Here is a 230,686-nt window from a genome sequence, read left to right as displayed (position 1 = left end):
TACCACCCGCTTGGCTCCAGTTCCCCGCATAACGTGGGCGTGAGGCGAGCCAGAAATAGCCTTTCGAACGAATAAGCTTGCCGGTTTCCCACGGTTGATGCAGAAAATTAAAGAAGCGTTCCGGGTGAAAAGGACGGCGCGCCTGATAAGTGAAACTGCTGATGCCGTACTCTTCCGTTTCTGGAATATGCTCACCGCGCATTTCCTTCAACCAACCGGGGGCTTGCTGCGCTTTGGCGAAATCAAAACGCGCTGTATTGAGCACGCGATGCAACGGCACCTGGCCTTTTTCAATGGGCAGAATATCGGCGTCTGGGTTGAGGCTTTTCAAAACGCCGATGACTTCATTGAGTAACTCAGGTGCGGCAAGGTCAGTCTTGCTGACCAAAATCACATCGGCAAATTCGATTTGATCGACCAATAAATCGGCTACATTTCGCTCGTCGTCTTCACCTAAAGTTTCACCCGCTTCTTGCAGGCTTTTGGCCGCGCGGAATTCAGGTAAGAAGTTGATGGCATCCACCACCGTTACCAAGGTATCCAAGCGTGCATGATCCGACAGGCTGGTACCATCTTCATCGGCGAAGGTGAAGGTTTCAGCAATGGGTAATGGCTCGGAAATACCGGTAGATTCAATGATCAAATAGTCGAACTTGCCGGCTTCTGCCAGAGCTCTCACTTCAATCAGTAGGTCTTCGCGCAGCGTACAGCAAATACAGCCGTTACTCATTTCGACCAGCTTTTCTTCGGAGCGGTTCAGGCTGACATCGTTTTGTACTTGTGCAGCATCGATATTGATTTCGCTCATGTCGTTGACGATAACCGCAACTCGTAAGCCTTCACGGTTATTCAATACATGCGAAAGGACAGTGGTTTTGCCGGCACCTAGAAAACCGGACAGGACGGTTACTGGTAAGCGATTGGCGGTTGTCATCAATGTAGGCCATAAGAACAATTTGTTATGTTATAACATAACACATTACCTTCGAGAAGAGGTGTTGAGCATTCGTGTTAATCCGCAAAGATCGATTCCACCCAATTGTCCACCCCGATTCCACCCGTTTTAGACCCCTTTACGCTAGGTGACGAACAGACGAATTAACAAAAATTCCGTAGAATTTACCCCCGATTTGGCCCCTACTTGAGCGCTCAGGTAACAAATGAGGTGGATATGATTAAAAAGATTGCCGTCTTGACCAGTGGTGGTGACGCACCAGGAATGAACGCCGCCATTCGCGCGGTACAGCGCACCGGGATGCATCATGGCATTGAGGTGTATGGTGTAATGCACGGCTACCTTGGTCTGTATCAGAACGAGATCAAACTGCTGGAGCGCCAGGATGTAGCGAACATGCTCAACCGTGGCGGCACGTTTCTGGGGTCGGCACGGTTTCCCAAATTTAAGGAAGAGACCGTACGGCAACAAGCCGTGGAAAATCTCCGGGCGTTGGACATTGAAGCCTTAGTGGTCATTGGCGGTGATGGCTCTTACATGGGTGCCAAAGCGTTAACAGAGATGGGTTTTCCATGCATCGGCCTGCCGGGCACGATTGACAATGATATTCCGGGCACCGACTACACGATTGGCTATCTGACCGCCCTGAACACGGTTTTAGAAGCGGTTGACCGGCTGCGCGATACATCGTCGTCGCATAATCGTATTTCATTGATTGAGATTATGGGTCGCCATTGTGGAGACTTAACCCTGGCTGCCGCCGTCGCGGGTGGTGCGGAATATGTGATTATTCCAGAGAAGCCGTTCGATGAAGAGGCGCTGATTACCGCGTTGGGAAATCCTTCAGCACGTCGTAAGAGCCATGCCATTGTGTGTATTACCGAGAATATGACCGATACGGAAGCCTTGGCCAAACGTATTGAAGAGCGTACCGGTCAGGAAGCACGGGCGACCATTCTGGGGCATATTCAACGTGGTGGTGCTCCGCGTGGATTTGATCGTGTATTGGCCAGTCAGATGGGGGTATATGCGGTTGAATTGTTGATGCAGGGGCACGGTGGCCGTTGTGTCGGTATTCAGAGCAACCAATTAGTGCATCATGACATCATTGAAGCTATTACCACCATGCAGCGTCCATTCAAACAAGACTTATTCAACACCTTTAAAAAACTTGTTTAACGTTCGCCAGACCGGATGCGGGCACGCCGCGCGTTGATGATATCGACATGCGCTTGCCACGCATCGGCGGTCAGCACCCCCCGTTGCACCATCAATTCGCCATAGGCGTCATCGTTGCCATGCCAGCAGCTGATGTCTTCTACTTCATCGGCGTAGTCATCTTCGTAGGCAAATTGCTGTAAGTATTGCCACGACGCCTGATAGTCCCCTTGCTTCAAATACAGTTCGCACAAGGCGACCGACAGCACAGGATTGCCGGGTTGTTCGGTGGCTTGTTGTTGATACACGGCCAAGGCGTCGTTCAATGTCACCGGCGTTAGTTCAGCGGTGGTCCACCGGCCTTGCCCATCCACCACCAAATGACGAACCTCCTGCAAGGCCATCAAATAACCTTGCTGTGCTAACGCCAGTAACGTCGCCCGATTCTGGGCTGGCGGAGGTGGATCTTCGAGTTGCTGACTGGCCCAGAATACCAGCGGATGGCGAGATTGTTGGAGAGGTTGTTGCAGGTGCTCGTGCATGGGGTTCTGCTGCGCCGCGAGCTCCAGCAACATAAATAATTGTATGTAAGGATTCTGACTTAACTGCTGTTGCAGCGCCTGACGGTTTTCCTGCAAGCCACGAATATCGACAAACCAACGCGGTTGGCTCACCAGTAGTGTTTGTGCCGCTAGGTCATTGGTTAAGGCGCGTTCAACGACCGTCTGCCGTACTTGTAAACTTGGCGTTTCAAGGGCGGGCCATTGTGCATACAGCCAATGCAGCCAGTTTGGCGAGCCCAACATAGGGCGACGTTGCTGAAGATAGGGCTCTTCAACAAAAGCTAAGCGTAATAACTGATCATCCAAGGGCAGCCATTCACGATACGCTAAGGCCAGAAAATGGGCGAACGCATTGCCCTGTTCCGCCAGCGGGCCGATGACTTGCCAGAATTGTGTGAAGTCGAAGTTGGTGGACAAACCAAGGACGGCGTCGACAGCGGCTCTATCTTCTGGAGTTTCTAGGCCAAAATAGGGGTCCAACCAATTCAAATCATCGGGCTGCAAGGGCAAGGCCTGTGCTGGCGTAGCGTCTGTGTTGTTCGTTAAATAGGTTGGCAGTGATGGTGGTTCGGCGGTTAACGCACCATCGTTTTCGTCCATCAGACTGGCTGGAGCGACTGGCTGCTCGATCTCAGGGACGGCTCCCGAGGTTAAGGGGGGGGCGATGCTGGGCATAGCGGTTTGGTTGGGCGTTTGTCGCGCCAACCAGCTTGCAGCGAGTAAGCCGCACAGTGCGCCCAGCAAGAGCAGAAAAATCAGTCTGTATTGGGCCATGAAAGCTAATCAGCCAAAATAGAAGATGCACTGTCCGTACCTTAACAGAGCGAACTCAGCGATGCACCCTCCCTGTGTTCGCAGAGCCGAGCGGGTCAAGCTGTACAAATAATAAGCAGTTTTGACGCTTTTGAGCGGCGATAGAACAAAAAAATGACGATTTTCCATGTAAATGGCACTTTTATTCGTGCATCCGCTGAAAAAGCTCAGTTAGTATTAGGGGTGTTTGCTGAGGCCCATTGAACACATAGACCTGTTTGTCCGGGGCTGCTGAGTGCGAGGGTGCCGGAAACGCAAGAATAAGCGCTTGGCAAACAACATAATAATGACAACGCGGAGAGTGTGTATGGCTGCTTTTAACCGCTACCAGAGTCAGTTCGCCCTACAATCTGAATCGACCTTGGCAGGCTGGCTGACGATGGCCGCCAGTCAACCTGAACTGCCCACCGGGTTCAGTTTTCTACCCGCGGATACCATCGCGGCACCTGCTCGTCGTGCCATGCGGCCGGATTTACTGCCCTTGTGTGAACGCGCCGATGGCAAGTACTTGTGCGCCCAACTTTCGCCTATGGGTCGGGTTGTACAGTATGGTGAGTGGTGTGAGTGCACCGGCTGGTCGCCGTGGTCGGCGCATTGGGAGGCCGTACTGGTTGCACTCTGGGCTACCGCAGCACTCACAGACAAAGATTTTAATCCAGAAGCCTTTGTTTGGATGGCACCGTACTGGCGTGCCGTGCAAGAACAGGTGCCCAGCTTGGTGGACTGGCAAGAATTCTCGGCCTTGCGTGGCCCCTATCCCTTAATGATGTTGTTGGACAAAGGCGTAGCACCCTATATGGCGGTTATGGCCTTGTCGACGTATGCCGATCACCAGCCAGATGAAGCACCAGAAGCATTGGCGAGCCTATTGACCCGCGAGCGCTGCCGTTTATGGCGCTGTGTTGACCCGTCTGAAAATGCGTTCCAGCGCGTGGTAAAAGCGGTGTATGCAGTGCAAGCCATGCGGCGAGGCGAGTTTGAAGGGCGTCGACCAACATCCACCTACGCTTTGCATCTGGTCGATATTTTACAAGAGCACTGGGCGTGTGTGCCGGAGCCTTTGCGTACCGATCATCTGATCATGGCGGCACGCGACGGTCGCTCTGCGGTGATGGCGCAAGCCTGGTTAAATGAAGCCAATGAACGGCGTGCGGAGCAGCAATTTGGTGATGCCTGCCGGGCAAAAAGCCAAGCATGGTCAATTCATTCAAGCAGTATCACCGATTTGCATCTCAACCGGTGGATGGAAGACACCTTGGCGCTGGAAAGTGCCTGTTGGTCGTCGCTGTTGTATTGGCATCAATTTCTTGATGCCCCAACTATGCCCCGGGAGGCCAGCCCATTAGCGTTGCGTGGCCTTCATATCGGGCTTTAAGCCGCGACATCATTAAACTGCAAGGCAGCGAGGCGTTGATACAGCGCACTGTCTTGCAGCAGTTGGTCATGGGTGCCTTCGGCAATCGCCTGTCCATCCTGCAAGACAATAATACGATCGGCATTGCGCACCGTAGCAAGACGATGGGCGATGACCAATGTGGTGCGCTCTCGGGTTAAATTATCCAGTGCTTTTTGCACTTGGAATTCACTTTCGGCGTCTAGCGCTGAGGTTGCTTCGTCCAGCAAGAGCAGTTCCGGATCATGCAAGATGGCCCGCGCAATCACCAAACGTTGTTTTTGTCCGCCGCTTAAGCGCACGCCGTTCTCCCCTAAATAGCTGCTGTAGCCGTCGGGTAATTGCTGAATGAAATCATCGGCAAACGCCGCTTTTGCGGCGGCAATGACTTCGTCATCGGTGGCGTCCGGGCGACCATAGCGAATGTTGTACCAGACATCATTGGAGAACAGGGTCGGCTGTTGTGGCACCCAGGCAATACGGCTACGCAGTTGATGGACGTCGGCTTGTCGCGCGTCGACTCCTAGCATTTCGACAGAACCCGCTTGCGGGTCATAGAAACGTAAGAGCAATTCAAACAGGGTCGACTTGCCCGCGCCACTGGGACCGACTAAAGCGACGGTTTCACCCCGTTTGACGACGAGATTAAACGCATTTAATGCGGTGTGATTCGGTCGGCTCGGGTAGTGAAACGTCACCGCATTAAAACGCACAAAGGCCGGGGCTGAGGTATCAAGGCTTTGCGGTTCTGCTGGCGAGAAAATACTGCTCTCGGCGGACAACAATTCCAGCAGGCGTTCGGTTGCGCCCGCCGCCCGTTGCAGCTCACCCATGATCTCCGACACAGTGGCCACACCACTGGCCACGATGATGGCATAAAATACAAAGGCTGCGAGTTCACCGCCCGAGAGCGTGCCATTAATCACATCGCGGCCGCCCATCCATACCATCACCCCAATGGCCGTAAAGGCCAGAAAAATCACCGTGGCTAATAACAGGGAACGCTGGCGAATACGTTGCCGTGCAACCCCGAAGGCACGTTCAACCTCATGCTGGAACGCGAGTTGTTCGAAGCCTTGGCGCACGTAACTCTGCACAGTCTTGATCTGTTGAATGATCTCTCCGGCGTAGCTGCCCACATCGGCAATTCGGTCTTGGCTGTCTCGGCTGAGCCGCCGCACCCGTCTACCCAACAGCAATATGGGCAACAGAACCAAAGGCACCGCACCAAACACCACCAACGACAGTTTCAGATTGGTGATCAGGAGCATAACGAGGCCACCCACCAGCATCACTAAGGAGCGCAAGGCGAAACTCAAGCTGGAACCAATGATGGATTGCAGCAGGGTAGTGTCGGTGGTGAGGCGCGACATGATCTCGCCCGATCGATTTTCTTCAAAATAGCTCGGGTGCAGGGTAATGATCCGATCAAATACCGCTTGACGAATATCCGCCGTTACCCGCTCACCGAGCCAACTGACCCAATAGAAGCGGGCAAAGGTAGCCAGTGCCATCACCGCAATGACACCTAAAAGCACCAGCAAGGTGTGATTCAACTGCGTCAGTGAACCACTGATGAACCCCTCGTCAATCAAGATTCGCACGCCTTGACCCAAGGCTAAGGTCAACCCCGAGGTGGTCAGCAGCGCACACAGTGCGAAGGCAACGATGCGACGGTAAGGTTGAATGAACGGCCAAAGCGCGACCAGAGACGTCAGTCCGGTTCGTGGTGTGCGGGCAGCATCCATGGAAGAATCCTATGGGAAATAAGGTACATCAAGCGCGTTGTTGCAATACATCGCGCGGCTTTTCAATCGGTTTTATATCTATGGGGAGGCGAAGGGTAATTTGCAAGCCACCGTCGGGCCAATTTTCAGCGGTAACGGAACCGTGATGCGCTTCAATGGCTTGACGCGTGATGGATAAGCCAAGCCCCGAGCCACCTTTTTTGGTGTTGGTGGCGCGATAAAACTGATCAAACAGATGGGGTAAGTCCCCTTCTGGCACGCCTGGTCCACGATCCAGCACCGATATCGTAATGATGCCACGTTGTTCCTGGGTGCTGATCAGCACTTCCGTGTTTTCTTCGGTGTAATTGATGGCGTTGCGTATCACATTTTCAATCGCCGAACTGAGCAGTAATTGATCGCCCTGTAAACGTGACTGATGGTTGATCTGTAAGCGTACCGAGCGCTGTTTGGCCTTTGCTTCGAAGTTCGCATCATCCACCACCGAGCGCAGCAGCTTGGCCAGGTCAATGGCCTGCGGGTCCATATGCTGTAAGCGATTCTCCAAGCGCGACAACTGCAACAACTGAGCAATCAGTTCTTCCAAGCGCTGTCCTTCGCGTTCAATGCGGTCGAGCTGGGGTGCCATGTCATCAAGACCCGATTTCTGCCGGGCAATGCCCAGCGCGATTTGTAAGCGGGTCAGTGGCGAGCGCAGTTCATGACTGATGTTGGAAAGCAGCTTTTGCTGGGCTTCAATGAGCTTCTGAATACGTTCGGCCATGTGGTCGAAGTCTTGCCCGAGTTGGCCAATATCATCCGCGCGGCGGGTGACTTGCGCGGGTACGCGGGCTTCCAGATGGCCACCGGCGAGGCGTCGACTGGTGGTACGGAGGAGCTTCAAGGGGCGTGAAAACGAACTGGCTAACTGGAGACTCAACATGCCGCTCACCAGCAACGCCAGCAGCGTCCAGGTGATGCGTTCATTGATGAGTCCCACCATGGAATTGGGTTTGCGCTCATTGGGGATTTTCAGCAGCAGTCGATAGGTTTCACCCCGGTAGGTGATGGGTAAGGCACCCAACCATCTTACGCCTTCCCAAGTACCCGCAATGGGGCGTTCGGATTCGACGATAGAGCCGACAAGATAGAGTTCGATTTGATCCGGTCGCGGTTGGCCCATGAGACGGAAGTTCGGGTCGACCAGATATAAGTCCAAGCCATATTGCACACCGGTATAGCGTATCGCTTGCAGGGGAGTCATACCGCGGCCGAGGTAATTTTCAACTTCCGCCCGTTGCAACACCAACAGTTGTTCCTCGTCACGGCTCAGTTCGGTGAGTTCATACGGACGTGCCCACTGTTGCAGCACCAGAAACGACACGGCGGAAATCACCACCAAGGTGAGCCAGAACCACAAAAAAATCCGCCCGGTGAGTGACGCGAGCGGATTGTAGCTACGAAATTTACTGAAGAACGAGCGAAGAAATCCCATCGGTGACGTCAGTCAGCGATGAACTGATAGCCGACACCGCGCAAGGTTTTGATCGGACGGCAGTCTTCCGCCAGCATAATCATTTTCTTACGTACATTACTGACGTGCATATCAATGGAGCGGTCATAAGGCTCCAGAGGACGCCCCAACACCGTTTGATACAACTCGTTTTTGGTGACCACCTGACCGGCCCGCTCCATCAGCGTTTGCAGCACTTTGAATTCCGTTTGCGTGAGCTCGAGATCTTGTTTCTCCACCATGGCCTTGTACACCCGAGTGTCCAAGGTTACCCGGCCGAGCGACAAAACGGGCTGTACAGCGGGGCCGGGTTTGGAGTGGTCCATTTCTACGCGACGCAACAAGGCGCGAATACGGGCCAGCAGTTCGCGGTGGCTGTAGGGCTTGGGCAAGTAGTCATCGGCTCCAAGTTCCAGGCCGAGTACTTTATCCAGCTCGTCGCCCTTGGCGGTTAGCATCAATACCGGAACGGTATTGTTACCGCGTAAGGCTTTGAGCACGTCAAGGCCGGACATGCCGGGCATCATGACATCAAGCAGAACCAGGTCATAGCGGCTTTCTGCCAATTTGGCCAAGCCTGCTTCACCGGAATGCGCCAATTCTAATGAGAAACCTTCGCTGGCTAAAAACTCGACGAGGAGTTCGCCTAATTCGGTATCGTCATCGATCAATAAGAGTTTGTCTGTTTTCATGGTGGCGAGTCTTGTCTATGCGCGTGAAGTCGGCAACGCAGTTTACATACGTTTTACCGATCGTAAAGCCAATAACCACGGGTATTTCAGCACGATTGGTAGACCTTTAGCGTAAGCCCAGTAAACTAGCCGCTTAGGAGCCCAATGACCATGACCGATAAAAACGATGATCAGCTGTTCTGGGCTGAGATGGCGGATGTAAAACCCTTGCGCGTTGAACCAAGGGTAGACCTGAAAAGTAAGCCCAGCCCGAACAGCCACCAAACCATAGCCCGACAATTGGCCGCGATGCAAGAAGCCGAACAGGATGCCAACCCGTTAGGCACCACGCACATCGATTGGGTCGCCCCGACCGACGTGTTGACGTACCGTGTCGACGGCATTGCGCATGGTGTGTTTCGCCGCCTGAAGCAAGGTGGCTATCATTTGGATGCGCGGCTTGATCTGCACCGCTATACGGTTGAGCAGGCGCGTGCAGCCGTGTTTCGCTTTATTCAAGATTGCCGACGCTACGACGTGCGAGCAGCCATCATCCTGCACGGCAAAGGCGAGCGGGGTGACCAAAAAGCGATCATTAAATCGCATGTAAATCATTGGCTACGCCAGATCCCGGATGTGTTGGCGTTCCATTCCGCCCAGCCAGGGCAGGGCGGAGCCGGTGCGCTCTATGTGTTAATCAAAAAGAGCGAAGCCAAAAAACAGGAAAACCGCGAGCGTTTCCGGCGCGGCGACTAAGGTGCTTTGCGCGGCGCTAGGGCTGATTGCGTTGAATTTGCTCGTAGGCCAGGGCCACTTGGCGGGAATACAGGTCGAGCAGTTCTTTATCCAAATCAGACAACGTCCGGCCGGTGGCGACATACAGCAAGTTTTCATTGCCGGATTGCGTACGGTAGTAGCCCGTCACAGAATGCGGTGCGAAAATGCTGTGTTTTTCCTGCAATGCTTCGCGCATCGAGGCCAATATTTCCGGGCTTAATTCGTTGTCGAGTTGACGATTGACCAAGTGCTTGTGTTCGCCACTGGCCGCCAGGACATGAAATTCCGGCTGATCGTTAGCGCGAGGGTGGTGTTGAATCAGTTGGCAGTACAGGGCATCTTTACGGACGCGCAGCAATACCATGATTTGTTCCAAGATGATGCTGGCAAAGGTTTCCAGTTGCGTGGATTCAAACATTTCGCTGGTCGTGTTGATCAAGCGCAGCAGACCTTGCCGGTGCTCATCGATTTGGCAAATATCGCGGTACGAACGAATGGATGAGATACACAGCGTGCGCAATTTCTGCGTGGTCAGCTCGGTTTTTTCTTTGTAGTCGTTGATGTCATAGCGCACCACCACATCGGCTTCTGGCGCTTGGCCGGGTTGTCCGGTACGCAACACAATTCGGGTAAAGTGGTTGTTCAGATCTTCCCGAATGTAACGTGCGAGCTGTAAGCCACTGTCGTCGGTTTCCATCACGACATCCAGAATGGCCAACGCAATATCGGAGTTTTCCTGCAATAATCGGCGCGCCGTAGGCATATCGCGCGCATTGAGTAGCTCTAAAGGCTGGCCTTCAACCGTAAAATGGCTGAGTACTAAGCGGGTTACTTGATGGACGTCTTCATCGTCGTCTACGACCAATACATACCATGGTTTAGTTAGGGGGTCAGCGGGTTGTTCTGGGGGCGTATTTTCATCCGCGAAAGCAAGTAAATCATCCGACATAGCGTGTCTCAGGTTTATTCAACATGCGCTAAGGATAGATGAAAGTTGGAAAAAATCGGAATGAATAAGAGAAAAAGACGTATTGCCGATGTAAATGGTGCCTAGAAGAGGACTTGAACCTCCACGACCGTAAGGTCACTAGCACCTGAAGCTAGCGTGTCTACCAATTCCACCACCTAGGCACTTCAGATTGGTTTGAGCAGGGCTCAAACGTGCGCGTACTTTAGCGACAAGGTATTGCACTGTCAATACGTTTTTTGTATTCAAAACAAGGCGTTAAAAGCCTTGCGATTTTATATGAGCATAAAAAAACGCGGGCGTTTGACGGCCCGCGTTAGAAAAAGTCTAGTGCGAAAGGTAGTCTGCTGCTGATGCGGCTTAAAAACCTAATGCGTGCATGGTAAGAGAATGCGTTAAGCGCCACAAACGAAGCATTTTCACCTCATGGGTGAGATATATTCATCTGTGGTGTGTTAGCGGTTTCTTCATGTTGTACTGGCTGGGGCTGGAGGTGGGATTTTGGCGTCAATTTTATGGTCTTAGGTATTGCTAATTTAGATGTGAACAACTTTATGTGAAATTTGTCCGATTTCGCCTATTGACATCTTTTTAAAGACAAGAATAACCAGTATCCACGGGGCTTTCAGCGCATTGCGCACAATTTCGGCAAACTCACAGATTCTGTGGATAACTCTGTGCGTAACCTTGGTAGAATGGGCGCTAGGTAAAGCCCCGCGCGTGGTATGACAGATCTGTCAAATTTTGAGCAATTCAGGTCATTATGAGGGCGCAAAGGCCACCGCCTGAACGAGCAGGCGGTGGATTTTAGGTAGGGCGTTTAGCGTCATCGCGCAATCGCGCTAAAAATGCCTAGCGATTCATCCGGTGATCAATCAATTCGTCCACGACGCCGGGGTCAGCCAATGTTGAGGTATCACCCATTTCACCGTAATCATTCGCGGCAATTTTACGCAAGATGCGTCGCATGATTTTACCGGACCGGGTTTTCGGCAAGCCGGGCGTCCACTGAATCAAATCCGGTGAAGCAATCGGGCCAATCTCTTTCCGTACCCAGCTGACGATCTCTTTGGTCAGCACATCGGTCGGCTCTACACCCGCCATCGGGGTTAAGTATACATAAATCCCTTGGCCCTTCAGATCGTGCGGATAACCGACCACCGCTGCCTCGGCAACGGCAGGGTGGGCGACCAATGCGCTCTCGATTTCTGCTGTACCCAAACGGTGCCCGGAGACGTTCAGTACGTCATCCACGCGTCCGGTAATCCAGTAGTAGCCGTCTTCGTCGCGTCGTGCGCCGTCTCCGGTAAAATACATACCGGGGTAAGTACTGAAATAGGTTTCAATGAACCGCTGGTGGTCGCCATATACAGTACGCATTTGGCCGGGCCAGGAATCCTTAATGACTAAGTTGCCCGAAACGGCACCTTCCAGTTCTTTGCCTTCCGCATCTACCAGCGCAGGTTGAATGCCAAAAAACGGGTTGGTTGCGCTGCCGGGTTTCATGGCGGTAGCACCCGGCAGTGGGGTGATCATGTGTCCACCGGTTTCGGTTTGCCACCAAGTATCAACGATCTGGCAACGACCTTTACCAAATTTATGGTAGTACCAGTCCCAAGCTTCGGGATTGATAGGCTCGCCCACGCTGCCCAAGATGCGCAGGCTGTCACGTGTGGACGATGAAATGGCCTCTTCACCTTTACCCATCAAAGCGCGAATGGCGGTGGGAGCGGTATAGAGGATGTTTACGCAATGCTTGTCTACCACTTCACCCATACGGCCAGCGCTGGGGTAATTGGGCACACCTTCAAACATCAAGGTGGTCGCGCCATTGGCCAACGGGCCATAAACAATATAGCTGTGCCCGGTTACCCAGCCTACATCGGCGGCACACCAGTAGATGTCGCCTTCTTGGTAGTCAAATACGGTTTGGTGGGTCAAGGAGGCGTACACCAGATAGCCGCCGGTGGTGTGTAAAACGCCTTTTGGCGCGCCTGTAGAACCGGAAGTGTACAGTATGAAAAGCGGGTCTTCCGCATTCATCACGGCGGGTTCACAGGTGGCGGGTTGGCTTGCTGTGAGGTCGTGATACCATTTGTCGCGACCGTTGTCCCACGTTACGTTGCCGCCGGTGCGTTTTACCACCACAACATGCTGCACGATCTCGGTACCGGGGGTTTTTAGTGCGGCATCAACATTGGCTTTTAGCGGGACGGGTTTTGAACCACGCAACCCTTCGTCGGCCGTGATGATGACTTTGGAGTCGCAATTGACAATACGGCTGGCGAGGGCATCGGGTGAGAAACCGCCAAATACGATGGAATGCACGGCCCCGACGCGGGCGCACGCCAACATGGCGTAGGCAGCCTCAGGAATCATCGGCATGTAGAGGGTAACACGGTCGCCTTTTTCTACACCGAGATCACGTAATGCATTGGCTAACCGTGCCACATGGTCGTGCAGTTCTTGATAGGTGATGTGTAGGTCTTCGTTGGGGTTGTCACCTTCCCAGATGATCGCCGTCTGGTTGGCGCGGGTTGGCAGGTGGCGGTCAATACAGTTGTAGGCAACGTTCAATTCACCGTCGTGATACCAACGAATGTGCAGATCGTCTTTGTCGAAGCTGACATCCTTTACCTGTGTATAGGGTTTAAACCACGTTAGGCGCTGCCCTTGTTCGGCCCAAAAGCCCTCGTTGTTTTCCACTGACGCACGATACATGTCGGCGTAGGATTGGGCGTTGACGCGAGCGCGTTGAGCGACCGCATCGGGTACCGGATACACTGGGTTGTCCATGTTTCTCCCCCTGATTCTTGTTGTGGACACGCCAGCGAACCTGGCGTGTTTTCGATAGTTGGGGACAGCATAAAGACATCAGGTGGCGATGAAAACCACCCTATTTTTTGTCCCCCGGTTCCTCGTCATCATTCATCGCATCGTACATCTCACGCAATGCTACTTTGGTCTGATCGTGGATTTTCGCGGGTTCCAGCGCCAGTAAACGGCTCAGAACATCGTCGATGCCTTCCGCAGAGTAGATGTTGAACTGTCCCTTTTCAACCGCCTGGATGACCTCATCATTCAGCATTAAGTGGCGAATATTGTCGGCCGGAATGATTACGCCTTGCTCGCCGGTTAAACCACGTGATGCACAGACCTTAAAGAAACCTTCAATTTTTTCATTGATGCCACCGACCGCCTGCACCTCGCCGTGCTGGTTCATCGAGCCGGTAACGGCGAGTGATTGTTTAACCGGTAAGCGGGACACCGCAGAAATCAGTGCCACTAATTCGGCACAGGTGGCAGAATCGCCATCCACATGGCCGTAGGACTGTTCCATGGCAATGTGCGCGTTTAGTGTCAGCGGGAATTCGCGCCCGTACTGTTGGGCCAAATAACCGTTGAGAATCATCACGCCCTTGGAGTGCACGGCCTGCCCCAGTTCCGCTTCACGTTCGATGTCCATAATGCCTTGCGAGCCCAAGGAGGCAGTAGCGGTAATACGTGCCGGGGAACCAAAGATGGATTCGCCGATTTCCATCACCGTCAACCCATTTACGCAGCCAACGCGTTCGCCATGGGTGGCTATTTTGATGGTGCCCTCAGCGATTTCCAGAATCATCTGGTCGCTGATCCGGCCACTGCGGTATTCCGCAGCTTGCAGGGCGCGATCGACGTGCTGTGCCTCGATGATCTCATCGCCCATCTCTTGGCGCAGATAGTCGGCCTCGGCGACCATTTTGAACAAATGGATGATTTGCGCTGAAATGCGCTGTTGGTGTTCGCCTTGGCGCAATGAAAACTCGATCAATCGGGCCACGGCATCCCGATGTATCGGCTGATAGCCTTTTTCTTCGGCGTAATGCTTGATGCGTAAAATGAGCTGTTCGACGGATTGATTGTCGCGCGGGATGTAGCTGTCGAAATCCACTAAAATGCGAAACAGCTCATTGAACTCGGGATCGAGTGCCAGCAGTTGATAATAAATATCGCGCGAGCCAATCAGAATGATTTTGACTTGCAAGGGCACCACTTCAGGGCTCAGCGTCACCGCATGCATCAAGCTGGGGTCCACAAAGGGCGACTCCATTTTGATCTGCCGGGTTTTTAGGGCGAGTTTTAACGCATCCCATGCGAAGGGTTCCATCAACAGCTTTTCGGCATCCAAAATAAGATAACCACCGTTGGCTTTGTGCAAGCTGCCGGGCTGAATCAACTGAAAATTGGTGATCGACATGCCCTGTTGGGTGGCGTATTCGATGCGCCCGAAGAGGTTCTGGTAGGTAGGCAGCAATTCGTACACCACAGGTACGCCGGTGGCGGGGTCATTTTGTACCATTAAATTGGGCAGCAATTGGCCATTCAACAGGTGCTTGCGATCAATGTCGGTAACTCGTTCGAGCGGCAAGTCTTCAAGGAAAATATCGCCAATAATGCGCGGCATCTGCTTTTTGAGCTGACGCAAATAGCGCAGGACGGAAAGATCACCATCGTACTTATGTTCCAATTCGCGCAGCAACGGCTTTACCGCCTGATTAATGGTTTCTTCATCCAAGCTGCGTTGCTTTTCGCTGGTTTCCCGCCGCCACTGAGGCAGTTCTAGCAACGCTTCATTGAGCACTTCTTCCAGGTCTTGAATGCGCCGTTGAAATTCGGTGCGCGCACCCTCGGGCAGTTGGGCAAATTCCGTCTCATCCAGCACCTTGCCTTCCACAATGGGTGCCAGAATGATACTGCCCTGATCGGACATCAAGGCCACTTCCTGTTGTGAGGCTTGGCGGTCCACCATCATGATGGCTTGGTCGTATTTTTGATTGAACTCACGATCAATGCTCGCCCGACGACGCTGATAACTGGGGTTTTCGAAGGCGTCGGGAAAGGTGCTCAGCAATTCATCGACAAAGGCTTCCATATCTTCTTTGAAGACCTTTCCTTTGCCCGCGGGGAGTTGCAGCACAAAAGGGTCGCGCGTGCGTTCAAAATTGTTGATGTAACACAGGTCGTTGGGTGGTGTGCGGCGATTGGCCACCTCACGGACATAGCTCGATACTAACGATTGGCGGCCCGTGCCGGTTTCACCCATCACATACAGGTTGTAGCCGGTGGCCTGCATGTTAATGCCAAATTCCAGCGCCTCTTTGGCGCGCGGTTGGCCCAAGAACCCGGACGCCCCTTCCAAATCGGCGGTGGTGGTGAAATTCAAGTATGAAAGATCAACGCGGGCGCGCAGTTGATCGCTGGAAACGAGTTGGGTCATGAATGGGTGTCCAATATTGGTCGCGTGGGTGGTGCAAACATGCCGTGGCCGGTTACACGGCCACCGCGCCCTTTATGTGCGGGTGCGCTTGGTAGCCCACCAGTTCAAAATCTTCAAAACGATAGTCAAACAGACTGTCCGGTTTGCGTTTAATGTGCAAGCGTGGCAGTGGAAAGGGTTCACGCGTCAGTTGCAAATCGGTTTGTTCTTGGTGGTTGTTATAAATATGAACATCGCCGCCTGACCATACAAAGTCACCGACGTCCAAGCCCGCCTGTTGTGCCATCATATGCGTGAGCAGGGCATAACTGGCAATGTTAAACGGCAAGCCGAGAAATACATCACAACTGCGCTGATAGAGCTGGCAGCTCAGCTTCCCATCCGCGACGTAAAACTGAAACAGTGAATGGCAGGGGGGCAACGCCATTTGGTTGACGTCCGCCGGGTTGTAGGCCACCACCAGCATGCGTCGTGAATCCGGATTTTGCGTTATTTGCTGCATCACCTGACTGATTTGGTCAATAGTTTCACCCGATGGGGTAAGCCAAGAACGCCATTGCTTGCCATATACCGGCCCTAAATCACCGTTCTCATCAGCCCATTCATTCCAAATGGATACGCCGTTGTCCTGCAGGTACTTCACGTTGGTATCGCCGTTCAGAAACCACAGCAGTTCGTAGATGATTGAGCGTAAATGCACTTTCTTGGTGGTGATCACGGGAAAGCCATCTTGCAGATTAAACCGCATCTGATAACCGAAGACACTTTGCGTGCCGGTGCCGGTTCGGTCGGTTTTATGGTTGCCGTTGGCCTTAATGTGTCGAATCAGGTCTAGATATTGTTTCATGTCCGTGTTTTCCCAGACTTTTTGTTGGCTTTCGGTGTGGTTGGCGATTGGGTGTCATTAATCTTCTTTTGATAGGCCATCATTAAGAAGGCGACGCCCAGAACCAACATGGGTTGCGACAGCAATATACCCATGGTGAGCCAGTCGGTACCCAAGAGGTAACCGATGTGACCGTCCGGTTGGCGGAAAAACTCAGCCACCGAGCGGAAGAATCCATAGCCCGTTAGGAAAAAGCCAGTGACCGCAAAGCGAGGCCGTGGTGAATGGCTGAACCACCACAGTAAGATAAACAATAAAAGGCCTTCACCCGCAGCTTGATAGAGTTGCGACGGGTGGCGTGCTAACGCATCGGGGGCGTTTGGGAAAATCATCGCCCAGGCAACATCGGACGGACGGCCCCACAGTTCACCGTTCATAAAATTACCCATGCGCACAGCCGCAATACCCAGCGGCACCAGAGGTGCAATGAAGTCGGTCACCTGCCAATACGATTTGCCGTATTTGCGCGCAAAAAGTAGCAGCGCGGTGGAAACGCCAATAAACCCGCCGTGGAATGACATGCCGCCCTGCCAGATGCGCACCAACATGAGGGGGTCGTTCAGCCAGGCGTCGAATTGGTAGAACAAGATGTAGCCAAGGCGTCCACCCAGCAACGTGCCGATGATGACATAGGTCAGCATGTCGCTCACCATGTCCGGTGTCCAGCCACGCCATGTTTGGTGTTGGGCGCGCCAACGACCTAGATACAGGCCAGCAAAGAACGCCACCACATAACTCAGGCCATACCAATAAATGGAAATCGGGCCAAAGCTTAATAGAACAGGGTTGAGGTCATGCGTCCATGGCATCGGTTCAGGCTCCAGTGATGAACGGTTGAGTGAGGGCGTGATGCAGTTGTGCCGATAGCACATCCACGGCGCGCGGGTTGGGCAGCATGGCCGGAATAATGATGTCTGAAAACCCTTTACTGGGCTCAACGAAGGACTTATAGCCGGGGCGCACCGTTTTCAGGTATTGCGCCACAACGCTGTCAGGCGTCCGGCCGCGTTCATTGATGTCCCGCGTCAACCGGCGTGCCAAGCACATATCCAAGGGGGTGTCCACGTAGACTTTAAGATCCATCAAGTTAGCAATGTCACGACAATGCAGAATGAACAAGCCTTCCACTACGATCAAGTCTGCCGGGCCTAAATTCCGCATTTCCGGTTTCCGGTTGTGTACCGCATAGTCGTATTGCGGTACGTGCACGCTGCGTCGTTTGCGCAACGTTCGTAGATGCTCCAGCATCAAGCCATGCTCCAGAGCCGCCGGGTCATCGTAATTGGTTTGTTCACGGATCGCCATGGGCACATCCGTCTGATCCAAATAGTAATAATCTTCCCGCATAACCGCCACGCTGTGGTTGGGCAGTTCCTCGCGAATGCGGGTGACTAATTGATTGGTTAAGGTGGTTTTGCCGGAGCCTGAAGCGCCCGCAATGCCGATGAGTACTGGTTCCCGCATAGCGTGCCGTGCCCTTACCGAGGAAGTTGTCTGGAGGTTCAGGGCCATGTTATTGGCCGCTTGGAATGGGGCGATATTTAAGCACAAAACTGCCTTTGGGCGTAGTCGAATCTGCTATTTTCAGGCACAGAGTAAGAATGCGCTGCGCAAATAATTTCGTTATTCTTGTTGCAGAAGAATGCAGGAGCAGAGCAGGATGTTGCAGGCGTGGGTTAACGTAAAAGCCGTTAGCGGGTTAATGGTCGTAGGCAGCTTGCTGCTGTCGCCCTTGATACATGCCCAAACGTCCGTCAAAGGTCAAAAAGCCCTACCCGCCAATACCATGGTCGAGAGTGTGTTGCGTCTGGGTGGTCGGTCCAATGGCACGGAGCGTTATCGCGTTGCGTTGGCAGACGATATTCTGGCCTTTGAAGCCACACTGACGGCGCAGGATTTTGATATCGATCTGGCGTTGTACAATGCCCACGGTGAGCAGATCGCGTTGGCCGACAGCTACCGCGCGTCAGAAACCTTGCAGGTCATTAGACTGGATGTACCGGAGCTGACGGGTGGCACCTATTCGCTGGAGGTTTATTATCCGTTTGACGACGCCCCGGTGGGTTCAGATGGCAACCTGGTGACGACCATTCCCTTCACGTTAGAATGGCAACAAGCCACCCTTGGTGAACCGGATCGGCTACCTGCCAATGTACCTGCTCAGGGTCATCTGAAACGCCAAGCCGGGATGATTGCTTACTACCGTGTAGAGGTTCCCGCCGCCGCTGAGGCATTACGGATAGATGTGGTGGATACCTTCAGCGACCTCGATCTGTTTGTTTTTGCCGACCAGCCCTCCGCAGACATCGAGCGGAGTCAATGGCACGCTGATACGATGCGCGCACAAGAAAAGTTGATCATCACTCAGGACAGCTCGCCGCCTTTACGGGCGGGTACCTATTATGTGGCCGTGGCGGACTTATTAGAGCGTCAGCGCGACATTGAGTTTGGCTTATGGCTCAGTTGGGATGCCGAACCACCACAGGCCTTGGATCCGCAAATATCGTTGCCGGTTACCGAGCCGGGGTTACCGACGAGTCTATTGGCAACGGTGGAAGTTCGTGCCGGATACTCCGTGGGTTCTGGTACATTGGTGTCGCCGGACGGATACGTGTTAACCAACCATCATGTGATCGAAGAGTATATGGAAGAAGGCGGGGATATTTTGTTGGGGATGAGTCTGGATCATCGTTTGCCAACGCGCGAGCTGTTTTATGCCGACCTTGTAGATGCTGCGCCCGAGCGCGACATGGCGCTGCTCAAAGTTCGCGCTACCTTATATAGCGAACCCTTGGCGCGCTATTTACCGCTACCTTTTATTCCTATTGGCGACGACTCGGCACTGCGTATTGGTGATGACCTCATCACCATCGGTTACCCATGGGTAGGTGGCCGCTGGGCGCGTGGCACGGTGAGCTTTACGCGCGGCTATGTGTCGGGGTTTGAAGCGGACGAATACGGTGCCGTGATTAAAACCGACGCCGAGTTTTCGGCCGGTAACTCCGGCGGCGCAGCGTTGAATACCGATTTCGAATTAGTGGGTATTCCTACGGAAACCGTCGGAACGGACAGCGGCAAGTTAGGCTATGTGTACCCTATCTCGGCGCTGCCAGCGAGTTGGCGAGCACTGATCGCACAGTGAATACCCTCCGATAAATGACGTATTAGCTGCCTTAGCACTGCGACTGCAAATAATTCTCCAAGCCTATAGCTTTGATCAACCCAAGTTGTTGTTCCAGCCAGTGCGCATGGTCGCGTTCGGTGTCATCCAGCAGTTTTAGCAGAATGTCGCGGGTAACATAGTCTTGCTCGCGTTCGCACAGCGCGATGCTGGTTTTCAGCGCGGCGGCAACGTCATACTCGGTTTGCAGGTCGGCGGCGAGCATGGTGGGCACGGTGTCACCTAAACGCAGGGGTGCGCGCTGCACCACGTTCGGGGTACCTTCCAGAAACAAGATGCGCGCAATCAAAAGCGTGGCATGACCCGTTTCGTCCTGGCGTTCATGGTCTATGCGCTCGAACAGCTTATGGTAGCCCCAGTTGTCGTACATCTGGCTGTGGATGAAGTATTGATCGATGGATGCCAACTCAAAAGCCAGCAAGTCATTCAGGGTTTGGATGATATTTGAATTACCTTGCATGGGTGGCTCCTATGAAAATGCCATGGACTGGAGATAGTTTTCTTGCCCGAGGGATTGCACTAAGTCTTGCTGGGTTTCTAACCAATCGAGGTATTCTTCTTCGGCTTCAAGCAGCTCAGTCAGTTCGTCTCGGCTTACGTAATCTTGTTTGCTTTCGCAAGTCGCAATGGCCTGACGAAGCTCGGACAACATGCCGCTGTAAAGTTGATGATCGCACTGCAGCATTTCCACTGGGTTTTCACCGATGCGTAAGCGACCCAAGTGCTGCACGTTGGGTAAGCCTTCGAGAAACAGAATGCGTTCCATTAACTTGTCGGCGCGCTTCATGGCATGGATCGACTCATGATAAAAGCGGTCGTTCAATACAGTGAAGCCTGAATTGCGGCACATACGGGCGTGCAAGAAGGTTTGATTGATGGCCACTAATTCGTTGGCCAGTACAGCGTTTAGGGCAGTGATAATGTGGCTATCGGCTTTCACGGCACGTCCTCGAAGGTAAAAAACCAAGAGAACTATAGAAGATCATGGGTGGTTTGGCGAATGACTGTGCGTAAAGATGCCCAGCTCGGGCGCGGCGCTTTACGCGGCATTGGGCGTCCAAAAGCCGATTTTCTGGTGTGTTTCTTGAACGACAGCGCGCGCGTGGCAAGCACATTTTCCACATACGGTGGCTACACCCAATACGTTGCGAACATCACGCAGATCATGTGCCGCGCCGGAGACAATGGTCTCTTCTATTTGGCGTTCGGTAATGCCTTTGCAAATGCAGACGTACATGTAGTGGCTCCCATCAGGCTGATAATGCGAATTATTCCTAAATAGTAACGATTGTCAAAGGTTTTTAGGGTCGCATTACGAAACCTTGAATATTTTGTAATAAACCTTCAGAAATGGTCCATGCGGCCTAATCATATGGCTGGTTTGATATGTTTATTGGGAAAAAATGAAAGATTACTACAAAATGGATGCGATTTTATCTTTCACCACGTAGAATACATCGCAGTTTTCACCATGACCGAGGGAAATCTGCATGTCCGTAATCAAAATGAGCGATCTGGACTTGGCCGGTAAGCGTGTGCTGATCCGTCAAGATCTGAATGTCCCTTTCGATGATAAGGGTAACATTACCTCCGACCAACGCATTACCGCTTCCGTTCCCACCATTAAACTGGCGTTAGAAAAAGGCGCCAAGGTCATGGTGACCTCACATCTTGGCCGCCCGGAAGAAGGTGTGTTCGATGAAAAGTCTTCACTGGCACCTGTAGCGGCGCACTTGAGCAAATTGTTGGGTTTTGATGTACCGTTGATCCGTGATTGGGTCGATGGCGTGGATATGGGGTCACATAACCTCGTGCTGCTCGATAACGTGCGGTTCAATAAAGGCGAAGGTAAAAACGACGACGCTTTGGCGCAGAAAATGGCTAAATTGTGCGATGTGTTCGTGATGGATGCCTTTGGTACTGCGCACCGCGCGCAAGCGTCAACGCATGGTGTAGCGAAATATGCCCCCATAGCTGCCGCAGGCCCATTGTTGGCCGCCGAACTGGAAGCGTTAGCAAAAGCCTTGAAAGAGCCCGCCCGCCCGATGGTGGCTATTGTCGGCGGTTCTAAAGTTTCCACCAAGTTGACCGTACTCGAAGCGCTGTCTGAGAAGTGCGACATCTTGGTGGTCGGTGGTGGTATTTCCAACACCTTTGTGGCGGCTTCCGGTCACAACGTTGGCCAGTCATTGCACGAGCCAGACTTGATCGGTGAAGCCAACCGCATTCGCGCCAAAACCGAAGTGATTTCTGTCGAAGACTGCCGCACCACCACGCTGCGCTTCAATGAATGGCGTCATGATGCGCCCGTGTTGGAGAAAGAGTTGGATCAGGTGGCCGACAATGAAGAAATCATTGACTACGGCCCACGCACTGCCGCGAAAGTGGCCGAAATTCTGAAGAATGCCAAAACCATCATCTGGAATGGCCCGGTGGGTGTGTTCGAGTTTGATGCCTTTGGCAAAGGCACCGAAACCATTGCACGGGCTATTGCAGCAAGTGATGCCTTTTCCATTGCCGGTGGCGGTGACACCTTGGCGGCGATTGACAAATACGATCTGGCCGATCAAATTTCGTACATTTCCACCGGTGGTGGAGCGTTCCTGGAATTTGTGGAAGGCAAAACATTGCCCGCCGTAGCCATTCTGGAAGAGCGCGCCAAGGCGCAATAAAACCGAAACAGGCCTGTGCTATACTGCGCTTCGCAACACAGGCCGCTAAGCCCTGCCATGCAGGCTCCGACAATCGCGCAAAACGCAGAGAGAACAGGACATAATCATGACGCAATTATTAGAAGTCGTTAAACCCGGCGTAATCACCGGTGATGACGTACAGAAAGTTTTCGAAATCGCCAAACAACAGAAATTCGCCTTGCCCGCCGTTAACGTGGTGGGCACAGACTCCATCAATGCGGTCTTGGAAGCGGCGGCCAATGTAAAAGCGCCCGTTGTTATCCAATTCTCTCACGGCGGTGCGGCGTTTGTGGCCGGTAAAGGCTTGAAAATGGACGGCCACGAAGCGCAAATCATTGGTGCTATTTCCGGTGCCAAACACGTTCATGCGGTAGCAGCAGCCTATGGCGTGCCAGTGATTTTACACACCGACCACGCCGCAAAAAAATTGCTGCCGTGGATTGATGGATTGTTGGCCGCCAGCGAAGAACATTTCGCGGCCACTGGTAAGCCGTTGTTCAGTTCGCACATGATCGACTTGTCCGAAGAAAGCCTCGAAGAAAATATCGCCATCTGTGCAGAATATTTAGCGCGCATGGACAAAATGGGCATGACGTTGGAAATTGAATTGGGCGTAACCGGCGGTGAAGAAGACGGCGTAGATAACACCGGCATCGACAGCTCCGAACTGTATACTCAACCGGAAGATGTGGCCTACGCTTACGAGCAGTTGATCAAAGTCAGTCCGCGTTTCACCATTGCTGCGTCGTTCGGTAACGTGCACGGCGTGTACAAGCCTGGCAATGTGAAATTGACACCGGTGATTTTGGACAACTCGCAAAAATACGTGTCAGAAAAATTCGATCTACCGGCCAAGTCGCTGAACTTTGTGTTCCACGGTGGTTCAGGTTCTACTGCCGCCGAAATCAAAGAATCCATCAGCTACGGTGTGATTAAAATGAACATCGACACCGACACCCAATGGGCAACGTGGGATGGTGTGCGTTCCTACTACGAAAGCAAGAAAGCGTACTTGCAAGGTCAGATCGGTAACCCGGAAGGCGACGACAAGCCGAACAAGAAATACTACGACCCACGGGTATGGTTGCGCGAGGGCCAAACTGGCATGATCAAACGGTTGGAACAGGCATTCACTGAACTCAACAACGTGAACACCCTCTAAGGGTTCATCCTGCGTGCTCAGTGTGACCCACGCCATGCATCAACGCCGCTCTACGCGGCGTTTTTTGCCTATGCCTATCGCGCAAGAAACGGTGGAAACGTTGTTGCAAGCGGCGCGTCGGGCGCCAAGTGGGGCGAATCTGCAGCCGGGTTTTGTGCATGTGCTTTCCGGTGCGCCATTGGCGAACCTGTGTGAACAGGTGTGTGCGGCATTTGATGCCGGTGACCGGCGGCCTGAAGCCTATACTTACTTTCCCGATCCCATGCCAGAGGTGCTCAAAGCACGCCAGCGAACCGTCGGATATGCCCTGTACAACAGTTTGGGCATTGCGCGTCGTGATCTGGTGGGCCGAAAAGCGCAACATCGGCGCAACTTCACTTTTTTCGATGCACCTGTGGGGTTGGTGGTGACCATTGACCGCGCGATGGGTGCAGGCTGTTATATGGATCTGGGGATGTTTCTCCAATCCATTTTTCTGCTCGCCGAAGAGGCAGGGTTGGCTACTTGCGGCATTGGCGCGCTGGCCAGTTACTCGCATGTGTTGCAGAGAGCCTTGAACCTGCCCGAAGACCAGACTGTGGTATGTGGTATCGCATTGGGTTACGCCGACACGACAGCGCCGGAAAATCAGTTTCCTACCGAGCGTGCAGGGTTGGCTGAATTTGCCCGGTTTTCCGGTTTTTAGGTATTCTCAAAAACGGCTACGCTGGCCAACCCACCGGCTCCAGCAATTGCCATTAACGCTTGACTACCCTTCGTTTGCTGCTGCAACTCATGCCAAGCGCGCACCGCTAGAATTGCCCCTGAAGCGCCAATCGGATGCCCTCGTGCCAACGCGCCGCCCAAGCGATTGATGCGCTCCGGTGGCAACGCTAACAAGCGGCTATTGTGTATGGCCTGTACGGCATAAGCCTCCATCAATTCGATAACGGCAAAGTCCTCCGCTTGCCAACGGTGTTGCTCCCATAGCCGTTGTACGACCGGCACTATGGCTGCGGGTGGTTGGTCTGCCGCAGCACCACCGGCCAGCCCTGTTACCCAGCGCACGGCTTTATCAGCGTTGGACAACTCAGACAAAACCGCTTCGCTGACCAGTAAAGCAAAGGCAGCGGCATCGGCTTGTAAGGCGGTTCCGGCCACATCAATCAGCCCCAATTCATTGCTCTCGTTTAGTTGCGCCAAGAGCGGTGTGCGTTTTGCTATTGCTGGCGTCAAAGACCGGGCCGCCACATCGTCCTGTTGTCCCGCCACGGGCACAATTTCGGCCGATAGCGCCGCACGCCCGGCCAGAGTCTTACGATGACTCTCGATTGCCCAGTCATGTTGTTCGTCGCGAGTAATGCCGTGCGCAAACGCCAAGCCAGCCGCCGCATCGGCCATGTCGGGGTCGCGTTCTGGCCAGGGGGTAAAGGGTGGCCGTTCGTAGGCTTCCGCCGGATGTCCTCTGTGCAAGGGTCGATGTAGCCTTATGGCCCGCCGACTGGTGCTCTCCACACCGCCCACCAGCACGATGTCGGCTTGCCCGGTGGCAATAGATTGTGCACCTAAACGAAAACTGTCCAAGCCCGCGCAGCATTGGGTGTCTAGGGTCATGGCCGGTCGGTGTTCAGGTATTCCGGCCGCCAAGGCGATTAAACGCGCGGGGTTACCGCCTCCGTATAATGCGTTGCCCAGAAGCACTTGTTCAATTTCGGTCACTCTTAAGCCGGTATCGGCGCACAGGCGATGAATCACCGGCGTGGCTAAATCGGTAACGGACAACGCTTTAAACGCGCCATTTACAGGCACCACGGCGGTGCGTAAGGCCGCCGCAACATACACTGGGCGCATCAGCGGGTCTCCTTGTGGGCCATGGTTTCTACAAGCCATGTTTGAATTGCCATAAAATCGGTTTTGCCACTGGGGGTCAGTGGCCAGTGATCCAACCATAACCAGTCTCGCGGAACCTGTGCAATAGGAAGCCGCTGTGCGCTGTAGCGCTTCAAGGCATCTGGGGTTAAGGCATTTGCATCACCGTGCAATACGCCAACGATACGTTGCCCGCGCAGTGCGTCTGGCAAGCCGAGCACGGCGGCCTGTTGAATTTGCGGGTGCTGGGTTAGCCAGCTTTCCAGTTCCTCCGGGTAGAGATTCTGTCCGCCACTGACCAACATCCGCTTTTCACGGCCGACTAAAAACAGGTGTCCGCCAGCGTCCAGGTACCCGTGATCACCCACCGTCAGCCACTCACCATGGCGCGCAATTTCATCGCCACCCCCGCATTCGTAGCCGTCGAACAGCAATGCACTGCGTACCCAGATACGCGCGCGCTGGCCAGTGGGTACCGGGTTATCCGGGGTATGACCGATGCACACATCCACCCCGGGCACCGGTTTGCCAACCGAGCCGGACGGCGCGCGTCGCGTGTCATTGTGCACCGCGACAAAACTCATTTCCGAGGTGCCATAAAATTCCGTTAACTGGGCCTGCGGGAAGAATCGATGAATCGCTGCGCGGGTATCATCCGGCCATTTCGCGCCACTGATGATCAGGTGGCGCAGTGAGGTGTTTGGAGCCTGTCGCTCATGGGTTGCCATCTGCAAGAGCAATTGCACTTGGGTGGGCGTGCCGTAGAGCGCGGTTACCTTTCCTGTCAGCAGTGTTTGCCATACGGTGCGCGGGCGAAACTTAGACACTAAGGTGACAGGAATGCTGCGTTGCAAAGCGTGGATAACACCATATAAATGCAAAGACGTCGCCAGGCTGCCCGGCGCCATCACTCTATCGTCCGGCCCAAGGTCGAATAATTGATCGCTGATGGCGAAACTGGCGAGCCATGAATCATGATTACGCCGGTAGCCCTTGGGCAGGCCGGTAGAGCCCGAGGTGAAACCCACATAAAAAGGCCAGTCTGCTTCCGGCTCAGGCAGGTGTGCGGGTAAATGTTCCGGCGGATAACTCGCATCGTGGTTGCCATTGAGCCGATCGACATCGGTATCTTGCAGCAGCGCCGTCATGTTCAACTGTTGAACGATTCGCTGGCGTTGATCGGGCGTCCACTGCGGGTCAAACACCAATGCCCGATGGCCCGCCCGAACCACCGCCAAAAAAGCTTGCACCAGCAGCAAAGGGTCGATGATATCAAGACCGATCGCCTGCTGTGTGCCATGGCGGCTATACAGGGTTTGCGCAAGAGCCATAACACGCTGCTGTAACACAGCCCAACTCAGGCGCTGAACACCGCATGAAAGTCCAATTTCAGCACCTCTTTTGGTCGCTTGAGTGGCTAATGCTGAGCCTATATAGCCGGCTGAACGGGTTAATAAAGGCATATTCATGGTCTGTTTACAAAGTGAATGCACTATAGCAAAGGCGTACCGCAGAGCGTAGCATCGGCGTACATAGGCAGTATTATGAGGAAAGCAGCATGCATATGGTGACCTTACCCAATGGCGACGTTGTACCGGCTTTAGGACAGGGAACTTGGATGATGGCCGAACAGGCGAGCCAGCGCAGCGCCGAAATAGCCGCGTTGCAACACGGCATCGACTTGGGCATGACACTGTTAGACACCGCCGAAATGTACGGCGAAGGCTTGGTTGAAGAATTGGTTGGCGAAGCCCTGCAAGGGCGGCGCGATGAGGTGTATCTGGTCAGCAAAGTCTACCCCTGGAATGCCAGCCGACAAGGTACGGTAGAGGCCTGCGAGCGCAGCTTGAAACGGTTGCGTACCGATCGGTTGGATCTGTTTTTGCTGCACTGGCGCGGCGAACACCCGTTGGCGGATACCGTAGCGGCCATGGAACAGTTACAACAGGCAGGAAAAATTCGTGCATGGGGCGTCAGCAATTTAGACACTGACGACATGGAGGAGCTCTTGGCCGTACCGGGCGGCGTGGGTTGTCAAACCAACCAGGTGCTTTATAACTTATCCAGACGTGGCATTGAGTTCGACCTCTTGCCGTGGTCGCGCGCCCGGCAAATCCCCATCATGGCCTACAGCCCCATCGAACAAGGGCAGCTTAATACGCAAGGCGTACTGAGCACCTTAGCCACCCAGCATGGCGTAACGCCGATGCAAATTGCCTTAGCCTGGGTGCTGCACCAGCCTGACGTGATCGCCATTCCCAAAGCAGGGCGAGTCGCGCATGTGGCTTTGAATCATGCCGCGCTGTCCATTCGTTTATCCCCGCAAGACTTGGCTGCCTTAGATCGGGAATTCTTGCCGCCTACGGCGAAACGCCCGTTGGAGTCGATTTAAGTTCAATTCATGAACCTGATTCATGAAGCCGTGAAAAACTCGACGATGTGGAAGCGATTATTCTTGTGGTAAACTGCGCGCCGCCAAGACGTCCTCAGGCTTAGCCTACAAAGGACGCGCACCTCCACCAAGCTGCCTTGTGCGGCGGCGAAAACATGGGAATGACAGCAAGCATGGCCAAAACATCGCTCGATAAAGCTAAAATCCGCATTCTGTTGTTGGAAGGCATTCACCCGTCTGCGGTTGAAGCCTTTGAACGCTCGGGCTATACCGAAATTGAAGTGTTGCCGTCGTCACTGCCGGAAGCGCAGTTGAAAGAAAAAATCCGTGATGTGCATTTCATTGGTATTCGTTCGCGTACGCAACTTACGCGCGATGTGTTGGAGCATGCCGAGAAGCTGGTCGCCATTGGCTGTTTCTGCATCGGCACGAATCAGGTTGATTTGCGCGCCGCCACCGAAAAAGGTGTGGTGGTGTTCAACGCGCCTTTTTCGAATACCCGCTCGGTGGCCGAATTGGTGTTGGCGGAAGCCATTTTGTTGTTGCGTGGTATTCCTGAGAAAAACGCGGTATGCCATCGCGGTGGCTGGCTGAAATCCGCCGTGAATTCCTATGAAATTCGTGGCAAGACTTTGGGTATTGTTGGCTACGGCAATATTGGTACTCAGTTGGGTGTGTTGGCCGAAGGCTTGGGCATGAACGTGATTTTCCACGACATCGTCAACAAGTTACCGTTGGGCAATGCTTCTCAAGTGGGCAGCTTGCGTCAGTTGCTGGCCTCGTCTGATGTGGTATCACTGCATGTTCCTGAAACGGCCTCTACCAAGTGGATGATGGGCGCGGCGGAATTTGAAGCCATCAAGCCCGGAGCCGTCTTTATCAATGCGGCGCGTGGCACCGTAGTCGATATTGATGCCTTGGCGGCGGCCTTAGAAAGCAAGAAATTGCTTGGCGCGGCCATTGATGTATTTCCGGTTGAACCGCGCGGCAATGACGATGAATTCCAAAGCCCCTTGCGCGCCTTCGACAACGTGATCCTGACCCCGCACGTAGGCGGCAGCACCATGGAAGCGCAAAAGAACATTGGCTCGGAAGTGGCGGAAAAACTCGCCATGTTCTCCGATAACGGCACTTCCATTTCAGCCGTGAACTTCCCTGAAGTGGCCTTGCCGACGTTGGAAGGCAAACACCGTATTTTGCACATTCACCAGAACGTTCCGGGTGTTTTGTCGTTGATCAACAGCATCTTGTCGGACAACAACATCAACATCAGCGCGCAGTATTTGCAAACCAATGAAACGGTGGGCTATGTGGTGATTGATGTTGACCAAGCCTTTGGCGCGTTGGCGTTGGAGAAGCTGAGCCAGGTGAAGGGCACCATTAAGGCGCGTATACTGTTCTAAGACGGTAGGAACATTTTGCTCAGGAAGGGTCGGTGGTATGCTAGCCGCATGAAAAATCAATTCGTGGTTAAGCAATCCATGCGTCTGGGGCGGCTAGGTCTAACGGTCTGGCTCGCCCTGTGGTGTTTTCCGGTCGGGGCGCAAGCCAATCCCGAGTTCAGAACCTGGTTGCTCGAACAGCAACGCAGTTTTTCGTCCTTTCGTGATCAGCAAGATGCCGACTTTGCGCGTTTTCTGGCCGAGCGTTGGGTCGCGTTTGATCTGTTCGTACAACAGCCTCCAGCAACGGAACCCAAGCCGCAAGTTTTGCCAGAGTGGACGGAGCCGCAAGTAGAGGTTCCTGAACCGCGGATTCCCCCGGCTGACGCTCAGCCCCCCGTCGATATTGCCGCACCCTTGGTCACCAACCCTCTGCCGGAGCCTGTATTGCCAACGCCACAGGCCAGCGCTGGAAACGTTCGCTATGCCTTGCAATATGAGGGGCTCCGGGCCGAGTTTCGAGCCCGCCAACGGTTAAACACGACGCTACCGGTTCGTCCGGGGCAGCGTTGGACCCAGCAACACATCACCACCTTTTGGAATCGGTTATCGGGTTGGCAAGATGCCGATGAACTGAACCGTCTCATTGCAGAATTGGCCCGAAGACATGCGTTGAATTCCTACGATCGTTTGTTGGTTACGCACGCTTTTGCCGGCCAAATTGCGCCGGAGCCTGATGCACAAACCCTGCTGACCTGGTATCTCATGTTGCGGCAGGGTGCGCAGGTCCGGGTGGCCTTTGATGCGCAAGGTCTGTATTTATTGGCCGCCACCCGCCAAGCGCAATACAACGTGCCTTACATTTCCTATGATGGCGTTCGGTTTTACGTGGTCGGTGCCGACAATGATGGCCCATTCGGACCATTGACCAGCTACCCGACGCAGCATCAGCGGGCCAGCAGCTTTTTGGAATTAACACCGCATGAATCGTTATTGATTGCCGATGATTGGACGGAGCGCCGGGTATCCATTCCCTGGAACGGCAGTGCAATCAACTTAGCACTGCCCGTGAGCCCGGCCTTAGTGCGCCATGTGCAGCAATATCCGCAAATGGCGTTGCAGGATTACTTCACGTTACCCATGCCCCGGGTGATGAGGGAATCCTTGCGGCGCCAATTAGCACCATATTTGGTGAACCGTTCCCCGCAGGCACAAGCGGAATTGTTGCTGCGAGTCAGTCAGTGGATAACCGGTTATCAAACCGACCAAGCGCAGTTCGGGCGTGAATATTATCAACACCCGGTCGAGTCATTCAGTAACGGACTGAATGACTGCGAAGACCGGACATTGATCTTGGTGCAACTGTTGCGTCATTTCACTGAGCTGGATGTGGTTGTCCTGTATTTTCCGGGGCATGTTGCCGCCGCCGTGCGCTTGCCACCCACCGACTTGTCGGGTATTGACGTCGGTAATGCCTCGTTCTACTTCGCTGATCCGTCTTACCTTAACGCGCCACTCGGCAAGCTCATTCCTCAGGCGGAAGGTCTTCGGCCGCGTTTGATTGGAGTGCCATAACGGATGCGGCGCTGGGTGCAAGCAGGATGCATGGTGGCTGTGATGAGCGGGTTAACCGGCTGCGCCACCTATGGCGACCAACAACAAGCCGCACTCATCGCCATTGAGCAGGGAGACTACGCCACCGCAGAAAGCCAGTTTACGGTCGCGTTGGAAACGCAGGCCCGAAACGAACTGCTCTATTTTCTTGAAGTCGGCATGGTGCGCCATTTGGCAGGCGACTATGCGGGCAGCAATGCCATGCTGCAACGTGCCGATGAATTGCGCGATACGCTAGGGTTCAATAGTCTCGGTGTGCAATTTCAGAATTTCATGAGTAGCCCGGCCATGGGCACCTACCATGGCGCGACCTATGAATTTGCCTATGTGAACTATTTCAAAGCACTTAATTATTTGGCTTTAGCGCAGCAAACCGGCGATAACCAATGGCTGGACGCGGCACGGGTCGAGGCGCGGCGGTTAGAAATCATCCTAAATGAATTTGCCGCCAACGAAGGCGATTACCTAACGGTCGCCACGTCAGAAGATGAACAAGCCGCCGGGTTCTTACAGGTTTTGCGGGTCTTGAATGGTCAATATGTGGATCCCAACAGCTTAATTTACCGCGACGATGCCTGGGCCCGTTTCTTAGCCGGGATTGCGTACGAAAATTTGCGCGAATGGGACAGTGCACGTGTGGCCTATCAAGCGGCAGCGAATGCCTATGAACAAGGCTATGCCGAACAGTATCAACTGGGTGCCGAGGCCACCCGTTTGGCGTGGACATCGACGGTTCGGATGATGCGTACCGGGGGCGGTTGGGCCGATGAATGGCCGCGTTTGGTGGAAGCAAAAGGGCTTTCAGAAGAAGAAACTCGACCTTTAGCGGCCGATGAGGCCATGTTATTGGTGGTAGAGCACACCGGGTTTATACCCCCGATCGGTGAATTGAACCTCTTTTTGAGCAAGCGTGAAGCCGCTAAATCGCTCGTGCTGGAGCCGGTCATTACCGGCGATGAGGCGCAGCAATTAGAACAACTGGGGTGGTTCACACTGCATTATGCGGACACCGGGATCATCGACCTGCTGGCGCGTTATCAAGCCGGTGGCCTGTGGCAGGTCTTGGATGATCCTTTGCGCAGCAAACAGGTACAACTAGGCCCCTTGTGGGATGTGGCGGATGAAGTGGGCTTGCTGAATGGCATCGGGCCGCTCGGCGTGCGTGTATCCGTGCCTTATTACCCGCCCGCCTATGACGAACCCACCGCTTCCGAGCTAAGGTTGAATGGCGCGTCACACGGTACTGTGGTTGCTATGGCGAACATCGAACAACTGGCGCGTCAGGAGCGTTTGCGTTTGGCGCAAGATGAAATGATGGCAGCCCTGTTGCGCGAAACGATCAAAAATGCGGCAAATCAGTGGGTCAGTGAGGTCGCTAGCAGCGGCGACGACGGTTTGGCGTTGTTGTTTAATCTTGCTGGCCGTGCGGCCGCCACCGCCACGGCACGAGCTGAAACCCGGCACTGGGTAACCTTGCCGAGCTGGGCGCGAGCTAACGCGGTACGTTATAAAAGCGTCGCCGGCGAGCCCATTGCATTGAGCTTGCACGCCGACGAGCAAACCTTATGGGCGCAAGATGTTGTACTGCAGCCCGGTAAGGTCAATATTTTTTACGCGCGTACCTTTGGTCATTGATGCCAAGGCGCATTATCATGGTGGCCTGTGCTACCCATCTGCAATGAGGAAAGGAACATGAAATCGATTCACGGTGCGTTATTCGCCTTAACAATAGTGGCTCTTGCGGCTTGCGGCGGGCCATCGGTAACCGTAACGCGGGAAGACCCGAATCAAGAAATTGCCCTGACCGACCGTTGGAACGCCACGGATTCTCGCCTTGTTTCAGAAACCATGATCAACGATATGGTGGCGTTTCCATGGTACAACCAATTTGTGCAAGCCAATAACCAGCGCCCGGTGGTCATTGTACAGAGCATTCGCAACCGCTCGCACGAACATATCCCCGTCAATACGTTCATCAACGACATTCGCCGAGCCATGCTGATGACCGGACAACTGGAATTTGTAGCCGGTGGAGAAGAACGTGATGAAATTCGTGAAGAGCGTTTGGATCAAGAATTGAACGCGCGCGAAGATACCGTGAACGCCATGGGTCAGGAGATCGGTGCCGACTTCGCCTTAACCGGTGAGATCAATTCTTTTGTCGATTCGTTAGACGGCCAACGCGTCACTTATTACCAAGTAGACATGAAATTGGTGAACCTGCTCGACAACCGCGAAGTTTGGTTAGGCACCGAGCGCATTCAAAAATTGCAGCAACGTCGCTAAAGGGACGGTCGAATAGAACGGGTCATCCGCCAAATCAACCCCGCTGAATGTTCGTTCAGTGGGGTTTTTTTATGCCTGCACGAATTCCATTGGAGAGGAAACTACACCGTCAAACCATCCGCCTCCACCAGTGGGGTGGGAGGGTGGAGTAGGGGTGCAGATGCTCAGGTGGAAAAGATGTGCAAACGGACAAATTTACTTGTGACGAGCGCTAGCGCAGGAGTAATTTAGGCCGCGTTACGAGGTCTGTACCCCGCACACTGACAAAAAGAAATGATGCGTGCATTGAACGCTAGAACAACAAAAATGAACACAACAGGAAGGCATACCATGAAAAAATTATTAGTTACCGCTGTGGCCTCGGCAACGGCCGCATTGGCGATGAATGCCGCGGCAATGAATGAAGGCGAAATTTTGATCTGGATCGGTGGCGATAAGGCCTATACCGGTCTGCAAGCGGTGGGTGATCGTTTCACTGAAGAAACCGGCATTCCTGTGCGGGTGGAAATTCCGGATGACGTACAAGCGCGGTTCCGTCAGGAAGCGTCTTTGGGCCGTGGCCCAGATGTGATGATTTGGGCACACGATTGGTTGGGTGAATTGGTTGAAGGTGGTTTGGTGCAGCCGATTAACCCGGCAGACGATGTTAAGGCTCGCTTCGATGACTTTGCTTGGTCAGCCAACAGCTACCAAGGCCAAGTATATGGTTATCCCCTGGCAGTAGAAGCGGTTGGCCTGATCTACAACAAAGCGTTAGTACCTACCCCGCCAAAGACCTTTGAAGAAGTGTTTGCCATTGATCGCCAATTAAAGCAAAACGGTCGTTCAGCGATTTTGTGGGACTACAATAACGCCTTCTTCTCATACCCGGTATTGTCAGCCTCCGGTGGCTATGTATTCGGTGACGACGCAAACGGTGTACCCAGCGCGCGCGATGTCGGTATGGCCAATGGTGGAGCCATTCGTGGTGCAGAAATGATCGATCGTCTGATCAAAGAAGGTGTTATGCCTTCAGGTGCGGCCTACGGTGAAATGGATTCCGGTTTCGCACAAGGCCAAGTTGGCATGATCATCAACGGACCTTGGGCGTGGAACGGTTATCAATCAGCGGGTATCGACATCGGTATCGCACCAGTGCCTGCGGTGCAGGGCAACAGCATGGGTAAATCGTTCGTGGGCGTTTTATCGGCCAACATCAATGCCGCATCGCCGAATGCGGATTTGGTTGATTTGTTCATGAGTGAGTACTTGCTGACCACTGATGGCATGCGCCAGATGGATACATCGGATCCTTCGCGTGGCTTGGGTGTATCGGCGCACTTGGAATACGTGGAAGAGCAAATCCGCAATTCTGACCAGGGTGAACTGATTGGTGCTACCTACGCCATTGCTGAAGCGGGCACCAACATGCCAAACATTCCTGAAATGGCGCGTTTTTGGTCGAACGTTGGTCCGGCGTTAGAGGCCATCACGACCGGTCGTCAAGCGCCGACAGAAGCGATGACGGCAGCCGTTGAGCGCATGTTGCGCTAAGCTTAAACGCGTGCTTACCAGCAAGGGTTAGGGTGAACGGTACTCCCGCCGTTTACCCAACCCATGCGCACTCCCACAACCCGCCGAATGGCGGGTTCTTGTTCACTGTTCAGTTGAGAGTTTGACATGGCGAACCCCAATGCCATCCCTATGGCACCGGAAGCCCACAACGTTCCCGCATGGCAAAAAGCCGTGCAGTGGGTGGTCATATTGGTGCTGTCAGGCAGTTTATTGTTTTTAGCGACCCTGATGTACAGTTCGGGTGATGTCCTGTTCGCCAGCGCGATGATCGCCTTGGCCGGTGTTATCGGGTTCGTGTATTTAAACCCCCGTATTTATGTCGCACGGTATCTCTTGCCGGGCCTCGCACTGATTGGCCTGTTTTCGATCTTTCCCTTGTCTTACACCGTGTTATTGAGCTTCACCAATTACAGTTCAAGTAACTTGATCAGCTTCGACCGTGCCAAGACGACCTTGTTACGGCAAACCTATACCGATGAAGGTGGCACGGTACCGTTTGAGTTATATCCTGCCGCCAACGGGCAGTTTCGTTTAGTCATACATTATCCCGAACAGTCCTACGCCAGCGCCCCCCTTACCCTAGCCGCAGGGCCGGACGCGACACCGCAAGCCATATCTCTACAGCCCATCAGTACGCCTTTGGCGGAAGCACCGGCCACACTGCGCGATGTGTTGGCGAATCGCGCGGGTTTACAGGCCCTGAGTGCTGAAATACCCGATGTAGGTGTGCTGACCTACAGTGGACCGCGTGCTTTTGGTGCTGTGCGCGCGTTGTATCAAGAAGATACAGAAGACCCCAACCGCCTATTAAACCAGCAGACGGGCGAAGCCTTAGTGCCTGACTTTACGCGCGGCTTCTTTTACCGCGACACCCCACAGCGCCAAGCCATTTTGGCGGATGTTGATCTGTTGACGGAGATCCGTGACGGTTCGGCGTCGGTGCTCGACTTACAAACATTGAACAACCTTAACCGCACCCAAGTACAGGCAGAGTTTCGCAATTTGCAGGCCGATCTCGAACGCGCCTTGCGCGAATACCGCGTAGTACCGGGCTTTCAGGTCAATACCGGGTTGGCTAACTACCGCCGTATTTTTGTCGAAGAAGGTATGTTAGCGCCCTTTGTGAAAATTTTTACCTGGACGGTCATCTTTGCCAGCTTCACCGTGGCGGCGACCTATCTGTTGGGGTTGGTATTGGCCTGTTTGTTAAACTGGAAGCTGGTCAAGGGCTCGGTGATATACCGGGTGTTGATGATCCTGCCCTATGCCGTACCGGCGTTCATCTCTATTCAAATTTTCAAGGGCTTATTTAACCAAAACTTCGGTGAAATAAACCTGATTTTAGAGTTCTTCTTTGGTGTAAAACCGGCGTGGTTTACGGACCCGACGCTGGCTAAGGTGATGATCTTGATCACCAATCTCTGGCTCGGCTACCCCTATATGATGATTTTGGGCCTGGGCATGTTGCAGTCCATCTCAGACGATCTCTATGAAGCGGCCTATTTGGAAGGCTCCGGCATCATCAATAACTTCTTTCGCATCACCTTGCCGCTGGTCAGCAAACCCATGATCCCGCTGTTGATCTCCACCTTCGCCTTCAACTTCAACAATTTCCTGTTGATCTATCTGCTGACCAAAGGTGGCCCCAACATACTGGGTGCTAATCCATTGGCTGGTGAAACCGATTTGTTGATCAGCTACGCCTTCCGCTTGGCCTTTGGTGACAGCACCAATGAATACGCTTTAGGGGCGGCCATTGGTGGTCTGATCTTTCTGCTGATCGTGGCGTTATCGCTGTTTTATATCCGTTACGCCCGTGTCGACGTGGCACGCTGAGGAGCAACATTATGGTCATTACTCAGGGTACAAAAGTTCGCGTTTGGTTAACGCATGCATTCCTCATCGGCTTTGTCGCTATCATTCTGTTTCCGTTACTGATGGTGGTATCGATCTCGTTTCGGGAAGGCAATTTTTCACGCGGTGATTTGATTCCACGCAATTTTACGTTGGAACACTGGACCTTAGCGTTCGGCAAAACCTATGTGGGCATGAACAACAACGGTTCCATGCTGGACAGCGGTGTTGGGCGCCCTAATCTGGGTATCGGGCGCTTGGAAATCAGCACCGATGGCGCATGGTCGCTGGATGTTAACAGTGAAATCCCCGCACAATATTTTCCATTGCGCAGTTATATCCGGCTCTTGACCATCGACGCAGCCGCGAACCCGGTCTTGCAGTCGAATCAGGTTGATTTTTTGCTGGTCGACAACGATGAGCAAGCCGCCAATACAGCGGAAGGTGTTCAGGTGGTACGATTAGGCGATCAGCTGGCAGGGCAGTTGCGATTGCCTGAAGGCTTCCAAGGCTCGGGTCGACCGCGCTTGGAATTTGGCTCGGCGTATTACACCTTGCCGCCGTTCCCAGTGCTGACCTGGTTGCAGAACTCCATCAAGATATCGCTGATTACGGCCTTCTTGCTGTTGTCATTGTCCGTTACGGCGGCGTATGCCTTCGCTCGATTGCGCTTTAAGGGCAAAATGCACCTGTTACGATCCATGTTGCTGTTGCAAATGTTCCCAGCGGTGCTGGGCGTGATTGCCTTATATGAAATGTTTGATCGCTTAGGCTTCTATCTGCCCGCCTTCGGATTGGACACCCATGCGGCCTACATTTTGGCGATGCTGGCCGGGGTTACTATGAATATCTGGATCATCATGGGCTATTTCAGCTCCATTGATTCCGCGCTGGAAGAATCGGCCTATATCGACGGCGCAACCCCATGGCAAACCTTCTATAAAATATTACTGCCCTTGAGTGTGCCCATATTGGCGGTGGTGTTCATTCTGGCGTTTATCACCACCATCAATGAATTTGTGTTGGCGAGCGTGCTGCTGCGCAGTCAGGACAACCTGACCTTGGCGGTGGGTTCCACCTATTACTTCCAACCGCAAAATACCCTGTGGGGTAATTATGCAGCGGCGGCTGTGTTGTCGGGTGTGCCTATTACCGTGGTGTTTTTGATCGCGCAGCGGTTTTTGGTGAGTGGGTTGACCGCCGGTGGCGTCAAGGGTTAAAAAAGGCCTGCTTGTGTTAAGCGCCAGAATCAGTAAACTACGCGGTTCGCCAAACTTGGCTGGGCTATCACAATAGCCCTAACCGTAAACGCTAGAGGAAGAAAGCATGGCACGTGTGACCGTTGAAGATTGTTTGCAGCACGTTGATAACCGGTTTGAATTGATCATGGTCGCTTCCAAGCGCGCCCGTCAAATCGCCAACCAGGGTGCTGAACCGCGCGTTTCGGTTGATAAAGATAAACCGACGGTATTGGCGCTGCGTGAATTGGCAGAAAACAAAATTTCTGTTGATGAAATCATGAGTACGCCAGAGCGCGACTGATCTCGTCAATGCGTGAAGAGAACGCCGAAGTCACGGATGTGCCTTCGGCGTTTTTGTTTTTATTGAACAATAAAGCCTAATAGTAAACGTTAATCACCACGATACGGTTGTATTCGTTGTGTACCTTTCACTAGAATCTATACAAACACCCTCATTACTGGATGTGCCGCGTGCCCACCATAGACGCTTTGGCCAATCGCCTTCAAAGTTACCTGTCACCGGAAAAAATCAATCGGGTGAAGCGGGCGTATTATTTTGCCGAGCAAGCGCACCAGGGCCAGAAGCGCGCCAGCGATGAACCCTATATCATTCACCCCCTGGCCGTAGCCAATGTGCTGGCCAAAATGCACATGGACCATCAAAGTTTGATGGCCGCCATGTTGCACGACGTGTTAGAAGACACCCCGATGACCCGTGAAGCCATGGCGCGGCAGTTCGGGGATGGTGTGGCCGATTTGGTGGACGGGGTCAGTAAGCTCACGCACTTGGAATTTGAAGATAAGCGCCATGAAATGGCGGAAAACTTTCAGAAAATGGCCATGGCCATGGCGAAAGACTTGCGGGTCATTCTGGTTAAACTTGCTGACCGCTTACATAACATGCGCACCTTGGGGCCGTTACGGCCCGATAAAAAGCGCCGCATTGCGCAAGAAACGCTTGATATCTATGCCCCCATCGCCCAGCGCTTAGGTATTAATGACATTCGCGTGGAATTAGAAAACCTCTCCTTTGCCGCCATATACCCCATGCGCGCGCGCAGTATTTCTGCGGCCATTACCAAGGTGCGTGGTAATCGCCGGGAGGTGGTGGAGCAAATTCAAGCTGCGCTGCATAAGCGGTTAGAAGAATTTACCCTATCGGGAGCTCAGGTCTACGGGCGTGAAAAACACCTGTACAGCATCTATCAGAAGATGAAGGAGCAGCATAAGCCCTTTAAAGACATCATGGACGTGTACGCTTTCCGCATCGTCACCGACTCTGTAGAAGACTGTTACAAAGCCTTGGGTGCGGTACACAGCCTGTTTAACCCCGTGTTCAAACGCTTCAAAGACTACATCGCCGTGCCCAAGGTAAACGGCTATCAGAGTTTGCACACCACCGTGATTGGGTACAACGGCATGCACATAGAGGTGCAGATTCGGACGCATGACATGGATGCCATGGCGAACCATGGTATCGCCGCGCACTGGCTGTACAAAGAAAATGATTCCGATAACCCCACTCCGGCCCAAGCGCGCGCGCGACGTTGGATTAACGGGCTATTAGAGATTCAACAGCAAGCCAACAGCAGCATTGAATTCATCGAGCATGTGAAGATCGACCTGTTCCCCGACGAAATCTACGTGTTCACGCCCAAAGGCCGCATTATGGAGTTGCCGAAAGGGGCGACGCCGGTGGACTTTGCCTACGCCGTGCATACCGATGTAGGCAATAGCTGTGTTGGGTGCTTGGTAAACCGAAAATACTGGCCGCTGAGCCAACCGCTGGAAAGTGGCGACTCGGTGAAAATCATCACCGCCAAATCCGCCCACCCGAACACCGCTTGGTTAAATTTCGTAGTAACCGGCAAAGCCAAAAGCGCCATTCGGCATTATTTGAAAACCATCCATCAGGCCGAATCGGAAGACATCGGGCGCAAGCTCCTAGCCAAAGCCATGGGGCAGTTTGAACTGGATATCAACGCGATCAGCGATGAGCAATGGCAAGCCTTATTGGACGATCTGGCCGTCCCCACGCTGACCGACTTGTTCAGTGATGTGGGCATGGGTATTCGACTCGGTTTTGTGGTGGCGCAGCGCTTGGCCCAGCAAGTCCGGCACGATGAAAACGTCACTGCCAGTGGCAAAGCTTCCGCCGTGGCCCTGCGCGGCACGGAAAAACTGATTCTGAATTACGCCAAATGCTGCGCGCCGATACCGGGCGACCCTATTGTGGGCGTGATCAGCAAAGGCAAGGGGCTGGTCATTCACCGCGAAACCTGTAAAAACATTGCTGACATTCGGGACGATCAACAACGCTGCGTGCATCTGGAATGGGACGATGACATGGGCGGCGACTTCCATGCCGAACTGCGCATCATCGTGCACAGCCAGCGCGGCGTGCTCGCTAATGTCGCCTCCGCGATTGCCAACGCCGCTTCAAACATCGACTCCGTGCACATGGAGGAGAAAGATGCCTCCGTCAGCCAGATTTTGGTCAGTGTCAGTGTCAATAACCGCGTGCACCTCGCTAACGTGATGCGCCGCGTGCGCCGCTTACCGGAAGTGGTGCGGGTATATCGGGTGTTGCGGTAGGATAATGTTTCAGGGAATTACGTAGCGGTCTATGAGTACACGCGGCTTTGCAGCCGCGCTTTTTATCCCATCAACCGTTGCTTACAGCGCATCCTCGTCGGTTTCGCCAGTACGAATTCGCACCACTTGTTCCAATTGGCTAACCCAAATCTTTCCGTCGCCAATCTTACCCGTGTTCGCCGCCTTGGTGATGGCTTCCAATACGGAATCCAATACGGCATCACTGACGGCGATTTCTACTTTCACTTTCGGCAGAAAATCGACTACGTATTCCGCGCCCCGGTAAAGTTCGGTGTGGCCTTTCTGGCGACCAAAGCCTTTTACTTCGGTAACGGTAATGCCTTGCACACCCATATCGGACAGTGATTCACGAACGTCGTCCAGTTTAAAAGGTTTGATGATGGCGGTGACCAGTTTCATAGCGTACTCCTGCGAAGAACAATAATGACGAGTTGATTGAACAATAGCACTTGGGCTTAGCTTAGCCAACGTTGCAATGTGCTGACGAACTGCGTTATGTCAATGGGATGGGTAATCCAAGCATCGATTCCGGCCGCGATACCCGCCGGTATATCGATATCATCCGCGTGGGCGGCCAACGCGATGATGGCGTGTTCGTACTGATGACGTTCGCGCATCCGTTGGGCGGTGACGATACCGCCTTGGGCGGGAATGTTTTGGCTCAACAGGATGGCGTCTGGTTGGTCGCCTGCACCCAGCAATGCCAGAGCCGCTTCGCCGGTGGCAACACTGTGGCTGCGGTGCCCCATCATGTGTAGCTGTTCGGCAATGAATTCAACGGTTAACGCATGGTCGTCGACGATGAGGACGGTGGCCACGAAATACTCCTAGCAACGGATAAGCGGCGCCAAATTAGCCTGAAAGGCAATGAACGCCCGCTTGGAGAGTGTAGCAGGAACCGAACGGCAGGCCACAAAAAAGGCACCCGAAGGTGCCTTTTGATCACACGTATACACGTGATTATTTGTTGGTGAACTCAGGATAAGCGTGCAAGCCGCATTCCGCCATGTCGACGCCATCGTACTCTTCTTCTTCAGTGACCCGAATACCCATGATGGCTTTCAGGATGAACCAGACGATCAAGGATGTTACGAAGACCCAAACGAAGATGGTCAACAGGCCGCCCAACTGGCCCATGAAGCTGGCACCGCTGAAGCAAACCGCCATCACACCCCAGATACCGACGACGCCGTGTACAGAGATGGCACCGACCGGATCGTCGATTTTCAGTTTGTCTAAGGTCAGGATAGAGAAGACCACCAATACACCGCCTACCGCACCGATCAGGGTAGCAACCAAGGCAGAAGACCATTGTGGGCCTGCGGTAATGGCAACCAAACCAGCCAATGCACCGTTCAGCAACATCGTCAAATCCGCTTTCTTGAACAGGAGCTTGGAAACGATCAGCGCTGCAATGGCACCACCGGAAGCGGCCATGTTGGTGTTCACGAATACGTTAGCGACTTCGTTCGCCACGTCGATGCCACCCAGCTTCAGGGTAGAACCACCGTTGAAACCGAACCAACCCATCCACAGGATGAAGGTACCCAGTGTTGCCAACGGCAGGTTTGCACCAGGAATCGCGTTGATTTCACCTTTGGCGCCGTATTTGCCTTTACGAGGACCCAGTACCAATACACCCGCCAAAGCTGCAGCAGCACCGGCCATGTGTACAATGCCTGAACCCGCGTAGTCGGAATAGTTCAGTTCGAACATACCGAATACAGAGTTACCATTCCAAGTCCACCCACCCTGCATGGGGTAGATGACGCCAGTCATGACAACGGCGAAGGCTAAGAAAGCCCACAACTTCATACGCTCAGCAACAGCACCTGACACGATGGACATGGCCGTGGCAACGAACACCACTTGGAAGAAGAAGTCGGAAGCGCCTGAGTATTCACCCATGTCCGCAAAACCGGATTCTGCAGAGGCGGCCAATACGGCTGCAGCGTCGGCAGGGCCAACGGTGCCGTTCAGGAACCAGCCGCCGCCGTACATGATGTCATAACCGACGATCATGTACATGACGCTGGCGATGGCGAACAGCGAAAAGTTCTTGGTCAGAATTTCGGTGGTGTTTTTCGACCGAACCAGACCCGATTCCAGCATGGCAAAGCCTGCTGCCATCCACATAACCAGAGCGCCACACACCAAGAAGTAGAAGGTGTCCATGGCGTACTGGAGTTCAAAAATATAATTCATCATTTCCATGGTAAGTACTCCTGACCCTTAAATGGCGTCGTTGCCGGTTTCACCGGTACGAATACGAATGGTTTGTTCAAGCGCCGACACAAAGATCTTGCCGTCGCCGATTTTGCCGGTATTGGCAGCCTTGGTAATGGCTTCCAGCACCTGATCCAGTGATTCGCTGGCAACAGCGATTTCTACTTTCACTTTCGGCAGGAAGTCGACTACGTATTCAGCACCCCGATACAGTTCAGTGTGCCCTTTCTGGCGGCCAAAACCCTTCACTTCTGTCACGGTGATGCCTTGCACACCGATGTCAGACAGGGCTTCACGTACATCGTCAAGCTTGAATGGCTTGATAATCGCAGTGACAAGTTTCATAGGACCCTTCTCCGTTTCACTGTTTGATTGCATACTCGGTTGAGCATGGTGTTCTAAAATGCTCCAAGCGATTGGGTTGAGGTCGGCGTGGCTGATACACTGATCGAACGCGGACCCCAGTCCGGACATGTGAGCATGTCTCAGGGTGTCTAAAGCACCGGCTGTGCCAACTTTGTCAAAGTGCCGTAAAATCAGGGCGCGTGAGGCTAAAAGGGGTGCGGGCAGGGGTTTTGCGCACCTATATGGTGCGCAAAGTTTGATCAGTGCGCGATGATGGTGCTTTATTTGTGAATGCTGTGCATCTGCGATCTACCATGGCGTGCTTTGGTGCGTCTTGTGGGTTGGCAGGTTCATTATCGGTGCGTGGCTCGGAGTCCGCACTAACTGAGGAGGGTGTAATGATGGGCCGGAATGATTTTAAGTCGCACTTGATGGCGGGTTTAACACAAGCGTTAAATCAAGGGCAGGTTTTGCGGGAAGGTGTCGAAGACAATGTTCAGGCATTGCTGCAAGCGCAGTTGGCGAAAATGGACGTGGTCACACGTGAAGAGTTTGAAACACAGCAAGTCATGCTGCGCAAAGCACAAGCGCAGTTAGAGGCACTGCAGGCACAAGTGGACGATTTGCTGAACGCTGACCGTGCTTAGAGCGTATGTTCTAAGGTGGTTGGAGCGTCGATGTTTTCTAAATAACGTTCCAGCTCGTGGCGCAGGGCGTGGGCTCTGAGGGGTTTGGTCAGGTAGCGGTGCATGCCGGCAGCAAGCGCGCGATCAATATGTTCGCGCATGGCGTGTGCGCTCAACCCGATGATCCAAGGTGTTCTTCCCTGGCGTGCCACCAATTGTCGCGTCGCTTCGTAGCCATCCATTAGTGGCATTTCACAATCCATAAAAACAAGGTCATAAGCTGTCTCTGTGCATTGGCTGAGGGCATCAAGACCATTCTCGGCCCAGTCAGGCCGAATGTTATAACGCGCTAACATGCCGTGTAGAACGCGATGATTGACCTGGTTATCTTCGACAATCAACACCTTTAGGTGTGCCAAATCCAAGGCGGGCAGGGTGTCTGTGTTGGATACCGGTAATTTTGGCGCGACCTGCTGCGTCACCAGGGCATCGGTCAGCTCATTTAAGGTAAATGGTTTGTGTAGGTAGGATAGGCGCTGAAATAAGGACTCCGATAAGTCAACGGGCAAATGCCGGGCGTGACCGCTGAGCACGACATGTAAGTCTGGATAGCGTGCCACCGCCCAAAGGGCAAGGTCGTGCCCCGCTTCGCCGGGCAGGCGTTCATCCACCACCAAGGCATCAAAACGTTGCTCCAGTGCGGCGCGCGTTTCAAGGCTGTTATGGGTGTGGGTGATGGTCCAGCCATAGCGTGTTGTCAATTCAGGTGTAATGTCGGCAAAGCCGGTAAAACGCGAAGCCACAAGCACGCGCAAGGTACTTTTTTCCGGACCGGGCAGCGCCTGCGGAGTGGCATCCGGTAGGGTAAATACGAATTCACTGCCGTCGCCCAATACACTGTGAAATGAAATTTCGCCACCCCACAGGGCAACCAGCCGCTTGACAATGGCGAGGCCCAGCCCAGTGCCGCCGTAGCGCCGGGTGATGGATGCGTCGGCTTGCTGAAAGGCATTAAATAAACCCGCGCGCTTGTCCGGTGCGATGCCGATGCCAGTATCTTTCACCCGAAACCGCAAGGTTAAACCCTGCTGATTGGCGGTGTTGGCAACCGGTTCCACAAACACCATAACGTAGCCATGGGTGGTGAATTTACAGGCATTACCCAGCAAGTTAATTAATACTTGGCGCAGCCGTGTTGGGTCGGCATGAATCCGTGCTGGTACGCGTGGATCTCGCCAGGCAGATAGGAAATAAGCTTTGTCTTGCGCGGTTTTATTAAACAGCTTAAGGCACTGATCTAGCAGCGGGTCTAATTCGACGGTCGTCGGCTCCAAGGCCACGCGGTCTGCTTCGAGCTTGGAGTAATCCAATATTTCATTCAATAAGGTCGTTAACAGTTCACCACTGTCGCGCAGCACTTTGAGGTGTTCGCGTTGTGCTGGGTTTAGCGGTGTCTCCTCCAATAAGTCGGCCATGCCGATGATGCCATTCATGGGGGTGCGGATTTCGTGGCTCATATTCGCCAGGAATTCCGTTTTCGTTTGCGCGGCATGCTCGGCGCTTTGGCGGGCTTGAATGAGAGCGCTTTCGTGTTCTTTTTGTTCTGTGATGTCGAAAAATAAACCGGAAAACCGCACCGGCCCGGCGGTTCCTTGAACCACATAACCCACTTGCTGAATGGTGCGTACGGAATTGTCCGTACGGCAAATCCGGTATTCCAAATCCAGTGTTTGGTCTTGGCTGACGGCGGCTTGGATCTGCTCTAGGGCGCTGGCTCGGTCATCCGGGTGCACCAATGCCTCCCATTGTTCTGCTTCAATCCATCGGCCTTCATGGCCTAGCCCGAACAGGCGCATGGTTTGTGCGTCCCAATAGGTGCGCCGCTCCAGCAGGAGTTGGTCAAACGTACCCGCCCCCGCTGCTTGAATGGTCAGTTGCAGCTTGTGCTCCTGTTCGCGCAGAATTTCGACGGTCTTTTCTAACGTGCGAGTTTTGCGCAGGTAGCGTTGCTTGAACCGCTGCAGGTTGTTTTCTTGTACGTTGGCGTGCTGCTCAGTTGTACGCACCTGTTGGCGCGCGGCGCGCCACTGACCGGCGAAATACAAAGCAACGCCCAACGTGGTTAGCCAGAGTATGCCCAGTGTGATGAGTACGGTAGTCATGCAAATTAACCGTCATTCCTTGGTATGCGTTTCCTATGCCGTGTTGCCTACGCGACCATGCTGCTATACTGGCCGACCGTTTAGCATTGACAGAGACTGGCCAACATTATGCAACAACAATCGCCCAGAGACGACCAGCAATCGGTTCGACCGTCATTTTTTTTCGCCCCGTTTTTTGCCTTCGTTGCGAGTGCGGTTTCTGCGCAGCGGGCAAAGCGTGCAGCGGTTGTTCTGTGTGTTGGGTTGGGCGTTGGTGTGTGGGGCCTGGCAACGGGAAGCCTGGCGCAAGAGCTTGCGCCTGAGCGCGGGGTCGACCGACCGATTCGCATTGCTTTACTGGATGATCAGGACCCGGTATTCCGGGAATATACTGCAGAGCAAAATCTCGGCTTTCGTTTAGGTATCGAATTTCTCACGGAAGGCGATATGACGTGGCAGGGTCGCGCTGTTGAATTGTCGGCGGTTCCGGTGGACGAATGGTTGCGTGACGACGACCGATTGCCGTACGCGGATGAGCTGCCTGAGCAAGCGTTTTGGATCGCGCCGGTGCAGGGCCGAAGTGCACATAGGGCGCTGCAATACGGCGCGGCCTATGACCGGGTGGTGCTGGTGCCGGGCAGCCCCGCCAACGAATTGCCCATTGCGGACAGCCCGCTGGCGTTTCGTACCTTTTACCGTTGGCAAGATGTAGACTTTGCGCTGTTCAACTGGGGCAGTGAGCAGGATGAGCTGATTTGGGTGAGTGCGGTAGAGAGTCCTGTAACCCCCGATTTCTTTTCCGTAGCAACCTTAAATGTGTCACCACGGGCCAGTGGTGCGACTGTGGTCGAAGAGATTCAGGCGGTTGCAGAAACCATGGCGGAGCCGGTTTTGGCCAGCAGTTGGCCAGTGTTGTTGGATTGGCTGCCCTTGTTGAATGCCGATGTGGGATTTGACCCGGCGAATATGTATTTCTGGCTTCCTGACCTGGCCGCGCTGGTGCCGCTGCGTGATTCACCAGGGCTGAAGGGCCTGACTTATTATTATTATGACCTGCCTGCCAATGAGATGAACGACTGGCTGGTGCGCACCATGTTGGCAGAGCATGACCGCCTGCCCAGTCATCACGTAGTGGCCGGTATGACGGCAGCCCTGGCGTTGTTGCAGGGTATTGCGATGGCTGATTCCGTTGACCCTAATGCGGTGGCGGAATTCATGACAACCCTGCGCTGGCAAACGCCGCGTGGTGAATTGTCATTCACGGTTGACGGGGAAACACGGCAACCGTTTTATCGCACCCAATTACGGCAACAGCCACAACTGGAATGGGCGCGCCCCATACTGTTCGACGATGCCTTGCCCGTTTGGACGCAGCCATAAAAGCACCGGATGGGACGGTTGTTAACAGCACCCTACCCCTAGGGTGTATTGCCACGCTGACTTGCATCCTTTAGTCTGCGCGCTAGTCACAGCTTGTTACGGACAGACTGTGGCCGCTGTTAATCTTGGCAACACAAGGATGATGAAGTGTCTCTGGCAACCCTGTATACACGTGCCGTTATTGGCGTCGAAGCGCCGCTGGTCACCGTGGAAGTCCATTTGTCGGGTGGTCTACCACAGATGGCTATCGTTGGCATGGCGGAAACCGCGGTGAAAGAAAGCAAGGATCGCGTGCGTTCGGCGCTGATCAATGCACAATTCGATTTTCCCGCCAGTCGTATCACCATCAATTTAGCACCTGCTGACTTACCCAAAGGGGGTGGCCGTTATGATCTGGCCATTGCCTTGGGCATTTTGGTGGCCAGCGGGCAGATTCCCGCCGCTGCCTTGCGTGATACGGAAGTGATGGGTGAATTGTCGTTGTCGGGAGAATTACGGCCGGTACAGGGCGTTCTACCGGCGGCCATGGCAGCGCAAAATGCCGGACGAACCCTGTTACTTCCCAGTGCGAATGCAGAAGAAATCGGGTTATTAACCGAGTGTCAGGCGTTTGCTGCCGATCACTTACTGACGTTGTGTGGCCATTTACGTGGACAGGCCCCTTTGTTGCCCGTGCCCACACAGCGGCCGGAGGCGATACATATCGCGGCCGATATGGCCGACATCAAAGGTCAGCCACAGGCCCGAAAAGCGTTGGAAGTGGCCGCCGCCGGAGGCCACAATTTGTTGTTCTTTGGCCCGCCAGGAACTGGCAAGACGCTTTTGGCCAGTCGTCTGCCCGGTATTCTACCCGCGTTATCGACCGCCGAAGCCTTAGATGTGGCCGCTATCAAATCCATCACCGGGCAAGCCATTCAGTGGGGGCAAAGGCCATTCCGTGCACCACATCACACATGCTCTGGTGCGGCCCTGGTGGGTGGCGGCTCAGTACCTCGTCCGGGTGAAATAACCCTAGCCCACCATGGCGTGTTGTTTTTGGATGAGCTGACCGAGTTCAACCGCTCTACCTTGGACGTGCTGCGCGAGCCACTGGAGTCCGGCGAAATCGTCATTTCCCGCGCGGCGCGCAAAACGACTTTCCCTGCCCGTTTTCAGTTGGTTGCGGCCATGAACCCAACGCCGGGTGGTTATGGCGCGAATGATCAGCGTTCACGGGGCTATACCCCAGATCAGTTGCAACGTTATTTGAGTCGTCTGAGTGGGCCATTTTTGGATCGTATCGACCTCTACGTAGAGGTGCCAACCGTTCCGCCACAGGTATTGCAAGGCAGGACGGCGGGAGAAGGCTCCGCCGCCGTGCGCGAACGCGTGCAGCGCGCATGGGAGCGTCAGCAAGCACGCCAACAAAAGCAAAACCGGGATTTGACGTCAACCGAGTTGTACGAGTTGGGCATGCTCGCTCCCGAGCAGAGACAGCTTATTATTGATCTGGCTGAACGTTTTCGGCTCAGTGCACGGGCCCAACATCGCATCGAAAAAGTGGCTTTAACCCTAGCTGATTTGGAAGGCGCGACCAGCATCACGAAAGCGCATCTGATCGAGGCGCTTAATTTACGCCAATTGGACCGCTTAGGCGTAGCGACATAACCAGCCAGCGGCTCACTGGCCGGTATGAACGCCACTGAGATTAACGGGTAGAAGTATTTTGTCGATCAGTTGCAGTACTTCCCACATGGGGCGAGGTTCACTGAACAAATAGCCCTGAACCTGATCGCAACCATTACCCAGTAGGAAATTAAGTTGCGTATCATCCTCTACGCCCTCAGCCACCACCTGCATGTTCAGGTCGTGCGCCAGATTAATGATGGAGCGCACAATGGAATCCGCTTCGTGGTCCAAGGACACCCGCTGAGTAAAACTGCGGTCGATCTTGATCGTACTGATGGGGTATTGGCGAATATGCGCCAGTGATGAATAGCCTGTACCGAAGTCGTCCAGCGATATGGTCACGCCCAAAGCGGTGACTTGATTCAGGGTATCTAAGGCGCTTTCCGGTTCCGTCAGCATGGTGGTTTCGGTCAGCTCGAACTCAAGGCAGTTGAGATTGACGTTAGCTTCCTGTAATAACCGGGGTAAGGCTTTACAAAAGGGTTCATCCTGCAATTGTCGGAACGACAGATTGGTGGCAATAGAGACATCGAACAAACCATGGTCTACTAAGGTTTGCATGTCTTTGCAGACCTGTTCGATGATCCAATAGCCGATGGGTACGATGACGCCACTGCTTTCCGCTGCAGTGATAAAATGTTGCGGAGACAGTAAGCCTTGGGTGGGATGCCGCCAGCGTATCAGTGCCTCCATGCCCAAAATGTTGCGTTGGCGCAAGCATACCTTGGGCTGGTAAAACAGCTCGAATTCGCCGCGCCGTAACGCCAGTCGAAGCGCTTGCTCCATGTTTTCCGACCAATCATCCACGGCGCCTTGTTCATAGCGATAAATGCTGATATCGCGCCCTTTGGCGGTGTGCATGGCAGCGTGGGCGTGGCGCATCAACTCTTCCGCACTGCCCATGGTTTCCGGGTAAATCACCATGCCGATGTCGGCGGAAATTCGCACACTTTCATTGTGTACCCGAAAGGGGTCGTCAAACACGGCGCGAATGCGCGTGGCGACCCGTTGCGCGGCATCGATGCTGGACAATTGTTCCAGCAACACAAAAAATTCATCGCCCCCAAGGCGGGCGATTTTGGCTAACGGGCCAAGGGTACTTTTGAGGCGCAAAGAAACAAAGGACAGCAATTGGTCCGCAAAGCTAAACCCATAGTGCTGGTTGATGTCGTTAAAGCCGCGCAGGTCGAGCGCCAATAGCGCTACCATGCGGCCATTGACACCGACATTAAATAACGCCTGATCCGTGGCCTCTAAAAAGCCACGGTTGCTCAGCAGTCCGGTCAGACCGTCGTAGTGGCTTTGGCGCTGCAACATGTGTTGCTGTTTAATGGCGCGGTCGACGCTACGTTGCAGGCGATGCGGGGCTAATTCATCGGCGTAAAGCACTTCCCGGATGCCTTGTGCGGCATAGGATTCCAAGGACTGGTGCTGAACACTGGGGTCAATGTAGGCAATCCACGCTTTGCGTGAACCGTATTGCATCAAGTAGTGGGAACTGCGGGTGGACGGCTGGAAAATGACGACGGTGGTGTCGTCAATAACGCCCGGGTCTTGTATATTGCCGAGCACAGTGAAGCCTGCCCCACTCAACGCGCGTGAGAGAGTTTCTGTAACTACGCTGTGCTCTATGCACAGACAAACAGCAATCTCTATGGTGTTCTGCATTCGTAAATATCTTAAATCTGCCAAGCAGATAAATGGCAATCAACAGCACAAGGCCGGTCATTGTGTGTTCAGTGGCACACATTTTTTGAGCAGCTGTCCATGCCAACGTCAGCGAACATCTCATAAGTTGATCGAAAAATCCACTGCAATACGTAACCGGTTAGGTAGAATTGGCATCCGATTAGATAAAAGTTGTATGAGGTAGTCGCGTTTTGACGCAATTGAACGATCGCCAAGCGGAGTCCGTGCGCTACATCGATGGTCCGTTACTGGTATTGGCCGGGGCGGGCAGTGGTAAAACCAGCGTGATCACGCAAAAAATCGCCTATTTGATCGAGCACTGCAATTACGCGGCACGGCACATTGTGGCCGTTACTTTCACCAATAAAGCCGCGCGTGAGATGAAGGCGCGGGTCGGTCAGTTGATCAACGGGCCCGCGGCACGGGGCTTAACGGTGTCGACGTTTCATAATTTAGGTTTGAACATCTTACGCCGCGAAGCAGCGGTGGCAGGATTGAAAGCCAACTTTACCTTGTTTGATCAGGCCGATGCCTTTGCGTTAATCAAAGATATTCTGAGCCGTGACTTCCCCGATGAGTTAGACCAAGCCGGACATATCCAGCACGTCATCTCGAATTGGAAAAATGATATGGTCAGTGCCGAACGCGCGTTGAGTTTTGCCAAAGACGACGATGCCGTGATTGCCGCACAGGTCTATGCTCAATATGCCCGCTTATTGCGCGCCTATAATGCGGTGGATTTCGATGATCTTATCCGGTTGCCGACGGAATTGTTCCAACAGCACCCGGAGGTGTTGGCACGTTGGCAGAAAAAAGTACGTTATTTGCTGGTGGATGAATATCAAGACACCAACATCAGTCAATACATCTTGGTAAAGCTGCTGGTCGCGGGCAGTAACCGCTTTACCGTGGTAGGTGACGATGATCAGTCCATTTATTCCTGGCGCGGTGCGCGACCGGAAAACCTAGCCAAACTGCAAGACGACTTCCCCGGCCTAAAGGTGGTGAAGCTGGAGCAAAATTATCGTTCTACCCGACGCATTCTGAAAGCCGCCAACCAGGTCATCGATAACAATCCGCATGTATTCACCAAGACCCTGTGGAGCGATATGGGTGAAGGGAAGATGATTCGGGTTATCCGGACAGCGAATGAAGAAGCCGAAGTGGAGCGCATCGCTAACGACATTTTAAGCACCAAATTGCAGGGCAAAAAAGAATACAAGGATTTCGCCGTGCTTTATCGCGGTAACCACCAAGCGCGCCTGTTGGAAATCAAGTTGCAGCAAAGCCGGATTCCCTATCAGATCAGTGGTGGTACGTCGTTCTTTGCCCGCGCTGAAGTCAAAGACATGATGGCCTATCTACGGTTGTTGATTAACCCGGATGACGATGCGGCTTTCTTGCGTGTCATCAATACGCCACGCCGCGAAATCGGGGCGGCTACTCTGGAAAAGCTGGGGCTGTATTGCGGCGCGCACAATCTCAGCTTGTTTCAAGGTTCGGGCGAGGCTGGCTTGCAACAGCATTTGCAAGGTAAGGCGTTGCAGCGCTTGCATTCGTTCTCGGAATGGCTCGACCACAAACGACAGCAATTAATGAGTGCTGAGCAACCGATCGCCGTCATCAAGGAGCTGATTTATGACATGGATTATGAAAGTTGGCTGCGGCAAGACAGTACCTCCAGTGGTGTTGCGGAAAAGCGGATGGCGAACGTTTGGCATTTGATGGATGGTCTGCAATCGATACTCGAGCGTCAGGACGATGAATCAGATGAGCCGGAAGTCGCCGTAGAAGACGCCATCGCCCGCTTGGTGCTGCGGGATATGTTAGACCGGCAGGAAGAGGACGAACAAACCAATGCCGTGCAATTAATGACGCTGCATGCCTCAAAAGGTTTGGAGTTTCCTTGTGTGTTTATGATGGGGCTGGAAGAAGAGTTATTGCCCCACCGCAACAGCATCGAGTCGGACGACATCGAAGAGGAACGACGATTGATGTATGTAGGCATCACGCGGGCGCGCGAACAGCTCGTACTGACCTACGCAGCGCGGCGCCGACAGTTTGGTGAAGTGGTGGATGTCATGCCGAGTCGGTTTTTGGACGAAATGCCGCAAGATGACTTGGAATGGGAGGGGTTGCAGGCGCCGAGTAAAGAACAGAATCAAGCGCAAGGACGACGCACGCTGGATTCTCTGTTTGCGATGTTAGACGACTAAACCGTCAGCAAATTCAGGACTTGTTGACGTTGTTGGTCGTCAACCGCATTGGATGATCGGACCAAAGGCTCGGTTTCCGCTTCAACAATCCGCGCGACCAAGGCTTCTGCCTGATCCGGCGTGCGCAAAGGTTCGCTGTTGGGGCTTAAGCGCGCGTCTTGTTGGGCATTAAACGTGGCTTCGAGACGTTCTTCCTGCGTTGCTAAATCGTCCTGCACGCTGCCGATCGCCGCCAGTCCCGCATCCAGATCTTCCTCGGTCGCCAGGTTGGCTTGATCTGTCGTGCGCTCTAAGGTGCTAATAAACTCGGAGCGTAGGCTCTGGTCAACCAGTAAATCACGTTCCGGGGCGCTGAAGATCGTGCCTTCGCGCTGGGACAATTGGGCGCGTTCATCTTGCAAATTTCGCTGAACCGCGGTGGTGTCCGAGCCGGTTTCGCGGTCAATACGCACCAAATCTCGTTGTTCAACCAAGCTGCTTTCTACCTGATTCAGCGCTTCACGCGCGATCTGGGTGGCCGCCACACGATCCAGCAGTTGCTGGCGCTCACCCTGTTGTGGGGCAAATGCCGCGACCTGCACATCGGCATTGGCCGCGACGGCGTCCGTGCGCGGCGTAGCTTGCTCGCGCGCCAAGGCTGGGTTATCGTCCCGACGCACCGCGCCGGTTAACGATGGTAAATTTACGGCGCTGGCTAAATTGGTTGCTTCAACGGTCATGTGGCACTCCTGACTAAGATACTGACTAGGATTGCGCTTAATCCACACATTCAGGGTCAGATGCTTTGGCTTACGAGTATAGTCTATTTTTTGCGCAATTCTGTAACAGAATGTATAAACTGACGCCTATGAACCCTAACTTTACATCGTCCTTTCGTTATCTGAGCCGTAGTCTGCGAAAGGCACTGGGTGGCGCGTGGATCGCCTTGCTTTTGTCCAATCTCGGTTGGGCGTCTGCTTATCAGTTGCAGCCGATTTGGTCACAGCTTCCGCAGTTGACCTCAGCGGTCTACTTGCCACATCGGCCGCACCAGTGGTTGGGCGGATTAAAGACCGGCGAAATGTATTGGCTGCACGATGTGAGTGGTCGCTCAGAAATCATCCATCGCTTCGCCGTAAACACCGCCTCTGAAATGGGCTTGCTGGCGATCCAGCTACACCCCGATTTTCCTGTCGACCCAAGGGTCTTCGTTTTAGTTAACCCCGCCGGAAATGCCCTGAGTACTGAACTGCAACAATGGCGCTGGCAGCACGCGCCAGGGCAGATGCCAACATTGACCCAGCCTGAAGTGCTTTTGACGGTTCCGCAGCCTAATGTGGATCACAAAGGGGGCGGCTTGATGTTTGGCGCCGACGGTTACCTTTACATTGGCTTGGGTGATGGTGGGTCGCTCAACAACGGTTTAAATGTCGCGCAAAATGGTCGAAGTTGGCTCGGCAAGGTGCTGCGCATTGACATTAATCAGCGACGCTTAGGCATTCCCTACAGTATTCCGGCTGATAATCCATTTATGAATACGCCAGGTTATTTGCCTGAAATATGGGCGCTTGGGGTGCGCAATCCAACGCATTTCGCCTTGGACGCCAGTGCGCAGCTTTGGGTAGTGGATGCAGGGCCGGAAGGGACCAATGAAATCAATCGCCTCTCAATAGGTAGCAATTTGGGTTGGCGCTGCATGGATGGTGAGCGGCGCTTATTCAGTCATGCTGAGTGCGCGCCAGGTGAGTTTCAGGCGCCCCTATATGCCTTTCAAGGAAATGGGATGCGACGCATGACGGGCGGTGTCTGGTATCGCGGCGAGTCCATGCCCGAGCTGGAGCAGCGCTTTTTGTTCGCTGATTTCAATGAAGGTGCTTTACAGGCAATGTCCGCAACCGGGGAGGTGCAAACGTTTTTGCGTGCCGATCTCAATCCGTCGGCCTTTATTGAGCGCCCTGATGGTGCCGTGTTACTGGCCGATTTCTTGAGCGGAAAAATCTATCAACTCGTGCATGCTTCACAAACTGCTGACCACGACCAACAGCTTGGTGAGCATGAGGCTGATCATTTGCAGCCAGCGCAGCCGTAAATACCAAGGTTGCATGTACTGAGAAATTTGCCCCCAACTTTCTTGCCACACCAAAAGGCCTAGGGCGAGCAGCAAGGGAAAGACAGACCACATAGGCCACAAGAGCGCCAGGATGCCCAAGACGAGCGTAGAAATAGCGGTATAGATCGACGCTGGCCAGTGCCGGTCGTCGCAGAGTTCATCTTGCCACTGTGCCATTGCCCAATGATACGCCCCAAGTTGAATGACCACGGCGGTGGCGAAGATGTGATAAAAACGGCTGATCAGCGCCTGGCCGGCCCAAGGGTCAAGCAACAGCAAAACGGCTGAGCCCCATAACGCCAGATGAGACAGCAAATGAATAACAACGGTGAGGCGGATGAGCCGCATAAAAGTGTGTCCGCATTGAACGAAAGGGTGAATAAGGGTTTCTGTGCAAGTCTTTACGAAGCAACAGCACTTCTGGTTTTGCCGTACGCCCAATCAATTCGATAAAAAATACGAGAAACAGCCATGGCCCTCAAAAATACCACTGCCCCGGTTCGCTGGGGCGTACTCGGTTCCTCTGGCATCGTAGATGCCTTTATGGCGGATTTGCCGTATACCCAAAACATGCGTGTCGATGCCGTGTGTTCACGCACGACAGAGGGCGCGCAGCGGTTTGCGCAGAAATACGGTACGCCTCACACCTTTACGGATGTGTCAGCAATGGTCCAGAGTGGTCGTATCGATGCCCTATACATCGCCGTGCCACACAGCCACCACAAGGCCGCTGCATGCACAGCTTTACGCGCCGGAGTGGCCGTACTGGTGGAAAAGCCTGCGACCATAACGGTGGCAGAGTGGGATGAACTGGTAGCCTTGGCCCAGCAAAACAACACCTTTCTGATGGAAGCCCTGTGGACCGATTTTGTACCGGGTATGGCGGCGGCACAACAGGCCGTAGCCGAGGGGAAAATTGGTACCTTGCGTTCGCTTGAGGTGAGCTTTGGGTTTACTGCGCCGGATGACCCGAAAGGTCGTCTTTTGAATCCCGATTTGGCCGGTGGGGCGCTGTGGGATATCGGTATTTACGGCCTGTACCATGCGTGGCGCTGGCTGGGCGAACCGGAAACATGGTCGGTTCAACGTGTGCTCGCCAGCACCGGTGTTGATCTGCGCGACACTGTGGATTTGGCCTATACGGACGGGCGCGTTGCCCGCATGCATTTCGCATTGGATCGTGAAATGCCCAAAGAGGTCGTTTTGCATGGCACGCGCGGCTGGTTGCGCATCAGTGACATCTATAACGCGGCACGGGTCGTGTTGGGCGGTAGTTCCGGCCCGGAGGAGGTCATCTATGAGCGTCTGGATGCTGCTGGAGGTTGGTGCTATGAAATGCAGCATGTCACCGACTGTTTACAGCAAGGGCTGGTAGAAAGTCCGCGTTGGCGCTGGTCTGACACCCGACAAATGCAATTATGGGTGGCGAACGTGCAGGCGCTTTGGGGTAAAGAGCACGCTTGATGCTTGGAATCTGTTTATTCGCCCATACAATACGCCTTACGGTTACCGCCTGCACGTCAAGCGTGCGCAGAGGACAGTATGAGTGATACCCAGGTGCGGCTCGATAAATGGTTGTGGGCTGCCCGTTTTTTTAAAACCCGTAGTTTGGCCAAAACCGCTGTCGAAGGCGGCAAGGTTCATTACGATGGCGCGCGTGCAAAACCCAGCCGCACGGTAGAGTTGGGCGCGACCTTACGGTTGCGCCAGGGTTGGGATGAAAAAACGGTGGTGGTGCGTGGGCTCAGTGAGCAACGTGGGCCTGCCAGCGTCGCCCAAACGCTTTATGAAGAAACTGCAGACAGCATCGCCCGCCGAACCGCCAGTGCGGAGTTGCGCCGCCAAGCCCAAGCCGCCACTGCTGCACCGGAACAGCGCCCGAACAAAAAGCAGCGCCGCGACATCATGCGGTTCAAAGATCAGCATTCAGACAGTTAACGAGATCCTTATGAGCAATCCCGATACGCGTCAACGCTTCATGTTTGACGACTTGGCCATTCGCGGTGAGTTGGTCGGCTTGGTAAAAACCTATCAAGATGTCCTAACCCAGCATACCTATCCTGCCCCCTTACAGCGCCTGCTGGGTGAATTCATGGCGGCCGTCACCTTGCTAAGCAACACGTTGAAGTTTGATGGCATTTTGAGCCTGCAAGCGCGCGGAAACGGGCAGGCCCGTCTGGTGATGGCGGAGTGCCAGAATCAGTCGCAATTAAGGGCGATTGCGCAATATAACGATGACTTCATCGACAGCGGCGCCATCCTGGGTGAAGGCACTTTGGCGATCACCATCGACCCGAAAGACGGCAAACGATATCAGGGCATTGTCGAACTACGTGACCATGGCTTGGCCGATGCGTTGGAAGCCTATTTTCAGCAATCGGAACAAATTCGCACGCGCATTTGGCTCGCTGCCGATGGTCATCGAGCGGCTGGTATGCTCTTACAGGCCTTACCCGGTAGCGCGTCAGAAAGCTCGTTGATACGCGATGCCGACGGCTGGGACCGCGTAACGATGCTGGCCAATACCGTTACCGACGAGGAGTTATTGCAGGTCTCCAATACCGATTTATTGTATCGCCTGTTCAATGAAGAACGCGTGCAAACCTATCCGGCCGGTGAATTACATTTTGCCTGTACCTGCTCGCAGGAGCGCAGTGCCAATGCGGTAGCATCATTGGGTTATGACAGCGCATTGGAATTGATAGAGCAGCAGGGCGTAATTCAGGTAGATTGTCAGTTCTGCCGAGCCCACTATCGTTTTACGCGTGCTGATGTTGAACAGTTGTTTGCTGACCAAAAATCAGCGTTGAATTAAGGATACCCACTATGGATTCGCCAACCCTTGCCCGTATCAGTCATCAAATTGCCCGCGAACTGAGCGTCGCGCAACCGCAGGTCGTCGCCACCATGGGGTTATTGAAGGAGGGCTCGACCGTGCCCTTCATTGCCCGGTATCGGAAGGAAGTAACAGGCGGCTTGGATGACACCCAGTTGCGCAATCTGGAAGATCGGTTGCGGTATTTAACTGAATTGGAAGAGCGCCGCGCGACCATCCTGAAGTCTGTCGCCGAGCAAGGCAAGTTAACGGCGGAATTGGCCGCGCAGTTCAACGATGCCGCGACCAAAAATGAATTAGAAGATTTGTATTTGCCTTACAAGCCGAAGCGCCGTACTAAAGGGCAAATGGCGATAGAGGCAGGGCTAGAGCCTTTAGCGGATTCACTACTGAGCAACCCTGACCAAAACCCGGAAGCGGTGGCGGGCGATTATCTGAACGTGGATATGGGCATTCCAGACAATAAAGCCGCATTGGATGGTGCGAAATACATATTGTTGGAACGTTTTGCCGAACAGCCCGCCTTGGTGGGTGAGTTGCGCCAGTTCTTGCAGCAACAAGGGCAGGTGCACGCCACCGTGGTGCCGGGCAAAGAAAACGAAGGGGCAAAATTTGCCGATTACTTTGATCATCGTGAAGCCTGGAAAAGCATGCCGTCGCACCGCGCGCTGGCGGTATTTCGCGGGCGCAACGAAGGTGTCTTACAGTTGAATCTGGTGTTGGATCCGGACCAGTACGCAGCTGACTATCCTGAAGGTATGATTGCCCATCATTTGAATGTCCCCGTCAGTGGCCGTGCGGCCAGTCCTTGGTTGAAAGAAGTGGTGCGCTGGACCTGGCGTGTGAAGCTGCTGCCGCATTTGGAAACCGATTTGTTTGGCACTTTGCGGGAAAAAGCCGAAGAAGATGCCATTCGCGTCTTTGGTCGTAACCTGAAAGACTTGTTGCTGGCCGCGCCGGCCGGGCCGCGTGTAACCTTGGGAATGGACCCGGCCTACCGTACCGGAGTGAAGCTTGCCGTGGTCGACAAAACCGGCAAGGTTCTCGATCATGGGGTTATTTACCCGCATCAACCGCAAAACCGGTGGGAGGAAGCCAAGCGCTTGGTCGTCGCAATCTGCGAAAAATATCAGGTGGAATTGATCGCCATTGGCAACGGCACCGCGTCACGTGAAACCGATAAACTGGCCACTGAGATTGCGCGTGAATACCCCGCACTGAAATTGAACACACTTATGGTGTCTGAGGCTGGCGCGTCGGTGTATTCGGCGTCGGATCTGGCTGCGCGTGAATTTCCAGACCTCGATGTTACCATCCGCGGTGCAATCTCAATTGCCCGGCGCTTGCAGGATCCACTGGCCGAGCTGGTCAAAGTTGACCCCAAAGCCATTGGGGTCGGACAGTATCAGCACGATGTGTCACAAGTTGCCTTGGCGCGCTCGCTTGAGGCGGTCGTAGAGGACTGTGTAAACACCGTGGGGGTTGACCTCAATACGGCCTCAGCGCCCTTGTTGAGCCGTGTTTCGGGATTGAACGCCACCATCGCCAGCAATATTGTGGCCTTCCGCGATGAACACGGTCGGTTTGATGCGCGTACTCAATTGAAGAATGTGCCGCGTTTGGGCCCGAAAGCCTTTGAGCAGTGTGCCGGTTTCTTAAAGGTAGTGCAGGGCAAAAACCCGCTGGATGCCTCAGCGGTGCACCCGGAATCCTATGCGGTCGTGGAGCGTATTGTGCAGGCAACGCAACGTTCCGTATCGAGCTTGATCGGCGACAGTGCCTTTCTGCGTACGCTCGATGCGAAGGCGTTTGCTAATGAACAATTCGGCTTGCCGACCGTCAAAGACATTATCGCTGAATTGGAAAAGCCGGGCCGTGATCCGCGGCCAGAGTTCAAAACCGCTACCTTTAGAGAAGGTGTTGAGAAGGTCAGTGATTTGCGTCCCGGCATGGTGCTGGAAGGCGTGGTGACCAACGTAACGAATTTTGGCGCCTTTGTGGATGTGGGGGTGCATCAGGACGGCTTGGTGCATATCTCCGCGCTGAGTCACCAGTTCATAAAAGACCCCTCTGACTTTGTAAAAGCCGGAGATGTGGTGCAGGTCAAAGTCATGGATGTGGATGTACAACGTCAGCGCATTGCGTTAAGTATGCGGTTGGATGATGAACCCGGCCAAGATGAGCGTACGACTGCGGGCAATCGCTCGGCACGCGGACGCCAAGATGCCGGCCGGTCAGACACCAAACGACCAGCCCCGAGTCGTGAAACCGCAGGTGCGGGGCAAAGCGCTATGGCCGCTGCGTTGCAGCAAGCCTTGCAGGGCAAGCGAAAGTAAAAGCAGCGCGCGAGCGGGCAATCATATTGAGTACACACAGGATTTCCACTATGTCCAATACGGCATTGTTAGACTGGCTAAAAACACAACCCGCTGAGGTTTTCCAATTCCGTCATGGCGTTGAAAAGGAAGGTCTCCGGGTCGATGCCTCGGGGCGTATCAGCCAGCGGAACCATCCTGTGGCGTTGGGTTCCGCGTTAACGCACCCGCTGATCACCACCGACTATTCGGAAGCGCTGTTGGAGTTCATTTCGCCCGCCTTAACGTCGCCCGAAGAAACCTTAGCCTGCTTGCGTGAATTGCATCAATTTGCCCTGCAAGAGAACCCTGATGAATACATCTGGCCGGGCAGTATGCCGTCGGTGTTGGATGGTGAACTCAGCGTGCGCATAGCTGAATACGGTAATTCGCACATCGGTCTTTTGAAACATATCTACCGCCATGGTTTGTGGCATCGCTACGGACGCATCATGCAAACCATCGCGGGGCTGCATTTCAATTATTCTATGCCAGATGCTTTCTGGCCTGCGTGGCAGGCGCATCTGGGCGATACGGATACCCTAACCAATTTTCGTTCACGTCGGTATTTCGGCCTGATCCGTCATTTTCGCCGGCACTCGTGGTTGCTGTTGTATTTGTTCGGTGCCTCACCGGCGTTGGATCGCAGCTTTTTGCGTGAGAATACCGCGCGCTTGCGGGAGCAAGGCGACCATACCCTGTCCTCACCCTTCGCGACCACGTTACGCATGAGTGATATGGGTTATACCAATTCGGCGCAACAAAGCCTTAAAGTGTGTTTCAACAGCTTGCCGACGTACATTGATACGCTGCGCCAAGCCTTGCACACGCCTTATCCCGCCTATGAAGCCATGGGGTTGAAGCAGGATGGCCAGTATCTGCAACTCAACGACAGCATTCTGCAAATTGAAAACGAATACTATTCGGACATTCGCCCCAAACGCACCACCGCGTCCGGTGAAAAACCGCTGCAAGCGCTGGAACGGCGTGGCGTAGAATACATTGAGGTGCGTTGTTTGGACTTGAACCCCTTCTTGCCGTTGGGGGTCGATGTCGATCAACTGCACTTTATGAACTGGTTTTTATTTTGGTGTTTAACGGCGCAAGCCCCGGAAATTTCCAACATTGAGTGTGAACGGGTCGATTTCAATAAACGGCTGACCGTACTGTACGGGCGTGATCCGGAACTATTGCTGGTGGATCAAACGGCCGTGCGACCCTTGCGCGAATGGGGCACGCAGATTTTAGCGGAAATGACCACCTTGTTGGATGCGGTGCAGCCGGATAATGCGGACGCCGTGCGTCGTGCCATCGAGAAATACAAGCACCTATTGCATGCCCCTGAGCAAACGCCGTCCGGGCAAATGATGCAGTTGCTGAACGAACAACGCGGTGATTATCGTACCTTAATCACGCAATTGGCGGCTGAGCATCGGAGTACATTACTGGCTGAGCCTCTGCACGCCGAGCGTCATGCGGAACTGGCAGCGATCGCCAAGCAGTCGCTGGCGGACCAGAGTACGCTGGAGGCCAGCAATCAGGGTTGTTTTGACGCATTCTTGCAGGCGTATGTCGCGCAATAAAAGGATGGCTGCGTACAACAGATGTCGTCAATTTCCTACCCCTAGGCATAGGTAGTTGTTCTATAGTAACGCTATCTAAAAGGATGTTCTAAGGAGCAGCTTATGCAACACGATGGACAGGCCGACAATTTGAATGCGGCCTATCAACGCGGGTACTTTGTCGGTTTGACGGGCAAAGGCTTGGATCAATGTCCCCATCCTGAGGCCGATATCTTGTCGGCGGCTTGGGAAGCGGGTTGGCACGATGGTTTCGAGGCGGTGCAAGCGCGAAGCCGACCCATAGCGCGGCAGCGCGCCAGTTGAAAGGACCCAACAGGAATTAACGAAGATGATGGGGGCTTGTCGGCCTCTGTCCTCCCGCTATTGCAGTATCAAGTTGCTGAACAGCACATCTTCAATGTAATTGAATCCCGTTTCTTGCATTAAATACTCTTGCATAGCAATCTTTATGCGTTCGCGCAGCGCGTCGCGCAGGCCAATGTCAGTCAAGTCGGCACGGGTCGAAGCCGAAACATGCATGACCACTTGGTGGCGCAAACCCGCCGAGTGAATGGTTGCCGCATCTACCCCAGCCTGGTCCGCCACCACTAAGGTAACCACCAAGCGTAAAAAACGAATACGGCCATCTTGGCCATAGTTCAATACAAATTCAGGCTGCAGTTCATAATATTGGGCGGTGGCGGGTGAGAACGCGCCAGGTTCCATGGGAGGGAGCGACGGGTCGGCCGGTGCCACTTCCTGAGCCAATAAGAGGCCGCTTAGCCCCAGGCTCAGTACCAATACGCCCCATTGCCACATGATCTTCATGACTCACTACACCTCATCTATTCCCGAACTTTACACCATTGTACGCTGTACACATCGAACGCACTTGTTAAAAATAGCCTACTCTTCTCTAAGGATCGATACTATGTTTCTCTTGACCTCGCGCTGGCTCAATTTTTTGCTGGCGCTCAGTGCCTTCTCCCTCATCTTAACAGGCATCCTCTACTTTCAAAATCACCTTGGCATGCTGCCTTGTCCGCTTTGTGTATTTCAGCGTATCGCGTTTATGGGGATTATCCTGTTCAGTCTGCTGGCGGCATTGGTAAAGCCAAACGGGAAAGCACTGCGCGTGTTATCGGCTCTCGGGTTCATCGTGGCCACCATAGGAGCGGGTATTGCTGCCCGGCATACATGGTTGCAAGGTAACCCGGCCGAGTACATGCCATCGTGCGGACCGGATTTGTCCTACATGATGCGTAATTTCCCCATGCAAGACGTAATCAGCACAGTGTTTCAAGGCAGCGGTGATTGCGCCGATCTGCATTGGTCGTTTTTGGGCCTGACAATTCCCGGTTGGGCGCTGGTATGGTTCGTGTTTTTCATGGTCGTATTGGGGTTGCAAGCGTGGAAAGGTGATCTCATGGCGCTCGTTCGTCGTCGTATCCAGGGTTAAGACCGCTTTTCAGTTGCAATTTTATTGTGCTGGTGGTTTTCTAAGCAGTATCGTTCGTCTAGGAAGAATCGTTATGCTTGAGAAGTGCACTAACGCGAAAGAACTCTGGGGTGGCGTCCATGACCTGATTGACCGTTGGCTCAATGAACGCCGCGACCTTATCGTGCGCATGTTTGCCCTCACGCAGCCGCAGGAATCAAACAGCAAAGAGATTCCGCTGGCCCATCGCGTGGAGACCTTCTGTGAAATCTTGGTGGATTATGTATCGGCAGGCCATTTCGAAATCTACGAACAGTTGATGCGTGAAGCGCGTGAATTCAATGACGGTAGCGAGGCCTTAGCCGAAGCTATATTCCCGAAAATTCAAGCCACGACAGAAGCCATTCTGGATTTCAATGATGCCTACCAAGGCGCCGAGCAAGTCAGCGCGCGCCAAACGCAATTAAATGCTGATTTGTCGGCGTTAGCCGAAACATTGGAAGAGCGCTTTGAGTTGGAAGACCAATTGATTCAAAGCCTGCATGAAGTCCACCGCGAAAAGGCGCTGACGACGGCTGCGGAATAAAGAACGTGAAGCAGGCTTTTGGTGTGCTGAAACGCATTCAGCGGTTGCTTTGGGTAGCTTTGTGCGGCGTGGCCTTGTTGGGTTGTGATCGTGGACCGGAGCGCATACTCGAACTGGCCGAGGGTGGTATTTACGCCGGGGCGTTGTCGCCCGACGCGCAAACCGCCACCATTGGCTCGGTATTGCATGGCGGCAGTCTGTGGAATGTACCCGACCACGCCCGTTTGTTTAATTGGAATCTGGACAGTGATATTGATGCCGGCCAGTTTTCCATCTTCACCACCGTCGCGTATTCCAGCAACGGTCAGCGCGTACTCACCGCCCAAGGGCGTACCTTTGTCGTGTGGTCCAGTACAACGGGCCAAGCCATCTTTTTTTACGAAGCACCCGACAACATCCGCAGTGCTGCGCTCGATGATGAAGGCTTAAACGTCTTGCTGGGCCTCGAAGATGGCTCTGCGGCGCTGTTCAGTTTGGTGACCGGGCAAATCATTGTTCGCCTGCGCGGGCACCAGGGGCCTATCTACAGCCTGGCGTTAGCGGCAGACGGTCGGCGAGCCGTTACCGGCAGTGATGACAATACGGCCATTCTTTGGGACTTACCCAGTGGCATGCCGCTGCATCGCATCACTCATGATAATCAGGTGCGCACGGTCGCACTGTCAGCCTCTGGGGTGTATGCTTTTTCGGTCGGTCAGCGCAGTGAAGGGTTGGTGTGGAACACCACCAGTGGGCAAATTGTGCGGCGCTTGCCCATGAATCGGGATTCCATGACCGTCGCCCGCTTTGTCGACAACGACGCCATGTTATTGACAGGTGATCGGGTGCGAAAGGTGATTTTGTGGCAATTGACCGACAGTTCAAAACAGCGCCAGTGGCGTTTGAAGGGTGAGGGACTGTACACCCGTTCCAGTGGAGAAATTATGGATATCCGCCGTGTGGCGGGCGGTGCGCTGGTGTTGGGTGCCGATGGACGCATCTCTTTGTTGCAGTGATGGCAATTGTGGCTCATAAATTGCTTCTATCCTGTGAGTATGTTGTGAGTCAGTAAACCGTAACCATAAGAATTACCCAAAGTAGCATTGACCATGAGTATGGATGTCCTTCAAAACACGATCAGCGAGACCCGCGTCAGTCGACATGAAGCGCCGGTGCGTATCGTGCTGGCCAATTCAAAAGGCGGTTGCGGTAAAACCACCTTGGCGACGAATTTAGCCGCTCATTTTGCCGCCAGCGGCAAGTCTACGGCGTTGATTGATTTTGATCCGCAAGGATCATCCATGCAGTGGTTGCAAGCCCGACATCGTGGTTTGGGGGGTATTCACGGTGTTGCGGCCTACAGTCAGTTGGCGAACTCAACGCGTACCTATGTGATGCGTAAGTTGCCGGAAGAAACAGATCGCGTGATCATTGATACGCCCGCCGGGCTAAAGGGCAATGCGTTAAGCGATATGATCCGGGATACGGATATTATGATCATCCCGGTTACACCCTCACCGATTGATATTCGTGCTACCACCAGTTTTATCAAAGAAGTGTTGCTGTCGCCCGCCTTTCGGGCACGCCCCATCTTGGTCGGTGCGGTGGCGAACCGGGTGCGTCGCAATACCCTTGTATATTCCAAATTGGAATTGTTCCTGCGCAGTTTGAAAATCCCGTTTGTGACCAGCCTGCGTGATACCCAGTTCTATGTGCGTGCCTCAGAACATGGGCTCGGACTGACCGACATGCAAAACCGGCACGATACTGACACCCAAGAGTGGCAGTTTTTATTGGATTGGATTGATACGGCCATCGTAAAAGTGCTGGATAGACGGCGGCAGGATCAGGAAGAAAAAAGCCGTGAAGTGGCCGCCGACAACAATTCAGCGCTGGATTCTACCACCGCTTGGTCCAACTCTACTGACAGGCGTTGAAGGCTGGTCACAATCAAGACGGTCAGATCCGACGGCGGAGCGAGTTCACTGAGCTTTCCCTGCCGAGCGTATAAATACGCCTGATCTGCCTGTTCCAGTCGTAATTCTGTTTCCAGCGTGCGTTGATGCAAGCCTTCCAGGCCAGGCTCACGCAGTGCCATGCGGAGGCTTCGCCATGGCATAACCGCGGCTTCCCGCCATGCCTGCCATGTCTCCATGTGCAACGCAAAATCATCGTGAATGATTCGCTGCTGTTGCGCCAACCATACCGCAAATAGCCAGTCGTTTACCCAAATGTGGTATGCTTCCTGCCGCTCCAGCACGTGTGCGGCAACGCCCGGTTGGTTGTACAGCGCCAGCGAGAACGTCCAGAGCGGATGTTCGAGCGGGGCATTTCGACAAACGATTTCAGATGACAAATGATACAACTCACCGATATTCAGTTACTGCGTGGCGGCAAGGTGCTGCTTGAGCAGGCTTCCGCGCGCATCGCCCCTGGCGAAAAGGTTGCCCTAATCGGCCCCAATGGTGCCGGAAAATCATCCTTGTTCCAAATGTTGCTTGGCGGTTTGGCGGCGGATCAAGGTACGTTAGACCTACCCGCGCGCTGGCACATTGCCCATATGCAACAAGAAACGCCCGGCCTGCAACGTTCGGCAGTGGATCATGTGTTGGATGGCCTGCACGCTTGGCGGGCGCTACAAGCAGAAATTCAAACGGCGGAAAATGCTGGTGACACAGCGCGCTTGGCGGAATTGCATGGTCGAATGGACGATATGCAAGGCTATCAGGTGCAGCATGAGGCGGAACGCATTCTGCTGGGCTTAGGCTTTTCCGTCGACCAGCTATCGTCGCCAGTGGCTGCTTTTTCGGGTGGCTGGCGGGTCCGCTTGAATTTAGCGCAAACGCTCATTCAGCGCAGTGATCTCTTGTTGTTGGATGAGCCAACCAACCACTTGGATCTGGAGACCGTACACTGGCTGCAAGAGTGGTTGCGGCAGTATGACGGCACGCTATTGTTGATCTCTCACGATCGCGATTTCATGGACGCTGTGGTGGATCACATCATCAGCGTAGAAAACCAGCAACTGTTCAGCTATCGCGGTAACTACAGCGCCTATGAACGGCAAAAAGCCGAGCGGCAGGCGCAGCAACAAGCGGCTTTTGAAAAGCAACAAGAACGCCGAGCAGAAATGGAGCGCTTCGTTGCCCGGTTTAAGGCCAAGGCCTCTAAAGCCAAGCAAGCACAAAGTCGCCTGAAAGCCCTGGAACGCATGGCGGACTTGGCCCCGGCGCAGGTCGACAGTCCGTTTCGATTTCAATTTCATGCGGGTAACAAAGTCTCCAGCCCGTTGCTAGCACTGACGGATGCAGCCCTAGGGTATAACGGCACGCCGGTACTGTCCCGACTGAACATGAATCTCTATCCCGGTATGCGGATTGGTTTGCTGGGGAAGAATGGGGCCGGTAAGTCCACGTTGATCAAGCATTTGGCACGCAGTTTACCCATCATACAAGGTGAGAGTGTGCCCGGAGCGCATTATTATCCGGGGTATTTTGCCCAGCACCAAGTGGATGCGTTGGATCATGCGGCCACGCCCTTACAGCACGTGATGCGGGTGTCTCCGGACACGCGTGAACAAGAAATTCGTGATTTTCTTGGTGGCTTCAATTTTCGCGGCAGCATGGCTGATGCACAAGTAGGCCCTCTGTCGGGTGGTGAGAAGGCACGTCTGGCTTTAGCACTAATCGCGTGGCGCTCGCCCAATGTGTTGTTGCTGGATGAGCCTACCAACCACTTGGATCTGGCCATGCGGGCAGCGTTGGTCAATGCCCTTCAGGCCTATGAAGGCGTCGTCATTGTGGTGTCGCACGATCGTTTTTTACTCGAAGCCACGGTCGATGAATTTTGGTTGGTGCGCGATGGCACGGTGGCACCTTATGCCGGTGATCTCAACGCGTATCTGCAAGAGCTGCAAGCACCGGTTGAGAAAACCGTAGCGGCGGGCGTAGCGTTGTCTTCCAGTGTTGATCGAAAGGTTATCAAACGACAAGAAGCTGAACATCGGAAGCGTTTGGCGCCGCTTAAACGTGCGGTTGAGAAAAGTATGGCGGAGGTCGAACGGCTGCAAAGCCAACTCAAGGACGTCAACCATTTACTGGCTGACGCCGACCTGTACAACGGCGAACAACAGAATCGCCTACAGCAATTGTTAAAACAGCAAGGCGATTTGACACGTCAAGTCGAGGCTGCAGAACACGCCTGGCTGGAAGCAGAAGAAGCTTTGGAAGCCGCGGCTAACGCAGACTTAAGCGAATAACCTCAAACAGGGTGCGGCCATTTTTCCAGCGTAGACAGGCGATATCGGCATCGCCGCTGGGAATTTGACTGGCATAGTTGCGCGAAGCGATCATTACCGAGCCATAGGCTTTAGCCGGGTAGTGACCCGCTTCGATAAAACGCCAAATTTCCCGATCCAAGCGTTCCGCAATGGCCGCTCGGCCTTCTTGACGATAGGTTTGGTTGATGCAGGCCAAATAACCGAAATCGTACAGGTCATCATAGGCATAGTACTGTTCAAGGCTGCTGTATTGCGGTTGATTGACGCAGCCAGTCACCGCTCCCAGAACAAGAGTAAACAAGACCATGTTAATCCACGCGCTGCGCGGACGACGATAGGAGTGTGGGGCTGTCATGTTAATGAGTATGGGCTGCCTCGGTTTATGGATTGCCACATACAGTATCGGCCAGGCAGGGCAATTCTGCAGTCTTTTGCGAGCAGCGCACTTTTGGTTGAGTCCATGGGGCCACCTGCGGTATCGTCAAACTCTTTAATTTTCATAGGCTAATATAATGTTTCAGCAATATCCGGCCAGTCGTCCACGTCGCATGCGCAAAGATGCCTTCAGCCGTTCGTTGATGCGCGAAAACAGTTTGTCTGCAGCGGATCTGATCTACCCGATGTTTGTTATTGAAGGCCAAGGCCAACGTGAAGCGGTCGCCTCCATGCCGGGTGTTGAGCGTTTGTCCATTGATCTCTTGGTTGAGGAAGCCAAAGTGATTCATCAACTGGGTATACCCGTGCTGGCCTTATTTCCGGTGGTCTCACCAGCACAGAAATCGCTGTTAGCGGAAGAAGCCTACAATCCGGACGGTTTAGCCCAACGAGCGGTGCGCGCCATCAAAGCGGCCGTCCCCGAGTTAGGCGTCATGACCGACGTGGCACTCGATCCGTTCACCGCGCACGGGCAAGACGGCATTCTCGACGCGACAGGGTATGTAGATAACGATGTCACACTGGAGGTGTTGGTAAAACAGGCTATGTCGCACGCCGCCGCTGGTGCGGACATTGTTGCGCCCTCGGATATGATGGATGGCCGAGTTGGTGCTTTACGAGAAGCGTTGGAAGACGAAGATTATGTAAACACCCGCATCATGGCGTATTCCGCAAAATACGCTTCCGCCTTTTACGGGCCGTTCCGTGATGCCGTCGGTTCGGCCGGAAATTTGGCCGGTGGAAACAAATACACCTATCAAATGGATCCGGCCAACAGCAACGAAGCGTTGCATGAAGTCGCATTGGACATTGCCGAAGGCGCCGATATGGTCATGATCAAACCCGGCATGCCCTATCTCGATATCGTGCGGCGGGTAAAAGATCAATTTCACATGCCGACCATGGTGTACCAAGTCAGCGGCGAGTACGCCATGTTACAAGCCGCTATTGCCAATGGTTGGCTTACCGAAGAGGCCATCATGGAAGCGTTGGTGGGTTTCAAGCGTGCCGGTGCCGATGGCATTCTGACTTATTACGCCAAGTGGGCAGCACAAAAACTATTGGCTCAATAGTTGAATTTAGCGCCTCAAAGGCGACGAATGTTTTGAAATCGACCGGCAAAAGTCTTATCGTTGCCGGGTTCACACAATCTCTGACTGGAACAAATTTATGAGTGACCAAATCGTAAACGTATCGGACGACTCATTTGGCAGTGCTGTGCTGGAGTCTGACAAGCCAGTATTGGTCGATTATTGGGCGGAATGGTGCGGTCCTTGCAAAATGATTGCCCCCGTACTGGAAGAGGTGGCCGAAGAATACGCCGATAAATTGATCGTGGCGAAATTGAACATCGATGAAAACCAAGCCACACCACCAAAATATGGCATTCGTGGTATTCCAACATTGATGATCTTCAAAAATGGCAATGTCGCGGCGACCAAAGTCGGTGCCTTGTCGAAGTCACAATTGATCGAGTTTATTGATAGCAGTCTGTAAAGATATTGCGCCTGTGATCATCACCGTCGTGAACCCTTCGAGTTTGCGGCGGTGCACGTTTTATACTACCAACGTTGTTTCTAAGGTTTTTAAAATTTCGCTATAGACAGCTTTATGCTTTGTCTCTATAGTTGTCCGAGGATCCCGCCGATCCTGCGTCTCCCATCTGAGAACAACTTCCTTACTTCATAATCTTTTTTATCAACATACAAACGTCTTTCCTATGAATCTGAGTGATCTTAAAACCAAACCGGTTCCCGAGTTACTAGAAATCGCCCAAGGCATGGGTCTTGAAAATGTAACGCGCACGCGCAAGCAAGACCTGATTTTTACCATTCTAAAGCGGCATGCGAAAAGCGGCGAAGATATCTACGGTGAAGGGGTTTTAGAGATCCTGCAAGATGGCTTTGGCTTCTTGCGCTCAGCCACCAGTTCTTATTTAGCTGGGCCAGACGACATATATGTCTCGCCTAGCCAAATTCGGCGCTTTAACTTGCGTACCGGCGACACCATCGCTGGAAAAATACGCCCGCCGAAAGAAGGTGAGCGTTATTTTGCGTTATTAAAAATAGACACCATCAACGGTGAAGATAACGAAACCTCACGCAACAAAATTCTCTTTGAAAACCTCACGCCTTTATTCCCCGATGAGCGCCTCACGTTAGAAGCCGGTAACGGCTCAACAGAAGATTTGACCGGCCGTATATTGGATCTGGTATCGCCTATCGGTAAAGGCCAACGCGGTTTGATCGTCGCGCCGCCGAAAGCCGGTAAGACCTTAATGCTGCAGCACATCGCACAGGCCATTGTTAAGAATTCTCCAGAAGTCGATTTGATTGTTTTACTGATCGACGAACGTCCAGAAGAAGTGACCGAAATGCAGCGCTCGGTGCGCGGTGAAGTGGTTGCCTCTACGTTCGATGAACCGCCATCGCGGCACGTTCAGGTGGCTGAAATGGTCATCGAAAAAGCCAAACGCTTGACCGAACACAAGCGTGATGTGGTGATCCTGCTGGACTCCATTACCCGTTTAGCGCGTGCTTATAACACCGTCGTGCCTTCATCCGGCAAGGTATTAACCGGTGGTGTGGATGCACATGCATTGGAACGCCCTAAGCGTTTCTTCGGTGCTGCTCGTAATCTTGAAGAAGGTGGCTCGCTGACCATTATTGCCACGGCCTTGGTGGATACCGGCTCTAAAATGGACGAAGTGATTTACGAAGAATTCAAAGGCACGGGCAACATGGAAGTGCATTTGGATCGTAAGATTGCTGAAAAACGTACCTTCCCGGCGATCAATATTCGGCGCAGCGGCACACGCCGTGAAGAGCGCTTGGTTAAACCGGCTGATTTGCAGCGTTTGTGGATATTGCGCAAGTTGTTGTCGGAAATGGACGACAACCAAGCGGTTGAGTTCTTGTTGGATAAGCTGAAAGGCTCAAAAACCAACAACGAGTTCTTCGACTCAATGAAGGGGTAAATCGCGGTGGCCCAAGGGGCCATGCGAAGCATGCTTCGCAAGCGATTTACGGGTGCACACGGAAGTGCGCCCTGGAAGCCCCCGCAGGGATGCCATGCAAGACTCTTTCCCGCGCTGGCCCAAAGGGCCATGCGAAGCATGCTTCGCAAGCGATTTACGGGTGCACACGGAAGTGCACCCTGGAAGCCCCCGCAGGGATGCCATGCAAGACTCTTTCCCGCGCTGGCCCAACGGGCCATGCGAAGCATGCTTCGGAAGCGATTTACGGGTGCACACGGAAGTGCACCCTGGAAGCGTCATCTACAGGGCTTTCGGGGTGTGCCTCCGGCGCTCCACGGCAGGCCGAAAGTCGCGCCTTGAGGCACACGCCCTACGCCCTGTTGATCATCATTCCACAACGAGTAAACTTACTGCGAACTGCTCCAGTGGACATCCTCTTGTGATCAGTCAGCTCAGGTCATAATGATCATTGTTTGATTTAAACGCCCTCTCTACTCGCTGTCACCTCATCCACCAAATACAAGATTGATTGATAGTCCAGTCCCGAGTGCTCACTCAGGCCAATTTCGCACGTCCTGCTATTAGAAAACCCGCGTGTGCAGCCTTTCACTTCCGCTTTCAAGTCCTGCAATGCTGAGGCATTAAGCTCGGGTGTACTGAAGCCTTTGTCGCCCGCGAAACCGCAGCAGGTAATAGAGGCGGGTATGATGACGTCGTCGGCGCAGGCTTGGGCGAGGGCGAGCATGTCATCAGCGAGCCCCATGCGGGTGGCAGAGCAGGTGATGTGCAGGGCAATCCGCTCACTCTTTTGGGTGATGTTTAAGCGCGGCAGCACGTGTTGGCGCACAAAGCTGACCGGCTCTAGAATGTTCAACGCGCAGCCTTGGGCGGTTTCACGCAAAAACTGGGTGCAAGGGCTGGTGTCACACACAATAGGGTAACGTCCGTGGTCGCTGGCGGTGTTCAGAGCCTCCAGCAGCTCGTTACGTTTTTGTGTGGCAGCGTCAAACAGGCCTTTGGAGTTGAACGGCATGCCACAACACAGCCCGTCTATGCCGCTTGGAATAATGACGCTAAAACCGGCTTTGTGCAGCAGGTCGAGCATAACATCCGGCACACTGCGCACGTCGGCGGCGCTGAGTGAAGCGCCCAAACTGCGGGTAACACAGGCGGGCAGGTACACCACGCTGTCGGCATCGGCAGTGGATATGTTTGCCGTGCTGTGGCGCGTAATCCGTTCATGCGTGGCACTGCCGACGGCACGCGGCATGTTGGGTGACCAATGCGCGACCATGCCGCCACTGAGTGGTTTGGCGACACGAGTGAGCGCCTGCATCGCGGGTGTGCCCAAGGCCGATTGGACGAAATGTGCGGTACGCAGGCTGACTCGTACGGCTCGCGTTGTACCGGCGAAGTGCAAGGCAAGCTGCTTGCTCATGGCTTTCGGCATGCCGCCTTGATGCTCGGCGCGCAAGTGGCGTACTAACTCGCCGGTGTTGATGCCGACCGGACACTGCGTAGCACATAAGCCGTCGCCCGCGCAGGTGTCGAGTCCTGCGTACGCAAACTCTTTGCGCAGCGTGCGCAAGCGTTCCGGTTGGCTGCCGGTGCTGGCTAAGCGCTGGATTTCACGCCACAGGACAATGCGTTGGCGCGGCGTAAGGGTAAGTCGACGCGACGGGCAAACGGATTCGCAAAAGCCACATTCAATACACTTGTCCACCAAGTCGTGCGCGGGCGGCAACGGCTTCAGATTTTCGACGTGCAGCTTGGGGTTGTCGGACAGAATCACGTCGGGGTTCAGCAAATTCAGTGGGTCGAAGGCGTGCTTAATCGCCTTCATCAGGCCGTACGCTTCCGATCCCCATTCGAGTTCCACGAAGGGGGCCATATTACGCCCGGTGCCGTGCTCGGCCTTCAACGAACCACCGTATTCCACCGCCACCAGTTGCGCCACATCGCCCATAAAGGCTTCGTAGCGTTGCACTTCGGCGGGGTCGTCGAAGCCTTGGGTGAACACAAAATGCAGATTGCCTTCGAGCGCGTGGCCAAAAAGAATGGCTTCGTCGTAATGGTATTTTTGCAACAAGGCTTGCAGCGCCAGCACGCCATCGGCCAAGCGTTCAATCGGGAAGGCCACGTCTTCGATGATTACTGTGGTGCCAATCACCCGCTCGGCACCGACGGCTGGAAACGTGCCTTTGCGTACCTTCCAATACAGGTCGTAAGTTTTGCGCTCGCGGGTGAATTCAGCGGGTTGCAGCACTGGAATGTGGGCCATGGCGGCGAGCACCTGTTGCACGTTGGCGGCCAGTGCATCGGGGTCGGTGCCGCGTACGTCGATCAGCAGCGCGGTTGCACCATCGGGCAGTTCGCGCAGCTCAGCGGGCATGCCGGGCATGGTTTCGACAGAACGCAACGCCGCGCGGTCGAGTAATTCCACGGCAGAGACCGGCGTAGGTTTCAGCGCCATGGTCGCTTCACACGCGGTTTGAATGTTGGCGAAGTACACCATCGCGGCGGCTTTGTGGGCCGGGTCCGGCACCGTGTGGTAGGTGATGTGGCTGATAAAGCCAAGGGTGCCTTCAGAGCCGATCATCAGGTGTTTCAGAATGTCGATGGGGTCAGTGAAGTCAACCAAAGCGTTCAGGCTGTAGCCGGTGGTGTTTTTCAGCCGATATTTATGGCGAATCCGCTCCGCCAGTTCGGTGTTGGCGCGGGTCTGTACGCCTAACTCGGTAAGCCGCTGCAAGAGATCGGCATGGCTGGCTCGAAAGGCGTTGACGGAATGTGGATCGGCGGTGTCGAGGCGGGTGCCGTCAGCAAAAATCACGCACAGGTCCTGTACCGTGTGGTAACTGTTTTGCGCCGTTCCACAGCACATACCGGAGGCATTGTTAGCAGCGATACCACCGATCATGCAACTGTTAATGGACGCCGGGTCAGGGCCGATCTTGCGCCCGAATGGTGCCAGCACCGCGTTCGCACGTGCGCCGATCACCCCAGGCTGCAAGCGGATCGCCGCGCCGTCATCCAACAGGGCATGACCGTTCCAGCCATTGCCGAGTTGAATAAGCACGGAATCGGTGACGGCTTGGCCGGACAGCGAGGTACCCGCTGCCCGAAACGTGACGGGTAGGCCGTGGCGGCGGCAGGTGTTCAACACCAAAATGACTTCGGAGTCGCTTTCTACGCGGACCACGAGTTGTGGAATGAGGCGGTAGAAGCTGGCATCTGTACCATAAGCCAAGGTGCGTAATTCATCGCTGATTAGCCGGTCAGCGGGAATCAGTGGCCGCAAGTCATTCAGTAACTGTTGGTAAGCCGGTTTCATATCGATTTCTACCTCAAAACTTGAAAGATCCGGTAGCGGATTGAGTTTTCGGGTTATTCCGGGCTTTCGGGGTATGTCTCCGCCACTCCACGGCAGGCCGAAAGTCGTGGCTTGAGACATACACCCTACGCCCTTGAACCCGGAACTGTGTCCTGCTTTTCTCATTAGCCTGAGCTGTCCGAGAGCAGTAGCTGGACTAATCATTTTAAGTTATATGTGCGCATAGCAACTGGTGTTGTAGAGCATGAACGTAGCGGTTGTGCCTCGAGGCGCGACTCCCGGCCTGCCGTGGAGCGCCGGAGGCACACCGCGAAAGTTCATGCTGGTAGCATGCCAATTAGCTTCGAATTAGGATCAGCAACCGCGCTGGGCCATGCACTCCGTAGGCTAGGGTTTGCTCGATGTCGGCAGTTTTAGATGGACCGGAGATCAATAAGGCATTGGTTGGCAAACCGGCCTGCCATTGTGGGCTGCGCAAAACATCCAAGAACGTCGAATGCAACTGTTCGGCATCCAGCACGGCGATGTGAATGGGCGGCACCAAACTCATCAGTCGAGGCTCTTGCGGTGTCGGCCACAGAATCAAACTGCCCGTTTCCGCGATGCCGCCCAGTGTAGAGGTAATGGACGCATCGACCGCATTGAACAACTCCGTTTGCCACGTCTCGATGGGCTGGTCGTAGCTGACCAGTTTTGGACCGTCGCTCGACCAGTCGGCGCGCAACTCGTCGCCCAGTGGCGTACCCGCAGGTGCGAGTAGGCTGCCAATGCCAGCGTCGCGGAGCCAATCTTGCAGAGTCGCCAGCCAGTTCGCTTTGGTGGTACGGCGCACTTCGCCATGTACGGATTCAATTATGCGTTGAAACAGCTCGACCTTTTCATCGGCGTTCCATTGGCGGCGTTCGAGTACGGCGAAATCCGGGGGCTCAACGGGCAGTGTCGGTGTGGCTTGGCGCAGGCGTTCTAAAATAGCGGTGCGAGCATTCATTGTTGCCTACCTTGTTTTGTTGCTTGCTGATGCGCGGCGACCCGCGCGTGCAAATTCTTGGCCGCCAGCTTGGGCGCGGTGCGGTAACGTGTCCAGGCACCGATACGGCGCGGTTGTAAGGCGCGGAACCGATTACCCAGCCCGATGGCGAGGCGATACAGGGCGGGGCGAGCGTGCAGCCATGCCCAAGCCGACCAAATTAGCGCTTCTGTCTTGCGTCGTTTGGCCCCATGCCCTGCAACGACACCAGGGTGCAGGCGGTCGCCGTCTACCGCTTCGCGTCGTAAACGCACCAGCAGTTGTGGAATAGGAATTTTCACCGGGCAGACTTCACCACAAGCGCCGCAGAGGGTCGAGGCGCTGGGCAAGTCTTGTGTGGCGGTTAAGCCTTGCAAGTGCGGCATAACGATCTTGCCAATCGGCCCGGGGTAGGTCGTGCCGTAAGCGTGGCCGCCGACGCGCGTATACACCGGGCAGTGATTCATGCACGCACCGCAGCGAATGCATTGCAGGGTTTGGCGCAGTTCGGGGTCTTGGTACATGCGCGAGCGGCCGTTATCGACCAATACCAAATGCACCGCTTGCGGACCGTCGCGTTCGTCGGGCTTACGCGGGCCGGTGATCATGTTGAAATAGGTGGTGATGTGCTGGCCGGTGGCCGAGCGAGTTAACAGCGCCAGCAAGGCACTAACGTCTTCCAGTTTTTCGACCACTTTCTCAATGCCGGTGACCGCGATGTGCACCGGCGGTACGGTAGTGGTCATGCGGCCATTGCCTTCGTTCTCCACCAAGCACAGGGTGCCGGTTTCCGCCACGGCGAAGTTCACGCCGGAAATTCCTACGTCGGCCTGCATGAATTTTTCACGCAGTTGCTGGCGTGCGGCGGCGGTCAAATAGTCCACATCATGCGTGCGTTCAGTACCGGTTTTCTCGTGCATCAGCTCCGAGATTTCATGGGTATTTTTATGGATGGCGGGCATGATGATGTGCGAGGGCGTTTCGTCGGCCAGTTGCACAATGTATTCGCCAAGGTCGGATTCCAGCGCTGCGATGCCGTGTTCCGCCAGATGGTGGTTCAGCTCCATTTCCTCCGACACCATGGACTTACCCTTGATCACCGAGCGCGCGCCTTGGGCCAGGCAAATATCAGTGATGATGCGGCAGGCCTCGGCACCGTCTTCCGCCCAATGCACCTGAATGCCGTTACGCTGGCAGTTGGCTTCTAACTGTTCTAATAAATCGGGCAGGCGGCTCAGTGCGCGCTGGCGAATGTGTTCACCCAAGTCCCGCAGTTGCTCTAATTCCCAGTCGGCAAAGGCCGCGCTGCGTTTGCTCATCAGGCCGTCCATCGCCTTGCGGAAATTCGCGCGGATTTGCGGGTCGTCAATGGCATGGCGGGCGCGCTGGTGGAAGTCGCCTACGGGCGTGAAGTGCTGAACCTTTTTCAGTGAATCCGCTGCGGTGCTCATGACTGCGCCTCCTGCGACTCGCCTGATTGTGTGCGCTGCCAAATAAACTCAGCCAGATGCGCGCCGGTTAGCGGCTTCTGTACTTTTTCGGCGTGGCCGACGATGTTCATCAAACAACCACAATCGGTGGACATCACCTGTTGTGCGCCTGCGTGCAGAATGTGCTCGACTTTGTCGCTGACCATAGCGCCGGAAATCTCCGGGTTACGCACGGCAAAGGTGCCGCCAAAGCCACAGCATTCTTTCACCTGCACCGGCTCCACGATGGTGACGTTCGCCAACTGGCTCAACAGTGCCGGTGCAGCTTCGCCAATACCCATTTCCCGCCGCGCTGAACAGGCTGTGTGTACCGCAATGGTGAGCGGCTCGCCATGGTCATGCAGTTGAATCTGGCATACGTGTAACAAGAATTCGGTCAGTTCATAGGTACGTTCGGCGATGGCTTCGGCCTGCTTCGCCTGCTCAGTGCCCGCAAACAAGGTGGGGTAATGATGACGCAACATACTACCGCACGAACCGGACGGCACCACGATGGGCCACGGCTCTTGGAATAGGTCGAGCTGCGCAGCGGCCACTTGGCGCGCCTGATCATGGTAGCCCGAGGTATAAGCCGGTTGACCACAGCAGGTTTGGCCCTGCGGGAATATCACCTCTATGCCCTCACGCTCCAGCAATTGAATACCGGCCATGCCCGCTTCCGGGTAGAACATGTCCATCAGGCAGGTGCCGAAGTAATAGACCTTTTGCGGTTTGCTGGGGTAGAGCTTCGTGGTCATGGGTGTCGTCGTCATGGTTGTTATCATTAAGTAGAATTAAATTGGTATTACCAATTTACAACTTATCTTGCGCAAGAGTATTATGCAGCGAAATCACTGTCAATCTTGCTGCCTGTTATTTGTGCAGTTTGATGATGTTATGAATGCAGAGGGCGTCCAAATGAAACCCATTCAAGCACCGCGCGTGGCCGATGTGGTGCGCCAACAGTTGGAAACCATGATTCTCGAAGGGGTGTTGAAGGCGGGGCATAAATTGCCAACTGAACGCGCTCTGGCCGAGCAGTTTGGCGTGTCGCGGCCCACGGTGCGGGCGGCTATTCAGGCCTTGGCAGCGCGTGGCATGCTGACCAGCCGCCAAGGCGGTGGTACCTATGTGAACGCTGACCCTAGCGGTACACTCGCCAATTCCATGCTGGATTTGTTTGGCTCGCATCCGGAGTTTCAGTATGACCTGCTGGAATTTCGGCACGCCTTGGAGGGCTTGTCGGCCTATTACGCTGCTTTGCGTTCGACTGAAACTGATCGCGCCGCGTTGCAGCAACGCTTTGATGCGCTCATTGCCACCTACGATGCTCAAGACCCGGTGAAAGAAGCCGAAGCCGACGCGGCCTTTCACCTCGCCATTGCCGCGGCCGCGCATAATGTGGTGTTGTTGCATTCCATGCGGGCGTTGTTCTCTATGCTGGAGCGCAGCATTGTGGACAATTTACGCAGTTTGTTTGAACGCAAAGAATCCCGCGAGACACTGTACAAACAACATAAAGCATTGCTGGAGGCGATTCTGGCAGGCGACGCCGAGCAGGCGCAGAAAATGTCGCATGAGCATTTGGTGTATGTGGAGGAGGGGTTGTTGGAATTGTCTAAGACGCAAACTCGCGTGCAGCGGGCGTTGCGTAGGGCGATGACGCCGCATTCCTAAAGCAACGGTCGAGCAAAAGGGTGGCATGGCCCGAAGACCATGCCCCGGGTCAGGTGTTATAGCTTGTCGTTCAAAAAGCCTAACAAGGCATTCCATGAGCCGGTGTCAGCCGCCAAGTCATAATCACGGCTGCCATACACGGTGAAGGAGTGCCGCGCGCCGCCAAAAATCTGCGCGTTGTGCTCTACGCCTGCTGCTTGTAACCCATTCAACAGCGCTGCTACATCCGTCAGGCCCGATACGGGGTCGGCTGAACCGTGTAATACCAGTACGGGTGCGGCAACATCGTCGTAATTTTGGCCTTCAGGAAGGTCGAGACCGCCATGGAAGGAGACAAAACCGTTCACCTCAGCACCGGCGCGAGCCATTTCCAAAACGGCAGCACCACCAAAGCAGTAGCCCAGCACCACGATGTTATCGGTGGCACCGGGAATGTTGCCCGCAGCCGCCAAAGCACCCATTAGGCGGGTGCGAAACTCGTCCCGATCAGCATAGAGTTCCCCGGTACGTTGCTGGTTTTCCTGCATCGAAGTGGGTTGGCGGTCACGGCCGAAGAGATCAATCGCAAACGCGGTATAGCCCTGGGCGGCGAGCATTTCGGCCCGGCGGTGTTCGTAATCGTTTACGCCATCCCAGTCATGAATGATCAATACCGTGCCCTTGGATTCTGGCAACGCACTGTTGTGGGCGACATAGCCACGATAGTCCATACCATCTACCCGGTAATCATAATGTTCGCCAACAATGTTGGCGTGGGCGGCACTGAACAGCAAGGTAGCGCTGGTGAGGCTGGCGGTAATTATATGAGTCAGTTTCATGCGGTGTCCTCTATGTCTAAGTTGGATAGGGATTGCCACACGATTACGAGGTTGGTCCAATAATGGATCCCAATAGGATCAGAAGAGAAAACGGTGATTGGGCAAGGGGCCGCCCAATCACCGTTTGAATATTAACCCACCAGTGGCACGTGCCACGTTCCTTGGTACCAGCGCGCGAAGCCCCGGTCGAGATCCCAGTGAAACAGGTAGAGCTGGTCATTGTCCACGAGGTCACGCACCACCGCTTCGCGTTGCGCAATTTCTGCAATCCGCTCGCGCGGTGCGGCGATATAAACCGCAAGCCGCTGTGCCATGTGTTGCCACTGGGTGCCATCATGGATGGATTGCATGGACAGGCCAATCCGCAAGTCTCCGCCATTGCCTTCGAACACACCGATATTGCCGCCTACGGCGTTATGCAGCACCTTGTTGCCGCTGCCATATTTCAGATTATCGGTCACCGACGCGTTGTACTGCATGTTGATCCAATTGGTGACCACCATGGGTGCCGTCATCAACTGAGTGAGCAGTTGCCCTTCAGGGTCTTGTGCCGCATGGTAGTCGTGCAAAAACACCCGACCTTGCAGATCGGCATTTCGCGTCCACGCGCGTGGTGCCATGATAAACGCTGAGTTATTGGCTAAACCCCATTCTGGGCGGACTTGTGACCAGTCATTGGCTCGTTTGTGCAAGGCTTTCTCCAAGTCCTCATCCGAACGCTGGGCCAGTTTTGGATCCAGCCGCGCGGCTCGTTCCCGGCGAGCGAGCCGAGATGCATCATCAAGCCACGTGCGCACCGTCGCGGGAACGTCATCGAAACACTGGATGCCGTCTGTGGTGGTATTGTGCAGCGCTGCAATGAACTGTGTCTCCGCCGGGATGTTTAGGCCGCGTTCTGTTAGCACGGCGCGAACCTCGGTGTTGTTCAACAGTTGCGCCAGCACGCGCACATTGATCTCGCCACTTTGCCCGCCACAGGCTCCGCAATCCAGGCTCGCTGCATGCAGGTTATTGGTGGAATGACTGCCGTGACCCACCAACAAAACGTGTGGCGCGAACGTTGTCATGCCCATGGCGTGCAGTATGCCCTGTGCCAGATCGGCTTGCTCGGCAATGGAAAGCGATACTTCACCGCGCTGCAATGTCCATTGCTCGGTCTGCATGAGCTGATTCACCGGGTGCGGTGTCTGACCCGGAAACAACGCGTTTTTCAGCATCTTGAAGGCATACCACCAGCCTGCCGCTTCCACCATCGAAAAGGATGACGGTGCGCCACGGCTCCAGTCTTGCCAGCGCGCGCTGGTTTGGAGGCGTTCTTTGCGGTCGCCAGCCGAACCGGTTGTGTCCTTGGTCGTGGCGACGACGCTGATCACCGGACGCAGCAGTCCGGGCAGTTGTGGCCGGGAAAGCGGCGTAGATGCCGGTTCGTAAGCGATAGGAAGGCCAAAGAAACCGGCAAAGCCCAGCGTGTGAATGTGCGCATCTTGGGCTTCCAGCGCACGGCGATACACTTCGGAACGCACATCAATACAGAACACCGCTTGCAACGTGGGGGCAGTCTCCGGCGCGGGCACAGCCTTGGTTAAGGTCAACTGCAGGCGACGTTGCTCAGTGAGTTCCAGGGCCGTTGCCCACACCCAAAGGGCAGCTTGTTGTGCTTTGTGCTCAGCCAACAAGGCGGGTAAATGACGCTGCGCATGCTGCCACGCTGCCTTGAGGTGTTGGAATTTCGCCGGGTACTGATCCCGCAGATGGCGCCAGATGGTCAACTCCCATGCCATGCGAATGGCCAGCAAGTCCAGGCTGTCGTTCTGTGTTTCTTGATAGAGCTGAGCCTGCCAGCTTAAATAAGCGGTGTAGGAAGCCCAGCCATTGATGTCCAGCAATAAGGCGTGGCAGTAGTCTGCTAGGGTCTCATCACGAATGCCCATTTCTTCTATGGCGGTTTGGATCAAGGCCGCTGGTGAGTCTGGTAGGGCGCGCAGCGTGCGGTTGATCTCCGGCTCGGCTAATAGAATGCCGATGCCGAGGTCGCGCTGGGTGACATCCAGCCAGTGCGCATACAGTTCAAGTTGGTCGGATATCCGGCCGCGACCCAACAACGGGCGCTGGGTCTGATAGTGGGCGGCACAAAACTGGCTGATCTGATGCACGACTTCGTCTTGCCACAGCATGCGAAAGGGACTGCGTTCCTGGTCGGCGCGCGCCGCAATGCTCAGCCACGCGGTCTGGGCAGCCGTATCGGTGGAGTCGACCAGCACAGCTTCCAGCTCCGCCAAGGTCCCATCCCACTGCAACAGACTCGCGGCTTCCGATACCGCCGACAGATCAATACGTTTGTCGGCGCGTAAGCGTGCGTACTCTGCGGCTGGGAGCAAACACTGTACACCGCCCAGCGCGGACAACCGGGCCGAAACGTCACGTAGTGGAAGATCACGCTGCATCCAGTAGGGATTGACGGCAATCATTTGGTCGAGTGGCCATGTAGGCGCTATGCGGCCGGTGGCATCTTGCACCGCAGCCCATTGCGCTGCCATCATTTGGTTAGGGTTTGACGCTAATTGAGTGCTCATACAACCTCCTTCACGGGGTGCGCAGGGCGCGAAATAGATGGTGTATCGTGCGGTACGGTTTCCAACGGCCAGATCAACAGCGTTAGGCGAGAGAACCATTCATCAAGGTAGAAACCGGCAAACAGCCATACCGACAATTTCTGCATCGCCGGCGTGTGTGCGCGGTAGCGCAGCAGGCCACTCAACAGGAACAAGACGATGATCAGGGCCGACACCCAAAGATCCGCGTACAGTGAAACCGTATGTGGTAGCGCCACCCACTGCCCAAGCAAGGACTTTAAGGTGCCGTAACTCACGGCCAAGCCGAGGACCACCAGTACGGTGGAACGGATGCCTGAAAAACCGCGTTGGCGGCCGTTTTCGGCCAACAGCAGAGCCAGGGCGAGGGTCAGCAGTAACCAGGGGCTTACTGGGCCGTGATACTGCGTAGCGAACACCACACCCAGTACAATCAATAGGGCGATGGGCAGTGCGGTCGCCCAGTCACGTTTACGCGGTGTGGTGCGAGGGGCCAAACGATGCTGCACGTCTTCCCATACTGCATGGCCGGAATTCAGAAAAGCATAGGCTTTGTAGGCGGAGTGCGACAGCAAGTGCAGCAGGGCCAGTTCGTACAAGCCCAGTGCGCATTCCACCAGCATCAAACCCATTTGCGCACTGGTAGACCAAGCCAGCCGCACTTTTTGACTGATGCGGGTGGTCATCACCAAGGCACTGACCAAGGTGGTTAGGCCCGCAACGATAAGGATCAGCCATTGCGCGGCGGGCACCATAGCAATCAAGGGTGCAAACACCAACAACAGGAAACCGCCGAGGTTTATGATGCCGGCGTGCAACAGAGCACTGACCGGGGTGGGTGCTTCAACAACCTGCATCAACCAGCCATGCACGGGCAATTGTGCACATTTGATCAGCGCTGCCACGGCAATACCCACCGCCGCTACCTGTTCCGCGACGGACAACGTGCCGTTGATTTCACCACTGAGCAGGGCGCGATAATGCGCGACGATTTCGCTGATGTAAGGGGTTTGCTGTTGCGACAAAATCAACAAGAAGCTGGTTAACAGGGTGAGCTCTGCCACCCGCGCGAGCAGAAATTTTTTGTGCGACGCCAGTTGCGCCCGCCGACGCTCCGGGTAGTGGGTCAGCAAACGGTGCAACGCCAAGCTGATCGCTACCCAGCCTGCGAGCAATAAGAAAAGATGGTTTGCGGTGACGGTAACGGCGACGGCTACGAGGGTAAGAACCATCCAGCGGTAGTAGCGGCCCACCTGAGCATCCCCCGCCAAATAGGCGCGCGAAAAATGCAACACCACCCCGCCGATGACGGTCACTAAGCCCAGCATAATCAAATTCAATGGCCCAAAAGCCCATAACGACGGTTCCATAACACCTCCCCTTGTTGATGGGGCGAATTATGGGCGGTGAATGTTGTTAATAAAAATACATAATAATTGATAAAACGTTCTGTTTAGGTTAATTAAGAGCCATGCATCGACTGAACTATCACCATCTTTATTATTTTTGGCGAGTCGCCGTCTTGGGTAACCTCACCCAAGCGGCGCATGAGCTTCATGTCTCGCAATCGGCACTATCGGCACAAATCAAACAGTTAGAACATGCCGCCAACACCACGTTGTTTGATCGTGTGGGGCGACGATTGGTGCTCACTGATGCGGGCCGACGGGTGCTGGCGTACGCGGAAGATATTTTCGCCACGGGAGAAGAGTTGGAGTCATTTTTGCGTCAGGGCGGGCATGCAGAGATACAGCGCGTGTCCATTGGTGTTCTGACACACTTATCGCGGAATTTTGTCGATAGTTTTCTTGGCCCTTTGTTGCAGCGTTCAGACGTGCAATTCAGCCTGAAAACCCAAGGCATGACGGAATTGCTGCAAGGTTTGAGTAGCCATGAATTTGATCTGGTGCTGACCAACCGTGCGGTAACCACCGAAGGGCAAGGGCAGGCATGGCATACTCAACTGGTGGATCGCCAGCCGGTGGCAATTGTGGGGCCCGCAGAAAAAACGATACGCCAACCGTTTCCAACCGGTTATGCCGATCATGAATGGATTTTACCGAGCCGCCATACTGAGATACGTTCCGCCTTTGATGCCTTATGCGCGACCCATCAGTTCACCCCAAAGGTGAAGGCGGAAGTGGATGACATGGCGATGATGCGTCTGATCGTGCGCGACAGCGGCGCCATCGCCGTGCTGCCCCCCGTGGTGGTAAAAGACGAAATTAACCAAGGTCTGTTGGCCGAATACCAACGCTTATCTAACACCTTCGAGCACTTCTATGCCATTCGTTTACCGCGTAAGTTTTCGGCCGCTGTTATTGCCGAACTGCTTAAAGCGATGCCGGTTCACCGAGACTAGAGATGTCGAAGCTCAGGCGGTATAGGCTCGCAGTCCCGTTTCATTGAGTACATAACGCAGCACCATGTCAGTGACGTGATTTTTCAGACTTTGTTGGGTTTCGGCATCACCTTGATCCCAGCGGAAGATGTGCGAAAACGTGTAGCGGTTCGAGACATTGAAAAACGACAACGCGCTGATCTGCCAGTGCAGTTCGATCGGTTCCAAGTCGGGGCGAAAAATACCTTCCGCCAAGCCGCGTTCATACACCTTCGTTAATTCGTTCACTGCGCCAGCGTTCATCGACTGGATCAACTCCGACTGTTCAACGAAGCGGCCATGATGAATGTTTTCAATCATGACCATGCGAATAAAATCCGGATTGCGAATATGGTGTTCAAACGTGAAGCGCACTAACGTAATTAAGGCTTCCATCGGGGCCAAGTGGTCTAAGTCGAGTTGGGATTCTTGTTGTCTCACCTCATGGTAGGAGCGTTCCAACGCCTTTAAGTAGAGCGTTTCTTTGTCTTGAAAATAGTAATAAATCATCCGTTTGGACGTTTTTGTCTTCTCGGCGATTTCATCGATACGCGCCCCCGATAGGCCCTTCTCAGAGAATTCCTGTGTGGCAACCCGCATGATATCTGCCTGCACGCGAACCGGGTCGTTTTTTCTAGAGCGCTCTCGGGTGCGGCGGGGCGTACTCTCGGTGGTCATGAATGAATCCTGATGCTGATAAATGAGGAGCCACAATACGCTCATTGACTGAACGTACTATTTCGTACATTATGTCATTCCGGTTAGTATTTAACCACTGTCATGATGCTCAAACACCATGACGCGCGCCATGATAACAGGTCTACTTCCATGCACGGAACGGCCCAAGGTATAACGACAAAAATAAGAGGATACACTCATGATTCGCAACACTCTGATAGCATCTAGCTTAGCGGTAGCCATGTTGGCTGCCACCTCTACTGTATCTGCGGAAACATTCCGCTTTGCCCATGTAGATCCCGCCGATTGGACGTCCTCGAAGAAGGGTGCGGCCGCTTTGGTGTTCAAAAACCTGATCGAAGCGGAAACTGAACATTCCGTAGAGTTGTTTCCGGCCGGTTCATTAGGCAATGAAGACGATCTGATCAATGGAGCCATAGACGGCACCATCAATATTGTGATGGTGTCCGGTGCTTATGCCAACTTCTGTGCCGCCGCTGCGGTCACGGATATCCCCTACGCCTTCCCGACATCCACCATCGCGTGGGATGTTATGGACGGTGAGTTTGGCACCGCACTGGCCGAGCATTGTTTAGACGAAACCGGCTTACGCACCTTGGCTTACGGTGAAACCGGATATCGCCATTTCACCAACTCGGTGCGCCCTGTCGCGTCGCCTGCCGACATGCGTGGCTTGTCCTTCCGGGTGCAAACCATACCGCTGTACCTCGAAATGGTGCGTGGTTTAGGCGCGGAGCCACAGGGTATTGCTTGGGGTGAAGTGCCTACCGCATTGGCTACCGGTGTGGTGGACGGGCAGGAGAATCCTATTTCCGTGATTTACGGCAATAACTTCTACGAGTTCCAAAAATACCTGACCCTGGACGGACACGTGTACGGCGTTGACCATATTTTGATCAATGACGATCAATTCCAGAGTCTCTCCGCCAGCGACCAAGCGGCCTTCCGCCGTGCCGCGCGCATTGCCGGAACTGTTGGGCGCGCCATCCAGCAGTTCGGCTCCGCTGATGGTGTATCCAAGCTGGCCGAGCGTGGTATGCAAGTGACTCAGCCTACACCCGAGCAATTGGCAGAGTTCCGTGCGGCTGCCCAGCCTGCCGTGGTGACCTACCTGCGAAATGAATTAGGACGTGATGCGGCGTGGATCGATCGCCTGTTAGCGTCTGTGGACGCTGCAGCCGCAGCGCAGTAATTCAACCTGCTTGGCGTCAGTGGGTCAAACCCGCTGGCGCTGCTTTCCCTCCACATATTTTCAGGATGTAGCGGATGAGTGCGTTAATTCTCAGAGTGCATCGGTATTTGCTGGGCGTGAGTGTCTTCGGTGCCGGACTGGCGATGGCGGCCGTATTTGTGTTGGTTTTTCTGAACGCAGTCGGGCGCTATGGCTTGGGCCGAGGTATTACCTGGGCCTCAGATATGGCTGTGTTCATGATGATTTTTGGCGTGATGTTGGGCACCGCTGCAGCGTATTTACAGGAACGCCATGTCAGTTTTTCCGTGTTTACCTCGTTGATCCCGAAACGCTGGCAGGTTTGGCATGTGGTGTTGATTGACTTGGTCGTGTTTTTGGTGGGCGTTGGGTTGGCTTATTCCGGCTGGGAATTCATCGAATCCCGGGGTCGGATGCGCAGCGCCAGTACCGGCTTACGCCTGTGGGTATTCCAGTCCTCCATGGTACTGGGTGGTGTCTTACTGGCCTTATCCGGTTTGATCATGGCGGCAAAACATCGCTGGACCTCTGACGACAAGGAGACGCCGGCATGATGTATGGTCTGTTTATTTTACTTCTGCTGTTGGGCGTGCCCTTTGCCTTTGTGATCTTAGGGGGCCTATTGGTTTTTATGCTGCAAGGCGATATGCCCTACCACATTCGTATTGTGGCGCAGCAAATGTTCGGTGGTTTGAATTCCTTTCCGCTGCTGGCCATTCCGTTGTTTATTCTGGCGGGTGAGGTGATGAATGAGGCGGGCATCACCAAGCGTATTATCGACTTGGCGAACGCCTTAGTGGGGCGTATGCGCGCCGGTTTGGCGCAAGTTAATATTTGGGCTTCGGTGTTGTTTGCCGGGTTGTCCGGTTCCGCGATTGCGGATACCTCTACCTTGGGTCGTGTGTTCATTCCCGAGATGGAGAAAGAAGGCTACCCACGGGATTTCGCAGCCGCACTGACCGCCGCCTCATCGGTGATTGGGCCGATCATTCCGCCCAGCATTCCGGTCATCATTTATGCCCTCACGGTGACTGGCGTATCCGTACCAGCGCTGTTCTTGGCCGGGGTGATTCCTGGCTTGTTGATTGCTTTGGCGTTGTCCATTTATGTGTGGTTTGCCGCCGCGCACTATGCCTCGCGGGAGCGGCGCACAGGCTCCCGGCGCAAAGCGGTATTGAATGGCCTGCTGCCGGTTGCCATGCCGTTTGCCGTGATCGGCTCCATTCTGGCGGGCATTGTGACACCTACGGAAGCGGCCGCCTTTGCCGTCGCCTATGCCCTCATTGTTGGCGTGGGGGTGTATCGCTCCATTCCGCTGCGCCGTCTGCCCCGTATTTTCAGCCGCGCCATGGTCGATAGCGCGGTCATCATGATCATTATGGGGGCTGTGGCGGCGGCCAACTGGTTGCTCACGTATAACCGGATTCCCAACATCATCACCGAATGGGCGCTCGCCACGGTGGACTCACAAATCATCTTCTTGCTGGTCATCTTGGTGCTGTTGTTGGTGGTGGGACTGATGTTGGAAGGTATCGCCGCCATTCTTGTTTTGGTGCCCATTCTGCACCCCATTGCCGTTGGTTTGGGTATTGACCCACTGCACTTCGCGATTGTGGTGATCTTTAACCTCATGCTGGGGTTAATCACGCCACCCGTTGGGCTTTGTCTGTTCGTTGCCGATTCGGTGGCACGTACCGGTCTAGCGCCGATCGTACGGCGCATCATGCCGATGTTAGCCATTCAGATTATGGTGCTTTTATTGATCACCTTCGTTCCAAGCTTGGTGACTTTCCTGCCTCGCTTGGCCGGATATTGAGGAGGTTGCCATGTATTCATCCATCGCCACCGTCGGGTTGAGCGGCACGCTCGAAGAGAAGATCACCGCGATTGCGCAAGCCGGTTTTGCCGGGGTTGAGCTGTTCGAGAATGATCTGACCGTGTTTCCTGGTTCCGCCCGAGAAGCGGGTGAGTTAATCCGTGCCCACGGCCTCACTTTGGTGACATTGCAGCCCTTCAGAGATTTGGAAGGACTGACCGGCACCGCCCGGCAACAGGCATTCGACCGGGCGGAACAGAAGTTTGATTTGATGGCCGAACTGGGAACCGACTTGTTGATGTGTTGCAGTACGTTGCATCCCGATGCTTTGCCGGGCTTGGATCGCGCCGCCGCGGATTATGCCGAACTGGGCGAGCGGGCGGCACGCCGTGGCATGCGCGTTGCCTTTGAGGCGTTGGCCTGGGGCAAGCACATTCATGATTATCGTGACAGTTGGGAAGTGGTACGGCGAGCCAATCACCCTGCGGTAGGGCTGGTGCTGGACACCTTCCACATTTTTTCGCGGCAGACGGAATTAACCAGCATGGCGAATATTCCCGGCGAGCGCATTTTCCTCGTGCAAACCGCCGATGCGCCCCGGTTGTCGATGGATCATTTGTCTTGGAGTCGCCATTATCGTTGCTTCCCCGGCCAGGGTGAGTTGAACCTTGACGAGTTCATGCAGCGCTTGGTGGCGACGACGTATCAAGGCCCGTTGTCGCACGAGATATTTAATGACGTCTTTCGTATGGGCCACAGTGCGCAAACCGCGCGTGATGGATTGCGGTCTTATCATCTGCTGCGCAGCATGGCGCAACCGGAAACGGTGCCCGCCGCACAGCCGATCGACGGCGTAGCCTTTGTTGAAATCAATATCCGGCCTGAGCGTGCCGACGTTCTACGGCAAGATCTGCGCGCCCTGGGGTTGTCCTGCGTCGGCAGGCACCGCACATTGTCCGCCGAGCGTTGGGCAGTCAATCAATTGAATATTGTGGTCAATATGGAGGCGGACTTTGCCGGTCGTCCGGCGGGGCGTCAGCATACCCATGTGGGTGCCTTTGGCGTTCTGGTTGAACATGCGGAAGGTGCCGTTAAGCGTGCAGCAGCATTGGGTTTTGACCTGTTAAAACCCGAAGCGGTCGGGGCCACGCATGGCATGACGGCGTTGCGCAATGCGGATGGATCCTTGGGTTATATCGTCGACGCTGCACAGCTTGCTCAGGTATGGGCGCAGGAATTTGTGGCGCTTGATGCGGTGCCAGAAGGCCACTTGGTGGAGGTAGACCATCTCAGTCTGTCAATGAACTATCACGACTATCTCTCGCTCATGTTGCAATACCGGGCGGTGTTTGATGTGGTGCCTTCGGCTTCCTTCGACGTGACTGACCCGCGCGGCCTCATTCAAAGCCAGGTGCTGCAGAACCGACAACACCCAGGACCGTTCCGTTTGGCCTTGAACGCCAGTATGTCGCCCGACACCAGCAGCAACCGATTCCTGCATACCGTGGGCGGGTCCAGCGTTCAGCATATTGCCTTGCGCACGACCGATATGGCCACAACCGTCGCTGCTCTGGACGCGGCAGAGGTGCCTTGCCTGAGTATTCCGCAGAACTATTACCGCGATGTACAGGCTCGGTTCGGGCTAAACCCCGCCGTGACGGAATGGATGCGTTCGCACGATGTGCTGTACGACGCAGACGAAGGCGGAGAGTTTCACCAACGGTATATCAGGCCAGAACAACAATCCTTTTTCTTTGAAGTGGTGCAGCGCGACGGTTATTTAGGCCTCGGTGCGCCGAATGCATTTGTTCGCGCGGCAGCCCAACAACAGGCGCTTGAATTAAGTACGGCAGGAGGCAACGCCACATGAAGTTAGCGTTAGTGGGTGAAGGCATCGCACAGTCGAAATCGCCGGATTTACATCGCCGTTTGGGCGCATGGTTGAACGTACCCACCGAGTACGACTTGGTGGATGCGCTGCAACAGCCTGATTTTGATTTCGCGCAAGCGGTGCATCATCTGAAAGACCAGGGCTATCGTGGCACGAACGTGACCTTTCCCTTTAAAGAGAAGGCCATGGGTTTAGCGGATGACATCAGTGCGGGCGCACGGCTGGTCGGGTCATCCAATACCTTGGTGTTCACGCAACAGGGTATTCGTGCCGAAAACACGGACTACAGCGGCTTTATCCGCAGCTACCGTGCGGCCTTTGGTGCCGAAAAGCCCGGCAAAGTCCTGCTCCTGGGGGCAGGTGGTGTCGGCCGCGCGGTCGCCTTTGCATTGGGTGCCTTGCAGGTCACTGCCTTGGATATCGTAGAGCGAGACGCAACCCGTGGCCACGCTCTGTGTGCGGACTTGCAGGCGGAGGGCATCGTGGCCGAGCTACGTCCGCCAGAAGCGGCGGAAGCGGAACTGGCGGCGTACCAAGGGGTGGTGAATTGCACGCCGTTGGGCCACATCAACCACCCAGGCTGCCCGATCGCCACCGCAGCACTGCACAGTGGACAGTGGGTGTTTGATGCCGTGTACATACCCGCATGGACAGAATTACTGGTCGCCGCCGAGCGAGCGGGTGCGCGTTTGCTCTTCGGGGTCGATTTGTTTGTTTACCAAGGCGTGGATGCGTTTGCCATCTTTGCCGGCGAACGGATTCATTCCCCCGCCTTGGAAAATCGAGTACCGGATTTGCGCGCCCATTATTTTACCGAGCTGATTGGCGCGGCGACCAAACGTGCCTAATGGTGTTGCCATGATTTGTCGGTAGCGGCTTGATGACCTTCCGTGCCGCAAATACGGTTTCTGGTCATGCACCCTTTGTGGAGCTTGACCAGAAACCTATACATGGTTGGAACAATTTCACCGATAAAGACGAAACGTTGCTGCAATTGGAACAGTAGATTTTCTGCCTTAGCGGCGCATCAAATAGACAGCGTAATATCAACCGCTCAGCGGTTATCTGGGCGTCTGCATACCCTGCGTCATCCTTTCCTTATCCTTGAGTAAAGAGCCTAGAATGGGATCCAATACCTTATTTTTATTGACCTAAATCATTGCCATGGATAGCTTTGGATCCATAGAGCATAGTTTAACAAATCCTACTATAGTGAATGAGATTTACCTATCCGTGCGCGTGCTGACCACTTGCTCTACAACGATAACAATTGCAGGAGTTTGACCATGGCTATCTTATCCCGGAGCCGTTTTGCGGCGCTTTTCACGACGCTTGGTGTGGCCGTTACAATGGGCAGTGCACAGGCGCAAGAATTAAAACTGGCGCACTTTGTACCGCCCGCGCATGTCGTCACCTCTGCGGTGGTGGAACCCTTTAAACGTGCCGTCGAAGCCGATTCCAACGGAGAGCTTACCGTGCGTGTGTATCCCGGTGGTGAGCTGGGTGCTGGCCCGATGGAGCAGTATGTGCGCGCGTTGCAAGGCGTGGCTGACATCACTTGGGGGCTGGCCGGTTATACATCCTCGCAATTCCGTCGTTCGATGATTGTTGAATTGCCCGGTGCCATTCCAGAAGGCATGACCGGTTATGACATGATTTGGAACGCCTTTGATACCAGCTTACGCGGCGAGTTTCCCGGCACCAAGCCCTTGGCCTTGTGGGTCAGTGAACCCAACGTGTTTATCATGAAAGACCGCGAAGTGCGTAGCCCGGAAGATCTGCGTGGCTTGAAAATTCGCGTGTCCGGTGCCGTGGCGGGTGAATTCGTGCGCACCATGGGCGGTACGCCCGTACAAATGGCTGCGGGTGAAATGTACAACGCTCTGCAAACGGGCTTGATTGACGGCATCATTACCGGAGCCAGTGCCATCACCGACTTTAAACTGGATGAAGTAGCCAACAGTTACACCATCGGTGCCCCGTTGGGTAACATCTTGTTCTATTTGGTCATGAACCAACGGAAGTACGACAGCCTTTCAGCGGAACATCGCGCCATCATCGATCGCCATAGCGGCCGTGTACTGTCGCAAAGTGGTGAAGAAACGTGGAATGCGCTGGCCGATCGTACGCTTGAAATGGTACGTGCAGACAACCGCAACACGGTCATTGATTTGTCAGCAGCCGAAGTGGTGGTGTTCCAATCCGTGGCTGATGACTTCCTGACCAGTCAAACCGCCGACGCTGCAGCCCGTGCAGTGTTGAACGACATGCGTAACTGATAGGGTAGGCCCGCCATGTTCATGCTTCGACGTTGGCTCGACCGGCTCATCAACATCGCCGCCATCATGGCCAGTGTCGTGTTGGTGGCCATCGTCATGGCCATTCTTGCTGATGTGGCGGGCCGAAACTTGCTCAATGCGCCGCTGCGAGGTACGCAAGACCTCATGCAAGTGGCGCTCATCATCATTATTTTTGGCGCGGTCGCCATGGTTGACCGGCAAGATGCCAACATTGCCGTCGACCTGCTGGAGCCCAAATTTTCACTCCTGCTCAACCGTTCCCTGAATTTGATCGGGCGGTGGCTGGGCGCGTTAATCTTCTTCGGCATTGCCTGGGCAATGGTCGACAGTGCGTCTATTTCAAAACTGCTGAATTTAGGCACCAATATTTTGAACATTCCCAAAGCCCCGTTCCAATACCTTATCGCTGTGTGTTCACTGCTGACGGCGGTGTCGATGGTATTGCCTCGGCCACCGAAAGTGTCTGAAACTCTGGTCAACGAGGGCGCTGTACATGAGTAACGAATGGATCGGCACGCTGGGCGTGGTCGTACTTTTAGCGCTGTTGCTGCTGCGAATTCCGGTCGCCTTCGCCATTTTTGGCGTGGGCTTTGTCGGTGTTTCCATTCTCGCATCACCCATGAATGCGCTGAACCTTTTGGCCAGCGAAACCTACACCGTGGTGTCCAACGCTGAATTGGTGGTGATTCCGTTGTTCATTCTGATGGGTAATATCGCCACCGAAACCGGTATGAGCCGAAAACTATATGATGCGGCCTACGCCATGATCGGTTCCATCAAAGGCGGTCTAGCGTCCGCTACCGTGGTGGGCTGTGCCGGATTCTCTGCGTTGTGCGGGTCATCTGTTGCCTCGGCATTAACCATGGGGCGGGTGTCGATCGGTGAAATGGAGCGCTTCAAATACAGCGGTCGGTTATCCACCGGTGCGGTGGCCGCTGGTGGCACATTGGGAATATTGATTCCGCCCTCCACCGGCTTTGTGGTGTATGCGATCTTGACGCAACAGTCCATCGGCAAGCTCTTTCTGGCCGGTGTCATCCCCGGCTTGGTGCTGACCGCCCTGTTTGTGTTGATGATCACGGGGCTGACCTGGCTGAAACCTGAACTGGCCCCGCAAGGCCCAAAAACCACCTGGGCGGAAAAAGCCCGTGGCCTGACCGGCGCTATTCCGATAACGGTGGTAATACTGCTGACCATTGGTGGTATTTATTCCGGGATTTTTTCACCGGTTGAGGCGGCTGCCGTCGGTGCCGGACTGGTGGTGTTGTACGGTTTGTTTACCCGCTCGCTCACCCCCAGTGCGTTGTGGCGTTCTACCCGGGGTGCAGTTATTACGACCACAACGGTGATGTTGATTTTGATTGCCGCACACATGCTGAACCCCTTTCTAGCGCTCAGCCATATTCCTACCGCCGTGGGAGAATTTCTGACCGGTTTAAACGTCGGCCCGTACGGTATTTTGCTGCTGATCTTACTGACCTATTTGGTGTTAGGCTGCTTTTTGGAAGGTTTTGCCATGCTGGTACTGACCATGCCGATCTTCTTCCCGGTGATCGTTGGCTTAGGCTTTGACCCGATCTGGTTTGGTGTATTGGTGGTGTTGACCCTTGAAATGGGTTTGATCAGCCCGCCGGTAGGGATCAACGTGTTCATCGTTAAGTCCGTCGCGCCCAATGTTCCTTTAGGCGACATCTTCCTCGGCGTAGCGCCCTTCTGGTTGATGATGGTACTGGCGATCCTGCTGTTTGTGATGTTCCCGCAGTTGGTACTGTTCTTACCCAACACCATGATCACATAACACAACATAACCCCTTGAAATGCAGTGCTTTTGTAGACTTGCTTAGGCAAATCTGTATACTTCGCACCGTGTTTGCGCCCGTAGCTCAGCTGGATAGAGCGCTGCCCTCCGGAGGCAGAGGTCAGAGGTTCGAATCCTCTCGGGCGCGCCATTTAAAGAACCTGCCATGAGCAGGTTTTTTTATGCGCGTTTGAGAGGTAATGAGAACCTCTGCTAGGTTCGACAAAACGCCGGGAGCGTTTTGGACCGCCCAAGCGCCGCGCAGCGGGCGGGTACAGGAAGTACCCGAGTCCATCCTCGGGCGCGCCATTTAAAGAACCTGCCATGAGCAGGTTTTTTTATGCACGCTTGATAGTGAAAATGAATCTCGGCTGGGATGCCGTTAGTGCAACCCCTGCGAGAGGGAGATATAGTGTGTGATCTGAGATGAGTATAGTTGTATGGTCGACTTAACATCCGATCTAGTACACTTGGTATTGAAAGAGGGGCTTGCATAATGAGTGTTCATAGCCGTGTATATTAATTGCGGGCTTTCATTTTGATTACGATCAGCGAAGTCATAGGTTTAACTGATCAAGGTAAAAGCCACGTCTATCTATGTCGCGGGACCGACGATCGACTCTACTACGTCAAGGGTCTTTGCTGTGGCAGAGACAGCCAAGTTGCAGAATGGGTATGCGCGCACTTGGCACGAGAGCTTCAACTGCCTTTTCCCGAGTTTCATTTGGTCGACATTCCGGAAGAACTTTACGAAATGTTACCTGCACAGCAGAAAGAAATAGGCTGTGGCATTGCGTTTGCTACCGTTGAAGTTCGGTCCCCGCGATGGCTGGACAACCCGACAACTCATCAGGTTGACCCCAGTTTAGCCGCGAAGGTTTTACTCTTCGATTACTGGATCCAAAATATGGATCGTTCCACCGTGAACACGAATGTGCTGATCAAAGCAGAAGACCAGTCTATTGTACTGATTGACCATAACCTAGCTTTTGACTCAGAGTTTGATGCCGGAGTGTTTTTTTCGCTTCACATCTTTCATTCTCACCGTTCTTACTGGACACAGGACTTAGTGAATCGGACTGAACTGAGTGCACTACTGGATAGAGCTCAATCGAAACTTGATGACATACTTGAAGGAGTCCCAGAAGCTTGGAATTGGAAAAACATTGAAAGAGATTTGCCCGCCAATCTTGACACGGGTCGCCACTCTTCACCGGAATTTTGGAGGCACGAATGACAAAACAAGTTTGTCGCTACGCAGTCGTACGATTTGTGCCCTATGCTGAGAGCGAAGAGTTCGCTAATATTGGTATTGTGATGGCGGTACCAAAGTCCAACCTGTTTCTATTCCGGCTTGAAGCGAACGATGCACGTTATAGTCGTTTTTTAAAAATCTGCCCAAGGGTCTGTATAAGCAGCTCGCCAAGGATCTAGAACGGGAATATTCAGTAATCCAAGGTTTGGTGAGGACAAGTAATACCAGTGCCTTACAAGCCTTTGAGAGCCTAGTAGCGCCCCGTTCTAACATGGTAGCTTTCGGAGGGCAGCGTACACGTGTGTTACAAAGTGCCCCCGAGAAGGAGCTCAACCGGTTGTTCGATCATTATGTGCATCACGCCTTTACTCGAAAGGAAGGCCATGAAGCCAAGCTAAAACGTGATGTTCGAAAAGTGATTGACGAACTTCACCTAGAGATACCCTTTAAGCAGCACACCTTCAAGCTTTATGACGGAGAGCTACCGGTTCAGGTCGATTTGGCGCAAGTCGTTGATCGTCATGTAACCAAGGTCATTAAACCGTTCTATTTCGACTTGACCAGCAGAGAAGGGCTTTGGGACCATGCCGACAAATGGATTCCCAAACTTGTTCGACTAAAGCGTGCAGGTGAGCTGCCGGAACGTACTTTATTGCCAGTAGGTCACTCCACGGGTAGTGAACGTCAGATGGATGCCCTAGACGAGATTAAGAGGGAATTAGCCGAGCTAGGTACAGTTATTCGGGCGACAGAACACGATAAGGTTAGGAAATTTGCACTGGATAGTTGAAGGCTATTCAGTGCAGTATGTATGCTTGGATTAAAAACTATCGCTTGAATGTTCAGCAGTAGTAAGAGTTAGAAGAAGGATCAGGAGCTATTGCAGCCAATCACACTTCATTAACAATCCGATTGGGTCATACTCTCAGACGAGCCATTTAAAGAACCTGCCATGAGCAGGTTTTTTTGTGCCCCCTTGCCATTCACCCCTCGCTCAGTAACACTCCCCAGTCCAGCAAAAAAGGAGCGAAACATGAAGCGCGAAACCATTGCCTTGCACCACGGGTACGAAGCCGACAACCAAAAAGCTGTTGCGGTGCCTATTCACCAGACCACATCTTTCTCGTTCGACAACGCCCAACATGGCGCGGACCTCTTTGATTTGAAAGTCACCGGAAACATCTATTCGCGCATCATGAACCCGACGTGCGATGTGCTTGAACAGCGGGTCGCCGCGCTTGAAGGCGGTATTGCGGCTTTGGCGGTCGCTTCCGGCATGGCGGCCATCACCTACGCCATTCAGACCATTGCCGAAACCGGCGACAACATTATCTCCACCAGTGAGCTTTATGGCGGCACCTACAATCTGTTGGCGCATACGTTGCCGCGTCAGGGCATTGAAACGCGTTTTGTGGATAAAAACGACTTCGACCGCATGGCGAGCTTGATCGACGATAAAACCAAAGCACTGTACTGCGAATCGGTGGGCAACCCATCGGGCAGTGTGGTGGACATTAAGCGCTTGGCCGAGATCGCGCACGCGGCGGGCATTCCATTGATCGTCGACAACACCGTGCCGACGCCATTTTTGTGGCGGCCGATCGAGCAGGGAGCCGACATTGTTGTGCATTCGGCCACCAAATACATCGGTGGCCACGGCACTACCGTTGGCGGTGTGATTGTGGATTCCGGTAAGTTTCCTTGGGCCAAATACCCACAGCGTTTTGCGTTGCTGAATGACCCGGATGTGTCCTACCACGGTGTCAGCTACACCCGCGATGTGGGCGACGCTGCCTTTATTGCCCGGGCGCGGGTCGTGCCATTGCGCAATATGGGCGCTGCATTGTCCGCACAAGCCGCTTGGAACCTGCTGCAAGGTTTGGAGACTCTGGCTCTGCGCATTGAGCGTATCTGTGACAACACACAAAAAGTCGCCGAATTCCTGCAACAGCACCCAATGGTTAGTTGGGTCAATTACGCGGGCTTGAGCACACATAAAGACTACGCCCTAACGCAGGAATACATGGGTGGAAAGGCCTCCGGTATTCTGAGCTTCGGCATTAAAGGCGGCCGCGAAGCCGGGGCGCGCTTCTACGATGCACTGACGCTCATTCTGCGGTTGGTGAACATCGGTGACGCCAAAAGCTGTGCCGCGATTCCTGCATCAACCACGCACCGCCAGTTGAACGACGACGAGTTGAAAGCGGCGGCTGTAAGTGCCGACATGGTGCGGCTGTCCATTGGCATTGAGCACATCGATGACTTGATCGCGGATATTGATCAAGCCTTGGCGAAATCCGCTGGCTAGCGGTAGTCTCAAATGTACAACGCCTGCGTATTGGAAACACATTTTGAATGAGGTGCTACTGATATGCGGGCGATACTGAAATGTGCCATTGTATGTGCCTTGATGGCGCCGGCTTTTGCCATAGCCGAAGGTTATTTAGGCGACTGGGCGGTACAAACCGGTTCGGGTGATTCGTTAACTTTGCATGAGGCGCTTGGAAGCGCACCGGCCACCTTGGTTGCTATTGTTGCCAGCAACAACCAAGAAAATGGACAGACGCAGCAGAAAGACTTGTTGGACATGCATCAGCAATTGGCTGAAATCTCTGATGATCTGCCCCCTATCTTGCATCTCTCTATCATTGCGGGTGCCCCACGCTTGGTGCATGGTTTTATTCGACGCGGCATTGCTGGTGAATATGCTTCGCCCGTGCAGGAAGACGATGTACTGTTGATGTTCACGCGTGACTACAACGACTTCACGGCCGCGAGTGGATTAGCGGTGGATGATTATGGTACTTGGGTGCTGGTTGATGAGAAAGGGCAAATTTTATGGTCTGAGAAACAAACAGACGCTTTGAACTCCGATTTGGTGCTTCGCCAAATACAGGCGTTGGGTGGCTTATAAGGAGGCGTTCTTTCTTCTTGGACGCTAGGCGAATATCGTAAACGTGAAGCGCATTAAAAAGCATTCATGATTGCTTACGTTGACGTCAGCAATACAACACCGGCACCCCGACGCTTGATCGTTCCCGACTTCTCCAGCATCGCAAGGGTGCGATAGAGTACTTCATGGGTCAGCCCAATTTCCTCGGCAACGGTTTTCCAAGTCTGACTCATCGTAACCGTGGGCGTATTTCCATTGGCGTGCAACCGCAGCCATGCCATCACACGAGCTTCAGCAGAACGGATATTGCGTAATGTCAGCATGGACCGTAAATGACGAACTTGATGGGCAAGTACTTTTGTTAGGTAAAGGTTCAGCTCGGGTGATTCGGTCATCAATGTCAACAAAGGTTCCTTTCGAATGACCATGACTCGCGTCGGGGTAACCACCAATGCGTCGCAGTGGTAATGAGACGAAAACAAAGCGGCTTCGGCCAATGTCTCTCCGCTACGCGCAACATGCAGAATGACCACAGAGCCGTCTTCTAGATGCCTCATTAAGCGAACTTGGCCTTCCAGTAGTAAGAAAATGGCATCAGCGCTGTCTTGTTGGCGAAACAAAAATGCAGCAGGTGGATAGGAGGTGATGGTCCGACAAGCTTGGGGAATCGCTCGTTCCCAGTCATCCAGTGTGTAAGGCATCGTACTGTCCGTATGAATCAATATGATTCAAATCATATCAGGCAATGTATAACCCGCCTACACTGATGCTTCATTTCTCAACCAGAGCACACAATATGCTTCGCTACAGTATTTCTCGCCTTATCTTTGCCGGCACCCTGTTTATGGCCTTAATTCCCGTGGCGCTTTCCCAGCCAGCCAAACATAGCCATAGCGAAATGCAGCATCTTGGTGCGCCTGCCGTCATGGATACTCAGCAAGTCGATCCGATGCCGCTGCTGAACGGTCAGGATGCATTCGCCGCCGTACAGGAAATTGTTACCCTGTTACAACAAGATTCGAGCACCGATTGGTCCCGGGTGGACATCGATGCTTTGCGTGACCATTTGATCGATATGCATCTTGTGACGTTGGATGCCGACGTCGACACCGAATATGTTGCGAGCGGCGCTCGATATGTCATCCGTAGTGACGCGCCACGAACCGCTGCGGCTATTCAGCGTATGGTTACTGCTCATGCTCTGTGGATGCAGGCCAACTCGCCTTGGTCGGCAGAAACAACACGTCGAGAAGATGGTGTTGTGCTACGGGTCACAGCCGAAGATTCAGCGTCCGTGCTCCAAATACGTGGCCTTGGGTTCATGGGGTTTATGACCTATGGTAATCATCATCAGCCACACCATTGGGCGATGGCACGCGGCGAAGAGATACATGAGCATTGATAGAGGTGTATTTCAATGGCGGGGTAAACTAGGTATTGCCACGTTATGGGATGTCTTAATTGATATGAACACACTGTCCTGACGCATCTTCAAAGGGCAGTGCTACACTGCCCTTACCGCTCATCACGCAGAGAACCTAGGGGCCATGACCCTCACCACCACACCACTGCGCCACCGCATCGCCGGCACCTTGCTGCTGGTAGGCTTGGTGCTGCAAATTCTCAGTTTTACGCCGTTGTTCAGTCTGACGCGCAGCGCCAGCTATGTGCTATGGGGCAGTGTGTTGCTGTTGTGGTTAGACATTCCGGCCCGTACCCGTTGGCAAGCGGGGGCGCTGGCGGGGGTTGGGCTGGGTTTAACCGCATGGGCTAGATTCGGGTTTGGCGCACAAGTGGATTGGTCACGTATCTTGACGGGCAATCTCTATGTGGTTGCCATGTTGTTAGGGGTCAGTTTTATCAGCCTGATCGGGCGGGACGCGGGCGGTCGGGCCGCAGCGTTGGGGCGCACAGGTTTTCTTGGCATGTGGCAAACCTGGGCCGGGGTGCACTTTTTGGGCATTGTGCTGAATTTGTCCACCATGTTTCTGGTGGGCGACCGGCTGGCGAAGCAGAGCGAGTTGAAAATGCCGCAGTTGCTGGCGATCAACCGTGGGCTGTCGAGTGCGGCGCTGTGGTCACCCTTTTTCGCCTCCATGGCAGTGGTGCTGACCCTGGTTCCGGACATGGCCTACCCCACCATCGTGGTATGGGGTTTCCCCATGGCTATGTTGGCGGGTTTGGTGTCATCGTTGGATCTACGGCAGCGGTTTGCGCTGCATGATGTGGCCGGATTTTCACTGGCCCCACGCAGTTTGTTGATGCCGGTGGTGATGGCATTTTGGGTGTTACTGTTTCATTGGGTGATTACGCCGTCGCTCAACATCGTCAGCATTATTACCTTTTTGATGCCCTTGGCCGCGGCGGTAACACGGGTCAGCGGGCGGCTGCGCAGCGGCACGCGCGAATTACAACAACATGTGCTGGTGCGTATGCCATTGATGCGCGGCGAGGTAAGTCTATTTCTGGCCGCCGGATTGTTGACCATCGGGCTTTCCACCTTCATTGCCGCTTGGATGGGTGAGAGCTGGACGTTGTTTGCGCAGTTTCGTGCGCCGCAGGCCATTGCCTGTTTCGCTATCATTGTGGGGACCGCCACCTTGGGCTTGCACCCGATCATCGGCATTTCTGTTTTGGCGTCTATGTTGCAATTGGCGGGCAGTGAGCAAACCCTGTTTGCTTTTACGGCACTGGGAGGATGGGCGGTCGGCACCAGTGTCGGACCGTTGTCGGGCATTAATTTGTCGCTGCAAGGGCGTTATGGGGTCAGTGGCTATCAGTTGATGCGGCAAAATATTCCCTACGGTTTGATCATGTTCATTCTCATGGTTGGTGCACTGTGGGGCATGGACGCATGGCTTTTCTGACGCCGATTGTTCGGTACATCATCCGGTTGGTTAAATTTTCCTCACGCTGACGAAAACCTGTACTACACTCTCAGCATAAGAAAAATGCGATGTTCCGGATATGAACCTCGATCAATAACATGGGCATAGGGTTTCAGGATGAAGACGTTGCTGCTTTATTGTATGAGAGATGCTCAATGAACCGTCTAAAAGATTGGTCTATTCGCAATAAAATCCGGATTCCCCTCATCATTATTGCCGTGCTCATTGTGTGGATGGCCACCATGTCGTATCGGGCGATGTTGGCGATTGACGATGAGGTGAGTCAATTTGATAACCGCTATTTTCCCGCCATATCGGCTGCATTGAATGCCGACCGTGATCTCTACCAAGCGCTGGTAGCCATGCGTGCCTATGTTGAATTGGGACCACAAGGCAATGCCGAGACACGAGAAGCCCTGAATGCCGAGCGGCTGGAGAATTACCAGCAGGCGATGGATCGGGGGTTATTGGCGATCGATTTGGTGGCCGCCGAGTTACCGGCCAATACGGCGGCACAATACCGACAACAGATGGAGCGCTGGTTAGCGCACAGTGATCAGGTCATTGCGCAGAACAATGTGAACGATGACGAAGCCCTGTTTAATGCGCCACGCGAGTACCTGAATACGTTAGGCGAACGGCTGGATGAACTGGCAGAAGCGTCAGCCGTGAATGCGGCACAAACGGTACGGGGGCAAACTACCTTTCAATTGATTCAATTACTGGTACTTATCGGTTTATTTGTTGCCATGGGCATTTTGGCACCCATTGTGTTGGTGCGCCCTATCGACCTACTGCGTGAACGGATGCGCGAAATAGCCGAGGGTGAGGGCGACTTAACCGCCCGCTTGAACGTGCATTCAAACGATGAGTTGGGTCAGTTGGCCGCTACCTTTAACCAAGTGATCGAAAAGTTACAGCAATCCATTTGTGTGGTCAAAAACGTCAATGTGGAACTGGAGCAAGCGGTGGAATCTTTGCGTTCGGTTGCCCACAGCAATACCGGTTTGGCGGAACAGCAACATCTCACCATTGATCAGGTGGTGACCGCGGTAGAAGAAATGCATGGGTCGGCGATGGAAATTTCCGGGAATTCCAACGCCGGGGCGGATGCAGCCGGACGCGCCCAGACTTCGGTGTCTAGCGGTGCAGATGTGTCGCAACAAGCTAACGAGCGGGTGGCGCAATTATCGGATCGTCTGAACCTGTCTTCCGATGCCATCAAGCGTTTGGCTGAAGAAGCCCAGCGCATCGCGTCGGTGATTGATGTTATTCGTGGCATTGCCGAACAAACAAATTTGTTGGCATTGAACGCCGCCATAGAGGCTGCACGGGCGGGTGAACAGGGTCGTGGCTTTGCCGTAGTGGCTGATGAGGTGCGTGCCCTAGCAAGCAAAACCCAACAATCGACCACCGACATAAGAGGTCGCATTGAGAACTTGCAGACTGGTGTTAATGATGCCGTTGCCTCCATGGAACGGGGTATTGAAGTGCTCGGCGATACGGTAACCGATGTGGGCAGTGCTGCTGAGGCGTTCAGCAGTATCGAGCAGTCCATCGACCAAATCACCAATATGTCGATACAAATAGCCGCGGCGACAGAAGAGCAGACGCATGTGGTCGAAGAGATCAATAGAAACCTGCAATTGATCTCTGACTATTCGTCGCAAAGCACCGAGCAAGCCCGCGATCTAAGTGGGTTGTCGGAAAACCTGAAAACCCGTACGAATGAATTAACGGAAGTGGTCGGGCGGTTTCGCGTTTAGCCAGTGATGGCCCGGCATTATTGCCGGGCTCATTGCACCCCCAAAGCGGACCTCGCTTGTGCCAGACTGCCTAGGTTTTGCACCCGTGTGTAACCCATATCCAGTAACGCCTTTTCGGCTACCCCGGCACGACGCCCGCTGCGGCAATACAGCAGAATAGGGGTGTTTTTGTCCGGTGCTACTGTGTGAATGCGGGCTGGGACCTCGTCGTAGGGCATCAATACAGAGATACCGACATGGTCGGCCTGATATTCTGCTAGGGTACGGGTGTCCAAAACGATGCCGCCATCATCCAGCCACGCCTGATAGTTCTCGCTTCCACTGCTGCATCCTACCAGCGTGCAAAGTCCAACCAATAACGCCGTTATGGGTTTAAAGAGAGTCCGCCACATACATCACCTCCTAATATTTAGATAAATCTAATATAAAGATGTCAACTTAACTTGGCAAGCTAGGCCGTACAAAAATAATAGATAGGTAGCTATCTATATACTGCTTTGTTAAGGTTTTGGCATGAAAAAAGATACCGAATGTGTGTCCTCTGCAGACACCGATCAACGCCATCAGTTTGGCCACAGCATTGGTCTGGTGGGGCGTCTTTGGCGCTTGGAAATCGACCGTCGCTTGGCACCCTTTGGTTTGACGGAAGCGCGATGGCGCATTTTGCTAACCTTAGCTCGCGCAGCAGAGCCTTTGCAGCAAAAAACACTGGCCGAATACGTCGGCGTGCAAGGCCCTACCTTGGTGCGCACCTTGGATGCACTGGCCCATGAAGGGTTGTTGGAGCGCCGCGCGGATACGGAGGACAAGCGTGCACGCAGCATTCACCTGACACCGTTGGCAGAGCCCATATTGGCCCACATTGATGCTGCTCTGCGCGCGGTGCGGGAAGACATCTTTGTGGATATACCGCCGGAAGATGTTGGCACCTGTTTACGTGTTTTCGACCAGCTATTAACGAATTTAAGCCCTAACACCGGGCGCTAACATCCATTGCCGCTGGCGCTGTTTCTTGTTTACGCCAGCGTAGATCCGAGAACCTATACCATGACCACACTGTCTACCAAGGTTGCTGCCGAACGAGCACCCGATGCAGCGCTCAATACAGAGCCCAATTTTAACCGCACCGTTATCGTGGTGATTCTGATCGCTGGTGCTTTCGTGTCGGTGCTGAATCAAACGCTCATGTTGGTCGCTATTCCTGCCATCATGAACGATTTTGTCATCACCGCGAGTTTAGCGCAGTGGGTCACCACGGCCTTTATGCTGGCCAGTGGTATTGCCATTCCGGTGACCGCCGCGTTACTTGATAAATACTCCAGTCGTACGCTGTATTTGCTGGCGTTAACGGTATTTACTCTGGGCACCGCCCTAGGGGCATTGGCCAACAGCTTCACCGTCTTGTTGGTTGCGCGCATCATTCAAGGCTTAGCGGCCGGGTTGATCATGCCGATGATCCAAACGTTGATGATGACCATGTACCCCATCCATCGCCGTGGGGCGGCTATGGGCTTGGTCGGTTTGGTGGTGTCCTTTGCCCCGGCCATTGGCCCCGCGCTGTCCGGCTGGATCGTGAATCAGTGGTCATGGCGCTATTTGTTTGTGCTGATCCTGCCCATCGCCACCTTAGTGTGGCTGGCGGGTATCTTGTTCATGAAGAATGTGACCACGCAACGCAGTAACAAGATAGACCAACTCTCGGTTGTGCTGTCGAGTTTTGGTTGGGGCGGATTGTTATACGGTTTCAGCATGGCCGGTGCAGCGGGTTGGACCAGCCTTAATGTGGTGTTGTCGCTCGTGGTTGGTGTGGTATCGCTGGCGTGGTTTGTCCGTCGTCAGCGGCGCTTGGAGAACCCATTGTTGGACATGGCGGTTTTCGCCTCACCGGTATTTACCGTATCAGCGGTTATGTCCGTGTTGGTGTTTGTGATCTTAGTGGCCACACAAACCATGATCCCTATTTACGTTCAGAGCGTGCGTGGTTTAACGGCGCTGGATGCCGGTTTGATATTGTTGCCGGGCGCTATGATGATGGGGCTGATGTCACCCCTGGCGGGTAAATTGTTTGACCGCTTCGGCATTCAAACCTTGGGCATTGTGGGCTTCGTATTATTGGCGCTTGCCATGCTGTGGTTGGCCATTATGCCGAACAGTTTAGCCGCACCATGGGTTATGCTGGGCTCTATCCTACAAATGGTGGGTGGTACGCTGTTGATGATGCCTTTGGTGACCGCCGGGATTAATGCATTGCCGCGTGAACTGATTGCCCATGCCTCGGCGATGAACACCACCTTGCGCATGGTCGGTGCGGCTATTGGGACCGCCCTGTTGATCACCGTACTGAGTGCGCGGGCCGGACGTCCGGTGACCGATGCACCCAATGGCAGTGCCTTGGCGCACTTGGAAGCGGGTATTCACTTGGCGTTTTGGGCCGCTTTCGGTTTGAGCCTGTTCGGCTTGGCATTGGCCGTGTGGTTGCGCAGCCACGTTAGAAAGTGATGCGGTCTGCACAAACAACAAAAAGGGCCGTACTGGCCCTTTTTGTTGTCGTTTAGAACCGGCCTTGGAAGCCAATGGATACGGCCCATTGCTCAATCGGGCTGGTTTTCTTGTTGTAGGTGACGCTGTTGTCATTGCCATCTACAACCACTGAGCCTGAACTCATGTACTCAGCTTCGGCACCGGAAAAGTAACGCACCGAAAACAGCACATAGCCTTCACTTAACTCCATTTCTTCGGAAGAGCGGTTTGGCGCATCATTGCTGAATACACGATATAGGGCGCCAGCACCTGCCCCGTAGGTCCAAGCTGAGGCACTATGAGTTTCGTCATCGGTTGCAATGGCGTCGCCATCACTGCGGTCGCTCACCACCGTTGTTGAGTTAAAAAAGTTTCCACCACCCATTAACTCAACATACGGACGGAACGTACCCGATGGAGCAATCAGACGGCTTACCGCAAGAAATTGACCCATCACATGAGTGGTGTCGACATCCACGTTCACGTTGACGGTGTTGCTGAGTGGCACTGTACGGCTATCAACCCCCATAATGGCCACGTTGAACTCAGCACCCAGATACAACGGCGTATTGCCAAAGCGATAGCCGCCCTGTAACCCGAAACCGCCGCTGATGTCGCTGGTGTTCTCTTGGAATTCGTTCACGGGCAACATGGCCTGCAAGGTGGCCGAACCACTCCATTCTTGCGCCCAACTGCTGGCGGCGAGTACGGTCAACATCAAGGTACCGGTCGCCATAGGGAAGATCAGTTTCATGGTTACATCCTCACATAATATTGTGCTTAGTATTCCGCGTTATGGTAAACGTGCTGTACGTCATCACAGAAATTCAACAGGTCGACCAGTTTTTCCAGTTGTTCAACATCTTCCCCGCTGATGGGATTCATCATTTGTGGAATGAATTGAATTTCTTCTACTTCGAAATCAATGTTAGGGAAGGCTGATTTCAGCGCATTGCGGGTGTTGCCAAACTCGGTATTGGGTGCGAATACGGTGATCTTGCCGTCGGCGACTTCAATGTCGCTGACATCCACATCGGCTTCCATCAAGGCTTCCAGTACGGGTTCTTCATCCTCACCTGCAAACACAAAGATGGCATCGTGGTCGAACAAGTGGCTGACCGCACCGGAAGCGCCCAGCTTAGCTTTCACCTTGTTGAAGCAGGTGCGCACATCACCATAGGTACGGTTCGGGTTGTCGGTTAAACAATCGACAATGATCATGGTATTGCCGGGGCCGAAACCTTCATATCGTGCTACGGCGAAGTCTTCACCGCCACCACCGGCCGCTTTGGTAAGTGCTTTTTCGATCACATGCGCCGGCACTTGTTCTTTTTTGGCCCGCTCCAGCAGGGAGGCCAAGGCCAGGTTGCCAGTAGGTTCAGTACCACCGGATTTGGCACACATATAAATTTCACGGCTGTAACGGCTATAAACCTTGGCCTTCATGTCAGAGGTCTTAGCCATGGATTCTTTACGGTTTTGGTAGGCGCGGCCCATCTCGATACACCATTAATTGTTCAAAATTGCTGCGAATTCTAGTCGGTATTGCCCATCGGCACTAGCGCGGCGATGCATTTCTATGCATTCTTGTGCCTGTATTCATCGCATTGAGGCATAAAGGTGTCTGATCCCTTCGTTCAATTGCATAAGGCGATGCAGCAATTTGCCGCCGCGCGGGACTGGGAGCAATTCCACTCGCCGAAAAATCTCGCGATGGCGCTCACCGTCGAAGCGGCGGAGTTGCAGGAATGTTTCCAGTGGTTAACCGAAGCACAGTCACAGGCGTTGACCGCCGAGCAGTTGACGGCGGTGCGCGACGAAATTGCCGATGTGCAGCTCTATTTGATCCGGCTGGCCGGACAAGTTGGCGTAGACATTGAGCAAGCCTGTTGGGACAAAATGAAGAAAAACGACGCCAAATACCCGGCGGATCGGGTACAAGGCAGTGCACAAAAATACACCGCCTATGAAGACCCCGAAACATGACCGACCGGTATCTGTTCTTGGGCGATTCCGTTACCGACTGCGACCGCCAACGCAGTGTCAAACAACCGAATCGAGCCGAGGCTCTCGGTTATGGCTGGGTAAATCGGGTGGCGACCGAGCTGCTAGCAAAAGAACCCACCACCAAAGTATGGAACCGGGGTTTTGGCGGGTGTCGGGTGAATGAACTGCTGACGCATGATTGGTGCCCGTTGAAACAAACGCGGGGTAGCGACTTCACTTGCATCACTTTGATGCTGGGGATTAATGATATTTGGTACCCCATGTCCGACCACGAATACCCGGACATAAAGCGCATACTGGCTGAGTTCGATCACCTACTCGATCGGTTGCAACCCTTGGCTGAGCGATTGCTGATTATGGAACCCTTCGCTATTCCCGGCACCGCGACAATGGAACAATGGTGGCCGCCCTTACAAGAGATGCAAACCGGAATGGGTGCATTAGTGGCCGAACGTAAATTGGCATGGTTGCCGTTACAAGCTGGATTCAGTACCCAGAGCAGTGAGCAGCCCGCACTATGGGCTTACGATGGCGTACATCCGGAAGTGCTGGGGCATCAATGGCTGGCGGAGCAGTGGCTGCAATGCAATGGCTAGCCGCACAGACATAACGCAGTTAGGCATGCTTGATTCTGGTTAACATGGTGATGAGACATACCCCCTAAAGCCCAGTGCTGCAATCAATCCCTACAGCCCGCTGCTGCGAGTAACCCCCTACAACCCCCGCTGCAACCATTTCTCCACATACCAACAAGACGCCGAAACCGATAGCTCCTCAGCCCGCGCCCACGCCAAGCCGGTGCGCACCAGCGTTTCCGCAACCCCTTGGCCGCGGCCGCTTTCGGGCACAAAGGTCCGTACAAAATCTACCATACCGCCTTGCCGTAGATACTCCAACACCGCCTCATCATCACCCAGCGCGATAACGAATCGATGACGTTCAGGTTGATGCTGGCAATTTAGCGTTGTGGTCATCGTTCACTCCTTACCGTATTTGGCGAGTATATTGCGCTAACACGACACATTGGCTGACTATACCATGGTCATTCAGCGCATACGGGATTTTCTTCGGGATACACAATATGCATCGAATAAACCGATGAATGATTAAAATATATACGATTATTTGAGCTTTAGGGTTGCGCTAGACTGCGAGCACATCCATAACAAGAGTGAACGCAGTCATGGCAAATCAGCGCGTAGACGTATTGTTGATTGGCGGCGGTATCATGAGTACCACCTTAGCAACCCTGCTGAACCAGTTGGATAATGGTCGTACCATTACGGTGGTGGAAAAACATGCTGCTCTTGGTACGGAAAGTTCCGACAGTCTGCACAATGCTGGCACCGGCCATGCGGCTTACTGCGAATTGAACTACACGCCAGATTCCCCTAATGGCGAGATTAACATAGACCGCGCGGTAGACATCAATCAACGCTTTGAGACCTCGTTGACCTTTTGGGCCTCGGCGGTAGAGCGCGGCTTGCTTCCTCAGGCAGAAAACTTTATCCGTCGCGTACCTCATCTCAGTTGGGTGGTGGGTAAAAATGGGGTCGATTTTCTGTCGCGTCGGCATCGTGCCTTACAAAAACACCATTTGTTCGCCGATATGGCTTGGTCGTCCGAACCAACAGAATTGGCCCGTTGGATGCCGATCATGGATCCGTTCGCCGCCGAGCATACGGCCGCCACGCGGGTCAATCATGGTACGGATGTGAACTTTGGTGCCCTCACGCGCGGTTTGGGTGATACCTTGCATGCGCAGTCATCGGTGACCATGCGGTTTAATACACAGGTCACCCAGTTGCGTCGCCATGACAAAGGCTGGCGCGTTACCTTGCGCGGCCCTGAGGGCGACAGCACGTTAGACGCTGGTTTCGTGTTTGTCGGGGCCGGAGGTGCAGCATTGCCTTTGCTGCAACAGGCGAAGGTTGAAGAGGTTAACGGCTATGCTGCTTTCCCGGTGTCCGGGCTATGGTTGATGAACCCGGATGCGGACTTGGCGCTCAGCCATCAGGCGAAGGTATACGGTCAAGCACCCGTCGGCGCGCCGCCGATGTCAGTGCCACACCTAGACACGCGGTATATTGACGGCCAGCCTTGCCTGTTGTTTGGCCCATTTGCCGGGTTTACCACCAAATTACTGCGCCAAGGACGGGCGTTTGAATGGTTGTCTTCTGTGAAGCCGGGTAACTTACGTGCTGCCACCACCGCCGGTTGGGATAATCGGCACCTTGTACGTTATTTGGTCAGTGAAGGCTTGGCGACGAAAAGCGACCGAATGCACAGTTTACAAACCTTTCTCCCGCATGCGGATGATGCCGACTGGACGCTCTACACCGCTGGTCAGCGTGTACAAATCATCAAGCCAACGGCCGCGGGTCGCGGCAAACTGGAGTTCGGAACGGAAGTCATCACCACGCGTGACCGCACGTTAAGTGCGTTATTGGGTGCATCGCCGGGCGCCTCTACCAGTGTTGATGCCATGCTGCAGGTGGTAAAAACCTGTTTCCCGGAACTGATGCAAGGCATGGCAAGGCAGCGTCTGTTAGGTTGGTTGCCAAACCTAGAGCTGGATTTGGCGCAAGACGCACAAGCCGCCAGTGCGCTTCGTCAACGCAACCAGCGTCGTTTAGGGCTTTTGCCGCCGAAGCGTTCAGGTGCGACGGAAGATCCCCGGCTGCAAGGCGCTGCTTAACCTTTGCCAACAATTGCTGCACACTGGACGCCTATCGCAGGTCAGGGTGCACTATGGAGCGGTTGAATTTTCGGCATTTGCATTATTTTTGGATGGTGGTGAAAGAGGGGTCAATGGCCAGAGCCAGCGAGCAGTTGGCCTTGGCCCCGCAAACGCTCAGCGGACAAATTGCTACCTTTGAGCAGACCATTGGGCGACGTCTGTTTCATCGTCGTGGACGTCAGCTACAACTCACCGACCATGGTCATCAGGTGTTCCGCTACGCCGATGATATGTTCAAGACCGCCGATCAACTGAGCGAATTTTTAGCCGATGCGGACACCAAGCCGATGGCACGCCTGTGTGTCGGCATCTCGGCATCCATTCATAAATTATTGGCCTACCGAACCATTGCACCGGTGTTGGAAAGCCATGCCGGTATTCAATTGAAATGCCATACCGGCGGGCCGCAAGATTTGCTAAAAGGTTTGCGGCGGCGCGAACTGCATGTGGTCATCACGGATTGGTTGCCGGTGGCCGAACCGGACTTCAAGTGGCAAGTTTATAACTTGGGGGCCACCCCGATTTCCTTATTTGCAGAAGAGGTTTTGGCGCAACGGCTTATGCCTGGCTTTCCCGAAAGTTTGGATGAGCAGCCATTTCTGGCCAGCACCCTGGATGCCCCGTACCACCATGCCCTAATGGAATGGTTCCGTGCTCAACGCATTCGGTTGCGTGAGGTCGCTGAGATTGACGACAGCGCGTTATTAAAGGTGTTTGGTCATGCCGGGCTGGGTGTATTTGCCGCGCCTTCGGTCATTGCGGAAGAAGTCTGTCGGCAGTATCGCGTGCGTGCGGTAGGTGAAGTGGCGGCGGTGCAAGACCAGCTGTACGCCATTACGCATGCCGGTGCGCTGCATCACCCCGGCGTGGAAACGATATGTCAGCAACAGATTTCCTGAGCGGCAGCAAATTGACAGATAACGCATCCATGACTATGATTTGATCAAAATATAGTCAGTCTATTCAGTGTTCATGTGTTTCCATCAGTGCATGGGTAGGTCATCGACATGGTAGGGGTCACCGCAGGTGCCGGGTTCACCAATAACTTAACGCTTACGCGCAATGCTGAACGTTCAGCCGAGCAGGCGGAGCAGCGTGCGGAGGCGTTACAGCGGGAAAGTCAGCGGCTGAAGCAGGAAGCTGACCGCACCCAGCAAACAGCCGACGTACTCTACACCCGCTCCGATGAGTCACGACAAGAAGCGCGCAGCCTACTGTCGGAAGCTGACAGTTCGCAAGCCAGCGTTGATCCGCGTCGTGCTTTTGACATTCCGAACCCCTTGCGTGTGACCCGTGCGGAAACCACCGAAAGCGATGAACGACAAGTTCCGGTGCGGGTGGTGTCGGATGCGTCTTCCGATACTACTACAGCCGGTTCGCCAAACCCGTACGCGACCACGGCAGGTACGGAGCCGGGCACGTTGATCAGCGAGCGCGTGTAACGGCAGATGTTTGTCGCTGTTCGACGAAAGTCCTAGGGCCATCCTTGTCAGCTTGACGGATAAGTCAATTTTTCCTGATCCACATCAAAAAACCCTTCACATTCCGCAGCAATTAGGCCGGAAATCTTTATTATGGCCGGCGTTGTGCTGCCCTGCGGGGCGCGTTCTTTTCAGCAGGATTGTATCCATGACGCCCGTGACCTTGTCCGTCACCACCGATGCGTGGTTGTCGTTTACCCATCACCTTATGCAAACCTTGGTTGACCATGCCGAATTCACGGATGCCATGTTCAATAACATGGTCGATGGCCTCATTATTATTGATGATCAGGGTAATATCATGCGCCTCAATCCGGCCGCTGAAGCCATTTTTGGGTACAAGGCGCGCGAAGTGCTGGACAAGAACATTCATGTGTTAATGCCTTCGCCGTATCGCATGGCGCATGACAGCTACATTAAAAATTATCAGGATACGGGCGAAGCGCGCATCATCGGGATCGGTCGTGAAGTCGAAGGGTTGCGCCGGGATGGCAGTACCTTTCCTATGGAATTGGCGGTGTCGGAGCTGTCCAACGCGGGAAAACCGTATTATTTGGGCATGGTGCGCGATATTTCGCGGCGCCGCCAAGCGGAAGACGAAATCAATCAATTGGCGTTTTACGATTCGCTCACCGGCCTAGCCAATCGGCGTTTGTTGCGTGACCGCTTGGACCATGCGATCAGTACCGCGCATCGGGCGGGGGATGTCGGTGCTGTCTTATTCATTGACCTTGATAACTTCAAGCACCTCAACGATACCGCCGGGCACGATGTAGGCGATAGCTTGCTCCGTCATGTTGCGCGCCGCTTGTTGGGCGCGGTGCGGGAAGGCGATACCGTGGCCCGCTTGGGTGGCGACGAATTCGTCATCATTTTAGAGGCGGTGGGAACCGGCGATCTGGACGAAGCCGCCCGCCATGCCGAAGGCGTTGCCGATGTGGTGCGTGAAGCGTTGAATCAACCGTATCGATTGCGCACACTGTTGCACCGGTGTAGCCCCAGCATTGGGGTCACCTTGTTTTATTGCGGCAAAGAGTCCACCGACATACTGCTCAAACAGGCCGACATGGCCATGTATGAAGCCAAGGCCGCTGGGCGCAATGCCATACGGTTTTTTGACCCTGATATGCAACGGGCGGTGAACGAGCGCGCGCATCTTGAACAGGATTTGCGCACCGCGATCCGCGATGGACAATTGCGGCTCTATCTGCAAAGCCAGGTCGATACCCATTGTCAGGTCATCGGGGCTGAAGCACTGATCCGTTGGCAACACCATGAACGTGGTTTGCTTTCGCCAGCGGCTTTTATTCCATTGGCCGAAGATACTGGGTTGATCATTCCGATTGGGCAATGGGTTTTGGAGCAGTCATGCCAATTGTTGGCCCATTGGGCAACGCAGCCCGACAAAGAACACCTAACCCTATCCGTTAACGTCAGCGTGCGTCAGTTTATGGAGCCGGACTTCGTCACCTCGATTTTGGCCGCCTTGGACGCCACCGGAGCACCGCCTAATCGGTTAAAGCTTGAGCTGACGGAATCGTTGTTGGCGAAGGACCTCGCCACCGTGGTCGCTAAAATGAATGATGTGAAGCGGTGGGGCGTGCGCCTGTCGATGGATGACTTCGGCACCGGCTATTCCTCGTTAAGCTATCTGCGCCAACTGCCCTTAAACCAGTTGAAAATCGACCAAAGCTTTGTGCGGCATATCGTTTCGAGCGACCATGACGCGGCCATAGCCGATATGATTCTCTCGCTGGCCTCGCACCTTGACCTCAGCGTGGTGGCCGAAGGGGTGGAAACCCATGACCAGCGCAATCGGCTGGAAGAGCTGGGCTGTCGGCAATTTCAAGGCTATTTGTTCGGCCGACCGGTGCCGGTGGCGGAGTGGTAATCTTGCCTTATCTTGCAATCAGGTGCAGCAGGCAATGGAAGGGGCGTAAACGCCCTTTTTTATTGTCCAGTGTCTCGGTAGAGTGGGGTGCTTTACGGTCGTAAACCCGTTATAGTATGCAAATTCTGACAATGTTCGAAAAATGCTGGCTTGGCGTTGATAACATAATGTTACATACTGGGCCGCAGGCTGATAATAACGCGATCAACATAAACAGCCAATGAGACTCGTTGCATGTTAAAACCCAAAATACGCCGCGCTGCGCAGGTCGGCTGCTACCGTTTGGATCAGCATGTTTTTCTGGCCAGCGGTAGTCTGAAGCAACGCTATACGCTGCAGGCGTTGCACCAGCACGTCGCGCCAGCACATGACTGGCGTGCCCTGCAGGCTATGGCGGTGGAATTGGGTTTAACCGATGCCGATTGGCATTGGGTGTTACCGCCTGAGCAATATCAAATCCGTCTGCTCGATGTACCTAATGTTCCGGAAGAAGAAATGAAGGATGCACTAGCCTTCAGGGTCCGCGACATGATCTCCATGCCGCTGGAAGAAGCGGTGGTGGATACCTGCCTGTTACCCGCTGATGCCTTTAAAGGGCGTGAGCGTAAAGCCTTTGCCATCGTCGCGCATCGCGAACCCGTGGAGCGGTTAGTGCAACAATTCGGTCGTGCCGGGTTGCGTCTGGCGTCCATTGATGTCGCCGACATGGCATTGCGCAACCTGTTGGTGCTGGCTGCACAGTCGTCCAGCAGTGCGTTATTGCGCATGCGAGAAAATGATTCAACTTTGAATATGGTGTATGAAACGGATCTGTGCCTGAATCGTGCCTTGTCACAGGGCACTCGGATGTTTGATGTCGACGAACCCGCCACGCAAGGTCTGTCTTTGGTCGGGGATGATGATTTGGAGCGCGAAGCGCTGGCGCTTGAATTGCAGCGCTCATTGGATTATTTCGACAACCAATTGGGCTTAGGCAGCGTAAGAGAACTCTTTGTCGTGCCCGACAGCGAGTTGGACCCCGCCTTGTACACCTACCTCTCGCAACGCTTTGGTGTGCGGGTCACGGCGTTTCAATGGCACGATGGTATGGACATTGACGATGCTCTGGCGGAGTTGCCGCTGGATGCGTTCGCAGAGGCCATCGGCGGCACCTTGCGTTGGTTGCGGGGCTGATATGCAGTACATCAATTTAATTCCGCGACAACAACGGCATCGGTACACCCTGACCCCACGCGCGCTGATGGGCGTCTTGGTGTTGGCGCTGCTGGGCGTGGCGGTGATGACGTATTTAGGGTGGCAGCGCCAACAAGATGCCGAATCCGTATTATTGTCGGAAACGATGCGGCTACAAACCCTGCAGCAGGATATTGCTCGCCTACAGCAAGTGTTGCCACCACCCGTTGATTTGGATGCCCTGCAACAACAGGTGAACCAACAGCAGCAGGAACGGACCGCACAGCAAGCCCGCTTAAACGATTTGCAGTCCATCGGCGTGTTAAGTTCACCGTCGTATTATGATTTCCTGCGGTCGCTGTCGCGGCAACGGATCAACGGCGTTTGGTTGACCCAATTCAGTTTGGATACCCGCACCGTGCCTTATCAGGTTGAACTGACCGGTGCTGCGGAACGCACGGATCTGTTGCCCGTCTATTTAGAAGGTTTGGCCAGCGAGGAGCGCCAGATAGCGTTGCGTTTTCGTGGCCTGCAATTGGCGCAATTGCAAGAAAATGCCGAATATTATCGTTTTGCGTTAAGCACTCAGGCGATTGTGCCAGAAGCCGAAGCGGGCGCGGGACTACCAGGATTACCGGCCAATCAAACCCCTAGGTTGCCCGGTACTCTGGGCTTGATTCAGGGGTTTATTCAATGATGCTTCGTTGGCGCGCATTTTGGTTTGAAGCCCAGCAGCGGTTGATTATTTGGCCCTTTTGGGTGTCGTGGCTGCTTGCTTTGGCGCTGGTATTGCTGGTGGCGAGCGTCTATTGGGGCGCGAGTGTGGCGTTTGGCTGGCAGGAAACAACGGGTACGGTGGCTGAGGTTGCACAAACGCGCCGCCAAATCAGTGCACGGGAAGCTGAGTTTACGGTATTGCAAAGCCGCATGGATAACCCCGAACAGCGCGCTTTAGAGGCCCAGTTAGACGCTCTGCAACAAGACATTCAACGCCTCAATGCCGACATCCAAGGCATTACCTCCGGGTTGGTATTGCCTGAGGATATGGGTCGGTTACTGCGTGGCTTGCTGGCACGGCAGTCGGAAGTGAACATGGTGTCGCTCACGACCTTGCCGGTAGAGAATATTGGTACGACAGAGGTGGCCGCACTGTATCGGCATGGCATGGAAGTCGAGCTACAAGGTACCTTCAACGGCCTAGCCGCTTACGTGCGAGCCATTGAAGGGCTGCCACAAAAGGTCATTATCGGCACCTTGGACTTCACCATAGAACAATATCCTAATGGCCGAGCGGTGTTACGCTTGTACACCTTAAGCGACCGGGAGGATTGGTTGAATGTTTAACCGCGCGCACGTTCGCCTGCCTGCCATCGTTGTACTTTTAGGTCTGACTGCGGTCGTTAATGGCCAAGTGTTGGATGATCCAATGCGTCCATCTACTGCGCGGCCTGCCACGCCAGTGAGTGCTGTTCGCGTGGAACCCGAGCCAGAAAGATTCGATCCGGCACGGTATGAAGTACAAAGTCTGTACGTGATGGACCAGGTTCGTCGAGCCGAGATTTCCGGGCGCACCTACCACATCGGAGATGACCTCGGTGCGGCTGAAATTATCGCCATCGACGCTACCCAGGTCGTGGTGCAAGCGCATGGCACAAGATTCCGGTTGCCCCTGGCACAGTCTGGGGCGACCTTCCGCATAATGGAGAAGGGTGAATGAGGATAGGTAACAAGCTTTGGCGGGGTCTAGGGCTGACACTGGGCGCAATGCTGTTCCTGATAGGGTGTGCAACGTCGCCACAGCAGTTGAGTGATGAGCCTTTGTTCACACCCGAGGCCTCCGCTCGCATGGCCGAAACGCTCACGGCACAAGCACCGGAAACCCAAGTGGATGTTGCGCCCCCGGCACCACCGGCCGAATTGCCAGCGTTATTGCTGAACCGTGAACCACCCACGGCGCAACGTCGTTTTGATGTGCGCGCCGATGCGGTGGAAATTCGCCAGTTCCTGCGCGATCTCAGCGAGGTATCGGCGACCAACATACTTTGGGATAACGATGTCACCGGCACGGTATCGTTGAATTTGCGTCAGGTACGCATTACGGATGTGATGGTGGCCCTGCAAGACAGTCTGGGCATTGCCTTCACTGAAACCGAGTATGGCTATCGGGTGCTCGGTAATCAGTTACGTACCGAAATGTTCCGGGTCAATTATTTGGATGTGGTGCGTTCCGGAAACTCCGAATCCGGCGTGCTGACCGGGCAAAGCGGCGGTACCCAGTCCAGTCAGATCAGCACCACCAATCGAACCGATTTCTGGGGCACGCTGCGCGATACCATTGGGCTAATGATGGCCGACGGCGACGGTCGGCAAGTGGTGGTTAATCCGCAAACCGGCTTGGTGGTGGTGCGGGCATTACCAGGGGAACTGAAAAACATCGCCCAGTTTTTGTACGAAGCCGAGTTGGCGCTGCAACAGCAAGTGGTGATTGAAGCGCGGATTTTGGAAGTGCGCCTGTCCGAGAATTTTGAATCGGGCATCGATTGGCGCATTCTCGGATCGGATATTGTGACGGTTGGCAATAATGCCATCTCGGTGGGGGGTAATGTTGGCGTTAATGGCAATACGATCAATACACCGGCAGACGAAAATTTGGGTGGGTTGTTTAACCTGAGCTTAAACGTAGGGGATTTCAGTTCGGTCATCCGCGCACTGCGCTCGCAGGGCGAAGTTGAGGTGTTGTCCAGCCCGCGTATTTCAACGCTCAATAATCAAAAAGCCGTCATCAAGGTGGGGGGCGAGGAGCGCTTTGTCACCGTCACCTCGGTCAGTAGTGCCGGTGAAGATGGTACGACCACGTCAGCCCCCAGCTTTTCGCTGGAACCGTTCTTTTCCGGTATCGCGCTGGACGTTACACCGCAAATTGCTGACAACAACCAAATCATCCTGCACGTCAACCCGTCCATTGTGCAGGTCACCCCGGAAATCCGACAGTTCACCATTCAAGGTGAGTCCTACAGTTTGCCGGTAGCCAGCAGCACGGTGCGTCAAACCGACAGCATCATTCGGGCCCAAAATGGTCAGCTCGTGGTGATCGGCGGTTTGATGCAAACCACCACCAGCCGCGCGCAAAGTGGGTTACCTAACCAAGGTAATGGCCTCATGGGGTGGTTGTTCGGGCAACGACGTGACAGCACAGACCGCACCGAACTGGTGATTTTGTTGCGCCCTGTGGTGGTGGATCAAGCCACCTTTGGTGAAGACGTGAACAGCACCATCGAACGATTGCAGCGGTAGCCAATATGTACGAAGCGTATTTTGGCCTCCGCCACTCACCCTTTTTACTGACCCCGGACACCGACCGTTTTGTCGATTTGCCGGGGCATCGGGCGGCGTTCGAGTTGTTAACCTATGCGCTGGATTCGAACGAAGGTTTTGTGAAGGTAACCGGTGATGTCGGCACCGGAAAAACCATGTTGTGCCGGATGTTCGTGAATTACCTGCAAGCGCCTGAACGCAGTGCGCAATTTCACCTGTTGTACATCCCCAATCCATTGTTGAGTGCCCTTGGTTTGCTGCGGGCTATGGCGGCCAGCCTGGGTGTGCATGAGGCGGATGCTATGGCGCAGCCCGATCTCTTTGCGGCGGTGCAACAGCGCATCAGCGCTTTGGCCAACGAAGGGCGTACCACGTTAATTCTGATCGACGAAGCACAAGCGCTGCCCACCGACACCCTAGAAGCGTTGCGTTTGATGAGCAACTTGGAAACCGAAACACAAAAGCTGGTGCAGATATTCTTGTTCGGACAAGTTGAACTCGACAGCACCCTAAATGAATTCCGCTTTCGCCAACTCAAACAACGCATCACGCACAGCTATCATCTGCCTACGTTAGAGCCCGAACGGGTGCAGCTTTACTTGAATCAACGCCTTCAACTGGCGGGGCGGGAAGGGGCGGCGCTGTTCAATGCCAGTCTGGCCAGTGCGCTGTACCGGTTGTCGCGTGGTGTCCCACGGTTGCTCAATATTTTGGCCCATAAAGTCTTGCTGTCGGCCTATGCTTCGGCACGGCCGATGCCAGTGCTGGCCGATGTCCAGGCCGCTCAGCGCGACAGTGGGTTGAAGCCACTGCGTACACCCACGGTATGGCCCCTGGCCCTCAGTGGGGGCCTTATGTTGGCAGCGGCTTTGTGGTTGGCACAGCAGAATGCCTGGGTGTGGTGGTTATGAGCGCCTTGATGCAGCGGCTGTTTCAGCGCACCGGGCGCTTGGCTGAACAGGATGTGTGGACATCGAGTAGCCCAGTGCAGTCGGTCGCAGGGTCAGGGTTGCATCGTGCGCTTTGGGTATTGAACGCGGTGGCGGCGGGTCTGTTGGTGTGGCAAGGTGCTGTGTGGTGGCTCTTACAAACATCGGTCGTGGAACCTTCTTCGAAGATTATAGAGGGGGTGGTGGTTGATCTGCCGGCGCTAGACGATACCCCCATTCGCGTGTTGGCGATGCCCGATCTATCGCCTTTGCACGGCGGTTTGCGTGCTGATACTGCCGACAGTGAACCTATGGCAGAGCCAGAACAGCCGGTGACCACGGCGCCAGTCTTGGAAACCGCACCCATCCAAGCCGCCAGCACACAAGAGGCCAGCCAGCAAGCACCGTCGGCGGAGTCCGCATCGCCATCCATCGAGCAGCCTGCCGCATCGAACACCCCTCAAGTGGCGACGGCAAGGGTCGCCGAACCGGTGGCCGATGGGGCGACACAATGGACCGAACTGGCGACCGATGATGTCATTCTCGGCATTCGCCGGGCGGAAGGTTTGCACCGCAGTGGCGATGAAGCCACGGCGTACTTCATTTTGCGGCAATTGAACACCAACGCCCCGAACGATCTCGATGTACGCCAAGCCTATGCGCGCTTGCTGATTCAAGATGAAGACTTCAACACCGCCACCGACTTACTGGCCGCACCTCAATCGGTTGATGAGCTGGAGTTACTGGCCTTCGGCTATTATCAGCAGGGCCAGTTTGCGCAAGCCGTTCAAGCCTATCGTGGCTTATTGGCCGAAAGCACCGTACCCAAACCGGAGTGGGTGCTGTGGTTGGCCATCGCCTTAGAACAAGTGCGCCAACCGACCCAAGCGCGCGAACATTACCAACAATATTTAGGTGCTGCTGCCGGTCAACCAGCCAGTTTGGTGCAATTTGCCCAGGAACGCATGAGGGTACTCGCGCCATGACGCTAGAAATGAGCACCCAAAAGAAAGTCCGTTTGGGCGATGTTCTGGTTGACTCCGGGGTAATAACCGCCGGGCAGCTCGACATGGCCCTCCGTGAGCAAAAGAACACCGGCAAAAAGCTCGGTCGTCTGTTGGTCGATATGGGTATCATTCCGGAACAGCGCATGTTGCAAACGCTGTCCGAACACTTGAATTATCCCTTCGTAGAATTGCGCCGTTTCCAATTTAACCGGGAGCTGGTGCAAAAGCTGCCCGAAGCATTGGCGCGGCGTCATCGTGCGGTATTGTTGAGCGAAGACGATAAAGCCTACCAGCTTGCCATGTCGGACCCGCTCGACCTCGTGGCCTTGGATGATATCGGCCGCGCGCTCGATAAACCGTTGAAACCGGTGATTGTGCGTGAAAGCGAGCTGATGGCCGCACTCGACCAGCTGTATCGCCGCACCGGGGAAATTGCCTCGATCGCTGGGGAGCTAGAAACCGAACTGCGCGATAGCGACTTCGACCTCGCCGAACTGGCCACCGGCACTGATGTACAAGATGCACCCGTCGTGCGGCTGTTGCAAAGTATTATGGAAGACGCAGTGCAGTCGAAAGCGTCCGACGTACACATCGAACCGGGTGAGTCGTCTCTGTTTGTGCGGCTGCGCATTGATGGTCAGTTGCAAGAACAGGTGGTGAAAGAACGCCGTATTGCCAATGCCTTGGTTTTGCGCTTGAAGATCATGTCGAACCTCGACATATCGGAGAAGCGAATGCCCCAAGACGGGCGCTTCAATATACGGGTGTTGAATCGCAGCATCGATGTGCGTCTATCCACCTTACCGACCCAGCACGGCGAATCCGTGGTCATGCGTTTGCTGGACCAGTCGTCGGGTGTACTGGCAATGGAAGACCTTGGCATGCCGCCCGCGGTGTTGGAGCGGTTTAAACTGCAAATTGAACGCCCGCATGGACTCATCTTGGTAACCGGGCCCACCGGTAGTGGTAAAACAACCACTCTCTACGCCGCCGTACATGAACTGAACACGCCGCACCGCAAAATCATCACCGCCGAAGATCCGGTGGAATACCGCTTGCCGCGGGTGCAGCAGGTGCAGGTGAATCCCAAAATCAACTTCGACTTTTCGGCCATTTTGCGCTCCGCCCTACGGCAAGACCCGGACGTGATTCTGGTGGGTGAAATGCGTGACCAGGAAACCGTCTCTGTGGGCATTCGGGCGGCGTTAACGGGCCACCTCGTACTGTCCACCTTGCACACTAACGACGCTATTTCCAGCGCCATACGCTTGGCCGATATGGGCGTAGCCCCGTACTTGGTGGCTTCCGCATTGCGTGCGGTCATTGCGCAACGTTTGATCCGTCGCGTGTGTGACAATTGCAAAGTGCCGCACGAAATTGAACCGCGCGAGCGCATCTGGATGGAATATCTGTTGGGTAAAGAACACCCATGGATAGCACAAGATGAGTGGCCCATGTTTTATCACGGCACCGGTTGCTATGAATGCAATAACACCGGTTATCGTGGCCGCATGGGCGTTTATGAAATGCTGGAAATGAGTGAAAGCATGCTCATGGCATTGCGTGACCAGGACCCTAATGCCTTTGTGGATGCGGCACGGCAAGACCCGCACTTTGTCCCCATGGCCCGCACCGCCTTGCAATACGCCAGTGAAGGGCTGACCGACTTGGACGAAGTCTTCCGCATCACCGCCGACCTGGGGGGTTAAGCATGCCGCATTTTGCGATAAAAGGGCGGGACGATAACGGGCACATGGTCAACAGTGTGTTAGAAGCCCGCAGCATGGACGCCGTGCTGGATGAACTCAAGCGCCAGCGCATTATTCCGGTGTCGATCACGCCAACCAAACAGGGTAAACGGAGCGCCTCGGTCAGTAACAATGTAAGTACCGGTGATGCCCGTGCCGGGTTCAGTTGGCTGGCGTTGTTCAAGCGACTGAATCAAAAGCCGATCACCGCGGATGACCTCATCCTGTTTTGTCGACAAATGTACGCCCTGACCCGATCCGGTATTCCGTTGCTGCGTGCCATTGGTGGGTTGGCTGAAGCCACCCAGAACCCGCGTTTGGCCGGAGTATTAAAAGACGTTGGCCGCACCCTTACTGCCGGTAACCCGCTGGCCACGGCGCTGGCCCAGCACCCGAAGATATTTCCGCCCATCTTTTTGGCCTTGGTCAGCATGGGCGAGAGCACCGGCCGCTTGGACACCTCGTTCAAACAGCTTATTACGCACCTGGAACTGGAAAAAAACACCAAGCGACAAATGAAGTCGGCGACTCGTTACCCGACCTTCGTGGTCATTGCGCTGGTGGTGGCGGTGTCCGTTATCAACGTATTTGTGGTGCCCAATTTCGCCAATGTGTTTGATCGCCTCGGAGAAGATCTGCCCATCTTTACGCGTATCCTGTTGGAGTCCTCGAACTTCACCGTGCAAAATGGCCCCTTTATTTTGGCCGGTGCGGTCGCGGCCTTTTTGGGTTGGCGGCAGTACAGCCATACCGAACAAGGCGCGCTCAAACGCGACCAGTGGAAACTCTATTTGCCCTTGGTCGGCTCCGTGTTTCGCCGTGTTGCCATGAGCCGCTTTACCCGTTCGTTTGCCATGATGATGGATGCCGGGGTACCGATCTTGCAGGCGCTGAGCGTATCGGCCCGCACCACGGACAACGCCTACATTGGCAGCAAAATAGAAGCCATGGCGGCCTCCATTGAACGCGGTGAAAGCCTGTTGGCCGTGGCCAAGGGCAGTGGTCTGTTTAATGCGTTGTTGCTGCAAATGATCGGAGTAGGGGAAGAGACCGGAAATCTGGCCGAATTGCTGCGTGATATAGCGGATTTTTACGGTCAGGAAGTCGAGCACGACCTGAAAAATATGTCGCAAGCCATCGAGCCTATTTTGATTTTCGCCATGGGTGGGCTGGTGCTGATTTTGGCCTTGGGAATCTTTTTGCCGATGTGGGATCTTTCGGCGGGTGCGGGTGGTTTGTAAAAGAGACCTTTTAAGCCTCCTTTCTCAATGTGGCGTTGTTAAAAAAGTTCTCAAAATGCTCATTTACAATAAGTAAACGGCGCTTTTTCGAACCTTTTTGCCTAGCCACATTTTCGCCTTAGAGGCTTGAAATGTCTCTTTAGAAACTGGATTTGGCCTTAAATTTGCTGGAAATGTGACAGCGATCAACGGACGACAAGAAATTGTCAGGTAAGGTTCCTTGCCAGAAATGGCGGGTTCGCGGTATAAATAACAGTGTTCAAAATCTAAACAAAGACGTCATAGAGGCGCAGGAGACTCATCATGGATAAAATGAATAAAGCACGCGGGTTCACACTTATTGAACTGATCATGGTGATCGTGATCTTGGGCGTGCTGTCGGCGTTTGCGTTGCCAAGGTTTGTTGATTTTGGCGATGATGCGTTAACAGCTTCGCAAGCGGGTATGTCAGGAGCAGTAAAAAGTACCCATGGTATATTGGTAGCTCAAGAAAGGGTGAGTGGTAGTATAGATTTCCCAACGGTCACCGAGTTGGCTGCTGGCGTAGACGGTGATGGAATCACTGCGGTTGCTACCGGTGTTCAGGTCACCATTAATGGTGATACTTACATAGTGCCGACATTCACTGACGCAACGTGTGATACTGCCACAGCGGCGGTAGGCGACGCTGTTGAATGTGTTGGTGAAATCTAACATCAATAAAGGCTTCACCCTTATTGAGTTGATTATGGTGATCATCTTGCTAGGGGTGCTGTCCGCCGTCGCGATACCCCGGTTCTTTGACCGGGATACCTTCGACAATGCCTTTAATCAGCGCCAAGTGCGCGCCGCCCTTGCGGAAGCCCGCGCCCATGCCATTCATACCCAGTGCTATACCGTGGCGAATTTTTCCAGTGATACGCTCAGCCTACGCACCAACACCACCGACTGCGCAAACTTTCCTATGACCCTGACCGCAGCGTTCAGTGCCAGCGGTGATCTTGGTGAAACCGGGGTTACACCGGATCAGTCCATAGTGTTTACCCCCATGGGTGAAGCGCGTTTATTGAGTGATCCGGCGTTGTTAGCCGCAGGCTTCAATTTGGCCAATTTATCGGACTTCTCGGCCAGTAACGGCACCCGCACCCTGACGCACCTCAGTGGTACTGACATTCTTATTGATGACCAAACCGGCTATGTGCGTTAAATCTCGATGGACATTCAGCCCCACGGTCAATAGCCAACGCGGTGTCACGCTGATTGAGTTGATCATCGCCATCGTGGTGTTGAGCATCGCTGTGGTGGGTATATTGAATGCGTTGGGCGGCAATGCGCTGCGTAATGTGGACCCGCAAATTCGCTTGCAGGCGCTCGCCATTGCTGAATCCTATTTGGACGAAGCGCTCAGTAAGTCGTTCTTTCCGCCGGATGCTTCCTCGACTGACGCCTGTGCCGCACCACCGGTCAACAGCAACCGCGCGAGCTGGCAAAAAATCTGTGACTACAACGGCTACAATTCCACTACCGATGATGGCGGTATTCTCATTGCTGCCGATACGGACGACCCCGGCGCTACACCCTTCGCCGAATTGGCGGGCTATGTGGTGAATATTTCAGTTTCGGCGGGCGACGGAACAGCCATCAGCTTTGGTGGCATTACGTCAACCGGCAGCGACTGCGCAACCTTGTTGCGGGTACAGGTGAATGTGTCCGACCCGCTTGGTAGTACGACCCAACTGGTAGGCTATCGTGCCGGATATCCAGAGCCGGAGCCTTGCTGATGATTCCTTTTAGCTTGCACCAGCGCCCGCAACGGGGCTTTACCCTGATTGAATTGATCATGGTGATTGTATTGGTGGGCATTATTGCCACCGTAGTCGGGCCCATTGTCGGTAATCAGTTTCAGGCGTATAGCCAAAGCAGCGCGCGGGCCGAGCAGGTGGAAAATCTGCAAGGGGTCATGCAAAGAATTTTGCTCGATGTCGGTCGGGCAGTACCGAATTCTGTTGAAGTCAGTAATGGTGAGCAAACCCTTACTTTTTTGGTGCTGTCGCCAGCCGATCAAGGACGTCAACCCTTCGGCGTTTACAGCACACCTGTTGCAGCGGCCGTGTCTGAGTTAAACGTGTTGGACTGCTTGCCTAATAACCAAGGACATTTTGTGGTCTTGGGGCCGTTAGATGGTGACGATACACTGGGCTACTATGTGGAGGCACGAACAGATAATAGTTACGATCAAGGGCCGGTAACCGCCTTCGTCTCGTCGGCCAATATAATCGCACAAAACTGCGCGACGACGAATCCAATAACTACCTTAACCTTACCGCGGGCACACGCTTTCCCTGTGCCATCGCCCAGCCAGCGCTTGTATTTAACCACCGGTCGCGTGGAATATCGCTGCGTGGGCAATACCTTGCAGCGTGTGGTTGACACACCCTATGCGGGCATTAACGGCACGGTGCCGACTCAAACGCCGAGGTTGTTGTCGAATAACGTCAGTGCTTGTCGATTTAGTCTCGATGGTGGCAGCCTGTCGGTTACGCCCACCCTTACCTTGGCCTTGGCTTTAACGCAGAACGAGGAAACGGTACGCTTGGTGCAATTCAAAGGCTTGGTGAACGCGCCATGATACGACATAACGCTAAACCACAAGGCTTTGTGTTAGTCGCCGTCATCTTTTTGTTGGTGGTGCTGGGTGGTGCAGGCTTGGTGATCAGTCAGCTTACCGTGCGCAACAGCGCCACAGGCGTGCAATCCTTGCAAGCTACCCGAGCGCAGTGGCTGGTACAGGCGGGGTTGGATGCGGCCATTCTACGTGTACTTAGCAATGAACCCTGTGCCGCAGCCGCCACCACACATGCCGATTTTCCTGGCTTAACACTGACGGTTACCTGTGGTGCGGAACGAGAATATGTCACCGCAGGAATGACTCTTCAGGATATCGTCGCCACGGTGGAATCGACCGGTCTAACGCCCGCGTCCCGCGAATACGTCTGGTTGCGGCAGACCGCCGTGATGGAGGTGGTGAATGACTAAGTTTCGACGACAACTCAGTGCCATCGTTTTGCTGTTGTTGGCCATAAGCAGCTCGGCTGCCACCTTCACCTTACCTGGCGCTGTCGGTTCTGGGCCATTCAGCGCCTGTGTGTCCGGGCTTGGCGGCAGTGTGGTCAATTGTGCAGGCAATATCAATCTGTCTGGCGACAACCTCGCTATTTCGCAAGATGTGACCTTGAACATCAGCGGCAGTTTGTCGATGAACAACAATTCGGAAATTAATGCGGCGAATATCTACACGCTGACGCTGGTGATTGCGGGTAATTTTACCGCCAATAACGGTTTGGCGATCAATGCAGACGCCACGGTGAACGGGTTTGTGGATTTTAATAATAACGCCGAGATTTCGGGCAGCATTACGGCCACAGGTGACATCACGCTCAAAAACAATGCAATCATTGAGGGTAGCATAACGACCGATAGTGACATTGATATTGGTAACAACACCAACATAACCGGCGAGTTGTCGGCTGGCGGTGATATAAACATCGGTTCAGGCTCCGTGACAGGCAACTGTTCCGGCAGTGGCGGTAACTACCCCTCGATTTGTAGCAGTACTCTTTTGGCCATTGATGACTTTGAAGCCTATGGGGTGGGCAGCATATCGGGTAGCAGCGGTGGTATCGGCTGGTCGGGTGCTTGGTCTGGCGTTGCCGGGCGGCAGCAAGTCATCAGTACCGCTGGCTCCGTCATGGTGTATGAAGACAGCGCGGGTGATTTTGTGGTGGGGGGAGAGCGTGCGCTGCAATTGAACGGCAGTGATAACGAAGCCGCCGCACGGGATACAGCGGTTACCTTCGAGGGCAATACACTCTACGTTAGTATGCTGGTGCGGTTTAACGTTAACGCGAGTATTAACAATCAGTTCGCAGCATTATGGTTTGATCAACCAACCTTTGGTAACTATCCCAACATCGGCTTGAAATCCAATCAGGGAAATGGCGGCGGAGCGAATGACCTGTTCGCGCGCACGCGGTCAAATAACGAGGTCTACAATACGGCCATAACCAACGGTACAACCTATTTCATTGTCGGTCGGCTGCGCAAAACCACCACGGGGTCTGGCCAGCCTTTTGATGAATTTGCCCTATGGGTAAACCCGCCGACACTGGCTACCGAAACTGCGCCCAACGTGGTGGCATCGGGTGACAGCGCCATTGCGGCCTTTGATCGTATTGGTTTTCGTACCGTGAATCTTGGTAACAGCGATACCATGACACTGGACCGCTTGGCCATCGGTTTGGATTGGGATGATGTGGTTACCATCGCAGACCCCGAAGATGTGCCCGATACCGAACTGCTCAACATTGAACTGGTGTACAACGGTTCCGCTCTCACGTGCCAAGCCAGTAACGTCACCGTTAGAGCCTGTGCGGATGCGGCCTGCACAGAGCTCTATACGGACCCGGTGACCGTTAATGTTACACCGGCGGGTTGGACGGGTGGCACCAGCATTGCGCTGACCAATGGCACCGCCACCGTGGGCTTTCAGCGCACCACTGAAGGTGAGGTCAATCTTGGTGTGAGCGGTGTTACGCCTGCGATCACCGGATTCACGGCCCCCCGATGCGTGAACAGCGGGTCTGTTGACGCCAGTTGCACCATCGATTTTGCCGACACCGGCTTTGTGTTCGATGTTCCCGATGTACTGGCCAATCGCCCGGCAACCGGCATCACGGTCGCCGCGGTGAATACCGACGATGAGACGCAGGAATGTGTGCCGGCGTTTGCCAATGTCACACGTACGCTGAACTTTTGGTCGGATTATGTTTCGCCCAATGCAACCGGACGTCCGGTCAGTTGGCCGGTATCCGTCAACAGTACAGACGTTGGGCTGACCAGCGGTACCGCCACGGCGCTACCGTTGAGCTTCAATGCGTCGGGTGTTGCCGAAATCAGCGTGCAGTATGCCGATGCGGGCAGTATGCAATTGAACGCGCGCTATACCGGTAGTGTTGCGAACGGCGATGACGGCTTGGTAATGCTGAGCAGTGATCCGTTTGTCAGTCGCCCAGTGGGCATCACCCTGGAAGCCGCCAATGGTTGCGGTGCTATTGAGGACGTCAGTTGTAACAATACGGTAGTAGCCGGTGCGGACTATACCCTGACCGCAACAGCGCGCGCGTGGCAGGTGGATGGCGATACCGACTTAAGTGATAACCCTGTAACGCCGAACTTTCAGCTCAGTAATATCGCCTTGAGTCATCAATTGGTTGCGCCCTCCGGTGGGCAGCTTGGTACGTTAGGTCGAACCACCTATAACCATGTTCCGGCGGCGAATGGGGTGACCACCATTGCGGATCAAAGCGTGTCGGAAGTGGGTATATTTGAGTTTTCCGCAGCGTTGCCCAACTACTTCGGTGCCGCCGTTGAACATGCCACCGCCACGACGGGCAATAGCGCACGCTTTATTCCGGCCAGTATTGATTACGATGTGCAGGCAGTGGCATTAGCTGCGCACCCTTATTTTATTGGTGCGCGGGATTTCGTGTATCAGGGCCAAAATTTCGGCCTAAACCTGCCCTCTACATCGGCACCGGGGCCGGCGGTGATCGTGACGGCCAGAAATCTGTCAGGCCAGCGAACGGTGAATTATTTCGGCAGTTTTTTCCGCAGTCCTAACAATGTAGCTACAACGGTCGAGCACGATGCGGTCAATATGGATACTGAGCAGACCCGAGTCCTGCAATCAGGCGGTACGGTACTTGGGCACATGAACACCGGGTTTGATGCGGGCAAAAATTATTCGGGCTGGCTGGTGTTTAATTTTCCCTATCCGCAATGGCGCTATGAGCGCAGCGGTACGCCCGATGAATTGACCGCTAACGAAGCACCGCAAGAAATACGCGGTATTTGGACCATTCCACAAGCCAGTTTGGAAGACCCTGAAGCCTGCACGGGCAGCAATTGTGCCGATTCAGCGACCTTGACGCAGGCGCTGAGCGGCCCACAACTGGTGTATGGCCGTTTGCGCTTGCGTGATGTATCTGGCCCTGTACAGGTGCCTTTGGATATGCCGGTACAGTATGAAGTGTGGGATGGCACGCGGTTTAGCCTGTATGCGGCAGAAACCGGGGGTGATCAAACACCGCTGCATGTCTCGAATTTTACGCGTACCATCGTCCCTGGTGTCGGTAATCTATTGGAAAATGACGCCAGTCTGAGTTGGAACTCGGCGGTAGCAGGTGAAGGTAGTATCCGGTTGACCGTATCGGCGGTCGCGCAAGCAGCCGGGCGGAATGAGGGGGTTTATCGCGCAACGGCACAGGGTATACCGGCTCATTTACGTTTTGACTGGAATGCCGACGGCACCGCTGAACCGCCTTCCGCCACCGCCAGTTTTGGCTTCTATACGGGACGCGCTCCGCTCTTGTTTCGTATGCCAATCGGGCGGTAAGGCCATGCACAAAAACCGCATTTAGTCGTTAGCGAGCCAGCGCTCCAGCCGATACACCCACTGACCAAGATATTCATGGATGGCTTCGGCGCTGTTCAACAGCCGTTCGGCGCGCGGTATCCAACTGGCGATGCCTTGGGGTTTATCGGTTGGTGTGCCGATGGGCACAGGAATCGTCTGAATACCCTCATGCGCAAAGGCTTCAACCGAGCGTGGCTGATGCGCGGCGTGCGTGACCAGTAATACCGTATCCATGCCGCGGCTGCGCAACAGCTCGGCGGTGAATCGAGCGTTATCGGCCGTTGTTCGGCTTTGGTCTTCTTGCCATACATCTTCAAGCAAAAACACCTCCCGCAATACCCGCGCCATTAACTCGGCTTCCGCTTCTTCTTCTGAACCCAGTACACGGCCGCCGGTCACGATCAGCGGTAAGCCGGTCTGGTGGTGCCAACGCACGCCTTCGGCCAAGCGCCGCAGCGCACCCTGGCTTACGGTGTCGCGCCCTTGCCATTCAATGGCTTGCGTGATGCGACCACCCCCTAACACCACAATCGCTTGCGCGCGGGATGCGTCGGTCAACGTTGGGTAGGGATACTGCACGAGTCCTTCTTCCAGCCACCAGTGTGTCACGGGAAGTGATAGCACCAGCAACAGCAGCGTATTGGTGGCCGTGACGGCAAAGGCCAAGCGCGGAAAGCGCCGCCACAAGAGGAGTCCTAACAAGCCGATCATGATGTTGAGCAAGGGCGGCAAAACGAAATACTTCAATAAACGCACAGAACACCTAAATGCATTGAGACGGACGCATTCTAACGCGAAACATCCCACAGGCTGCACTGTCGGTTATTTTTACACACAAATCTTCGAACAATGGACGATTGGTACGCGTTCATCGAATCTACGCTGTCTTTGCTGTCGAAAAATTTTACATTTCTAACTTTCGACCGGCGTTAAATAGTCGCAAGCCTTTGAAATACCGGGCTTTTCCTTTGGTGGCACAATACCTGCTTCGTCACCACCGCGATCATGGGTTTTCCTTTTTATTCAAGCAGTAGGTAGTTGTCATGTACGCAAAAGTCGCTGGGGCCATCATTGGATGGCTGGTTGTTGCGGGTTTGCTCTTAGGGTCTCAAGTGAGTGCGTCAATTGTCTTGACGCCGGATGAGATGCCGCAAATTGCCCATGTGTTTGAAAATTCCGCATTCGATTCAGCCGACATGGAAGCCATTACCGGCGTCGCCATGTTGGACATGTTGTTTAAACATGACCGCGATACCAACAGTCTTAGCGGAACTTACGCTGGTTCGTACTCCTCGGTATTGGGTGCTAATGATGGTGTCATCACCCACAACGGCGGCGTGGACTACATCACCTGTCCTACCTGCTTTTTAGTGGTGAAGAACGGTAAGTTTGGCGGGCAGTATATTTTTGATATGAACGCTTGGGATGGCTTGGAAACGCTCGAGTTGAATGGTTTCTTCGCCAGTACCAATGGTTCGATTTCGCATGTGGCGATTTGGGGCGTAGTTACCGCCGTGGCGGTATCCGAACCCGGCGCAGCATTCTTGTTGTTATCTGGCTTGGCGGGTTTGTTCGCCAGTCGCCGGCAAATGAAAAAAGGGTCGTCTAGTCACGTATAGAAAATTTATCTGACCACTTGTTTATGAACAGTCCAGAACGCGACACTCATAAGAGTGTCGTGTTTTTCTTTTGCCTGTTATTTTGTAAAAATAAAAAAGTCAACAAAATTTACACTTATTGAGGCGGTATAGCGTATAATTTTTCGACAATAGAGACGTATGATACGACTAAGTTGGTTTGGTGAGGAGAGTCGGTAGTCAGATGTCCACTGATGGCGTAACGAAGAAAAATATAGGTGATCAACGCGTCATGCACGCTTTGAGCATTGATGTGGAAGATTATTTTCATGTGGCTGCTCTGGCCAAAGTCATTCGTCCAGAGCAGTGGGATGATCTCCCATCGCGGGTGGTGGCCAATACCCAGCGCCTGTTGGCGTTGTTTGCCCGCCATGAGGTACATGCAACGTTTTTTGTCTTGGGTTGGGTTGCCGAACGTTTTCCGGAGTTAGTGCAGCAAATTCACGCCGAGGGGCATGAAATTGCTTCGCACGGCTACAGCCATCAACTGATTTACCGTCAAAGCCCTGACGTGTTTCGCCGGGAAACCCAATTATCAAAAGATATCCTAGAAAACATTATCCAAGCACCGGTCACCGGCTACCGAGCGGCCAGCTATTCCATTACCCGGCAGTCTTTGTGGGCACTCGACATTCTGGCCGACTTGGGCTTTACCTGGGACTCCAGCATCTTCCCCATTCGGCATGACAATTACGGAATACCTGACACACCACGTGCGCCCTACGATATTGCCACGGCGTCTGGCCGTGCGCTGCATGAGTTCCCGTTAACCACCGCGTCGTTCGGACGGTTAACAGTACCGGTGGCGGGAGGCGGTTATTTTCGCCAGTTTCCTTACCCGGTCTTTAAAGCCCTTTTTGCCCGTGCCGCCCGCCAAGGTAACGGCCCGCAGATGTTCTATTTGCACCCGTGGGAAGTGGACCCCGAGCAGCCCCGGTTTGACAACGCCAGTTGGTTTTCACGGTTTCGTCATTACACCAATTTAGCGGTGTGCGAAGCGCGGTTGGCGCAGTTGCTGACCGACTTCCGCTTCGGCACGGTGAGCGAAAGCTACCGGCATTATACCGGTGCGCAACCGCTACTTTCGCAGATGCAGTTGGCGTAATTATGTATCTGGATCATTTTTCGCTTACCCAACACCCCTTCCGGATGGCTCCGGAGGAATCCTTTGTCTACATGAGTCAGCAACACTCCCGGGCTTATGTGTATATGGATTCCACCACTTGGAGCCCGGAGAGTTTTGTGGTGATCAGTGGTGAAGTCGGTTCGGGGAAAACCACCCTGTTAAAGAAGCTGATTCGAGGTATGAAGCGCGAATTGCAGCTGATCCATCTGGCGTACACCAATTTGCAGTCGGATGACTTGTTCCACTTGTTGGCGCGTGAAGCCGGGTTAGAGGTGACCGACACCAATAAAATCGCCATGTTGTTTGCCATCAAAGACCATTTGGTGCGCATGTCGAATCGCAACATTCCGGTTATCCTGGCGGTAGATGAAGCGCAAAACCTAAGTGCCGAAAACCTTGAAGACATCCGTATGCTGGCCGGTTTGGAGGGTGAAAGTGGGCCAATGATGCGGGTCATCTTGCTCGGGCAGCCTGAATTACGGCAGAGCATCAACGCCATTCCGCAGTTGGCGCAGCGGGTAAAACTGCATTTCCATCTTGGCGGTCTGTCGGAAAGCGAAACTAAGGGCTACATCAATCATCGTTTGTACGTTGCCGGTTATCGGGGTGCGCCCTTGTTTACGGGCGAACTGGTGACGCGCATTCAAGACGTCAGCCGGGGTATCCCACGACTGATCAACAAATTATGCGATGGGTTGATGTTGTGCGCCTACGCCGATGAGCGTTGCCACATTGAAATGGACGATCTGGATGAAATTCGCCGTGATGTGATGGCGGAAGATTTGTTTGCCACAGCGCTAGGCACAGCACCAGAAAGAGCGCCGTCACACGGCGATGCCGGGGTAGACCATAACACCTTATTGCGGATCGCTATCGCGCTCGAGTCGATTGCCGCGTCGTTGGAAGCGGCTGCCCCTACCGTTGAGACTTCCGTGACCCCATCCAGCGGCCCGGCAGCGACGACACCGTTAAAGGCAGCGCAGAAATGAAGCAGTGTTTGTTAACCATTGAACCGAGGGGCGTTTGACGTGTCGTACTTACGCTTTGGTAAGCATTATATTCACACGGCCTACGTTGCCTTGGGTGCCGTCGAGTTTGTGCTGTTGTGTTTAACACCGTATATCCAACAAAGTCTGGCGTTGTATTTGGGAGGCGAAGCGCTTCCAGTACACCCTTTGCAAGCGATGTTATTTGCGCTGGTATTAAGTTGCGGCACTTTGTCGATGGGCGTTTATATGTCCTTGTTGCAAGACGGCTTTTTAGCCATGTTTTTCCGCACCTTGGTCGCCTTCTGCTTCGTCAGTGTTCTGGCGTTGACCCTTTTGTATTGGCTGATTCCGGCCGCCGACACCGAGGGAACTCTGGTCGGACGCGTGGTGGTGGCGATTGTGTTGGTGTTGTTGTCACGATGGTGCTTTCGCCGGGTGGTTGACTCCGAGCAAATGAAACGCCGTGTGGTCATATTTGGTGCCGGTGAATTCGCCCAAGGTATCCTCAACAATTTACAGGCCGACCCTATGGCCATGGGTATTACGGTAGTGGGCTGTGTGCCGGACAATGCGAGCCCGATGGTTGCCAGTGAGCGTTTGTTGAGTGTGCCGAAGCATTGGTATACCTTCTGTCGTGGCTTGGGTGTTTCGGAAATCATCATCGCACCCGAAGAACGCCGCAATCAACAAGGGGAGTTACATGCCGACCTGATGGAATGCAAATTACGCGGGATCGACGTGACCGCTGCCGTCGATTTTTTGGAGCGCACCACAAAAAAAGCGCATCTGGAACTGGTGCATCCATCGTGGATTCTCTACTCCGAGGGGTTCAAGGCTTCGCGCAGTCGGGATGTTGCCAAGCGGTTGGTTGACCTCAGCATCAGCTTGGTATTGTTGGTGGTGATGTTGCCCTTTATTGCCTTAACCGCGTTGGCTGTGTATGCCGAAAGCGGTGGTCCGGTGCTGTACAGCCAGGAGCGCGTTGGCATGTTGGGTAAAACTTTCCGCATCTACAAATTCCGCAGCATGCGCCAAGATGCCGAAAAAGAAGGGAAGGCCGTATGGGCCTCGCAGAACGACAGTCGCGTTACCCGAGTAGGTGCCTTCATCCGCAATACCCGGCTCGACGAACTGCCTCAGATCTACAACGTCATCGTAGGCGAAATGAGTATTGTCGGTCCGCGCCCGGAACGGCCGGAGTTTGTTGCTCAACTGAAGCAACAAATACCCTTTTATGATACCCGGCATTATGTGAAGCCCGGTTTAATGGGGTGGGCGCAACTGAATTACCCCTATGGCGCTTCGGTCGACGATGCGCGCGGCAAGCTTGAATATGATCTCTATTATTCAAAGAACCACAGTTTTTTGATTGATCTGTTGATCATGATTCAAACGGTCGAGGTGGTGTTGTTGGGCAAGGGAGTACGCTGATATGAACGACAAAATAGCCGGTTTTTTGTTCGCATTACTGGGCTCGTTGTCATTCAGCGGTTGTGCCGTCAAACCGTTACCCAATGCGGGTTTGACCACAGCTCCACCCGCGACGGAGCCGAGTGTGGCGCCTTATCGCATTGGTGTAGGCGATGTGATTACCATCAATGTATGGCGCAACCCGGAATTGAGCCCCACGGCCGTAGTCCGTCCTGATGGCTATATTTCAATACCGTTAATGGGCGACTTGTTGGCGGCCGGCGAGCGGCCGGAGGATTTGGCTGAGCGGATCGATACCGCCATCAGTACCGTGGTACGAAATCCCGAAGTCACCGTGATTGTGGCCAATCCGGTGAGCAGCGAATATCGCCAGCGCGTGCGTGTGACTGGGCAAGTCAACGGACCGACGTCGTTGCCATTTCGTCCGGGCATGACCGTGCTCGATTTGGTGCTGCTGGCGGGCGGTGTTACCGACTTTGGTGCGGGGCAACGTGCCCTGTTACAGCGTGAAACCGACGCCGAAACTGTACGCTACGCCATCGATTTGCAAGCCATTCTCGACAACGGCGATCTACGCACCAACTACCCGTTACAACCAGGTGACGTCATCAGCGTGCCGCGCAAGCAAGTTCTGCGGGGTGAGTTTTAATGGATCTGCGCCTGATTTTTGACCTGCTGAACGGGGTCAAGCGTGAGTTATTCAATCATCGTTTTCTGGCCGCTGGTCTGTTTATGCTGATCAGTGCGGCGATTTTTGCCATCGGTTATGTCACGCCAAAAACCTACACCGCCAACGCCATGCTGCAAGCGGACGTAACCAATATCCTGCAACCTTTACTCCGTGGTGCGGCCGAAGTCACCAGCGTTAACCGGGTGAATGAAGCGCGCGAAATCATTTACAGCCGCAGTATGTTGGAGCGCGTGGCGCGCAGTTCGGGGTTATTGGTCGGCTTGGAGTCGGATGAGCGGGTCAATACGGTATTGGCGGAATTGCGCGACAACCTCAGTATGCGGGTCAGTGGTGGAAGTTATCTGGCCATGAGCTACAGCAGTGACAGTCCAGGCAAGTCGTTTCGCGTGCTCAGCGAAGTGTTGAATCATTTTGTGGAAGAATCGAGCCGCACAAAGCGCGCTGAAAGTCGCAATGCGTTTGATTTCATTGAATCGCAAGTTAACTCCTACAAACGCCAACTTGAAACCGCCGAAGAAGCCTTGAAGCAATTCCGTGCGTCCAATCGGGACGGCACCGAAGCCAACGTGCAAGCCCGCATCCAAACCTTGCGTGGCAATATTGAAGACCTGCGGTTGCGAATTTTAGAAAGCGAAGGGCAGGTGCGCATTACCGAACAGCAACTGGCGCAAGAAGAGCCCTTTACGGAGGTAGTGGTTGGTCGCGCTGAATCGGATGTTGAACGCCGCCTCGCGGCCTTGCGTCAGCAATTGGATGCGCAGCGCCGACTGTACCTGGATTCGCACCCGGATGTTGTGGCTTTACGGGAACAAATTGCCGACTTGGAAGCCCAGCAAGCCGAAGCCGGAACCGATGCGTCGCGCAACTTGACGGAGGTGATCGAAAACCCGGTCTATGCCAGCCTTCGGTTACGCCTCAATACCGCGCAAAGTGATCTGCAAACACAACAAAACCGGTTGCTGTCCATGGAGCGTTTGTTGCAGGAAGAGTTTGATCGGGCCGAACGGATAGCGGGTAATCAAGCCGAAGAAACCGAATTATTGCGCGACTATAACGTCACCCGCGGGGTGTACGAGGAAATGTTACAGCGCCGCGAAAGTGCCCGCCTTTCTATGACCTTGGACGTGGAAGGCCAAGGCGTCAATTATCGCATTCAGGAGCCGGCGTCCTACCCCACCCAGTGGGATGGCCTACAACTGTTTCATTTTGGCTTAGCTGGGCCAGTGATGGGCGTTGGCTTAGTGCTGGGGCTGCTCGGCATGTTGGTGCTGTTTGATGGCAAAGTCCGTTCAGGGCGCGCCCTGTTGCAACAATTGCCAGAGGATATTCGCCTATTGGCGTCGGTGCCACATTACGACAGCACATGGTGGGCACGCCTCCTGCGGGTAGACGTTATGATGTTAGGTGCCGTTGTTGGTGTCTTTATGCTGGGCTATATGGCGGTGCTGGTGTTCAGCGTTTTGGGCATCCAGCCGAGCAGCATAATGGAACGTCTCATCGGTGTAGGGGGCTGAGCATGGATCAAGGTAAGCTCTACAGCGCCCTATTGAAAACCCAGGCGAAGGCAGCGCATGAGGCGGAACAATCACTGGACGATGTGCGGCAACAGGAATACGCGGGTGAGCCCGCGCGTGACGATGACCCCATCTACCCCGACATGCCCGACGAACATCGCATCGAACGACCTTTTAATCATCAGCGCCCGGCAACGCCGATCCATGGCACCGAGAAAGAGCGCCAAGCGCCGACGGTGTTTGACTCTGCGGTGTCCCTAGATCTGATCAATAACCCAAAACCTTGGACCAACGACGAACGCCGCAAGCGCAAGATCATCTACCCCGGCATGGTCAATAAAGCCATTTTGGATGCCTACCGCGAAATCCGTATCAAGTTGCGCAACCTCAGCGGAGCGAAGAATTTTTCGGTCATGCTGTCGTCTTTAAGCCGTAAGCCCGGCTCGGCCATCACGGCGTTTAATCTGGCCACGTCCTTCTCTTTGGATGCGCAAAGTTCCGCCTTGTTGATTGACTGCGACCCGTATTATTCCGACATGCAAAAGCTGGTGTCGACGTCCATGGTGTTGGGGGTGACGGACTTCATCGCTGATCGCAGCCTGACCGTGCGCGACATCATGTATCCGAGCGGTATCGACCGCCTAACGGTCATTCCGGCCGGTAATTTGTCGATGTCGGCCACCGAGCTATTTTCGTCCCAACGTATGCGCGATTTGATGAGTGAACTGCAAGGTCGCTACGCCGATCGTTATATCGTGGTCAACGCGCCCGCCTTACCTCTAAGCACAGAAGCACGAATCTTGGTGCGTTACGTGGAGCATGCCGTGTTGTCGGTGCCGTTCGGGGAAGTGGGTGCTGAAGAAGTGATGGAAGCGGTGGAATCGTTAGATCCCGGAAAGTTTGCCGGATTGGTTTTCCAGGAGTAACGGCATGCAGCCTGAACCCAGCGGGTGGCTGCCTGTACTGCAGCGCCGGACACCTGAGCCGACGGCCCTGTGGTGGGTTGTTGTCGGGTGGCTATTGCTGGCGCTGAGCAGCACGCCAGTGGTGGCGCAGGGCAGTAGTGGCCAGTGGGGGTTGGACGCGCAATTGGACATGAGCCATGCCATCGCGGGCGATGCGCCCTATGCCTTTGACGTCGGGGCAGGGCTTGGTACGGACTGGCGCTACCGCCACGGCAGACAGGCACTGCAAGGCGACTATGATGTGCGCTGGCAGGAAGGTTATGACGCTGGCTGGCAGGGCAGTCTGACGGCCTTGGGGAGCAGTGCCTATGCCGTTGATACAGGGAGTGGACGGTGGGATGCGCAAGTCGCGCATCGGGCGCAGGTTGTCTCCACCTATGAAGACCGATGGTGGGAAGATCGTGCCCCAAACGTGGTGCACAGCTTGACACTGGGCGGTGGCGTGAATCAACGGTTAAGTTCGCAAATGGGTTTGCGGATTTCCAGTCAGGGCGGAGCTAGCGTCAGTGTGTTGGATGAATTTTCGGGTTACAGCGTCACCACGCAAGCCCGGCTAGATCGCCGCTGGACAGCACGCAGTGCCGCGTCTTGGACGGTTAACCGGCAAGACAGCCTGGGTGCGGATGGCCGGGTGGACAACACGCTGTACCGTGCCGAATGGCAGCATCGGCGCACCACGCAGGCTGGACATTGGGCGGTGCAGGTAGGTGTTACGCGTTTTGACTTAGGGCGTACCCAGAAGTCGGTGTTGACCGGAGCGCTGGATGGTCGCCACGTTTGGTCAGGTGGACAAACACATTGGGCACTGGCGCGCACGGTGACCAGTGCACTGTTGCAATTCCGGTTGGCTGACGTGGCACCGGAACAGGCACAAGCGCTGACTGAGGCCGGGCTGGATACAACAGCACAGTTGCTCCGGGCGCCCGGAGTAACCTTAGTGGACCGCCTTGCGATAGGGCACGAGGTGGTGACGACCTGTTCGATCTGTACGTGGAACCTCGGTCTGACGGCGGTGCACCAACAGCCGCAAAGTGAAGACCCGGCGCAACAGCAGGTCGATGCACACGCTGGCCTTGGGTTAGCGCTAAGTGCGCGCCAGCAATGGCAAGCGGGCTATCGCCTGGGTTTGCAAGGTGAAGTATCGGCTGGCTGGCCGGATGATCGGATACACAGCTGGGATCTGGGTTGGTCTCAGCAGTGGGCTCCCGTGACCCGTAGCCAACTGACGGCCACCTTCCAGCGTCAGTCTGGAGAACCTGAACGCTGGCGTGTGGGGGTGGCGCTTTCCCTCGTTCAACAGGTGTTTTAGACGTGCGTGTTAATAACCAGACAACCGCAGGAGCGACCAGTAAGGAAATTAAATGATGTTCAGCCAACGGAAACCTATTGCACTGCCTGCCGATGCGCCGCCGCAATTGTTGGTCGTGGTAGACACGGAAGAAGATTTTGACTGGCACGCACCGCCCGATCGGGCAAATAACGGTGTAGCCAGCATGTTGCACATCGATCGTGTGCAGACGATTTGTAATGACTACGGGTTGGCACCCTGTTATGTGGTGGACTATCCGGTGGCGTCACAACCGGACGGCTATCGGCTACTGAAACAGTATTTTAGCGCCGGGCAGTGTGAGATTGGTGCGCACCTGCACCCATGGGTTAACCCACCGTTTGATGAGCCAGTCACGGTGGCGAATACCTATCCGGGAAATTTGCCCATGGCGTTGGAGCGCGAAAAATTGCGCATCTTGCGTGATCAAATTGCTGAGGTGTTTGGTGCCGTACCGACCACCTACAAAGCCGGACGTTACGGGTTTGGACCGCACACCGAGGAAACACTGGCAGCGTTAGGGTTTGAGATCGATGTCTCTGTATGTCCGCCCTTTGACCACCGCGGTGATGGCGGCCCGGACTATCGGGCTTTTTCGGCGGATCCCTTTTGGTTTGGCGCATCACGTTGCTTGGAAATTCCACTGACCGGTGCCTTGGTGGGGCGCGCCGGGCAATATGCCCGACCACTGTATGACGCCGCACAGCGCGCCAAACGCTTCAAGGCACCGGGAATCTTGGCGCGCTTGGGCTTGGTGGATAGGTTGGTGTTGTCGCCGGAAGGGTTTGCGTTTAACGACCACAAACGCCTTACCGAATTTTTGTTAAAGCAGGGTGTGCGTACCTTCACTTGGAGCTTTCATAGCCCCAGTGTGTTACCGGGCTGTACGCCCTATGTGCGTAATGAGCGTGATCTACAGCAGTTTTTAGAGCGGTTTAAACGGTTTTTTGATTATTTTTTCAACGAACTCGGCGGACAGGCCACCACGCCCACCCGACTGAAGGCGCAATGGGAGAGCTTACAATGAAGGTACTAGGAATATCGCCGTTGGATAAAGATGCTACGGTATCGGTGGTTGTGGATGGTGAGGTTTTGTTTGCGGCAGGTGAGGAACGTTTTTCGCGGGTAAAGCAACAAGACGGTTTTCCCCGGTTAGCGCTACAAGCCGCATTGGAATACACCGGTCTGAACATGAGTGATTTCGATCAGGTCGCCTACCCCTTCCTAACCGCTGACAACGAAGAAAAAGTTTTTCGCAAAAATCTGGCCGACGAGAAAGCGTTTATCAAGCGTTTTCAACCGAAAGACCTTGGTGCCCAAGTAAAAGAGGCACTGACGCGCGTACAGGATCGGAACGAACCCATTCATGGCTTAACCCATCCGAATGCGATGATGGAAAAAGGGGCGTTGCACAGTTCCTATTACAGTGTGGCAGGTACGCAACGTTTGGCGTCAAATCGTGCGGCCTTAGCGGGGTCACGCAAATGGGCCGAGCAGGCGCGCGCATCCTTTGTGCATTGGGAACAGGAGCTGGCCAGCGGGTTAGAGGAATTTGGCTGGAACGAACCGGTTAAGCGCATGGATCATCACCTGACCCATGCCGCGAACAGCTTTTATGCGAGCGGTTATGACCGCGCCCTCTGCATCACGCTGGATGGTTATGGTACCGGTTTGGCCGGCTCTGTGAGCATTGGGCAGAACGGCAAGATTCACCGTTTGCATGGCATCAGTTACCCCAATTCATTGGGTACCCTGTATGAGCATGTGACCTCCAGTCTGGGCTTCAAACCCAGTCGCCACGAAGGGAAGATTGTCGGCTTGGCGTCCTATGGCGATCCGACGATTTTAGGTGGTATCTTACTCAGTCGCATTGAGCAGCGGCCCGGTGACTTCAGCATTTATGAAGCGAACAACGTGTATTTTTCACGCTACCTGGCCACCCGCTTTCCAAAAATTGATGTCGCGGCGGCGTATCAGTATGTCCTTGAGGTCGTGGCTACCGACTTTGTACGACATTGGGTAGAGCAAACGGGCATCGACACTGTGGTGCTGTCAGGCGGCGTTACCGCCAACGTTAAATTAAACCAACGCATTTTTGAAATCGACACGGTAAAACACATCTTCGTCTATCCCAACATGGGTGATGGTGGCTGCGGCACCGGCGCTGCCCTGTATCAAAGCTGGCCCGGTGGCGCAAAAAGCAGCATCAGCAATGCCTATTTGGGCCCCGATTACTCCACCGCACAGATGGTCGCGGCGCTTCAAGATGCCGGACTGGCTTACCGTGAACCCGAGCACCTGGCGGCTGAAGTGGCCGCCTTGATTCATGCCGGACAGGTGGTAGCGCGGTTTGATGGCCGGATGGAATACGGCCCGCGTGCCCTGGGTAACCGGACCATTATGTACCACGCTCGGGAACCCGAGGTGAATCAATGGCTGAATAAACGTCTCGGCCGTACCGAGTTCATGCCCTTCGCGCCCGTTACCCTCTATGAAGCTCGGGAAAAGTGCTATCACAACATACGTGGAGCGGAACACACCGCTGAATTCATGACCGTGACCTTTGACTGCACGGACTTTATGCGAGAGCACTGCCCGGCAGCGGTGCACGTCGATGGGACCGCGCGCCCGCAGTTGATTCAGCGGCATGTTAACCCCGGTTACTACGACATCTTGCAGGAATACGAAAAACTCAGCGGTATTCCCAGCCTGATTAACACCAGCTTTAACATGCATGAGGAACCCATCGTGAACAGTCCGGCCGACGCCGTACGTGCGTTTTTGGAGGGTAATCTGGATTACTTGATCTTGGGGCCGTACTTGGTGAAGCACCCGGCAATGGAGCACTCTCCCAACGAGCAGCACAAAACCCATGATTAAACCCTTTGTTACACACTATTCGCTGATCGATAGGGATACCCTAGCGCGCGACTGGCAGGCCTTGGAAGGCCGCGCTGATTGCCCGGTATTCTTATCCTGGCAGTGGATAGGTGTGTGGCTAAAAGTTTACCAACCCGCCGTCACGGTGATTAAGGTAACCGTTGGGGACACCATCGTTGGCTTAGGCTTGCTGGTGGAAAAACGGGATCGTCGGCATGGTGTTTTGACCTCGCGCTGTTTGCGCTTACACCAAACAGGGGATCCCGAAGAAGATCAGATTTGGATCGAATACAACGGCTTTCTGGTTGACCGGGCGCATGTCGATGCCGTGGATTCCGCCGTTGTGCGTTATATGCAAATGGGTTTAAACGACTGGGATGAATGGCAGGTTGGCGCCATTGATGCGGAGCGAGCGGCGGCATTTTTGGCAGCAGGGCAACTAAAGCCTTTGGTGCGATGGGAAGCACCATGTTATGCGGTCAATCTGGCCGCGTTGCGACGTACCGCCACCCCATACTTGAATACGTTGTCTACCAACACGCGCGCACAGATTGTGCGCGCGCAACGAATTTATGAACAGCGCGGCGCGGTGCGGGTAATTCGCCCAAGTTCGCTCGATGAGGCGTTGCAATGGTTCAGTGAGATTGGGCCACAGCACATGGCGCGTTGGGGCGCCGGGCCTTCACAAAGCGGTTTTGCCAATCCGCACTTTGTGCGCTTTCATGAGGCGTTTATTCGTGCGCATTGGGCACAAGGTGGCGTGGATCTGGTCGCTGTCGCTGTCGGTGATACGCGAATAGCTACTTTTTATAACTTTATTTACCGCAACCGTGTGTATTTCTATTTAGGTGGTTTGCAAGTGGAGCAGGATAACAAGCTCAAGCCGGGTTTGCTGGGCCATAGTCTGTGCTTGCAGGCATATTTAAGTGATGGACGCGATCTCTATGATTTTATGGGCGGGGACGAACGTTACAAACGCCAATTGGGTCAGTGGCATGCCCGGTTGATTCAGGTGGTGATGCAGCGTGATCGCCTGAAATTTCGTTGGGAGCAAGCCGCCCGCGAGGTCAAACATCGTTGGTTAGGTCGACGTACAAACCCGGCGGATAGGGAGGTAGATGCTAATGACTGAGCATGGGGTTGTTCGCTGGCTAAGTGATGCAGACCTGCAGTCCGCTGTCGGAGCGCTGGACGCTTACGTGGTGCAACATCCACAGGGCTCGCCCTATCACCTGAGCGCGTGGCGTAACGCCGTGGCGGAGGGATACGGACATGATCAGGGCTGTTTGGTGGCCTACGGTCAGGGCGGGCAAATTTCCGGTTTATTGCCCATGTGCTATGTGCGCCGCCCGTTGGTGCGGCCGCAATGGGTATCGTTGCCCTTTGCTGACTTGGGTGGTCCATTGGCCGACGATAAAGCGACCGAGCAGGCATTGATTCGCGCTGCGCAGCGTGAATTAGCCGCATCGAGTGCAGAACACTTGGAATTACGTTGTCGAACGGCGGCGTCGACTGAGTACAACGAGCAGAACCCGGATACCGCCTATCTGACCGGACGCAAAGTGCGCATGCTGTGCACGCTACCCGAGAGTTCAGCCTCGTTGCTGGCCAGTTACAAACCCAAGTTGCGCAGTCAAATTAAGAAGGCTGAGAAAAACGGCTTAAAGGCGGAAATTCGCACCGATGCAGCGGCGGTTGCTGAGTTTTATCGGGTTTACGCCGCCAATATGCGACGTTTAGGGTCGCCCGCGCACAGCAAACGTTGGTTCGAGGCCATTCAACGGCAATATCAGAAAGGTCAGTCGTACTTTATTGTGCTGGTGCGGTTTGGCGACCGCGTGGTAGGCGCGGGCTGGGTGTTGCGATGCGCGGAACGTGCGGTGATTCCGTGGGCGTCAACCTTGGCCGACTTCAACCATCTCGCCCCGAACATGTTGTTGTATTGGACAATTCAGGCGCACTTGGCCGACAGCGGCGGACGTGAATTTGATTTTGGTCGTTCGACCTATGGCGAAGGTACCTATCGGTTCAAACAACAATGGGGTGCAGTGCCCAATCTGTTGGACTGGCAGACGTACACCGCCGATGCCCTGTTGCCCGTGCCTGCACTCAAGCAAGGCGGTTTAGGCCAGCGGTTACGGCCTTTTATTGAACGCGTATGGCAGCGCCTACCCCAGCCGGTCGCTAACCGCTTGGGCGGGCATTTACGACGGTATATCACCTTATGATCGGTTTAGTTGTGTTGACGCTAGGTTGCTTGCTGGTGCCGGTGTATGTGTACGCCGGGTACCCTCTGTTGTTGTGGTTGTTGACCCGCTTTTGGCGGCAACCTACCGCATCGGCCGTCAGCGAAACCCCAAATGAGTCATTGCCGAGTGTGACCTTGGTGGTGTCATGTTACAACGAAGCCAAGGTCATTACCGCCAAGCTCGATAACTGTTTAGCCTTGGATTATCCCCGTGAATTATTGGATATCCTCGTCGTGTCAGACGGTTCTGATGATGGTACAGACGATTTGGTGCAAGCCTTCACGGAACGTTACCCGGAACTACGGGTACAGCTCATCCGCCAGGAAGGTCGTCTTGGAAAAACACTGGGCTTGAATTTGGCGCTGGCCGCGACCGACGCGGATGTGGTGGTATTTTCGGACGCCAATGCCATGTACGCCGTGGATGCGGTGCGCCAGTTGGTGCGCCATTTCGCCTTGCCACAGGTGGGATATGTGGTGGGTGCTGCGCTCTATACGGACGGTGCTGACAATGCCTCCGCCGCCAATGAAGACCTATACTGGCGCTACGAACTCGCGATCAAACAATGGGAAAGCCAGCTCCATTCGGTGGTGGGCGGCGACGGTGCCATTTATGCCATTCGACGCAGCCTTTGGGAGCCATTACAAGCGCGTGATATCAACGACTTTGTGAATCCGCTGCAAATCGTTGCCAAAGGCTATCGCGGTGTATTTGATCCACAAGCTCGTTGTTTTGAGGAAACCGCCGGTGAATTCGGGAAAGAAGCGGCGCGGAAAGAACGCATCGTAAACCGCAGTGTGCGCGGTTTATTGCGGGTTAGAGAGGTAATGAACCCCTTCCGTACCGGCTGGTTCAGTGTGCAGGTCATTTCACATAAATTGCTGCGGTGGCTAATCCCGTACTTCGCAGTGCTCGGTGTCATCGGAAGCGCCCTGTTGGCGGCACAAGGCTTATGGGTATTTCAGTTGGTGGTGCTCGGTGCAGTGGCCTTGGTGGGCACGGCTGCTTTGGGTTATGCGTTGCAAATGCGCCCCCGCTTACCCATGGTAATCGCCATACCCTTTTATTTCGTGATGGTGAATCTGTACGCCATGCGGGGCATTGCGCGTGCTGTCCAGGGCCAAACCCAAGTCACCTGGAGCAGCGCCCGGCCATCGGCAACAGGGTCGGCCGCGAGCCCGGTAACGGTGCGCGGCATTCTGGGTTTTGCCATCACCTTGTTGCTGCTGTTGCTGGCCATAGGGTGGCCTTATGTCTAAGTTTGCGCTGTTGTTTCTCACCTTTTTCTTCGGTGGCATTTTGGCCGCCTTGTTTGTTGTGCCCACCGCCGCCTTCGTGGTGTACCAAATGGTGTACTTCTTAAATCCCGATAACCGTTGGTGGGCGGCCAGCATTCCCGGCCTGCGTTACTCGTTCATTACCGTGCTGTTAATGATGCTGGTGCTGGGCATGAAATACAAAGAGTTGAGCGCGCGCAGCCCATGGAGCAAACAACCCGTGTTTAAGTGGTTGGTGGCCTTGGTGGTGCTGTACCTTTTTATGTATCAACACGCCATTGTGCCGGGCTATCACCGGTCCTTTATGATCGATTTCATCAAAATCGTCATCATCATGGCGTTGGCATACAAACTCATTCCCACGCAAAAAGCGCTCGATGCCGTGCTTTGGACCTATGTGATTGGCGCTACCTACATTGGCTATGTAGCAACCGTGACCGGCCGCAACGCCGATGGTCGAGTGGAAGGTATCGGCATGATAGATACCGGTGGCGACAGTAATTACACCTCGGCAGCATTGGTGCCTGCGTTGGTGCTGCTGATGTATTACGCCTGGTTGGGCAACAAAAAGATGAAACTGTTCAGCGCGCTCTGCGGTGCCTTTATTGCCAACGGTTTGGTGCTGATCAACAGCCGCGGCGCGTTCTTGGGCGCGGTGGTCGGCGTTGGTTTTTTCCTCTGTTATATGTTGTTTTCCAAATATCAGCGCCAAGGTCAGCGCGGTATGGCGATTCTGATTATTTTGGCCGGGTTAGGCGGCGGTTGGTACGTCACCGATGAAACCTTCTGGGCGCGCATGAGCACACTGACCAATGTGGAAGACGGCAGTGAAAGTGGCTCCCACCGGATCGAATTTTGGCTGGCTACCTTCGATGTCATGCGTGATCACCCGTTAGGTGTGGGTATCGGCGGCTATCAAGCCTTAAGTCGTAATTACTTGCCAGAGGAATATTTTGAGCATGCCGACAGTAAAGTCGTGCATTCCACCTGGTTTCAGTCACTCGGCGAACTCGGCTGGCCCGGGCCGGTTGTGCTGCTGTGTTTGATTGGTAGCGCGCTCCGGTTGTCGCACAAAACCAAAAAATACCTGCTCGAACAAGACAGTGACCATTTCAACCCCGAAGCCTATTTTAAGATGTTGGCGCTGGAAGGCGGGTTACTCGCCTATCTGGTCGCCGCCACCTTTATCGACCGTCTGCGCGCTGAAGTCCTTTATTGGATGATCATGTTCATCGCCGCGGCCGCCAATGTGTATTACCTGCAATATATCCAAGCGAAAGACGCCTCGGTGCGCCGAAAAACGCGAGGTCGATTAATGCATAGATCGTCAATCAAGGAACCCTTACCCGAATGAAACCGTTGCAGCCCTTGCGGCCCTTAAACGTCTTGCAGTTTATTACGCCTTCCGGATTCTACGGTGCCGAACGTTGGGTGCTGGCCATGGCGAACAACTGTGATTCGGCACGCATGGTGTGCGATCTCGTGGTTACCCGAGAGAGCCCCACGCAAGACCTCACGGTGGCCGAACTTTACCCACGCGAAAAGGGAGCGGTGCATTACTTGGACATGCGTGGCCGGTTTGATTTGCGCGCCATCCAACAACTGTGCCGCATCATTCGGGAACGTGATATCGACGTTATTCACACGCATGGGTATAAGTCCGATTTGTTGGGCTTGATGGCCGCACGGCGTACCGGCATTACCGCCGTCAGCACGCCACATGGTTTTTCCGGGAATGTGGGCCTCAAGTTACGCACCTTCATCAAGTTGGGCACTATGGCATTGCGCTATTTTGACGCCGTTGCGCCGTTGTCAACGCAACTATTGGACGACATGCGGCGCTTTGGTGTGCCTGATCAGCGCGTCCAGTTTATCGAAAATGGTGTAGACCTGACCGAATTGGAAGCACTGCGCCGTGATTTAGCGTCCGCCCCCGCCCGATCGGACAGCTTTCATCTGGGCTATGTGGGGCAGATCATCCCGCGTAAAGGCATCCGCGACCTGTTGCAAGCGTTCAATGCCCTATGGCAGCAGGTTCCGCATGCGCGCCTGAGTTTGGTGGGTGATGGCGCGCAACGCGCCGACATGGAAGCCTTTGCAGCGACCTTGCCCGCTGCCGCACACATTGAGTTTTTAGGCTTTCGCAGTGACCGATTGGAACTCGTACGCAGCTTTGATGCGTTCGCATTGACCTCATCATTGGAAGGCATTCCCCGCTGTTTGATGGAAGCCATGGCCATTGGCACGCCCGTGGTTGCCTATGACATTCCCGGTGTCGATCAACTGATTCGCCATGAACAAACCGGGTTATTGGCGCCATTGGGTGACTGGCAGACATTAGCCAACCAGTTACGACGATTGGCGCAAGATGCAACCTTGGCGCAACAGTTAGCGCAACAGGGCAGAGCCTTGGTTGACCAACGGTTTTCCGCGCAGCGCATGGCCACCGAATACGACCAATTGTTTCGCCGTTTACTGGGCCACGAGGAAACACCATGTGTGGCATAGGCGGGTATCTGCGCAACCCTGACGAGCGCCCCCAATACACTGAACAACGCTTGGCCGCCATGGGGCAAGCGTTGTATCACCGTGGGCCAGACGCCGGGGCGCAATGGCAGGATGATCGTATTGGCTTGGTACACCGTCGCCTTGCCATCATCGATTTATCCGACGCCGGTATTCAGCCGATGCATTCGGCCTGCGAGCGCTATGTCATGGTGTTCAACGGTGAGATCTACAATTTCAAAACCCTGCGTGCGGAGCTGAAAGCGGAAGGCGTGCTTTTTCGCACCCACACGGATTCCGAAGTAATCCTGATGTTGTATGAGCGTTTGGGTACCGCCTGCTTGCAGCGTTTGAACGGCATGTTCGCCGTAGCCATTTGGGACCGCCAGGCACACACCCTGTTTTTAGCGCGTGACCGCCTAGGCAAAAAGCCCTTGTATGTCTATGAACATGGCGGACAGGTGGCGTTTGCCTCTGAAATCAAAGCCCTGTTACGGCTGCCTTTTGTGCGCCGTGATCTACGTCCAGACGCCATTCAAGACTTCTTTTTTCATCAATACGTGCCCGACCCGAAAACCATTTTTGCTCATATTCACAAGCTCCCTCCGGCACATTTTTTATTGCTCGGCCCAAACGGTCACCGACAACAGGAAGAATATTGGCACTTATCATTTGCCGATACTTTGACCGCCAGCCCGGAACAGATCGCTGGTGAACTGCATGAATTGATTGACGACAGCGTACAGCTACGCCAACTCAGTGACGTGCCTCTGGGCGCATTTCTCAGTGGGGGCATTGATTCTAGCGCCGTGGTGGGCTTGATGGCCGGGAATAGTGACGTGCCGGTAACCACCTGCTCCATCGGCTTTGATGACGACAAGTTCGACGAAATCACTTACGCCCGACAGGTCGCCACGCAATTCAACACCGATCATCACGAATTCACCGTGCGACAAACCGTGCAAGATCATCTGGTCGAAATCGCCCGTTATTTTGACGAACCCTTTGCCGACCCCTCCTTTGTGCCCACCTATTTTGTCTCACAACTGGCGCGTCAGCGCGTCACCGTAGCGTTGGCGGGCGATGGTGGCGACGAAAATTTTGCCGGATACAGCAAATATCGTGTGGATGAAATTGAAAACACATTGCGTGGCTATGTACCCGGTGGCCTGCGGCGTAACCTGTTTCCTCCCATGGCGGGCCTGTTAGGCGCTTTGCCGGGCTCGGTAGCGCGGCGTGGCCGTTCGCTGCTGAGCACCTTAGCGCAAGAACCGGACCGCAGCTTTTTCATCACCAATGCGTTCTTTACCGAGGCGCTGTGGCAAGACGCTGTGCAACCCGATTTTCAGCGACAATTGAATGGCTATGACCCCGCCGAGGTCACGCTGCAGCATTACCGTGCGGCCGACGCGCCAGACCATTTAGGGCGTGTGCTCTACACCGACATCAAAACCTATTTGCCGGGCGATATTCTGGTCAAGGTCGACCGCATGAGTATGGCGAATTCTTTGGAAACCCGTGCGCCGTTATTGGATTACCGAGTAGTGGAATATGCGGCGCGCATACCCAGCGCACTAAAACTGCATCAGGGTGAAAAGAAACACATCTTAAAGCAGGCCATGACCCCCTTGCTCAGCAACGACATTCTGTACCGCCGCAAAATGGGTTTTTCTGTGCCTCTGGCGCAGTGGTTGCGGCACGAAATACGTGCTCTGGCTGAACGTACGCTACTGCAGGCCAACGCGGGCCTGAATGACTTTTTCAAGCCCAGTGTTATTGCGCGTTTATGGCACGAACACCAAGCGGGCAAAGCCGACCACGCGCAGGCCTTGTGGAGCTTTTTGGTGTTTGAACTCTGGTGGCAACAGTATGTGGTTGGGTTGACCGGTGAGGAGCAGGTCGCATGAAGGTGTTGCATCTCACCTTTGGCATGGGCATCGGCGGCACCGAACAGGTGATTCGTCAATTAGTCACCGCCTTGTCAAAAACACAGATTACTGCACGCATTCTTTGCATCGATGGGCATATCGGCCCAATGGGTGCTGCTTTACAAGAAGAAGGCATAGTCGTCGATGCCCTCCCACGTCAGCCGGGGTTGGACCGCGCACTGATCCGCCAAATTCGCGCCTATATTCAACGCCATGCCATTGAGGTGGTACATGCCCATCAATACACCCCGTACACCTATGGCTGGTTTGCCACTCGCGGCTTGGGTGTGCGTTTGGTGTTTACCGAACATGGGCGGTTTCATCCCGACCGTTTTCGCGGCAAAGCAGCGCTATTGAACGTTATCATGGCGCTCACCACACACGCCATTACCGCCATTTCCAGTGCCACGCGCGAGGCTTTACAGCGCTACGAGTGGATGCCCAAGGCCAAGGTTCAAGTGGTATACAACGGCATTAAACCCTTATCAACCAGCATTCCCATTGCCCCAGAACAGCGGTTGCTGACCACGGGTAATGTCCGTTGGATTGGCACCGTTTCGCGGTTGGATACGGTTAAAAATCACCCCATGTTGCTGCGCGCCATGCAACAGGTGTTGCGGCGCTTTCCGGATACCCGTTTGGTGATTGTGGGCGATGGCCCGGAGCGCGCTGCTTTGGAAGATTTAGCGACCGAATTGGGTATTGCCCAACAGACGTTGTTTACCGGGTTCTCCGCGCATGCGGGTGAATTTATGCGCCAAATGGACATTTTTTTACTGCCCTCATATACCGAAGGTACATCCATGACCCTGCTCGAAGCCATGAGCTTGGGCAAACCGATTGTCGCCACGGCCGTGGGTGGTACACCGGAAATTGTAATCGACGGCGAAACGGGGTATTTGGTGCCTTCGGATGACGTCATCGCACTGGCAGAGGCCATCGAACGCTTACTGGCTGACCCAGAACAGGCACAACGACTGGGTCAGGCGGGTGCCGTTCGTTTCGACGAGCGCTTCCATGTCGACGCGATGGCAGCCACCTATGCTCGGCTGTATGGCCTTGCCGACCCGTTGTTGGGAGAGGTGAAGCACCATGGCCTCTAAGCTGGTTAAGAGTTCTGCCCTGTTGGTGGTCATGCGGTTTTTTCAACGTACCTTGGGTTTGATCAGCACGCTGATTTTGGCGCGCATTCTGCTGCCTGCCGACTTTGGGATTATTGCCATCGCCGCCTTGGTGATTCATTTCGCCGATATTTTTTCTAACACCGGTATTCAGCAATATGTCGTGCAAAAAACCGCGCTGGATGACGAGGACGTCAATTCGGCGTGGACCCTGGATATCCTATTGAAGGGGGGGATGACCTTACTGTTGTTAGCCAGCGCCCCGCTGTTGGCGCATTGGTACGACAACCCGAGCATTGGACAGGCCGTAGCCGTGTTGTCATCCGCGATTCTACTGCGCGCGTTTATGAACCCCGGTTTGCATATTCTGCGGCGCAACTTGGAATACCGCGCCATTTTCTATCTGCAACTGAGCCAGAAGGCTTTGTCGTTTATCGCCGTGATTATGGTTGCGTTGCTGTATCAATCCTTCTGGGCCATTGTGGTGGGCGATTTGGTGTCCGCGTTGGTGGGCGTTGTTATGTCGTACGCTGTATCGCGCTATCGCCCTCGATTCTCGCGGCAACGCATGGCCACACAATGGCAGTTTTCTAAATGGATGCTCTCGCGCGGCTTTATTGGCTACGCGCGGGCGCAGGTGGATGTGTTCATCGTCTCGCGGCTGTTCCCCCTCGCCCTGTTAGGACAATACAACTTAAGCCGCGAACTCACGGTTATGCCCGCGAACGATGTCATTGTGCCCGCTGTTGAACCTTTGATTGCCGCCTTTGCACAGGTCAAGAACGACACCGTGGCGTTGTTATATCAGTTGCAGGTAGCGTTGCTGGCCATTGTGTTATTCATCGCCCCGGTGTGCGTGTTTATGTTCTTGTATGCGGACGCCATCGTTGCCCTGTTATTGGGACCGCAATGGGCGGCAGCGGCCGGGATTATGCGTTGGTTAACCATTCTGCTGTTCGGCTTTTCCCTGGGTGGCGTATTAAATAACTTTTGCTTTGCGCTGGGCCGGGTAAAGACCGTTTTCTACTACGATGTGGCTTCCTTGCTGGTCATTGCGGCAACCCTACTGCTCATGCCTATAGGCAGCATTGAAGATTTTGCCCTATTGCGGGGGGTGCTTGCGGTGCTCACCACAGGGGCTTTCCTAGGCTGGCTGTTGCATGTATTTCGAGCCCCGGTGTGGCCTGTGCTCGGCGGTATTTTTACTCCGTTAAGTGCTGCGGTACTGTCCGGGTTCGTGGCACAACAGCTCTATCAAGGCACTCATTGGCTGGGTGCCGGGATTGCTGGCGTTGCATTTGTGTTGGTGTACATGGCCTTGATCCTCGGTTGCGCACGGTTACTGGGCGGCAAGATACCGGCGTTTGCGTGGCTGAATACGGCCTTAGCCCAGCAGGTAAACCAACGGTTTCGGCGGGTTAAAAAGCAGGCGGAGGTGAGTGGATGAGTCGTCAGTCTGTTCGTGTCAGCGTGGTGATCCCGGCGCTCAACGAAGTCACACAACTGCCCGATACCTTGCGTGCCGTAGCGCGCGAATTACCCGATGCTGCCGTTGTGGTGGCCGACAATGGGTCTACCGATGGTACACAGGACATTGCTCGGGCCATGGGGGCTACCGTGTTGGACTTGCCAGGGCTGACGATCGCGGCTTTACGCAACCGGGGCGCGGCAGCGGTGGCCAGTGATGTGTTGGTGTTTATTGATGCTGACGTTTTGCTGGGCGAAGGTTGGGGACAGCCGTTTCAACACACCACATTGTCCTTGCAAGCAGAACCGATGCAGGTCACCGGGTCACGCTGCTTACCCGAGGATACGCAAAGCTATGTCGGGCGCTATTGGTATCCCTTATTGAATCGCGCTGCGCAGGTCAACTACATCAACTCCGGTCATCTGATTGTCCCCCGTACCTTGTTTGATCAAATTTCCGGTTTTGCTGAACACCTGAAAACGGGTGAGGACCATGATTTCTGCCAGCGGGCCATTGCCGTAGGCGGAGTACTCAAACCTGAGCCCGATTTGCGGGTGTTTCATCGCGGCTATCCTAACACCGTGGCCGGATTTATGCGCCGCGAGATGTGGCATGGCCGTTCTGATTTTGCCTCTTTGGGCGCGGTGCTGCGCTCGGCGGTGGCCATGGTCGCGCTGGGTTGCTTAGCCATGCTGTTGGCTGGCCTTGTGGGCACGGTAATTACCCTGTCCTTGTGGCCTATCGTGATGACTTGGCTGCTGAGTTACAGCCTGTGTATTGGGTTGGTGCGTCGCAAGTTTGGGCGCTTGGCGTGGCGCCCATGGCTGCATGCAGCCTGGTTGTTTTATCTGTACCTAATCGCGCGGTCGATGTCATGGAGTTACCGCGTACAACGCCCGAAAGAACGCTCAGGGTCATAACGATGCACACCTTAATTTCCAAATTGTCTGCACAACCAATGAGGGACCAACACATGAAATCCATATCGCTCTGTTTGCCGACTGGCACGCCTGCTTCACGCAGGGTTGTTCACGGCGTTCTCTTAGTGTTAGCACTGTTTGTGGGGGCAGTGCAAGCCAATGCTCAGGCGGGCAACCCATACTTAGCGTTTTCTGATTTAGTCAATGGCCCGAGTACCGGATTGGGCGATGGTGTCGGCAGTGGCGCGGTAGTGACCGTATGGGGGCAGTTTCTCGGCGATAACGACGACAGCGGCACAGTAACCATGGTGGACGTGAACGCCAACGAACATGAAGCGCATGTGTACTATTGGAAGTTCGCTGACGGCGAGTTGCCTTCTGGGCCTGCCAATTTGCACGCCAGCCACTATATGCATGAAATTGCATTCTCGGTGCCCAACATGCCCAACGGTGCGGCGGAAATCTATGTGACGGTGAATGGTCTTGAGTCGAATCGCCTACCGTTCTTGGTGCGTGAGGGTGAAATTCATCACATTAAATCCAGTGGGGATGATTCGGTGGGCAATGGCTTGTGGAACAACCCATGGTTAACTGTTAAAAAAGCATTGAATGAAGCCCCAGCGGGAAGCATTCTGTATCTACATGACATTGTTATTGAACACCTTGATGATCCAGACGGTAGAGGCATTTATTGGAACAAAAGTGGCTCCACCAGCAGTTTAGACGCCCAATTTGCAATCGTCGCCTTTCCGGGTTTCCGGCCCACCGTTTCGGCCAAAAAAGCCGTAGAGAATTTTAATACCGAAGCCATGGTGGTTTCTAAGCTGGATTTGTATGCCTCCAGTCATACCGAAGTCGATGCCAATGACCAGCCAGTTGAAGATAGTTTGTTGGCCGGTAATGGCGGTACCTATGGCATCCAAACCACCAAAAATGGCCGTGCTGTCGGGAACCGCATCACCGATTTACCCGGCGGTTGTGCGAGCGGACAGGCGGGTGCTATTAGCGGCAGTGCGCAAAATGAAATTGACCGGGTATCCAATGTACGAATCTTGGGCAATGAAATTTACGACTACGGTTGTCACGGTTCAAGTAAGCTTCACCACACCACCTATTTGACCATTCGCAGTGGCGGCAACTCAATTGAGTCGGGTCTGCGTGATTTGAATGTGGAGCCCTGGGAGTTTGGCTACAACTATTTGCACGGTAACGATGCCAAATTCGGTATTCACAACTACGATGAAGACTTCGGTGGTTCTCGTGATCGTTGCGGCAACCTGACCGGCCCATTGCGCATTCATAACAATGTGGTGGTCGACCAAGGCGGCGCGGGTATCAGCGTTGGGTCTTCTTGTGGTTGGTCGATGGATGTAGAGATCGAAAACAATGTATTGATCAATGTAGGCTTGGCGGCCGCATGGGATGGCGTGGACGTGACCATATCCGAGGGGGCTGAAGGGGGCGGCATTGCCATACGAGATGACACGCCCAAGGGCTTGCTCAGCGATATACGTATTCGCAATAACGTCATTGTAGGTTACAGCGCCGATGGCAGTAATGACGGTGGTTGTTTGGCACTTACTGGCGGTGGTAATGGCGGCGACAACGTGACCATTGATTGGTCGCGCAATATCTGTGTGACAGCCATTGCTCAGCCATACGTGAGTTTTTCTTTTAATGCCGGGGCGAAGTCCGACAACATCACCGGCGCGGATAATGTGTGGTATTTCTCCGGTGAGGGTGCTGCACCGACGTTGCCATCTTGGGATGGCAGTGCAGTGATCACTGATCCAATGTTGGAGTTGCAGGTGCCAAGAATTTTAATTAATGAAGATTCTCCGCTACGAGAAGGAAAAAAAGCAACGCCAGGTTTGGTTCGTGACATCTACGGCCTTACAAGAGCTGCAACGTCAGAAGTTGGTCCCTTAGTGTTTAATGGTAGACAGCCCGGTGTTCCAAGTAGTGTAGTTTGGTCAGATTGAACCTTCCCATACATACAACCATGCTTCAGCACTAAGGAGATTACATGATCAACGTCGGCCTTACCGAGATGCACGGCATAGCACAGGAATATTCACAATTTCCCCCTGATGGCGTGCGCTATTCGTCAGTCACCGGTAACGAGCGTTACACCAAACGCATTTTTAAGAGTCACGCCAAGGGTGTGTATACCTATATCCATTCCCGCGAGCACGACATTATTGAAGCGCCTTTGTTTCCGGTGCTTACCCAGCAACCATGGATCTATACGCCCGCGCGCTTTTCATCCGCTGGCACGTTCGATTTTTTAGGCTTGCCAACGCCGCGTAAAATAAAAATGTTGTTTGTGGAGCAACTGTTGGCGCGCCCCAACTTCAAAAAATTGCTGTTCAAAAGCGAACATGGGCGAGCGTCATTGCAAGAATATGGTGGCATTACGCGGCGCGATATCGTGGCAAAAACCGACGTGGTGTACCCCATCGTGCGACGGGTAGACGATAACCTTATTGAATACCGCAATGATCGTTTGAACCTGTTGTTTGTCGGCGAGTTTTTGCGCAAAGGAGGGGCGAATGTGGTCGATGCTTTCATCCGCATTGCGGAAAAATATTCGCATTTAACATTGACCATTTGTGCCAGTGATCAATTTCAAACCGCGAACGCCGACTTGAAAAACGAATACTTGAAAAAGATTGCTGAACACCCGGCCATCACCATGGCGTTTGTGAACCGCGAAGAACTGATGACCAAAATCCTGCCGGCCTGTGACATCTATTTATGTCCGACGTACCAAGAGGCCTGGGGTTTTTCGATTCAAGAGGCGATGGCCTTTGGGCGGCCCATTATTGCCACCAACATCAGTGCCATACCTGAAATGTTGGAACACAACAAAAGCGGTATCTTGCTCGACATTAAAGACCAGCCGTACATCAAGCATTCGAAGGGCTATGTGATTAACCAGATTGATCCGGACTTTATGGCCTATGTGACCGATGCCATTTATAAACAATTGGATCAATTGATTCCCGATGTGGCACGTCGGACGGCCCTAGGACAAGCTGCCTTAGAGGTGGCGCGTACAAAGTTCTCGGCTGATACACGAAATCAGAAAATGAAAGCGATTTACGAAGCGGCGCTCTCGTAGGGCGCTTTTACGTGCGCCCCCGCACCCACTTCGCGGGATTACCAGCATAAATACTCTGCGCTTCTTCTAGGGGTTTTACCACCACACTGCCAGCGGCCACGATGCACTGCGGCGCCACATCGGCCATGATTACGCTGGTATTGCCCAGCCAGCAGTCTTCACCAATTTGAATTTTGGTGTACACGCCTTGCTGTGCCTGCATGGGGGTGTTCAGGTCGTTGAAGCCGTGTTGTTTGTTGCCGCTGAGGATGTGTACACCGCTGCCCACCAAGGTATTTTTGCCCAGAGTGCATTTGCCAATATTGCATTGCGGGCCGATATACACGCCAGCTTCAATGGTGGTGTCGCGGTGCGATAGCAGGGTCAGGAAGCCTATGGAAATATCATCCGACGTATCAGGGCAAGCCAGGCGGTAGAACGCAGCGCGGCAATACACGCCCAGCTTGCCCGGTATCAAGCTGAGCGCTTGCGAGAAGCCTTGGAAGGTGCTGTCTTCACGGCCCAGTTTGGCGAGCAGGCAAAACAGCAGGAATACCGGCCACATGAGCACTAGAAACAGGGTTTTTATACTACGCTTGATGTGTTGCTTCATGATCGGTTCATTCTCGTGTTCCACCAGTGTCGTTCGCGCGTCGGTCGGAATTCCCGGATTCCTTGCCATAAACGGCCAATGATCAATCCCAGCAGTCGGAGCAAGGTAGCCTGAGGCGGCTTACCAAAGGTGAAGCCAGCAGTGGTGAGAGCCTGCGGTGGAAAGACTTCTCGGGCGGCATCCGGCCCATGGTTCTGCAGGAGAATTACTTGAATACGGGTAAAGCTGAGCGTACTGGATTGGGCAAGGTGCTGTGTTACATAGTCGAGCCACGCTTGGCCTTGTGCCCGGTAGTGCTCGGCGTGCTCCGGGTCTAGGTCGGCGGCTTGGAACATCAGCATGGCTTTGCGGACATCCTGTGCTACCCAGGTATCGTTAGGGAATTCCAGTTGTTTGGGGTCACTCAAAAACGGCTGTTCGTGCTGCCGCATCCAATCGGTATACGCCAGAAAAGCCGCGCGTGTTAACGTAAAGCTGTGGTCGTACTGACCCGCTTGCGCCTTGGTGCGTAGGAAGCGCGCCAGTGCTTGGACCAAAATAAGATACGACCAGCCGGTCTCTACCGTCATCAATTGACGAGCGTCTATGTCATCCTGTGGGTGCAGGGTATCTCGGATAATGGCCGCACAGCGGTCGAGGTAGCGTTGCTCGGCACTCACCTCATAGGCATCAATCAGAGCAACCAAATAATTGCCTGTACCTCGGGTGAACGGATAGCGATAACTGGAAACCTTGCGTCCACGCAATCGGGCAACGAGTTTTCCGGCGTAGTCGCGCTTTACGGCCCACAAGGCAGACAACAAACCCGGCCCGCCATCGTGGAGGGCGATCATCCATCCGGCAAGATCGAGCACCGCTTGTTTGCTGTGCGGGTTGCCAGTGAGGAAGTGGTGGTACGCCAACCCCGTGGTATAGCAATGCTCGGCGGCCGGGCCGCCACCGGTTTGGCCAGGAATGGAGCTGGTGCTGTTGTACTTGCTGTAGGTGCGATGGGTGGCCGTGCTCGCGGGTAAATAATGGTCGGTGTGCCAGAACAGGCCATGATTGTATTCGGCGCGATCAGCGTCGGTATGGTAGAGGTCAATGTCTACGACATGGCGGGCCAGGTCATCCATCAGTCGAAACCAACGAGTATCGCCGGTACGGACAAACTGGCGTGCGAAGCCATAGATCGCGTCGTATTGATTGTTGTAGTGCGAGATAAACGGCGGTTGGTCGGGCGTTTGATACAGGCTTTCATGGTCGGCGAACAGGTCGCCAAAGTGCCGCCAGCCGAATTCGTCAATGACTTCGCGTTTGATAAAAAAGTTGTCCGGGCCGGATAAACCCGTGGCTAACAATGGATCGATCGGGGAGGGTTGGTCGGCATGCGCGAACCAAGGCAATACCTCTGCGGTGGCGTAGGCTTGGGTGTCGACCACGGGCACCAACGGCGTCGCGAGCCACGCCAAAGCGTCGGTGGTGCCGTTAAAGGCCAAGGCCAGTTGCTGTGTTTTGCATTCACCGCCTTGGAGTTCATGGGTGTGTTCCGACGCGGCCGGAAATAGCGCCAGTTCAAGGTGTTGATTGGATGAACTCAGGGCCGATGGGAACTGCTGCCAGAACTCGCTGATTCCGCCGTACAGACTATGTTTAGCGTCGGCCCACCACGCCAAGGGTTGGGCACGCCCATGCGTGTGGGTTGTGTCGTTGGCTTGGGCAACACTATAGCCGGAATAACGCAGAGGTACGGTGCCACTGGCATCCATATGGTTCAGGCTATTCCAGTGGTCACCTCCGCTGGCGTGTTGCGTCACTCGCAATTGCTCTGCAGTGGTCGTCGTAAGGGGCACGGTGTCCGGCGTAACCTGTACATGGCCGATGCCGCTGTGACTGCACTGCACCCGCAGTGCCAGTGCTGAAAAATGTACTGAGCCAGGGTCGCCCAAGTCCCATAAGCCGCCGTTGTGCCGAGCGCGTTGCGGATTATGGACGCGGCTCGCCCACGTCATCAGCCCGCCTTCTGCATAGCAGCGCACGCGATGCTCTACTTGAATATGGCGTTGGCCGCTGTGATCTCGCCAGTGTCCATGTATTAAGAGTTCCACAAAAACTGGGTTGTCTTGCGCCAAGGGTTCAATGCGTTCGGTGACCCAAGTACCGGGGTGTTGTTGGGCATCGTTGAACTGCCAGTCCAAGGTGTGCGTGGGCGATGACGCACTAAGGGCTTTAATCTGCCATTGCCCGGTCTGCCCGTGCAGGGTGAAATTATGCTTGGGTGTGCTGATCTGCCACGCGTTATTGTGCTGCTCAACGCGCAAGTAGGTTCCGTGTTGTGGTGATGTACTTGAAGGCCTTTCGGGTTTTAGTGACAGTTGCTGAGACTGCATCGGCGCGAGCGTGATTTGGGTGGTGACACGCAGCCATTTTGGACTGCCGTTTGGCCATTCGGCGGCTGTTTCAATGCACGCGGGCAGAGGTTCGTGCTGCTCGTCGTACAGATGCCACGGTAGATCCGGCGACAGATCTTTAGGCAGTGCGACCCCAAATTGCACGGGTTCAGCGTATCGTCTGTAGGCGTTGGGGTTGTTCAGCGTAATAAGAACGGGTGCCGGATTCATTTCAGGACTACCTGTGCAAGCGCTTGATCCATGCGTTGGGCCTCGGCTTGGCAATCCAGCGTAAAGCAGCGTGCCTGTAAGCTCACCAGAACAAAACGCTCGTCGCCGACCAATAAAGCCGGAATCTGCAACAGTTTGGCGACTCGATAGTCGACTGTAGTGAAGGGTCCGATCTGATACCAATAGGTCCAGAGAACCTGTCGCGCGCTTTGGGTGTCGCGGTAGAGTCGAAGCGGTGCAATGGCTGTTTCTGTTGACGCCTGCGGTTGCCAATCACGACGCGCTTGCCAGCGTCGAGCGTCGTAGAGATTACCCATGAACGGTACCATTTTCTCTTGACGGGTTGGGCGTTGAAATTGTGCGAGGCTGGCCAAAACGGTGCCATTGGCCAGGCTATAGTGGGTTTCTGTAAGTTGGCTGGGCCAGTCCAGTGGGAGTGGCAGTGATCGTGCGGTTGTGCCGACGATGGGGTGTTCCAATGTCCAGGCGTTCAGTGGCGTACGCTCGCGTTGACCCAGCAATGACAACGCAAGGATCAAAACGCCAAGGCCGAGCGCTATGCAAATCCCGCGTAGACTCATGGTTGTCACCGGTGCGGAGGCGGTTGGGCGAAGGCGATAGGCCGGAGCAAAGTACAAAGCGGGCAAGCATACCGCAGCAAACAGTAGCCAGCCAAAGAGCTCATGATCGTGCATCAAGCTGCTGGTCATTTGCGACTGATAGCCAATCACCACTAACGCGGTAATGCGTATCCAGTTCATCAGGAGTGCCAGACCGGCGGCGACGGTCAGGGTAATCAGCCAAGATGGCCAGCGATAGCCGTTTAACATGGCAACCAGGGTGCCAAGCACCAGGGCAATGGCTAAATAACGAATGCCTGAGCAACCATCGGCAATAACCAGAGAACCCCATGGCAGATGAATGGTGCTGCCTTCAATCAGTGCCGTCATGCCGAACAGTCCAACCCAAAGATTGACCACCACGCTGGCCATGGCAATTAAAGGGTCTATAACGTCGGCCCAAAAGGGCAACGCCAAGGACAAGAGAAACAGGTGAGGCAAGGCGGTCCAAAGGGCACTCCAACCGGATAACACTGCAATAAGTGCGGCGAGGCCGACCGGCAGCATAAAGAAGGCAAGGGTATCGATCTGTACCCAGCGAAACAGCGTCCATACACTTAACGTTGCCGTCAACGCTACGACGGCCAACCAGAAATGTGTGTGCTGACGTGTTCCCGTTGCATTGGGTTGGCGTGTGGATGCGGCACCGGGGGGACGGATGACGAGCATGGCGCAGAACAATAAGAAACTGGGCAAGCCGTGTGAGAGCACCTGTTCAAAGCCAAGCCATTGTTGCCAGAGCGAACGCCAGGTCGGTGCCATAACCACAACGCAAAGCACCGTAGCCACAAAATAGGGGCCGTACAAAGGTATGTTGTGGAGCGCTTTCCTTACCGTCATGAGGGCTCTGTCTTCGTATCTTTAAAGCCGAATATGGCCGCTGCCTAGCTTACTGTGAATGTTGCCGGGCTGTGAACGCTTTTAAACACGAAAGGCCAGCGCGATGGCTGGCCTGTTGTGTCTGTTGCGATCGATTCAAGCCTGGTGCATGCGACGACGCACAGCGCCCAGGCCGATCAAGCCCACCAACAGTAGAGCAAAGGTACTGGGTTCGGGAACCATCACCAGATCGATCATGCCTTCGATGACATCATTGGCGCAGGTCATGCCCCAGTGAAACGCCATGGTCGAAGCAGAGGTTAACGAACTCAAGGATAAGTCGGCGGAGATACTCAACAAGGCATTGCTGACCGCCCATGTTCCCACATCACCCAACCATTGGGTTTGTGCAGAGGCAGTATCGACAATCACTTCCTGACCATCGCGCCATTGGGCGTTGCCTTGCATCAAGTCATCGCTCATTAACGCGGTTTGCGTGTTGCTGCCCGTGAGGGCAAACAACGAAACTGTGCCACCGTTGTTATTGTAGCGATCACTCAGTACTAAGCCATAGGTCCACTGGGTGCCGGTGGTGGCATCATCTTGGGTGAAGGGCGCTGACCCAAACGGCGTCCACTCGCTGGTCAAGAATAAGTCACCGTAGCCAATACCAGTGCCGCCAACGGTGTAGGCATTAAACAGTTGGCCGGATTTTTGTGCAAAATTCGTGGCGATATCGAAGGTGAATTGGCTGCCGGTCTGGGTGATGGTAGCGCTTTGGATGTCAAACTGGCTGTCTAAGCCGATCACATCGCCATGGCTGTGTTGCTTACTACCAATATAGGTGTCGGTAACCGTGATGGGTGATGCGAATACGGTACTGGTGAGGCTCGCGCTGATCAGGGCGATACCTAAAGAAAGTGTCCATTTCATACTACGAACCTCATAAAACTGGGTTGAGACAACGTTCAAGATCTGTCTATCGGTGTTCTAATGTGTAAAGCAGTTCGACAACTGACTCAGAGGCCTAGGAATAAGCACTCTGAGTCACGGTCATCGATCAGGCGGCGTTTTGGTTGCGACGGCGCGCCAACCCCAAGCCAGCCAAGCCTAGGCCCAACAGGGCCAAGGTGCCGGGTTCTGGTACGGGTATGAACGATTCAATCATCACTACCATGTCGGTGTAGTCACGGTCGGACGCTGACAACAACAAGTCTTCCCAAGCTAGGATGAAGTTGTTGTTAGTGAACAGGCCGTGGTTACCGTCGCCGTTGGCATCAACCATAAGGCTACTATCACCTTGGTAGGCGACCATATGGCTGTCATCTTCGCCATTGTTATCTAGGTCACCGTTCAGATGCGCTTGTGAGTAAAACGTATTGCCTTGCCCAGAGTTCAAGTAAAAACCAAAGTTCAGGCTATTGAACGTTTGCGAATTTTGTCCGAGAAACTGGTTTTGCGCATTGAAGTAGGTCGCTGTGAAGGTGTTGCCCCACAGAGCAAGAAGGGCGCGTGCGCCGGTCCCTGCGGCACCACCGAACAACTCGAGCGTTTGTCCGACGTTATTGACGTCGTAGATGCCTAAGGTGTTGTTGTTCGCATAAGCGGTCATTTCCAACATCATGACCGCGTTTCCAGCACCCACTGAATCTAAATTCCAGACAGATGATGGCGTATGTTGCGCGGTATGAACATCAAGGAAAGAACCGCCTTGAGTACGTGCGTCCAAGGAATCTTGGAGTGCTGTGCCATTGATCTGCGTGTAAGCACTGGCGGTGGTTGCCAGTGCCAACACGCCGAACGCAACGGCTACTTTTTTGAAATCCATGTTGTAAAACTCCGAGTCGTCATTGTCTTTGTTTTGCAACCAGGCATTCTCGGGGAGATCCTTGGCTTTCCGTCCCATCCTCGCGAATGGTTTGGCATGGCGTTGTGAACCGGTTGTAGAGGTCACTTCTGGTCTGATTTAAGCGAATATTGTGCCAATTATGTTCTGGCGAGATTCTATGGGCTTTTCAGGCGGGATTAAAAGGGTATTACACTGTTCAGTGTAAGAATAATCGACAGGGCAGGCGCTGCATGAGGGGATGGATGGCAATGCTGTGGTTAACACTGTAAAAAAATTCAACACCAGGCCGGACTGTGCCGGCCTGCCCGTGAGCGGCGCTTACTGTGCAGCACGCACTGCCGCTAAGTGTGCTTGTATTTCAGCGTCTTCCGGGGCCAGTGTCTGGGCACGCATCAATACGTCCATGGCTTCTATGCGCTGTCCGTCCAAGTGCAACACCCAGCCTAGCGTATCTAAAACGGCGGGATTTTCTGGCGCTAGCTCAGCCGCACGGCGCGCTAAGGCAATAGCCTCGTCGGTATTGGATTCGCGCACCAGCCATGCCAGATTATTAAGCACCAATGGATTATCTGCGTTGCGGCTTAAGGCTTCGCGATAGGCACGTGCGGCACCCAGTTCATTGCCAAACCGCAAACGCTGATTGCCCAAGGTTTGCCATGCAATGGGGTTATTGGGTTGACGTTGTGTCCAGGTTTCGGCCAACAGGTCGCTGCCGGGTTGATTGGTGAGATTGGCGAGCCGTATCAATTCAGGCAATACGGTGGGGTTGTCCGAGCTGAGCCAATAGTCGTTCAGGCTGGAGTAGGCAGAGTCGGGCCCCTGGTCTTGCAATGCCAACGTTGAGCGCGTCAGCGCCGTGCTGGGTAAAACGCCAAACTCGGCCTCAATGTCATCGAGCAGTTGATCGGCCTCGGCTGTCCGACCTTCGGCCGCCACAATGCGCACGAGAAACAAGCGGTGATCCGGGTTCTGGGGTTGTCGGCTTACAGCTTCTGCAACGCGCGCACGCGCTGTGCCCCAATCTTCCCGATTGGCGGCTTGCCGGGCTTCGGCGACCAGCCAGTCGGTATGTATGCGATTAACGGCTGGATTGTCTGCTTGTGCCGATGCTAAGAGCGCTTGTGCGTCCGCCAATCGACCCTGCTGAATATGAATTTGTGCCGCCAGTGCTTTGGCATGGTCTGCTAAGGCAGGGCGTTCGATGCCAGTTTCCAGCAACCAATCCACAACCTCTTCTGGCGTGCCTTGGCGTGCAATCAATTGTCCAGCTTCTTGTAAGCCACTGATGTCCGCCGGGTTGGCGTCAGCCGCACGTAGAAAAGTATCGATGGCGGCGCTGTTCTGTCCGGTACTGCGCTGCATACGAGCTAACGCGAGATAGGGCATGTGCCAGTTCGGACTGGTCTGGATAAGGGATTCCAAACGGTTCATGGCGCGAGTTGTGGCGCCGTACTGGAAATCGGTCAGCGAGGCTAAAAACAGACTGTAGGGTTCATTGCCATGGTCACGCAGCAAGCGGTCACGCACTTGCTCGGCTTCAGCTTGGGCATTGCTGGCCACCAATGTGGTGAGGTATTGCTCGGTAATCACCCAGTCGGTAGGTGACTGCGCAAAGGCGGCACGTAAATACCCCATGGCTTGTTCAGGCTCGTTTTGCGCTTGATGATACTGTGCTAAGGCAAGGCGTAAGCGGCTGCGCGACGGGTCCATCTGCAAGGCTTTCGCCAAATGGATTTTGCCTTGTTCAATGTTATTTGGATCACTGTCGGCGAGGGCCAGAATGCCATACATCGCCATTAGGTCGACGTCTGTCGGGCGGGCCATGAGGGCGCGTTGTAAGCTCGACATGGCTTGGTCGCGCATGCCTTGGTCGACCTGAGCCATGGCGGATAGGCGAATGAAGGGGATAGGCGCCAGTTCCACGTCCAAGTTGTCGGTTAACAGCGCGGTGCCTTCTTCGAGGTCGCCCTGTTGCAAGGAAACAGCACCCAACAGCAACGCGACCAACTGACTGTCCGGGTTTTGTTGAATTAGTGATTCCAGTGTCGTCCGGGCTGTTTCCAGGTCGCCCCGACCGATGGCTTCAACGGCGGATTCGGTATTGCGCGTAAATTCCACGTTGGTGTTTTCATTCAGAATTTGATTGTAGATCATGGCTTGCGTGGCATTGCCCTGTTCGGTCAGGGTGCGCGCCAACAAGCTGACCAGCTGCCGCCGGGTGGGCAGAAAGATGTCTGAGCTGGGCACTAAGGCCAAGCCTTCCGTCAATGTGCGTGTGGCGTCGTCCAGCTGGTTTTGTTGATACAGGCTGAGGCCGCGCAGATACTGCAAGTCTGCGGTGCTGTTGTGGGCTGCACTGAAACGATCAATCACCGCTAAGGCTTGGTCGTAGTTCAGTAGATCAATGTGCAAGCGGGCCAAGCCGGCGGCAATTTCAGCATTGTTCGGTTGACGCGTTTGGGCGGCTTCATATCCCGCCAGGGCTTGTTGGTTGTTACCGGCCAGACGGTCAGCGTCAGCCTGCAAGCGCAACAGCTCGGTTTGCTCCGCCTCGTTTGCCGCTGTGTAGCCGGTTAAGGTCTCCCGTACTGACAAGTGTTTGCCCTGTTCGGCATAGGCCTTGGCCAGTGTTAATGTCACGGCACGTTGCCCGTCGTTGTGCCAAGGTTCCAGCAGGGCGGCGGCTTGATGCGGCAGACCAAGAAATGTAAGCGTTTCGGCCAACGTCAGCGTTGCGGTGAGGTCGTTGGGGTTCTTTTGCAGCGCTGAGCGCAACTCGATCATCGCAGCGCGGTACTGGCCTTGGTCGGCGTACACATCAGCACGCTCCAAATGTTCTGCGGCGGCTGATCCGTCATCTGACCCACCACAAGCGGCTAGCATGAACGTCAGGCACAGCAGTAGCAGGGTGCGCGCGTATGAATTTTTGAACATGTTACATTCCCTCGTTCACGATGGATTGTCGGCGGATATATGGTATTTTTTGAGCAAGTCATACAGCGTGGGCCGGGTGACGCCCAGTGCTTTGGCGGCAGCGCTCACGTTGTTGTTGGATATCGATAAAGCCTGCATGATGGCCTTCCGTTCGGCCTCTTGGCGAACATCCCGCAAGTTCAATAAACGCATGGTATTGCTGGCGGGGTCTAGCCCTAGGTCATCACGTTCGATGACCTTACCGTCGGTGAGGATCACCGCCTTTTTGATTTTATTCTCCATTTCGCGCACATTGCCGGGCCAGTCGTAGTCTTCAATGGCGGCGACGGCATCTTGCGAGAAGCCGGTCACTCGGGCATAGCGGTCTACGGCGTATTTGGCCAAGAAATGCCGAGCCAGAACCGCCTTGTCGCCATCCCGTTCACGCAGGGGGGGAATGTCGATGACCATTTCAGCGATACGATAGTAAAGGTCTTCCCGAAAGGTGCCGGCGGCGACCATCTGTTCAATGTTCTTATTGGTGGCACAGGTAACGCGCACATCAATGGGCGTTGATTTACGTCCGCCAACGCGCTCGATGGTGCGTTCCTGCAAAAACCGCAATAGTTTGGCCTGCAAGGCCAGGGGCATGTCGCCAATTTCATCGAGAAACAGGGTGCCACCAGCGGCGGCTTCAATGAGGCCCGAGCGCGCCTTGTCGGCCCCGGTGAAAGCCCCCTTTTCATAGCCAAAGAGCTCGCTTTCCATTAGGTTTTCAGGAATGGCCGCGCAGTTGATGGCAATAAACGGCTGCTCGCTGCGTTCACTCAAGCGATGCAACATATTGGCGAGCACTTCTTTTCCGGTGCCACTTTCACCAATAAACGTACAGGTGACATCAGAGGGGGCTATTTTTTGCACCAAACGACACACTTTCAGCATGTCGGGGTGCCCGGTCACTAACCCACCCGTCGGGTTTTGCGGCGTCAGCAAACGGCGGTTTTCTAGTTCCAGTTCAGCAACATGAAAGGCGCGGCTGACCACATGATCCAGCTGCATTGGATCAACAGGCTTGGTGTAGAAATCGAACGCGCCCAGTTCAATGGCTTTCAAGGCATTTTCCCGGTCGCCCTTGCCGGTTAATACGATGATTTTGGTATGTCCGGCCAAGGACAGTATTTCCGACATGCAGCGAAAGCCTTGGCTCACGCCTTCCGGGTCGGGTGGTAGCCCTAAATCTTGAATAACCACCATGGGTTCATGTTGACGCACGGCAGCGAGTGCTGATTCACGGTCGCCTACCGTGAGAATGGTGGTGGACTCATCATCAAAGTGCCAGCGCAATTGGCTGCGTAGCCCTTCATCGTCCTCTATGATCAGAATAACGTTGTCTTGCATGACCATTTCAGTTCCCTTGCTCCATAACGTGAGGAAGGCGTGCGGTAAAGGACGTACCTTGCCCCGGTGTGCTGGTAACGTCGAGTGAGCCGCCCAGTTCTTCGATAAATGAGCGGGTTAAATACACCCCAATGCCCATGCCTTGCCCTTTTTTGGTCGTTTCAAAAGGCTTGAACAGGCGTTGCTGAATGAACGCGTCATTCATACCACAACCTGTATCCTGCACAGTAATCACCGTACTGGTTGGGCTGGTGGTGTCCAGATAGATGTCGACCAATCCGGTCGGTGGCGTCGCCTCCTGAGCGTTTTTCAATAGGTGTTTGAATGCTAGTATAAAGCGATCTCGGTCGGCTTGTATATCTCGGTCTGCGCCACGTAGATGCAACACGGGGTGAGGTGGGTTGGGGTCACAGGCATCAATGCTGGAAGCCAGTGCGGCACCGACAGAAAAGCGAGATAGGCCCGTGTCTTCGATGCGACCGAACTTTTGAATCAGCCTTTGCATGCGCGTGGCGGCGTTTGACACCGTCATGATCATGTCATCAATGAACGCTGCTTTGGCGCGATGGCGGGGTGCATTATTGCTGACCAAAGTGAGCTGGGCTGCCACGTTGTTCAAGTCATGCATGATGAATGCCGAGAGTTTGTTGTAGGTATCCAACTGGCGGGCTTCGGTTAATTGTTCTTTTTGCGACATGGTAAGAATGTGGTTGGCAAGCTGCCGGCCCATGGTTTTTAGGATGTCCAGATCTTCCCACGTTAAATCGGTGTCGATGCCCGGTTTGCCCAGCATCACGAACCCAATCAGTTGGTGTTGCGCAATTAAGGGTACGATCAATTGGATGTCGTTGTGCCGGGTAACCCAGTGTGGCAGCAGGCTGTTGTACTCGGCCAGTGGGCCTTCTTTGGCACGCGGCGCAAACACCCATTCGTGATCGGCCATGATACTAACGAAAGCATCGTCGACACCGACCGGTTGAGCCGTTTTCGTAGCCCATTCCGGCGTCACATACACACGCTGGTAACGCTGGCCTCGGAGCACGCGAACCTCGCCGTTCGTGGCTTGGAAAGGTCGCCCAATGGACTGATAGGCAATGCGATACAGTTCACTGGCATCGGTCACATCCGTCAGCGCATAGATGACGTTCAACCACTCGCGGCGATAGTCGTATTTGTGGTTAAAAAAGTGCTTGCTGATCCACACCTGCATGCGTGTACGCATGCGATTGGAAAGAAAAAGTGCCGCCAGGATGACAATAAACCCAAACTTCAACAGGGTTAGCAGGTAAATGCCCCATAGTCCGCCCCAAGACTGCACGTAGTACCCACCCAAGGCAAACAGGATAAGGCCGAAAGAACTGAGCAGAAGAGACGTGGTGTAAAAGGCTACCGGTCGAGAAAAGCCTAGGCTGCCTTTATGCGTGTCGGCGTTGCGAAACAATAATCCGGCCCCCACCACCAAGAAACTGGACGCCATCAATAAGGCCGCCCGAGCTTGCCACAATACCAGCTCAATTTCTTTGAAAAGGAGGTTTTGGGCGTAAAGTACGACATTGAAAATGAACACAATACCGAGACTTACGCCCAGTAATTTTAAAAAACGACTGCTTAGGGTATTGCGGATCAGTTGCTCAAGGCTGGTCAGTGCAATGATGGACAGCAACACAAAACTCAAGGCGATGGTACTGCGACCATGAGTTAGGTCCAGCCAGATATCGGCCAGACAAAAAAGATACACCAAAAGGCTGACCAGTGGCGTCAAGGTAAGTTTAAACGGCCATTCTTCGCGGCGCAGTTTGCGTAGGGTGTAGGATAACGCCAATATCCACGCCAACAGATACAGCCCTTCAAGTGACAGCGTCCACTCGGTGGACGTCGTGTTTTGCGTCAGTTGAACGGTAAAGACAAACAGCCAAAGCGTTTGCAGCAACGCTGCACCCGCCAGGGGGAGTTGCCATGTCGAACGCCAGCCCGCAAAGGCAAGGTAGATCGTTAGAATGAACGAAAGTGTGGTCGCACTGCCGTACGAAAACGCCGTAACCGCGTGAAAATCCATACGCCTCGGCCTATTCTTGAGTTGCCTTCACGAACGTACTGTAGATGCCATCGGTGTCGTAGGCCGCAATTTCCACTTCATATTCACCTTTGGGGATGTTGGTCAGGCGATAACTCGTGGGCTCCTTTTCGCCGAGTGTGATGCTCTGGAAGGTGGCTGCACCGACTTCACGGTAACGAATTTCATAACCCATAAGGCCGCCACCGAGCGGTTCGCCATTGATCCGGTGCGTAGGCGGGGTCCAACTCAGATTGATGGTCATGTTGTTGTCTTGTGCCGTGTTACCACCGTTGCTATTGCTGGCGGCTTCCGGCTGGCAACCCACCAACAGGAAAACACTGCTTATGAGGCATAAAGCGGCGAGGTTTTTCATGTCGAGTTCCATAGTGACATTAAGCGGTCAATGCCGCATCGGGAAAGACTATAGACACTTTTTAAGCGCTTACAAGCCCTGATTTAGAACCTGACTGATTGGTAAGCGAGGCGTGTAAAGGCGTTCGATGGCATCAAAACCGGCGTTTTCCTGACCCAGATCAAAGCAGTCGTCGGTCAGAGGGCTATCTTAAGTAGGTGACCCCAATGGTCATAAATTGAACGACAGGAGACGACCCATGACAACGACACAAACAAGCGTGATCTTGGTTCCCGTAGATGGTTCAGCGGGTTCACATAAAGCCTTGGCCCTGGCGGCCGAATTGGCAACCCGGATGGGTGTAGATTTGCAGTTGTTGTATGCATTTCCGGCCGATGCAATGGAAATCCTTGGGCCTTTAGGCGATGTGGTGTCTTCCGAGCAGTTGAAGCTGTTGAATCCGGACAACTTCAACAAGTTGCGTGATGACTCAGCGGCCAAAGTGTTTGCCGAGGCCCGCGCAAACCTGGATGCTGCAGCGCGTGACCGCACCACTGATGTATTGTTAGCGGGAGATCCTGCAGAGGCTATTTTGAAGCATGCCCGAGATCAAGCGCAGCCGTTGATCATTGTGGGCAGCCGTGGCATGTCGCGCGTGAAAGAAATGATGCTGGGCAGTGTGAGCCAACGTTTGGTGCACCGCGCCAATTGTCCGGTAACCGTTGTGCATTAATTGCTTACGCAGCGTCCCTTCAGTGGGGTGACGTACGCGCTCCACTGTCATCCCCTTTTTCCCGGCAATCGGGAAATAGATATATCGTTTTCGATATATTAGTTTTCGCAAAACTCATTTTACTTTGTGCCTCTAAAGCCCCAATTTTAGGCGTCGAATACCGTATGGCGTCATGCTGTACGCGGTATACAACAACAATAACATGAGGACGCGAACATGAAGAACGCTTTATCTTTCCGCTCGTTCGGTGTTTTAGCATTGTCTGGTTTAATGACGCTTGGTGCTACCAGTGCCGTAGCGCAAAACGCAGACCCGATTCGTATTGGTGCGGTAGCGCCGAAAACCGGTGCGTTGGCCGGTGGTGCAGCCGTTACCTTCTGGCCCAATGTCGCCCTATGGCAAGAAGAAGTGAACGCCAATGGTGGTTTGCGGATGGGAGATGGCACACGCCGTCCGATCGAAATCATCGAATACGATGATCGCACCGACCCGTCGGAAACCATTCGCTCGGTGCAGCGTTTGGCCTCGAACGACGATGCCGACTTTATTCTGGCCCCGTACAGCACTGGTTTGTCCTTAGCGGCCGCACCGTTGTTTGATCGCTTGGGTTACCCCATGATCAACGTGAGCGCGATCACTGACCAGACGGATACCTTAGCCGCGCGCTATCCTGGCGTCTTTTTCACCTTGGGTAAAACCAGTCCATTGGCGGAAGGTGTGGCGCAATTAATGGCCGATCTACGTGCTGAAGGTAAAGCTGGTAACCGGGTTGCACTGGTTAACGTTGGTGATGCGTTCGGTATCGAGTTGGCGCAGGCCGCACGTCGTGTGTTTGAAGCGGAAGGTTTTGAGCTGGTCTATACGACCTCTTACCCACCGACGATTCAAGACGTATCGCCGATCATCAATTCGGCCATTGCCGCTAATCCTGACATCTTCGTCGCGTTCTCCTACCCCGGTGATACCTTTGCGCTGACCGAACAAGCACAAATTCAAGGTATGGAGGTTGATGCCTTCTACACCGCAGTCGCTACGCCGTTCCCGTCTTATCAGGCGCGTTTCGGTGATTCCATCAACGGCGTGTTCGGTGTTGGTGGTGTTAACCCTGCGGACCCTAAGTTCCAAGCCTATGCTGAAGCGCACCGTGCGCTGACCAATACGGCACCAGACTACTGGGCCAGTGCGGTGACCTATGCCTCCTTTGAAGTTTTGGCGCAAGCCATTGAAGGTGTGGGTTCGGTGGATCGTGAAGCGGTCACGCAGTACATCAAAGACAACAGCTTCGACACCGTAATGGGTACTTGGACCTTCGAAAACCAGCAGATCACAGACTACTGGACAGTAGGGCAGTGGCAGAACGGTCAGTTCTACGGTATTGGCGGCACGGCTGAAAACATGCCCGGTGCGGTTGAGCCGATCGCTAGCCCAAGCTGGTAAGGCTGTAAAAGCCCTGAACCAAGGTGATCGTTCGCCTTGGTTCGGGCCTCTCCAACTCTTCTCGGTGTAACATTATGCAAATTCTTATCACGGGGCTACTCCTCGGTGGTGTCTATGCCATTGTGGCCATGGGGTTGTCCCTGCAGTATGGCGTCGCTCGGATAATGAACCTTGCCAGCGGTGAGATGCTTGTGGCGGGCGCATTTGTCGCCTTCTGGGTGGTCACTGCGCACAGTTTGAACCCTTATGTCTCACTTATTTTGGTGGTTCCCGGTGCCTTCGTGGTGAACTGGCTGATCTACCGTTACCTGCTTCTGCCCTTGGTAAAACGGGCGAAAAACCGAGGCCAGCTGGAAGTCGACAGTATCCTGACGACCTTTGGTTTGAGCTTTGTGTTTGTGGGTATTTTCCTGGCCGTGTTTGGCGGCACCTATTTTAACTATTCGTTTCAGTCGTCAGCCGTGGAAATTTTCGGCAGCCGCTACGGTCTGAACCGTGTAACGGCATTCCTGATTGCGGTACTGATCTGCGGTGCGCTGTGGTACTGGATCAACTACACCCGCAGTGGCATGGCCATTCGTGCGGTGTCTGTCGACCCTACGGCAGCGGGCTTAGTCGCCATTGACGTGCAACGGGTGTCGACCTTCGCCTTTGCCTTGGGTGGCGCGGTGGCCGCCGCTGGTGGTGTGTTGCTGAGTACCTTTCTTACCTTTGAAGCGTCCATTGGTATCGTCTTTACCATGAAGGCGTTGATTATCGTGATCATGGGTGGCGTGGGTGACATTCGTGGTGCCATCGTGGCCGCTGTGGTGTTGGGTATCACCGAAACCATCGTAGCGCGTTTGATTGATCCTGGCTTAACGCTGGCATCGGCTTACCTGCTGTTTATTCTCATCCTGTTGTTCCGTCCGCAGGGGCTGTTTGGGAGACGTAACACATGAATCGTCGTGAAATTACCATTGGACTGTTGGCGGTGGTGGCCTTCGTATTGTTGGCCATGGTGCCCGGCTTGCCGAACAGTGCTTCCCTGTTGTCGCTGATGGTGCCGATTGCCATGTACACGGTCCTTGCGACCTCGTGGGCTTTGTTCTCTGGGCCAACGCACTACATCTCTCTGGCGACGGCGGCGTTCTACGGCATTGGCGCGTACATTCTGGCGGCCGGTATTGATGTTGTGCCGTATCCCTTGCTGTTGGTGATTGCCGCGGTAGCAGGGGCGATCATGGCGGCAGCGGTCGGGGCGGCCACGTTGCGTTTATCGGGCGTGTACTTCGTTATCTTCACGCTGGGGCTGGCCGAGCTGACCCGCCAGTTGGTGACCTGGTGGCAAAGCAATTTCGGCGGTAGCCGGGGTAAGTATGTGTTCACCGACATCACCGAAGCGCAAATCTATTGGCAACTGCTCGCGCTGGCGGCGTTGGTTTATATCGTGGGTTGGTTGATTGGTCGCTCTCGGCTCGGCTTCGCTATTCGTATCATCGGCAACGATGAGCTGGTGGCCAAGCACAGTGGTATCAATACTGCCGGTTCGAAGATTTTGCTGTTTATGGTGTCCGGTGCGTTTGCTGCCGTCGTCGGGGCCGTGATGGCACCGCGTTTCGTCTACATTGAGCCAGCCATGGCCTTTAATCCGCAAGTGTCTTTCCTGGTGGTCATCATGGCCTTGCTGGGCGGTGTGCATCGCTTGTGGGGGCCGCTCATGGGGGCAATTCCCTTTGCCTTGGTGTGGGAATTGATCGCCTCGAATTTCCCAAATCAAACCGTGCTGGTGATGGGTTTAGCGTTCTTGGTGGTGGTGTTCTACATCCCCAACGGGGTGTCCGGCATTATTGAAAAAGGCTATCGAAAACTCCGCGAACAGGGAGGGAATCAACATGGATAACCGCCCAGTCGTCCTTGAAGTGCGCCATGTGACGAAACGATTTGGTGGCCTGATTGCGGTCAATGACCTGAGCTTCGATGTGCATCATAACGAAGTATTGGGATTGATTGGTCCTAACGGCTCCGGCAAGACCACCATGATGAACCTCATTTCCGGCGCGTTGTCGGTCAGTGGTGGCGACATCATGATGAACGACCTGCTCATTTCGGATTTACCGCCGCGCAAACGGGCGCGGGCCGGAGTGGCCCGTACCTTCCAGTTGGTGCGTATGCTGCCGTCCATGACGGCACTGGAAAACGTGATGGCCGGGGCCGTCTTCGGTCATAAGAAACTGTGGGGGCGTGGCTTGCAGGTGCACGCCCAACGTCAGTTAGAACGGGTTGGCATGGGTGATGTGGCGCAGCGCCCCACCTCGGCATTGACTTACATCGACCAGAAACGGGTTGAGTTGGCGCGGGCGTTGGCGTCGGACCCGTCTATCCTGCTGCTCGATGAGTGGCTGGCCGGTTTGAACCCGACCGAGTTGCAAGTCGGTATCGAGCTGATCACCAGTCTGCGCGACGAAGGCCGCACCATAATTTTGGTCGAACACGTCATGGATGCCATCCGCAGCCTGTGCGACCGCTGCGTAGTGATGAGCAGCGGCGTAAAGATTGCCGAAGGCACACCCACCGAGGTGTTGTCTGACAAGGGCGTAATTCAAGCCTATCTGGGGGATGATCATGTCTGAACATTCAGGACTCATCGTCAATGGTCTGTCGGTGCACTATGGCCAGCATCAGGCGCTGAATCAGGTCTCATTGAACATCAAGCCCGGTGAAATCGTGGTGATTCTGGGGGCCAACGGAGCGGGTAAGAGTACCCTGCTGCGTAGCATTGGTGGGCTGACGCCGCGTACCGGCGGCAGCTTACAAATGAATGGTCATCCACTTGCCACTTTAAAAGCGCATCAAATCGTAGAAACCGGATTGGCGCTCGTACCGGAAGGGCGCGGCATCTTCGGCGATCTCACCGTTGAAGAAAATCTGTTGCTGGGCGCCTATGCCAAACGTGCGCGGGCGGACCAACAACAAAATCTCGAGCGCATCTACAGTTTGTTTCCGCGCTTGGTGGAGCGGCGTCGGCAAATCGCCCGCACCATGAGTGGTGGCGAGCAACAAATGGTGGCCATTGGCCGGGCCATGATGTCGTCACCCAGCATTCTGATGTTGGATGAGCCGTCTCTGGGGTTATCACCATTGCTGTCGAGTGATGTGTTCAAAACCTGCAAGGCTGTGCGTGAAACCGGCTTGGGTATTTTGCTGGTTGAACAAAACGCGAAGCAGAGTTTGTCCATTGCCGACCGTGGCTACTTGCTGGAAAACGGCCAGATTGTCGCGGAAAACAGCGCGCGCAATTTGCTCAACGATCCGGCGGTACAAAAAGCCTATTTGGGTGGTTCGGGCGCCAGCTCCGGTGCTGCGTCGGCCTCCAGCGCGAAAGCCGCAACGAAACCATCCAAAGCCACAGCGGCGGCCGAAAAACCGGCTACTGTGCGAGAGGCGTTGGCCGCCGAGCGGACGATCCCGGACCGTTACGAAATGCCCCGGGTGAACGTGACGCAGGTATTGGGAATGTCGGTGAACGACGCCATTCGTTCAGCGGAAGCCCGTCAGCGTGCGGCTTGGGCACAGGGGGTGACACCGTCAAATTCGTCGGCCAGCCCTACCTCCGGTACGGGTGCGTTGGCCGATATGTTGCGTCGGATGGAGCAGTCTGCAGCCCAAGCGCAGCGGCCTTCGACACCACGCACAGCATCCACGGCAGCGCACAAGCCTGCAGCGACGCCACCAAAAGAGGCCGAGGTTAAACAGGCGGCAACTGAAATCTCATCTACTCCAGTGTTGGAAGTTTATCGTCGGGTCGTGGATGACCACGGACGCAGTGAACTGGCATTGGTCGACAAAAGAAAGGTGTAAGCATGCACAATTTCAAAGGGTTATACATTGGCGGTCAGTGGGTTCCTACGGACCGCACGTTCGACGACATGAACCCCTCCAATGGGGAAGTGTGGGGCAAGGCACCGGACGCGGGTGTGGCCGAAACGCGGGCCGCCATTCAAGCGGCAGCGGCGGCCCAACCGGCTTGGGCTGCACTACCGCATACGGTGCGGGCGCGCTACATGAATAAGGTGGCGGATCTGTTTGAAAAACGCCGAGACGACATCGTAAAAGCCAGCCGTGGCGAAGGCGGTGGCTGGTTTGGCAAAGGTATGTTTGAAACCGGCTATACCGCGGGAGTGTTCCGCGCGGCCGCCGCAGCGGCGTACAGCAATGTGGGTGAAATTCTGCCCTCGGAGCATGACAAAATATCACTCGCCATGCGCAAACCCTTGGGCGTGGTGACGGTCATCAGCCCATGGAACATGCCGTTGATTCTGACCAGCCGTGGTTTGGCTTTTCCCTGCGCCATTGGCAACACCATCGTCTTGAAGCCTTCGGAAGACACGCCGTACTTGGGTGGCATGCTGTTCGCAGAAATATTCGAGGAAGCGGGCATTCCCCCGGGCGTTTTAAACGTGGTTTCGTGCTCGCGTGAGAGTGTGCAGGCCGTGGGTGCCGAGCTGGTGGAAAACCCCATCGTGAAAGGTATTTCCTTCACCGGGTCTACCCCGGTTGGCCGCCATATCGCCGCCACTGCGGGCGCTCATTTGAAGAAAGCCTGCGTTGAGCTGGGCGGTAAGGATTCACTTTTGGTGCTGGAAGACGCTGACATGGACCGCGCCGTTAAAGCGGCGAACTTTGGTAGCTTCATGCACCAAGGGCAGATCTGTATGTCGGTTGAGAAGGTCCTGGTGCACGAAAACATCTGGGACGAATTCATGACGAAATTCGTTGAGCGCGCCAGCAAGCTGAAAATGGGCGATACGTCTTCTGACCCAGAAGCCGTGATCGGGCCATTGATCAATGACCGTCAGGCAGCGCGGGTGAAAGACCAAATCGAAGATGCGCGTGCCAAAGGTGCAACCATCTTGCTTGGCGGCGGGGTGCACGGGCGTTTTGTCGAGCCGACCATCATCACCAACGTAACGCCGGACATGAAAGTGTACGCTGATGAAACCTTTGGCCCGGTGGCGGTGTGCATTCCATTCCGCACCGATGCCGAAGCCATCGCTATCGCCAACGATACCGAATATGGCTTGTCGTCGGGCATCATCACTGCCGACGAAAACCGCGCGTTGGCGTTGGCAGCGCAGCTCGACACCGGCAGTTGCCATGTGAACTGTTCGTCGGTGAATGACGAACCGCATATCCCCTTCGGTGGCTCCAAAGCCTCTGGCTTGGGCAACCATGGTGGTCGCTGGTCGGTGGAAACCTTCTCCCAGACCCGCTGGGTAACCTTGGATCGGGGCGGTCGTCCGTTCCCGCCCGTTTTCTGAGGACGAGGTGACCATGAGCAAAGCCAAGAAAATTCTCAAAGATAAAACCATCGTGGTGACGGGCAGTTCGTCCGGTATCGGTTTGGCCACTGCCGCGCAGATAAAGCGGTTGGGCGGACGGGTACTGGGAGTCGACATCCATGCCCCGCACGGTGATGCCGCTGACGTGGTCGACGAGTTCTACAAAGCGGACCTGTCACAGCAAGCCATGATCGACGCGCTGGTATTTGCCTTGCCGCAGGGTATCGACGGTTTGGCCAACATTGCCGGGTTGCCGCCAACGGCACCGGCGGAAAAGGTATTGGCCGTGAATCTGGTGGGGTTGAAATATTTGACCGAAAAGCTGATTCCCAAGATGAATAATGGCGCGTCCATCGTGAACCTGGCATCACTGGCGGGCGGCGGCTGGGCGGATGCCATCAGCACCATCAAAGCCAGTGAAGGGCTCACGTTCGATGCCGTGGCGGACTTTGTGCGCCAGCATAACGTCAGCAGTGTTGGTGGTCGTTCGTATTTCTTTTCTAAAGAAGCCCTAATCGTGTGGACGCTACAAAACCGCTGGACGTGGCGCGAACGTGGCATTCGCATGAACGCCGTCAGCCCCGGCCCGGTCGATACGCCCATTCTGGGCGACTTTATCGAGACCTTGGGGGCGCGGGCCGAGAAGGACATGGCGACCATGGACCGCCCCGGTCACCCGGACGATATCGCTCCGGTGGTGGCGTTCTTGTTGTCCGACATGACGACCTGGATTCGCGGCACCAATATCCCTGTGGACGGCGGGATGGCCTCTCACCTCCTATGCGAAGGGTACGGACTATGAACTTAACAGCATCCTTTAAGAACAATACAAAGCTGGAGACGCAACATGGCTAACGCAGCAGTTTGGATAATTATTGGCCTCATCGTTCTGGCCGTGGTGATCGCCATTCTGGCGAAATTTTACGAACGCGGTACGCGCGAAGTCAGCCTGGTGCGCACCGGCGTGGGTGGTCGTAAGGTGGTGTTGGATGGCGGCGTGCTGGCCATTCCCTACTTTCATGACGTCGCACGCGTGAACATGCAGACCCTGCGTTTGGAAGTAAAACGCCATGGCAACGGGTCTTTGATCACGCAAGACCGCTTGCGCGTTGATGTGGGCGTCGAATTCTATGTTTCGGTGATTGCCACGCCCGATGGCGTTGCGCAAGCCGCGCAAACGCTGGGTAATCGTACCTTTCAAGCCGATAAATTGCGGGAGTTGATCGAAGGTAAGTTGATTGACGCGCTGCGTTCGGTGGCGGCTACCTTCACCATGGACGAGCTGCACGAAAAACGCGGTGAGTTTGTGAGCAAGGTGCGTGGTCATTTGCTGGAATCACTGGAGCGCAATGGCTTGGCCTTAGACTCGGTGTCGTTGACCGACATGGATCAGACACCCTTTAATGCGCTTGATGAAAATAACGCGTTCAACGCCGAGGGTATGCGTAAGTTGGCGGAAGTGATCGCCAAATCGAAAAAAGACCGGGCCAACATCGACGCCGATGCCGATGTCTCGGTACGCCGTTCCGCGTTGGAAGTGGCGAAGCGCAAGCTCGACCTCGACCTCGAAGAAGAGCAGGCCAAGATCGCGCAAATCCAGCAGATTGAAACGTTGAAAGCCGCGCAGATATCCGAAGTGGCAGCACGCAAAGCGGACAGCGAACGCGCCGCCGCACAAGCGCGCATCAACATGGAAAGCGCGATTCGCAGTGCCGATATCGAACGTGAGCAGCGTTTACGGCAGGCCGAAATCGAGCGCGACCGCATGCTGGAAGAAGCCGAAGTGAAACGCCAGTTGGCGTTGGAACTGTTGCAGCAAGAGCGCGACATTCAACTGTCGGCCAAATCGCAAGAAGAAAGCAAAGCGCAAGCGCTGGCCGATGAAGCCCGCGCGCTGGCGGTGCGTGCCGCCGAGCTGGTGGTGACAGAAAAAGCTCTGGCCGATGCCGACCGAGCGAAACGCATTGCCGAAGTCAAAGCCGAGCAAGAAGCCGCTGTCGCGGGTATTCGAGTGCGCATGGCGGCTGAGTCCGAGCGTATTGCTTCGGCAGACCGGGCGAAAGCACGTGTAGCGGAAGCCAATGCTGAAAAAGAAAGCCGTGCCTTGCGCACCGAAGCCAGCAAAGCTGAAATGCTGGCCGAAGCGGAAGGTCGTGCGGCCATGGTAGCGGCGGAAAACAACATCAATGAGCACATTGTGGCCATGAAGTTGGAGCAAGCGCGTTTGGAAGCCCTGCCGAAAATTGTGGCCGAAATGGTGAAGCCGGCAGAGAAGATTGATTCCATCAAGATTCACCAAATCACCGGCCTAGGTCAACGAGAGCCGGGGCCAGTGGGCAGTGCTGAAAAGCCGGTCGTCAATCAAGCGCTTGACAGCATTTTAGGTATGGCCGTGCAATTGCCCGCGTTGCGGAAGATCGGTGAAGAGTTGGGTCTAAGTGTGGATACCAGCTTGGAAACTGTGCGCCCGGAAAAAAGCGCCAAGAAATAGTTCGTGTGCTGCTACGGACGGCAGTTGTAGAGAGGCTTTCGGGCCTCTCTACCGTTTTAGACGTTTAAATCCCCGCAATTTGATCATCGGTTACGGTCGTCGATACCGCGCGAACGCATTCCGATAGAAACGCCAAGGCGTCGGAAATATCCGCGCCGACCCGTCGTGAGAATCCAACGGGCCCTAGAATGTCGCGGGTATCCACCGGCACTTCAATCAACGCACCTTCCTCAAAATCCCTGACCACCGCACCGCGTGAAATCAACCAAACGGCGTCAGTGTCCATGACATAGGCCCGCCCAAAGGCGTGCGAGTTGGTTTCCACCTGGTTTTTGTTCAAGGTAATGCCGTGGGCGATCAAAAATCGTTCTACGCTGTTGTGAATAATGGAATCCCCGGCGGGCATGATGACGGGATAGGTCGCCAGCAAGGCGAAGGGGTCTAAACCGCTGACCAGCGCCGCATGCCCAGGGCGTACGGCAATGGTGATGCGTTCGAGGTACAGTTGCTCGAACAGCAACCCCTGCATTTGATCGGGTTCGGCGAGTCGCCCGATGATCACATCCAGTTCCGATACTCGCAGACGGTCCAGCAAGACCGGCGTCGGCCCGGTAATAATATTGACGGAGGTATTCGGCATGCGTTGCTTGAAACATGCAATCGCCGCAGGCATGATGCGCGCCGCCACGGTCGGTAGTGCGCCGATGGAAATGGGTGGGTGGGCTTCGTTGCTGGCCCGCTCAACACTTAAGATGCCTTCATGCAGCGCACTGGTGCTGCTCAACGCATGGCGCAAAAATATTTCACCGTGCCGAGTCAACACCACGCCGCGCTTCTGGCGGTCTAACAGTTCCACGTTCAGCATGTCTTCCAGCTCACGGATTTTCTTTGATACCGCAGGCTGGGTCAGCGACAGATGAGAGGCGGCTTTCACCACACCACCCTGGCGGACGACTTCGATGAAACACTGCAAATGCCGAAATTTAATGCGGTTGTCGATCATGAGAGACTGCTCAGTATTCCTATTCTGTGCACAGAATGAGGGAGAAATCGATTCAAGACACTACTACCTTAGGTGCAATGGCTCTTGGGCGATAAAACATCACGATATTGCCCCCCAGAATCAGCAAGAGTCCGATCACTGAGGGTAATGTCCAAACGTACCCTTCAAATACGGTGGAAACCGCCAAAGCGACCAACGGGAACAACACCGTGGCGTAGGCCGCAGGACCCGCGCCAATCCGCCCAATGAGGGCGAAATATGTCCCGAAGCCGATCACTGAACCGAAAATCGCCAAATAAAACAGCGCTCCGAGGTAGCGGGTAGACATATCAATGGCGAACGGCGTACCGGACACAACAATCACCAATAGCATGGTTAACGCACCGTAACTCATGGCGTAGGCGTTGGTAGACAGTAAATCTAGGCCGCGCCGCTGGTGGCGCAAGCTGATCATATTGCCTAGCGAAAAACCGTAGGTACCGAGCAGTGCGCAGCCCATGCCAAACAACACGCTGGGGTCAAAGCCTCCGGCGCGCAAGTCCGGCCAGAACAGAAACACCATGCCGACCAACCCTATGGCGGCGGCCAACACCAAGCGACCGGTAATCGGGGAGCGGAAGAACAACACGCCATTGAGGGCGTTAAAAATAACCGCCATGGAGAAGATGACGGAATTCAAACCGCTGGTGATGGTTTGTGTCGCGGTGTAAAACAACAAGAAGTTAAAGCAGAACACACACATACCTTGCAGCACGCAGAACAGGTGGTCGCGTACACCGATACGGCGCAGCCGTCGGATGACGATCAAGAACAGCAGCAGCGAGCCCGCCGCCAAGGCAAAACGATAAAACACCGACACCGGGATGGGTACGTCACCCAACTGCAAGGCGATGGCGATCCATGTGGTGCCCCAGATCAAAACGGTTATGGCATACAGTGCAAAGTTCATAATGTTCCTTCGGCAATCGTTGAAAGCGGTCTGTACTGCCCCGCTCGACACGCATGAACCCTCCTTGGGGCTCCATTGCGGGATCCATCCCGCAAAGGGTCTCGCTTAGCAGTACAGACCGCTTTCAACGCACCCTATCAAGTCATAATGAGCAGCATCATATCCGGGCATAAGTTGGCAGGCTGTCAAGTTCTTGCGTAATGTGATTGGCACCGAGTGTGGGATGTCTTAAAGTTGAACGGCCTGAACACCAAGAAGGGTCTCTGCATGAAACCGTCTATCGCCTATCAACAGCATCGTACTGCCATACTGCAGATTGTGGAGCGGCATCATGCCAAGAATCCGCGTATTTTCGGTTCAGTGCTGCATGGCCAAGATACCGATGAAAGCGACTTAGACATTCTCATAGATACGACTCAAGAAACGTCACTCTTCGATGTGGGAGCGATTCGTTCAGAACTGATAGAGCTTTTAGGGGTGGAGGTTGATGTACTAACGCCCAATGCATTGCCCGATAGGTGGAAAAATACAGTACTCAAGGAGGCCCGTGCGGTATGAGTCGTCGGGATGAATTAGCCCTTAGAGATTACCTTGAGCATATTCAGCAGGCAGTTGGTCGTATTGAGCGTTATACCCAAGATATTGATTATTCGAGTTTTTTAGAAAACGAAGAAAAGCAGGATGCGATACTCCGGAATCTAGAAATCATCGGTGAGGCTGCGGGAAATATTCTGCGTCACTTTCCTGACTTCGCCACGAAACATCCTGAATTCCCACTCAAGGCTGCTTATGGCACGCGAAATGCGATAGCGCATGGCTATTTCAAAGTCGATCTAGCCGTGGTCTGGAACACAGTTGAAAGAGACCTGCCTGAGTTAGAAGCGCAAGTAGTCACTAGCCTCAAATCGCTCAGCTAATCGAGCCTCGACTCCTCTCCTAGTATGTGCCAACGCTAAAACCGCAAAGAATTGCATATTCTTGCGCTTTGTTAATTTGGGAACGCTGCGGTGCTTGGCAGCTCACCGTCGCCTGCGTAGTATCGACAGCATGAGTTAGCCTAGGGAAAAATCGCGTGCACCCCCAGTATCAAGTGTTCAACAGCCTTAACGATCACAACGCTACCTTGCGCGGTGCCGCGGCGCTGGGCAATGGTACGGGGCTGGCACGTTGGTACAACGAACAGGACTACATCGACTTAGACCGCGCTGAGCACCACACCCTGAGTTTATACGTTGCCGACGGATACGAGTGCTACCACAAGCAGGGCGCACAATGGCGTAACGGCGGCGCGCCTAATCGTTTTTGTTTAATGCCTGCGGCACACGAATCGACATGGGATGTGCGCGGACCGTTGGAATTCGTCCATCTGTATTTCACTGATGCTCATCTATCGACATTGGCGGAGCAAACGTGGGAACGCAAGCCCGGCAAAGTGATGTTAGATGAGCGCACGTTCGCTGATGATCCGCAAATTACAGCTCTGTATCGTGAATTTTTGCTGCAACTGAACTGGACGGAAACGAGCGACCGGCTGGCGCTAAGCAGCGCGATCACCCTGTTGTTGGTGCATGTGCTGGCCCAGCATACGCACGTAGATTGGCGCTTGCCGACCCCAAAAGGTGGCTTGGCGGCGCATAAATTACGGCGAGTGACCGAATACATACAAGCCAATCTCGACCAACCCTTGTTACTGAAAGATCTGGCCGCGCAAGCGAACCTCAGCGAATACCATTTCGCCCGCATGTTTAAGCAAAGTCAGGGCTTGGCACCGCACCAATATGTACTGTTGGCTCGCCTGCGCGAAGCGGAACGGTTGCTGCACACCACGCAACTGCCGCTGATAGATATTGCGCTGGCGTGTGGTTTCAGTTCTTCCAGCCATTTGGCACATCGCTTTCGTCAGGTGAAGGGTGTTCGCCCCTCAGCCTTACGGTCGGTAGTATCCTCGAGAAAATAAGCATGGATAAAACGGTAAAAAGTGGCGTAATTTATGCGCTGACGGCCTATGGCTTGTGGGCCGTTGCGCCCATGTACTTCAAGGTGATGCAAAATGTCGCGGCACCGGAAATCTTGGCGCATCGCGTACTGTGGTCATTCTTGTTGACGCTTGGGCTGATCATCCTTATGCGTAAACGTGCGGTATTATGGGCGACGGTAAAATCACCACGGGCGCGCTGGCTGCTGCTGTGTTCCACCACCATCATCGGCTTTAACTGGGGTTTGTTTATTTGGGCCGTACAGAGCGGATTTATGCTCAGTACCAGCCTTGGCTATTACATCAACCCACTGGTGAATATCCTGTTCGGCATGCTGTTTTTCGGCGAGCGGTTGGGCAAGGTAAAAACAGCGGCTGCCTTGATTTGCCTGGCTGCGGTGGCCTATGAAGTGATTCAGTTTGGTCGTTTGCCATGGATCGCACTCGCCTTGGGCGTGAGTTTTGCGCTTTATGGCTTGGTGCGCAAAAAGCTGGCGGTGGACAGCTTTACCGGTATGGCGATGGAAACCGGCCTACTGCTGCCTTTGGCGATTGGCTATCTATGGTTCACCACGAGTCCGACGTCGGATGTGCTGAATAATTCCGGCTGGACAAACTTCCTGCTGTTCGCTGCAGGCCCCGTCACCATGGTGCCGCTGATGTGCTTCGCCGCAGCGGCCAACCGTATCAGCATGACCGCCTTGGGCTTTTTCCAATACATCGCGCCCAGCGGGGTATTCTTGTTAGCGGTGTTTGTGTACGGCGAGGAATTGGTGCCCGAGAAGCTGGTCACCTTTGGCATGATCTGGTTTGCCCTGATTATGCTGTCGGTCGATACCCTGTATCGCTGGCGACGCGGACCTAGGATACCCGTGGTGCCGGCGGCTTAAGCTTAGTCGGCGAAGGATTTCCAGCGTGGTTGGTAGGGTATGCCTCCGGCGCTTCACGGCAGGCCGAAAGGCGCGCCTTGAGGCACAACCCACCAACCACGCGAACGCTAGCCACCAAGTTCCAATATGAATTGAGGTGTCACGCAGCTGGGTGCTTCATGACTGAGCCACAGCACGCCCTTCTCGACCCAATGCGGTTGCAATTGCTGCATGATCCACGTGGCGGTGGTGTCATCGACGCCGCGAAAGGGTTCATCCAGAATCACCCAGCGTACCGCTGGGTTCAAAGAGCGCAACACCACGCGCGCGAGCGCAATGCGCCGCTGCTCACCACCGGACAGCGCCAGGCCATTTTCGCCTATCCAGGTATCCAACCCCTGCGCGGACTGCTCAATGCGGTCGGCCAACGCGACCCATTCCAAAACCTGCCAGAGTTGTTCATCGCTGGCATTGGGGGCGCCCAACAGCAGGTTATTCGCTACGGTATCGTTAAACACCTTGGTGTCTTGGGTTAGCCATGCGGTATGCGCCAGCCGTGGCATCGCCAGTTGCGTGGCTAGGGTTGATTTGCCGCTGCCCGAAGCGCCGGTTACAACGCCGCATTGGCCGGGTACTAACTCGAATGATTGTCCGTTGGCGCTGACGGCTAAAGTGTCGGCATCCACGATGACGGATGAAGGCGGTTCCGCATCCGGCGCCATATGGTTTAAGCGCTGCGCGGCGGCAATGGTCTGTCCAAGATGGGCGAATGAGCGGGGCAGGTTAGCAAAGGCTTCGTTCAACGCCAGCAAGCCAAGCAATAGCATGACCAGCAGTGGCCCGGAGACGCTTTGGTCAATATACGCTTGAATACCCAGTATCAATACCGCGGTTATGACTAAGGCCAGTCCGGCATTCACTAGGCTCTGCACGAGGCCGATCACGCGCGCTAAGGCATTTTGCCGGGTGTGTAACGCGTCGGCGTAGGCTGAAATTTGCCGGGCATGGGTCGCTGCATGACCTGCGGCAGTCAATTCGGCGTGGCCGCGCAAGTGATCGACACTGTTTAAACGGACTTGTTCAGTCAATTCGGTCAGCGCGGCGCTGTGTTTTTTGCCCAGTAGCGCGGGCAACAGGGTCGCCAGCGCCAGTAAAACCCATAGGCCGATAAACACGCCCAAGGCAGCACTTGGATTGTCGTTTAAGAGCACCCACCAGAGCACGACGCTGACCCAGGTGAGGGTGAGCGCGGCGACCAAAGGCGGGGCGAGTAGGCGCAGGTACAAATTGTCGAGGGTGTCGAGGTCACTGGTTAGGCGGTTCAACCATTCACTGCTGCGCTGTCGGTTGAGTTGTAGCACGGGCAAACGGCTGACGCGTGCAAACAGCCGCACTCGCAGGTCGGCCAGTAGACGCAGCACGGTATCATGGTTGTACAGGCGCTCAAGATAGCGCGCTATCGTGCGCGTCAGGGCAAAGCCGCGAATACCGGCACCGGGTACATACACGTCCAAATACACCGCCACGCCTGAGGCCAATAACACAGAAGCAAGTCCTGCCGAGGTTATGAACCAGCCCGACAAACCCAGCAAGGCAACGCCTGCGGTGAGCGTCAACGCCAGCAATAAGCCGCCCACGAGCAGGCGCGTGCGTCGTAGCAGGATTATCGTTATCCATGGCCATAGACTTTTCATCGCAGCGTCCTCTGTTCAGCTTTATTTGGCGCTTCTGGATCGCCGACGCGAACAACGCGATGCGCGCGTTGCAGCAAGTCACCGTCGTGCGCACTGAGAACGATACCTCGGCCTTGTGCCGCCAGTCGGCCTAAACAATCCGCAATGACCTGTGTGCTTTCGGCGTCCAGTGCGGCGGTGGGTTCATCAAGCAGTATCCATGGCGCATCCGACAGCCAGATGCGCGCCAACGCCAAGCGCTGCGCTTCGCCACCGGACAAAAACCGACCATCTTCACCCACGGGACTGTCGAGGCCTTGTGGCAAGCTATTCAACAATGCTGTTAAGCCGACCTGTTCAACCGCGTCTAGCATGTCGCGCTGGCTGGCGTGTGGTGCCATCCAGCGCAGGTTGTCGGCCCAACTGCCAAACACCAAAAACGGCTTCTGGCTCATCCATGCCAAGGGCACCTGCCCGGTTGCCCGGCCATTGACCCGCACGCTGCCGCTCGTCGGGTTTAAGAAACCCGCAATCAAATTCAACAGGCTCGTTTTGCCGCTGCCGGTGGGTCCCGCCAAGCCGATGATTTCCCCGTGTTCAAACCGTGCATTGAAACCCTGAAACAATGTGCCACGCTCGGGAAAGGTCAGAGTGACTTGATCAAACACAATGGCATTGTCATCGTGGGCGTCGGTGTTCGTCTCGACCGATTCGATTGACGTTGGTTGCCCGGCGACATAGGCTTCTGAAGGCTCCTTTGACAGCGTTTCCGCCGCACCCAAGGCTGCCGCACGGTCATGGTAATGCTGCGCCAATGTTCGCAACGGCTGGAAAAACTCCGGTGCGAGCAGCAATATCAGTAGGCCACTGAACAAGGTCAGTTCAGGGCTTGGCCCCCAGTCAATGTATCCTAGCAAACCAAAGCCGATGTAGATCGCCAGCATGGCGATGGCGACCGAGGCGAAGAACTCCAGCACCGTCGACGACAAAAACGCCACGCGCAGGGTTTTCATGGTGAGCTGGCGAACGTCGTCGCTGGCCCGCGCCACGGTGACTTGAGCCTGTTTGGTTTGACCAAACACCTGCAACGTGGCGATGCCGTGTAACCGATCGAGAAAATGCCCCGATAGCCGACTGAGGCTGGCAAAGTGCTGCTGGTTGATTCTCTCCGCCCCCATGCCGACCAGTGCCATGAACACGGGGATCAACGGTGCAGACAACAACAGTAGAAGCGCCGCCAGCCAGTCCAAATAAAACACGATGCCTAGTATCACTGAGGGTACGAGTACGGTAATAGATTGTTGTGGCAGATAACGTGCGACGTAGCCGTCCAGTGCTTCTACCTGTTCAACGTATTGGCTGGCGCGTTCAGCGGGCGATTGCTCAGCATTACGCAGCGGACCATTCGCTGCCCACTGCGTGAGCAAGCGCTCACGTACGGCGCGGCGCACCTGTGTGCTGGCCTGTGCGCCCCAGACTTCCTGCGCATATTGCGCGACGGCTCGGACAGTGATACCCACCACCAGCCAGACCAGCACGCTCTGCAATTCAAGCAGCCCACGTCCGTCAATCAACAGTGCACTCACCACCGTTGCCAGCGCGACCAGAATCCCAACCGTCGCTAACCCCGCCACAGAGCCCGCCAGCGCGGCCAAGCGCACGGCATGGCGTGCCGGCACAATAATATCGCGGAGCCACTGTTTGGCGGTTAGGTTTGGCAATTTTTTCTCCTAGTTATGGCTATGTAACTTACATTCCGGCAATGGGCTCTCGGCATATGCCTACGGCGCTTCACGGCAGGCCGGAAGGCGCGCCTTTAGACATATCCCTGCGCCCATTACCTTAACCTTTCCGTAGGCATAGAATTGCGACGGCAAAGATTATTGGTGACATGCTTGTTCTTTCGGTGCCGATGCCTATTGCTCAGGTAGATCGACAGGCCGTTTGACGGGTCGATCTGCGAGGGTGGCGGGCGGCGTTTGCGCACAGGACGTGCGCAATTGAGCCTACAGGGACGTATTCACGGCGTCCGCCCAGAATCCTTGCAGATTGGCCCGTTAAAGGGACTTCGATCTATCCTGCTGAAGGAGGCATGCGCCGAAAGCCCTCTCGCTAAAGTCTGCCGTCCAAAAAAGGCCGACGAAAAGAATCAGTGATAGCCAACGCCTGCCTTCACCTTGCCGCGAAACACCCAGTAGGTCCATGCCGTGTACATCAGCACAAAGGGAATTACGAACAGCAAACCGATCAACAAGAACAACTGCGACGAATGCGCTGAAGCCGCATCCCACAACGTATAGTTTGGCGGCACGATGTACGGCAGTTTGCTCACCGCCAGGCCCAAGTAAGTGAACACAAAAAGCGCCATGGTAGCCACAAAGGGCATACCGTCCTGGCGTTTCATCACCGCACGTAACAGCACGACAACCGACAAGAATGCTCCGACGGGCAATAGCCAGATCAAACTGATCTGATCAAACCAACGTGCCCGCACTAAATCGCTGATCATCGGCGTCCAAATACTGATGATGCCAAACACCAACACCACCGCCGCCAAGAGATACGGGGTGATCTTGTACGCCCATTGCTGAATGTAGCCCTCTGATTTGAGGATCAACCAGGTGCTGCCGAGCAATGCATAGCCCGCCAACATGCCGAACCCCGTCAGTATCGAAAACGGTGTCAGCCAATCAAAGGCGCCGCCCACATAGCGGAAGTTTTCCGTTTCAAAGCCCTGGATGTAAGCACCCACGACTGCTCCTTGCGCAAACGTGGCCAGCATCGAGCCGCCCGCAAACGACCAATTCCACAAATAGCGTGAGGTTTTGGCTTTAAAGCGAAACTCGAAAGCGACACCACGAAATATTAGCCCGGCCAGCATCAAGAACACGCCCAAATACAAGGCCGGTAAGAACACGCTGTAGACCAGCGGGAAAGCTGCCAGAAGGCCAGCACCACCCAGTACCAGCCAGGTTTCGTTGCCGTCCCACACCGGTGCCACCGAGTTCATCATTACATCTCGGGCTTCTTCAGACGGCGCGAAAGGAAACAGAATGCCTTGCCCCAAGTCAAACCCGTCCATCAACACATACATGATGATGCCGAAGCCGATTATGCCTGCCCAAATGGGCACGAGATCAAAAACAGGTTCCATTAGCGTGCTCCTTCTTCAAAGGGAACGTCAGCCGCCGAAAATGGGCGCTTGGCGCGAAGCGTGGTGGTTTGGGTGCTGTGTTCGTCATGCGCGGGTTGGTACTCCATACCATCGCGCAGAATGCGCATCAGGTAATAGAGGCCACCGCTGAACACTAGGGCGTAAACGATGATGTAGCCAATCAGCGTGGTCAGCGCCATCCAGCCTTGCAACGACGGCGTCACACCCTCGGCGAACGTCATGATGCCGTAGATCAACCACGGACCACGGCCAATTTCGGTGGTGAACCAACCGGCCAGCACGGCGATGAAAGGCGTAATGCTCATCACCTGTAAGACCCGGAAATACCACGGTGTTGACCACAACTTGCCGCGCAGGCGTAGCACCAAGCCCGTTACCGCTACGGCGATCATCAACAACCCTAACCCCACCATGACGCGGAATGACCAGAACACCACCCAGACTGGTGGTTGTTCTTCTCGTGGCACCATGTCCAGCCCGGGGACCACACCATCGGGACTGTGCTTCAAAATGATGCTGGCCAGATTGGGAATGCCAACCTCTAGATGGTTGGTTTGATTTTCCTGATCGGGCCACGCGAACAATAATAAGGGCACGTTGCCGCGGGTTTCCCAGTTACCTTCCATCGCGGCGACTTTCGCGGGCTGGTGTTCCAGTGTGTTCAAACCGTGCAGATCACCGACATAGGCTTGCAATGGGGTAAGAATCAACAGCAGCCATAGCGTCATCGACAGTGCTTTGCGGTTTGCTTCGACTTCGCGGCCGCGCAGCAGATACCAGGCACTGACCCCGGCAACGACGAAGCCGCCGGTCAGGAAAGACGCCAAGCCCATGTGTGCAAATCGGTAGGGCAGCGAAGCATTAAAGATGGCTTCGAGCCACGAGGTCACGTAGAGAAGTTCGCCCCGGAACTCGACGCCCGCTGGGGTGTGCATCCAACTGTTGGCCGACAGTATCCAGAACGAAGAAATAAAGGTGCCCACGGCGACCAAAACGGCCGACATCCAGTAAATACCGGGTGGTACTTTGCCGCGCCCGAACAACAAAACGCCTAAAAACGCGGCTTCCAAGAAAAAGGCGGTGACGACTTCGTAGCTTAGAATTGGCCCTAAAAAATTCGCACTGATGTACGAGAAATTTGACCAGTTCGTACCGAACTGAAAGGCCATGACAATCCCTGACACCACGCCCATGCCGAACACCACGGCAAATACCTTGGTCCAGAATTGGGATAACTTCATCCAGACAGGGTTCTGGGTTTTCAGGTAGATACCTTCCAGTACCGCAATGAACGACGCCAGCCCGATGGTGAACACCGGAAATATTGCGTGGAATGACACGACAAAGGCAAATTGCAGTCGTGAAAGGAAAATCGGGTCTAGCTCCATCATTTACCTCTCTATGGGCGCTCGGGGCCCGGTTTTTTGGCGAGTTTTCGTTGCAGACTGCGGCGATGCATACCCAAGACACGGGCCGCTTCAGAAATGTTGCCGCCGCAGTCATTCAAGACACGCTGTATATGCTCCCACTCCACGCGGCGTAAAGCCGGGGGCTGCTCATCCGGTGTATCAGCGGTTGCGGCTCGGTCGCCGCGCAAGGCGGCATCCACGGCCTGTATATCAACCGGCTTGCTGAGGTAGTCATCGGCCCCGCGTTTGATCGCGGTAACGGCGGAAGCAATGCTGGCAAAGCCTGTTAGCAAGATAATTCTAATGTTAGGGTGGCGCAAACGTATCGGTTCAATGAGCACCATGCCGTTGTCTTCACCCAAGCGTAAATCCAACAACACATGGGTAGGGCTTCGTGCCAACGCTTGTAAGGCAGACTCGGCGTTTTCGGCCTCGGAGGTTTCCCAGCCCAGACGCGTCAGACCGCGCCCCAACAATCGGCGAAAAGCGGCATCATCGTCCACAATCAGAACATGGCCATGTGGCGTACTCATGAACCCTCCCCAAAACAGGGCATGTCGACGCGCGCTACATGGCCGCCGGAAACCGGCTCAATACGTAACGGACGACCCGTTGCTTCTAAGGTCAGGTCGGCTAAAGCCAGACCAATGCCAAAACCGTGTGCTTTGCTGCTGTGTAAGGGGAGTTGGGTGGGCGCCGGTTCGCCGTGACCATGGTCTGTGACGGCGATATTCAATTGCTGTTCTTTGCGCACCACCTGTAAGGCGATGTGTTTGTGTGCGTGTGCCAAACTGGCGTCGGCGGCGTTGTCGAGCAGCGTCAGCAACAGGTGTTGCCAGGCCAAGGCATCCTGTACCAATAGTCCGTTGAGGTCTGGTAGTTCGGTATCCAGTTCAATATCCGGGCGCAGTAGACGAAACCGGGCCAGCGTTTCACGGAATAAACTGCTCACTTTACGCGTGTTGTGTTCACTGGCGGCTCGTGCGCCCTTAACCATTCTTTGGACGCTGGCGCGGCAGAAGTCGAGTTGCTGGTCAAGGGTCTCCAGATCTTCTTGCATATCCACGGGCATTTCGTCACGACGCGCGCGCAGCTCGGCCGCAATCATTTTGAGTGTGGACAACGGGGTATTTAGTTCGTGTGCGGCTTGGGCGGACTGCGCGGCCAAGCCCAAAATGGACTGATTGCGCATGGCCTTGGCTTGCGCTTGATGGAGCAGCTCGCGCTGGACGCGCAGATTGTGCGAAATCCAACTACCAAAGGCCGTGAGCAGGGCTACGGTGAGTAGGAAATTGATCAACATACCCAACTCGTGCAACTGCATACTGAACGACAGGCTTTCGCTGCCCATGAGTTCGTTGCTCAGCAACAGCGGCTGATTGAACAGCACCAACATGGAATACAGCGCCGACGTCGCTGCCCCAACACTGATGACCGCGCGCACCGGCAGGGCAAGCGACACCAGAGCCAGCGGCAGCAAATACAATGATACAAAGGGGTTGGTTGCACCGCCGGTCCAATACAGTTGCCAAGTCAGCACCAGTAAGTCGACGCCGATGTGACTCAACCATTGCCAGCCATTCACCCGCGGGGTATGAAAGACCCACCAAAACAGGGCTAAGTTGAAGAATACCAGCGTCAGAACGCCAAGCCAAAGGGCGGCCTGCGGCAAGTCAATACGAAACACCTGACTGGCCACCAAAATAGCCAGTGATTGACCCACGACCGCCACCACACGCAGCGCAAATAAGCCACGCAGCAGCAATACATCGGCGGGTAAAGAGGTGTGCCAAAAACTGGCAATCGGCATCAAGCATCATCCGAACTCAGGGTGAGTGAACAGTATACTCATTCTGTTTTGGATTGCGTGCGGCATAGTGTCGCGGTGTCAGTAACTTCTGTACACTGACGCGGCTCGTTTTGCCTCGGCTTTTTGAGTTCGGCTTGTTGAACGGGCAGCACTTTGTTAGCATGTTGAAAACGTTTTCAAGCACAGGAGGTCGCGTGGGTAAAATTCTTGTTACGGGTGGTGCAGGCTATATAGGAAGCCATACGTGTTTATTGTTGCTCGAAGCCGGGTACGACGTATTGGTGTTGGATAATCTGGCCAACGCCAGCTTAGAGGCCTTGCGTCGGGTGGAGGCGCTGGCGGGTAAAAGCATTACCTTTGTCGAAGGTGATATCCGCGATCAAGCACTGTTGCGCCGCGTGTTTACTGAACATGCCATTGAGAGCGTAATTCATTTTGCCGGACTCAAAGCCGTCGGTGAATCCGTCAGCATGCCGATGGCCTATTACGACAATAACGTGGTCGGCACCTTGCGCTTGTGCGAAGTTATGGCAGAAGCCGCGTGCAAGAACATCGTGTTTAGCAGTTCAGCAACGGTCTATGGCGACCCGGATGCAGTGCCAATTCCAGAAACCGCCGCATTGCGCACCACCAATCCCTACGGCCAAACCAAATTGGTGATTGAACAGATCTTGCGTGACATCGCCGTGGCCGATTCCGAGTGGCGCATAGCGTTATTGCGCTATTTTAACCCTATCGGCGCGCATCCTTCCGGCCGAATCGGTGAAAACCCGAACGGTATACCGAACAACTTGATGCCCTTTGTGACCCAGGTAGCGGTGGGTAAACGCCCACAGTTGTCAGTTTATGGGGACGACTACAACACGCCCGATGGCACGGGCGTGCGTGATTACATTCACGTAATGGATTTGGCCGCCGGGCATCTAGCGGCATTGCGCCATTTAGCTGCCCAAGCGCCATGCGAAGCCTACAATCTGGGCACGGGTAAGGGCTACAGTGTGTTGGATGTTGTCCACGCCTTTGAGCGGGTGAATAAGGCAGTAGTGCCTTATCAGGTAGTGGATCGTCGGCCGGGTGATATCGCTGCTTGCTATGCTGACGCGACAAAAGCCGCCGAAGTACTGGGCTGGCAGGCGAAATTTGGCATAGAAGACATGGTGCGCGACTCCTGGGCCTGGCAGTCGGCTAACCCGGAGGGTTATTGAGAATATCTACAGCTTGGGCTTTCGGGATTTGCTTACGGCGCTCCACGGCAGGCCGGGAGTCGCGCCTTAAAGCAAGCCCCTACGCCCATGCGCGCCCGTCATCACCGATGGCTGATGTGTCCTTAGCGGCGACTCATGAGTCGCCCCTAATCTATAGGCCGGAAGGGATTATCGTGGCCGTAACCGATCCAGCGCCCATTTCTTTGGATTATGTTTAATATATTCTCGGATGTGGGTTAATTCTGTTTCATCCCTTACCACTCTATCCCAATATCCGCGCTGCCATAGGGGTTGGTCTTGCCGCCCTTGCAGTTCATTAATCCGTTTTGCGCTGCGCATTTTGAATCGACTGATAAGTTTCGTTATGTTGGGTTTAGGCTGAAACAACAGGTTTGTTTTTTGGCTCAGACCCTTTAGCCAAACAACACCATGAACGTGATTAGGCATAAGTATAAAAGCATCCAGCTTGAAATAGGTTTCTTCGAGTTCAGACCATTCTTCTAGAACAATTTTCCCCAAGGCGTTGCTGTACATTTTTCCATCAATGACGTTGCCAAAAATGCAGGTTTTCTGATGGGTACAGAGGGTCAAGAAATAAGCGCCAGCGGTTGAATAGTCGAAGTCTTTCGGTTGGGGAGATATCCGTGTCGGTTGGGAAATCGTCATTTTTGCACTCCTTTGTTGGCCCAAGAAGGGTAACCATGCCGGGTCAAAAATGTAACTCCCCTAAGGGATAGGTTGGGTCGAAAAATCAGGCGTTGAATAAAATCTATTTGCTAGACAGCCGACGGGCTTTGCCATGGGCGTAGGGCGTTTGCCTCAAGGCGCGCCTTCCGGCCTGCCGTGAAGCGCCGTAGGCAAACCCCGAAAGCCCTATGGCATAACCACGGTTAACGCTTAGCGCTTTCTACTCGCGGAACGTCTTCACTGACTGCCGCACCACCAAACGCGGGGCGAAGCGCAGTTCACTTTCGCTCATACGGGGTGTCTTGTTCAGCATCTGCAATGCCAGTTTGGCGGCTGTCCGCCCCATGGCTTCAATTGGGTAATGTACCGTCGTCAATTTCGGGCGCAAATAACGGGTGATCACCACATCATCAAACCCGACCACCGACACATCGTGTGGCACTTCAAAACCGCTATCCAGCAAAAAACCCATGGCCCCAGCGGCCATCGGGTCGTTGTAACACATCACCGCCGAAAACCGTTGTTGGGTCGACAGTAATCGGCTCATGGCATCGCTGCCACCATCTTCCGTCGGTTGCGCCCGCACGCACAAATCGCCATCGAACGGAATGTCAAACTCTGCCAATGCTTGTTGATATCCATGCAAGCGCTCCTCGCCATCAGACACTTCAACCAAACTGGTGCCGATGAACGCAATACGCTGGTGGCCTTTACTGAGCAAATGACGGGTGGCGAGATACGCCCCTTGCTGGTTATCCAAATAAATGCTGCGGTCTTCATAGCCCGGCACCAGTCGATTGATGAACACCACAGGCGTGCCACTGGCGGCTAAGGCTTGTAAACGTTCATCACTCAAGGCTTTGGAATGGACGATCAGCGCATCGCATTGGCGCTGTTGCAACAGGTCTAAGGCTTTTTCTTCGCGTTGTTTTTCGTGGTAACCGGAGGTGATCATCAGATAGCGGCCACCATCGACCACCACATCATCCACACCGCGCATCAGTTGCGAGAAAAACGGTGAATCGAGTTCACCCACCATCAAACCAATGCAATTAGACTGCCGACTGACCAACGCGCGGGCCAAACTGTTGGGCCGATAGTTCAGTCGTTTCATCGCCGCTTCTACAACGGCCCGCTTTTCCGGCGCGACCGACGCGGAATCGTTTACCACGCGTGACACCGTTGAAACCGATACGCCTGCGGCGCGTGCGACGTCCTTAATGTTGGCCACCGCATTCCCCCTTGTACTTGGAATTATTATGCAAACGTTATCTTAACAGGCTTTTGACATTCAGCCATGCACTTTTTCTTTTGTAGTAGGTCAGCTTTGGGCGCATGAAGTCTGTGATTTATGCCACAGAGCCTGCAGAGAATCTGGGCCTATCGCAGATTTTAACCTTACCTTAACGAGCAGGCCGAGCACTAAGATTACAAAAAATTACGGGAATAACTTGAAAACGTTTTCAAGTTTTTTCATACTCCGCTCAACAACAATAAATCAGAGCGCTGCGAAACGGCACAACCGCAAAGCGCAGGCTCGATAAGTGAGACAACGCATGACTTTTACCGAATTTCAACGCACTGAACACGCACATCGGCGGCGCAATGCACTGACCGGTGACTGGGTTTTGGTGTCGCCGCATCGGACCAAGCGTCCCTGGCAGGGCATGCAAGAAGACAATGCGTGGGAAGTGCGCCCACAGCACGATCCATCCTGCTATTTATGCCCGGGTAATGCACGTTCCGGTGGCCAAAAAAACCCGGACTACGCGGACACCTTTGTATTCACCAACGACTTCCCGGCGTTGCAGGAAAGCACCCCGGAAGCGCCCGAAAGTGTTGATCCTTTGTTTCAAACGGTGGCGGAATCCGGCACCAGCCGCGTGATCTGCTTTTCACCCGATCACAGTAAAACCTTGCCCCTACTCAGTGATGCCGAAATGCAAGCCGTAGTGCGTTTGTGGATCGAGCAAACCGCCGAACTGGGTGAAACCTACACTTGGGTGCAGGTGTTTGAAAACAAGGGGCAGGCCATGGGGTGCTCTAACCCCCATCCGCACGGGCAGATATGGGCCCAGCATGGTATGCCCACGTTGGCCCAGGCCGAAGATGCCCGGCAGCGCGAGTATTTCCTCAACCATGGCATGCCCCTGTTGTGGGACTACACGCAGAAAGAAATGGCGTTTGGCGAGCGGGTTGTTGACCAAAATGAACATTGGCTCGTTGTGGTGCCTTATTGGGCGGCTTGGCCGTTCGAAACCTTGGTCATCCCTAAGGCCAAGCGCAGCCGGTTAACCGAAATTCACGAAGCCGAACAAAGCAGCTTGGGTGATATTCTGCGCGCCTTAACTGCACGGTACGACAATCTGTTTCACTGTTCGTTTCCCTATTCCATGGGGTGGCATGGCGCGCCCTTTAACGGGCAAGACAATTCACACTGGCAACTGCATGCGCATTTCTTCCCACCTTTATTGCGTAGCGCCACGGTGCGTAAATTCATGGTGGGTTACGAAATGTTGGCCGAAACCCAACGCGACATTACCCCAGAGCAAGCGGCGGAACGGTTGCGAATGCAACCCACAACTCACTTCACGCTGCGCCAGACACAGGATCAAGCGAAATGAACGCATTAACTCAGGCAGATGTGCAGGCGCACTTTCAGGCTGCTTTTGGTCATGTGCCAGAAATTCTGGTGCAAGCGCCGGGGCGGGTGAATGTGATTGGCGAACACACCGACTACAACCTAGGCTTTGTGCTGCCTGCAGCCATAAATTACGGGACTTGGATTGCTTGCTCGGGGAGCACTGGTTCGGGTGTGGCAAGCCGCCAATTGACGGTGGTCGCCCAGGATTTCAGCGCCCAACGGGTGACGGTTGATTTGGACGCAGAGCCGGTGCGCGATACCGCTGCGCCGTGGGCCGACTACGTGCGCGGTGTTGTGCAACAACTGCGGCGCCGTAATTTCAACTTGACCGGCGGGGAACTGTTGGTGACCGGCAATGTGCCATCTGGCGCAGGCTTGAGCAGTTCAGCCAGTTTTGAAATTGCGCTGATCCGGGCCTTGCTGGCACTCAGTGGCGAGCAGATCGACCCCGCCGACGCCGCCCGAGTTGGCCAGGCGGCGGAGAACGAATTCGTGGGTATCGCTTGTGGCATCATGGATCAGTTGGTGTCAGCACTGGGACAAAAGAACAGCGCGCTGCTGATCGACTGTGCCAATTTGCACACCACGCCGGTCAGGATGCCGGACGACTGGGGCATTTTGATTGTGCACAGCGGCGTGCGCCGGGGGTTGGTGGAAAGTGCTTACAATCAGCGGCGGCAAGAGTGCGAAGCCGTGGCCAAACATTTTGCTGCGTACAGCTTGCGCGATGTCGCGTTGCCGGACTTGCTGGCGGCGGAAGCGCAATTGGACGCCACAGCCTTTCGCCGGGCGCGCCACGTGCTAACCGAAAATGCGCGCACGCTGGTCGCGGCGGACGCCATGAAACAAGGAGAGCTGGCGGTGATTCAGCGGGTGATGGGGGAATCGCATGCCTCTATGCGCACCGATTTCGACATCACCACACCCGCGATTGATCAATTGGTCAGCATCATGCAGGACGCCGCGCACGGACAAGCCGGCGTCCGGATGACGGGCGGTGGTTTCGGGGGGTGTGTGGTGGCCTTGGGCCGCCAATCGGTGCTGCCTACCTTGGCGCGCGCGGTGGAGCAGCAATACCAAACGCTGACCGGCTGTACGCCGACGATTATTCCCGCATTGCCGAGTGACGGTGCTTTCGTGCAGCCACCCCTAACGGTCACGGCAGCGCTTGCGCATTCATAACAATAACGACAAGAGGACTGACCATGTCAGCACATCGACAACAATCACTGTGGGTACCCGTGCTTTTTTTGGCACCGGCGTTACTGCTGTTCGCGGTGTACGTGATTTACCCCATTGGGCAGAGCATCTGGTTGAGTTTTTACGACTGGGATGGCTTGAGTCCGAAGTATTTCATCGGTTTTGAGAACTACCGCGAGCTGTGGTACGACGACCGCTTTTGGACTTCACTGAAAAACAACGTGATCTGGCTGGTGCTGTTTATGCTGGCACCCGTATTCGGGCTGGGAATTGCGTTGTTTTTGAACCAGCAGGTGTTTGGTATTCGCTTGGTTAAGTCGCTGTTCTTCTTCCCCTTTGTTATTTCGCAGGTGGTGGTGGGCTTGGTGTTCGCCTGGTTTTACGACCCCAGCTTTGGCTTGATGAATGTGGTACTCAAGGCCTTCGGGCAAGAGCCTTTGGCGATTTTGGCCAACGACAAATACGTGACGTACGGCATCATCGCGGCAGGCCTGTGGCCGCAGGTTGCCTACTGCATGATCTTGTATCTCACCGGTTTAAATAACCTCAGCCCGGACCAACTGGAAGCTGCGCGGATGGAAGGTGCCAAAGGCTGGAAAATGCTGTGGTACGTGGTGCTGCCACAATTGCGCCCGGCGACCTTTATTGCCGTGGTGGTCACCGTGATCGGCGCGCTGCGCAGCTTCGATCTGGTTGCCACCATGACCTCCGGCGGCCCTTATGGCAGCTCGAATGTGTTGGCGTTCTATATGTATGAACAGTCCATCGGTAATTATCGGGTCGGTTACGGTGCCGCCATCGCCACCGTGTTGTTCTTAATCATGCTGTTTTACATCAGCTTCTTTTTATGGCGCATGCTGCGGACGGAGAAATAACCATGTACCCAACCGACATTCGACAGTCGTCACCGCTGATGCAGGTGACGTACAAAACGGCCTTGGTGATAGCGTTGCTCCTATGGTTATTACCCTTGGCGGCCGTTTTTCTGACCTCCATGCGATCCATTGGCGACATCAACATGGGCAACTACTGGGGCATGCCCAGTGAAATCATGTTGATCGAGAACTATACCGAAGTATTCCGACGCACGAATATGGCTACTTATATGCGCAATTCGTTGCTCATTACCTTGCCAGCGTCCTTTGGTGCCGTGGCGTTGTCGACGTTGGCGGGCTATGCCCTAGCCAAATACCATTTCCGTGGCAACATTCTGTTGCTGGCGTTGTTTATTGGCGGGAACTTCGTGCCGTTTCAGATTTTGATGATTCCGGTGCGGGATTTGACCTTGGACCTGGGCATGTACGACAGCATTCAGGGTTTGGTGATCTTCCATATCGCCTTTCAAACCGGTTTCTGTACGCTGTTTATGCGGAATTTTATGGTCGATGTACCTGAAGAACTGATCGAATCCGCACGCTTGGAAGGCGCGAGTGAATTCCGCATCTTCTTTACCATTGTGTTGCCCTTGGTACGTCCGGCCATTGCGGCCTTGGTGGTGCTGGTCTTTACCTTCGTTTGGAACGACTATTTTTGGGCCTTGGTGCTGATGCAAAGCGATGAGGTGCGTCCGGTAACCGCGGGTATCAGTGCGTTGAAAGGGCAGTGGTTGGCTTCATGGCAGTTGATTTCAGCGGGTAGTATTGTGGCTGCGATTCCGCCGGTTGCGTTGTTTTTCCTGATGCAGAAGCACTTTATTGCGGGCCTAACGCTTGGCGCGACCAAGGGCTAAAACAAGGATTCGAACATGAACACCATCCACTTAACCAATGGCCTACTGAGTGCCGTGTTGCACGAAGATGAAGCAGGCACTATGGCATGGCTATACTTTGGCCCAGCGCTGGGTGCCTTGGATGAAGGCGCACTGGCGCAGAGTGTGCAAGCGCTTGCAGCGGCCGTGCCACAAGCCTTTTTGGATGATGCGATTCCATGTGCCCTGATACCGACCGGGAGTGAAGGGGTGTTTTCACGCCCGGCCTTGGCAGTAGCCACAGCAACCGAATGGTTACCGCATTTGCAGGTCGTGGGCGTGGAACAGACCAGCGCACTGAGCTGCCGAATTGTGCAACGTGCCACAGCACCGGCTTTGGAGATCGTGACTGAACTGACGCTGGACGCCACACGACCCCTTCTGACGCAACAGCATCGGCTCACTAATACGGGCTCAGAGCCGCTGGACGTTCGGGTGTTGGAGAACACCTTGCCGGTACCTACTCATCTGCAAGAAATGCTGCACTTTACCGGGCGCTGGTGTCAGGAATTCACCCCGCAACGGCAAGCCTTGCAAGTGAACACCTACAGTTGGGAAAACCGTAAAGGCCGTGCCTCGCACGACCATTTCCCCGGCTTGGTGCTAGGCACTCCGGCGTTCAGTGAAGAGCGTGGCGATGTGCTGGCGCTGCATGTGGCGTGGAGTGGTAACCATCAACAACATCTGGTGGTGGATACTTTTCAGCCCACGCGTTATCAGGCCGGTATTGGTTTGCAACCGCGTGAAGTGGTGCTCGCACCCGGTGCCTCACACAGCGGAGCAAGATTGTACGCTGCCTATTCTAACGAAGGCTTGAATGGCATCCGCGCTGCCTTTCACGGCCATGTGCGTGAACATATTCTGCGGTTTCCGCAGCCGGAAAAGCCTCGTCCGGTGCATTTGAACACCTGGGAAGCGGTGTACTTTCAACACAATACCGACGACCTGAAATCCCTTGCTGATGCGGCACAAGCGATTGGTGTCGAACGGTTTATTTTGGATGACGGCTGGTTTCGGGGGCGGCGCGATGACAAGGCCGGTCTCGGTGATTGGACCATAGACGCCGACATGTACCCGCAAGGTCTGTTGCCACTGGCGCAGCACGTCACCGGTTTGGGTATGGAGTTTGGGATTTGGTTTGAACCCGAAATGGTTAACCCGGACAGCGACCTTTATAGAATGCACCCCGAATGGGTGTTGCAACTGCCGGAGCGCGTGCAACCATTGGGGCGCTATCAAATGGTGCTCGATCTTACCCGGAGTGAGGTACAAAACTATTTGTTCGAGCACTTAGACGCCGTGCTCAGCGCCTTACCCGTGCGCTATGTCAAATGGGACATGAATCGTGACCTGATGCACGCTGGGGATGCCCAAGGGCAACCCGCGTATGAGCGCCAGGTACGTGCATTGTATGCGTTATTGGCGCGCGTGCGGGCGGCCCATCAGTGGGTGGAAATTGAAAGCTGCGCCAGTGGCGGAGCACGTATTGATTTTGCCATTCTAGAGCATACGCACCGGTTTTGGACCAGCGACTGCAACGACCCGATCGAGCGCCAAATGATTCAATGGGGCTTTGGGCTGTTCTTGCCACCCGAAGTTATGGGGGCGCACATTGGCCCCGCTCATAGTCACACCACCGGTCGCGACACCAGCTTGATGTACCGAGCCTTAACCGCCATGTTTGGGCATTTCGGCGTGGAAGCGGATGTGCGGCTGCTGAGTGAACAAGAGCGCCAGCACATCGCTGAATTGATTGCGCTCCATAAATCCCGTCGTGCTGACTTTCATGCAGGCTGCAGTCGCGTATGGGATTACCCGGATCCGGCGGTAAAGGTCAATGGCGTCATTCATAGTGACCAGCAAAGGGCGCATATTGTCGTGGCACAACAAGCCATGCCAGCCCGTGCCGTATCAGCACCCGTGCGCATTTCCGGACTGTTGGCGCAGCAGCGTTATAGTGTTCGGCCGGTACGTTTACCGAGTGTTACAAATCATCTTATGAAAACGTTGCCAAGCTGGTTCGAAGGGTCTACAGTATTGACTGGACAGCAGCTTGCGACCCATGGGCTGGCAATGCCAGTGATCGACCCCGCAAGCGCTTTCATGTTTGAGTTGATTGCGATAGAGGAACAATAAGAATCATGCAACTCGGTACATGTTACTACCCCGAACACTGGCCTGAAGCCCAATGGGAAGACGATGCCCGCCGTATGGCCGAGCTCGGCTTAACCTATGTGCGGGTGGGTGAGTTTGCCTGGAGCCGTATCGAGCCAGAACCCGGTGTGTTCACCTGGGAGTGGCTGGATCGTGCTCTGGATGTGTTGCATGCACAGGGTTTGCGTGTGGTGATGGGTACGCCAACCGCCACGCCGCCAAAGTGGTTGATTGATCGCCATCCCGATATTCTTGCGGTTGACGAAAACAACCAACCCCGTCGTTTCGGTTCACGCCGACACTATTGTTTCTCCTCTACGGTTTATCGTGAAGAAACCCGTCGCATTGTCACCGCCATGGCCGAGCGTTACGGTCAGCACCCGGCGGTAGCGGTATGGCAAACCGATAATGAATTCGGCTGTCACAACACCATTCTGTCGTTTTCTGCCTGCGCAAGAAAACGTTTTCAAGGCTGGTTGGAAAAGCGTTACGGTACAGTGAAGGCGTTAAATGAAGCTTGGGGTAACGTGTTCTGGAGCATGGAATACCGCAGTTTTGCCGAGATCGACCCGCCAATGCAGGCCGTTACGGAAACCAACCCGAGCCATCGTTTGGATTTTCGTCGGTTCAGCTCCGACATGGTGGTGGAATATAACCGGATTCACTTGGATATTTTGCGCCGCCTGTCGCCCGGCCGCGACATTCATCACAACTACATGGGGTGTTTCACCGAGTTTGATCACTACCCGGTAGGTGACGATCTTGATATCGCCACTTGGGACAGTTATCCGCTGGGTTTTCTTGACCAAAGCCGCTACAGCCCGGAAGTCAAACGCTATTACCTGCGTACCGGGCACCCGGATTTTGCCGGCTTTCACCACGACCTGTATCGCCGCGTGGGTAAAGGCCGCATGTGGGTGCAAGAACAACAACCCGGCCCGGTGAATTGGGCTGGCCATAACCCGGCGCCCAAGCCGGGCATGGTGCGTTTGTGGACATGGGAAGGCTTCGCCCACGGTGCCGAGGCAATGAACTACTTCCGGTGGCGGCAAGCGCCGTTCGCGCAAGAACAAATGCATGCCGGATTGGATTTACCGAACGCAACGCCTGCGCCCGTACAAACTGAAGTGCGTCAGGTGGCCGATGAAATTGCTCGCCTGCAGGCGAATGGCTTACCGCGAACACAACAAGCTGATGTGGCGCTGGTGTTCGACTATCACGCCCAATGGGTGTTCGAAGCCCAGCCACAGGGGCGTAATTTCCTCTATTTCGACACCGTTCTGGAATACTACACCGCCCTGCGAGAGCTGGGTGTTTCTGTGGACATTATAGCGCCGCAAGACAGCATCAAAGGCTACCGTGCCGTGGTGATGGTGGCGCAAGCGCATGTGCCCGAAGCACTGGCCGGTGAGTTAACACAGGAACAAACGCCGGTATTCATTGGCCCGCGTTCAGGTTCGAAAACGGTCAGTCTGTGTACGCCCGAGAATTTGGCCCCCGGCCCACTACAAGCACTCTTACCCTTGCAGGTCATCCAAGTAGAGTCCTTGCCCGATGGCGTGGTCGAACCTGTCCTGCTGGAAGGCGATGCCGCCGGCTCTGTCGTGCGCTGGCGCGAACGCGTGGTGACGGAACTGACGCCGCTGCTGCACTTTGACAATGGTGACGGTGCGTTGTTCCGCCATGGGAATGCCCAGTATCTCGCCGCCTGTGTGGACGGCGACACGCTGCGTAACCTGTTGCAAGGATTTCTAGGCCAAGCGGATATAGACACCACCGTGCTGCACAAAGGGTTACGCCTGCGCCGTTTGGGCAACTGGTTATTTGCCTTTAATTATGGGCAAGACAAGGTGCAGTTTGCGCCACAAGGGCAATGCTTGCTGGGCAGTGAAGAGATTTTGCCGGCCGATTTGGCGGTCTGGCAAATGGATTCGGAGGCGTGAACCGCGCTCTCCGGAGACTGAAATCGGACGTCAGTCCGCAAAATATGTAAACGCAACACAACACTTTTATAACAACACGAACGAAAGGCAGTGACATGAAAAAAACAATAAAGACAATCGCCCTCGCGGGTGCTATGTCCGCGTTGCTTGCAACCGGCGCCATGGCCCGCACTCTGATCGTAAACTCGGACCAGGTTGATCCCGCACCGAAAGCCGCTTTCGCGGAGCTGTTAGAGCGCTTCAAAGCGGAAAACCCGGACATCGACGTACAATGGAACGACTTCGAAAAAGAAGGCTACAAAACCGCCATTCGTGGCTGGTTGGCCAGTTCGCCTCCAGACATCGCGTTCTGGTATGCCGGTGAGCGTATGAAGTTCTTCGTAGACCGTGGTTTGTTTGCTGATGTATCAGACATTTGGCAAGAAAATAACATGCTGGAAGACTTCGCGTCGGTTGTGCCTGCCATGTCGGTAGATGGCAAACAGTATGGCGTGCCTTTCTCCTACTACCAGTGGGGCATCTACTACAACAAAGACGTATTTGATCGCTACGGTTTGAGCGAGCCCTCTACCTGGGACGAGTTCATGGCAGTGAATGCGACGTTGAAAGAAAATGGCGTAACACCCATCACCATCGGCACACGTTTCTTGTGGACGGCAGCCGGTTGGTTCGACTATCTGAACTTGCGTGTTAACGGTCTGGATTACCACATCGACCTGATGGAAGGCAAAATCCCTTACGATGACGCGGGCGTGCGTGAAGTGTTTAACTACTGGGGTGAGCTGGTCAACAACGGCTACTTCATTGAAAACCATGCAGCCTACACTTGGCAGGAAGCGCAACCTTTCTTGTTCAATGGCGAAGCAGCCATGTACCTGATGGGTAACTTCTTAACGCCTAACTTCCCGGACGGTGTGGAATTCGGTTTCTTCCCATTCCCGCAGATCAACCCTGAAATTGGCATGTATGAAGATGCACCATTAGACACCATCCACATGCCAACGGGTGCGAAGAACAAAGAAGAAGCTCGCTTGTTCTTGGAGTTCGTCGCACGCGCCGATAACCAAGCCTTGTTGAATGGCCGCCTGAACCAGTTAGCACCGAACAGTAAGGCTGAGGTGGCTGGTGATGCCTTCCTACAAGACGGCGCACGCATGTTGGCTGCGGCTGACGGTACTGCGCAGTTCTACGACCGCGACACCCTGCCTGAAATGGCCTCTGTGGGTATGCAGGGCTTCCAAGAGTTCATGGTCAACCCGGATCGTTTGGATGCCATTCTGACCCGTTTGGAAAGAACACGGGCGCGTATTTACCGCGATTGATCTTCGTTCTTTCGATTGACAACAGGCGGGCGCATACAGCCCGCCGTTAAGAAGCCCGCTCGGGCTTCCTATTGCTTAATTTCCCCGTTATTTGCACCCATTATTAGGAGGCGTACGCCATGGCATTGTCTGTCGTTCAGCGTGTGGTCGTCGGTTTTGCCATCATGGCCGTCATGGGCTTGGTCAACGCGTACTATGGTTGGCAAAGCAATACGGAAGGCAAGGCCGCGTTTACCTTCTTGACCGAGCGCATTACCCCGGTGAGCGATTCGCTCACCCAGCAGTCCAGTCAGGTATTGCAGCTCAACCGTTTCGCTACGCAGTTCCTCGCCAGCCGGGATGAAGATACCCTGACGCGTTTGGCGGATAGAATGACACAGGCCGCCGCCCGCTGGGACGCTGAGCAACAACAGCTCACTGTAACCCGCTTGACCGATTTGATCGACACCGAGCGCTACACGCAAACCACCGCGCAGGTTGAACAAGCACGTCTGGCGGCGCAAGCCGTGCTGCCGTTGTGGCGCAATCATTTGGCGCGCGATGCCGCCATCACCCAAGCCTTGCAAGACTTTAATGACGAATGGGAGTTTTTCTCCGCCGACATGGGTGATGCACGTTATGAGGCTGAATTATTGGGCCGGTCTGACAGCGCTAGCCAAGCCGATTATCTACGCATCATCGGCATCGAATTTGGCGCAACACTCAACACCGTCACCCAGTTACACACCTTGGGCGATTTGGGCATTGTGCAGCCGCGTCAGCAAGGGCAGGGCGAACAACTGATCTTGGGACTCACGCAATTGGCCAGCGACGTACCGTCCTTTGCAGATCGAATAGACTATTTTATCCAGGCCGTGCAGCGCGTGCTGGCCGACGAAACGGGCGTTTATGCGCTGCAACGTGCGCAACTCGAAGAAACCGCGGTGCGCCGGGAGCAGTTGGCTCGCATGGAGAGTGCGGTTGATGCCGCGCTGTACGAATATGAAGACGCCATCGATGTGCTGGACGCATTAGCCACCACCGCACGTACCGCCGCCGTGCAACGGCAAACGCAGACTCAGTGGGTGGTTGTGGCCCTAGCATTGTTCGGTTTGCTCATCGCCGTGGTGGTCAGTATCAGCGTCGCATCCTCCATTCAGCGCCCTCTAAAAGCCTTATTGCACCGCCTGAACCAATTGCAGGCCGGCGACTTTCGGGCCATAGATCAGAGTCAAACCCGCCGCGACGAATTCGGCCAATTAGCACAAGGCTTGTCTGCGCTGAGCACCAGCTTTCGTACCACGGTGGAGCGCATTCGGGCCAGCAGCGATGCCATGCAAAGGTCGATGCATCATCTGTTGCAAGCCGGACAGGAAACCCGTGCCGTGTTGCAGCATCAACAAGCCCTGACTCAGTCGGCTGCCACGTCGGTAGAGGAAATGGCGCAGGTTAACGAAACCATGGCGCAACAAGCGCAGGTTTCGCGCGGCAATGTTGAACATACAACCGACGCCGCGCAGACAAACCGCGACAGTATGGCGCGTGCGTTGAACGCGATTCATGAACTGCAAAAAAACCTCAGTGAGTCCGGCAGCTCGGTCGGTGCCTTGGCGCAAGAGGCCGATGAGATAGCGACCGCGGTCAGCCAGATACAGGCGATTTCCGAACAAACCAACTTGCTCGCGCTGAATGCCGCCATTGAAGCGGCACGGGCGGGCGATCACGGGCGCGGTTTTGCCGTGGTGGCCGACGAGGTACGGCAGTTGTCGCTACGCACCGGGAATACCACGGTGCAGATCGAAGGCATCGTGCAGCGTTTGCAACAACGTACACAAACGGTGGTTGCGAACATGAAGGAAAATGGGCAGCAAGCGAATGCGGTGGTGGAAGAAGCCAATAGCACATCGTCGTCTTTGCAGGGCATGAACGAACAACTGGCCGGGGTGCTAGAGGCCGCGACACAGATTGCAGAGGGCGCAGCCGAGCAACGCGTGGTGGCTCAAGGGGTAAATGCGTTGGTGATCGATATCGCGCAGTCGGCCGATACCGTGGTGGTGCGGGTTGGCGAGCAGGACAAAGCCATCGCTGAATTGAACCGTTCAGCCACCGCATTAAGCCAGAGTGTGGAGCATATTCAGATTTAAGGCATTGACCATGGCGGGTGATATACATCCGAAGCACGACAGCGTGGTACGCTTCCATAATATGATATAGAGTTCACTCATATAACAATGCAAAGCACGCTCATGCTGATCACCCGTCGTTCCATTATTCTCCTTCCGGTGCTTGTGTTAACCGGCTTGTTGGTCATCTCGGAAGTCATCTACCGCGCCCAACGCGCCGTTGCCTTGAATATTCATCGCAGCGAACTGGTGACACGGGCGAGCGATGTTCGCGCCGTATTAGAGCGCGAACTCTATCCGGCCATCTACATCGCCGTCGGCTTGAGTTCTTACATCATAAACCGCAATGGGCAAGTCGACGAGCGAGAGCTGGAAGGTTGGCTCAGCACCTTATTTACCGAATCACGCTATTTGCGGAACATTGCGATTGCCCCCGACAATCGGATCAGTTTGGTGTATCCATTGCCTGACAATCGCGCGGTTTTAGGGCTTTCCTACCAGGAGATACCCAGTCAGTGGCCTGTAGTGCAAGCCTTGATGGCCGCACGAGAACCCTTATTGCAGGGGCCGATTCCGCTGGTACAAGGCGGGCAAGGGTTGGTCTATCGCATCCCGGTGTACATCGAAAACAATTATTGGGGTTTGGTCAGTACCGTCATCGATGCCGATCGACTGTTTGGCGTGCTGGAACAGTACAGCGTCAACAGTCAGCTCAGTATGAAGCTCATTCCCCGATCTTCGGATGCAACGGCTGAGGCGTTTTGGCGCTCTACCCTGTCCATGTCTACCGTGGTCGCAGACGTACCGCTGGAAATAGAAGGTGTTGCTTGGACACTCAGCGTTTCAGCCCCGGTACAGTCGGGCTGGTTGGACAATCGATATCGGTATTTGGGTTGGGCCCTAGCGTTAGCCATGTCCTTGGTGGTCTATCTCCTTTTGCACAGCAGTCTAACCCGGCGGTTGGTGCAAGCGCGCTTCAATGCGAACGAAGAACGATTGCAAGCCATTCTCGACGGCACCAACATTGGTACTTGGGAATGGAACGTCCAAACCGGTGAAACCCGGTTCAATGAACGCTGGGCTGATATTGTGGGCTACACCTTGGAAGAACTCGCGCCGGTCAGCATCGATACCTGGATGCGCTTGGCGCACCCGAAAGACTTGGCCGCTTCGGGGTTGCAGCTCGAGGAGCACTTCCGCGGCGAACGCCCGTTCTACGACATTCGCTGTCGTATGAAGCATAAAGACGGGCATTGGGTGTGGGTGCATGATCGCGGTCGGGTGATGACCTGGACGGATGATGGTAAGCCGTTGATGATGTTCGGCACGCATGCCGACATCACCGATCTGAAGCAAGCGGAGCTGGAACTGCAGGAAAGCGAAGCACGATTACGCTCACTGTTTGAATTATCGCCCGTGGGCATTGCGTTGAACGACTTCGAAAGTGGTGCTTTTCTTGACGTGAATCAAGCATTGATCGATTCGAGTGGCTATCAGCGCGGGGAATTTTTGCGTCTCACCAATGCCGACATAACGCCGCAGGTTCATCGTCAGGTGGATGACGACATAAACACGGCGTTGCTTACCCACGGGCGTTACGGCCCGGTCGAAAAAGAATATCGACATAAATCCGGGGAATGCTACCCCGTGCGCTTGAGTGGTGTATTGATTGATGACCGTCAAGGGCGCAAATTGATGTGGTCTATTATCGAAGACATCAGCGAAAGTCAGCGTATTGAGCGTCTAAAAAAAGAATTCGTATCTTCGGTGAGTCATGAGTTGCGGACGCCACTGACCTCTATTTCCGGTGCGTTGGGGTTGGTCCGGGGTGGTGTGCTAGGTGATGTACCGGCCGAGGCATTGGATATGGTGGCCATGGCGCATGAGAGCGCACAGCAACTCACCATACTGATCAATGATTTATTGGACATGGACAAGCTGGTAGCGGGAAAAATGCGCCTGCAGCTTAAACCTGTGTCGCTGGATGCTTTGTTGGCCAAAGCTGTGCGCGAGAATCAGCTGTATGCGGATACCTTTGCAGTGACCCTGCATCTGGCAAACCCGACAACTGGTCTGGTGGTCATGGCTGACGAATATCGACTTATGCAGATACTGAACAACTTGCTGTCTAACGCTGCGAAGTTCACCAAGGAAGGCACCGCCGTGACCCTGGGTGTTGCGGCGGTGGATGACCGGGCGCGTATCTGGGTGCGCGACCACGGACCCGGTATCGCGGCGGATTTCGCCCGACATTTGTTTAAACCGTTCTCGCAAGCCGATGGTTCCGATACCCGGCGTCGAGGTGGCACGGGCCTGGGCTTGTCCATCTGTAAACAATTAGCGGAGTTGATGCACGGTACGATCGGGTATGACTCGGTACCCGGCGAGGGCGCTACTTTTCACGTTGATCTGCCCTTGGTTACCGGATCGACCGTGTCCGGAGGAGAGTCAGCCCTATGAACGACGCTCAGCCAACGAATTATTCCGCCGCGCTCAAGGCGTTAATGCGCAGTCAGCAGCGGCACAATGCCTTGCTGTCCCTCGCGGGGTTGGGTACATGGGAATACGATGTTGTAGCGGATCAAATTACCCATTGGTCGGAGCACATATACACCATGGCGGGCTTGAACGCCAGTGCAACGCCACCCAGTGTAGAAACGTATCTCAATACCTTGCATCCAGATGATGGTAATGAACTCCGCCGTTTGATGCGTCGAGCCATTGAGCGTGGCGAACCCTACTGCGCTGTGCTGCGCCATATTCATCCCGATGGCTCAATACGGTGGGCGGAAGCTAAAGGTGTGGCCCTGCAAGAAAACGGCCAAACCGTCGCGTTAATGGGGTCGCTGCTGGATATCACCGCACAGAAAGAAAACGCCTTTGCCTTGGCGCGCGCCAACGAACTGCTCGAACGAAGCAGTAAAGCGGTGCGCATGGGTACATGGGAAATTGATGTGCGCAAAAATCAGGTATATTGGAGCCCGGTGACGCGCGCCATTCATGAAATACCGGAAGACTATGTGCCGGTGACCGAGAAAGGCATCCAATTTTTCCCGCCCGGTGCACCGCGCGATACGATCATCGAACACTACACGCGATTGCTGGAAACCGGTGCGTCCTATGATTTGGAGCTGCCGATCATTACCTATCGCGGGCAGGAGCGCTGGGTGCGTACCATTAGTTTTGCTGACATGGAGGGTGGCCGCTGTGTTCGCACGTATGGCTTATTTCAAGACATCACCGAGCGTAAGCGCATAGAACAAATGAAAAGCGAGTTTTTGTCTACGGTCAGTCATGAATTGCGTACGCCCATTACCGCAATCAGCGGTTCATTAAAACTGATTAATGAAGGTGTCTTCGGTGCCGTATCCCAGCCCGACATTGCCGAACTTCTCACCATCGCCGAACAAAACAGTGCCCGCTTACTGAATTTGATCAATGATTTACTGGACATCGAACGGTTGACCTCGGGTCGAGTCACCTTCAACCTGACACCGCAGTGGGTTGAACCTTTATTGGAACAGGCGTTGCGCAATAACCAATCATTCGCTGAACAGCATCGCGTGAGTCTGCGTGTCAGCAGCGAAATTCCGCCGGTTAAGGTGAATCTGGATGCCGGTCGATTCTTGCAAATTATGGATAATTTATTGTCGAACGCGATTAAATTTTCACCTTCCGGGGCGACGGTGGAATTGACCGCGATGGTTGAAAACACCCATGAAATTTGCCTGTGTGTACGTGATCATGGAATGGGGGTGCCCGCGGATTTTGTGCCGCGTCTGTTTGAACGTTTCGCGCAAGCGGATGCATCCGACCGGCGCAAAATAGGGGGTACGGGCCTAGGCTTGGCCATTGCACTGGAATTGGTGCATGGTATGTCAGGCACGCTGAATTATGTGAAACCTAAAGGCGACGGGGCGGCGTTCAGGTTGGTCTTTCCCGTAACTTCTGGAGAATAAATGATGTCCCAGAACCCGTTAAATCGCATCATGTATGTTGAAGACGATCCCAGTATCCAGCGCTTGGTACAGTTGACACTCGAGCGCGTGGGGGGCTTTCAGGTCCAGGTGTGTGACAGTGGCGAACAGGCGCTGCGCGACGTCAGCGAATTCAAGCCGGATTTGATTTTGTTGGATGTCATGATGCCCGGTATGGACGGACCACAGACCCTCGCCGCATTGCGTGAAGCACCGACGACCGAACGCATTCCTGTGGTGTTTATGACCGCCAAAGCCGGTGCTGATGAAGTGCGGCAGTTGATGGCGATGGGCGTGCAGGGCGTCATCATCAAGCCCTTCAACCCCATGACACTGGCGGCCGAGATACAAACAATATGGGACGCGATCTGAGTTAAAACGTGCCACGCCTTGGCAAGGTTTGAATGCCATGCCAAACGCGTTACAGTGGTGAACATCACGACGGACAACGAGAATACTATGACGGAACGTGTGGCCATCATCGAAGACGACCCCGCCATGGGTAAATTGCTTGTTGCGCTGCTTAGCCCCTATGGCTATGCCTGCTCGCACTTCGAATCTGCGGAGGCGTTTCTCGACCAGCCGAAGTCGTTAAGTCATTGGTCACTCGTGCTGGTGGACTGGATGCTGCCTGGTATGAGTGGGGTGGATTTGATTCGTGAACTCGTGAAGCAAGAACATGCACCGCCCAGTATTTTTGTGACAGCGGTGTCCGGCGAAGACGACCTAGCCCATGCATTGCACTTGGGTGCCGATGACTATGTGACCAAGCCGGTCAATAAGTCGGTTCTGCTCGCCCGGGTGCGGGCGGTGTTACGGCGCCAGCATAAACAAAGGTCAGGACCAGCCCAGCAAGGCCGGTTGATGCTGCGGCCAGACACCCTAGAAGCCGTAGCCATTCAAGGGCCGAGTTGTCGTTTGTCGGCCAACCAATTTAATCTGTTAGAGCGGTTGTTGGCGGATGAAGGGCAAGTCGTCAGTCGAGACGAGCTGGTGCAGGCGGTTTGGCCAAATGCCGAACAGAACGCTGACGGACGAGCCTTGGATTTGTTGGTCAGTCGATTGCGTCACAAGCTGGCTGAATTGCCGGATGTCGATCTGCATATCCGTAGCCTGTACGGGGCAGGCTATGTCGCCAGTTACGATTGATCTGCCAGCCATCCTGCGAAACTTTCTGGCGTTAACGGGCGCGAAAAATAGTAGCCCTGCAAGCGCTGGCAGCCGAATTCTTTTAAGCGTTGCCATTGAGCTTGTGTTTCAATGCCTTCCGCCAAGACTTGAAACCCAAGAGTGTTGCCCAGTTGCGCAATGGCATGGACGATGGCCTGATCGTGCTTGGACGACGCCAAAAACCGAATGAAACTGCGGTCGATTTTCAATTCAGCTAAGGGGAGTCGTCGTAAATACGATAACGATGAATAGCCGGTGCCAAAATCATCCAAGGCCCAGCGAATACCCCATTTCTTGACCGCCATCATGGTGGCCACCACGTCATCCAACTGATGAATCAATACCGATTCGGTGATTTCAAATTGTAACCCGGTGGGTGAAACACCCGATTCCGTGATAATGCGTGCCAGCTCGGGCAGCAAAATCGGGTCACGAAATTGCGTTGGACTGATGTTAACGGACAATGTGAACGTCCGGTCCGGGTTATTCTTCTGCCAATGCGCTAACCAGTTACAGGCATAGCGCAGTACAAAATAGCCAACCGGAATCAGCAATCCGGCCTGTTCGGCCTGGTCCAGGAACTGGTCTGGTGTTAATAAGCCTCGCGTCGGGTGTTGCCAGCGCAGCAGCACTTCAGCACCGACGCATTGGCCATCCGTATTCACTTGAGGTTGAAGCAGTACCGGCCAGTCCTGGGGCTGTGTGGCGCTGTGTTTCAGTTCATCGAGTAAGGTTTGCTCAGCCAGCATTATGGCTTGCATGGCTGGTGTGTAGAAGCAGGCGCGCGCTTTGCCGTCGCGTTTCGATTGATACAAAGCAATGTCTGCTTCGGCCAGTAAGTCGTCGGCATTCAAGTCTAGGCCGTTAAATAGGGTGATACCAAAGCTGAGGGATATGGTGACGGGGTCGCCCTGCACAGTTAACGGTTGTCGGGTAAGCTTGAGTAAGTTGTCCACCAATTTCTCGGTGGCTTGATGCGCGGTGGTCCGATCGTCATCCAGGTGTTGCAACACCAGAACGAATTCGTCGCCGCCGATCCGTGCCAACAGTCCGCCCTCTGGCAAGGCCTGGCTAAGCAGTTGGGTGAGGCTGTGCAGCAAGGCATCGCCAAAACTGTGACCGCGACTGTCGTTAATGACTTTGAAGTCATCGAGGTCCAACAAAATAAGGGCGCCGAAATAGCCCGTACGAGCGGAGTCGTTGGCTACTTGACTCAGGCGCTCTAGGAACAAGCGACGATTGGGTACTTCGGTGAGTGGGTCGTAAAATGCCAGTCGCTCCATGGCGGCGGCGGCGGCTTTTTCTTCGGTTAGGTCACGAATCACCGCCACAAACTGGCGCTCCGCGCCGACGTGCACGCTCGACAAAGCAATCGTCAGCGGGAACTTTTTGCCATCGCTACGTACTCCGGTTAACTCCGGAATTTCGGCCATGGCATTGGACGGCCCGGTGAATTCCCGCGTCAGGTAGTGATGGTGCTCGGCGGCGATCGACGGAGGCATCAATCGGTTAATGGATGCCCCAATTAATTCGCTGCGCGTGTAGCCAAAAAGTACTTCGGTTTCGTGGTTGATATCGAGTACAACGCCTTGAGCACTAGCGAGTACCACGCTGTCACGCATGTTGTTAAACACCGTGCGCATCCGTTCTGTTTGCAAGGTGAGTTCGTCACCGAGCGCCGCGTAGCGTGTGGCTTGTATTTCGCGCGAGGCAATGGCAGCCAGATCAACCAAAAACTGCCACTCATTCGTGCTGAGTTGACGCGGTTCGTGATCAATTAGACATAAGGTACCTAAGCGCTCACCATGCCAATAAAACAAAGGCACACCGGCGTAGAAACGAATGTGTGGCGTGCCGGTAACCAAAGGGTTGGTATTGAAGCGAACATCCTCTGTCGCATCTCTAACCTGCATGCCTTCGGCGGTTTGAATGGCATGTGAACAGAAGGAATGGTCGCGATGGGTCTCGCATATTTCCAAACCAAAATGGGACTTAAACCATTGCCGTTCGGCATCTACCAAACTGATCAAACTCACGGGCACACCAAAATGTTGCGCCGCCATGCGCGTGAGGCGATCAAAGCGCTCCTCAGGCGGCGTATCCAACAGGCCGGTTTGGCATAGGGCGGCCAGACGTTGAGTTTCGGTGGAAGTCCACAAAGGTTGCGTCATAGTCATCCAAGGTAATTCTGAATAAGGCGTGTCTACAGAACCGTTATAGCAGCCCGCGTTAGTGATCGTTATGCTTTTCTGAACGTTCAGTAAGAATGTATCGGAAATGTATCACACTTGCAGCAATGCATGCCCCGACTGTATTGCATCATACCGTCTTGAAACCTACGATTAACGGTGTTAAACGAGGGTTACAAAATGAAATCAAAATCAACGCTTTCGCTCCGTCATCGGTTGCTTATCGCTTTGTCCGTCCCGGTACTGGCGTTCTTGGCTTATTCCACCTTCTCAATTTATGAAGCCGGTAAGATCTATCACAATGTTGAGGCCATCTACGCGGATCGAGTCATTCCGTTGCAGCAACTGAAAACCATTGCCGACGATTACGCCGTGCTGGTCGTTGATGCTGTGAATAAGGCCAATGCAGGTTTGGTGACCGCTGAGCAGGCGGCGGCGGATATTCGTGCGGCGGCCAGTCGTATCGATCAAGAATGGACGAACTATAATCAAATAGACCATACCGCTGATGAGCAAGCGTTGGTAAATGAGGCCCAGCTACTGTTTCAAAATGCCGATGTCGATATTGAACGCGCGCTAGCCGTGTTGGATCGGTTGCAAGGCAACGTGGCCGGGCAACTAGAGTCGTTGGATGGCCCGCTCTATGACACCATTGACCCGATCAGCAGCAAGATCACTGAATTGGTTGAGCTGCAACTCACGATTGCCGGGCAACAATATCAATCGGCTACAGCCGAATATGGGGTAATACGAACGACTTCGATCTTAATGGTCGCTATACTGTTATTCATCAGTGCCGCAGTGGGCTTCTGGATATTTCGTTGGCTGGTGTCGCAAATTGGTGGCGAACCATCCGTCGTTATGGACATTACCCAGCGCATTGCCCGTGGTGAACTTTCGGTTGCAGTTCCCAACAATGCCCCGCAAGGCTCCATTATGGAAGCCATGAAAAAACTGCGCGACACCCTGCATCCCGTGGTCGAAGATGTGCAAGCCAACGCCAGTCGTTTGGCTGTCTTGGGTGCCCAGCTCAATGCGCGTGCCGAGTCAGCGCGGCCGCAGGTAGAACGCCAACAGGACGAAACGGTTCAGGTGGCAACCGCGATGTCGGAAATGACGGCTACGGTGGCAGAAGTTGCCAACAGTGCGGTGGGTGCAGCCGGTGCCAGTCAGGATGCAGAAACCGCGGTTAATTCTGGCGCTGCTGTGGTGCAACGCGTCATAGAATCCATTGAAACGCTGGCCAGTCGCTTGAATGAAGTATCTGAGTCGGTCAGCAGCGTGGCGAATGACAGTGAAGAAATTGGCGGCATACTGAACGTGATCAGCGGTATTGCCGAGCAAACCAATTTACTCGCCTTGAATGCGGCCATAGAAGCTGCACGGGCTGGCGAGCAAGGCCGTGGTTTCGCTGTGGTGGCTGATGAAGTTCGTAATCTGGCCGGTAGGACGCATGACTCCACACAGCAAATCCAACAGATGATTGAAAAACTGCGCGCGAACGTGGCCGGTGCGGTGGACGTCATGGGTAAAAGTCTGGACCAAGCCCATGAATCGGTAGCGATGAGCAGTGAAGCTCGGACGAATTTGGAGCATATTCGTGAGTCTGTATCGGTGATCAATAACATGAACACCCAAATTGCCAGTGCTGCCGAACAGCAAAGCCAAGTAGCGGCCGAGATTGATCGGAATTTGTCGGTCATTCGCGATGTCGCGCGTGAAGTGGGTGAAGGGTTTGAGGAGATCAGCGTTACGGAGACGGAAGTGCGGCAGGTGGCTGATCAACTGAATCAAAAAACCGCCTATTTCACCCTGTGATGCAGGAGTTTCAGCATGCAACCGATCGAAATACCGGATTTTAACGAGTTGATGCGTATGGCCAGGGAAGAGCCTGAAGCGCTGGAAACCATGCGTAAAGAATACACGGAACAACTGCTGGCCAGCGCTCCACCGGAATCCTTGCACCGGTTGCAAGGCATGGCTTTTGTGTTAGATGCCAAGCGCCGTACTGCGCACTCTCCCGCAGAAGTCTGTAAAGCGATGTCCGATTTAATGCTCGAGCGGTTGAAAGTCTTGCAAGCCAATTTTGAGGACATCAAAGGCATTGCGAACACCGTAAATGAACGAAAGGATGAAGACTACAACTCTGGTATCAGCGTCCAGAGTGCAATCGACAAGACCAAGGTCGTTTCAATATTCCGGCCAAATCAAAAGGATTGAAAGGTCATAGATGAGCCATCCGTGGGATGGCTCTCAACAATGGCTTAGATATTCGGGTTTAGATGTTCTGGCTTAGAAATCCCCCGGAGCACACTGCAGGCATGTCATGCCTAATTTTCTCCACTCGGCAACCACGGACGAACGATCATCCAACACCAGCCATGGAGCAAAGCCATCAGACTGAATTTTCTCAAACAGTGCTCGCTTAACGTCTTCATCCAGCAGGTGATCGGAGTTGTCTGGTCGCAAATAGATTGCGTCATGGGGTACATTGTTTGCAATGAGCCAATCAAGAGATTCGGCGCGATGTGTCTCCGGCCTACCACTACAAATCAGTATCTGTTGTCCACTCTCTTTCAAAATGCACACCAACCGGAAAATATCCGAAATTATGGGCGCATTTTCCATATACTCAAAAAATTTATCCCAGTGCTTATTTTCGGTTAATACCCAGTCATGCACAACAATAGGATCAAACTGTGCTAAGGTGCCATCGAGATCTACAATAACTGCCGGCTTGGACATTTAAAAACCCTCAAAAGGTGAAATTTCCCATTCATTTGAACCAGCGATAGGAATAAATTGAATAGGCTTTGCGTTTTGAACTCTCTTACAATAAGGCGTACCAAATATGCTGTTGTAATACGTGCGGTAGGTGCCGGAATGTCCGATGATCAGCGGAAAAGTATATTGGTTTAGAATATGATTGGTCGAGAGCAATATTCGTTGTTGAAAATCAATCCAAGATTCCCCATTCTCAGGAGTTTCTTCGTATTTTGCACTTTGTGGAATGGCGGTTTCTTCTAAGTCTCCCCAGTTGCGCTCCGAGAGATCTTTGAGTGAAATAAAAGACCGATTCGGTAAAGCGTACTCAGCCGTTTGTACGGTTCTTTGAAGTGTGCTCGTAAATACCATGCTCCACGGGTAGTCTATTTGATTTGCTAAGTTCTTTGCTTCCCGTATGCCAGCAGAGCTTAAGGGGCTGTCAGTCCAGCCTGCAATTAAACCAGTGGCATTGTGCACGCATTCAGCATGGCGAATAAACACAAAAGCTTTACGTTCGAGTTTCATGAGTAAAATCCAATGTGTTGGCGTTATAAATGCAATCCCCAATCTGTTTTTTCCATTCTGATATGGGTTCTAAGTTATGAAATAGTGGGATGGCGTACTTGCAGTTAAGGTATTTGACGAGCTTCTTTAGGTCTTCAGTTCGAGGATGTACATTCCATCGCACAAAAGTTGCTAGGCTAGAAGACACTGCATTCCGTGCATGTTCAGGTAAATGCCCCGTATATAAAATATTGTATTTTTCTTTGTGCGTCAGTAATCGTGCCGAATCCCCGCCGAAGCCATCAGGGTCACCACAAAGAATGATCGATGCATCATCATTAAAGCTTCTTGTACGCATTAATGACATGTTCAAGTAGGCTAAAGATGACACTAAAGACGGGTCGCCGAAATAAACATCGGAAGGATTTAGACAATCATCACCCAGTACCCAGTTATCTAAATTCACGCAAGAAAACCAGTAAGCCATCTCCAGTGCTCTGCCGGTTTGGGGGACAGGAAGAAGATTAGGTTTTTGATTGCTTAAGCTCTTCAATAAGCGTTCTTTGTTTGATTGCTGCGATGTTTCGTATAGGCCGTATGACGCATCCAGTAGAGCAACTTCAGATTTTGGTGGTAAGCAAAAGTTGTATAACTCTGACTCAAGGCTGAAATCGCCACTGTAAAAGATTCCGCCACCAATCCCTAAATGCAGCCATACGCCGCCATAGGAATGTCCATTGTTTCCCGTCGTGACAGTAATGCCACATATGTCAATGGTGCCTTTGTTCGGTAGCGTCCTAAAATTCAAGTGCTTATGAATTTTGCTGATGACATATGGCGTGGCATACACTGGCACCTGATCGTTGTCACTGAGATCTAATAGTCCACCGGCATGGTCTTGATGGTCATGTGTGATGATAATTGCATCAAGATCTTTCGGAAATTCCCAACCCTTGTGCGCGCAATCTTCTAAACTTCCGCCCGCATCGAGCAGAAATCTTTTTTTGCTTGTGCTAGTAATTTCAATTTCGATAAGAATGGCAGCCGCTGCTTTACTGCCAAAGCCGCTTAAAACGTTAATTCTAGTATTCATGCTATATTTCCAGTGGCCACGCGCTCTTCAAGATAATATGTTTTGTCGTTCCTTTTGAAATTGGGTGGTCAGAAAAAGCCAAAATTCGATCGTTACTGGAAAGTTCGAAGAAAACTTCATACTTGTCACCTTTGTATAAACACTCCGTTGCGATAGCGGGTAAGCTGTATGCAGATGCACTGTCATGTATTGCAATATGTTGTGGCCTGATCAAAAGTTTATAATCATGGCTTGGGTTGCCAATGTGGCTATTGATGGCACCATGGATTTCTTCTTCGTTTAACAATGATTTTTTTAAGGTGGTGAGGTTCGCGTTCGTGATGCTACCTTTGCCTATGAAATCGGCGATCCATGTTGTATTAGGCTTGTTGTATATATCCTGTGGCGTTGACCATTGCAAAATTTTGCCAGCTTTTATTACCGCTATACGATCAGATAAGGCCATCGCTTCGGTTTGGTCGTGGGTAACATAGATCAGGGTAGCCCCTGTCCTTTTATGGAACTCACGAAAGGTAATTTCCATGGACTCTCTAAGATGGCGGTCGAGATTGGCCAGTGGTTCGTCGAGCAGTATGATTTCTGGCTCACACACCAAGCTACGAGCAAGAGCCACTCTCTGTCTCTGCCCACCGCTGAGTTGGTTCGGATACCTTTTTGCGTAGTCGTTTAATTGCACGATTTCAAGTGCTTCAATGACCTTCTTGGTTCTCTGTTCGCCTTTGATTTTTTTTATCTTTAATGGATATGCGATGTTTTGCTCAACCGTCATATGTGGCCAAAGGGCATATGATTGAAAAACCATACCGAAGTTTCTTTCTTCAGTCGGAACATGAATTTGGGTAGAGGACAAACAATTTCCGCCGTGATGGATTTGTCCTTCATCAACCTGTTCGAATCCAGCAATCATTCTCAGTATGGTAGACTTCCCGCACCCACTTGGGCCAAGCAAGGATACGAACTCTCCGGGCTCAATTTCCAGGCTGAGTTTATCTACAACTCTTGCGCCGTTATATATTTTCGAAATGTTGGTTAGCGAAAGTCTTGCCATGGAATGACACCTTTTGGAAGTCTGTTTGAAAGTAGGCTAAGCGCTAACATCACCGCTATGACCATGAGCACGACAAGGACAGAGATAGCAGAGGCCAAAACACTATAGCCGCTTTGATCAAGTCCAAAGATCAAGACACCAATCGTTTCATTACCGGCACTCCAAAGTAATGCAGAAACCGTCAACTCATTCACGGAAATCAGGAATACCATCAAACCTCCGGCAAAGACCGCGGGGCCGGTCAGCGGCAGTACAATATCAACAATCCTGTTTAGAGTTCTGGCTCCTGAAATCTGCGCGGCTTCCTCAAGCGACTTATCCATCTGCGCTACCGCAGTCGCCACGGGTTTCATGGCGACGGCCATATAGCATGATATGTAGGCCAGCAATATTAACGTTAATGTCGAATAGATATTTACGTTAATAATTGGAATGGGTTTGACGAATAAGAGTATGAATGCAATTGAAAGAACAACACCAGGAATCGCGTAGGGAACTTCTATAATACTGACTATGGCTGTTCTGATTGATGATGAAGTATTTGCGATGATGTAGCTCGCCGGGAACGAAAAAATCATCAAGGCTATTGCTGCTGATGTGGCAAGAAAGATACTGTTTTCGAATGCCCTTAGTGTTGAACCTTGTCTGTTTAGCATTTCGTCATAGGCATTTAATGAAAACGTTGAAGCATTCAACGGCATACCGAGCGCTGGCACCAAGGATGTAATGACCAGCGCTATAAGTGGTATTACAAGTACAAAGAGTATTGTTGCGCCGGTTAATAGCTCAACATATTTTCGCCACTTTCCAAGCGCAATAAAAAAGGTCTGGGAAGAATGGCCAATCAAGGAGTATTTGCTGTTTTGTTGAATGGTCTGTTGAATGATCATACCCACAAGAACGAGTACAGAAATCATCATGGATAGCGCAGCAACTTCGCCGAGAACGCTCTGTCCGAACCCCGCCATTCTCTGGTAAATAAGTGTTGGAAGTACCAGATAGTTAATCGGAATACCTAACATGGCAGGTATGCCAAAGTTACCCAGTGATGACACAAAAGCTAATGCTGTTCCACTTGCGATCGAGCTTCTCGACAGCGGTAGAATGATGCCAAAAAGGATGTCCTTCCCCGATGCAGAAGCAATGGTTGCGGCTTCTATTAAGTCTTTAGGGATTGTTAATAATTGGCTTCTAACGATTAAGAACACCAGTGGCGCATTTTGAATGCCCAGTAACAAAGCTATGCCCTCGGCAGAATACATTGGGTTTGGGCTGCCGAGTGCTGGCGCAATGCCTAAGCTGTTGAGTAAAGGGCTCGCTGGGCCGAACAATTGCAACCAGCTTAGCGCAGTAACTTGTGGTGGTATCATCATGGGAATCATAAAGAGGAATATCCATAACGGTTTTGCTCGAACATTCGTTAACGTCATGGAGAATGCAAAGGCGCACCCTAGGGCCATAGCAATAAATGATCCCAGTGCCGACGTATAGAAGCTGTTCGACAAGGCTCGCCATGTCCGAGGGCTGGACAATATACTGGCTATTGGCGAATCTGCTGTAGAAAACCTAACCGTTTCTATGAATAGTCTGACTATCGGTAATACGCTGAATACCAATATACAAACAGCAAGTGAAAATGACAGCCAGAATATCTGGCTGTCTACTGAACGATGCCGCATTGATGTTACCTTTCGAATATGGCAGTGAATCGCTCTTTATTTATTTCTTCATTTCTCAAGGTTCTTTCCGCGTCGAATGCCATCAGTTTGATGCTGTCCCGAGCTGGGAAGCCTGCTGGCGGAGGTATGTCGCTATGGCCAGGCAGGTAGCCTTGATTCAGAACCAGTTGCTGTCCTTCTGGGGAGAGTAGGAAGTCAACAAACCGTTGGGCGGCTTGTTTGTTCTTGGATTCTTCCATTATGGCTACTGGTTCAGTAACCATGGTTACGCCGCTTTCAGGAAAAATGAATTCAATCGGCGATCCTTTGTTCGCTTCGCGGATGGCAAGAAAATCAACAATAACGCCATAAGGTTTTGTTCCTGCGGCAACTGCTGTCAGTACGCCGCCATTGCCACCTTGAGCCATTACCTGATTTTCATGTAAGGCTTCGTAATATTCCCAGCCCAAGCTTGGGTCGTCAGTAAGTGTTGCCATGTGGATCAGTGCAGCCCCAGAGAATAAAGGGCTAGGCATGACGACTTGGTTGCGATACTCGGGTTTTACTAAATCAGACCAGTCGCGTGGGTTCTGCGGTGCTCGCTGATGGCGAACAATACCCGTAGTGATGAGCTTGGTTCCGTAGTAGTAGCCATTTGGGTGGAACAAAGAATCATCATAAGCTGTGCGATAGGGGCTCAAGTAAGGGTGGAGATGACCATCGGCCAGCAACGATTCCATGCTGATACTGTCAGCAATCAGCAAAACGTCAGGTCGAACAACACCGCTATTGAGTTCAGCTCTTAATTTTGTCATGAGCTGGGTTGTACCATCACGTACCCATTCAACTTTAATGTCAGGGTTTGCGGCGTGGAAAGCGTCAACCGTCAATTGGGCATCAACATTTGGCTGGCTTGTATACAGGGTGATTGTGGTTGCTGAAGCAAGTGGCATCAGTACGCTAAGAACGGATGCGATGAGCATTTTTGAACGTATCATCTTTTTGTACTCCCGGTTGGTGGAGTGACAAAAATAGTGTTGTTATGTTACACCAAGGTTACCTTTTTCTTTCGTTTGAATAGAAAATACTTTCGTTTTATGATCTTTGCACTGTGTGAGGCCGTCCAATGAATCAACGACAATATGAAATTGTGCAAAGGGTAAACCAGCTCGGCAAAACTTCGGTGATGGACGTAGCCAAGCATTTTGACGTTTCGGTGCAAACCGTTCGCAGCGACATACGCTATTTGGCAGAGCGCGGGCTTATCTTGCGTAACCATGGGGAGGTCTTGCCATTTCCGCATCGCGAAAATATCAGTTATGACCAGCGCCGAATTCGAAACCTGCATGGCAAAGAAAGAATGGCTGCATTGTGTGCTGGTAAAATTTCAGACTATCAATCCCTTTTTATGGGAACAGGTTCAAGTGTCGCCGAAGTGGCTAATCACTTGACCCACTTTGTGGGCCTAAAGGTGATGACCAACAATCTGCACGTTGTCAGCAATTTATGTTCGCACCAGGACTGTGAGATTACGGTTGCCGGGGGCAGAGTTCGAAAGCGGGACCAGGATGTCGTGGGTGGTGATGCGGTGAAATTCTTTGAGCGCTATCGAGCTGATGTTGGTATGTTTTCTGTTGCTGCTATCAATCGTCGTGGTGTCTTGTTTGATTTCACCGATGAGGATATAGATAGCTTGGACTCGTTAGTATTGAACAGCCATTACAGGATTCTCTTGGCAGACAACACAAAATTCGAGTCTGAATCTCGATGTGTGTGGGATAACTTATCAAAATGCCATTGCTTGATTACCGATTCGAAACCACCCAAATATTTATTAAACAAGTTGTCTGCGGCTGGTGTGGAGGTTCTTTATTGAACTCCCCGATCTACTCGCTCTGTAGAGACCACTACCCGATTCCGCCCCCCTTCTTTGGCGGCATACAAGGCTTTGTCAGCCGCCAATAACATATCTTCAAAGCGTGCAAAATCTTCTACCACGGCGACGCCAGCGCTGAATGTACAGGTAAAGTCGGTGTGACTGCCATGGAAGGGTATTTGGCTGAACATCTCGCGTACGTTGTTGATCTTGGCCACCAGATCATCCGTTTTGCCGTTGTTTAATACCAGCATGAATTCCTCACCACCAAAACGCCCGATAAGATCGGACTGGCGTAGCTGAGTTTTTAACAACATGGATAGGCTGAGCAGCACTTGGTCGCCCGTAACATGACCATGGGTATCATTGACCGTTTTAAAGCGATCCAAATCCAACATGACCAACACCATGGGTTCGCTTTGGCGTTTGGCGAGCATAAACCGGCGGTTGGCGCTGTCTAAAATATGGTTGTGGTTTAACAGGCCGGTCAGACTGTCTTTCGCCATCAAGTCGCGTAGGCGACGGCCGCGCATGGCACGGTCGACAATCTGTAAAAGAAGTTCACGTGGCTGTTCTGTTTTCGAGAGCAGGTCGTCGGCATGATTGCGCACAATCGCCAGCTTGCTGTCCAAACTTTCATCGGCGCTTAAAAAGACAATGGGCGTGGTTTGAAACAGCTCCATGGGGCGCAGAATCTGTGCCACTTCAATGCCAGTGACGTTGGGCATGTGCAGATCAAGAATGAAAATGTCCGGGGTAAACTCACTGACCGCATGCAATATTTCGGTCGGTTCGTCCAACAGCAAAGCTTCAATACCAAATTGTTTGAACAGCACATCAAAGCGTTTCAGCAAAGCGGGGTCATCATCCAACATGATGGCACGCACGGGGCGTTCGGTATCTAACTTTAACAGTTTGTACAGTCGCCGAACCAACAACAGAATTTGCAGGTCTTTCGGGTCAAGAAACAACGCACCCGAGCGAATCAGTTCCAAGCGCCACGGGAAATTCGGCTCTTCGCTGTCCGAACTCACCAGGACCGGAATGCCTTCTACCGTGCAATGGCGAACAAGGGGACGCCAGTGTGACCAGTTGCGGATGGTGCAGGAAACCACAACGACATCCAGGCTATCATGTTCTGGCCGCTTATCGGGGTCTATGATTTGCCTGGCTTGAAAGCCAAAGCGACACAGATCAGTGCATATTTCGGCCAAGGTGTCGGTGTCGTCACCGAGCAGCCCTACTCTGACATCACTCAGTTCGCGGGCTTGCGGTTGGCTGATGGTCGGACTGTCATTTGTCATTATGTCCGTTACATCGGACTGCACAGCGCTGATATGATTGGTCACCATAGCACTCAGTTCACGCAATAACTGGGTGATTTCATCAACGACAATACGTGACGGTTGCGCGTCCAGCCCGGTTAACAGATGTTTAAGGTGCTGTTCGATGCGCCGCGTGAGGCGACTTACATCATGCAGTCCGTAACTACCACTGGTGCCCGTCATGGTGTGCGCGGCACGGTGGAGGGTGCGTAACTGTTCGGTATCCCATGTTGATAGAAGCGAGTCCCACTGCTGTTTCATGTCCGGCAGTAGTTGGTCTCGTACCTTTGCCAAATAGTCATCCATGAGTTGACGCAGAATCTCGTCAAATTTCTGATCGCTCATTGTGGCACCTATCGTGATCGCTTTTTATCGTTCTATTATGAGTGCTTTATAATACACCGATAATAAACCACGGAGTAACCCATGCAGTTGACGAACATCAACATACCATTGCTTTGTATCGATCGGTGGTCGCTTTCAGCGGATCAAGTGTGGACGGTCTTGGGAGGGAACGGCAGTGGTAAGGGCACCTTGGCGCGTCTGTTGTGTGGTGAGTTGGATGCGATGGCGGGCATCACCGATGCACCAAAGCGGGTACATTGGCTGTCGTTGGAAAAACAACAGGCGTTGTACGAACGCGAACTCTACAACGATGACACCGATTTTACCGACCAACTCGACCCCGGCACCTGCGTACAAGACTTATTGTTGGAGGTCGCAGCACCTTGGTCGAGCCGACATGACAACGTGGTTGAACAACTGCAACTTGCTCCATTGCTGGCGCGTGGTTATCGCCTGTTGAGCAGCGGTGAAGGACGCAAAGTCATGCTGGCGCGGGCCGTGTTGGAGGTTCCGGATTTACTGTTGCTGGATGAACCCTATGAGGGGCTGGATGTCGTCGCGACGCAGATGCTGGAACAGGCGCTGGCAGCGCTTGTGGCTGCGGGTCAATGGGTGATCATGTTGGTCAATCAGAAACAGGACATTCCGCCGTGGACAACCCATTTGGCATGGCTTGACCACGGTCGATTGGTCTTACAGGGGCCATACAGCGAGTTGCAACAACATCCCGATTTTCACGCGGCGTTGCGCTATACCGAGGTCGAGTCGCTGCATCTTCCAGTACGACAGTCGGCCTTTCAATTGCCGGATTGGCCAGCCGATGAACCTCTAGTGCGGCTGCGAGGAGGGCGCGTGGCCTATGGTGATCTGGTGCAGTTTGATGGGGTCGATTGGGACCTCTGGCCGGGGTGTCATACCCAGATCAGCGGGCCAAACGGTTCCGGTAAATCGACGTTGTTGAACCTGATCACCGGTGATCACCCCCAATGTTATGCCAATGATCTCACCGTTTTCGGTTACCGCCGTGGGCGTGGAGAAACCATTTGGGACATCAAAAAGCACATTGGCTATGTATCGGGTAATCTGCACCGGGACTATCGCGTGGCAGGTAATGCACTCACCGCCGTGGTGTCCGGGCTGACGGATTCCATCGGGGTGTATCAGGCCACTGGTGAGCACGAACGCGAGTTGGCAACCCAATGGTTAGCCATTGTGGGTTTGGAACACCGCGCCAACGCCTCGTTTCGCAGTCTTTCCACGGGTGAGCAGCGACTGGTGTTGATCGCTCGTGCGTTAATTAAGCAACCGCCGCTGTTGATACTCGATGAACCCACCCAGGGGCTGGACGACCTCAATCGTTTTCTGGTGCTGGCAGCGGTGGAGCGTATACTCAAAACAGGCCCGACGACCTTGCTGTTTGTGAGCCATCGAACGGACGAACAGCCCGCCTTATTACAACAACGACTGAGTTTTGTACCACAGGTTGAAGGCCCATCCCTTTATCACCTCGTTCAGGAGAGCCTGATATGATCCCTTTAATTTCTGCCGATGCCTTGCAGGTGTTGCTGCACGATACCACGCGCGATGTGCTGGTTTTGGATGCCCGGTTTGACTTGGCCAACCCCGTTGCGGGCTTGGAGGCATGGCGTGACGGGCACATCGCACATGCCCTGTATGCCGATCTGGATCAAGATTTGTCAGGCCCCATCATACCGGGTGTGACCGGGCGGCATCCGCTACCTGATGCGATGGCTTGGCAACCGACATTGCGCCGCTGGGGCGTGACCACGGATTCGGTGATTGTCCTCTACGACGCGGGCAACAGCATGTTCGCTGCGCGTGCCTGGTGGATGTTGCGCTGGGCCGGTTTAACCCAGGTATTGGTGTTGAATGGCGGTATCGCCGCATGGCAGGAGGCGGGTTTTGCTCTGTCGACCGACGTTGCAGAGCGTGCAACCAGCGATGTCGTCATTCAGCCGCATCACGAATGGCTGGTCAGTGCCGATGAATTACTGGCTAACCCAGAGCAGTATCAACTGTTTGATGCGCGAGCCTACGCACGCTTCAGCGGTCAGACGGAGCCCTTGGATAAAAAAGCCGGGCATATTCCGGGTGCTGTATGCTTGGATTTCAGCCAAAACTTGCAAGCCAATGGGCAATTTCTGCCCCCTGTTGCCTTACGTGAACGCTTCGCGGGCGTCGGTATTGTGCTACCGGTCAGCACTGCCAGCTCAACGTGCTTTATGGAAGACAAACAGGTGGTGTGTTACTGCGGGTCGGGTGTGTCGGCCTGCCATAATATTTTGGCGATGGTGAGTGCGGGCCTTCCTATGCCATTGCTCTATGCCGGGTCGTGGAGTGAGTGGATTCAGGACGATGCGCGTCCGGTGGCGACCGGTGATGCTTAAAACCGCTGTACAATTACTGACGTATACCCTTCAAATCGTTGCAATAGGCAAAACATGACAGACCGAAAAAGTAGCCCCGTAAGGGGGTCGCGTTTGGGGCGCTTAGGGCAGTTCGGCCGCTTGGCGACCGGTATCGCTGGTGGTGTGATTGCGGAAGGTGCACGGTCGTTGGCCAGCGGTAAGCGCCCGGCTTTGCGGGATATGGTCATCACCCCCGGTAACATCACCCGCATTGCCGATGAAATGGCGCGTTTGCGCGGCGCGGCCATGAAAGTAGGGCAGTTGCTGTCCATGGATACGGGTAATGCCTTGCCACCGGAATTGGCTGATTTATTAGCGCGGTTGCGCGCAGATGCGGATGCTATGCCCATGCAGCAACTGGCGCCCGTGCTGGTGCAGGCCTGGGGGCCGGAATGGCCGCAGCAGTTTCGCCGTTTTGACCAGCGGCCGCGAGCCGCTGCATCCATCGGACAGGTGCATTATGCCGAGTTTCATGACCATCAACCGCTTGCAATCAAAGTCCAGTACCCCGGTGTGGCGCGCAGCATTGACAGCGATGTCGACAACCTCGCTACCCTGTTGCGCATGACACGCTTATTGCCCAAAAGCCTTGATTTAGCACCCTTGTTGGCCGAAGCCAAAGTTCAACTGCATGCCGAAACCGACTACCAACGTGAGGCCGCGGCGCAACAACGCTTTGCTGAACGATTGCAGGATGATCCGCATTTTACCGTGGCCAAGGTGCATGCCGAACTGAGCACGGCACAGGTACTGACCATGGACTATATGCCCGGTCAGCCGGTTGAGGCCTTGGTGAACCAACCGCAAACGCTGCGTGACACCGTGATGCAACGATTGTTTGAGTTGCTGTTTCGTGAACTCTTTGTTTGGGGTGAGGTGCAGACCGACCCGAACCTGGCCAATTTCTTGTATCAGGCCGAGCAAGACCGCTTGGTGTTATTGGATTTTGGTGCGGTGCGTGCCTACGACGCCGATATGGTGGCGGCCTATCGTGAACTGCTGCACGCCGGACAAACGCATAATACCGCCAGTATGTTATCGGCAGCCACCCGTATCGGCTATTTTGCGCAAGATATCCAGCCCGCCCAGCAGCGGGCGGTACTGGCCTTGTTCGAATTGGCCTGCGAGCCACTGCGACAACAGGGTGCTTACGATTTTGGCACCAGTGATTTGGCCGTGCGCGTCCGCGAAGCGGGTATGGCCATGAGTTTTGAACAAGACTACTGGCATTCTCCGCCGGTAGCCGCCTTGTTTCTACATCGAAAAATCGCCGGACTGTATTTGCTCGCCGCACGCTTGCAGGCGCGGGTTGATGTTGGGGCCATCCTTGCGCCCTTTTTATCGTCAACCTTACCGGATCAGGCGGCGCGTGTACCCACCGCATGAGGTAAGCCACGATAAACGGCCTGTGCGACCAGTGCGGCGAGCACGGTTTTCACCGCATCGCCCGGAATATACACCCACATAATGGTGACGGCGCTCAGCCAATCCCGCCCCGTCACCAGTTTGAATCCGGCAATGCCAAACACATACAGCACGATGATGCCACCGAACAACGCCGCGATCAGGGCCGCAGGAAACACCGGCAACCATCGCAACCATAGAGCCATGTATCCGGTCGCCAAGGCGGCGAACGGAAAGCCGATGACAAACCCGGCGGTAGGACTCATAAACACACCCAAGCCACCGCGCCCGCCCGACAGTAAAGGGGCACCCAAGGCCACGACAAAGGCGAACAACAGCATGGCCAAGGCGCCGCGCCAAGGCCCCAGCATGATGCCCGCGAGCATGACCCCCAGTGTTTGTGCCGTGATGGGAATGCCGGTGGCGAATGGGATCGGTGGTATGAAACCGAGCGCCGCAACCAGTGCTGCATAGAGTGCGATCTGTACCAAGTGTTTGTCGTTCATGGTGAGTCCTTAGGTATTAGGGGTTGAAGGAGAAGATTGTCGACGCATTTCGGGTGATTTCTTGTTCTGACTGGATGGCGTAATACCGCCCCGGGCTGCCAGCGCCTCCGCCACATGATCGGCCATACGAATCGATTGAATGGTTAACGGGATGGCGAGCTTCCACACCTGCCGGTTACCGCCCCGGGCACGCCAGGTATCCAATAATTGCTCCAGCACGGCCAACAATACCGGCACAAAACGCACCAACAGACCGACGGCGAAGGCCAGCCGATCAGGCGAAAGGCCCAACCATTGCAATGGCAATAACACCGGGCGCAGCGCCGCCAGCATATCGTCCATGCGGGTGGTGAGTGTCACTAAATTGGCAAGCAGTACCAGGGTGCTCATGCGCAAGACTAAGGTAAGGCCAACGGACCAGCCGAAGGACCACCATTGCAGGGCGAAGATCAAGGCGAACAGTGGGATCAGCGGGCGCATCAAACGCAATTGCCGCAACGCAGTGGGTCCTGCACTCATGTACAACGCCAACACGACGCTCAACGCTAGCGCTTGCCATCCTGCGTGTTG

The 230,686-nt window shown here is 54.2% G+C and carries 200 protein-coding genes, 2 tRNA genes and 1 riboswitch (2 of these 203 running past the window's edge); of the genes, 131 read left to right on the top strand and 71 right to left on the bottom strand.

Annotated elements, in window-relative coordinates:
• A protein-coding gene (zigA, locus tag ACFOSD_RS04015) for a zinc metallochaperone GTPase ZigA (RefSeq protein WP_380693286.1) crosses the window boundary here: on the bottom strand, nucleotides 1-934 show its 5' portion. The gene continues 266 nt to the left of window position 1, outside the view; the window shows 934 of its 1,200 coding nt (coding positions 1-934); the start codon lies at nucleotides 932-934; its stop codon lies beyond the left edge, outside the window.
• A gap of 237 nt (nucleotides 935-1,171) precedes the next feature.
• Between zigA and pfkA the strand changes: the two genes are divergently transcribed.
• Nucleotides 1,172-2,134, top strand: a complete 963-nt coding sequence (gene pfkA, locus ACFOSD_RS04010; RefSeq protein WP_380693288.1) for a 6-phosphofructokinase — start codon at nucleotides 1,172-1,174, stop codon at nucleotides 2,132-2,134.
• Here the strand turns inward: pfkA and ACFOSD_RS04005 are convergent.
• Nucleotides 2,131-3,450 (bottom strand): hypothetical protein, encoded by a 1,320-nt coding sequence (locus ACFOSD_RS04005; RefSeq protein ID WP_380693290.1) that lies wholly within the window; start codon nucleotides 3,448-3,450, stop codon nucleotides 2,131-2,133. The two genes, pfkA and ACFOSD_RS04005, sit on opposite strands and share 4 nt — an antisense overlap.
• 346 nt (nucleotides 3,451-3,796) lie before the next feature.
• Between ACFOSD_RS04005 and ACFOSD_RS04000 the strand changes: the two genes are divergently transcribed.
• The gene (locus tag ACFOSD_RS04000; RefSeq protein WP_380693293.1) at nucleotides 3,797-4,864 is read left to right on the top strand and encodes a hypothetical protein; all 1,068 of its coding nucleotides are present in this window, start codon (nucleotides 3,797-3,799) and stop codon (nucleotides 4,862-4,864) included.
• On the opposite strand, the gene ACFOSD_RS03995 is transcribed toward ACFOSD_RS04000, so the two are convergent.
• Genes ACFOSD_RS03995 through ACFOSD_RS03985 form a run of 3 tightly spaced genes read right to left on the bottom strand, consistent with a single transcriptional unit; the run spans nucleotide 4,861 to nucleotide 8,814 of the window.
• Complete coding sequence (locus ACFOSD_RS03995) at nucleotides 4,861-6,630, bottom strand: ABC transporter transmembrane domain-containing protein (protein ID WP_380693295.1); 1,770 nt, start codon at nucleotides 6,628-6,630, stop codon at nucleotides 4,861-4,863. The genes ACFOSD_RS04000 and ACFOSD_RS03995 overlap by 4 nt on opposite strands.
• 28 nt (nucleotides 6,631-6,658) lie before the next feature.
• Nucleotides 6,659-8,104: an ATP-binding protein gene (locus tag ACFOSD_RS03990; protein ID WP_380693298.1), complete on the bottom strand. Its 1,446-nt coding sequence runs from the start codon at nucleotides 8,102-8,104 to the stop codon at nucleotides 6,659-6,661.
• Between the two features lie 8 nt (nucleotides 8,105-8,112).
• A complete protein-coding gene (locus ACFOSD_RS03985; RefSeq protein ID WP_380693300.1) occupies nucleotides 8,113-8,814 on the bottom strand; it encodes a response regulator in 702 nt (233 codons plus the stop codon).
• Between the two features lie 150 nt (nucleotides 8,815-8,964).
• On the opposite strand from ACFOSD_RS03985, the gene smrA reads away from it, so the two are divergent.
• A complete protein-coding gene (smrA, locus tag ACFOSD_RS03980; protein WP_380693302.1) occupies nucleotides 8,965-9,549 on the top strand; it encodes a DNA endonuclease SmrA in 585 nt (194 codons plus the stop codon).
• 16 nt (nucleotides 9,550-9,565) lie between these two features.
• Here the strand turns inward: smrA and ACFOSD_RS03975 are convergent, their stop codons facing one another.
• The 7 genes from ACFOSD_RS03975 to udk all read right to left on the bottom strand — a co-directional run bounded on the left by ACFOSD_RS03975 (nucleotide 9,566) and on the right by udk (nucleotide 18,144).
• Entirely contained in the window at nucleotides 9,566-10,519 is a 954-nt protein-coding gene (locus tag ACFOSD_RS03975; RefSeq protein WP_380693304.1) for a DUF3369 domain-containing protein, read from the bottom strand.
• Nucleotides 10,520-10,614: 95 nt separating this feature from the next.
• A tRNA-Leu gene (locus ACFOSD_RS03970) sits at nucleotides 10,615-10,701 on the bottom strand.
• 688 nt (nucleotides 10,702-11,389) lie between these two features.
• Nucleotides 11,390-13,333, bottom strand: coding sequence for an acetate--CoA ligase (acs, locus tag ACFOSD_RS03965; protein WP_380693307.1), 1,944 nt, complete (start codon nucleotides 13,331-13,333; stop codon nucleotides 11,390-11,392).
• 100 nt (nucleotides 13,334-13,433) lie between these two features.
• The gene (locus tag ACFOSD_RS03960; protein WP_380693309.1) at nucleotides 13,434-15,794 is read right to left on the bottom strand and encodes a Lon protease family protein; all 2,361 of its coding nucleotides are present in this window, start codon (nucleotides 15,792-15,794) and stop codon (nucleotides 13,434-13,436) included.
• A 52-nt stretch (nucleotides 15,795-15,846) separates the two neighbouring features.
• Nucleotides 15,847-16,641: a thymidylate synthase gene (gene thyA, locus ACFOSD_RS03955; protein ID WP_380693311.1), complete on the bottom strand. Its 795-nt coding sequence runs from the start codon at nucleotides 16,639-16,641 to the stop codon at nucleotides 15,847-15,849.
• On the bottom strand, nucleotides 16,638-17,489 hold the full coding sequence (lgt, locus tag ACFOSD_RS03950) for a prolipoprotein diacylglyceryl transferase (protein WP_380693313.1): 852 nt from the start codon (nucleotides 17,487-17,489) through the stop codon (nucleotides 16,638-16,640). The genes thyA and lgt overlap by 4 nt, the downstream gene beginning before the upstream one ends.
• Nucleotides 17,490-17,493: 4 nt before the next feature.
• Nucleotides 17,494-18,144, bottom strand: a complete 651-nt coding sequence (gene udk, locus ACFOSD_RS03945; RefSeq protein ID WP_380693315.1) for a uridine kinase — start codon at nucleotides 18,142-18,144, stop codon at nucleotides 17,494-17,496.
• A 196-nt stretch (nucleotides 18,145-18,340) separates the two neighbouring features.
• On the opposite strand from udk, the gene ACFOSD_RS03940 reads away from it, so the two are divergent.
• Nucleotides 18,341-19,822: a S1C family serine protease gene (locus ACFOSD_RS03940; protein WP_380693317.1), complete on the top strand. Its 1,482-nt coding sequence runs from the start codon at nucleotides 18,341-18,343 to the stop codon at nucleotides 19,820-19,822.
• Between the two features lie 31 nt (nucleotides 19,823-19,853).
• Here the strand turns inward: ACFOSD_RS03940 and bfr (ACFOSD_RS03935) are convergent, their stop codons facing one another.
• The 3 genes from bfr (ACFOSD_RS03935) to ACFOSD_RS03925 all read right to left on the bottom strand — a co-directional run bounded on the left by bfr (ACFOSD_RS03935) (nucleotide 19,854) and on the right by ACFOSD_RS03925 (nucleotide 21,098).
• On the bottom strand, nucleotides 19,854-20,321 hold the full coding sequence (gene bfr / locus ACFOSD_RS03935; protein WP_380693319.1) for a bacterioferritin: 468 nt from the start codon (nucleotides 20,319-20,321) through the stop codon (nucleotides 19,854-19,856).
• A 9-nt stretch (nucleotides 20,322-20,330) separates the two neighbouring features.
• A complete protein-coding gene (bfr, locus tag ACFOSD_RS03930; protein ID WP_380693321.1) occupies nucleotides 20,331-20,801 on the bottom strand; it encodes a bacterioferritin in 471 nt (156 codons plus the stop codon).
• 99 nt (nucleotides 20,802-20,900) lie between these two features.
• Nucleotides 20,901-21,098: a (2Fe-2S)-binding protein gene (locus tag ACFOSD_RS03925; protein WP_380693323.1), complete on the bottom strand. Its 198-nt coding sequence runs from the start codon at nucleotides 21,096-21,098 to the stop codon at nucleotides 20,901-20,903.
• Nucleotides 21,099-21,351: 253 nt separating this feature from the next.
• On the opposite strand from ACFOSD_RS03925, the gene ACFOSD_RS03920 reads away from it, so the two are divergent.
• The 3 genes from ACFOSD_RS03920 to ACFOSD_RS03910 all read left to right on the top strand — a co-directional run bounded on the left by ACFOSD_RS03920 (nucleotide 21,352) and on the right by ACFOSD_RS03910 (nucleotide 24,401).
• On the top strand, nucleotides 21,352-22,533 hold the full coding sequence (locus tag ACFOSD_RS03920) for a phosphoglycerate kinase (RefSeq protein WP_380693325.1): 1,182 nt from the start codon (nucleotides 21,352-21,354) through the stop codon (nucleotides 22,531-22,533).
• A 106-nt stretch (nucleotides 22,534-22,639) separates the two neighbouring features.
• Nucleotides 22,640-23,716: a class II fructose-bisphosphate aldolase gene (gene fbaA, locus ACFOSD_RS03915; protein WP_380693327.1), complete on the top strand. Its 1,077-nt coding sequence runs from the start codon at nucleotides 22,640-22,642 to the stop codon at nucleotides 23,714-23,716.
• Nucleotides 23,717-23,729: 13 nt separating this feature from the next.
• Complete coding sequence (locus ACFOSD_RS03910) at nucleotides 23,730-24,401, top strand: nitroreductase (protein WP_380693329.1); 672 nt, start codon at nucleotides 23,730-23,732, stop codon at nucleotides 24,399-24,401.
• Here ACFOSD_RS03910 and ACFOSD_RS03905 read toward each other — a convergent pair.
• Together ACFOSD_RS03905 and ACFOSD_RS03900 are read right to left on the bottom strand one after the other, a co-directional pair.
• Entirely contained in the window at nucleotides 24,398-25,546 is a 1,149-nt protein-coding gene (locus tag ACFOSD_RS03905) for a thiolase family protein (RefSeq protein WP_380693331.1), read from the bottom strand. The two genes, ACFOSD_RS03910 and ACFOSD_RS03905, sit on opposite strands and share 4 nt — an antisense overlap.
• Nucleotides 25,546-27,027, bottom strand: coding sequence for an AMP-binding protein (locus ACFOSD_RS03900; RefSeq protein WP_380707522.1), 1,482 nt, complete (start codon nucleotides 27,025-27,027; stop codon nucleotides 25,546-25,548). Before ACFOSD_RS03900 ends, ACFOSD_RS03905 begins: the two co-directional genes overlap by 1 nt.
• A 95-nt stretch (nucleotides 27,028-27,122) precedes the next feature.
• Between ACFOSD_RS03900 and ACFOSD_RS03895 the strand changes: the two genes are divergently transcribed.
• The 10 genes from ACFOSD_RS03895 to spoT all read left to right on the top strand — a co-directional run bounded on the left by ACFOSD_RS03895 (nucleotide 27,123) and on the right by spoT (nucleotide 40,482).
• The gene (locus tag ACFOSD_RS03895) at nucleotides 27,123-27,956 is read left to right on the top strand and encodes an aldo/keto reductase (RefSeq protein WP_380693335.1); all 834 of its coding nucleotides are present in this window, start codon (nucleotides 27,123-27,125) and stop codon (nucleotides 27,954-27,956) included.
• A 173-nt stretch (nucleotides 27,957-28,129) separates the two neighbouring features.
• Nucleotides 28,130-29,359, top strand: coding sequence for a phosphoglycerate dehydrogenase (gene serA, locus ACFOSD_RS03890; protein ID WP_380693337.1), 1,230 nt, complete (start codon nucleotides 28,130-28,132; stop codon nucleotides 29,357-29,359).
• A 48-nt stretch (nucleotides 29,360-29,407) separates the two neighbouring features.
• On the top strand, nucleotides 29,408-30,913 hold the full coding sequence (locus tag ACFOSD_RS03885) for a hypothetical protein (RefSeq protein ID WP_380693339.1): 1,506 nt from the start codon (nucleotides 29,408-29,410) through the stop codon (nucleotides 30,911-30,913).
• 3 nt (nucleotides 30,914-30,916) lie between these two features.
• On the top strand, nucleotides 30,917-32,587 hold the full coding sequence (locus ACFOSD_RS03880; protein WP_380693341.1) for a hypothetical protein: 1,671 nt from the start codon (nucleotides 30,917-30,919) through the stop codon (nucleotides 32,585-32,587).
• A gap of 57 nt (nucleotides 32,588-32,644) precedes the next feature.
• Nucleotides 32,645-33,238 (top strand): penicillin-binding protein activator LpoB, encoded by a 594-nt coding sequence (locus ACFOSD_RS03875; RefSeq protein WP_380693344.1) that lies wholly within the window; start codon nucleotides 32,645-32,647, stop codon nucleotides 33,236-33,238.
• Nucleotides 33,239-33,568: 330 nt separating this feature from the next.
• Nucleotides 33,569-34,771, top strand: coding sequence for a maltose/maltodextrin ABC transporter substrate-binding protein MalE (gene malE, locus ACFOSD_RS03870; protein ID WP_380693346.1), 1,203 nt, complete (start codon nucleotides 33,569-33,571; stop codon nucleotides 34,769-34,771).
• A 126-nt stretch (nucleotides 34,772-34,897) separates the two neighbouring features.
• Entirely contained in the window at nucleotides 34,898-36,628 is a 1,731-nt protein-coding gene (gene malF, locus ACFOSD_RS03865) for a maltose ABC transporter permease MalF (RefSeq protein WP_380693348.1), read from the top strand.
• Between the two features lie 11 nt (nucleotides 36,629-36,639).
• Nucleotides 36,640-37,866, top strand: a complete 1,227-nt coding sequence (malG, locus tag ACFOSD_RS03860; RefSeq protein ID WP_380693350.1) for a maltose ABC transporter permease MalG — start codon at nucleotides 36,640-36,642, stop codon at nucleotides 37,864-37,866.
• Nucleotides 37,867-37,972: 106 nt separating this feature from the next.
• Complete coding sequence (rpoZ, locus tag ACFOSD_RS03855) at nucleotides 37,973-38,188, top strand: DNA-directed RNA polymerase subunit omega (protein WP_380693352.1); 216 nt, start codon at nucleotides 37,973-37,975, stop codon at nucleotides 38,186-38,188.
• Nucleotides 38,189-38,358: 170 nt separating this feature from the next.
• Nucleotides 38,359-40,482, top strand: a complete 2,124-nt coding sequence (spoT, locus tag ACFOSD_RS03850) for a bifunctional GTP diphosphokinase/guanosine-3',5'-bis pyrophosphate 3'-pyrophosphohydrolase (RefSeq protein WP_380693354.1) — start codon at nucleotides 38,359-38,361, stop codon at nucleotides 40,480-40,482.
• A gap of 81 nt (nucleotides 40,483-40,563) precedes the next feature.
• Here spoT and glnK (ACFOSD_RS03845) read toward each other — a convergent pair whose 3' ends face one another.
• The 4 genes from glnK (ACFOSD_RS03845) to glnK (ACFOSD_RS03830) form a co-directional block, all read right to left on the bottom strand.
• Nucleotides 40,564-40,902, bottom strand: a complete 339-nt coding sequence (glnK, locus tag ACFOSD_RS03845) for a P-II family nitrogen regulator (protein ID WP_380693356.1) — start codon at nucleotides 40,900-40,902, stop codon at nucleotides 40,564-40,566.
• A gap of 56 nt (nucleotides 40,903-40,958) precedes the next feature.
• The gene (locus ACFOSD_RS03840; RefSeq protein ID WP_380693358.1) at nucleotides 40,959-41,321 is read right to left on the bottom strand and encodes a response regulator; all 363 of its coding nucleotides are present in this window, start codon (nucleotides 41,319-41,321) and stop codon (nucleotides 40,959-40,961) included.
• 142 nt (nucleotides 41,322-41,463) lie between these two features.
• Complete coding sequence (locus ACFOSD_RS03835; protein ID WP_380694956.1) at nucleotides 41,464-42,711, bottom strand: ammonium transporter; 1,248 nt, start codon at nucleotides 42,709-42,711, stop codon at nucleotides 41,464-41,466.
• A gap of 24 nt (nucleotides 42,712-42,735) precedes the next feature.
• Nucleotides 42,736-43,074 carry a P-II family nitrogen regulator gene (glnK, locus tag ACFOSD_RS03830; protein ID WP_304995681.1) on the bottom strand — a complete coding sequence of 113 codons (339 nt, stop codon included), beginning with the start codon at nucleotides 43,072-43,074 and terminating at the stop codon, nucleotides 42,736-42,738.
• A 398-nt stretch (nucleotides 43,075-43,472) separates the two neighbouring features.
• On the opposite strand from glnK (ACFOSD_RS03830), the gene ACFOSD_RS03825 reads away from it, so the two are divergent.
• Nucleotides 43,473-43,721 carry an accessory factor UbiK family protein gene (locus ACFOSD_RS03825; RefSeq protein WP_380693362.1) on the top strand — a complete coding sequence of 83 codons (249 nt, stop codon included), beginning with the start codon at nucleotides 43,473-43,475 and terminating at the stop codon, nucleotides 43,719-43,721.
• Here ACFOSD_RS03825 and ACFOSD_RS03820 read toward each other — a convergent pair.
• Nucleotides 43,718-45,862 carry a response regulator gene (locus ACFOSD_RS03820; RefSeq protein ID WP_380693364.1) on the bottom strand — a complete coding sequence of 715 codons (2,145 nt, stop codon included), beginning with the start codon at nucleotides 45,860-45,862 and terminating at the stop codon, nucleotides 43,718-43,720. The two genes, ACFOSD_RS03825 and ACFOSD_RS03820, sit on opposite strands and share 4 nt — an antisense overlap.
• A gap of 108 nt (nucleotides 45,863-45,970) precedes the next feature.
• Here ACFOSD_RS03820 and ACFOSD_RS03815 point away from each other — a divergent pair, with 108 nt between their 5' ends.
• Both ACFOSD_RS03815 and ACFOSD_RS03810 read left to right on the top strand, forming a co-directional pair.
• Complete coding sequence (locus tag ACFOSD_RS03815) at nucleotides 45,971-47,221, top strand: ABC transporter substrate-binding protein (RefSeq protein WP_380693366.1); 1,251 nt, start codon at nucleotides 45,971-45,973, stop codon at nucleotides 47,219-47,221.
• A gap of 147 nt (nucleotides 47,222-47,368) precedes the next feature.
• Nucleotides 47,369-48,868, top strand: a complete 1,500-nt coding sequence (locus ACFOSD_RS03810; RefSeq protein WP_380693368.1) for a YifB family Mg chelatase-like AAA ATPase — start codon at nucleotides 47,369-47,371, stop codon at nucleotides 48,866-48,868.
• A gap of 12 nt (nucleotides 48,869-48,880) precedes the next feature.
• Here ACFOSD_RS03810 and ACFOSD_RS03805 read toward each other — a convergent pair whose 3' ends face one another.
• The gene (locus ACFOSD_RS03805) at nucleotides 48,881-50,557 is read right to left on the bottom strand and encodes a putative bifunctional diguanylate cyclase/phosphodiesterase (RefSeq protein ID WP_380693370.1); all 1,677 of its coding nucleotides are present in this window, start codon (nucleotides 50,555-50,557) and stop codon (nucleotides 48,881-48,883) included.
• Nucleotides 50,558-50,769: 212 nt separating this feature from the next.
• On the opposite strand from ACFOSD_RS03805, the gene rep reads away from it, so the two are divergent.
• Entirely contained in the window at nucleotides 50,770-52,794 is a 2,025-nt protein-coding gene (rep, locus tag ACFOSD_RS03800; RefSeq protein ID WP_380693373.1) for a DNA helicase Rep, read from the top strand.
• Here the strand turns inward: rep and ACFOSD_RS03795 are convergent.
• The gene (locus ACFOSD_RS03795) at nucleotides 52,791-53,513 is read right to left on the bottom strand and encodes a hypothetical protein (protein WP_380693375.1); all 723 of its coding nucleotides are present in this window, start codon (nucleotides 53,511-53,513) and stop codon (nucleotides 52,791-52,793) included. The two genes, rep and ACFOSD_RS03795, sit on opposite strands and share 4 nt — an antisense overlap.
• Nucleotides 53,514-53,641: 128 nt before the next feature.
• Here ACFOSD_RS03795 and ACFOSD_RS03790 point away from each other — a divergent pair, with 128 nt between their 5' ends.
• Nucleotides 53,642-54,862 carry a PQQ-dependent sugar dehydrogenase gene (locus ACFOSD_RS03790; protein ID WP_380693377.1) on the top strand — a complete coding sequence of 407 codons (1,221 nt, stop codon included), beginning with the start codon at nucleotides 53,642-53,644 and terminating at the stop codon, nucleotides 54,860-54,862.
• Here the strand turns inward: ACFOSD_RS03790 and ACFOSD_RS03785 are convergent.
• A complete protein-coding gene (locus ACFOSD_RS03785; RefSeq protein WP_380693379.1) occupies nucleotides 54,791-55,231 on the bottom strand; it encodes a hypothetical protein in 441 nt (146 codons plus the stop codon). The genes ACFOSD_RS03790 and ACFOSD_RS03785 overlap by 72 nt on opposite strands.
• A gap of 123 nt (nucleotides 55,232-55,354) precedes the next feature.
• Between ACFOSD_RS03785 and ACFOSD_RS03780 the strand changes: the two genes are divergently transcribed.
• From ACFOSD_RS03780 to rmf, 6 genes are all read left to right on the top strand, one after another.
• Nucleotides 55,355-56,347 carry a Gfo/Idh/MocA family protein gene (locus tag ACFOSD_RS03780; RefSeq protein WP_380693381.1) on the top strand — a complete coding sequence of 331 codons (993 nt, stop codon included), beginning with the start codon at nucleotides 55,355-55,357 and terminating at the stop codon, nucleotides 56,345-56,347.
• A gap of 78 nt (nucleotides 56,348-56,425) precedes the next feature.
• Complete coding sequence (hslR, locus tag ACFOSD_RS03775) at nucleotides 56,426-56,821, top strand: ribosome-associated heat shock protein Hsp15 (RefSeq protein WP_380693383.1); 396 nt, start codon at nucleotides 56,426-56,428, stop codon at nucleotides 56,819-56,821.
• Between the two features lie 10 nt (nucleotides 56,822-56,831).
• Nucleotides 56,832-57,698: an Hsp33 family molecular chaperone HslO gene (gene hslO / locus ACFOSD_RS03770; protein WP_380693385.1), complete on the top strand. Its 867-nt coding sequence runs from the start codon at nucleotides 56,832-56,834 to the stop codon at nucleotides 57,696-57,698.
• Between the two features lie 11 nt (nucleotides 57,699-57,709).
• Entirely contained in the window at nucleotides 57,710-60,055 is a 2,346-nt protein-coding gene (locus ACFOSD_RS03765; RefSeq protein ID WP_380693388.1) for a Tex family protein, read from the top strand.
• Between the two features lie 50 nt (nucleotides 60,056-60,105).
• Entirely contained in the window at nucleotides 60,106-61,656 is a 1,551-nt protein-coding gene (gshA, locus tag ACFOSD_RS03760; protein WP_380693390.1) for a glutamate--cysteine ligase, read from the top strand.
• A gap of 102 nt (nucleotides 61,657-61,758) precedes the next feature.
• On the top strand, nucleotides 61,759-61,959 hold the full coding sequence (gene rmf, locus ACFOSD_RS03755) for a ribosome modulation factor (RefSeq protein ID WP_380693393.1): 201 nt from the start codon (nucleotides 61,759-61,761) through the stop codon (nucleotides 61,957-61,959).
• Nucleotides 61,960-62,016: 57 nt separating this feature from the next.
• On the opposite strand, the gene ACFOSD_RS03750 is transcribed toward rmf, so the two are convergent.
• Complete coding sequence (locus ACFOSD_RS03750; protein WP_380693395.1) at nucleotides 62,017-62,463, bottom strand: flagellar basal body-associated FliL family protein; 447 nt, start codon at nucleotides 62,461-62,463, stop codon at nucleotides 62,017-62,019.
• A gap of 103 nt (nucleotides 62,464-62,566) precedes the next feature.
• On the opposite strand from ACFOSD_RS03750, the gene ACFOSD_RS03745 reads away from it, so the two are divergent.
• The 4 genes from ACFOSD_RS03745 to ACFOSD_RS03730 all read left to right on the top strand — a co-directional run bounded on the left by ACFOSD_RS03745 (nucleotide 62,567) and on the right by ACFOSD_RS03730 (nucleotide 65,575).
• Nucleotides 62,567-63,094 (top strand): disulfide bond formation protein B, encoded by a 528-nt coding sequence (locus ACFOSD_RS03745; RefSeq protein WP_380693398.1) that lies wholly within the window; start codon nucleotides 62,567-62,569, stop codon nucleotides 63,092-63,094.
• Nucleotides 63,095-63,167: 73 nt separating this feature from the next.
• Entirely contained in the window at nucleotides 63,168-63,659 is a 492-nt protein-coding gene (gene rsd, locus ACFOSD_RS03740; protein ID WP_380693401.1) for a sigma D regulator, read from the top strand.
• 5 nt (nucleotides 63,660-63,664) lie between these two features.
• Nucleotides 63,665-64,654 (top strand): WD40 repeat domain-containing protein, encoded by a 990-nt coding sequence (locus ACFOSD_RS03735; RefSeq protein WP_380693403.1) that lies wholly within the window; start codon nucleotides 63,665-63,667, stop codon nucleotides 64,652-64,654.
• A 93-nt stretch (nucleotides 64,655-64,747) separates the two neighbouring features.
• The gene (locus tag ACFOSD_RS03730) at nucleotides 64,748-65,575 is read left to right on the top strand and encodes a ParA family protein (RefSeq protein ID WP_380693405.1); all 828 of its coding nucleotides are present in this window, start codon (nucleotides 64,748-64,750) and stop codon (nucleotides 65,573-65,575) included.
• Here the strand turns inward: ACFOSD_RS03730 and ACFOSD_RS03725 are convergent.
• A complete protein-coding gene (locus tag ACFOSD_RS03725) occupies nucleotides 65,485-65,994 on the bottom strand; it encodes a TIGR02444 family protein (protein WP_380693407.1) in 510 nt (169 codons plus the stop codon). The genes ACFOSD_RS03730 and ACFOSD_RS03725 overlap by 91 nt on opposite strands.
• On the opposite strand from ACFOSD_RS03725, the gene ACFOSD_RS03720 reads away from it, so the two are divergent.
• On the top strand, nucleotides 65,995-67,896 hold the full coding sequence (locus ACFOSD_RS03720) for an ABC-F family ATP-binding cassette domain-containing protein (protein WP_380693409.1): 1,902 nt from the start codon (nucleotides 65,995-65,997) through the stop codon (nucleotides 67,894-67,896). It begins immediately after the preceding gene.
• On the opposite strand, the gene ACFOSD_RS03715 is transcribed toward ACFOSD_RS03720, so the two are convergent.
• Nucleotides 67,874-68,272 carry a hypothetical protein gene (locus ACFOSD_RS03715; RefSeq protein WP_380693412.1) on the bottom strand — a complete coding sequence of 133 codons (399 nt, stop codon included), beginning with the start codon at nucleotides 68,270-68,272 and terminating at the stop codon, nucleotides 67,874-67,876. The genes ACFOSD_RS03720 and ACFOSD_RS03715 overlap by 23 nt on opposite strands.
• Nucleotides 68,273-68,429: 157 nt before the next feature.
• Between ACFOSD_RS03715 and hemB the strand changes: the two genes are divergently transcribed.
• The 3 genes from hemB (at nucleotide 68,430) to rho (ending at nucleotide 71,329) form a co-directional block, all read left to right on the top strand.
• A complete protein-coding gene (gene hemB / locus ACFOSD_RS03710; RefSeq protein ID WP_380693414.1) occupies nucleotides 68,430-69,425 on the top strand; it encodes a porphobilinogen synthase in 996 nt (331 codons plus the stop codon).
• 97 nt (nucleotides 69,426-69,522) lie between these two features.
• A complete protein-coding gene (gene trxA, locus ACFOSD_RS03705) occupies nucleotides 69,523-69,849 on the top strand; it encodes a thioredoxin TrxA (RefSeq protein ID WP_380693416.1) in 327 nt (108 codons plus the stop codon).
• A gap of 223 nt (nucleotides 69,850-70,072) precedes the next feature.
• Nucleotides 70,073-71,329, top strand: coding sequence for a transcription termination factor Rho (rho, locus tag ACFOSD_RS03700; RefSeq protein WP_380693419.1), 1,257 nt, complete (start codon nucleotides 70,073-70,075; stop codon nucleotides 71,327-71,329).
• A gap of 478 nt (nucleotides 71,330-71,807) precedes the next feature.
• Here the strand turns inward: rho and ACFOSD_RS03695 are convergent, their stop codons facing one another.
• From ACFOSD_RS03695 to ACFOSD_RS03680, 4 genes are all read right to left on the bottom strand, one after another.
• Complete coding sequence (locus tag ACFOSD_RS03695; RefSeq protein WP_380693421.1) at nucleotides 71,808-74,663, bottom strand: FAD-binding and (Fe-S)-binding domain-containing protein; 2,856 nt, start codon at nucleotides 74,661-74,663, stop codon at nucleotides 71,808-71,810.
• A gap of 337 nt (nucleotides 74,664-75,000) precedes the next feature.
• On the bottom strand, nucleotides 75,001-75,651 hold the full coding sequence (locus ACFOSD_RS03690) for a LutC/YkgG family protein (protein ID WP_380693422.1): 651 nt from the start codon (nucleotides 75,649-75,651) through the stop codon (nucleotides 75,001-75,003).
• Nucleotides 75,648-77,120, bottom strand: coding sequence for a LutB/LldF family L-lactate oxidation iron-sulfur protein (locus ACFOSD_RS03685; protein WP_380693424.1), 1,473 nt, complete (start codon nucleotides 77,118-77,120; stop codon nucleotides 75,648-75,650). The genes ACFOSD_RS03690 and ACFOSD_RS03685 overlap by 4 nt, the downstream gene beginning before the upstream one ends.
• Nucleotides 77,117-77,911, bottom strand: coding sequence for a (Fe-S)-binding protein (locus ACFOSD_RS03680; protein ID WP_380693426.1), 795 nt, complete (start codon nucleotides 77,909-77,911; stop codon nucleotides 77,117-77,119). The genes ACFOSD_RS03685 and ACFOSD_RS03680 overlap by 4 nt, the downstream gene beginning before the upstream one ends.
• A 145-nt stretch (nucleotides 77,912-78,056) precedes the next feature.
• Between ACFOSD_RS03680 and ACFOSD_RS03675 the strand changes: the two genes are divergently transcribed.
• Nucleotides 78,057-78,815: an FCD domain-containing protein gene (locus tag ACFOSD_RS03675; RefSeq protein WP_380693429.1), complete on the top strand. Its 759-nt coding sequence runs from the start codon at nucleotides 78,057-78,059 to the stop codon at nucleotides 78,813-78,815.
• A gap of 56 nt (nucleotides 78,816-78,871) precedes the next feature.
• Here the strand turns inward: ACFOSD_RS03675 and ACFOSD_RS03670 are convergent, their stop codons facing one another.
• The 3 genes from ACFOSD_RS03670 to ACFOSD_RS03660 all read right to left on the bottom strand — a co-directional run bounded on the left by ACFOSD_RS03670 (nucleotide 78,872) and on the right by ACFOSD_RS03660 (nucleotide 83,594).
• The gene (locus ACFOSD_RS03670) at nucleotides 78,872-79,633 is read right to left on the bottom strand and encodes a dienelactone hydrolase family protein (RefSeq protein ID WP_380693431.1); all 762 of its coding nucleotides are present in this window, start codon (nucleotides 79,631-79,633) and stop codon (nucleotides 78,872-78,874) included.
• Nucleotides 79,634-79,764: 131 nt separating this feature from the next.
• On the bottom strand, nucleotides 79,765-82,206 hold the full coding sequence (locus tag ACFOSD_RS03665; RefSeq protein ID WP_380693433.1) for a YbcC family protein: 2,442 nt from the start codon (nucleotides 82,204-82,206) through the stop codon (nucleotides 79,765-79,767).
• A complete protein-coding gene (locus ACFOSD_RS03660) occupies nucleotides 82,203-83,594 on the bottom strand; it encodes an NADH-quinone oxidoreductase subunit L (RefSeq protein WP_380693435.1) in 1,392 nt (463 codons plus the stop codon). The genes ACFOSD_RS03665 and ACFOSD_RS03660 overlap by 4 nt, the downstream gene beginning before the upstream one ends.
• A gap of 101 nt (nucleotides 83,595-83,695) precedes the next feature.
• Between ACFOSD_RS03660 and ACFOSD_RS03655 the strand changes: the two genes are divergently transcribed.
• Nucleotides 83,696-84,586: a LysR family transcriptional regulator gene (locus ACFOSD_RS03655; protein ID WP_380693437.1), complete on the top strand. Its 891-nt coding sequence runs from the start codon at nucleotides 83,696-83,698 to the stop codon at nucleotides 84,584-84,586.
• Nucleotides 84,587-84,598: 12 nt separating this feature from the next.
• Here ACFOSD_RS03655 and ACFOSD_RS03650 read toward each other — a convergent pair whose 3' ends face one another.
• Nucleotides 84,599-85,282 (bottom strand): TetR/AcrR family transcriptional regulator, encoded by a 684-nt coding sequence (locus tag ACFOSD_RS03650; RefSeq protein WP_380693439.1) that lies wholly within the window; start codon nucleotides 85,280-85,282, stop codon nucleotides 84,599-84,601.
• 199 nt (nucleotides 85,283-85,481) lie between these two features.
• On the opposite strand from ACFOSD_RS03650, the gene dctP reads away from it, so the two are divergent.
• The 14 genes from dctP to ACFOSD_RS03580 all read left to right on the top strand — a co-directional run bounded on the left by dctP (nucleotide 85,482) and on the right by ACFOSD_RS03580 (nucleotide 98,487).
• Nucleotides 85,482-86,495: a TRAP transporter substrate-binding protein DctP gene (gene dctP / locus ACFOSD_RS03645; protein WP_380693442.1), complete on the top strand. Its 1,014-nt coding sequence runs from the start codon at nucleotides 85,482-85,484 to the stop codon at nucleotides 86,493-86,495.
• 74 nt (nucleotides 86,496-86,569) lie between these two features.
• Nucleotides 86,570-87,067: a TRAP transporter small permease gene (locus ACFOSD_RS03640; RefSeq protein WP_380693444.1), complete on the top strand. Its 498-nt coding sequence runs from the start codon at nucleotides 86,570-86,572 to the stop codon at nucleotides 87,065-87,067.
• Nucleotides 87,064-88,329 (top strand): TRAP transporter large permease, encoded by a 1,266-nt coding sequence (locus ACFOSD_RS03635; protein WP_380693446.1) that lies wholly within the window; start codon nucleotides 87,064-87,066, stop codon nucleotides 88,327-88,329. The genes ACFOSD_RS03640 and ACFOSD_RS03635 overlap by 4 nt, the downstream gene beginning before the upstream one ends.
• Before the next feature lie 10 nt (nucleotides 88,330-88,339).
• Nucleotides 88,340-90,199, top strand: a complete 1,860-nt coding sequence (locus tag ACFOSD_RS03630; RefSeq protein WP_380693448.1) for a bifunctional sugar phosphate isomerase/epimerase/4-hydroxyphenylpyruvate dioxygenase family protein — start codon at nucleotides 88,340-88,342, stop codon at nucleotides 90,197-90,199.
• Nucleotides 90,196-91,068 (top strand): shikimate dehydrogenase family protein, encoded by an 873-nt coding sequence (locus ACFOSD_RS03625; RefSeq protein WP_380693450.1) that lies wholly within the window; start codon nucleotides 90,196-90,198, stop codon nucleotides 91,066-91,068. Before ACFOSD_RS03630 ends, ACFOSD_RS03625 begins: the two co-directional genes overlap by 4 nt.
• 438 nt (nucleotides 91,069-91,506) lie before the next feature.
• Nucleotides 91,507-92,499 carry a TRAP transporter substrate-binding protein gene (locus ACFOSD_RS03620; RefSeq protein ID WP_380693452.1) on the top strand — a complete coding sequence of 331 codons (993 nt, stop codon included), beginning with the start codon at nucleotides 91,507-91,509 and terminating at the stop codon, nucleotides 92,497-92,499.
• Between the two features lie 15 nt (nucleotides 92,500-92,514).
• On the top strand, nucleotides 92,515-93,021 hold the full coding sequence (locus tag ACFOSD_RS03615; protein WP_380693454.1) for a TRAP transporter small permease: 507 nt from the start codon (nucleotides 92,515-92,517) through the stop codon (nucleotides 93,019-93,021).
• A complete protein-coding gene (locus ACFOSD_RS03610; protein ID WP_380693457.1) occupies nucleotides 93,014-94,318 on the top strand; it encodes a TRAP transporter large permease in 1,305 nt (434 codons plus the stop codon). The genes ACFOSD_RS03615 and ACFOSD_RS03610 overlap by 8 nt, the downstream gene beginning before the upstream one ends.
• Before the next feature lie 74 nt (nucleotides 94,319-94,392).
• Nucleotides 94,393-94,469: transfer RNA gene (locus ACFOSD_RS03605), tRNA-Arg, on the top strand.
• Between the two features lie 387 nt (nucleotides 94,470-94,856).
• Nucleotides 94,857-95,555, top strand: coding sequence for a HipA family kinase (locus ACFOSD_RS03600; protein WP_380693459.1), 699 nt, complete (start codon nucleotides 94,857-94,859; stop codon nucleotides 95,553-95,555).
• The gene (locus tag ACFOSD_RS03595; protein WP_380693461.1) at nucleotides 95,552-95,752 is read left to right on the top strand and encodes a DUF3037 domain-containing protein; all 201 of its coding nucleotides are present in this window, start codon (nucleotides 95,552-95,554) and stop codon (nucleotides 95,750-95,752) included. The genes ACFOSD_RS03600 and ACFOSD_RS03595 overlap by 4 nt, the downstream gene beginning before the upstream one ends.
• 29 nt (nucleotides 95,753-95,781) lie before the next feature.
• On the top strand, nucleotides 95,782-96,363 hold the full coding sequence (locus ACFOSD_RS03590) for a hypothetical protein (protein WP_380694958.1): 582 nt from the start codon (nucleotides 95,782-95,784) through the stop codon (nucleotides 96,361-96,363).
• Between the two features lie 243 nt (nucleotides 96,364-96,606).
• Nucleotides 96,607-97,881 carry an O-acetylhomoserine aminocarboxypropyltransferase/cysteine synthase family protein gene (locus ACFOSD_RS03585; protein ID WP_380693463.1) on the top strand — a complete coding sequence of 425 codons (1,275 nt, stop codon included), beginning with the start codon at nucleotides 96,607-96,609 and terminating at the stop codon, nucleotides 97,879-97,881.
• Between the two features lie 102 nt (nucleotides 97,882-97,983).
• A complete protein-coding gene (locus ACFOSD_RS03580; RefSeq protein WP_380693465.1) occupies nucleotides 97,984-98,487 on the top strand; it encodes a hypothetical protein in 504 nt (167 codons plus the stop codon).
• A 74-nt stretch (nucleotides 98,488-98,561) separates the two neighbouring features.
• On the opposite strand, the gene ACFOSD_RS03575 is transcribed toward ACFOSD_RS03580, so the two are convergent.
• Nucleotides 98,562-99,167 carry a Crp/Fnr family transcriptional regulator gene (locus tag ACFOSD_RS03575; protein WP_380693468.1) on the bottom strand — a complete coding sequence of 202 codons (606 nt, stop codon included), beginning with the start codon at nucleotides 99,165-99,167 and terminating at the stop codon, nucleotides 98,562-98,564.
• 95 nt (nucleotides 99,168-99,262) lie between these two features.
• Between ACFOSD_RS03575 and ACFOSD_RS03570 the strand changes: the two genes are divergently transcribed.
• The 3 genes from ACFOSD_RS03570 (at nucleotide 99,263) to ACFOSD_RS03560 (ending at nucleotide 103,120) form a co-directional block, all read left to right on the top strand.
• The gene (locus tag ACFOSD_RS03570; protein ID WP_380693470.1) at nucleotides 99,263-99,868 is read left to right on the top strand and encodes a hypothetical protein; all 606 of its coding nucleotides are present in this window, start codon (nucleotides 99,263-99,265) and stop codon (nucleotides 99,866-99,868) included.
• A 145-nt stretch (nucleotides 99,869-100,013) separates the two neighbouring features.
• Nucleotides 100,014-101,333, top strand: a complete 1,320-nt coding sequence (locus ACFOSD_RS03565; protein WP_380693472.1) for a hypothetical protein — start codon at nucleotides 100,014-100,016, stop codon at nucleotides 101,331-101,333.
• Between the two features lie 176 nt (nucleotides 101,334-101,509).
• Nucleotides 101,510-103,120 (top strand): methyl-accepting chemotaxis protein, encoded by a 1,611-nt coding sequence (locus ACFOSD_RS03560; RefSeq protein WP_380693475.1) that lies wholly within the window; start codon nucleotides 101,510-101,512, stop codon nucleotides 103,118-103,120.
• 29 nt (nucleotides 103,121-103,149) lie between these two features.
• On the opposite strand, the gene ACFOSD_RS03555 is transcribed toward ACFOSD_RS03560, so the two are convergent.
• Nucleotides 103,150-103,512, bottom strand: coding sequence for a rhodanese-like domain-containing protein (locus ACFOSD_RS03555; protein WP_380693477.1), 363 nt, complete (start codon nucleotides 103,510-103,512; stop codon nucleotides 103,150-103,152).
• A gap of 121 nt (nucleotides 103,513-103,633) precedes the next feature.
• Between ACFOSD_RS03555 and ACFOSD_RS03550 the strand changes: the two genes are divergently transcribed.
• Nucleotides 103,634-104,107: a MarR family winged helix-turn-helix transcriptional regulator gene (locus ACFOSD_RS03550; protein WP_380693479.1), complete on the top strand. Its 474-nt coding sequence runs from the start codon at nucleotides 103,634-103,636 to the stop codon at nucleotides 104,105-104,107.
• Between the two features lie 60 nt (nucleotides 104,108-104,167).
• Nucleotides 104,168-105,619 (top strand): MDR family MFS transporter, encoded by a 1,452-nt coding sequence (locus ACFOSD_RS03545; protein WP_380693481.1) that lies wholly within the window; start codon nucleotides 104,168-104,170, stop codon nucleotides 105,617-105,619.
• Nucleotides 105,620-105,671: 52 nt separating this feature from the next.
• Here ACFOSD_RS03545 and ACFOSD_RS03540 read toward each other — a convergent pair whose 3' ends face one another.
• Both ACFOSD_RS03540 and ACFOSD_RS03535 read right to left on the bottom strand, forming a co-directional pair.
• The gene (locus ACFOSD_RS03540) at nucleotides 105,672-106,394 is read right to left on the bottom strand and encodes an outer membrane protein (protein ID WP_380693483.1); all 723 of its coding nucleotides are present in this window, start codon (nucleotides 106,392-106,394) and stop codon (nucleotides 105,672-105,674) included.
• A gap of 26 nt (nucleotides 106,395-106,420) precedes the next feature.
• On the bottom strand, nucleotides 106,421-107,137 hold the full coding sequence (locus ACFOSD_RS03535; RefSeq protein ID WP_380693486.1) for a YebC/PmpR family DNA-binding transcriptional regulator: 717 nt from the start codon (nucleotides 107,135-107,137) through the stop codon (nucleotides 106,421-106,423).
• Between the two features lie 123 nt (nucleotides 107,138-107,260).
• On the opposite strand from ACFOSD_RS03535, the gene ACFOSD_RS03530 reads away from it, so the two are divergent.
• Nucleotides 107,261-107,626: a nucleotide pyrophosphohydrolase gene (locus ACFOSD_RS03530; protein ID WP_380693488.1), complete on the top strand. Its 366-nt coding sequence runs from the start codon at nucleotides 107,261-107,263 to the stop codon at nucleotides 107,624-107,626.
• Complete coding sequence (locus tag ACFOSD_RS03525; RefSeq protein WP_380693490.1) at nucleotides 107,623-108,243, top strand: GDSL-type esterase/lipase family protein; 621 nt, start codon at nucleotides 107,623-107,625, stop codon at nucleotides 108,241-108,243. The genes ACFOSD_RS03530 and ACFOSD_RS03525 overlap by 4 nt, the downstream gene beginning before the upstream one ends.
• Nucleotides 108,244-108,360: 117 nt before the next feature.
• Here ACFOSD_RS03525 and ACFOSD_RS03520 read toward each other — a convergent pair whose 3' ends face one another.
• Nucleotides 108,361-108,621 (bottom strand): GNAT family N-acetyltransferase, encoded by a 261-nt coding sequence (locus ACFOSD_RS03520; RefSeq protein WP_380693491.1) that lies wholly within the window; start codon nucleotides 108,619-108,621, stop codon nucleotides 108,361-108,363.
• Nucleotides 108,622-108,830: 209 nt separating this feature from the next.
• Between ACFOSD_RS03520 and ACFOSD_RS03515 the strand changes: the two genes are divergently transcribed.
• The 19 genes from ACFOSD_RS03515 (at nucleotide 108,831) to ACFOSD_RS03430 (ending at nucleotide 129,605) form a co-directional block, all read left to right on the top strand.
• On the top strand, nucleotides 108,831-110,345 hold the full coding sequence (locus tag ACFOSD_RS03515) for a malate:quinone oxidoreductase (RefSeq protein ID WP_380693492.1): 1,515 nt from the start codon (nucleotides 108,831-108,833) through the stop codon (nucleotides 110,343-110,345).
• Between the two features lie 53 nt (nucleotides 110,346-110,398).
• Nucleotides 110,399-111,286 carry a LysR substrate-binding domain-containing protein gene (locus tag ACFOSD_RS03510; protein WP_380693493.1) on the top strand — a complete coding sequence of 296 codons (888 nt, stop codon included), beginning with the start codon at nucleotides 110,399-110,401 and terminating at the stop codon, nucleotides 111,284-111,286.
• 108 nt (nucleotides 111,287-111,394) lie between these two features.
• Complete coding sequence (locus ACFOSD_RS03505; protein WP_380693496.1) at nucleotides 111,395-111,829, top strand: hypothetical protein; 435 nt, start codon at nucleotides 111,395-111,397, stop codon at nucleotides 111,827-111,829.
• A gap of 187 nt (nucleotides 111,830-112,016) precedes the next feature.
• Nucleotides 112,017-113,759, top strand: coding sequence for a putative bifunctional diguanylate cyclase/phosphodiesterase (locus tag ACFOSD_RS03500; protein WP_380693498.1), 1,743 nt, complete (start codon nucleotides 112,017-112,019; stop codon nucleotides 113,757-113,759).
• Nucleotides 113,760-113,993: 234 nt separating this feature from the next.
• On the top strand, nucleotides 113,994-114,932 hold the full coding sequence (locus tag ACFOSD_RS03495) for a hypothetical protein (RefSeq protein WP_380693500.1): 939 nt from the start codon (nucleotides 113,994-113,996) through the stop codon (nucleotides 114,930-114,932).
• A gap of 1 nt (nucleotide 114,933) precedes the next feature.
• On the top strand, nucleotides 114,934-115,629 hold the full coding sequence (locus ACFOSD_RS03490; protein ID WP_380693502.1) for a hypothetical protein: 696 nt from the start codon (nucleotides 114,934-114,936) through the stop codon (nucleotides 115,627-115,629).
• A complete protein-coding gene (locus tag ACFOSD_RS03485) occupies nucleotides 115,626-116,276 on the top strand; it encodes a hypothetical protein (RefSeq protein WP_380693503.1) in 651 nt (216 codons plus the stop codon). The genes ACFOSD_RS03490 and ACFOSD_RS03485 overlap by 4 nt, the downstream gene beginning before the upstream one ends.
• Complete coding sequence (locus ACFOSD_RS15740) at nucleotides 116,269-116,649, top strand: hypothetical protein (protein WP_449329086.1); 381 nt, start codon at nucleotides 116,269-116,271, stop codon at nucleotides 116,647-116,649. Before ACFOSD_RS03485 ends, ACFOSD_RS15740 begins: the two co-directional genes overlap by 8 nt.
• Nucleotides 116,646-118,226 (top strand): secretin N-terminal domain-containing protein, encoded by a 1,581-nt coding sequence (locus ACFOSD_RS03480; protein ID WP_380693504.1) that lies wholly within the window; start codon nucleotides 116,646-116,648, stop codon nucleotides 118,224-118,226. The genes ACFOSD_RS15740 and ACFOSD_RS03480 overlap by 4 nt, the downstream gene beginning before the upstream one ends.
• Nucleotides 118,227-118,231: 5 nt before the next feature.
• Nucleotides 118,232-119,158 carry an ExeA family protein gene (locus ACFOSD_RS03475; protein WP_380693505.1) on the top strand — a complete coding sequence of 309 codons (927 nt, stop codon included), beginning with the start codon at nucleotides 118,232-118,234 and terminating at the stop codon, nucleotides 119,156-119,158.
• The gene (locus tag ACFOSD_RS03470; protein ID WP_380693506.1) at nucleotides 119,155-120,162 is read left to right on the top strand and encodes a tetratricopeptide repeat protein; all 1,008 of its coding nucleotides are present in this window, start codon (nucleotides 119,155-119,157) and stop codon (nucleotides 120,160-120,162) included. Before ACFOSD_RS03475 ends, ACFOSD_RS03470 begins: the two co-directional genes overlap by 4 nt.
• 8 nt (nucleotides 120,163-120,170) lie before the next feature.
• On the top strand, nucleotides 120,171-121,892 hold the full coding sequence (locus ACFOSD_RS03465; protein WP_380693508.1) for a GspE/PulE family protein: 1,722 nt from the start codon (nucleotides 120,171-120,173) through the stop codon (nucleotides 121,890-121,892).
• Nucleotides 121,893-121,894: 2 nt separating this feature from the next.
• Nucleotides 121,895-123,172: a type II secretion system F family protein gene (locus ACFOSD_RS03460; RefSeq protein ID WP_380693510.1), complete on the top strand. Its 1,278-nt coding sequence runs from the start codon at nucleotides 121,895-121,897 to the stop codon at nucleotides 123,170-123,172.
• Nucleotides 123,173-123,475: 303 nt separating this feature from the next.
• Nucleotides 123,476-123,865 (top strand): type II secretion system protein, encoded by a 390-nt coding sequence (locus tag ACFOSD_RS03455; RefSeq protein WP_380693512.1) that lies wholly within the window; start codon nucleotides 123,476-123,478, stop codon nucleotides 123,863-123,865.
• Nucleotides 123,855-124,358 carry a prepilin-type N-terminal cleavage/methylation domain-containing protein gene (locus tag ACFOSD_RS03450; protein ID WP_380693514.1) on the top strand — a complete coding sequence of 168 codons (504 nt, stop codon included), beginning with the start codon at nucleotides 123,855-123,857 and terminating at the stop codon, nucleotides 124,356-124,358. The genes ACFOSD_RS03455 and ACFOSD_RS03450 overlap by 11 nt, the downstream gene beginning before the upstream one ends.
• Nucleotides 124,348-124,932 carry a prepilin-type N-terminal cleavage/methylation domain-containing protein gene (locus ACFOSD_RS03445; RefSeq protein ID WP_380693516.1) on the top strand — a complete coding sequence of 195 codons (585 nt, stop codon included), beginning with the start codon at nucleotides 124,348-124,350 and terminating at the stop codon, nucleotides 124,930-124,932. The genes ACFOSD_RS03450 and ACFOSD_RS03445 overlap by 11 nt, the downstream gene beginning before the upstream one ends.
• The gene (locus ACFOSD_RS03440; protein WP_380693518.1) at nucleotides 124,932-125,780 is read left to right on the top strand and encodes a type II secretion system protein; all 849 of its coding nucleotides are present in this window, start codon (nucleotides 124,932-124,934) and stop codon (nucleotides 125,778-125,780) included. Before ACFOSD_RS03445 ends, ACFOSD_RS03440 begins: the two co-directional genes overlap by 1 nt.
• Nucleotides 125,777-126,187, top strand: coding sequence for a hypothetical protein (locus tag ACFOSD_RS03435; protein WP_380693520.1), 411 nt, complete (start codon nucleotides 125,777-125,779; stop codon nucleotides 126,185-126,187). Before ACFOSD_RS03440 ends, ACFOSD_RS03435 begins: the two co-directional genes overlap by 4 nt.
• A complete protein-coding gene (locus tag ACFOSD_RS03430) occupies nucleotides 126,180-129,605 on the top strand; it encodes a DUF6701 domain-containing protein (protein WP_380693522.1) in 3,426 nt (1,141 codons plus the stop codon). The genes ACFOSD_RS03435 and ACFOSD_RS03430 overlap by 8 nt, the downstream gene beginning before the upstream one ends.
• Before the next feature lie 21 nt (nucleotides 129,606-129,626).
• Here the strand turns inward: ACFOSD_RS03430 and ACFOSD_RS03425 are convergent, their stop codons facing one another.
• Entirely contained in the window at nucleotides 129,627-130,382 is a 756-nt protein-coding gene (locus ACFOSD_RS03425; RefSeq protein WP_380693524.1) for a YdcF family protein, read from the bottom strand.
• 287 nt (nucleotides 130,383-130,669) lie between these two features.
• Between ACFOSD_RS03425 and ACFOSD_RS03420 the strand changes: the two genes are divergently transcribed.
• The 21 genes from ACFOSD_RS03420 (at nucleotide 130,670) to ACFOSD_RS03320 (ending at nucleotide 156,778) form a co-directional block, all read left to right on the top strand.
• Nucleotides 130,670-131,245, top strand: coding sequence for a hypothetical protein (locus ACFOSD_RS03420; protein ID WP_380693526.1), 576 nt, complete (start codon nucleotides 130,670-130,672; stop codon nucleotides 131,243-131,245).
• A 202-nt stretch (nucleotides 131,246-131,447) separates the two neighbouring features.
• Nucleotides 131,448-132,368: an XrtA system polysaccharide deacetylase gene (locus tag ACFOSD_RS03415; protein WP_380693528.1), complete on the top strand. Its 921-nt coding sequence runs from the start codon at nucleotides 131,448-131,450 to the stop codon at nucleotides 132,366-132,368.
• 71 nt (nucleotides 132,369-132,439) lie between these two features.
• Nucleotides 132,440-133,378 (top strand): ExeA family protein, encoded by a 939-nt coding sequence (locus ACFOSD_RS03410; protein WP_380693530.1) that lies wholly within the window; start codon nucleotides 132,440-132,442, stop codon nucleotides 133,376-133,378.
• Nucleotides 133,379-133,417: 39 nt separating this feature from the next.
• On the top strand, nucleotides 133,418-134,809 hold the full coding sequence (locus ACFOSD_RS03405) for a TIGR03013 family XrtA/PEP-CTERM system glycosyltransferase (protein ID WP_380693532.1): 1,392 nt from the start codon (nucleotides 133,418-133,420) through the stop codon (nucleotides 134,807-134,809).
• A 1-nt stretch (nucleotide 134,810) separates the two neighbouring features.
• On the top strand, nucleotides 134,811-135,458 hold the full coding sequence (locus ACFOSD_RS03400; protein WP_380693534.1) for an XrtA/PEP-CTERM system exopolysaccharide export protein: 648 nt from the start codon (nucleotides 134,811-134,813) through the stop codon (nucleotides 135,456-135,458).
• A complete protein-coding gene (locus tag ACFOSD_RS03395; protein WP_380693536.1) occupies nucleotides 135,458-137,014 on the top strand; it encodes an XrtA system polysaccharide chain length determinant in 1,557 nt (518 codons plus the stop codon). Before ACFOSD_RS03400 ends, ACFOSD_RS03395 begins: the two co-directional genes overlap by 1 nt.
• Before the next feature lie 2 nt (nucleotides 137,015-137,016).
• Nucleotides 137,017-137,940: a hypothetical protein gene (locus ACFOSD_RS03390; RefSeq protein WP_380693538.1), complete on the top strand. Its 924-nt coding sequence runs from the start codon at nucleotides 137,017-137,019 to the stop codon at nucleotides 137,938-137,940.
• A 4-nt stretch (nucleotides 137,941-137,944) separates the two neighbouring features.
• Nucleotides 137,945-139,288: a hypothetical protein gene (locus tag ACFOSD_RS03385; RefSeq protein ID WP_380693540.1), complete on the top strand. Its 1,344-nt coding sequence runs from the start codon at nucleotides 137,945-137,947 to the stop codon at nucleotides 139,286-139,288.
• 52 nt (nucleotides 139,289-139,340) lie between these two features.
• Nucleotides 139,341-140,333, top strand: a complete 993-nt coding sequence (locus ACFOSD_RS03380; RefSeq protein WP_380693542.1) for a polysaccharide deacetylase family protein — start codon at nucleotides 139,341-139,343, stop codon at nucleotides 140,331-140,333.
• Nucleotides 140,330-142,186 carry a carbamoyltransferase family protein gene (locus ACFOSD_RS03375; RefSeq protein ID WP_380693544.1) on the top strand — a complete coding sequence of 619 codons (1,857 nt, stop codon included), beginning with the start codon at nucleotides 140,330-140,332 and terminating at the stop codon, nucleotides 142,184-142,186. The genes ACFOSD_RS03380 and ACFOSD_RS03375 overlap by 4 nt, the downstream gene beginning before the upstream one ends.
• Nucleotides 142,179-143,318, top strand: a complete 1,140-nt coding sequence (locus tag ACFOSD_RS03370; RefSeq protein ID WP_380693546.1) for a GNAT family N-acetyltransferase — start codon at nucleotides 142,179-142,181, stop codon at nucleotides 143,316-143,318. Before ACFOSD_RS03375 ends, ACFOSD_RS03370 begins: the two co-directional genes overlap by 8 nt.
• A complete protein-coding gene (locus ACFOSD_RS03365) occupies nucleotides 143,311-144,414 on the top strand; it encodes a GNAT family N-acetyltransferase (RefSeq protein ID WP_380693548.1) in 1,104 nt (367 codons plus the stop codon). The genes ACFOSD_RS03370 and ACFOSD_RS03365 overlap by 8 nt, the downstream gene beginning before the upstream one ends.
• Nucleotides 144,411-145,694: a glycosyltransferase family 2 protein gene (locus ACFOSD_RS03360; protein ID WP_380693550.1), complete on the top strand. Its 1,284-nt coding sequence runs from the start codon at nucleotides 144,411-144,413 to the stop codon at nucleotides 145,692-145,694. The genes ACFOSD_RS03365 and ACFOSD_RS03360 overlap by 4 nt, the downstream gene beginning before the upstream one ends.
• Nucleotides 145,687-147,066, top strand: a complete 1,380-nt coding sequence (locus ACFOSD_RS03355; RefSeq protein WP_380693552.1) for an O-antigen ligase family protein — start codon at nucleotides 145,687-145,689, stop codon at nucleotides 147,064-147,066. The genes ACFOSD_RS03360 and ACFOSD_RS03355 overlap by 8 nt, the downstream gene beginning before the upstream one ends.
• A complete protein-coding gene (locus ACFOSD_RS03350) occupies nucleotides 147,063-148,220 on the top strand; it encodes a glycosyltransferase (RefSeq protein ID WP_380693554.1) in 1,158 nt (385 codons plus the stop codon). Before ACFOSD_RS03355 ends, ACFOSD_RS03350 begins: the two co-directional genes overlap by 4 nt.
• Nucleotides 148,208-150,124, top strand: a complete 1,917-nt coding sequence (asnB, locus tag ACFOSD_RS03345; RefSeq protein ID WP_380693556.1) for an asparagine synthase (glutamine-hydrolyzing) — start codon at nucleotides 148,208-148,210, stop codon at nucleotides 150,122-150,124. The genes ACFOSD_RS03350 and asnB overlap by 13 nt, the downstream gene beginning before the upstream one ends.
• The gene (locus ACFOSD_RS03340) at nucleotides 150,121-151,248 is read left to right on the top strand and encodes a glycosyltransferase family 4 protein (protein ID WP_380693558.1); all 1,128 of its coding nucleotides are present in this window, start codon (nucleotides 150,121-150,123) and stop codon (nucleotides 151,246-151,248) included. Before asnB ends, ACFOSD_RS03340 begins: the two co-directional genes overlap by 4 nt.
• Nucleotides 151,238-152,713: an oligosaccharide flippase family protein gene (locus ACFOSD_RS03335; protein WP_380693560.1), complete on the top strand. Its 1,476-nt coding sequence runs from the start codon at nucleotides 151,238-151,240 to the stop codon at nucleotides 152,711-152,713. Before ACFOSD_RS03340 ends, ACFOSD_RS03335 begins: the two co-directional genes overlap by 11 nt.
• Nucleotides 152,710-153,654 (top strand): glycosyltransferase family 2 protein, encoded by a 945-nt coding sequence (locus tag ACFOSD_RS03330; RefSeq protein WP_380693563.1) that lies wholly within the window; start codon nucleotides 152,710-152,712, stop codon nucleotides 153,652-153,654. The genes ACFOSD_RS03335 and ACFOSD_RS03330 overlap by 4 nt, the downstream gene beginning before the upstream one ends.
• A gap of 53 nt (nucleotides 153,655-153,707) precedes the next feature.
• Nucleotides 153,708-155,636, top strand: a complete 1,929-nt coding sequence (locus ACFOSD_RS03325; RefSeq protein ID WP_380693565.1) for a hypothetical protein — start codon at nucleotides 153,708-153,710, stop codon at nucleotides 155,634-155,636.
• 44 nt (nucleotides 155,637-155,680) lie between these two features.
• Nucleotides 155,681-156,778: a glycosyltransferase family 4 protein gene (locus ACFOSD_RS03320; RefSeq protein WP_380693567.1), complete on the top strand. Its 1,098-nt coding sequence runs from the start codon at nucleotides 155,681-155,683 to the stop codon at nucleotides 156,776-156,778.
• 7 nt (nucleotides 156,779-156,785) lie between these two features.
• On the opposite strand, the gene ACFOSD_RS03315 is transcribed toward ACFOSD_RS03320, so the two are convergent.
• The 9 genes from ACFOSD_RS03315 to ACFOSD_RS03275 all read right to left on the bottom strand — a co-directional run bounded on the left by ACFOSD_RS03315 (nucleotide 156,786) and on the right by ACFOSD_RS03275 (nucleotide 169,998).
• Complete coding sequence (locus ACFOSD_RS03315) at nucleotides 156,786-157,370, bottom strand: acyltransferase (protein WP_380693569.1); 585 nt, start codon at nucleotides 157,368-157,370, stop codon at nucleotides 156,786-156,788.
• On the bottom strand, nucleotides 157,367-159,970 hold the full coding sequence (locus tag ACFOSD_RS03310; RefSeq protein WP_380693571.1) for a hypothetical protein: 2,604 nt from the start codon (nucleotides 159,968-159,970) through the stop codon (nucleotides 157,367-157,369). Before ACFOSD_RS03310 ends, ACFOSD_RS03315 begins: the two co-directional genes overlap by 4 nt.
• Entirely contained in the window at nucleotides 159,967-161,430 is a 1,464-nt protein-coding gene (locus tag ACFOSD_RS03305; protein ID WP_380693573.1) for an exosortase/archaeosortase family protein, read from the bottom strand. Before ACFOSD_RS03305 ends, ACFOSD_RS03310 begins: the two co-directional genes overlap by 4 nt.
• A gap of 135 nt (nucleotides 161,431-161,565) precedes the next feature.
• Nucleotides 161,566-162,342 carry a PEP-CTERM sorting domain-containing protein gene (locus ACFOSD_RS03300; RefSeq protein ID WP_380693575.1) on the bottom strand — a complete coding sequence of 259 codons (777 nt, stop codon included), beginning with the start codon at nucleotides 162,340-162,342 and terminating at the stop codon, nucleotides 161,566-161,568.
• A 127-nt stretch (nucleotides 162,343-162,469) separates the two neighbouring features.
• Nucleotides 162,470-163,237, bottom strand: coding sequence for a PEP-CTERM sorting domain-containing protein (locus ACFOSD_RS03295; RefSeq protein WP_380693577.1), 768 nt, complete (start codon nucleotides 163,235-163,237; stop codon nucleotides 162,470-162,472).
• Between the two features lie 31 nt (nucleotides 163,238-163,268).
• Nucleotides 163,269-163,343, bottom strand: a riboswitch (cyclic di-GMP riboswitch).
• A gap of 233 nt (nucleotides 163,344-163,576) precedes the next feature.
• On the bottom strand, nucleotides 163,577-166,192 hold the full coding sequence (locus ACFOSD_RS03290; protein ID WP_380693579.1) for a tetratricopeptide repeat protein: 2,616 nt from the start codon (nucleotides 166,190-166,192) through the stop codon (nucleotides 163,577-163,579).
• A 15-nt stretch (nucleotides 166,193-166,207) separates the two neighbouring features.
• On the bottom strand, nucleotides 166,208-167,575 hold the full coding sequence (prsR, locus tag ACFOSD_RS03285) for a PEP-CTERM-box response regulator transcription factor (protein WP_380693581.1): 1,368 nt from the start codon (nucleotides 167,573-167,575) through the stop codon (nucleotides 166,208-166,210).
• Between the two features lies 1 nt (nucleotide 167,576).
• Entirely contained in the window at nucleotides 167,577-169,625 is a 2,049-nt protein-coding gene (prsK, locus tag ACFOSD_RS03280; protein WP_380693583.1) for an XrtA/PEP-CTERM system histidine kinase PrsK, read from the bottom strand.
• A 10-nt stretch (nucleotides 169,626-169,635) separates the two neighbouring features.
• Nucleotides 169,636-169,998 (bottom strand): fibronectin type III domain-containing protein, encoded by a 363-nt coding sequence (locus ACFOSD_RS03275; RefSeq protein ID WP_380693585.1) that lies wholly within the window; start codon nucleotides 169,996-169,998, stop codon nucleotides 169,636-169,638.
• A 238-nt stretch (nucleotides 169,999-170,236) separates the two neighbouring features.
• Between ACFOSD_RS03275 and ACFOSD_RS03270 the strand changes: the two genes are divergently transcribed.
• From ACFOSD_RS03270 to ACFOSD_RS03230, 9 genes are all read left to right on the top strand, one after another.
• Complete coding sequence (locus tag ACFOSD_RS03270; protein ID WP_380693587.1) at nucleotides 170,237-170,710, top strand: universal stress protein; 474 nt, start codon at nucleotides 170,237-170,239, stop codon at nucleotides 170,708-170,710.
• Nucleotides 170,711-170,926: 216 nt separating this feature from the next.
• Nucleotides 170,927-172,147 (top strand): amino acid ABC transporter substrate-binding protein, encoded by a 1,221-nt coding sequence (locus ACFOSD_RS03265; RefSeq protein ID WP_380693589.1) that lies wholly within the window; start codon nucleotides 170,927-170,929, stop codon nucleotides 172,145-172,147.
• A 74-nt stretch (nucleotides 172,148-172,221) separates the two neighbouring features.
• A complete protein-coding gene (locus ACFOSD_RS03260) occupies nucleotides 172,222-173,088 on the top strand; it encodes a branched-chain amino acid ABC transporter permease (protein ID WP_380693592.1) in 867 nt (288 codons plus the stop codon).
• Nucleotides 173,085-174,029: a branched-chain amino acid ABC transporter permease gene (locus ACFOSD_RS03255; protein ID WP_380693594.1), complete on the top strand. Its 945-nt coding sequence runs from the start codon at nucleotides 173,085-173,087 to the stop codon at nucleotides 174,027-174,029. Before ACFOSD_RS03260 ends, ACFOSD_RS03255 begins: the two co-directional genes overlap by 4 nt.
• Nucleotides 174,022-174,759 carry an ABC transporter ATP-binding protein gene (locus ACFOSD_RS03250; protein WP_380693596.1) on the top strand — a complete coding sequence of 246 codons (738 nt, stop codon included), beginning with the start codon at nucleotides 174,022-174,024 and terminating at the stop codon, nucleotides 174,757-174,759. Before ACFOSD_RS03255 ends, ACFOSD_RS03250 begins: the two co-directional genes overlap by 8 nt.
• Nucleotides 174,752-175,987 (top strand): ABC transporter ATP-binding protein, encoded by a 1,236-nt coding sequence (locus ACFOSD_RS03245; protein WP_380693599.1) that lies wholly within the window; start codon nucleotides 174,752-174,754, stop codon nucleotides 175,985-175,987. Before ACFOSD_RS03250 ends, ACFOSD_RS03245 begins: the two co-directional genes overlap by 8 nt.
• 2 nt (nucleotides 175,988-175,989) lie before the next feature.
• Nucleotides 175,990-177,447, top strand: coding sequence for an aldehyde dehydrogenase family protein (locus ACFOSD_RS03240; protein ID WP_380693602.1), 1,458 nt, complete (start codon nucleotides 175,990-175,992; stop codon nucleotides 177,445-177,447).
• Nucleotides 177,448-177,460: 13 nt separating this feature from the next.
• Nucleotides 177,461-178,270: a coniferyl-alcohol dehydrogenase gene (locus ACFOSD_RS03235; protein ID WP_380693604.1), complete on the top strand. Its 810-nt coding sequence runs from the start codon at nucleotides 177,461-177,463 to the stop codon at nucleotides 178,268-178,270.
• A gap of 45 nt (nucleotides 178,271-178,315) precedes the next feature.
• Nucleotides 178,316-179,959, top strand: coding sequence for a flotillin family protein (locus tag ACFOSD_RS03230; protein WP_380693606.1), 1,644 nt, complete (start codon nucleotides 178,316-178,318; stop codon nucleotides 179,957-179,959).
• 64 nt (nucleotides 179,960-180,023) lie between these two features.
• On the opposite strand, the gene pcaQ is transcribed toward ACFOSD_RS03230, so the two are convergent.
• The gene (gene pcaQ, locus ACFOSD_RS03225) at nucleotides 180,024-180,962 is read right to left on the bottom strand and encodes a pca operon transcription factor PcaQ (protein ID WP_380693609.1); all 939 of its coding nucleotides are present in this window, start codon (nucleotides 180,960-180,962) and stop codon (nucleotides 180,024-180,026) included.
• 52 nt (nucleotides 180,963-181,014) lie between these two features.
• On the bottom strand, nucleotides 181,015-181,911 hold the full coding sequence (locus ACFOSD_RS03220; RefSeq protein ID WP_380693611.1) for a DMT family transporter: 897 nt from the start codon (nucleotides 181,909-181,911) through the stop codon (nucleotides 181,015-181,017).
• 267 nt (nucleotides 181,912-182,178) lie between these two features.
• Between ACFOSD_RS03220 and ACFOSD_RS03215 the strand changes: the two genes are divergently transcribed.
• From ACFOSD_RS03215 to rarD, 4 genes are all read left to right on the top strand, one after another.
• On the top strand, nucleotides 182,179-182,469 hold the full coding sequence (locus ACFOSD_RS03215) for a nucleotidyltransferase family protein (RefSeq protein ID WP_380693614.1): 291 nt from the start codon (nucleotides 182,179-182,181) through the stop codon (nucleotides 182,467-182,469).
• Nucleotides 182,466-182,828 (top strand): HepT-like ribonuclease domain-containing protein, encoded by a 363-nt coding sequence (locus tag ACFOSD_RS03210; protein WP_380693616.1) that lies wholly within the window; start codon nucleotides 182,466-182,468, stop codon nucleotides 182,826-182,828. The genes ACFOSD_RS03215 and ACFOSD_RS03210 overlap by 4 nt, the downstream gene beginning before the upstream one ends.
• A 155-nt stretch (nucleotides 182,829-182,983) precedes the next feature.
• Nucleotides 182,984-183,868, top strand: a complete 885-nt coding sequence (locus tag ACFOSD_RS03205) for an AraC family transcriptional regulator (RefSeq protein WP_380693618.1) — start codon at nucleotides 182,984-182,986, stop codon at nucleotides 183,866-183,868.
• A gap of 2 nt (nucleotides 183,869-183,870) precedes the next feature.
• Nucleotides 183,871-184,776: an EamA family transporter RarD gene (gene rarD / locus ACFOSD_RS03200; RefSeq protein ID WP_380693620.1), complete on the top strand. Its 906-nt coding sequence runs from the start codon at nucleotides 183,871-183,873 to the stop codon at nucleotides 184,774-184,776.
• 107 nt (nucleotides 184,777-184,883) lie between these two features.
• Here the strand turns inward: rarD and ACFOSD_RS03195 are convergent, their stop codons facing one another.
• The 6 genes from ACFOSD_RS03195 to ACFOSD_RS03170 all read right to left on the bottom strand — a co-directional run bounded on the left by ACFOSD_RS03195 (nucleotide 184,884) and on the right by ACFOSD_RS03170 (nucleotide 192,822).
• On the bottom strand, nucleotides 184,884-186,449 hold the full coding sequence (locus ACFOSD_RS03195; protein ID WP_380693622.1) for an amino acid ABC transporter ATP-binding/permease protein: 1,566 nt from the start codon (nucleotides 186,447-186,449) through the stop codon (nucleotides 184,884-184,886).
• On the bottom strand, nucleotides 186,446-188,149 hold the full coding sequence (gene cydD / locus ACFOSD_RS03190) for a thiol reductant ABC exporter subunit CydD (protein WP_380693625.1): 1,704 nt from the start codon (nucleotides 188,147-188,149) through the stop codon (nucleotides 186,446-186,448). The genes ACFOSD_RS03195 and cydD overlap by 4 nt, the downstream gene beginning before the upstream one ends.
• A gap of 428 nt (nucleotides 188,150-188,577) precedes the next feature.
• Nucleotides 188,578-189,582, bottom strand: coding sequence for a cytochrome d ubiquinol oxidase subunit II (gene cydB, locus ACFOSD_RS03185; RefSeq protein WP_380693627.1), 1,005 nt, complete (start codon nucleotides 189,580-189,582; stop codon nucleotides 188,578-188,580).
• Nucleotides 189,582-190,991 (bottom strand): cytochrome ubiquinol oxidase subunit I, encoded by a 1,410-nt coding sequence (locus tag ACFOSD_RS03180; protein ID WP_380694960.1) that lies wholly within the window; start codon nucleotides 190,989-190,991, stop codon nucleotides 189,582-189,584. The genes cydB and ACFOSD_RS03180 overlap by 1 nt, the downstream gene beginning before the upstream one ends.
• Nucleotides 190,992-191,002: 11 nt before the next feature.
• Nucleotides 191,003-191,545 carry a response regulator transcription factor gene (locus ACFOSD_RS03175; RefSeq protein ID WP_380693630.1) on the bottom strand — a complete coding sequence of 181 codons (543 nt, stop codon included), beginning with the start codon at nucleotides 191,543-191,545 and terminating at the stop codon, nucleotides 191,003-191,005.
• Nucleotides 191,542-192,822, bottom strand: a complete 1,281-nt coding sequence (locus ACFOSD_RS03170; RefSeq protein WP_380693633.1) for an ATP-binding protein — start codon at nucleotides 192,820-192,822, stop codon at nucleotides 191,542-191,544. The genes ACFOSD_RS03175 and ACFOSD_RS03170 overlap by 4 nt, the downstream gene beginning before the upstream one ends.
• 194 nt (nucleotides 192,823-193,016) lie before the next feature.
• Here ACFOSD_RS03170 and galE point away from each other — a divergent pair, with 194 nt between their 5' ends.
• Nucleotides 193,017-194,027 carry a UDP-glucose 4-epimerase GalE gene (gene galE, locus ACFOSD_RS03165; protein WP_380693635.1) on the top strand — a complete coding sequence of 337 codons (1,011 nt, stop codon included), beginning with the start codon at nucleotides 193,017-193,019 and terminating at the stop codon, nucleotides 194,025-194,027.
• 168 nt (nucleotides 194,028-194,195) lie between these two features.
• Here the strand turns inward: galE and ACFOSD_RS03160 are convergent, their stop codons facing one another.
• Both ACFOSD_RS03160 and ACFOSD_RS03155 read right to left on the bottom strand, forming a co-directional pair.
• Nucleotides 194,196-194,693 carry a transposase gene (locus ACFOSD_RS03160; RefSeq protein WP_380693637.1) on the bottom strand — a complete coding sequence of 166 codons (498 nt, stop codon included), beginning with the start codon at nucleotides 194,691-194,693 and terminating at the stop codon, nucleotides 194,196-194,198.
• Between the two features lie 241 nt (nucleotides 194,694-194,934).
• Nucleotides 194,935-195,945 carry a LacI family DNA-binding transcriptional regulator gene (locus tag ACFOSD_RS03155; RefSeq protein WP_380693639.1) on the bottom strand — a complete coding sequence of 337 codons (1,011 nt, stop codon included), beginning with the start codon at nucleotides 195,943-195,945 and terminating at the stop codon, nucleotides 194,935-194,937.
• A gap of 325 nt (nucleotides 195,946-196,270) precedes the next feature.
• On the opposite strand from ACFOSD_RS03155, the gene ACFOSD_RS03150 reads away from it, so the two are divergent.
• From ACFOSD_RS03150 to ACFOSD_RS03095, 12 genes are all read left to right on the top strand, one after another.
• A complete protein-coding gene (locus ACFOSD_RS03150; protein WP_380693642.1) occupies nucleotides 196,271-197,338 on the top strand; it encodes a UDP-glucose--hexose-1-phosphate uridylyltransferase in 1,068 nt (355 codons plus the stop codon).
• Entirely contained in the window at nucleotides 197,335-198,540 is a 1,206-nt protein-coding gene (galK, locus tag ACFOSD_RS03145; protein ID WP_380693646.1) for a galactokinase, read from the top strand. Before ACFOSD_RS03150 ends, galK begins: the two co-directional genes overlap by 4 nt.
• Nucleotides 198,541-198,563: 23 nt before the next feature.
• Nucleotides 198,564-199,433, top strand: a complete 870-nt coding sequence (locus ACFOSD_RS03140) for a carbohydrate ABC transporter permease (RefSeq protein WP_380693648.1) — start codon at nucleotides 198,564-198,566, stop codon at nucleotides 199,431-199,433.
• A gap of 2 nt (nucleotides 199,434-199,435) precedes the next feature.
• Nucleotides 199,436-200,287, top strand: coding sequence for a carbohydrate ABC transporter permease (locus tag ACFOSD_RS03135; protein WP_380693650.1), 852 nt, complete (start codon nucleotides 199,436-199,438; stop codon nucleotides 200,285-200,287).
• A gap of 15 nt (nucleotides 200,288-200,302) precedes the next feature.
• Nucleotides 200,303-202,441 carry an alpha-galactosidase gene (locus ACFOSD_RS03130; protein ID WP_380693652.1) on the top strand — a complete coding sequence of 713 codons (2,139 nt, stop codon included), beginning with the start codon at nucleotides 200,303-200,305 and terminating at the stop codon, nucleotides 202,439-202,441.
• A gap of 5 nt (nucleotides 202,442-202,446) precedes the next feature.
• Entirely contained in the window at nucleotides 202,447-204,402 is a 1,956-nt protein-coding gene (locus tag ACFOSD_RS03125; protein WP_380693654.1) for a beta-galactosidase, read from the top strand.
• A gap of 95 nt (nucleotides 204,403-204,497) precedes the next feature.
• Entirely contained in the window at nucleotides 204,498-205,724 is a 1,227-nt protein-coding gene (locus tag ACFOSD_RS03120) for an ABC transporter substrate-binding protein (RefSeq protein ID WP_380693657.1), read from the top strand.
• A 119-nt stretch (nucleotides 205,725-205,843) separates the two neighbouring features.
• A complete protein-coding gene (locus ACFOSD_RS03115; protein ID WP_380693659.1) occupies nucleotides 205,844-207,847 on the top strand; it encodes a methyl-accepting chemotaxis protein in 2,004 nt (667 codons plus the stop codon).
• A gap of 87 nt (nucleotides 207,848-207,934) precedes the next feature.
• Nucleotides 207,935-210,286, top strand: coding sequence for a PAS domain S-box protein (locus ACFOSD_RS03110; RefSeq protein WP_380707515.1), 2,352 nt, complete (start codon nucleotides 207,935-207,937; stop codon nucleotides 210,284-210,286).
• Nucleotides 210,283-211,785 carry an ATP-binding protein gene (locus ACFOSD_RS03105; RefSeq protein WP_380693663.1) on the top strand — a complete coding sequence of 501 codons (1,503 nt, stop codon included), beginning with the start codon at nucleotides 210,283-210,285 and terminating at the stop codon, nucleotides 211,783-211,785. The genes ACFOSD_RS03110 and ACFOSD_RS03105 overlap by 4 nt, the downstream gene beginning before the upstream one ends.
• Nucleotides 211,786-212,175 (top strand): response regulator, encoded by a 390-nt coding sequence (locus ACFOSD_RS03100; protein WP_380693665.1) that lies wholly within the window; start codon nucleotides 211,786-211,788, stop codon nucleotides 212,173-212,175.
• Between the two features lie 87 nt (nucleotides 212,176-212,262).
• Nucleotides 212,263-212,952 carry a response regulator transcription factor gene (locus ACFOSD_RS03095; RefSeq protein ID WP_380693667.1) on the top strand — a complete coding sequence of 230 codons (690 nt, stop codon included), beginning with the start codon at nucleotides 212,263-212,265 and terminating at the stop codon, nucleotides 212,950-212,952.
• Here the strand turns inward: ACFOSD_RS03095 and ACFOSD_RS03090 are convergent.
• Nucleotides 212,943-215,144, bottom strand: a complete 2,202-nt coding sequence (locus tag ACFOSD_RS03090; RefSeq protein ID WP_380693669.1) for an EAL domain-containing protein — start codon at nucleotides 215,142-215,144, stop codon at nucleotides 212,943-212,945. The two genes, ACFOSD_RS03095 and ACFOSD_RS03090, sit on opposite strands and share 10 nt — an antisense overlap.
• Nucleotides 215,145-215,342: 198 nt before the next feature.
• Here ACFOSD_RS03090 and ACFOSD_RS03085 point away from each other — a divergent pair, with 198 nt between their 5' ends.
• Together ACFOSD_RS03085 and ACFOSD_RS03080 are read left to right on the top strand one after the other, a co-directional pair.
• Nucleotides 215,343-216,980: a methyl-accepting chemotaxis protein gene (locus ACFOSD_RS03085; protein WP_380693671.1), complete on the top strand. Its 1,638-nt coding sequence runs from the start codon at nucleotides 215,343-215,345 to the stop codon at nucleotides 216,978-216,980.
• A 15-nt stretch (nucleotides 216,981-216,995) separates the two neighbouring features.
• Nucleotides 216,996-217,382, top strand: a complete 387-nt coding sequence (locus tag ACFOSD_RS03080) for a DUF3135 domain-containing protein (RefSeq protein ID WP_380693673.1) — start codon at nucleotides 216,996-216,998, stop codon at nucleotides 217,380-217,382.
• A gap of 72 nt (nucleotides 217,383-217,454) precedes the next feature.
• Here ACFOSD_RS03080 and ACFOSD_RS03075 read toward each other — a convergent pair whose 3' ends face one another.
• From ACFOSD_RS03075 to ACFOSD_RS03050, 6 genes are read right to left on the bottom strand one after another with little or no spacing between them, the layout of a single operon-like run.
• Nucleotides 217,455-217,907, bottom strand: a complete 453-nt coding sequence (locus tag ACFOSD_RS03075) for a phosphatase domain-containing protein (protein WP_380693675.1) — start codon at nucleotides 217,905-217,907, stop codon at nucleotides 217,455-217,457.
• A complete protein-coding gene (locus ACFOSD_RS03070; protein WP_380693677.1) occupies nucleotides 217,908-218,453 on the bottom strand; it encodes a histidine phosphatase family protein in 546 nt (181 codons plus the stop codon).
• The gene (locus tag ACFOSD_RS03065) at nucleotides 218,437-219,525 is read right to left on the bottom strand and encodes an MBL fold metallo-hydrolase (RefSeq protein WP_380693680.1); all 1,089 of its coding nucleotides are present in this window, start codon (nucleotides 219,523-219,525) and stop codon (nucleotides 218,437-218,439) included. The genes ACFOSD_RS03070 and ACFOSD_RS03065 overlap by 17 nt, the downstream gene beginning before the upstream one ends.
• A 1-nt stretch (nucleotide 219,526) precedes the next feature.
• A complete protein-coding gene (locus tag ACFOSD_RS03060; RefSeq protein ID WP_380693682.1) occupies nucleotides 219,527-220,573 on the bottom strand; it encodes an ABC transporter ATP-binding protein in 1,047 nt (348 codons plus the stop codon).
• On the bottom strand, nucleotides 220,555-222,252 hold the full coding sequence (locus ACFOSD_RS03055; protein WP_380693684.1) for an ABC transporter permease: 1,698 nt from the start codon (nucleotides 222,250-222,252) through the stop codon (nucleotides 220,555-220,557). The genes ACFOSD_RS03060 and ACFOSD_RS03055 overlap by 19 nt, the downstream gene beginning before the upstream one ends.
• Nucleotides 222,253-222,257: 5 nt before the next feature.
• Complete coding sequence (locus tag ACFOSD_RS03050; RefSeq protein ID WP_380693686.1) at nucleotides 222,258-223,229, bottom strand: ABC transporter substrate-binding protein; 972 nt, start codon at nucleotides 223,227-223,229, stop codon at nucleotides 222,258-222,260.
• 128 nt (nucleotides 223,230-223,357) lie between these two features.
• On the opposite strand from ACFOSD_RS03050, the gene ACFOSD_RS03045 reads away from it, so the two are divergent.
• Entirely contained in the window at nucleotides 223,358-224,107 is a 750-nt protein-coding gene (locus tag ACFOSD_RS03045) for a DeoR/GlpR family DNA-binding transcription regulator (protein WP_380693688.1), read from the top strand.
• On the opposite strand, the gene ACFOSD_RS03040 is transcribed toward ACFOSD_RS03045, so the two are convergent.
• On the bottom strand, nucleotides 224,101-225,777 hold the full coding sequence (locus ACFOSD_RS03040) for a diguanylate cyclase (RefSeq protein ID WP_380693691.1): 1,677 nt from the start codon (nucleotides 225,775-225,777) through the stop codon (nucleotides 224,101-224,103). The two genes, ACFOSD_RS03045 and ACFOSD_RS03040, sit on opposite strands and share 7 nt — an antisense overlap.
• A gap of 81 nt (nucleotides 225,778-225,858) precedes the next feature.
• Here ACFOSD_RS03040 and modF point away from each other — a divergent pair, with 81 nt between their 5' ends.
• The 3 genes from modF to ACFOSD_RS03025 are packed head-to-tail and all read left to right on the top strand — an operon-like array spanning nucleotide 225,859 to nucleotide 229,592.
• Nucleotides 225,859-227,307 (top strand): molybdate ABC transporter ATP-binding protein ModF, encoded by a 1,449-nt coding sequence (modF, locus tag ACFOSD_RS03035; protein ID WP_380693693.1) that lies wholly within the window; start codon nucleotides 225,859-225,861, stop codon nucleotides 227,305-227,307.
• A complete protein-coding gene (locus ACFOSD_RS03030; RefSeq protein ID WP_380693696.1) occupies nucleotides 227,304-228,185 on the top strand; it encodes a sulfurtransferase in 882 nt (293 codons plus the stop codon). The genes modF and ACFOSD_RS03030 overlap by 4 nt, the downstream gene beginning before the upstream one ends.
• Before the next feature lie 54 nt (nucleotides 228,186-228,239).
• The gene (locus ACFOSD_RS03025; protein ID WP_380693698.1) at nucleotides 228,240-229,592 is read left to right on the top strand and encodes an ABC1 kinase family protein; all 1,353 of its coding nucleotides are present in this window, start codon (nucleotides 228,240-228,242) and stop codon (nucleotides 229,590-229,592) included.
• Here the strand turns inward: ACFOSD_RS03025 and ACFOSD_RS03020 are convergent.
• Nucleotides 229,565-230,116, bottom strand: coding sequence for a biotin transporter BioY (locus ACFOSD_RS03020; protein WP_380693700.1), 552 nt, complete (start codon nucleotides 230,114-230,116; stop codon nucleotides 229,565-229,567). The two genes, ACFOSD_RS03025 and ACFOSD_RS03020, sit on opposite strands and share 28 nt — an antisense overlap.
• A gap of 9 nt (nucleotides 230,117-230,125) precedes the next feature.
• On the bottom strand, nucleotides 230,126-230,686 hold the 3' portion of the coding sequence (locus ACFOSD_RS03015) for an energy-coupling factor transporter transmembrane component T family protein (protein ID WP_380693703.1). The gene runs 102 nt beyond the window's last position; only the last 561 of its 663 coding nucleotides appear in the window; its start codon lies beyond the right edge, outside the window; its stop codon occupies nucleotides 230,126-230,128.

It is taken from the genome of Salinispirillum marinum (assembly GCF_042650105.1).
In the GTDB taxonomy this organism is placed as follows: Bacteria; Pseudomonadota; Gammaproteobacteria; order Pseudomonadales; family Natronospirillaceae; genus Salinispirillum; species Salinispirillum marinum.
This window is presented reverse-complemented; position numbering and strand designations above follow the sequence as displayed.

Bases quoted from the DNA above. Each gene is read 5' to 3' on its own strand.
- pfkA (WP_380693288.1), top strand. From the start codon at position 1,172: ATGATTAAAAAGATTGCCGTCTTGACCAGTGGTGGTGACGCACCAGGA.
- ACFOSD_RS04005 (WP_380693290.1), bottom strand. From the start codon at position 3,450: ATGGCCCAATACAGACTGATTTTTCTGCTCTTGCTGGGCGCACTGTGC.
- ACFOSD_RS04000 (WP_380693293.1), top strand. From the start codon at position 3,797: ATGGCTGCTTTTAACCGCTACCAGAGTCAGTTCGCCCTACAATCTGAA.
- ACFOSD_RS03995 (WP_380693295.1), bottom strand. From the start codon at position 6,630: ATGGATGCTGCCCGCACACCACGAACCGGACTGACGTCTCTGGTCGCG.
- ACFOSD_RS03990 (WP_380693298.1), bottom strand. From the start codon at position 8,104: ATGGGATTTCTTCGCTCGTTCTTCAGTAAATTTCGTAGCTACAATCCG.
- ACFOSD_RS03985 (WP_380693300.1), bottom strand. From the start codon at position 8,814: ATGAAAACAGACAAACTCTTATTGATCGATGACGATACCGAATTAGGC.
- smrA (WP_380693302.1), top strand. From the start codon at position 8,965: ATGACCGATAAAAACGATGATCAGCTGTTCTGGGCTGAGATGGCGGAT.
- ACFOSD_RS03975 (WP_380693304.1), bottom strand. From the start codon at position 10,519: ATGTCGGATGATTTACTTGCTTTCGCGGATGAAAATACGCCCCCAGAA.
- acs (WP_380693307.1), bottom strand. From the start codon at position 13,333: ATGGACAACCCAGTGTATCCGGTACCCGATGCGGTCGCTCAACGCGCT.
- ACFOSD_RS03960 (WP_380693309.1), bottom strand. From the start codon at position 15,794: ATGACCCAACTCGTTTCCAGCGATCAACTGCGCGCCCGCGTTGATCTT.
- thyA (WP_380693311.1), bottom strand. From the start codon at position 16,641: ATGAAACAATATCTAGACCTGATTCGACACATTAAGGCCAACGGCAAC.
- lgt (WP_380693313.1), bottom strand. From the start codon at position 17,489: ATGCCATGGACGCATGACCTCAACCCTGTTCTATTAAGCTTTGGCCCG.
- udk (WP_380693315.1), bottom strand. From the start codon at position 18,144: ATGCGGGAACCAGTACTCATCGGCATTGCGGGCGCTTCAGGCTCCGGC.
- ACFOSD_RS03940 (WP_380693317.1), top strand. From the start codon at position 18,341: ATGTTGCAGGCGTGGGTTAACGTAAAAGCCGTTAGCGGGTTAATGGTC.
- bfr (WP_380693319.1), bottom strand. From the start codon at position 20,321: ATGCAAGGTAATTCAAATATCATCCAAACCCTGAATGACTTGCTGGCT.
- ACFOSD_RS03925 (WP_380693323.1), bottom strand. From the start codon at position 21,098: ATGTACGTCTGCATTTGCAAAGGCATTACCGAACGCCAAATAGAAGAG.
- ACFOSD_RS03920 (WP_380693325.1), top strand. From the start codon at position 21,352: ATGTCCGTAATCAAAATGAGCGATCTGGACTTGGCCGGTAAGCGTGTG.
- fbaA (WP_380693327.1), top strand. From the start codon at position 22,640: ATGACGCAATTATTAGAAGTCGTTAAACCCGGCGTAATCACCGGTGAT.
- ACFOSD_RS03905 (WP_380693331.1), bottom strand. From the start codon at position 25,546: ATGCGCCCAGTGTATGTTGCGGCGGCCTTACGCACCGCCGTGGTGCCT.
- ACFOSD_RS03900 (WP_380707522.1), bottom strand. From the start codon at position 27,027: ATGCCTTTATTAACCCGTTCAGCCGGCTATATAGGCTCAGCATTAGCC.
- ACFOSD_RS03895 (WP_380693335.1), top strand. From the start codon at position 27,123: ATGCATATGGTGACCTTACCCAATGGCGACGTTGTACCGGCTTTAGGA.
- serA (WP_380693337.1), top strand. From the start codon at position 28,130: ATGGCCAAAACATCGCTCGATAAAGCTAAAATCCGCATTCTGTTGTTG.
- ACFOSD_RS03885 (WP_380693339.1), top strand. From the start codon at position 29,408: ATGAAAAATCAATTCGTGGTTAAGCAATCCATGCGTCTGGGGCGGCTA.
- ACFOSD_RS03880 (WP_380693341.1), top strand. From the start codon at position 30,917: ATGCGGCGCTGGGTGCAAGCAGGATGCATGGTGGCTGTGATGAGCGGG.
- ACFOSD_RS03875 (WP_380693344.1), top strand. From the start codon at position 32,645: ATGAAATCGATTCACGGTGCGTTATTCGCCTTAACAATAGTGGCTCTT.
- malE (WP_380693346.1), top strand. From the start codon at position 33,569: ATGAAAAAATTATTAGTTACCGCTGTGGCCTCGGCAACGGCCGCATTG.
- malF (WP_380693348.1), top strand. From the start codon at position 34,898: ATGGCGAACCCCAATGCCATCCCTATGGCACCGGAAGCCCACAACGTT.
- malG (WP_380693350.1), top strand. From the start codon at position 36,640: ATGGTCATTACTCAGGGTACAAAAGTTCGCGTTTGGTTAACGCATGCA.
- rpoZ (WP_380693352.1), top strand. From the start codon at position 37,973: ATGGCACGTGTGACCGTTGAAGATTGTTTGCAGCACGTTGATAACCGG.
- glnK (WP_380693356.1), bottom strand. From the start codon at position 40,902: ATGAAACTGGTCACCGCCATCATCAAACCTTTTAAACTGGACGACGTT.
- ACFOSD_RS03835 (WP_380694956.1), bottom strand. From the start codon at position 42,711: ATGATGAATTATATTTTTGAACTCCAGTACGCCATGGACACCTTCTAC.
- glnK (WP_304995681.1), bottom strand. From the start codon at position 43,074: ATGAAACTTGTCACTGCGATTATCAAGCCATTCAAGCTTGACGATGTA.
- ACFOSD_RS03825 (WP_380693362.1), top strand. From the start codon at position 43,473: ATGATGGGCCGGAATGATTTTAAGTCGCACTTGATGGCGGGTTTAACA.
- ACFOSD_RS03820 (WP_380693364.1), bottom strand. From the start codon at position 45,862: ATGACTACCGTACTCATCACACTGGGCATACTCTGGCTAACCACGTTG.
- ACFOSD_RS03815 (WP_380693366.1), top strand. From the start codon at position 45,971: ATGCAACAACAATCGCCCAGAGACGACCAGCAATCGGTTCGACCGTCA.
- ACFOSD_RS03805 (WP_380693370.1), bottom strand. From the start codon at position 50,557: ATGCAGAACACCATAGAGATTGCTGTTTGTCTGTGCATAGAGCACAGC.
- ACFOSD_RS03795 (WP_380693375.1), bottom strand. From the start codon at position 53,513: ATGACCGTTGAAGCAACCAATTTAGCCAGCGCCGTAAATTTACCATCG.
- ACFOSD_RS03790 (WP_380693377.1), top strand. From the start codon at position 53,642: ATGAACCCTAACTTTACATCGTCCTTTCGTTATCTGAGCCGTAGTCTG.
- ACFOSD_RS03785 (WP_380693379.1), bottom strand. From the start codon at position 55,231: ATGCGGCTCATCCGCCTCACCGTTGTTATTCATTTGCTGTCTCATCTG.
- ACFOSD_RS03780 (WP_380693381.1), top strand. From the start codon at position 55,355: ATGGCCCTCAAAAATACCACTGCCCCGGTTCGCTGGGGCGTACTCGGT.
- hslR (WP_380693383.1), top strand. From the start codon at position 56,426: ATGAGTGATACCCAGGTGCGGCTCGATAAATGGTTGTGGGCTGCCCGT.
- hslO (WP_380693385.1), top strand. From the start codon at position 56,832: ATGAGCAATCCCGATACGCGTCAACGCTTCATGTTTGACGACTTGGCC.
- ACFOSD_RS03765 (WP_380693388.1), top strand. From the start codon at position 57,710: ATGGATTCGCCAACCCTTGCCCGTATCAGTCATCAAATTGCCCGCGAA.
- gshA (WP_380693390.1), top strand. From the start codon at position 60,106: ATGTCCAATACGGCATTGTTAGACTGGCTAAAAACACAACCCGCTGAG.
- rmf (WP_380693393.1), top strand. From the start codon at position 61,759: ATGCAACACGATGGACAGGCCGACAATTTGAATGCGGCCTATCAACGC.
- ACFOSD_RS03750 (WP_380693395.1), bottom strand. From the start codon at position 62,463: ATGAAGATCATGTGGCAATGGGGCGTATTGGTACTGAGCCTGGGGCTA.
- ACFOSD_RS03745 (WP_380693398.1), top strand. From the start codon at position 62,567: ATGTTTCTCTTGACCTCGCGCTGGCTCAATTTTTTGCTGGCGCTCAGT.
- rsd (WP_380693401.1), top strand. From the start codon at position 63,168: ATGCTTGAGAAGTGCACTAACGCGAAAGAACTCTGGGGTGGCGTCCAT.
- ACFOSD_RS03730 (WP_380693405.1), top strand. From the start codon at position 64,748: ATGAGTATGGATGTCCTTCAAAACACGATCAGCGAGACCCGCGTCAGT.
- ACFOSD_RS03720 (WP_380693409.1), top strand. From the start codon at position 65,995: ATGATACAACTCACCGATATTCAGTTACTGCGTGGCGGCAAGGTGCTG.
- ACFOSD_RS03715 (WP_380693412.1), bottom strand. From the start codon at position 68,272: ATGACAGCCCCACACTCCTATCGTCGTCCGCGCAGCGCGTGGATTAAC.
- hemB (WP_380693414.1), top strand. From the start codon at position 68,430: ATGTTTCAGCAATATCCGGCCAGTCGTCCACGTCGCATGCGCAAAGAT.
- trxA (WP_380693416.1), top strand. From the start codon at position 69,523: ATGAGTGACCAAATCGTAAACGTATCGGACGACTCATTTGGCAGTGCT.
- rho (WP_380693419.1), top strand. From the start codon at position 70,073: ATGAATCTGAGTGATCTTAAAACCAAACCGGTTCCCGAGTTACTAGAA.
- ACFOSD_RS03695 (WP_380693421.1), bottom strand. From the start codon at position 74,663: ATGAAACCGGCTTACCAACAGTTACTGAATGACTTGCGGCCACTGATT.
- ACFOSD_RS03690 (WP_380693422.1), bottom strand. From the start codon at position 75,651: ATGAATGCTCGCACCGCTATTTTAGAACGCCTGCGCCAAGCCACACCG.
- ACFOSD_RS03685 (WP_380693424.1), bottom strand. From the start codon at position 77,120: ATGAGCACCGCAGCGGATTCACTGAAAAAGGTTCAGCACTTCACGCCC.
- ACFOSD_RS03680 (WP_380693426.1), bottom strand. From the start codon at position 77,911: ATGACGACGACACCCATGACCACGAAGCTCTACCCCAGCAAACCGCAA.
- ACFOSD_RS03675 (WP_380693429.1), top strand. From the start codon at position 78,057: ATGAAACCCATTCAAGCACCGCGCGTGGCCGATGTGGTGCGCCAACAG.
- ACFOSD_RS03670 (WP_380693431.1), bottom strand. From the start codon at position 79,633: ATGAAACTGACTCATATAATTACCGCCAGCCTCACCAGCGCTACCTTG.
- ACFOSD_RS03665 (WP_380693433.1), bottom strand. From the start codon at position 82,206: ATGAGCACTCAATTAGCGTCAAACCCTAACCAAATGATGGCAGCGCAA.
- ACFOSD_RS03660 (WP_380693435.1), bottom strand. From the start codon at position 83,594: ATGGAACCGTCGTTATGGGCTTTTGGGCCATTGAATTTGATTATGCTG.
- ACFOSD_RS03655 (WP_380693437.1), top strand. From the start codon at position 83,696: ATGCATCGACTGAACTATCACCATCTTTATTATTTTTGGCGAGTCGCC.
- ACFOSD_RS03650 (WP_380693439.1), bottom strand. From the start codon at position 85,282: ATGACCACCGAGAGTACGCCCCGCCGCACCCGAGAGCGCTCTAGAAAA.
- dctP (WP_380693442.1), top strand. From the start codon at position 85,482: ATGATTCGCAACACTCTGATAGCATCTAGCTTAGCGGTAGCCATGTTG.
- ACFOSD_RS03640 (WP_380693444.1), top strand. From the start codon at position 86,570: ATGAGTGCGTTAATTCTCAGAGTGCATCGGTATTTGCTGGGCGTGAGT.
- ACFOSD_RS03635 (WP_380693446.1), top strand. From the start codon at position 87,064: ATGATGTATGGTCTGTTTATTTTACTTCTGCTGTTGGGCGTGCCCTTT.
- ACFOSD_RS03630 (WP_380693448.1), top strand. From the start codon at position 88,340: ATGTATTCATCCATCGCCACCGTCGGGTTGAGCGGCACGCTCGAAGAG.
- ACFOSD_RS03625 (WP_380693450.1), top strand. From the start codon at position 90,196: ATGAAGTTAGCGTTAGTGGGTGAAGGCATCGCACAGTCGAAATCGCCG.
- ACFOSD_RS03620 (WP_380693452.1), top strand. From the start codon at position 91,507: ATGGCTATCTTATCCCGGAGCCGTTTTGCGGCGCTTTTCACGACGCTT.
- ACFOSD_RS03615 (WP_380693454.1), top strand. From the start codon at position 92,515: ATGTTCATGCTTCGACGTTGGCTCGACCGGCTCATCAACATCGCCGCC.
- ACFOSD_RS03610 (WP_380693457.1), top strand. From the start codon at position 93,014: ATGAGTAACGAATGGATCGGCACGCTGGGCGTGGTCGTACTTTTAGCG.
- ACFOSD_RS03595 (WP_380693461.1), top strand. From the start codon at position 95,552: ATGACAAAACAAGTTTGTCGCTACGCAGTCGTACGATTTGTGCCCTAT.
- ACFOSD_RS03585 (WP_380693463.1), top strand. From the start codon at position 96,607: ATGAAGCGCGAAACCATTGCCTTGCACCACGGGTACGAAGCCGACAAC.
- ACFOSD_RS03580 (WP_380693465.1), top strand. From the start codon at position 97,984: ATGGCGCCGGCTTTTGCCATAGCCGAAGGTTATTTAGGCGACTGGGCG.
- ACFOSD_RS03575 (WP_380693468.1), bottom strand. From the start codon at position 99,167: ATGCCTTACACACTGGATGACTGGGAACGAGCGATTCCCCAAGCTTGT.
- ACFOSD_RS03570 (WP_380693470.1), top strand. From the start codon at position 99,263: ATGCTTCGCTACAGTATTTCTCGCCTTATCTTTGCCGGCACCCTGTTT.
- ACFOSD_RS03565 (WP_380693472.1), top strand. From the start codon at position 100,014: ATGACCCTCACCACCACACCACTGCGCCACCGCATCGCCGGCACCTTG.
- ACFOSD_RS03560 (WP_380693475.1), top strand. From the start codon at position 101,510: ATGAACCGTCTAAAAGATTGGTCTATTCGCAATAAAATCCGGATTCCC.
- ACFOSD_RS03555 (WP_380693477.1), bottom strand. From the start codon at position 103,512: ATGTGGCGGACTCTCTTTAAACCCATAACGGCGTTATTGGTTGGACTT.
- ACFOSD_RS03550 (WP_380693479.1), top strand. From the start codon at position 103,634: ATGAAAAAAGATACCGAATGTGTGTCCTCTGCAGACACCGATCAACGC.
- ACFOSD_RS03545 (WP_380693481.1), top strand. From the start codon at position 104,168: ATGACCACACTGTCTACCAAGGTTGCTGCCGAACGAGCACCCGATGCA.
- ACFOSD_RS03540 (WP_380693483.1), bottom strand. From the start codon at position 106,394: ATGAAACTGATCTTCCCTATGGCGACCGGTACCTTGATGTTGACCGTA.
- ACFOSD_RS03535 (WP_380693486.1), bottom strand. From the start codon at position 107,137: ATGGGCCGCGCCTACCAAAACCGTAAAGAATCCATGGCTAAGACCTCT.
- ACFOSD_RS03525 (WP_380693490.1), top strand. From the start codon at position 107,623: ATGACCGACCGGTATCTGTTCTTGGGCGATTCCGTTACCGACTGCGAC.
- ACFOSD_RS03520 (WP_380693491.1), bottom strand. From the start codon at position 108,621: ATGACCACAACGCTAAATTGCCAGCATCAACCTGAACGTCATCGATTC.
- ACFOSD_RS03515 (WP_380693492.1), top strand. From the start codon at position 108,831: ATGGCAAATCAGCGCGTAGACGTATTGTTGATTGGCGGCGGTATCATG.
- ACFOSD_RS03510 (WP_380693493.1), top strand. From the start codon at position 110,399: ATGGAGCGGTTGAATTTTCGGCATTTGCATTATTTTTGGATGGTGGTG.
- ACFOSD_RS03505 (WP_380693496.1), top strand. From the start codon at position 111,395: ATGGTAGGGGTCACCGCAGGTGCCGGGTTCACCAATAACTTAACGCTT.
- ACFOSD_RS03500 (WP_380693498.1), top strand. From the start codon at position 112,017: ATGACGCCCGTGACCTTGTCCGTCACCACCGATGCGTGGTTGTCGTTT.
- ACFOSD_RS03495 (WP_380693500.1), top strand. From the start codon at position 113,994: ATGTTAAAACCCAAAATACGCCGCGCTGCGCAGGTCGGCTGCTACCGT.
- ACFOSD_RS03490 (WP_380693502.1), top strand. From the start codon at position 114,934: ATGCAGTACATCAATTTAATTCCGCGACAACAACGGCATCGGTACACC.
- ACFOSD_RS03485 (WP_380693503.1), top strand. From the start codon at position 115,626: ATGATGCTTCGTTGGCGCGCATTTTGGTTTGAAGCCCAGCAGCGGTTG.
- ACFOSD_RS15740 (WP_449329086.1), top strand. From the start codon at position 116,269: ATGTTTAACCGCGCGCACGTTCGCCTGCCTGCCATCGTTGTACTTTTA.
- ACFOSD_RS03480 (WP_380693504.1), top strand. From the start codon at position 116,646: ATGAGGATAGGTAACAAGCTTTGGCGGGGTCTAGGGCTGACACTGGGC.
- ACFOSD_RS03475 (WP_380693505.1), top strand. From the start codon at position 118,232: ATGTACGAAGCGTATTTTGGCCTCCGCCACTCACCCTTTTTACTGACC.
- ACFOSD_RS03470 (WP_380693506.1), top strand. From the start codon at position 119,155: ATGAGCGCCTTGATGCAGCGGCTGTTTCAGCGCACCGGGCGCTTGGCT.
- ACFOSD_RS03465 (WP_380693508.1), top strand. From the start codon at position 120,171: ATGAGCACCCAAAAGAAAGTCCGTTTGGGCGATGTTCTGGTTGACTCC.
- ACFOSD_RS03460 (WP_380693510.1), top strand. From the start codon at position 121,895: ATGCCGCATTTTGCGATAAAAGGGCGGGACGATAACGGGCACATGGTC.
- ACFOSD_RS03455 (WP_380693512.1), top strand. From the start codon at position 123,476: ATGGATAAAATGAATAAAGCACGCGGGTTCACACTTATTGAACTGATC.
- ACFOSD_RS03445 (WP_380693516.1), top strand. From the start codon at position 124,348: ATGTGCGTTAAATCTCGATGGACATTCAGCCCCACGGTCAATAGCCAA.
- ACFOSD_RS03440 (WP_380693518.1), top strand. From the start codon at position 124,932: ATGATTCCTTTTAGCTTGCACCAGCGCCCGCAACGGGGCTTTACCCTG.
- ACFOSD_RS03435 (WP_380693520.1), top strand. From the start codon at position 125,777: ATGATACGACATAACGCTAAACCACAAGGCTTTGTGTTAGTCGCCGTC.
- ACFOSD_RS03430 (WP_380693522.1), top strand. From the start codon at position 126,180: ATGACTAAGTTTCGACGACAACTCAGTGCCATCGTTTTGCTGTTGTTG.
- ACFOSD_RS03420 (WP_380693526.1), top strand. From the start codon at position 130,670: ATGTACGCAAAAGTCGCTGGGGCCATCATTGGATGGCTGGTTGTTGCG.
- ACFOSD_RS03415 (WP_380693528.1), top strand. From the start codon at position 131,448: ATGTCCACTGATGGCGTAACGAAGAAAAATATAGGTGATCAACGCGTC.
- ACFOSD_RS03410 (WP_380693530.1), top strand. From the start codon at position 132,440: ATGAGTCAGCAACACTCCCGGGCTTATGTGTATATGGATTCCACCACT.
- ACFOSD_RS03400 (WP_380693534.1), top strand. From the start codon at position 134,811: ATGAACGACAAAATAGCCGGTTTTTTGTTCGCATTACTGGGCTCGTTG.
- ACFOSD_RS03395 (WP_380693536.1), top strand. From the start codon at position 135,458: ATGGATCTGCGCCTGATTTTTGACCTGCTGAACGGGGTCAAGCGTGAG.
- ACFOSD_RS03390 (WP_380693538.1), top strand. From the start codon at position 137,017: ATGGATCAAGGTAAGCTCTACAGCGCCCTATTGAAAACCCAGGCGAAG.
- ACFOSD_RS03385 (WP_380693540.1), top strand. From the start codon at position 137,945: ATGCAGCCTGAACCCAGCGGGTGGCTGCCTGTACTGCAGCGCCGGACA.
- ACFOSD_RS03380 (WP_380693542.1), top strand. From the start codon at position 139,341: ATGATGTTCAGCCAACGGAAACCTATTGCACTGCCTGCCGATGCGCCG.
- ACFOSD_RS03375 (WP_380693544.1), top strand. From the start codon at position 140,330: ATGAAGGTACTAGGAATATCGCCGTTGGATAAAGATGCTACGGTATCG.
- ACFOSD_RS03370 (WP_380693546.1), top strand. From the start codon at position 142,179: ATGATTAAACCCTTTGTTACACACTATTCGCTGATCGATAGGGATACC.
- ACFOSD_RS03365 (WP_380693548.1), top strand. From the start codon at position 143,311: ATGACTGAGCATGGGGTTGTTCGCTGGCTAAGTGATGCAGACCTGCAG.
- ACFOSD_RS03360 (WP_380693550.1), top strand. From the start codon at position 144,411: ATGATCGGTTTAGTTGTGTTGACGCTAGGTTGCTTGCTGGTGCCGGTG.
- ACFOSD_RS03355 (WP_380693552.1), top strand. From the start codon at position 145,687: ATGTCTAAGTTTGCGCTGTTGTTTCTCACCTTTTTCTTCGGTGGCATT.
- ACFOSD_RS03350 (WP_380693554.1), top strand. From the start codon at position 147,063: ATGAAACCGTTGCAGCCCTTGCGGCCCTTAAACGTCTTGCAGTTTATT.
- asnB (WP_380693556.1), top strand. From the start codon at position 148,208: ATGTGTGGCATAGGCGGGTATCTGCGCAACCCTGACGAGCGCCCCCAA.
- ACFOSD_RS03340 (WP_380693558.1), top strand. From the start codon at position 150,121: ATGAAGGTGTTGCATCTCACCTTTGGCATGGGCATCGGCGGCACCGAA.
- ACFOSD_RS03335 (WP_380693560.1), top strand. From the start codon at position 151,238: ATGGCCTCTAAGCTGGTTAAGAGTTCTGCCCTGTTGGTGGTCATGCGG.
- ACFOSD_RS03330 (WP_380693563.1), top strand. From the start codon at position 152,710: ATGAGTCGTCAGTCTGTTCGTGTCAGCGTGGTGATCCCGGCGCTCAAC.
- ACFOSD_RS03325 (WP_380693565.1), top strand. From the start codon at position 153,708: ATGAAATCCATATCGCTCTGTTTGCCGACTGGCACGCCTGCTTCACGC.
- ACFOSD_RS03320 (WP_380693567.1), top strand. From the start codon at position 155,681: ATGATCAACGTCGGCCTTACCGAGATGCACGGCATAGCACAGGAATAT.
- ACFOSD_RS03315 (WP_380693569.1), bottom strand. From the start codon at position 157,370: ATGAAGCAACACATCAAGCGTAGTATAAAAACCCTGTTTCTAGTGCTC.
- ACFOSD_RS03310 (WP_380693571.1), bottom strand. From the start codon at position 159,970: ATGAATCCGGCACCCGTTCTTATTACGCTGAACAACCCCAACGCCTAC.
- ACFOSD_RS03305 (WP_380693573.1), bottom strand. From the start codon at position 161,430: ATGACGGTAAGGAAAGCGCTCCACAACATACCTTTGTACGGCCCCTAT.
- ACFOSD_RS03300 (WP_380693575.1), bottom strand. From the start codon at position 162,342: ATGAAATGGACACTTTCTTTAGGTATCGCCCTGATCAGCGCGAGCCTC.
- ACFOSD_RS03295 (WP_380693577.1), bottom strand. From the start codon at position 163,237: ATGGATTTCAAAAAAGTAGCCGTTGCGTTCGGCGTGTTGGCACTGGCA.
- ACFOSD_RS03290 (WP_380693579.1), bottom strand. From the start codon at position 166,192: ATGTTCAAAAATTCATACGCGCGCACCCTGCTACTGCTGTGCCTGACG.
- prsR (WP_380693581.1), bottom strand. From the start codon at position 167,575: ATGGTCATGCAAGACAACGTTATTCTGATCATAGAGGACGATGAAGGG.
- prsK (WP_380693583.1), bottom strand. From the start codon at position 169,625: ATGGATTTTCACGCGGTTACGGCGTTTTCGTACGGCAGTGCGACCACA.
- ACFOSD_RS03275 (WP_380693585.1), bottom strand. From the start codon at position 169,998: ATGAAAAACCTCGCCGCTTTATGCCTCATAAGCAGTGTTTTCCTGTTG.
- ACFOSD_RS03270 (WP_380693587.1), top strand. From the start codon at position 170,237: ATGACAACGACACAAACAAGCGTGATCTTGGTTCCCGTAGATGGTTCA.
- ACFOSD_RS03265 (WP_380693589.1), top strand. From the start codon at position 170,927: ATGAAGAACGCTTTATCTTTCCGCTCGTTCGGTGTTTTAGCATTGTCT.
- ACFOSD_RS03260 (WP_380693592.1), top strand. From the start codon at position 172,222: ATGCAAATTCTTATCACGGGGCTACTCCTCGGTGGTGTCTATGCCATT.
- ACFOSD_RS03255 (WP_380693594.1), top strand. From the start codon at position 173,085: ATGAATCGTCGTGAAATTACCATTGGACTGTTGGCGGTGGTGGCCTTC.
- ACFOSD_RS03250 (WP_380693596.1), top strand. From the start codon at position 174,022: ATGGATAACCGCCCAGTCGTCCTTGAAGTGCGCCATGTGACGAAACGA.
- ACFOSD_RS03245 (WP_380693599.1), top strand. From the start codon at position 174,752: ATGTCTGAACATTCAGGACTCATCGTCAATGGTCTGTCGGTGCACTAT.
- ACFOSD_RS03240 (WP_380693602.1), top strand. From the start codon at position 175,990: ATGCACAATTTCAAAGGGTTATACATTGGCGGTCAGTGGGTTCCTACG.
- ACFOSD_RS03235 (WP_380693604.1), top strand. From the start codon at position 177,461: ATGAGCAAAGCCAAGAAAATTCTCAAAGATAAAACCATCGTGGTGACG.
- ACFOSD_RS03230 (WP_380693606.1), top strand. From the start codon at position 178,316: ATGGCTAACGCAGCAGTTTGGATAATTATTGGCCTCATCGTTCTGGCC.
- pcaQ (WP_380693609.1), bottom strand. From the start codon at position 180,962: ATGATCGACAACCGCATTAAATTTCGGCATTTGCAGTGTTTCATCGAA.
- ACFOSD_RS03220 (WP_380693611.1), bottom strand. From the start codon at position 181,911: ATGAACTTTGCACTGTATGCCATAACCGTTTTGATCTGGGGCACCACA.
- ACFOSD_RS03215 (WP_380693614.1), top strand. From the start codon at position 182,179: ATGAAACCGTCTATCGCCTATCAACAGCATCGTACTGCCATACTGCAG.
- ACFOSD_RS03210 (WP_380693616.1), top strand. From the start codon at position 182,466: ATGAGTCGTCGGGATGAATTAGCCCTTAGAGATTACCTTGAGCATATT.
- rarD (WP_380693620.1), top strand. From the start codon at position 183,871: ATGGATAAAACGGTAAAAAGTGGCGTAATTTATGCGCTGACGGCCTAT.
- ACFOSD_RS03195 (WP_380693622.1), bottom strand. From the start codon at position 186,449: ATGAAAAGTCTATGGCCATGGATAACGATAATCCTGCTACGACGCACG.
- cydB (WP_380693627.1), bottom strand. From the start codon at position 189,582: ATGGAACCTGTTTTTGATCTCGTGCCCATTTGGGCAGGCATAATCGGC.
- ACFOSD_RS03180 (WP_380694960.1), bottom strand. From the start codon at position 190,991: ATGGAGCTAGACCCGATTTTCCTTTCACGACTGCAATTTGCCTTTGTC.
- ACFOSD_RS03175 (WP_380693630.1), bottom strand. From the start codon at position 191,545: ATGAGTACGCCACATGGCCATGTTCTGATTGTGGACGATGATGCCGCT.
- ACFOSD_RS03170 (WP_380693633.1), bottom strand. From the start codon at position 192,822: ATGCCGATTGCCAGTTTTTGGCACACCTCTTTACCCGCCGATGTATTG.
- ACFOSD_RS03160 (WP_380693637.1), bottom strand. From the start codon at position 194,693: ATGACGATTTCCCAACCGACACGGATATCTCCCCAACCGAAAGACTTC.
- ACFOSD_RS03150 (WP_380693642.1), top strand. From the start codon at position 196,271: ATGACTTTTACCGAATTTCAACGCACTGAACACGCACATCGGCGGCGC.
- galK (WP_380693646.1), top strand. From the start codon at position 197,335: ATGAACGCATTAACTCAGGCAGATGTGCAGGCGCACTTTCAGGCTGCT.
- ACFOSD_RS03140 (WP_380693648.1), top strand. From the start codon at position 198,564: ATGTCAGCACATCGACAACAATCACTGTGGGTACCCGTGCTTTTTTTG.
- ACFOSD_RS03135 (WP_380693650.1), top strand. From the start codon at position 199,436: ATGTACCCAACCGACATTCGACAGTCGTCACCGCTGATGCAGGTGACG.
- ACFOSD_RS03130 (WP_380693652.1), top strand. From the start codon at position 200,303: ATGAACACCATCCACTTAACCAATGGCCTACTGAGTGCCGTGTTGCAC.
- ACFOSD_RS03125 (WP_380693654.1), top strand. From the start codon at position 202,447: ATGCAACTCGGTACATGTTACTACCCCGAACACTGGCCTGAAGCCCAA.
- ACFOSD_RS03120 (WP_380693657.1), top strand. From the start codon at position 204,498: ATGAAAAAAACAATAAAGACAATCGCCCTCGCGGGTGCTATGTCCGCG.
- ACFOSD_RS03115 (WP_380693659.1), top strand. From the start codon at position 205,844: ATGGCATTGTCTGTCGTTCAGCGTGTGGTCGTCGGTTTTGCCATCATG.
- ACFOSD_RS03110 (WP_380707515.1), top strand. From the start codon at position 207,935: ATGCAAAGCACGCTCATGCTGATCACCCGTCGTTCCATTATTCTCCTT.
- ACFOSD_RS03105 (WP_380693663.1), top strand. From the start codon at position 210,283: ATGAACGACGCTCAGCCAACGAATTATTCCGCCGCGCTCAAGGCGTTA.
- ACFOSD_RS03100 (WP_380693665.1), top strand. From the start codon at position 211,786: ATGATGTCCCAGAACCCGTTAAATCGCATCATGTATGTTGAAGACGAT.
- ACFOSD_RS03095 (WP_380693667.1), top strand. From the start codon at position 212,263: ATGACGGAACGTGTGGCCATCATCGAAGACGACCCCGCCATGGGTAAA.
- ACFOSD_RS03090 (WP_380693669.1), bottom strand. From the start codon at position 215,144: ATGACGCAACCTTTGTGGACTTCCACCGAAACTCAACGTCTGGCCGCC.
- ACFOSD_RS03085 (WP_380693671.1), top strand. From the start codon at position 215,343: ATGAAATCAAAATCAACGCTTTCGCTCCGTCATCGGTTGCTTATCGCT.
- ACFOSD_RS03080 (WP_380693673.1), top strand. From the start codon at position 216,996: ATGCAACCGATCGAAATACCGGATTTTAACGAGTTGATGCGTATGGCC.
- ACFOSD_RS03075 (WP_380693675.1), bottom strand. From the start codon at position 217,907: ATGTCCAAGCCGGCAGTTATTGTAGATCTCGATGGCACCTTAGCACAG.
- ACFOSD_RS03070 (WP_380693677.1), bottom strand. From the start codon at position 218,453: ATGAAACTCGAACGTAAAGCTTTTGTGTTTATTCGCCATGCTGAATGC.
- ACFOSD_RS03065 (WP_380693680.1), bottom strand. From the start codon at position 219,525: ATGAATACTAGAATTAACGTTTTAAGCGGCTTTGGCAGTAAAGCAGCG.
- ACFOSD_RS03060 (WP_380693682.1), bottom strand. From the start codon at position 220,573: ATGGCAAGACTTTCGCTAACCAACATTTCGAAAATATATAACGGCGCA.
- ACFOSD_RS03055 (WP_380693684.1), bottom strand. From the start codon at position 222,252: ATGCGGCATCGTTCAGTAGACAGCCAGATATTCTGGCTGTCATTTTCA.
- ACFOSD_RS03050 (WP_380693686.1), bottom strand. From the start codon at position 223,229: ATGATACGTTCAAAAATGCTCATCGCATCCGTTCTTAGCGTACTGATG.
- ACFOSD_RS03045 (WP_380693688.1), top strand. From the start codon at position 223,358: ATGAATCAACGACAATATGAAATTGTGCAAAGGGTAAACCAGCTCGGC.
- ACFOSD_RS03040 (WP_380693691.1), bottom strand. From the start codon at position 225,777: ATGAGCGATCAGAAATTTGACGAGATTCTGCGTCAACTCATGGATGAC.
- modF (WP_380693693.1), top strand. From the start codon at position 225,859: ATGCAGTTGACGAACATCAACATACCATTGCTTTGTATCGATCGGTGG.
- ACFOSD_RS03030 (WP_380693696.1), top strand. From the start codon at position 227,304: ATGATCCCTTTAATTTCTGCCGATGCCTTGCAGGTGTTGCTGCACGAT.
- ACFOSD_RS03025 (WP_380693698.1), top strand. From the start codon at position 228,240: ATGACAGACCGAAAAAGTAGCCCCGTAAGGGGGTCGCGTTTGGGGCGC.
- ACFOSD_RS03020 (WP_380693700.1), bottom strand. From the start codon at position 230,116: ATGAACGACAAACACTTGGTACAGATCGCACTCTATGCAGCACTGGTT.